The organism is Chromobacterium sp. CV08 (genome assembly GCF_051129845.1).
Taxonomy (GTDB): Bacteria; Pseudomonadota; Gammaproteobacteria; order Burkholderiales; family Chromobacteriaceae; genus Chromobacterium.
In genome coordinates, this window is sequence record NZ_CP150453.1 from 3621261 (window position 1) to 3851946 (window position 230686).

Consider the following 230686-nt stretch of genomic DNA (forward strand, 5'->3'; position numbering starts at 1 on the left):
GCCGCGTCGCCTCACGATGCAACCAGCGCTATCTTGTCTATCGAAGGCATCGCCTCGTCGTTGCCGGAAGAGGCGGTGGGCACCAGGGTGACGCGGGGCTCGCCGCCGCCCTTCTGCAGCCAGGCCCGCGTCTCCGCCGTCAGCAGGAAACTGAACGCCTTCTTGTCCGGGGCGTTTCCTGCCGCTTCGCCGTCATGCTGGTGCGTTCCGGCCGCGCTGAAGAAGTTGATCTGGCCGACGAAGCCCGGTCCTCGCGCGTCGGCCGCCGGATCGGCCATGTCCCCGGCGTGGACATAGACATTGTAGACGCCGCTTACCGCGCCATGGGCGGACAGGCCTTCGAAACGCAGGAAGAGCTGGGACTGCTTGCCGAGCGCGCCCAGGCTGCTCGACAACATCTCGACCCGCGGCGCCGACGCGGACGTCGACTTCGCGTCGCCCAGGCTGACGGTGACCGGCGCGTTGCCCAGCCGGACCAGGTTCGCGGCCTCGGTCGCGAAGCTCTCCAGCCGCATCGCCAGCGGCACCTTGAGCGGCACCAGCTTGATCGGGAACGGCAGGCTGCCCGGCGGCCGCTTGACATAGCTCGAATAAGCGTCCTTCGGAAGCGACAGGAAGTTCTTGACGGTCCCGACCACCGCCGTCCCCGTCGGCGACGCGAAAACGAACTGCTGGTTGAGGAAGGGCGCGTCGGAAGGATTCTTGCCGCCGGCCAGGTTCCAGCTGGCCCAGATCCTGTCGATATTGCAATGGTGGATCCAGAAGATGGGATCGTTCGCCGCCCACGGCACCGACGCCATGCCCTCGCCGTTGCCGACGTCCACATGCAGCGCGCCGTGCGGATTCATGTCGGTGTTCGCGCAGAATCCGGCGTCGCCGGCGGAGCCGGAATACAGATTCGACTTCATGCAGTCCAGCGTCAGCATCCCTCCGGGCCCCAGCGTGACGTTCTTGCCGGCATTGGTGTCGGGCCAGCGGGTCGCGCGGTACAAGGGTCCCCAGACAGGATCGCCCGGCTGCCGAAACTCGACGGGCAGCACCTGCTGGGCAGGATCGGTGTAGTCCCAGTACGGCAGCGTGAAATCGTGCCGGCCGGAAACCTGCCGGATGATGTCCTCGAAATAGGTGATGAACATCCGGTGCCACGGCAGGAAGAAATCCTCGCGCTGCCCCGAGCTGTGGGCCTGACAGGTGTCCCACATCTTTTCCGCCAGCGTCCGGTTCGCCGACGGCGACGGATACACCCGGTTCAGCTCCTGCAGCTTGGTCCGGTCGGCCCGCACGAAGTGGGTGTACCACTGGAATATCCAGTTCAGCGGATTGCCCTCCGGATACAGCGCGGGATCCATCATCTTCTTGACTGCTCCCGCGTAGATTTGCAGCATCGCCTTGCCCTGCGGACTGGCGACGTTGTAACGGGTACCCCGGCTCAGACGGATCAGCCTGGCCCAAACCGGCTCGGACAAGGCCAGGCTGCCGAAAACGACGGCTCCGCCCTGCAGCAATTGACGGCGATTCAATTTGGACATGTTTCCTCCCAGATTCGGCTCATGGTCATGGAACGCTTCCCGCACGCGATCCCGCCTGAACGCGGCACGCGTGGGAAAGGAAGATGCGCTCGCAAAGATGCGATGCCGAAGGACGGACCGGGAACCGCCGACGAAAACCCGCAGAGCGCCTGAACGAAGGCGCACCGACTCCGGCGGCGCAAGCAGCGCGGCAAGGAGGGGCGGCGCGGGAGCGGAGGTTTTGTCGATGGCGCCAAGCGCCGAGATTAGTTCACATACGCATTGTCTTTGTCAGGCATTATCCTGATTAGATGTTATCTGCCGGCCATACAATCCGGAGCAACACGTATAAAACCAGCAAACACGACCAACTATCCGGTCATCCGATGGAGAAACGGGCACGCAAACGCCCCGGCGCATTTCTCGCGACCGGATATCGGGAACATCGGGAATAAAAAGCGCGGTCGCGCCGGATTTCAATCGGCGCAAATGCGAAAAGCCCCGAATCATTCGGGGCTTTTCAATTTGGCGGAGAGGGGGGGATTCGAACCCCCGTTAGGCTATTAACCTAAACACGCTTTCCAGGCGTGCGACTTAAACCACTCATCCACCTCTCCGGAGGTGTCTTGCTGAACTGCCGGAACCGCCAGGCGATTCCGTAATGAATTCTGGCGGAGAGGGGGGGATTCGAACCCCCGTTAGGCTATTAACCTAAACACGCTTTCCAGGCGTGCGACTTAAACCACTCATCCACCTCTCCAGACTCCGCGGCCGGTTTCGGTCACAGAGGCTGCGCAGTATATAAGCCCTACTCTTCCGGTGCAAGTGTTTTGTAAGCGGAATGCGAAAACAGCTGATCCATGTAATCGCTGACACCCTCCCTCTCCCGCCGGAGCCAGCCGGCGATGGCGTCGCGGAAACGGAGGTCGGCGATATAGTGGGCCGAAACCGTGCGCTCCGGCTCGAAACCGCGCGCCAGCTTGTGCTCTCCCTGGGCCCCGCCCTCGAAGCTTCGCAGCCGCTTCGCGATCGCGTATTCCAGCCCCTGGTAGTAGCACAGCTCGAAATGCAGGCAGGACACCTCTTCCAGCGCGCCCCAGTAACGGCCGTACAGCGTGTCGCCGTCGACCACGCACAGGCTGGCGGCGATGTCGCGCCCGCCGGCGCTGGCGACGAACATCACGCAGTGCCCGGCCAGCCGGTCGCCTATCCGCCGGAAGAAATCCAGATTCAGATACGGCGAGGAACGGTGCTCCAGATAGGTCTGACGATAGCAGCGGTCGAACAGCCGCCAATCGCCGTCGCCGATTTCGGCGCCGGCCAGCGTCCTCACCTCGACGCCGGCCTCCGCGACCCGGCGGCGCTCCTGCCGTATCTTCTTGCGCTTGTCGCGGCTCAGCGTGGCCAGGAAGTCGTCGAAACCGGCATAGCCCCGGTTGCGCCAGTGGAACTGCGTCCCGTCGCGCAGCAGCCAGCCGGCCTCCTCCAATCGCGCAGCCTCTTCCGCCGTGGGAAACAGCACATGGGCCGACGACAGGCCGTTGTCGTCGACCAGCTGCCTCAGGCCGGCGATCAGCTGCGCCTGCGCGTCCGCGCCGCCCAGCAGCCGGCTGCCGGTCACCGGCGTGAACGGCGAGGCCACGACCAGCTTCGGGTAATACTGCAGTCCGGCGCGGGCATAGGCCTCGGACCAGGCCCAGTCGAACACGTACTCGCCGCGGTTGTGCTGCTTCAGGTAGGCCGGCGCCAGCGCCTCGGCCCGGCCGTCGCGCTCAAGCGCCAGCGGCAGCGGCCGCCAGCCGGTCGCGCCGCCGACGCAGCCGGTCTCCTCCAGCGCCGTCAGCCACTCGCGGCCGACGAACACGCCCGCGCCCTCCCCGTCCGGCCACGCAGGCCGCGCGATGGAGGCCACCCCGTCATACAATTGCAGTTGCAACGCTTTTCCTTTCTGAAAGCCCGTTCACCGTCTTTTTGCGGAAGCCGAGGACAAAAAGACTTTGAACAGGCTCCGGCAGCCATCTTCAGGTAAAATCGGACGATCAAGAATCATCGGTGTCTCCTCAAGATGCGTATCGCTCTCGCGCAGTTCAACCCCGTCGTCGGCGACATCGCCGGCAATGCCCAGAAAATCGTCGCGCTGGCCCAGGAGGCCATGGCCCGCGGCGCCGACATCCTGCTGACGCCGGAACTGGCGCTGACCGGCTACAGCCCGGAAGACCTGCTGCTGCGCGAAAGCTTCTACCGCGAAGTGGCGCGCGGCCTGGACCTGATCGAGCAGCTGGACGGCATCACCGTCGTCGTCGGCCACCCGGCCCGGATAGGCGGCGAGCGATTCAACGCCGCCACCGTGCTGCGCGACGGCAACCGGCTGGGCCAGTATCACAAGATGCTGCTGCCCAATTATGAAGTATTCGACGAATGCCGCTACTTCACGCCGGGCGCCGCGCCGCTGGTGTTCGAGCAGGACGGCGTCAAGGTCGGCGTGCTGATCTGCGAGGACGCCTGGCAGCTGGAACCGGCGGCCGAGGCCGCCGACGCCGGCGCCGAGCTGCTGCTGAGCCTGAACGCCTCGCCGTTCCACCGCGACAAGATCGAGACCCGCCACCAGGTGATGCGCTACCGCGTCGAGGAGACCGGCCTGCCGCTGGCCTACGCCAACCTCACCGGCGGCCAGGACGAACTGGTCTTCGACGGCGCTTCCTTCGCGCTGGACAAGAGCGGCGCCGTGGCGGCCCAGGCCGCCGCCTACGACGACGAGCTGCTGCTGGTCGATTTCGTCGACGGCGATTTCCGGCCCGGCAGTCGCGCCGCGCTGCCCGGCGCGCTGGAAAGCGTCTACCGCACGCTGGTCGTCGGCGTCCGCGACTACATAGGCAAGAACGGCTTCCCCGGCGCGCTGCTGGGCCTGTCCGGCGGCATAGACTCGGCGCTGACGCTGGCGGTGGCGGTGGACGCGCTGGGCGCCGACAAGGTTCACGCGGTGATGATGCCGTCGCGCTACACCGCGGACATCTCGGTGGCCGACAGCCGCGACATGATAGAGCGCCTCGGCGTGCAGTACGACGAGATCGAGATCTGGGCCATGTACGAGAGCTTCATGGCCGCGCTGGCGCCGTCGTTCCAGGGCCTGGAGGCGGACACCACCGAGGAGAACCTGCAGGCACGCATCCGCGGCACGTTGTTGATGGCGCTGTCGAACAAGAACGGCAAGCTGGTGCTGACCACCGGCAACAAGTCCGAAATGACCACCGGCTACTGCACACTGTACGGCGACATGGCCGGCGGCTTCGCCGTGCTGAAGGACGTGGCCAAGACCCTGGTGTTCGAGCTGTGCCGCTGGCGCAACACGGTGTCCGACGTGATTCCGGAGCGCATCATCACCCGCCCGCCGTCGGCCGAGCTGCGTCCGGACCAGAAGGACCAGGACAGCCTGCCGCCGTACGAGGTGCTGGACGCCATCATGACGCGCTATGTCGAGGACAACCAGTCGGCGGCCGACATCGTCGCCGCCGGCTACGCCGAGGCCGATGTCGCCCGCGTCGTGCGGCTGCTGAAGATCAACGAATACAAGCGCCGCCAGGCGCCGGTCGGTCCGCGCGTCACCCAGCGCGGCTTCGGCAAGGACTGGCGCTACCCGATCACCAATCGCTTCAGCTGAGCCGGACGCGCGGCCGGAAAGTCAATGGAATGATTATTCCGGCCGAGATAAAATAATGGAATAACAAGACCGGCATCGTCGCCCGTCCATCATCAGATCCACACAGGAAAAACAATGACTCGCTTGAAACTGACGGCCGCCGCCGCGCTCTGCTCCGTCGCCCTGCTGTCCGGCTGCGCCACGCCGCTGGCCGGCAAGCCGGCCGACGAGGCCACCCGCAAGGTCATGATCCAGAACTGGCAGAATGCCAGCTACAATATCGACGGCCAGTTCGGCTTCAATCAGCTCAGCTTCCACGACAGCGCCTCCGAGCTGAAGCTGGGCCAGACCGCCGACACCATAGACCAGGTCGCCCGTTCGATACACCTGAACCTCAGCGGCGCCGTCGACGCCCCGAGCGGCAAGGTCGAGCTGATTCCTGAGCTGCGCTTCGAGCGCCGCAACCTGCTGGCCAGCATCAAGGTGCCGATGCAGTTCCGCGCCCAGGACATGTCGCTGCTGGTCGACCCGTCCGCCGTCGATCTGGCCCTGCCGTCGCTGCGCAAGCACCCGGGCCAGTTCGTCCGGGCCAAGCTGCCGGCCGAAGTCGCCGCCAAGATTCCGCTGAAGCAAATGTACCAGGCGATGCCGCAGATCATCGACCAGGCCTACGCCCAGCTGGACAAGAAAGCCTTCAGCTTCGAACCGCTGGACGCCTACGCCGACGAAGTCGGCGCCCGCTACAAGCTGCGGATGACGCTGGACAAGCCGCAGGAGCAACAGCTGACGATGCAGATCCTCGAAGGCCTGGCCAAGGTCGCCCACGACCAGGTGAAGCCGCCGGAGGAGAAATCCGACGCCGAATCGATGATCCGCCTGGTACAGGAACTGATGAAGCTGGCCCCGGCCGCCTCGGCATCCAACCAGACCGTCAGCGACCTCTACGTCAGCCGCGGCGGCGACCTGCTGGCCGTCCGCCAGAACATCCGGATGAGCTCCGACGAATTCAGCGCCGACGCCTACCTGAACCTGCGCTACAGCCATCTGGGCAAACCGCAGTTCGTCTACAACCCGGCCGAAAGCGACATCATCGACTACGACAAGCTGGAACTGCCGGATTGGCTGAAGGGCGACGACAAGGCGCCGGCCGCCTCGGCCGACGCCGCCGAACCGGCCCCGGCCGCGCAGGCCGCCCCGCAGCCTGCCAAGAAGCCGGCGGCCAAGAAGAAAAAGCGCAAGGCGCGCGCGCAATGACGATGACGCCCGGCCTGAACCGGCCGGGCCGATGCGCTGTCATACCGTTTTCGACTGCGGGCCGCGCGCCCGCAAGGACACCCCGCATGAAATCGATTCACTTGGCGCTCTGCGCCGCCGCTGTCGCCTGCGGCCTGGCCGCGCCGGCCCAGGCCTCCGCCATCGCCCAGCTGAAGGCCTTCGTCGCCGGCAGCAAGACGCTGGCCGCCGACTTCAGCCAGACCGTCACCAGCAAGAACAAGCGCGAGGAAGCCAGCGGACGGCTGGAGATCTCCCGCCCGGGCAAGTTCCGCTGGGAGTACACCAAGCCGTACGCGCAGCTGATCGTCGGCGACGGCAAGACGCTGTGGATCTACGACCAGGATCTGGCCCAGGCGACGCGCAAGGCGCAGGGCGCAGCGCTGGGCTCCAGCCCGGCGGCGCTCTTGGCCGGCAGCAACGAGATCGAACGCAGCTACAAGCTGAACGAGGCCGGCAAGCAGGGCGACATCGAATGGCTGGCCGCCAGCCCGAAAAAGCAGGACAACACCTTCAGCGCCATCCGCATGGGCTTCCGGGACAACGCGCTGGTCGAGATGGAGCTGACCGATAGCTTCGGCAACGACACCCGCATCCGCTTCGGCAAGCCGCAGCAGAACGTCAGCCTGCCGGCGTCCCGCTTCGCCTTCACGCCGCCGAAGGGCGTCGACATCGTCAGCGGCGACTGAGCGCCCCGCCGCGAAAAAGCCCGCCAGCGTCCCGGCGGGCTTTTTTTGCGCCTCAGCCCGGCTTGACCGCCCAGGTCGCGATGAAGGTGGGCAGATAGCGGTCGATCAGGAAGCGCGGCCGCGGCTGCCAGTCCTCGTGGAAGCCGGCGATCAGCAGGCCGGCCGCCGCCTGCCCGCCTATCAGCTCGGCCAGGCTGTGGCCGAAGACCAGCGCCTCGCCCCGCTCGCGCTTCGCCGCCAGCGCCTCGGCCGGCAGATGCTCGAGATCGGAGTACGGAATCGAGAAGCGCGGCCGGATCAGCCCCCGCTCCAGCAGCGCCGGGTCGCGGTCGGCGACGAAGACCGCCGGATGGTAGAAGCTGGCCAGCAGCCGCCCGCCCGGCCGCAAAGCGCGGAAGCACTCTCGCCACACCGGCGCCACGTCCGGCACGTACAGATTGGAGATCGGATGGAACACGCAATCGAAGCTCGCGTCGGCGAAGCGCGACAGATCGCGCATATCGCCGTGCTCCAGCCTCAGCGCCAGGCCTTCGCGCTCGGCCACCTCGCGGTCGCGCGCCAGCTGTTCGCTTGACGCGTCCAGCACCGTCACCCGCGCGCCTGCCGCCGCGAGCAGCGGCGCCTGCTGGCCGCCGCCGCCGGCCAGGCACAGGATATCCAGGCCACGCGCGTCGTCGAGCCAGCCGGCCGGCAGCGGTCCGGGCGTCAGTCGGGCCAGCACCCGGCCCCGCCTGGCCTCGGCGATCTCGGCGGCACCCACCGGCCGCGACCACTCGCAATCGGCGGCGGCCTGGCGGTCCCAGGCAGCCTGGTTGTAATGGAAAACATCGTGTTGTTGAACGGCATCGGCCATCTTGCACTTCCTTCGGAAAAGGGAAATCAACGCCGACGCGCGCGCTGCGCGGAAACCGCCCATGCCGGGCTCAGACGATACGGGAAGACGGTCGGGAACGGATTGTCGAAAACAAGCAATGCGCACGCTCGCACGCGCCGGACGGCGGAACGAATCGGGGATGCGGTGGGCATCCGGGCATCACTTGTTCATTTCGACAGGACTCCTGAGGATGAAACGGGACGGGAAGAGCCGATTCTAGCGAAACGGCCATGACAAGACAATGCCGGCCTACACGCCGCGGCGCTCGTACACCGCTTGCGCCAGCGTGCCCAGATCGACGTACTCCAGCTCGCCGCCGACCGGCATGCCGCGCGCGATCCGCGTCACGGCAAGGCCGCGGTCCTTGAACAGCTCGCTGAGCATGTGGGCGGTGACCTCGCCCTCGGCGGTGAAGTTGGTGGCGATCACCACCTCGCCCACCCGGCCGTCCAGCGCCCGCGTCAGCAGCTTGTCCAGATGCAGGTCCTTCGGACCGATATTGTCCAGCGGCGAAATCCGCCCCATCAGCACGAAATACAGGCCGTCGAAGCATTTGGCCTGCTCCAGCATCATCAGGTCGGCCGGCATCTCCACGATGCACAGCAGGTCCTGACGGCGCGCCTCGTCGGCGCAGATCGGACACAGCTCGGCCTCGCTGAAGGTATTGCAACGCTGGCAATGGGTCAGCTGGGTCAGCGCCTTGTCCAGCGCGCGCGCCAGCTTGTCGGCGCCTTTCTTGTCGCGCTGCAGCAGATGGAAGGCCATGCGCTGGGCGGTTTTCGGCCCCACGCCGGGCAGCACCTTCAGGGCGGCGATCAATTGTTCCAGCGCGGGGGGATTCTTCATCGACACGGGATCAACCTGCAGGCAAAACAGCGTCTCGGGACGCGGATGGGAAATTCGGCGCGACGCCGCGGCATGCCATGCCGGCAGCCGTCGCGCCGAAGAAAAAGGCCCGTCGCCGGGCCTGGGGTCAGAACGGGAGCTTCATCCCGGCCGGCAGGTTCAGGCCATTGGTGAAGCCGGACATCCGCTCCTGGGTCGTGGCCTCGACCTTGCGCACCGCGTCGTTGAACGCGGCGGCGATCAGGTCTTCCAGCATTTCCTTGTCGTCCAGCACGCTGTCGTCGATGGCGACGCGCTTGACGTCGTGCGAACAAGTCATCGTGACCTTGACCATGCCGGCGCCGGATTGGCCCTCCACTTCAACCTTGGCCAGCTCGTCCTGGGCCTTTTTCATGTTTTCCTGCATTTGCTGGGCCTGCTTCATCAGGCCGGCGATTCCTGCTTTACCGAACATCGCGGTCACTCCTGTACGGGTTGAATGGTCTCGATGAGCAGCGTGGCGCCGAATTCGCGCACCATCTGCTGCACCACCGGATCGTTTTGCATGCATTCTCGGGCGACGGCCAGCTGCTCCTGGCGCAGCCTGGCGTCGGTCATCGCCGGGGTTTCCATCCCCAGCTCCTCCACCGTCACCGTCAAATCCACCGGATGGCCGAAACGTTCGGCCAGCGCGGCTTTCAATTTTTCCTGGTAATCGCGTCCGCTCATATGGCGGAAGCTCTCAGGCACCGCCAGTTCCAGCCGCTGCTGGCTCCAGCGCTTCAGCACGGCATTGTGGGCCAGCATCCGCGCCGCGCCGAGCTTGGCGCCCAGGTCGGCCACCAGCCGCTGCCAGTCGCCGTCGAAGCTGTAGGCGACGGCCGCGGACGGCTCGTCCTCCAGCGGAGGCTGCTGCGCGTAGGCCGGCATCGCGTCGTCGTCGGACCACGGCGCGTCGACGGGCTCCTCGTCGTCGCGCTCGTCCTCCTCGTCCCGGGCCGCTGCTTCGGGCCGGGCCTGGACCGGCGCCGCTTGCGGCGCGGGCCGGGACTCGGGCCGCGGCGCCGGGACAGGCTCGGCGGCCGTCGCCCCGGGCGCGGGCTCGGGTTCCGGCTCGGCGGCCGGGACAGGTTCCGCCGCGCGGGGCTTGCCCTGCGGCTGCGCGCCCAGGCCGGCGGCCTGCAGCGCGCGCGCCGCCGGCGACATGCCCCGCTGCGCCGGCACCGAGGCGCTGGCGACCGACGCGACCGATGCCGACGCCGGACGCGGCTGGACCGGCGCGGAGGCGCGCGCAGGCGCGGCGCTCTCCGCCGGCGCCCTGGCCGGATGGAAGGCCAGCATCCGCAGCAGCGTCATATTGAAGCCGGCGTGCTCGTCCGGCGCCAGCGCCAGGTCCTTGCGGCCGTGGATGGCGATCTGGTAGTACAGCTGCACGTCCTGCGGCGCGATCGCGTCGGCCAGCGCGACTATCGTGTCGCGCTCCGGCTCGTCGTCGGCCAGCGCCGTCGGCACCGTCTGCGCCAGCGCCAGCTGCTGCAGCAGCACCGCCAGTTCGGACAAGGCCGAATCGAAGCTGACGCCGCGCTCGGCCAGGCTGTCGGCCTCGGCCATCAACGCCGCGCCGTCGGCGGCGGACAGCGCCTGCAGCAACGTGAACAGGTAGCGGCGGTCCACCGCGCCCAGCATCGCGCGCACGCCGTCTTCCCTGACCTCGCCGAGACCGTAGGCGATGGCCTGGTCCAGCAACGACTGCGCGTCGCGCATCGAGCCGGACGCGGCGCGGCCCAGCAGCGCCAGCGCCGGCGCCTCGTAATGGATGCCCTCGACGTCCAGCATGTGGGCCAGATGGGTCGACACCTGCTGCGGCGTCATATTGCGCAAGGAAAACTGCAGGCAGCGGGACAGCACCGTCACCGGCACCTTCTGCGGGTCGGTGGTGGCCAGGATGAACTTGACGTGGGCCGGCGGCTCCTCCAGCGTCTTCAGCATCGCGTTGAACGCGCTTTTCGACAGCATGTGCACTTCGTCGATGATATAGACCTTGAAACGGCCCATCGTCGGCGCGTACTGGGCGTTCTCCAGCACCTCGCGGATATTGTCGATGCCGGTGTTGGACGCGGCGTCTATCTCCAGCAGATCGACGAAGCGGCCGGTATCGATCTGGCGGCAGGCCTGGCACTCGCCGCAGGGCTCGGCCGTGGTGCCGGTCTCGCAGTTCAGGCTCTTGGCCAGGATGCGGGCGATGGTGGTCTTGCCGACGCCCCGGGTGCCGGTCAGCAGATAGGCGTGATGCAGCCGCGCCTCCTTGAGGGCGTTGCTGAGGGCGCGGACCACGTGTTCCTGGCCGACCAGGTCGGCGAAACGCTTCGGGCGCCACTTGCGGGCAAGGACTTGATAGCTCATGGGGGCGGATTTTAATGGCAATTGCCGCGCAAGGCGACAGGTTTCACCGGCGCGGCCGCGGGGCGGCGCCGGTGTCGGGTGCGGCCGCTGCCGCCTACAGACCGGCCGAGGCCGGCTCCGGCCGCTGCGCCAGCGCCGCGTAGTAGCGTTGGCGCACCTGGCCGGCGATTTCCTGCACCGCCTTGGCGTACAGCGTGCTGCGGTTGTAGCGGGTGATCGCGTAGAAGTTGTTCAGGCCCAGCCAGTACTCGGTGACGCCGGGCGAAGTCTCCAGCGAAAACAGCACCGCCGGCACGTCGTCGGCCAGCGGCGCCTGCGGCGCCACGCCCATCTTGCGCAAGTCGCCGACCGTGTAGTGCAGCTTGAATTTGTCGGCCAGCAGCTTGTCGACGTCGGCGCCCGGCGCGACGCTGGCCGGGGCGACGATGTCGTCGCCGTGCCGCCAGCCGTGCAGCTGGAAGTAGTTGGCGACGCTGCCTATCGCGTCGTGAGGATTGTTCCAGATGTCGCGGTGGCCGCTGCCGTCGAAGTCCACCGCCCATTTGCGGTAGCTGGACGGCATGAACTGCGGCAGGCCCATCGCGCCGGCGTAGGAGCCCTTCAGGGTCAGCGGGTCCTTGCCCTCCTCCTTGGCCAGAAGCAGGAACTGGGTCAGCTCGCCGCGGAAGTACTCGGCGCGGCGCGGGTAGTCGAAGCCTATCGTCGACAGCGAATCCACCAGGCGGAAGCTGCCGGTGTTGCGGCCGTAATGGGTCTCGACGCCGAGGATGGCGACGATCAGCTCCGGCGCCACGCCGTACTGGCGCTCGGCGCGCGCGAGCGCGTCGGCGTTGGCCTGCCAGAAGGCCACGCCGTCGACGATCAGCCTGTCGTTGACGGTGGACGCGCGGAACTGGTACCACGGCCGCGACGTAGACGGCTTGTCCAGGATGCGGATGATGTTGGGCTTCAATTCGACATTGGCGAACACCGCCTCCAGCTCGGGGCGGCTGAACCGGCCGCCGGCCACCTGCTCGTCGATGTAGCGCTGCACGTCGGGGCGGCCGAGAAAGGCCGCGTCGGCCAGCGCCGGCTGGGAGGAGAAGGCCAGGGCGGCCAGGACGGCCGCGCCGGCCAGTTTCGGAATACGGTTCATCATTGTGGTCGTTCTCTTGTCGGAATGTCTGGATGGAGCGGCCGCGGACTCAATCGCGGAAGGACAGCGCGTTGCCGACCAGCCTCGCGGTGATGTCGACGATGGGAATCACCCGCTCGTAGGCCATGCGGGTCGGGCCGACCACGCCCAGCGTGCCGACCACCTGGCCGTTGATGCAATAGGGGGCGGTCACCACCGAGCATTCGTCCAGCGTCATGACTCCAGACTCCTCGCCGATGAAAATGTTCACGCCCTGCGCCGCCCGCCCCTGGGCCAGCAGCTTCAACAACTCGGTCTTGCGTTCGAACACGCCGAACAGCTCCCTGAGCCGCGACAGGTCGTCGGACAGGTCGTGCACCTGGAACAGCCGCGAACCGCCGCTGACCACCACGTCCTCGCTGCGCTGCGCCAGCGTCTGCCGGCCAAGCTTGACCGCCGCCGCCATCAATTCGGAGATGTCGCCCTGCAACTGCCTGAGCTCGCCCTCCACGCGCGCCGCGACGGCGCTCAGCGCCTGGCCGCTGTAATGCTGGTTGATGAAATTGCCGGCCTCGACCAGCTCGGACGGCGTGTAGTCGCGCTCGGTCACCAGCAGGTGGTTCTGCACGTCGCCGTCCAGCGTCACCAGTATCATCAGCACCCGCCGTTCGGACAGGCGCAGGAATTCTATCTGGCGGAAGGCGACGTCGCTGCGCTGCGGCGTCAGCACCACGCCGGCGAAGCTGGTCAGCTCGGACAGCAGCGACGACGCCGCCTGCGCGATGCGCTGCGGGCTGTCCGGCTGCAGATTGGCCTCCAGTTCGTGGCGCGACAGCTCGTCCAGCGGCCGTATCGTCAGCAGCCTGTCGACGAAGAGCCGATAGCCGCGCGCGGTGGGAATCCGGCCGGCCGAGGTGTGCGGCGAGGCGATCAGCCCCATGTTTTCCAGGTCGGCCAGCACATTACGCACCGTGGCCGACGACAGCTCCACCCCCGGCAGCAGCGACAGGGTCTTCGAGGCGACCGGCTGACCGTCGGCGATATAGCGTTCGATCAGCGTCTTCAGCAGATGTTGGGCGCGTTCGTTCATCATGTCCCCATTGTACACATCCTTCACCGCTCCAAAAGGGGGCGTGGCGCGGCTTTACGACCATGGCACGAAAACGGCGGCCGCAAGCTGCTGTTCGACCTCTGGTTTTCTGCGATAATCGCCCCCATCATTGGTCCGAACACCCCATTGGAGACAGCATGGCTTCCGAAGACAAGAGCAAGGCGCTGGCCGCGGCCCTGGCCCAGATTGAAAAGCAGTTTGGCAAGGGCTCGATCATGCGGATGAGCGACAACCAGATCACCGAAAACCTGCAAGTGATCTCCACCGGTTCGCTGAGCCTGGACCTGGCGCTGGGTGTCGGCGGCCTGCCGCGCGGCCGCGTGGTCGAGATCTACGGTCCGGAATCGTCCGGCAAGACCACGCTGTGTCTGCAGGTGGTGGCCGAGGCGCAGAAGCTGGGCGGCACCTGCGCCTACATCGACGCCGAAAACGCGTTGGACCCGGTCTACGCGCAGAAGCTGGGCGTCAACGTCGAAGACCTGCTGATCTCGCAGCCGGACACCGGCGAGCAGGCGCTGGAAATCTGCGACATGCTGGTGCGCTCCAGCGGCGTCGACGTCATCGTCGTCGACTCGGTCGCCGCGCTGGTGCCGAAGGCTGAAATCGAGGGCGAGATGGGCGACAGCCACGTCGGCCTGCAGGCCCGCCTGATGAGCCAGGCGCTGCGCAAGCTGACCGGCAACATCAAGCGCACCAACACGCTGGTGATCTTCATCAACCAGATCCGGATGAAGATCGGCGTGATGTTCGGCAACCCGGAAACCACCACCGGCGGCAACGCGCTGAAGTTCTACGCCTCGGTGCGCCTGGACATCCGCCGCACCGGCGGCATCAAGAAGGGCGAGGAAGTCGTCGGCAACGACACCCGCGTCAAGGTCGTGAAGAACAAGGTCTCGCCGCCGTTCCGCCAGGCCGATTTCGAAATCCTGTACGGCGAGGGCATCTCCCGTCCGGGCGAAATCATCGAACTGGGCGTCAAGCACGGCTTCATCGACAAGTCCGGCGCCTGGTACGCGTACAACGGCCAGAAGATTGGCCAGGGCAAGGACAACACCCGCGAGTGGCTGAAGGCCAATCCGGCGATCGCCGAGGAGATCGAGCGCAAGATCCGCGAAGCGGTCGGCGTGAAGATCGAGATCAACGAAAGCCAGGGCGACGAAGAGTTCGCCGACGACGCCTTCGACGCCTGATGGCGGCGGAAGGCAAAAGCCTGAAGGCGCGGGCCGCCGAACTGCTGTCCCGCCGGGAATACACCCGGCGGGAACTGGTTCGGCGGCTCGCGCCTTTTGCCGACAGCGAAGAAGAACTGAACGCCGCGCTGGACGAGCTGGCCGCCGCCGACTGGCAATCCGACGAACGCTTCGCCCGCCAGTTCACGGCGAGCAAGGGCGCCAAGTTCGGCAGCCGGCGGCTCGCGCAGGAAATGCGCCAGCGCGGCGTCGCCGACGACTCGATACGCGAGGCGCTGTCCGGACAGGACGACCTGGCCAGCGCCCGCGAGCAATGGCGCAAGAAGTTCGGCCGGCTGCCGGCCGACGCGGCGGAAAAGGCCAAACAGTACCGTTTCCTGGCGCAGCGCGGCTTTCCGGCCGACGTGATACGCCGGGTGCTGGCAGGCGGCGCGGACGACGACTTCTACGAGGACTGAGCCATGGCAACGCGCAGCATCGCCACCGAGATCGACATCGCCGCCAGCCCGGAGCGGGTGTGGCAGGTGCTGAGCGACTGGCGGCGCTACCCGGAGTGGAACCCGTTCATCGTCGGGCTGCACGGCCGCCACGAGACAGGCGCCAGCCTGGTGGCCACCGTCCACCCGCCGGGCGGCCGCCATCTGACCTTCCGGCCGCGGCTCAGCGAATTCTCCGCCGGCAGCCTGATGGCCTGGCGCGGCAAATGGCTGCTTCCCGGCCTGCTCGACGGCGAGCACCGCTTCCGGCTGGAAGCGCTGGACGACGGCGGCACCCGCCTCCATCACGACGAGGATTTCTCCGGCCTCCTGCTGCCTTTGATCGGCGACCGGCTGCTGGAATGCGCCCGCCGGGGCTTCCTGCAGATGAACCAGGCGCTGAAGCGGCGCTGCGAAGCGCTTGCCAGCCAGGCCCCGGCTTGACACAATCGACGGATTCGTCCCGGCACGGCGCCCGGACCAGATTTTGAAAATTGACCGAAAATCATGAAAACCTCTGAAATTCGCAAGAAATTCCTGGATTTCTTCGCCTCCAAAGGCCACCAGGTAGTTCCCTCCAGCAGCCTGATCCCCGGCAACGACCCGACGCTGATGTTCACCGTCGCCGGCATGGTGCAGTTCAAGGACGTGTTCCTGGGCTTCGAGAAGCGCGACTACACCCGCGCCACCACCAGCCAGAAATGTCTGCGCGCCGGCGGCAAGCACAACGACCTGGAAAACGTCGGCTACACCGCGCGCCACCACACCTTCTTCGAAATGCTGGGCAACTTCAGCTTCGGCGACTACTTCAAGCGCGACGCCATCACCTTCGCCTGGGAATTCCTGACCGGCGACGAGTGGCTGGCGCTGCCGAAGGACAAGCTGATGGTGACGGTCTACGCCACCGACGACGAGGCGTACGACATCTGGCACAAGACCGTAGGCGTGCCGGCCGACAAGATCGTCCGCATCGGCGACAACAAGGGGGCGCCGTACGCGTCCGACAACTTCTGGACCATGGGCGACACCGGCCCCTGCGGCCCGTGCACCGAGATCTTCTTCGACCACGGCCCGTCGGTCGCCGGCGGCCCGCCGGGCAGCCCGGACGAGGACGGCGACCGCTTCATGGAGATCTGGAACAACGTCTTCATGCAGTTCAACCGCGACGAAGCCGGCACGCTGCACCCGCTGCCCAAGCCGTCGGTCGACACCGGCATGGGCCTGGAGCGCCTGTCCACCGTGCTGCAGAACGTCAAGTCCAACTACGAGACCGACGCGCTGGCCTGTCTGGTGCGCGCCGCCGCCCGTGAAACCGGCGTCGAATACAGCCAGGACGTGCCGTCGCTGAAAGTGATCGCCGACCACATACGCGCCTGCTCCTTCATGGTGGCCGACGGCATCCTGCCGTCCAACGAGGGCCGCGGCTACGTGCTGCGCCGCATCGCCCGCCGCGCGATCCGCCACGGCTACAAGCTGGGCCAGAAGGGCCTGTTCTTCCACAAGATCGTCGCCGACCTGGTCGCCGAGATGGGCGAGGCCTATCCGGACCTGCGCGAGAAGCAGGCGCATATCGAGGACGCGCTGCGCGCCGAGGAGATCAAGTTCGCCGAGACGCTGGAAATCGGCATGGGCCTGGTGGACTCCGCGCTGGAAGGCGGCAAGAAGTCGCTGGACGGCGATACCATCTTCAAGCTGTACGACACCTTCGGCTTCCCGGTGGACCTGACCGCCGACATCTGCCGCGAACGCGACATCCACGCCGACCTGGAAGGCTTCGAGCGCGCGATGGAGGCCCAGCGCGAGCGCGGCCGCGCCGGCTCCAACTTCAAGATGAGCGGCAAGATCGCCTACGACGGCGCCGACACCCGCTTCCACGGCTACGACGACAGCAGCGTCGACGCCAAGGTCCTGGCGCTGTACAAGGGCACCGAGCCGGTCGACAGCCTGTCCGCCGGCGACGAGGGCATCGTCGTGCTCGACCACACCGCCTTCTACGCGGAAGGCGGCGGCCAGGTCGGCGATGTCGGCGAAATCTCCGCGGCCGGCGGTCTGGACGCGCTGTTCGACGTGGCCGACACCCAGAAAATCCAGGGTGCTGCCTTCGGCCACAAGGGCAAACTGGCCCGCGGCGCGCTGAAGGTCGGCGACGCCGTCACCGCCACCATCGACCTGCACCAGCGGCTGGCCAGCGCCCGCAACCACTCGGCCACCCACCTGCTGCACGCGGCGCTGCGCCGCGTGCTGGGCCCCCACGTGGTGCAGAAGGGCTCGCTGGTCAATCCGGAGCGCACCCGCTTCGACTTCGCCCACGGCGAAGCCGTCACCGCCGAGCAGATCGCCGAGCTGGAGCGCGTGGTCAACCACGTGATCGCCGCCAACTACGAGGTCAAGGCCGAGCTGATGGGCATGGAGGCCGCGCAGAAGTCCGGCGCGATGATGCTGTTCGGCGAGAAGTACGGCGACGAGGTCCGCGTGCTGACGATGGGCGACTTCTCCGCCGAGCTGTGCGGCGGCACCCACGTCAAGCGCACCGGCGACATCGGCCTGTTCAAGATCGTCGCCGAGGGCGGCGTGGCCGCCGGCGTGCGCCGGATCGAAGCGGTGACCGGCGAAGGCGCGCTGGCCCACGTCCAGGCCCAGGACGCGCTGATCAAGGAAGCCGCCGCCGCGCTGAAGGCGCAGAGCAGCGACGAGGTGATCGCCAAGATCGCCGCGCTGCAGGACGGCGCCAAGGCGCTGGAGAAGGAACTGGCCAAGCTGAAGGGCCAGTTGGCCGCCTCCGCCGGCGACAGCCTGGCCGATGCCGCCGCCGACATCAACGGCGTCAAGGTGCTGGCAGCCGAGCTGCCGGGCGCCGACAACACCGCGCTGCGCGAAACGCTGGACAAGCTGAAGGACAAGCTGGGCTCCGCCGCCATCGTGCTGGCCGCCAGAGGCGACGGCAAGGTGGCGCTGGTCGCCGGCGTCACCGCCGACCTGACCGGCAAGCTGAAGGCCGGCGAGCTGGTCAACTTCGTCGCCCAGCAAGTCGGCGGCAAGGGCGGCGGCCGTCCGGACATGGCCCAGGCCGGCGGCACCCAGCCGGAAAACCTGGACGCCGCGCTGCAAGGCGTGCAAGCCTGGGTGGCCGGCAAGCTGTAAACCGCCCGCTGTTGCGCAGAACAAACGGCCGCATGGAGTCCATGTGGCCGTTTTTCATATGTTCATGATTTTTCATTACACTCGACGACGGCCCATCCTCAGGAGCATGCCATGAGCGACACCGCATTCCGCCTTGCCGGCTGGGACGATCTGTCGGCCGTCTGCCTGCTGATCCAGCAGGCCTTCCACCCTTTGCAACAACGGCTGCCCAGCCGGCCGACGGCGCTGGACGAAACCGTCGCCAGCCTGACCGGCCACCTCGCCAGCGGCAGCCAGATCTTCGTCGCCGAACGGCAGGGACTGCCGGTGGCCTGCCTGCTGGTGCTGCCGCCGGACGCCGGCTGCGCCGAAGTCAAGCGCGTCTGCACCCACCCGGACTGGCAGGGCCGCGGACTCGGCTCGGCGCTGCTCAGCCATGTCGAGGACCAGTTGCTCGGCCAGGGCGTGCGTACGGTCCGGCTGTCGACCCGGCGCCGGCTGCCCGACAATCTGCGCTTCTATCTGCGGCTGGGCTATACGGAAGACGACCGGCAGCCGTATCCGGCCGATATCGACGACGAGCGGATCACGCTGAGCAAGGCGCTGGCGGCCTGAACACACGAGCGCGCCGCGTCCGGCGGCAAGTTTGCTCCACATCAAATCATCACGAATCACAAATCGCTAATATACAAATGCTTCTTATGGCTTCTCCTTTGTTGTTTGCTTTGACGCCCCGGCCCGCCGGGGCATTTTTTTGCCCCGCCGCCTCCCGCTCAACCGTTCTTCAGCTCGTCGCGAAGGATGTAGAGCTCGTGATCGGCCTTCAGCCCCAGCTTGCGCATCGCGGTCTGCTTTTGCCCGCTGATGGTCTTGATGCTGCGCGCGAACTTCTCCGCGATCTGGCTGACGGTCATGCCGTCCATGAAACACCGTATCACCTCCTGCTCCCGCGGTGACAGCTCGGCAAGACGCACCAGGCTCCCCACCGCGGCCGGCGCATGCCGGCTGCCGGACGATGGAACGCCGTCGGACGGCATCACGCTGGCCAATTCCTCCGCCATTGCAGGACTCAGATAGACCTGGCCCCGGGCCAGCGTCCGGATCGCCGTCACCAGCTCGTCGAGGTCCTGCTGCTTGCCGACGAAGCCGCGCGCGCCGCCGCGCAAGGCCAGCGCCACGGTGGCGGTGTTGTAGTGCGCCGACATGATCAGCACGGCGGTTTGCGGAAAGCGCCTGGCCAGCACGCGGATCAGATTCAGCCCGTCGGTGTCTTCCGGCTGCAGGGCGTAATCCAGCACCGCCACGTCGACCGGCTGCTTGTGCAGCGCGGCCAGCAGCGATTTGCTGCCGGTATGAGTGCCTACGATGGAAAAATCCGGTTCTTGCGACAGTCTGCAACTCAGGCCTTGCAACACGACGGCATGATCGTCCAGCAACATCAGACGCAGCGGGGGTTTGGAGAGGGTCATCGGGTATCACGACACAGCATCGAGGAACTGCTTATTTATATGTCTGTTGCCGGGCCGCGGCAATGCGGCGGTTCCCGCCGCCGGCCTAAAACGCGCTTTCAAACAACAGATTGACCACCCCATGGTAGATGCCGGGCTGGTAGCCGCCGGCGGGGACGCCGGGCACGATGTCCAGGCTGAGCCGCCGCTCCTCGGCCGCCTCGGCGGCGCTCAGCAGCAGACAGTCCGCCGAAGCGCCGCCGTCGCGGAACACTTCGCAGCGCCGCTGGCCGCCATCCAGCCGGATGCGCAGTGGGATCCTCCCCCCGCCGCCGGACAGCACCGTGTCGCCGTCGGCCCTGACGGTGATCGGCCCCATCGTGCTCCGCATCTCCAGCCATTGCCGCAACGGCTGCAGGCGCTGGCGCGCCATATCCCACGGCAACAGCTGGGTCGCGCCCGCCCAGCCACCGACTGCCGTGACGTAGAACACATCGTTCGGCACCTCGACCTCCACGCTGACCCTGTGTTCGACCGGTTCGGCGCAGGCGCAGGCAGCCAGCGCGATCGATAGCGCGCAGCTCGACAGAATCGTTCGCATCATCTCCATCCCCTTCCGCTACAGGCTGGCGTCGAAGACGACGGTGACGTCGCCGCGATAGCGCGCGCCCGGCTGCCGGATAATGGCGGCCATGTCCGAGCGCTGCATCTCGAAATGCAGCTGTGCCGAGCGGTTCGTGACCTGGCCCGACGGCTGGAATCCCTTGCGCGCGACGCCGAGCGGATACCGGCTGGCCGGCGCCCCCCCCTGGCTCGAATACACGCCGGGCATGCTGACCGCCACCTGTATCGGCACCTCGCCGCCGCCATTGTCCCGGCGTAAGGCACAAGCGCCGCCGCTGGAATACTGGCACAGCAGATACATGCTGAAGCCGGCCGCGCTGGACAGGTTGAATCCCAGATCCCGGCGCAGCGCGACGGGCGCCCTGCCCTGCTGCGACCAGGCCTGCCAGCCGCCGGCGGGCTCCAGCACGGCGCGGTCGCTCCCGGCCGGAAAGCTGACCAGAAACTCGTTCTTGACCGTCGCTTCTATCCGGATGCTCAAGCGGTTGTCGCCGTAGGCGGCGTGTCCAAAATCCAGTTGCTGGCCGTCGCCCAGCGTGTAGGAGATTTCGCCGGTATAGGTCCCGTTGCGCATCGCCGTCGGATTGACGGCGATCAACTCGTATTTGAAGCCCAGCAGGCTGACGCCGAGGCCGGTCGCCGTGGTTTTGAGCCTTCGATAACAGACGCTGTTTCTTTTCGCCGCGTGACCCCATTCGAAAGCGTAGAGATGCACATCGCCGTCGTCTATCCTCTCCTGGCATCCGCCCTCCAGCCTTTCCGGATTGAAATTACTGATGTATTTCGGCTTGTCGTAGCGCTGGGCAAACGATGAAATCCTGAACTTCGCCATGATGGAATCCCTGCCGGAGTAAAGCGTCACCTGCTTGTATTCGGCGTCGATGGACTGATAGATATGGTCTTTCGGATCGTAAGAGTCCTGGGACGCGCGCTTGCTGATCTTGCCCAGCCCCCCTATCAGATAATCGGCCGGCCCCTGGTTGACGAATTGATTCTGGCCCGGTCGGAACGAGGACGGCTTCAATTCGGCGTACACCGTCACCTGCGCGGCGGCCGCCGGCAGGCTGGCCAGCAGGCAGAGCAGCAGCCGACACGCCGCGGCGTGGAGCCGTCCGGATTTCGGTTTCATCATCATTTCGGTTCATCCTTTCAAACCGCCGAAAGGGCGTATTGTGGCGGCTTCCATCGCCCGCCCTCCATCAGACCATTCTCAAACCAGCCGGCCTTGGCCGACGCTAGCGGGGACAGCGCAGTTCGCCAGCCAGCAAGGCTTCGCCGGCGCGCGGCTGTCGCGCCGGGTCCAGACGGAAACGGCAAGCGGCCGCCGCCTGGTGGCGGACTTCCAGCGTCGGCATGCTTTCGCTCATCTCCAGGCTGAAGAAGCCGTCGGCCTCGCTGACCGCGCGGCCGGCGTGATTGATCAGCTGGGCGCCGCGCAGCGGCCGGCCCGACGCGTCCAGCAGGCGGCCCAGCACGGTAACCGTCTTCAACACCCTGAGCTGCCGGTAGGCCACGCCGCCCTTGTTCAGGTGATAGCTGTGGCTGGCCGGCTGTATCGCCACCGCCGGCGCGCCGGCCCCGGCAAAGTCGAACTGCACGCTGCCGGCCTGATAGGCGGTGACCGGAATGAAGTTGCGCCCGGCATGCAGCCGCGCGCTGCCGCCCTGGCTGTCGTCTGCGCGCAGCGCCACCTCGGGCAGGTCCGACTCCACATCGACGATCAGCCCGGTATCTGCGCCGAAGGCGGCGGCGTCGCCGCTGGCCGCGATGCCGCCGCCGCCGATGGCCACGGTGTTTTCCAGATTGAGGCCGCCGCTGAGCTGGCCGTTCAGCGACGAGCGTTGCAGATAAGCGTCGCCGCGCAGCAGGGGGTGTCGGAACTGGGCATTGCCGCTCAGGCCCAGGCCATGGCCATCGACGCTGCCGGTGGCGCCGACGGCGCTGAGCCAGCCGTTGTCCAGGCTTTGCTGCATCGAAACGCTGGCATAGCGGTCGCGGCTGCCCAGGCTGCCGCTGCGGCTGCCGACGCTGGCGTTGTAACTGCGGCCTTCCCGGCCCAGGCTCAGGTTCAACGACAGTTCCACGCCGCGGTTGCGCGGGCCGGCGCCGGCGGCCCGGTCGAAAGCGGCCAGCCGCCAGGTGGCGTCGTTGCCCAGCAGCTTGTGCCTGTGGTCCAGGCCCAGATCCACGCTGAGACCGCCGCTGCGCGACAGCCGGGCGTTCAGATTGCTGCTGCCGCTCAGACGGTGGTTGAGCGAGAGCGCGCTGCGGCCGGCCTGCCGCCGCCCGGGATCGTCTCCGCCGTCCAGGCTGCTGCGGCTGTGGCTGAGCACCACATTGCCCAGGCTGTAGCTCCAGACCGTCTGGACATCGAAACCGCTGCCATAGCCGGCCGTGTGGAACAGATTGGCATACAGCTTGGCGCTGTCGGCCATATCCCAGTCCACCGAGGCGCCGAACTGGCGCTGCGCGCCGAACTGCTGCGAGGCCAGGCCCAGCACCACGCGCGGGTGCAGCAGATAATTGATGCCGCCGCCCAGCGCCAGACCGCCCGGCTGCGCCACGCCGCCGAACGGCTTGCGCTGCCGGCCGGCGAACACGCTGTAGCGCCAGCGCTGCTCCGGATTGCTCCACAGGCTGGGCTTGTAGATCAGTTCCTCGCTGCGCGACACCTGCGCGCCGTCCTCCAACACGCGCACCTCCACCGGATAGATGCCGCCGGGCAGGCTCAGCGTGTCGACCAGCTGCAAGCCCGGCTGCACCAGCTGGCTATGGATCAACACGCCGTTGCGGTAGATTTCCACCGTCGCTTCGCGATTGGCGGTGACATAGACCGGATACAGGCTGGCCTGGCCGCGGTCGGCCAGCAGCGCGTCGGAGCTGCCCGCCATCAGACCGATCACCGCGTCCGCGCGATAACCCTGGGTGTACGGCTGGCGCATCAAGTTCTGCCCGTCGGGACTGAACAGGCCGGCGCGGACGAAGTGCCCATCCAGCTCGCGCTGCGCGTACAGCTGCGACAGATTCTGGCCCAGGCGGCCGTCGGCGCCGCGCTCCAGCTGCAGGCCGCCCAGCGCGCTCCAGTCGCCCAGGCTGGCTTGCAGATCCATCGCGTAACGGCCGGACAGACTCTGTCCGCCGCCGCCGGCGAGATTCAGGCGGTTGCCGAGAATCAGGCCCCGGCTGCCGCCCGCAGGCAGCGCATGATAATGCGCGGCGGCCTGCTGCCGGCCGGCGGCATCGGTCAGCAGCGACAGTTGCGAGTTTTCCAGGCTGTAATGAATGGCCAGCAGTCCGGGCGGACAGCTGTCCTTGCAATCGCCCAAGCCGACCGGCCGGCCAAGCGCTTCCACCCATTTTTGCCGCTCGGCGTCGGGCTGCCGGCTATCGCCGGCGTCGGTGAAGCTCAGCAGCTGCACGGCGCCGTCGCGGCTCAGCAGCACCATCGCGTCGCCCAAGGCCTGGCCGTCCTTTTCGACGCGGGCGGCCAGCGGCACCTCGAAGAAGTGGTCGCGAAACTCGGCCGGCAGCCCGGCCGCTTGCGCCAGCAACGGCAGCCGCGCGCTGACGGCCGGCGCGCCGGCCAGGCAAGGGGCGCAGAGGAAGGAGGCGGCCAAGGCCGCGGCAAGGCGGGCAACGGTAATCATGGGACTAAGCGGAAATGAAGAAGGGGCGCATCGACGCCCCTGTGAATGACCAGACGGACGACATCAGTTGCCGGCGGGCGCGACGCTTTCGAACATCAGATTGACGCTGCCGGAATAGCGGCCCGGCTTGAAACCGTCGGCCGGCGTCGGTGCGGCGATGCTCAGATTGACGCGGCTGATGTCCTTGGCCTGGGTGGCCGTCAGTATCTGCGCCTTCTTGCCGGCGCCGACGTCCAGCGCCTGCTCGTTGATTTTGACGACCATCGGGATCTTCTCGCCGTTGCCGTTGCCGTACAGCTCGGCCGGCGCTTCCAGATAGCCCTGGATCGCGCCTATCGTGCTTTTCATGTCCAGCATATTGCTGACCGGCTGCAGGATTTCGCGGCGGGCGTCCCAGGACAGCGTCTGATCCTTCAGATGCCAGTCGGCCAGCGGCTGCACGTAAAAGCTGTCGGTCGGAATATTGGCCGTGACATTGATCTGCAACGGCTGTTGCTCCGCCATCGTGGCGCCGGACAACATCGCGGCCGATACGACCGCGCCTATCAGAAGTTTTCGGGTGAACATTGTGGGTTTCCTTTTCGGAACAGTGGAAAAAACGGCCGGCTCATCGGCCGAAGGCGACGGCCTGGCGACGGCTGCCCTCGATCAACTCGAACTTGTAGCTGTGGCCATCGAGCTTGGCGAAGCGCTTGCTGCCGCCGGGCAGCACATGGTGCTTGGTCGGGGTCTCGCAATGCGCGCCATCGGCGGCGCACTGGTAGAAGGCATCGACGATGACGGTGCTGTTGCCGTCGTTGCGCACGGTGTAGCCGTGGCGGCCGTCCTGCAGCCGGGTGTCGTAGCGCGGCTGCTGCGGCCTGACGATGACGATGGCCCCATAGCCGGTCAGCACATTGACGCCGGCGCTGAGCGAGTCCTGGTAGCGCCGGGCTTCGTCGTCGCCGACATCGAACGCGTCCTGCCTTTCCGGCAGCACCGGGGAGAAGCGCACCCGGAAATAGCGCTCGCGGTCGCGCGGCCCGAGATACAGCAGGCGGCTGGCCTGCATGCCCCCGGCCGGCACGATCAGCCGGGACGGACTCGCCAGCAGGCCGTTGACCTGGCCGAGCGCCAGCTGCCCGGTGTCCACCGGCAACTCATTGGCCTGGCCGTCACGGCCGTAGACGATTTCCGCCACCGCCACCTTGACGAAGGCGGTGCTGTCGCCGCTATTGCGCACCCGCTTCAGCAGCGTGCCGGCATCGGCGTCCAGGTACTCGTACATGGCGCCGATATTGATGGCTGGCGCGGCCGGGGCCTGTGCGGTCAGGCACAGCAGCAGACAGGCCGACAAGATGGCTTTCATCGCAACTCTCCATGCTGGTGAGCTCTTCCGCGGCAAGGCCCGCCCGGACAGGGCTCGTTTCAAAGATTGGCATTATTGGAGAGGATGCCGGCGGCCTCCATCAGACCATTCTCAAAAGAAACAGCGCCTTAGCGGCGGCAAGCCGTTTCCGGCATGCTCGGAACCCGGACACTGTCTTTTCCGGCCGCGATGACATAAAACGGTGGAAACTGGCACGGTGGGCGATTGCAATGCGGCGAATCCTATTGATGGTGCTGGCGATCTCGGCGCCATCGGCGTACGCGGCGCCGGACGAGGCCATATTCAGCCCGGCGGAGCGGCAATGGATACGGCAGCACCCAGTGGTGCCCTATACCATCGACCCCTACTGGCCGCTCGAATACGTCGAGGATGGCGAGCACCGGGGCCTGACCAGGGACTATCTGGAAGCCATTTCGAAAATCAGCGGCCTGCAGTTCAAGATGGTGGCCGCCCGCAACTGGCGCGACGCCTTGCCGCAAATGGACCAGGACAAGATCTTTCTGTCCACCATGGTTTCGTCCGGCCTGATCTCGGAGAGACGCCGGCAGGCCATGCTGCTGACCGTGCCTTATCTGGCCAGGACAACCGTCATCATCACCACGCCGGACAAGCCCATGGTGTTCGATCCGGCCATCCTGGCCGGCAAAACGGTGACGGTGAAAGGCGGCGGCGGTTATGAGAACTACCTGCGCGAGCACTTTCCCGGCATACGCCTGCTGTTGACCAGCGATCCGGAAGACGCGCTAGAGGCGGTCGCTAGCGGCAAAGCCTATGCGGCGATAGGCAGCGATGTGGTGCTGGAGCCCATCCTGGAACGAAAATACATGGCTTCGCTGAGCCAGGCCGGCACCATTCCCGGAATGTACGCCGTCATCAGCATGGGGGTCTCCAGGCGCCATCCCGAGCTATGCTCCATCCTCAACAAATCCCTGGCCCAGTTGACCGCGGCGGAGACCGGGAAAATGTACGACTACTGGGTGGAAAGCCTGCGGCTGGGCGCGCCGTCCTGGCGGGCGATTGTCCGTTATTACTCGAACACCCTGATCGGTCTGACCACGCTGCTGCTGCTATTGGGATACTGGGTGCTGCGGGCGCGCAGATCGCAGCGGGTGGCCGAAGCCAGTGAGGCCAGCAAATCGATGTTTCTCGCCGTGATGAGCCATGAGATCCGCACGCCGATGAACGCGGTGCTGGCCGCGATAGAACTGCTGCAGCGCACGCCGCAGACTCCGCGCCAGCAAGAGCTGGCCAGCCTGGCCAATTCGGCGGCCACCAATCTGCTGGAGCTGCTCGACGATGTGCTGGACGCTTCCAAGATGGATGCGCGCGGCCTCCAGCTCGAACTGGTGCCGGTGGACCTGGCCCTGCTGGCGCAAGGCGTGGCCGACAGCAACCGCCTGCGAGCTCAGAGCAAGGGCCTGGGCTGGTCGCTGACCCTGCAGGGACTGGACGAGGTGGCGCTGATGCTGGACCCGTTGCGGATGCGGCAGATTCTGTCCAATCTGCTATCGAACGCCGTCAAGTTCACCGAACACGGCGAGGTGGCCCTGCTGCTGCATCTGGACCAGATAGAAGGCGATCGCGGCAAGCTGCTGCTCACGGTCAGGGACACCGGCATCGGGATAGACAAGCAGCAGCAAGCCCGGTTGTTCACCGCCTTTACCCAGGTGGACAGCTCCACCACCCGCCGCTACGGCGGCAGCGGCCTGGGCCTGAGCATCTGCCGGCAATTGGTCGAGCTGATGGGCGGCAGCATCCTGCTGGACAGCGAACTCGGCGTCGGCACCACTATCAGCGTCACACTGCCGGTGCGGCTGGCCGATGCGGCGGCGCCGCTGGTCGAGCCGCAGCCGGACCCCGTCCTGCCCGGCGGCAGAGGGCGGGTGCTGCTGATAGAAGACCAGCCGATGAACCGGGCGGTGATAGGCCAGCAACTGCGCGAGCTGGGCTACCAGGCGACCGTGGCCGACAGCGGCCTGGACGCGCTGGCGCTGCTCGAGCGCGGAGAACGCTTCGACATGATATTGCTGGACTGCTATATGCCTGGCATGGACGGCTACGAAACCGCGCGGCGGATACGCGAATGCGAGGCCGGCCAGACCCCCATCATCGCCATCTCCGCCGCCACTGACCCGGCCCATCAAAGCCTGTGCCTGGAGAGCGGCATGGACGGCATGCTGAGCAAGCCCTTGCGCATACACGAGCTGGCCGATGTGCTGGAGATGTGGATAGACGGAGACGACGGACAGGCCGCCCCGGAAGCGGTCCCGGCGCTGTTGTCCGTCCGGCAATGGCGGCAGTTGTTCCAACAGACCAGCCACGCCGACCTGGCCAGCCTGCGGCAAGCCCTGCTGCAATCGGATCCGATCCGGGCCAGGCATCACCTGCACAGGCTGAAGGGGGCCGCCCTGACCATAGGCGCCGACGAATTGGCGAGACGGACCGAGTGGCTGGAACAGCTGCTGCGGCAAGACAGCCTGCCCTCGCCCGACGATGGCGAAAACTGGCTGCTGGACTATGGCCGGGCTCTCGATGACTGGCTGGCCGGACAGACACCGCCCGAGGGCGCCTGACGCGGGCTCGCGCCTGAAAGCGGCTGTTGCCGCGCCATGCCCAATGCGTATAGTGAAAGCAGCACCCATCGTCGGAGAACGCCATGCGTCCGCGTCTGATGATCGTCCTGCTCGGCTGCTGTCTTCACCTCTCCCCCGCCTACGCCGGCCAGCCTGAGCCGGAAATCCACGCGCTGACCGAGGCGCTGCCGCCGCTCAGCTACGACGAGAACGGCGCGCACAAGGGATTCTCCAACGAACTGCTGCAAATGATGCTGCACGACAGCGGCCTGCGCGCCACCATCCAGGTCAAGCCTTGGAGCCGGGCGCTGCGCGAGGCGCAACAAGTGCCCAACACCATGTTGTACCTGGCGGTGCGCACGCCGGAGCGGGAAGAGATGTTCAAATGGATAGGCCCGGCGCTGCCGCTGCCGATAGAGCTGTTCCGGCTCGGCGGCCCTGGCGCCCAGCCCTACCATTCGCTGGACGACGCCCGCCGGGCGGTGGTCGCGGTGGCCCGCGACACGCCGGGACAGAAGATGATGGAACACCAGGGCTTCGTCGACAACCGCAACCTGGTGCTGACCAATGACGAGGGACAGTCGGCCAGACTGCTGTACGCGCACCGCGTGCAGTTCAGCGTCGGCGTCGGCCTGTTCCAGCGCTACGCCGCGCGCCAGCAAGGCCAGAACCCGGAACGGCTGGACTCGGTGCAAGTGCTGGACGACAGCACCCGTTTCTACTTCGCGATGCAGAAGGACAGCAACCCCGACTACATCGCCCGCCTGCAGGCGGCGCTGGACAAGATCAGGCAGGACGGCCGCTACGCCGCCCTGCTGAAGCGCTACAACCATCCATGACGGGCATCGACAGCGGCTTTCTCGAACACCAGTGCCGCCGATGACGTCCTGGGTCAAGCGCAGCACCGGGACCCGACTCGAACACCAAGCCGCTGACAAAAGCGCCGAGTCAAGGCGCACCGACGCAAACAGTACACATCGCACGGCAAGGAGGCGCAACGCAGGATAGCCCCCCTCAAACACCAGCGCCGCGGATAGCTCCCTGAGCCAAGGCGCGCCGACGCAGACAGTACACATCGCACGGCAAGGAGGCGCAACCCAGGATAGTCCCCCTCAAACACCAGCGCCGCCGATGACGTCCTGGGTCAAGCGCAGCACCGGGACCCGACTCGAACACCAAGCCGCTGACAAAAGCGCCGAGTCAAGGCGCGCCGACGCAGACAGTACACATCGTACGGCAAGGAGGCGCAACGCAGGATCGGGGCTTTTGTCAGCGGCGCCAAAAAAAACTAAAGTACTAGCTTGCCGCCGGCCAGTGCCAACATCACCGCCAGCGCCGGCCTCAGCCAATGATCGGCCAGCCGGCCGGCCAGCCGGCTGCCCAGCCAGATGCCCGGCAGCGAGCCGCTGAGCAGCTTCAGCAGCAGCAGCCAGTCCAGATGGCCCATGCCGGCATGCCCCAGGCCGGCGACCAGCGTCAGCGGCACCGCGTGGGCGATCTCGGTGCCGACCAGCCTCGACGTCGGCAGCGCCGGATACAGCAGGAACAGCGCCAAGGTGCCCAGCGCGCCAGCGCCGATCGAGCTCAGCGTCACCAGCACGCCCAGCATCACGCCGACCAGCGCGGTCGGCCACCAGCGGCCGTCGGCGGCCAGGCTGGAGAAATGGCGGCGGCCCATCTTCAGCAGCCACGGTTTGAACAGGATGGCCCCCGCGGTCAGCAGCAGCGCCAGGCCCAGCACGAAGCGGAACAGCGCATCCATCACCTGCCCCGGCACATGCAGCCAGGACAGCAGGCCCAGCGTCAGCAGGGCCGCCGGCACGCTGCCCAGCGACAGCTGCCAGGTGATGCGCCAGTCTATATGGCGCTGGCGGTGATGCACCACCACGCCGCCGGCCTTGGTCAGCGCGGCGTACAGCAGATCGGTGCCGACGGCGGTCGATGGCGAAATGCCGAACCACAGCAGGATGGGCGTCATCAGCGAACCGCCCCCGACTCCGGTCAGGCCGACGATGAAGCCCACCGCCAAACCCGCCGCCGTATATCCCCAGTCCATAGGAACCCCCAGTCATCCTGCATGATGCGTCGATGCTACGCGCTTTGCTTATAACAATTTAGACCGTTTCGCTACAACATTATGCCGACAAACAATATGATCGACCGGCGACGCAAGATTCATCGCGCCATCACGTCGCCGTAACACGCGGCGACTATGTTTCAGTTGAAACAAAACGACAAGGAACGCCACACCCTTCGCCGATTTACACCCAAGTGCTTTACAAACCTGACAAACCGAGTCAACTTGATACCGTCAGGGCGCAGCCTGACCGCTTGCGACACCGAACAGCACGCCAGCCGCCAGGCCCCCTGAGAAGCCCACGTTTCGAGATCGAAAGGTGCAGGATGATTTCTCGTATCCCCCTGAGCGTTCGCAGAAAACAAGCCCGTGACCAACATGAAAGCTTTCTCTACGCGGTCGCCAAGCCGCAGCTGAGCGACGAGGAACGATCGCGACAGCAGAAAGTGCGGCAGCGCGCGCACGACCGCGACGACGCCCGCTTCCTGGCCGATCGTTGCGACGACGTGTTCTGACATTCTGACGCCGGGGGCGCCGCGCCCCCGCCACCCGCCTTCGTTGATCCCCAAGGCCGGGTCTCCTTTTTTTCTTTACATCCGCTCTCCCCGCCGGAACCGCCCGCCGCCGCCTACGCCGCTTCGGACCGGCGCCGCCACGGACATCGCGTCCCGCCTAAAGAAAACGGCACATTCCGCCCAAAGTCCAAATATTTATCTCCAAAACCGCCATCGGAAACGATCTTTATCTTTTCTTTACACCGGGCCGCGCCCTTTTAGCAGGTTTTTGACGCCGTTTTGCGTACCTTCCAGATCGCACATTACGCACGGAGATTTTCATTATGGACTGGCTTTATCTGGGCCTCATCGCGCTGTTCGGCGCGCTGACCTGGCTCTTGATCGCGGCCTGCGAGCGGCTGGGAGGCAAGCAATGACTGCCTGGTATCTGATCAGCGCCCTGCTGGCGCTCGGACTGTTCGTCTATCTGATCTACGCATTGGTCAAACCGGAGAATTTCTAATCATGAGCACACCCGCCATGCTGCAACTGGGCTTGTTCCTGCTTGTGCTGATCGCGCTGGCCTGGCCGCTGGGCGCCTACATGACGCGCGTCATGCAAGGCGAAAACGTCGGCCCAGTGCGTTTCTTCGCTCCGCTGGAGCGCGCCTTCTATCGCCTGGCCGGCATCAAGCAGGATGAAGAGATGGGCTGGCGCGGCTACGCGGTGGCGCTGATCCTGTTCAATCTGCTGGGCGTCGTCGCCGTCTACGCGCTGCAGCGGCTGCAGGGCGTGCTGCCGCTCAATCCGCAGGCGATGGCCGCGGTATCGCCCGACTCCTCGTTCAACACCGCCATTTCCTTCGTCACCAACACCAACTGGCAAGGCTACGGCGGCGAAACCACGATGAGCTATCTGACCCAGATGCTGGGCCTGACCGTGCAGAACTTCGTGTCCGCCGCCACCGGCGCCGCCGTGGTGATCGCGCTGATCCGCGGCTTCGCCCGCCACAGCAGCGCCAAGATCGGCAACTTCTGGGTCGACGTCACCCGGCTGACGCTGTACGTGCTGCTGCCGCTGTCGCTGGCCTTCGCGCTGGTCTTCACCCAACAGGGCGCCATCCAGAACCTGTCCGCCTACCAGGACGTGCATACCGTCGAAGCCGCCAAGTACCAGCAGCCCAAGCAGGATGCCAACGGCAAGCCGGTGCTGGGCAAGGACGGCAAGCCGGTGATGGAGGACAAGACCACCCAGACGCAGACGCTGCCGATGGGGCCGGTGGCCTCGCAGGAAGCGATCAAGATGCTGGGCACCAACGGCGGCGGCTTCTTCAACGCCAACTCCGCCCACCCGTATGAAAACCCGACCCCGCTGGCCAACTTCCTGCAGGACATCGCGATCTTCCTGATCCCCGCCGCGCTGTGCTTCCTGTTCGGCCGCATGGTGGGCGACCGCCGCCAGGGCTGGGCCATCATCGCCGCGATGATCATCATGTTCGCCACCGCGGTGGTGGTGGAAACCGGCGCCGAGCAGGCCGGCGTGCCGCAATACGGCTCGCTGGGCATAGACCAGCGCGCAAGCCAGCTGCAGTCCGGCGGCAATATGGAAGGCAAGGAGGCCCGCTTCGGCATCATCGACACCTCGCTGTTCATCGCCGTGACCACGTCCGCCTCCTGCGGCGCCGTCAACGCGATGCACGACTCGCTGACACCGATAGGCGGCCTGGTGCCGATGTTCCTGATGCAGCTGGGCGAAGTGGTGTTCGGCGGCGTCGGCTCCGGCCTGTACGGCATGCTGATCTTCGCGATCCTGGCGGTGTTCATCGCCGGCCTGATGGTGGGCCGCACGCCGGAATACCTGGGCAAGAAGATAGAAACCTACGAGATGAAGATGACCGCCATCACCATCCTGGTGACGCCGACGCTGGTGCTGGCGCTGACCGCGATCGCCGTCAGCGTGACGGCCGGCAAGGCCGGCATCGCCAATCCGGCCGCGCACGGCTTCAGCGAGATCCTGTACGCATTCACCTCGGCCGCCAACAACAACGGCAGCGCCTTCGCCGGCCTGTCCGCCAACACGCCGTTCTACAACATCATGACCGGCGTCGCGATGTTCTTCGGCCGCTTCTTCATGATCGTGCCGATACTGGCCATCGCCGGCTCGCTGGCCGCGAAGAAGCGCCTGGCCGCCACCGGCGGCACCCTGCCGACCCACGGCCCGCTGTTCGTGACGCTGCTGATCGGCACCGTGCTGCTGGTCGGCGCCCTCAACTATGTTCCGGCCCTGGCGCTGGGTCCGGTGGTCGAGCACCTGCAAATGCTCGCCGCCCGCTAAGCCCGTCAGTCAAGGAAACGTGAAATGAACGACAAAAATCATTCGAAACTGCTGGCCGCCGACGAAATCGCGGCATCCGGCCACAAGAACGCGAACGCGTCGATGTTCGATCCGTCGCTGCTCAAACCCGCCATCGTCGACTCGTTCAGGAAGCTGTCGCCGCGTACCCAGTGGCGCAACCCGGTGATGTTCGTCGTCTACATCGGCAGCATCCTGACCACGGCGCTGTGGGTCCAGTCGCTGGTCGGCCGCGGCGAGGCGGCGTCCGGCTTCATCCTGGGCGTGGCGCTGTGGCTGTGGTTCACCGTGCTGTTCGCCAACTTCGCCGAGGCGCTGGCCGAGGGCCGCAGCAAGGCCCAGGCGGCCAGCCTCAGGTCGGCGAAGAAGAACGTCGTGGCCAAGAAGCTGGCCGGCCCGAGCGCCGGCGCCGCCAAGAGCATCGTCGACGGCAGCAGCCTGAAGAAAGGCGATTACGCGCTGGTGGAAGCCGGCGACGTGATCCCGGTGGACGGCGAGGTGGTCGAAGGCGTGGCCTCGGTCGACGAATCGGCCATCACCGGCGAATCGGCGCCGGTGATACGCGAGTCCGGCGGCGACTTCTCCTCGGTCACCGGCGGCACCCGCGTGCTGTCCGACTGGATCGTCGTCAAGATCACCGCCAATCCGGGCGAGACCTTCCTCGACCGCATGATCGCGATGGTCGAGGGCGCCAAGCGCCAGAAGACGCCGAACGAGATCGCGCTGACGATACTGCTGGTGGCGCTGACCATCGTCTTCCTGGTCGTCACCGTGACGCTGCTGCCGTTTTCGCTGTTCAGCGTGGACGCGGCCAAGGCCGGCTCGCCGATCGGCATCACCACGCTGGTCGCGCTCTTGGTCTGCCTGATCCCGACCACCATAGGCGGCCTCTTGTCCGCCATCGGCGTGGCCGGCATGAGCCGGATGATGGGCGCCAATGTGATCGCCACCTCCGGCCGCGCCGTCGAAGCCGCCGGCGACGTCGACGTGCTGCTGCTGGACAAGACCGGCACCATCACGCTGGGCAACCGCCAGGCATCCGCCTTCATCCCGGCGCCGGGCGTGTCCGAGAAGGACCTGGCCGACGCCGCCCAACTGGCGTCCTTGGCCGACGAGACGCCGGAAGGCCGCTCCATCGTCGTGCTGGCCAAGCAGCAGTTCAATCTGCGCGAACGCCAGCTGGCCAGCCACGAAGCGGCGTTCATCCCGTTCACCGCGCAGACGCGGATGAGCGGCATAGACTATGACGGCCGCCGGATCCGCAAGGGCGCCATCGACGCGATCCGCCGCCACATCGCCGAGCAGGGCGGCCAGTTCCCGGACGCGCTGGCGAAGAGCGCCGACGAGGTGGCGCGCCGCGGCTCGACTCCGCTCTTGGTCGCCGAGGGCGAACGCGCGCTGGGCGTGATCGAGCTGAAGGACATCGTCAAGGGCGGCATCAAGGAGCGTTTCGCCGAACTGCGCCAGATGGGCATCAAGACGGTGATGATCACCGGCGACAACCCGCTGACCGCGGCCGCGATCGCCGCCGAAGCCGGCGTCGACGACTTCCTGGCCGAGGCGACGCCGGAAGCCAAGCTGAAGCTGATCCGCAGCCACCAGGCCGAAGGCAAGCTGGTGGCGATGACAGGCGACGGCACCAACGACGCGCCGGCGCTGGCCCAGGCCGACGTGGCGGTGGCGATGAACACCGGCACGCAGGCGGCCAAGGAGGCCGGCAATATGGTCGACCTGGACTCCAATCCGACCAAGCTGATCGAGATCGTCGAGATCGGCAAGCAGATGCTGATGACGCGCGGCTCGCTGACCACCTTCTCGATCGCCAACGACGTGGCCAAGTACTTCGCCATCATCCCGGCGGCCTTCGCCAGCACCTATCCGCAGCTGAACGCGCTGAACGTGATGGGCTTGAACAGCCCGGCCTCGGCCATCATGTCGGCGGTGATCTTCAACGCCGTCATCATCGTGTTCCTGATCCCGCTGGCGCTGAAGGGCGTCAAATACCACGCCAGGAGCGCGGCGGAGCTGCTGCGCGGCAATCTGCTGGTCTACGGCTTGGGCGGCCTGCTGGTCCCGTTCGCCGGCATCAAGCTGATAGACGTCGCGCTGGGCGCGATGGGCCTGGTGTAAACCGGCCCGCATAGACAAGGAAAACCATCATGAAAGTCATTCGTCCCCTGCTGGTGGTATTCGGCGGCCTGTCGCTGATCACCGGCCTGGCCTACCCGCTCGTCACCACCGGCATCGCCCAGGCGGCGTTCCCGGCCCAGGCCAACGGCAGCCTGATCGTAAAAGACGGCAAGGTGGTCGGCTCGCGGCTGATCGGCCAGAGCTTCACCGGCGAGCAATACTTCTGGGGCCGCCCGTCGGCCACCAGCCCGATGCCGTACAACGCCGGCAACTCCGGCGGCTCCAACCTGGGCCCCACCAACAAGGCCCAGCTGGACGCGGTGAAGGGCAATGTGGAAGCCATCCGCAAAGCCCACCCGACCCAGACCGGCCCGGTGCCGGTGGACCTGGTGACGGCGTCGGCCAGCGGCCTGGACCCGGAAATCTCGGTGGCCTCGGCCTATTACCAGCTTGACCGCGTCGCCGCCGCGCGTAAACTGCCGGCAGACACGGTGCGCAGGCTGGTCGATTCGCATATCGTCGGGGAGACCTTCGGCCTCCTGGGCGAGCCGCGCGTCAATGTGCTGGAACTGAATCTGGCGCTGGACCAACTTTCCAAGAAAGCCTAAAACCGCATGAGCGATCAGCGCCCCGACCCGGATGCCCTGCTTGACGAACTGAAGCGCGAAGAGCTGGAGGCCCAGCGCGGACGGCTGAAGATCTTCTTCGGCGCCTGCGCCGGCGTCGGCAAGACCTTCGCGATGCTGGCCGCCGCCCGCGTCAAGCAGCAGGAAGGACTCAGGGTGCTGGTCGGCGTCGTCGAAACCCACGGCCGCAAGGACACCGCGGCCCAGCTGACCGGGCTGGACGTCCTCTCCCCCAGCCGTATCGAGTACAAGGGCCGCGCGCTGTCGGAATTCGACATCGACGCGGCGCTCGAGCTCAGGCCCCAGCTGATCCTGATCGACGAGTTCGCCCACTCCAACGCGCCCGGCTCCCGCCACCCCAAGCGCTGGCAGGACGTGGAGGAGCTGCTCGCCGCCGGCATCGACGTATACACCACGCTCAATGTGCAGCATTTGGAGAGTCTCAACGACGTCGTCGGCCAGATCACCGGCATCATCGTCAGGGAAACGCTGCCGGACCATGTGTTCGACATGGCCGACGAAGTCTCGCTGGTGGACCTGCCGCCGGACGAACTGCTGTCCCGTCTCGCCGCCGGCAAGGTCTACCTGCCGCAGCAGGCCGAACGCGCAATCAAGAACTTCTTCCGCAAGGGCAATCTGCTGGCGCTGCGCGAGCTGGCGCTCAGGCGCACCGCCGACCGCGTCGACGCCCAGATGCGCGCCTACCGCGCCGACCAGTCGATCAAGCCGGTCTGGCACGCGCGCGAGCGGCTCCTGGTCTGCGTCGGGCCCGGCCCCGGCACCGAGAAGCTGATCCGCAGCACCAAGCGGCTGGCCGCCAGCCTGGACGCCGACTGGATAGCCGTCTATGTCGAGACGCCCAGGCTGCAGCGGCTGCCGGAGGAGCAGCGCTCGCGGATATTGAAGGGCCTGAAGCTGGCCCAGGAGCTCGGCGCCGAGACCACGGTGCTCGGCGGCAGCTCGCTGGCCGCCACGCTGCTGGCCTACGCCCGCACCCGCAACGTGTCCAAGCTGGTCGTCGGCAAGTCGGCGCGCAGCGCGCTGGCGCGGCTGTGGCAGGGCTCGCTGGTCAACGAGCTGACGCTGCAGTCCGGCGACGTCGACGTCTTCGTCGTCGCCCACGAACTGGAGGAGGACGCCGCGACACCTCGCGGCAAACGGGTCAGCAGCCTCTTGTTCGGCGACAACGAATCCAGCCACGCCCGCCGCGGCTATGCCGCCGCGGCCGCCGCCTGCTTCGCCACCACGGCGCTGAACCACCTGTTGGTGCCCTACTTCGCGCTGTCCAACGTCATCATGGTCCACCTGCTGGCCGTGGTGCTGATCGCCACCCGCTACGGCCGCGGCCCCGGCGTGCTGGCCTCCTTCCTGTCGGTGGCGGCCTTCGACTTCTTCTTCGTGCCGCCGCAGCTGTCGTTCGCGGTGTCCGACACCCAGTATCTGCTGACCTTCGTCGTGATGCTGTCGGTGGCGCTGATCATCAGCCAGCTGACGGCCCGCTTCCGCTTCGAGGCCACCATCGCCACCTACCGCGAGCGCCGCACCCGCGCGCTGTACGATCTGGGCCGCGAGCTGGCCGGCGCGCTGACGGCGTCGCAGATCATCGAAACCGCCGTCGGCCGGCTGGAGCCGCTGTTCCGCGCCCGGGTGATGCTGTTCATCCCCAATAGCGAGGACCAGCTGCGCGCCGCCACCGAGGCCGGCAGCGACGCCGACACCGGCGTCGCGCAGTGGGTGTTCGACAATCTGCAGCCGGCCGGCCTCGGCACCAACACGCTGCCGTCCAACGCCGCGCTCTACGTGCCGCTGCGGGCGCCGATGCGCACCCGCGGCGTGATCGCGCTATTGCCGGAAGAAACGATACAGGCCTTCCTGCCGGAGCAGCAGCGGCTGCTGGAGACCTGCGCCGCCCAGATCGCGCTGGCGCTGGAGCGGGTGCACTATGTCGAGGTGGCCCAGGACGCCATCGTCGCGATGGAATCGGAACGGCTGCGCAACAGCGTGCTGTCGGTGGTCTCGCACGATCTGCGCACGCCGCTGACGACGATGCTGGGCCTGGCCAATCTGCTGAATTCGCCCAATCTGCCGCCCGGACAGCAGGCCGAGGTCGCGCAGTCGATACAGGACGAAGCGCTGCGGATGAACAAGCTGGTGACCAATCTCTTGGACATGGCCAGGCTGCAATCGGGCGTCAAGCTGAACAAGGAATGGCAGCTGCTGGACGAGGTGGTCGGCAGCGCGGTGCGCGCCTGCGAGCGCAGCCTGTCCCGCCACCGGCTGGAGTTGAAGCTGGAACGAGACCTGCCGGTGCTGGAATACGACGCGGTGCTGATAGAGCGGGTGCTGGTCAATCTGCTGGAGAACGCCGGCAAGTACACGCCGGCCGGCTCCGTGATCGAGCTGGCCGCCCGGCACGACGGCGACAAGGTCCGCCTCAGCGTCAGCGACGACGGTCCCGGCCTGCCGGCCAATATGGAGCACAAGGCCTTCGACAAGTTCTCGCGCGGCGCGCCGGAATCGACGACGCCGGGCGTGGGCCTGGGCCTGGCCATCTGCCGCGCCATCGTAGAAAACCACGGCGGAACGATAGAAGCCGGCAACGTCCATCCGCACGGCGCCCGCTTCTCCTTCACCCTGCCGGCCGGCGCGCCGCCCGCGCTGCCGCCGGACGACGCCTGAAACCACAAGAGCGACAAGACATGAACGACGCCCCCATTTCCGTAGTGATCATCGAAGACGAGAAACCGATACGCCGCTTCCTGTCGGCGGCGCTGGAAGAGGAGAATCTGACCGTCTACGAGGCCGAGACCGGCAAGCAGGGCCAGATCGAGGCGGCCACCCGCAAGCCCGACCTGGTGATACTGGACCTCGGCCTGCCCGATATGAACGGCATAGACGTGATCAAGTCCTTGCGCGAGTGGAGCGACATCCCGATCCTGGTGCTGTCGGCCCGCACCCAGGAGACCGAGAAGGTCGCGGCGCTGGACGCCGGCGCCGACGACTACCTGACCAAGCCCTTCGGCGTCGCCGAATGCCTGGCCCGCATCCGCGTGCTGCTGCGCCGCCGCATCCACGGCAGCGCCGCGGCCCAGCAGAACTTCCAGTTCGGCGACATCCGGATCGACCTGGTCAACCGGCTGGTGCGCAAGGGCGAGACCCCGGTGCACCTGACGCCTATCGAATACCGGCTGCTGGCGACGCTGATCCGCAACGCCGGCAAGGTGATCACCCACCGCGAACTGCTGCTGGCGGTATGGGGGCCGTCGTTCTCCGAGCACAACCAGTACCTGCGGGTCTATATGGGCCATCTGCGGCAGAAGCTGGAAGACAATCCGGCCATGCCTCGCCACATCGTCACCGAGACCGGCGTCGGCTACCGACTGATGGAAAACGCGCCGGAACAGCCGGCCCGCGACGCCGAGGCCCAGGGTTGACAGCCCGCTGCCGGCGGCATAATCTAACACCCATGCGCCGATTTGACACAGCTTGCGGGCGCTTGATAAATGCCAGCTAAAGCGTATACGGACAAACCCGCTAGCGCTTAATTGGCCAGCGGGTTTTTTCATTGCTGGCCGGCATGTCCTCCCGCAGGCCAGGGTCCGATCGTCGCAGGCGCCGAGTTAATGACAACTTGCAGGGCGCCGAAAAATACTGCTAAAGCGTCGCCGGCGTTCCCGCTCGGCACGCGCAGCGCGACCGAACCCGGGAGAACGACAATGTACGACTGCCTGCAAGACAGCTATACCGACTTTTCTTTTGCGATTTTTGACGCCGTGGGAAGACCTCGCCCCCTCTGTGGCAGCCTGAGCGCCACCCCCCTGTCCAGCAGCGACGACAGCTCGCTGCGCGACCTCGCCGCCTTCGCCCGCGACCAGGGCTACGACATCGACCATCATCCGCAGCAGCTGACGGTGCGCGACATCAGCCTGGCCGACGCGCTGGCGATCAACACCCGCTTCGGCGACGCGCTGATCATCAGCTGCGATCTGCGGCGCGATCCGCCGGTGCGTTTCTGAGAGCCTATTCAAGATATCCGCTGGCCGCCGGACAATAGCGGGGCAAGCGAAACCCGCCGCCGAGACCCGATGCGAAGCGGCGGGCACAGGCCTTGGCGATGCCGAGGCCCGGTCCGACCAGGCGGCCGCGAAAACCTCGCCGGTTGAATTCTGCAAGCCGTCTCCCGGCGGCTGGACGAGAATCGCAGCAATCAAGCTACCCGAGTCCTCGTCCATGCCCATCGCCGCCAAAGCCTCGTTTTCCACCCCCGCGCCCACCGCCTCTCCCGCCTCGTCCCTCCGGACTTCGCCGCAAATAGGCTTGGGCCAGCATCTCGTCCGCGCGTCCAATCGCTGCGTGGCCATGCCGGACCACCCGCAAGCCGTCCTGCGGCCGGTCCCGCCGCAGGCCCGCTTTCAATCGCTGCTGTTCCAGGTCGGCGACGGCGAGGTCAACGCTTCGCCGACGCGGCGGAACCAAGCGGTGGCCCTGTATGGCCTGAGCGATGCCCAGATGCAACTGTCCCGTTTCGTCCGCGGCGAGCTGGACATGCAGAACGTCGCCACCATCGCCAACTACAACCGGCAACTGGGCATCGTCCATTACAGCCGCAGCGACGCCACGCACAGCATCGCGCCCTACAAGCTGATCCAAGAGTTCAGCCGCCACATCAGCGCCGCCGCTGCCGGGAAACTGGCGAAACGCGCGCCGAAACCGACTCCGCCCATCATCCAGGCCTGGGCGGCCTATCTGGGCGCGCACCACCAGCGGCTGGACCCGTTCGTCCGCCTCGGCAAACTGCTGGCCGACGTGCCGCGAGAAGAGCGCGCCGCCGTCGCCACCCGCTTCGTGCTGAAAAACACCAGCGGCGGCTGCCGCACCGAAACCACGGTCAATACCCTGCTGTACCTGATCCATGGCTGCGGCTGCAAGGACGCCGAGAGCGTCGTCGCCGCGCTGGGCAAGCACACGCTGGACTTCCAGGACCTGCTGGATTTGTCGGAACTGTTCATCAAGCACTTCTTCCGCAACACCAGCAAACTGGGCCTGGCATTCTTCGCCGCTCAAGGCGCGGAAATCGCCATTGCCTGGAACGCCCCCGACGCGGGAAAAATGGATATCGAATCGATACGGCAGAAACCCTGGCAGGCGCAGCAACGCCGTTTCCGGAACAGCTACGAGCCCATCACCTACTCCGAAGTCCGCTCGGTGCTCCGACAGCCGGCCTTGTTCGACGGCAAAGTCTCCAAAGTGTATATCGCCAGCGATAGCGTGGAGCTGGCGGACTCGCCCGCCTCCGAAGAGTGGGTGGCGCTGCCCCGCCCCATCGCCGTCCCCGCCCGGCCATCCAAGCAGTCGGCACGCAGACAATAGGTGCCCGGGGCGGCTATAATCGGCACTTTCCGCCCCGAATCCGCACCGCCGCATGCTGTTTGAACTCAATCGCGCCTCGCGCGCCGACATCCTGGCAGAAACGCGTCAGATCGCCCGCCTGGCGCTGCCGATGATGGTGGCCCAGATCGCCCAGGTCGCCACCGGCTTCGTCGACACCGTGATGGCCGGCCGCGTCGGCACCGACGACCTGGCGGCGGTCTCGCTGGGCGCCAGCGTCTTCATCACCGTCTATGTGACGCTGATGGGCGTCGTCGCCGCGCTGAACCCGATACTGTCCCACCACCTGGGCTCCGGCGACCGGCGCGCCTTCGGCCGCGACGCCGCCCAGGGCCTGTGGTTCGGCCTGCTGCTGGGCTCGCTGGGTGCCGCCGCGATGCTGGCGCTGGAGCCGGCGCTGCGCCACTGGCTGCAATTGCCGCCGGCCGTCGTCGACAAGACCATGCTGTTCATCACCGGCGCGGCGCTGGGCATGCCGGCGGCGATGACGCACCGCGCGCTGCACGCCTACGCGTCCAGCCTCGGCCATCCGAAGGCCATCATGGTGGTCAGCCTGCTGGCGCTGGCGCTGAACATCCCGCTGAACTACATGCTGATCCACGGCCTGTTCGGCCTGCCGAAGATGGGCGGCGCCGGCTGCGGCTGGGCCACCGGCATCGTGTTCTGGTTCAACTGCCTGGCCTTGCTGGCCTATGTCAGCTGGCAGAAGAAGTTCGCCGACGCGCGCATCCTGTCCTGCCTCGCCCGCCCCGACTGGCGCCGCTTCGCCGCCTTCCTGCGGCTGGGCGCGCCGATAGGCCTGTCCTTCTTCGTCGAAGTCAGCCTGTTCTCCTTCATCGCGCTGCTGATCGCCGAGCTGGGCACCGTCGTCGTCGCCACCCACCAGTCGGTGCTGAACTTCTCCAGCATCATCTACATGCTGCCGCAGAGCGTGGCCACCGCGCTGTCGGTGCGGGTCGGCCACCACGCCGGCGCCGGCGACTACCGGGCCGCGCGCTTCATCTCCGGCGTCGGCCTGCTGATGGGCCTGACGATGGCCGGCGCCGCGATGCTGCTGGTGCTGCTGCTGCGCGGCCCCATCATGCACATGTACAGCGCCGATCCGCGCGTGATCGCCACCGGCACCACGCTGTTGCTGTTCGCCGCCGTCTACCAGCTGACCGACGCCGCCCAGACGATAGCCTCCGGCGCATTGCGCGGCTACAAGCTGACCGCCGTGCCGATGCTGATCCACATCACCTCGTTCTGGGTCGTCGGCCTGGGCCTGGGCATACTGCTGGGCCTGAGCGATTACATCGTGCCGCGGATGGGCGTATACGGCTTCTGGACCGCGCTGGTGATCAGCCTGACGGTGGCCGCCCTGCTTCTGACCCATTATCTGGCCCGCGCCAGCCGCAAGCGGCTGAGCCGATGCCAAGGAATCCAGCCATGAGCCTGTCGCTCCGCGCCAACGCCGATCTGCGCCCCCACAACACCTTCGGCATGGCCGTGCGCGCCGCCCATTTCTGCGAACTGTCCGATCTGGACCAGTTGCCGGCGCTGCTCGCGCACCCGCTGTACCGCCAGGGCCCGGTGCTGTGGCTGGGCGGCGGCAGCAATCTGCTGCTGACCCGCGACTATCCGGGCCTGGTGGTCAAGGTCGCGCTGCGCGGCATCCGCCTGCTGGACGAGGACGGCGACGACGTCGTCGTCGAGGCCGCCGCCGGCGAGAACTGGCACGATTTCGTCCAGCACGCGCTGGCCCAAGGCTGGTTCGGCCTGGAAAACCTCAGCCTGATCCCCGGCACCGTCGGCGCCGGCCCGGTGCAGAACATCGGCGCCTACGGCGTCGAGATCAAGGACCGCCTGCAGGAAGTCGTCTGCGCGCAGCTGGACCGGGACGGCGAAGCGCTGACCCTGTCCAACGCCGACTGCCGCTTCGGCTACCGCGACAGCGTGTTCAAGCACGAGGCGGCCGGACGGCTGCTGGTCACCGCCGTCCGCTTCCGGCTGTCGCGCCGCGCCGAGCTGCGCACCGGCTACGGCGACATCGCCGGCCAGCTGCAGGCCTTCGGCATCGCCGAGCCGACGCCGCTGGACGTCGCCCGCGCGGTGATCGCCATCCGCCGGAGCAAGCTGCCGGATCCGGCCCGGCTGGGCAACGCCGGCAGCTTCTTCAAGAACCCGGTCGTCGACGCCTCGCAGGCCGCCTCGCTGCTGGCGCGCCACCCGGCGCTGCCGCACTACCCGGCCGCCGACGGCCGGGTCAAGCTGGCCGCCGGCTGGCTGATAGACCAATGCGGGCTGAAGGGCTACCGCGACGGCGACGCCGGCGTGCATGACAGGCAGGCGCTGGTGCTGGTCAATCACGGCCGGGCCAGCGGCGAGCAGATGCGCGCGCTGGCGCTCCTGGTGCAGCGGACGGTGCGGGAGCGCTTCGGCGTCGAGCTGGAGCCGGAACCGCTGGTGCTGTAAACGCGCCCGGCGGGAACCGACGCCGCGCCGGACGCTCTAGAAGCTGTCATCATCGTCGGCGGCGCCCGCCGCCGACTCGCGCAACAAGGGGAAGCAATGAGCGGCAAACCAAGCGTTTTGGTATTCGATCTGGGCGGCGTGCTGGTGGACTGGAACGGCATAGACCCGCTGATGCGGCTGTCCGGCGGCGCGCTGCAGCGCGAGGACGCGCGGCGCTTCTGGATGGAGAATCCGGCGGTGGAGCGGCTGGATCTCGGCCAATGCACGCCGCTGGAATTCTCGGCGACGATGGTGGACGCGCTGCGGCTGGACATCACGCCGCAACAGATGCGGCAGCAGCTGTCGGACTGGCTGGCCGGCCCCTACCCCGGCGCCGCCGAGCTGCTGGCCGCGCTGTCGGCCCGTTTTCCGCTGGCCGCGCTCAGCAACAACAACGCGCTGCACTGGGACAAGATAGAAAGGGAGTTCGGCCTGCTGCAGCACTTCGGCCACGCCTTCGCCTCCCACAGGCTGCAGCTGCGCAAGCCGGACGCCGCCATCTACGCCCACGTCGAGCGGGCGTTGGGACTGGCCGGCGAGCGTATCGCCTTCTTCGACGACAATATCGAATGCGTGAGCGCCGCGCGCGAGCGCGGCTGGCAGGCCTTCCACACCGTCGGCCTGGCCCAGGTCCGCGCCGCGCTCGACGCCCAGGGCTGGCTATAGGCCGATGACGCCGCCGGCGCGCAGGAACAGGTAGAGCGCCGCCAGCATGCCGACCAGCCAGGCCAGCGAACGCAGCGAGGCCTTGTCGGCCACATACAGCAGGCCGTGCGCGACGCGGGCCAGCACGAAGACCGCGGCGGCGGCGTTCATCGCCGCCTCCGGTACCTTCATCAGCCAGGCCGCCGCCACCGCCGCCGTCCATGTCGGCAACGCCTCCCAGGCGTTCTGCTGCGCCCAGTTGGCGCGCTGGCGGTAGCCGGCCAGCCGGCCGGCCCATTCCCGCGGACGCCCGTTGTCGTAACGCGTACCGGCCTTGGATACGCCGGCCCAGATCAGCGGCAGCACCGCCGCCAGCAACAGACTCCACAATACGAACGGCATCACGACTCCTCCCTACCCCTTGCCCGGCCTGTCGCCGAGATAACGGCCATCATCGAACGTGGCCACCCAATGCGGCCGGTAGACCACCAGCACCGCCAGCAGCAGGCCGGTGGTGAAGGCCTCCGACCACGACAGCAGAAAATAATACGGCAGCGCCTCGTCCAGCAAGGCGTCCCACGGATAGGCGCCGGCCAGGCCCAGCGCCAGCAGGCCGCACAGCGCTGCGGCGAACAGGCTGGCGCCGCCGGCCAGGAAGCCGTTGACGAAGATGTAGACGAAGAAATGCGGCGGCAGCCAGCGGCGCGCCAGGACCAGGCCGCCGCCTGTCAGGGCCACCGCCGGCAGCGCTGTCAGCAGCCAGTTCAACCCCAGGCCCGTCCAGTCGCCGTGGCCGCCGGCGGCCAGCGCCGCCTGCACTGCGGCCAGCGCCAGCAACGCCAGCCACGGCCCCATCAGCAGCGTGAACAGCGCCGCGCCCAGCAGATGGAAGGACAGGCCGGGCTGCAGGCCGCCGCGCAGCAGCCACATCGCCGCGTCCAGCACGCAGGCGCCCATCCAGGCGTTCAGCGCCGAGGCGTCCAGCCGGCGCCAGGCCACCTTGCGGGCAGCAAAGGCCAGCACGGCCAGCGCCGCGGCGTTGGCGAACCACGGCAGGCTGCCGCCGAATATCGAAGCCGACAAATCCATGACATTGAGATTGCTGTCGAACGGCCTACAGCATACCAGAGCCGCGCGCCGAAACGCGCCATTTTGGCCGCTCCCCGTTTACAATACGCTTTTGGATGGAGACCCGTATGCCCGCCCTGCCCCCGTTTCACCTGATCGCCCAGCAAGTCGGCCAGGCCCTGGCCGAAGACATAGGCCAATGCGACTGGACCGCGCGGCTGATTCCCGCCGACAAGCCAGGCGCCGCGCGCGTGATCGCGCGCGAGGACGCCGTGATCTGCGGCCAGGCCTGGTTCGACGAATGCTTCCGTCAGGTCGACGGCCGCAGCCGGGTCGAATGGCTGGTCGCCGAGGGCGAGCGGGCGGCCGCCGGCGGCGAGCTGTGCCGCATCGCCGGCCCGGCCCGCGCGTTGCTGACCGCAGAGCGCAGCGCGCTGAACTTCCTGCAGCTCTTGTCCGGCGTCGCCAGCGAGACCCGCCGCTACGTCGACGCCGTCGCCGGCCACCGCGCCCGCATCCTGGACACCCGCAAGACCATTCCCGGCCTCAGGCTGGCGCAGAAGTACGCCGTCACCGTCGGCGGCGGCGACAACCAGCGCATCGGCCTGTTCGACGGCATCCTGATCAAGGAAAACCACATCATGGCCGCCGGCGGCATCGCCGCCGCGCTGGCCGAGGCCCGCCGCGACCTGCCGTCCGGCGTCATGCTGCAGGTGGAAGTGGAAACGCTGCAACAACTGGAAGAGGCGCTGGACCACGGCGCCGCGCTGGTGCTGCTGGACAATATGACGACCGAGCAGATGCGCGCCGCGGTGCAGCTGGCCGCCGGCCGCGCCCAGCTGGAAGCGTCCGGCGGCATAGACCTGGACAGCGTGCGCGCGATCGCCGCCACCGGCGTCGACCGCATCTCGATCGGCAAGCTGACCAAGGACGTGCGCGCGCTGGATCTGTCGATGCGCTTCTCGCTGTAAGAGCCTGCTGACGATCGTTACCAGCATCGCAGCCGCTCCGGCGGACCTGATGCCAGGATGAAAAAAGACTTTAAACGGGCTTTAAGCTGTCATACTGAAGTGACGCCCTTCATCAGCCAGGCATAGTTCTTCGCACGATATGGAAATGACGCACCGCAGACTCGGCACACGTTCGGCCCGCCATGCCAAATGGGGGGCCGCGCTGTTCCTGCTCGTCACCATCGCGCTGGTGCTGCTGGATCTGGCGGTCAGCTACCGGCAGGTGGAGAACGAGGCCGGCCATCAGGCCAGCGGCCTGAGCCAGCTGCTGGCGGAGCGCCTCAGCGCCGGCATACACGAGGCGGGGCTGATCCTGCAAAGCAGCAACCAGATACCGGAAGTGCAGAAGCTGCTGCGCAGCGGCGGCCTGCCGCCGGAGGCGCAGCAGAACCTGGAGCAGAAACTGCAGCAGCAGCTGCAGCTGGCGCCGTACCTGAGCCAGATCGAAATCGTCGACACCGCCTGCCAGACCATCTTCAGCAGCGACCACAAGGGCGCGCCGCGCGCGCGCCACAACGAGTTCTGCCGCTGGCTGCACCGCGTGGAGCCGCAGGAGGGCAGCTACACCACCGTCAGCCACAGCCCGACCGAGGGCGGCATCGTGCTCGCCAACAAGCTGTACGACCACGACGGCAACCTGATCGGCATGGCGACCGGCCTGATCAACCACAATTTCTTCCAGGACGAAGTCAGCCGGCTGACGGTCGGCGAACACGGCGAAATCCTGGTGCTGGACCAGCGCCAGCTGACCGTGGCCCGCTGGCCGCAGGTGGTCGGGCGCGACCCGCAAAGCTACCGCCCGCTGCAGCCGCACGTGATGCTGTCGCGCGACGCCAGCCAGATGCTGTTCAGCGCCGCCTCCAGCTTCGACGGCACGATACGGCTGTACAGCGTGCGCCAGACCGGCAACTATCCGTTCCAGGTTGCCGTCGGCATTTCTCGCCAGGACTTCACCCGCTACGTCTGGGACAAGGCCTGGCTGGCGCTGCCCGGCTGGCTCTTCGTCGCCGCGCTGACACTGCTGGCGCTGCGCAAGCACCTGTCCAATCTGAATCAGCACCAGCTGCTGCTGCGCGGCAGCGAGCGGATACGCGAGAGCGAGGAGCAGGCGAGGCTGATCCTCGACATCGCGCCGCTGGCGCTGCTGCTGGTCAATCCGCGGACCCGCCGCATCCGGCACGCCAATGCGCCGGCGCGCGAGCTGCTGCGGCTGCCGCCGAGAGCCGTCGGCGACAATACCAGCCACGAATTGAACCTGCCGCTGAAACTTCAGCCGGTCGAGCAATGGCTGCTGGAGGAAGAGGACGTGCTGCAGCGCGAGGTGGAACTGGAACTGGAAGACCGCAGCCGGCTGTGGGCCATCGCGTCGGTGCAGCGGCTCAGCAGCGACAGCCATCCGTCGTCGCTGATCGCGCTGTACGACATCTCCGGCCGCAAGCTGCTGGAGCAGCAGCTGCACCAGAGCAATCTGCAATTGGCCGAGATGGCGGTGACCGACCCGCTGACCCGGCTGTACAACCGTCGCCACGCCGACATGGCGCTGAAGGACGAGATCAGCCGCTGCGAGCGCTACGGCCAGACGATGGCGATCGCCGTCTTCGATATCGACCACTTCAAGAAATTCAACGACCAGTACGGCCACCAGGCCGGCGACGACGTGCTGGTGGCCGTGGCCAACGCGCTGCGCGACACCACGCGCAACACCGACATCAACGCCCGCATCGGTGGCGAGGAGTTCATGGTGATCTTCCCGTACACCCGGCTGCGCGACGCGCACAAGGTGATGCTCCGGATGCAGATGGCGCTGACCCACACCACCTTCCCCTTCGTCGAACAGCGCATCACCTTCAGCGGGGGCGTCACCGACTGGCGCCCCGGCGACACGCCGCCGCTGATGGCCGCGCGCGCCGACCGCCTGCTGTACGAGGCCAAGCAAGCCGGCCGCAACATCATACTGTTCGACCAGGACACGCCCTGAGCCGGATCCGGCGGGCGACAATTCCGTCCCTGACCGGCAGCTAGGCCAGCGCGTCGGCCAGCATCCACAGCATCGCCGCGGTCGCGCCCCATATCGTGTGCCTGCGCCACTCCAGCGCCAGGTACTGGCCGGCCGTCCCGCCGCGCACATAGTCGTGGCGGCTGTAGGCGGCCTGATCCAGCAGCAAGGGCAGCGGCACCTCGAACACCTCGGCCACCTCGCCCGGCTCCGGCGCCAACGCCAGCGGCGGACGCAGCAGCCCGACCACCGGCGCCACCACATAGCCGGTCACCGTCACGTAGTCGGGCAGCCGGCCCAGCACCTGCACCGAGGACTCGGCCAGGCCGGTCTCCTCGCGCGCCTCGCGCAGCGCCGCCGCCTCGGCCGAACCGTCGCCGGCCTCCACCTTGCCGCCGGGAAAACTGACCTGGCCCGGATGGCTGGACAGGTGGTCGGTGCGGCGGGTGAACAGGACGGTGGCGCCGTCCGGATGCCATACCAGCGGCACCAGCACCGCCGCCGGCTTCAGGCCGGGCGCCACCGGCCGGTACGGCAGATCGGCGATCCTGCCCGTGAAGTCATAGCCCTCCAGCCGCCGGGCGATCCGCTCGGCAGCCTCGTCAGCCTCCATAGCCCACATATCGTTATCCTTGATTTTGCCCCGCAGGCAGAGCGGGTGCGCGTGCAAGCCATGTATCCAATGTACCAAAAAAAATGCCAGACCGGCATGGTCTGGCATCGTTTGGCGGCGCGCGAACTCAACGGCGCATCGAATCGAAGAAGGCCTGATTCGACTTGGTGGCCTTGATCTTGTCCTGCAGGAATTCCATCGCCTCCAGGTCGTCCATCGGGTACAGCAGCTTGCGCAGCACCCAGATGCGCTGCAGCTGGTCCTGCGGCACCAGGAGCTCCTCGCGGCGGGTGCCGGAGCGGTTGATGTTCAGCGCCGGGAAGATGCGCTTCTCGGCCATGCGGCGATCCAGGTGGATTTCGCAGTTGCCGGTACCCTTGAATTCTTCGTAGATCACGTCGTCCATGCGGCTGCCGGTATCGATCAGCGCGGTGGCGACGATGGTCAGGCTGCCGCCCTCTTCCACATTGCGCGCGGCGCCGAAGAAGCGCTTCGGGCGTTGCAGCGCGTTGGCGTCGACGCCGCCGGTCAACACCTTGCCGGAAGCCGGCACCACGGTGTTGTAGGCGCGCGCCAGACGGGTGATCGAGTCCAGCAGGATCACGACGTCCTTCTTGTGTTCGACCAGGCGCTTGGCCTTCTCGATCACCATCTCGGCGACCTGCACGTGGCGGGTGGCCGGCTCGTCGAAGGTCGACGACACCACTTCGCCGCGCACCGAGCGTTGCATTTCGGTCACTTCTTCCGGACGCTCGTCGATCAGCAGCACGATCAGCACCGCCTCCGGGTGGTTGGCGGTGATCGCGTGGGCGATATGCTGCAGCATCACCGTCTTGCCGGACTTGGGCGGCGCCACCAGCAGCGCGCGCTGGCCCTTGCCGATAGGCGCGATCAGGTCGATGATGCGGCCGGTGATGTTTTCCTCGGCGCGGATCTCGCGTTCCAGCTTGAACTGCTCGGTCGGGAACAGCGGCGTCAGGTTCTCGAACAGAATCTTGTGCTTGGAATTCTCCGGCGCCTCGCCGTTGACCTTGTCCACCTTCACCAGGGCGAAGTAACGCTCGCCGTCCTTCGGCGTGCGGATCTCGCCCTCGATCGAATCGCCGGTGTGCAGGTTGAAGCGGCGGATCTGCGACGGACTGACGTAGATGTCGTCCGGGCCGGCCAGGTAGGAGGTGTCCGGGCTGCGCAGGAAGCCGAAGCCGTCCGGCAGCACTTCCAGCGTACCCTCGCCGAAGATGCTCTCGCCCTTCTTGGCCTGGTTTTTCAGAAGCGCGAAGATCAGATCCTGCTTGCGCAGCCGGTTGGCGCCTTCGATCTCGTTGGAAATCGCCATTTCCACGAGTTCGGAAACATGAAGATGTTTGAGGTCAGATAAGTGCATAGCGGTCGTGAGGTCGACTCGGTAGTATTCGGGCGGAACGCCGTCGGGGGTGTGGAAGCGTAAATGAAGCGGGCGGCTATTTTATGCCACCCGCCTTGGAAGATTGTGCGTGGAGAATAGACGCTTTACAGTTGGCTGTCAATGAAGGCGGTCAGCTGGCTCTTCGACAGCGCGCCGACCTTGGTGGCGGCGACCTGGCCGTCCTTGAACAGCATCAGCGTCGGGATGCCGCGGATGCCGAACTTCGGCGGAGTCTGCTCGTTCTGGTCGATGTTCAGCTTGGCCACTTGCAGGCGGCCCTGGTATTCCTTGGCCACTTCGTCCAGGATCGGGGCGATCATCTTGCACGGGCCGCACCATTCGGCCCAGTAGTCGACCAGCACCGGCACATCGGCGCGGAGTACGTCGTTTTCGAAAGAATCGTCGGTTACGTGGCGGATCAGATCGCTCATGGCTTCCTCGTCAAATAAATGGATGCTTGCCTAATTCCCGATGGTAGCAAGCGCCAGCCGCAGCGGCAACCGGCGCGACGCCGCCCCCCTCCGGCCAGCGACGACTGCTGAAAATCCCGGCATTCGGTATAATGACCGGCTGTTTACATGAGAAGGACACCACATGGGCTTTCTGCAAGGCAAGAAAATCCTGATCACCGGCATGATCTCCAACCGCTCCATCGCCTACGGCATCGCTCAGGCCTGCCACCGCGAAGGCGCCGAGCTGGCCTTCACCTACGTGGTGGACAAGCTGGAGGATCGCGTCCGCGAAATGGCGGCCGACTTCGGCTCCAAGCTGGTATTCCGCTGCGACGTGCAGAGCGACGCCGAGATCGACCAGCTGTTCGTAGACCTCGCCAAGGAATGGGACGGTCTGGACGGCCTGGTGCACTCGATCGGCTTCGCCCCGCGCGAGGCGCTGGAGGGCGACTTCCTCGACGCGCTGAGCCGCGAAGCGTTCCAGATCGCCCACGACGTGTCGTCGTACAGTTTCCCGGCGCTGGCCAAGGCCGCGCGTCCGATGATGCAGGGCCGCAAGGCCGCGCTGTTGACGCTGTCCTACCTGGGCGCGGTGCGCGCGATCCCGAACTACAACGTGATGGGCCTGGCCAAGGCCAGCCTGGAGGCCTCGGTGCGCTTCATGGCCGCCAGCCTGGGCAAGGAAGGCGTGCGCGTCAACGGCATCTCCGCCGGCCCGATCAAGACGCTGGCCGCCTCCGGCATCTCCGGCTTCTCCAAGCTGCTGAACATGGCGTCCAGCCAGGCCTGTCTGCGCCGCAACGTCACCACCGAGGAAGTGGGCAACGCCGCCGCCTTCCTGCTGTCCGACCTGTCGTCCGGCATCACCGGCGAGATCACCTACGTCGACGCCGGCTACAGCGTCAACGCGCTGAACGTGCCGGAATAAGAACGGCTAACAACATTCTGTTTCATGCCTGAGGCAAGACGCGCCGACGCAGACAGTACAAGCGGTACGGCCGGTCGGCGCAACGCGGCATCAGGTTTTTGTTAGCGGTTCCGACATCGGGGCCGGCCCCTGCCGGACAGGGACCGTCGCTCCATCCGGCGGGGCCATCGTCAAAAACGATGGCCCCGTTTTCATGCGCCGGGTCGCAGCGCCCGCCCCCTCCCCCAATTTAGCAACACGGCCATTCCCGATGATCATTCTGAAAAACGTGGCCTTGCGTCGCGGCACCAAAGTCTTGCTGGACGGCGCAACGGTCAGCATCAACCCCGGCGAAAAAGTCGGCCTGGTCGGACGCAACGGCGCCGGCAAGTCCTCGCTGTTCGCCGTGCTGAACGGCAGCCTGCACGAAGACGGCGGCGATTTCTCCATTCCCGCCCAATGGCGGATGGCCCAGGTGGCGCAGGACATGCCGGAGACGTCGCAGACCGCCACCGACTTCGTCGTGGAAGGCGATACCGCCTTGCTGGCGGCGCGGCGCGAGGTGGCCGAAGCCGAGGCCGGCGAAGACTATATGCGGATGGCCCACGCTTATACCGCGTTGAACGACGCCGGCGAGCACGACGCCCCGGCGCGGGCGCAGGCGCTGATTCTGGGCCTGGGCTTCAGCGTGGCCGAGCTGCAGAAGCCGGTGAACAGCTTCTCCGGCGGCTGGCGGATGCGTTTGCAACTGGCGCGCGCGCTGATGTGCCCGTCCGATCTCTTGCTGCTGGACGAACCGACCAACCACCTGGACCTGGACGCGCTGGTCTGGCTGGAAGCCTGGCTCAAACAGTACGCCGGCACCATGGTGGTGATCAGCCACGACCGCGAATTCCTCGACGCGGTGACCAATGTCACGCTGCACATCGACCACGGCAAGCTGGTGCGCTACGGCGGCAACTACAGCAAGTTCGAGGACATGCGCGCCGAGCAGATGGTTCTGCAGCAGGCCATCCTGGCCAAGCAGCAGGAAAAGATGGCCCACCTGCAGAAATTCATCGACCGCTTCAAGGCGAAGGCCAGCAAGGCCAAGCAGGCGCAAAGCCGCGTCAAGGCGCTGGAGCGGATGGAGAAGATCGCGCCGGTGCTGGCCGACGCCGACTTCCAGTTCGCATTCAAGGAGCCGGGCAGCCTGCCCAACCCGATGCTGACGATGTCGCAGGCCGCCTTCGGCTATCCGGCGCCGGAAGGCGCGCCGGCGGGCACGCCGCCCACCGTGATCGTCAAAGGCGTGAACCGCTCGGTGCTGGCCGGCCAGCGCATCGGCATCCTCGGCGCGAACGGCCAGGGCAAGTCCACGCTGGTGAAAACGGTGGCCGAGGCGCTGACGGCCGCCGGCGGCGAGATCATCCGCGGCAAGGGATTGAACATCGGCTACTTCTCGCAGCAGGAGCTGGACGTGCTGCGGCCGGAGGACGATCCGCTGCAGCACATGCTCAGGCTGGCGCGCGAAACGCCGGCGCAGCTGCGCCCGCCGGCCAACGACTGCCGCGAGCAGGGCCTGCGCAACTTCCTCGGCACCTTCAATTTCAGCGGGGACATGGTCAAGCAGGCCGTCGGCAGCATGAGCGGCGGCGAGAAGGCGCGGCTGGTGCTGTGCATGATCGTCTGGCTGCGCCCCAATCTCTTGCTGCTGGACGAGCCGACCAACCACCTGGACCTGGCCACCCGCGAGGCGCTGGGCGTGGCGCTGAACGAGTTCGAAGGCTCGGTGATGCTGGTCAGCCACGACCGGGCCCTGCTGCGCGCGGTATGCGACGAATTCTGGATGGTGTCGCGCGGCGGCGTCAACGACTTCGACGGCGATCTGGACGACTACCAGGTCTATTTGCTGGAAGAGGCCAAGCGCCGGCGCGAAGAGGCGGCAGGGAAACGCTAGGCGGCACAAAGCCCCGGCGCGCGGGGCCTATCGTGCTGAAAATCAGCAAGGGCGGCGTTACCGAAGCAATCTCGACGGCACCGCCTTTTAATTTGCTCCACCAGCGTGCTTAAGGGTATTCCACGTGATCAAAGAATTTCTTACCCTTCAACACTCGCTGCCAGATGTCGAGAACCTCTCTTGGCGTTGCCACCTTTTCCGACATCGCCTGTGCCAATGCAAGATGCAGATCAGTGAATTCCGACCCCGAGAATTCATTTTTAATATTTTCGAGATGCGCGTTGGTAGCGTCATCCAAGAAACTCGCCAAATTGCCTCTTCGGATATCAGCCTGGTGCGCTGAGTTGCTATTCATTATCAGCTCTACCGCCTTTAGGAGCCTTTCCTGCTCGGCTTGCTTATTTTGGTTCCTTATCGCAAAGACTCCTCCCAAAAAAGCCGCAATGACAACAGCAAACGCAGCCCACAGCGTATTACCGCCCCCACTATTCTTTGCCAACAGATCGATCGACGCTTGCTGACGCTCAAGGCGAGATGACTGCTCCGCAACCACCGACTTTAATTTGGAAATATCCTGAGAGATCGACTCGACTGACTGAGGTTCCGAGGATGTTGATGGAGAATGAGAAGCAGGCTTCGCCAATGCAACGCCGGAAGCTAAGAGAAATACCGAGACAAGCGAAAGAAAGTTTTTCATAAACTCATTCATTAATAAATGATCAAAACATCCAAATTAGACAGAATCGCCCTTCAAGAAAAGTCCCCACCTTTAAAGCTAAAAAATCATCTCTGTTTTTATTAAAAATCAATCGACACCGGTTCCCACTGCAACAAGTTTGACGATGCGCTGCCATTTTTGCGTTGCCGAAGCTTGCCCAATAGTAGCCATGCTAGCACAACGGCATTTCACCTAAGCAAGACCGATAGCCGTGGCCGGTCTCGCCGGACGTCCACGCCGCGCCGACCCTTCGGCCAGCCGCGCCCGGCAAGCCGTTCCCCTCGCCCCGCTCCGGTGCTATAAAGTCTGGCATGCATTCCGGATATGCCGGACCGCGCCGACATGCCGCCGGCCGGCTCCGGACCATCAGCGGGGAGTCAGCACAATGAGCTTTCAAGGCAAGAGAGTCTGGATCACCGGCGCCTCGTCCGGCATAGGCGCCGGCCTGGCCCGCGAACTGGCGTCGCAGGGCGCCCACCTGTTGCTCAGCGCGCGCCGCGAGGACGAACTGCGCAAGGTACAGGGCGAATGCCTGGCCGACGCCGCCAGCGCGGAAGTCCTGCCGCTGGATCTGACCGATCCCGAACAGGTACGCCACGCCGCCCAGTCGGCGCTGCAGAACCACGGTCCGATCGACATCCTGATCCACTGCGCCGGCGTCAGCCAGCGCTCCCTGGCGCGCGACACCAGCGACGCGGTGGACCGCGCGCTGATGGAGATCAACTATTTCGGCGCGGTCGAGCTGACGCGGGCGGTGCTGCCGGCGATGCTGGCGCGCAAAGAGGGCCATCTGGTGGTGGTCAGCAGCGTCGCCGGCAAGATAGGCACGCCGCTGCGCTCCAGCTATTGCGCCGCCAAGCACGCGCTGATCGGCTATTTCGACAGCCTGCGCGCCGAGGTCTTCGGCGACGGCATCTTCGTCACGACGATCTGTCCCGGCTACATCGCCACCGAAATCTCCAGCAAGGCCTATACCGGCAACGGCGGGCGCTACGGCAAGGTCGACGCCGAGCTGCAGCACGCGATGTCGCCGACGGAATGCGCCCGCCAGATTCTGCGGGCCGTCGCCGCGCGCAAGCCGGAAGCAGTGGTCAGCGGCCCGAAGGAGCGGATGGCCGTGTATCTGCGCCGCTTCTGCCCGCAGCTGCTGTTCCGGCTGATACGCTCGCACGCGCCGTCGTAGGCGGCTCGCTCAGGCTGCCAGCTCCGGCAGCGCCTTCAGCGCCGTCATCGACTGGTAGAACACGTGGTCCAGCTGTTCGGCCAGGCCGGCCGCCTCGTCCAGCCGCTGCTCCTTGCCCAGGGCTTCCAGCATCTGGCACAACGAGGACAACGGCTGCGCCCCTATGCTGCCGGCGCTGTTCTTCAGCGCGTGGGCGGAACGGAACAGCGCCTTGCCGTCGCCGGCTTTCAGCGCCTGATGGATATCGGCCAGCAACCGCGGGCTTTCGTCCAGCCAGGCCGCCAGCATCCTGGACAGCAGGCCGGCGTCGATGTCGCGTATCGTGGCCAGGGCCTGCGGACTGATCCAGCTCTCCTCCTGGGCCGGCTCGGCCTCGCCATCCCCGACTGACACGACCTCCCGTCCCGGCACCAGCCAGCGCGCCAGCACCGCCAGCAGCGACTTCTGCGTGAACGGCTTGGGCAGGTAGTCGTCCATGCCGGCCTGCAGGCAACGCTCGCGGTCGCCCGGGCCGGCGTTGGCGGTCAGCGCGACGATGGTCAGATGTCCGCCGTCCCGCGCCTCGCGCTCGCGGATCGCCGCCGTGGTCTGCCAACCGTCCAGCACCGGCATTTCGCAGTCCATCAGCGCCAGGTCGAAGCGCTGCTCGGCGCAGCGCTGCAGCGCCTCCTCGCCGTTGCCGGCCAGCATGGCCTGGCAGCCGATATTGCGCAGCATCGCCAACGCCAGTTCCTGGTTGACCAGATTGTCCTCGATCAGCAGCACATGGCCGCTGAGCGTCTGCGGCGGCAGATTGCGCGCGGCGTCGCCGCCTGCCGGCGCGGCGGTCGGCGCCGCCGCCTGCAACAAGGCGTTGTACAGGTCGGAGCGGCGCACGGGCTTGGTCAGTACCTGGCGCGCCAGCCGCGCCGCGCCGTCCAGCTGCAGGAGGTCGTCGGCGGCCGAGCTGAGTATGATGGCCGGCGGCGCCGCCTCTCCCAGCCGCTCGCGCACGCCGGCCAGAAACATCCGACCGTCCATCTCCGGCATCATCATGTCGGACAGCACCAGGTCGAAACACTCGCCGCCGTCCGCCAGCAGCCTCAAGGCCTCGGCCGGGTTCTGGAAGGTGCGCACGCGGCAGCGCCAGGACGACAGCTGCCGCTCGAGGATTTCCAGATTGGTGGCGTTGTCGTCGACGACCAGCACATTGAGCCGGTTCAGCCGCTCGGCCACCTGCTCGGGCGCGCTCTGGCCGCAGGGCGGCAGCGCCAGCCGGAAGCGGAACTCCGCGCCCGCGCCCTCTTCGCTTTCCAGCTCGATCAGACCGCCCATCATCGTCACCAGGCGCTGCGAGATCACCAGTCCCAGCCCGGTGCCGCCAAAACGGCGGGTGGTGGAACTGTCGGCCTGGGTGAACGGCTGGAACAGCCGCCGCTGCTGTTCCGGCGGAATGCCTATGCCGGTATCGCGGACACTGAAGCCGCACTCCAGCAGGCCGTCGCGCGCGGCCAGCCGCTCGACCCGCGCGACCACCTGGCCGCGCTCGGTGAACTTGACGGCATTGCCTATCAGATTGGTCAGCACCTGGCCCAGCCGCTTGCTGTCGCCCACCACCTCCACCGGTTCCAGCGGCAGCTCGCACATCAGTTCCAGTCCCTTGCCGCAGGCGACCGGCGCCAGCCGCTCGACGATCTCCTCGACCAGCAGGTTCAGGCTGAACGGCTGGCGGTCCAGCTCGAACTTGCCGGCCTCTATCTTGGAGAAGTCGAGGATGTCGCTGATGATGGCCAAGAGATTGTCGCCGGAGCGGTGGACGATATTGACGTAATGGCGCTGCTGCTCGTCCAGCCGGGTCTTCAGCAGCAGATCGGTCATGCCTATCACGCCGTTCAGCGGCGTGCGTATCTCGTGGCTCATCACCGCCAGGAATTCGCTCTTGGCCCGGTTGGCGGCCTCGGCGGCGTCGCGCGCCTCCGCCAGTTTGTCGTTGGCCTCCTCCAGCGCCCGGCTTCGCGCCTCCAGCGCCGTCTCGCGGTCGTGCAGCTTCTGGTACAGCCGCACCCGGTTCAGCAGCAGATTGTCGTCCAGCGGCTTCATCAGATAGTCGACGGCGCCCAGGCCGTAGCCGCGGCCGATGAATTCGTCGGCCTTGAAGATGGCGGTGACGAAAACGATGGGAATGCCGCGGGTGCGCTCGGTCATCTGCAGGTGGCCGGCGGTCTCGAAGCCGTCCATGCCCGGCATCTGCACGTCCAGCAGGATCAGATTGACCTCACGCTCCAGCGTGGCCAGCAGCGCGTCCTCGCCGGAAGCCGCCTCCAGCACCTCGCAGTCGCGCAGCCGGCCGAGCAGCGCGCGCAGCGTGACGCGGTTATTGGGATTGTCGTCCACGACCAGGATGACGAATTTGCGGTTCATCGGTTCGCGCTCCGTCCGACGCGGTAGATATGGCTGCCGCTCTGATATGGCAGGAAGCCGGCGTCCAGCGCCTGCCGGTGCAGGCCGTCCTGCGGCCCCAGTACCAAGAAGCCGTCGGCGTGCAGCGAGCGCGCGAAGCGGCGCAGCACCTCGCGCTGCAGTTCGGCGTCGAAATAGATCAGCACATTGCGGCAGACGATCAGCTGGAATTCGTTGAAAATGCCCTCGTCGGTCAGCGAATGGCGATAGAACAGGATGCGTTGGCGCAGATGGTCGGCCAGGCGCAGGAAGCGGCCGCCTCCGGCCAGATGGGCGTCGAACAGCCTGGGCCCGCCGCTGGCCAGGTAGTTTTCGCGGTTGGACGCCAGCGCCCCGGCCGGGTACAGCCCGCTGGCGCCCAGCGCCAGCAGGTAGGGATTCAGATCGGTGGCGAACAGATGGCTGCGGTCCAGCAGGCCCAGCTCGTCCAGCACGATGGCCAGCGAATAGGCCTCCTCCCCGGACGAACAGCCGGCCGACCACAGTTTGATCAGCGGAAAGCTGGCCAGATACGGCAAGATCTCGTCGCGCAGCAGACGCAGCTGCGCCGGATGGCGGAAGAAGCTGGTCACCCCGACCGGCAGCTCGGCGCTGAGCCGTTCGAACAGCGCGACGTCGGTCAGCACCGCGCGCTGGAAATCTGCGAAATCGCGCAGGCCGAACTGGTTCATCAGATTGTGGATGCGCCGCTTCAGACTGTCGCGCTGGTAATGGCGGAAATCGTAGCCGTAATGGCAGGACAGCGCCTCCAGGAACAGCTCCAGCAGCTCCCCGTCGGGCTTGGCGTCGGCGCCGGCCGCCGCCGCGGCAACGGTGCTGGCGATCGCCGGCAGCTTCATGATGAAATCGTAGTGGCGCGCGTTGCGCGCGGCGTCGGGCATCACGCGCGCCGGCGCGCATTCGTCGCCGTCCTCGACGATGACCCGCGAGCCGGCGGCGCGCAGCGCGGCGCAGCCGTCGACGCCGTCGTGGCCGAAGCCGCACAGCAGCACCGCCAGCGCGCCGTCGCCGTATTCTCCGGCCAGCGACTGGAACAGCACGTCTATCGACGGCCGGGCGAACTGGATCTGGCGGTCGCGGGTCAGGTAGACGTGGCCGTGGCCGACCCGCATGTGATGGCCAGGCGGCGCGACGTAGATCGTCCCCGGCCGCACCGGCGTCATGTGCTGCGGCATCTCGACGCCGTAGTCGGTGCGCGACTTCAGCAACTGATCCAGCAGATTGACCTGGTTTTCCTGCACATGTTGGGCGACAAACACCGCCATCTCCGACAACGGCAGCCGCTCGACGATGTGCAGGATGCGCTCCAGGCTCTGTGCCGAGCCGGCCAGCGCCAGCGCGCGCGGCGCCGGCCGCGCCGGCTGCTGCGCGCGCGGGGCCGAGACCTGTCTGACCGGCAGGTTCAGCCGCATCAGGCTGTGCGCCAGCAGCGCGTGGTAGGCATTTATCTTCAGCTTGCCGCCGGCGTCCAGCCGGGCGGCGATGGCCGACAGCAGCTCCGGCCCCAGCACATCGGCGTCGTAGAAGCTCAACTCCAGCGGCTGGCCGGCGTCGGCGTCCAACAGCGCCAGCAGCGCGTCCTTGTCGTCGGCCGACTCCAGCCGGCCCAACACCGCCACCCGGCACTGGCTGCCGCGGCTCTGCACGGTGACGCTCATAGGCTGCGCCCGGCGCACCACTGCGCCGCCTTGGCCACCAGCACGTCGTAGTCCACCGGTTTGGACAGGTAGTCGTCGGCGCCGACGGCCAGTATCTTCTCGCGCTCGGCCGGCAGCGCCTTGGCGGTGACCGCCACCACCGGCATGCCGGCCCAGTCCGGATTGGCGCGGATTTCCTCTATCGCCTGGTAGCCGTCCATCTCCGGCATCATGATGTCCATCAGCACCAGGTCCACTCGCTGCTGCCGCAGGAACTCCAGCGCGCGCCGGCCGTTGACGGCGCTGGACAGCTTCGCGCCGTGCCGCTCCAACGCGGCAGTCACGACGAAAAGATTGCGCGGGTCGTCGTCGACGACCAGGATGTGCTTGTCAGCCAGCAGCTTGCTGCCGCCACCGGCCGGCGGGGCCTTCAGCGCCGCCTGCTGCCTGGGCACGTCGCGCAGGAAGCGCTCGACGTTTTCCAGCAGCCGCTGCCCGGCCTGGGGCGTCTTGACGATGACGCAGTCGGAATAGGCCCGCAAGGCCGCCTCGTCGTCGTCGCCCGGCGTGCTGCTGGCGTAGAACACCAGCGATATCGCCGGATCGGCCTCGCGCAGCGCGGCGGCGACGGCCAGACTGGCGGCTACGTCCGCCTCGCCCAGATCGACGATGGCCAGCCGGCAGCGGCGCTGCCGCAGCAACGCCGCCCACTCGGCCTCCGGTCCGGCGGCGACGACCTCGCCGCAGTCCGGGCCGAGCAGCGCCGCCACCTCGTCGCGGGCGATGCCGCCCCGCTCAACCACCAGGACGCCGCCGGCCTGGCCGCCTACGGCGCGCACCAGTTCGGCCTCGGCCGCCGCCAGCAGCTGATCGCTGGCCGGCTTGCGCAAGAAGCCTATCGCACCCTGCTGCAGCAGCGCCTCGTCACGATCGCGCCCCGACACGATGTAGACCGGGATGGTCGCCAGGCCCGGCCGGGTCTTGATCTCGTGCAGCACCTGGGTGCCGTCCATGTCGGGCAGTCCCAGGTCCAGCAGGATGCCGGCCGGATGATGCTTGTCGGCCAGCGCCAGCCCCTCGCCGCCGCTGCCTGCCAACAGCGTCTTGTAGCCTAGGCGCCGGTTCATCGCCACCAGCATGTGGCCGAACACCGGGTCGTCGTCTATCAGCAGCACCACCCGGTCGCCCGGCCGCAGTCCGTCGCGGTCGTCGTCGGCCGGCGACAGCCGGGCGAGCGGCGCCTCGACCCGCCCGCCCGACGCCGCTCCGCCGCTGTCCGGCAGCCAGACAATGAACTCGCTGCCTTCGCCCGGCACGCTCTGCAACTCTATCGTGCCGCCCAGCATCTGGGCGAAGCGCAGGCTGATGGTCAGGCCCAGGCCGGTGCCGCCGAACTCGCGCGAGGTGGAGCCGTCGGCCTGCTGGAAGGCCTCGAAGATCACGCTCTTCTTCTCCTCCGGAATGCCGATGCCGCTGTCGCGCACGCTGAGCCGTATCGGCAGCGGCGCGTCCGGATGATGGGCGAGGCTGAAGGTGATGCCGCCGTTGCGGGTGAACTTGATCGCATTGGTCAGCAGATTGCGCAGGATTTGCGACAGCTTGTCGGGATCGGATACGAAGTCCCGCCGCAGCTGGTCGTCGATGACGAAGTCCAGGCCCTTGTCGCGCGCCAGGTGCTCGAACATGCCTTTCAGCTCGGCGCACAGGTCGGCACTGCCCAGGGGGGCCAGATGCACATCCATCCTGCCGGCCTCGACCTTGGACAGGTCCAACACGTCGTTGATCAGCCGCAGCAGGTCCTCGCCGGAACGGTGTATCACCTGCGCCCACTTCAGCGCCTCGCCGTCCACCGTGCCGTCCTCGTTGTTCACCATCATCTTGGACAGCAGGATGATGGAGTTCAGCGGCGTGCGCAGCTCGTGCGACATATTGGCGAGGAATTCGGACTTGTAGCGGCTGGCCTGATCGAGCTCGCGCGCCTTGGCCTCCTGTTGCTGGCGGGCCGCCTCCAGCTCCTGGTTCTGCTGCTCCAGCTGCTGTTGCGACTCTTCCATCTGCGCATTGGTCTGCTGCAGTTCCTCGGTCTGCTGCCGCAGCTGCTGCTGCACCTCCTCCATCTGGGCATTGCTTTGCTGCAGCTCCTCGGACTGCTGCTGCAGCTGTTGCTGCTGCTCCTCCATCCTCGCATTGCTTTCGCGCAGCTGCTCGCTCTGCACCCGCATCTCGCGCTCGGCCTCCTCGCTGGCTGCCAGCAGATTGCGGATGTGCACGCGCTGCTCGGCGACGAAGAGGAAGGACGCCAGCATGCCGCCGACATTGGCCAGGAATTCCAGCTTGCGCTCGTCGAAATGCTCGAAGCCGGACAGCTCGATCACGCCGACCAGCTCCTTCTCGTGCAGCAGCGGATAGGTGTAGGTGTAGCGCGGCAAGGCCAGCATGGTGCCGGTGACGATGGGCGCGGCCTCGTCGCCACCGCCGCCGACCTCCAGAATGATGGGCTTGCGCTCGCGCGCCACCTGCCCGACCGCCCCCTCGCCGAGCCGGAAGCTGGAACCCAGATTGTTGCGCTCGGTGTACATATAACTGCCGATCAGGTCCAGCCGCTGTTCGGCCTCGCGGTACAGGTAGAACACGCCGCGGCCGGCGTCCAGATAACGGCCGATCAGGCCGATGGCGGCATCGGCGAGCTGCTCGGTGGCCAGATCGCCGGTCAGCGCGGCCGAGATCTGGCTGTAGCCGTCCTTCAGCCAGTTGCGCCGTTCATCCTCGGCGCGGGCAGCACGCAGCATCCGTATCATCTCGTTGATCGCGATGCCGAGCCTGTCCCTGGACGAGGCCAGCTTGACCTCCTCGCTGAGGTCTCCCTGGCCGATCGCGTAGGCACGGCTGGCCAGCTGCTCCAGCGACTCGATCAAGCTCTTCAGCCTGGCCATCAGGCTGGCCACGTCGCCATCGCGCAGGCGGATCTCGCTGCCGAGATCGCCCTCGGCCAGCCGCGCCGCGATCTCGGCCGCCTCGGACGGCTCGCCGCCGAGCTGGCCCAGTATCGAGCGGCTGGTCCAGTAGCCTAGCAGCGCGATGGCGGCCAGCATCACCGCGCAGATGGCCAGCGTCATCACGATGGCGTTACGCTTGGTGACGACGGCCTCGTCGGAAAACTTCTTGGCGATGACGATATTGTAATCGATGTGCTTGTCTATCAACTCCAGCATCTGGTCGGAGATCGGATCCAGCTCCAGCAGCAACTGATGCGCGCGGACCGCGCCCTGGCCGCCGCCGGCTCCGGCCCGCAACACCAGATCCAGGCTGGCCTGATAACGCTGCCAGACCGGCTTTTCCTTTTCCAGCCACGATTTGTCGATATCGTCGGCGAAGCAATTGCCGCCGGCGCAACCGTCGGTCTCGTACAGGCGGATCGAATTGCTGACCGCGTCGCGGGCGGCCTGGATCTTCTTCTCTATCTTCTGCCGCTCGCCCTTGTCGGCGTCGTAATCCAGCCGCCCCGCCTGCGTGCTGCAATCCTGGAATCCGCGCCTCAATTCGCCCAGCACCTTCAGGCTGGGCACCGCGTTGACGTTGCCGAAGTTGGCGCCGTCGTAGACCCTCTCCATCAGGTATTGCTCCAGCGCGGTCAGCAGCGACAGGCCCAGCAGGGCGGCGAACACCAGTAATGCCATATTTTTGCCGACGGTCAGTTTCACGCACTTCTCCCGCTTGGAGGTGGCGGTCGCCACATCAATGTTGAAGTCTAGACAATCAGCAATACTACTAATGGAATTAAAAAAGACTAGACTGGAGGCTGCGGGAATGTCCCGGGCAAGGAGGAACCGAATGCCGGTACCTAGCGACATTCTGGTGGTGGACGACACCATGACCACGCTGATGATGCTGCTGGCGCTGCTGTCCACCCAGGGTTACCAAGTCAGCTCGGCCCAGAGCGGCACCGAGGCGCTGGAACGCGTGGCCAGGCATCCGCCGGATCTGATCCTGCTGGATTTCAGCCTGCCCGACATCGACGGCATCGCCGTCTGCAACGAGTTGAAGCTGAATCCGCGCACCCGCGACATTCCGGTTCTCTTCCTCAGTTCCATCTCCGACACCGAGACCAAAGTCGACGGTTTCGCCGCCGGCGCCGTCGACTTCATCTCCAAGCCGTTCGAACGCAGCGAACTGTTGGCGCGCGTCAACACCCATCTGGACCTGGCGCGGCTGAAAAAGCGGCTGAGCAAGCTGGTCGAGGAAAAAACAGAGTCGCTGCGGCTCAGCGAACAACGCTTCCGCGCGCTGATGGAGCAGGCTCCCGAGGCCATCATGGTCTACGACCTGGACAGCGGCCGCTTCGTCGACGCCAACCGCCAGGCAGAACAGCTGACCGGGCGCCCTCTGCCTGGGCTGATCGGCCTGACACCCATCGAGCTGTACGACAGCGAACAGCCCGACGGCCTGCCGACCGCCGAAAGCGTGCGCATGCACACGGCCCGCGCGATGAAGGGCGAGGTGCAGCTGTTCGAGCGCATCATCCTGCGCCCCGACGGCAGCACCGTGCCGTGCGAGGTGCGTCTGGCGATGCTGCCCAGCGAGGCCGGCCACCTGCTGCGCGTCAGCTATATCGACATCTCCTCGCGCGTCGCCGCTCAGGAAAACATCAACCGGCTGGCCTATTTCGACACGCTGACCGGCCTTTACAACCAGAGCGGCCTGCTGGAGCAGTTGGACGCGCTGTACGGCATCAACCGCGAGGTGAAGCAGCCGGCCTTCGCCCTGCTGCTGATAGACCTCGGCGACTTCAAGTTCATCAACGACGTCTACGGCAACCGCGTCGGCGACCTGCTACTGCGCAGCGTGGCCGAACGGCTGCAGCGACTGGCCGGTCCGCGCGGCCACGCGGCGCGGCTGGGCGGCATAGAATTCGTGCTGCTGCTCGGAGCCGTCAGCGGACGCGAGCAGGCCGAGGAAGCGGCCGGCCGGGTGCTGGACGCCGTCGCCGAGCCGTTCGCCATCGACGAAATGATGCTTAACATCGCCCCCAGCATAGGCGTCAGCCTGGGGCCCGAACATGGCGAAAACGGCCAGGAGCTGCTGCGCAACGCCGACATGGCGCTATACCAGGCCAAACAGCGCGGCATCCGTCGCATCCAGGTGTACGAGGCCGCGCTCTCCCAGCAGATGCGCGAGCGCATCGAGCTGGAGAAGGAGCTGCGCCAGGCGATAGACGGCGGCCAGTTGGTGCTGCACTACCAGCCGCAGATCGAGCTGAGCAGCCGCCGGGTGGTCGGTGTCGAGGCGTTGGTGCGCTGGCAGCACCCGCGCAAGGGCATGATTTCGCCGATGCAGTTCATTCCGCTGGCCGAGCAGTCCGGCCTGATCCTGCCGCTTGGACGCTGGGTGCTGCGCGAAGCCTGCGGCCAGCTGAGACGCTGGCGGGATCAGGGCTGCGGCGGCGATCTGCGGATGGCGGTCAATCTGAGCGTGGCCCAGTTCACCGACCACGAATTGCCGGACTTCGTCGCCGGCGTGCTGAAGGAAAGCGGCATCCCGCCACATGGTCTGGAACTGGAAATCACCGAATCGTTCACGATGCTGTCGCCGCAGCAATCGATACGGATGATGGAACAGTTCCGCGCGATGGGCATACACAGCTCGATAGACGACTTCGGCACCGGCCACTCGTCCCTGGCCTACCTGACCCGCTTCCCGGTGGACACGCTGAAGATAGACCAATCGTTCATCCGCAACATCCACAATGACCAGAAAGACACCGCGCTGTGCGACACCATCGCCTACCTGGCCCACAGAATGGGTCTGCAGGTGGTCGCCGAAGGCGTGGAGACAGCCGAGCAGCTGACCTTTCTGACCAGCATCCACGTCGACATCGTGCAGGGCTATCTGCTGTGCAAGCCGCTGCCGGCGGCCGAAGTGGAGGCTTTCCTGACGCAGCGCCCGGACGCGCTGCCGCAAGCCGGCGTCGAATATTTCTGAACAGCCCGGCGCCTTCCCGTCCATTGCGGACCGTCAAACCGGGACCGGCGCGCCATTGCCGCGCGCGCAGATCCGGTGTATCACTCCATCATGTCCATTGCGCCGGAAAGACCCATGCCAGATGACCACCAGCTTGCCGCCGATCTCGCCGCCGCCGCCGGCGAACTGCTGAACGGCCTGCGCCGCGGCCAGGCCGCCGGCGACAAGGCGCTGGGCGCGCTGGCCGACGCCCGCTCCGACGCGCTGATCGCCGATCTGCTGCGCGCGGCGCGGCCGGACGACGGCCTGCTGTCGGAGGAGTCGGCGCCCGATCCGGCGCGGCTGGACAAACGCCGGGTCTGGATCATAGACCCGCTGGACGGCACGCGCGAATACAGCGAGCGCGATCGCGACCGCAGCGACTGGGCGGTGCACGTGGCGCTGGCGGTGGACGGCCTGCCGGCCGCCTGCGCCGTCGCGCTGCCGGCGCGCGGCGAGCTGTTCGCCACTCCCGCGCCGACGCTGGCGCCCGCTCCGGCCGGCCCGCTGAAGATACTGGTCAGCCGCAGCCGGCCGCCGGCGCTGGCCGAGCGCGTCGCCGCCCGGCTGGACGCCGAGCTGATCCCCATGGGTTCGGCCGGCGCCAAGGCGATGGCGGTGCTGCGCGGCGAGGCCCACGCCTATCTGCACGCCGGCGGCATGAACGAATGGGACATCTGCGCGCCGGCCGGCGTCGCGCTGGCGGCCGGCCTCCACGCGTCGCGGATAGACGGCTCGCCCTGCGTGTTCAACCAGGCGGACGTCAGGATGCCCGACCTGCTGATCTGCCGGCCGGAACTGGCGCAAACGCTGCTGGCGGCGATAGCGGTGGAACAGGCATTCGGCTAAACCCGCCGCCCGGACTCGGAAGAAGGCAGCCAGCGCCGGATAGGCTCCAGATCCAGGTGCCTCTCCAGCATGTCCGCCAGTTTGTCGATATTGGCCTCGCGCAGCGCCGGGTAGTCCAGCGCCTCCGGTTCCCGCAGCCCGGCCCAGCGCAGGATGGCCTGGCAGGCGGCCGGCTCGTCGAACACGCCGTGCAGATAAGTGGCGAATATCTGGTCGTCTTCCGAGCGCGCGCCGTCGTCAGAACCGTCGTCGAAGCGCACCGCCGGCCGCTCCAATGCCGGCCCGGAGCTGACGCCCATGTGGATTTCGTAGCCGGCGGCCTCGGCGTCGTCCAGCGTCAGCCGGCCGCGCATCCGCGTCAGCCGCTTCTCCGGCGCCAGCGTGGTTTCCATGTCCAGCCAACCCAGGCCGTCGCCGCTGCCCGGCTCGCCCTCCAGCCCGTCCGGATCGTGCAGCTTGCGCCCAAGCATCTGCAGGCCGCCGCAGATGCCCAGCACCTTGCCGCCGTAGCGCAGATGGCGGCGTATCGCCTCTTCCCAACCCTGCTCCCGCAGCCAGGCCAGGTCCGCCAGCACGCTCTTGCTGCCGGGCAGCACGATCAGGTCGGCCGGCGGGATGGGCTGGCCGGCGCGGACCAGCGTGAAATCCACCTGCGGGTGCAGGCGCAGCGGATCGAAATCGGTGTGGTTGCTGACGCGCGGCGCGGCCGGCGCGACCACGCGCAGCTTGTCGCCGCCGCCCGACGCGCCGCCGGGCTTGTCCAGGCCCATGCTGTCCTCGGCCTCCAGATGCAGGTCGTACAGATAGGGCAGCACGCCCAGCACCGGCTTGCCGGTATGGTTCTCCAGCCAGTCGACGCCGGTCTTGAGCAGTCCCGGATCGCCGCGGAAGCGGTTGATCACCAGGCCGACGACGCGCGCGCGCTCGGATTCGGACAGCAGGGCCAGCGTGCCGGCCAAGTGGGCGAACACGCCGCCTCGCTCGATGTCGGCCACCAGGATCACCGGGCAGTCCACCGCCTCGGCGAAGCCCATATTGGCGATGTCGCCGTCGCGCAGATTGATCTCGGCCGGGCTGCCGGCGCCCTCGGCGACAATGCATTGATACTGTTCCGCCAGCCTGGCGTGCGACGCCAGCACCGCCTTCATCGCGATAGGCTTGTAGCCGTGGTAGCCGCGCGCCTCCATGTTTCCGATCGCGCGGCCCTGGATGATCACCTGCGAGCCGGTGTGGCTGTTGGGCTTCAGCAGCACCGGGTTCATGTCGGTATGCGGTTCGACGCCGCAGGCCTGCGCCTGCACCGCCTGCGAGCGGCCTATCTCGCCGCCGTCGGCCGTCACCGCGCTGTTCAGCGCCATGTTCTGCGGCTTGAACGGCGCCACGCGGACGCCGCGCCGGGCCAACAGCCGGCACAGGCCGGTGGCCAGCGCGCTCTTGCCGGCGTCGGACGTGGCGCCCTGGATCATGATGGTCTTGGCGGTCATGGCGATCTCCCTGCGCATAGCTGGCTGACAACGCTTAGAATGGCGGCTTCATTCATTCCGGCCGCCCGGCGCGCAATCGGCTTGCGCATTGGATAATCCCGAGCGGCGGCCGGCCATTATATAGGGCCCCGCGTTGAATTCCGCACTGTTTCTGCCGATCTCGCTGCTGCTGGACCGCCTGCTGGGCGAACCGCGGCGCTGGCACCCGCTGGTCGGCTTCGGCCGCCTGGTCAAGACCGTCGAGCGGCTGGCCTACCCGGCCGCGCCCGGCGCGGAGCCGGCCTGGCGCATGCGGTTGCGCGGCGCGGCCGCGATCGCGCTGCTATTGGCGCCCTTCACGCTGGCCGCCTGGGCGCTGACGAGGCTGCCGCTGCTGGAAACCGTCGTCCCCGTCGCGCTGCTCTACCTGGCCGTCGGCGCGCAGAGCCTGGCCCAACACGCAGACGTCGTGAGAAAGGCGCTGGCCGACGGCGACCTTGCCCTCGCCCGCGAGCGCGTCGGCTGGATCGTCAGCCGCGACACCAGCGCGCTCGACGAGGCCGGCGTGGCCCGCGCGACCATCGAATCGGTGCTGGAGAACGGCTGCGACGCCGTCTTCGCCGCGCTGTTCTGGTTCCTGGTCCTCGGCGCGCCCGGCGCGGTGCTGTACCGGCTGGCCAACACGCTGGACGCGATGTGGGGCTACAAGAACGAGCGCTACCTGCATTTCGGCTGGGCCGCCGCCCGCTTCGACGACGTCTTGAACTACGTCCCGGCGCGGCTGACCGCCGTCACCTATCTGCTGCTGGGCAAGGCCGCCGACGGCTGGCGCTGCTGGCGGACCCAGGCACCGACCTGGTACAGCCCCAACGCCGGCCCGGTGATGGCCGCCGGCGCCGGCGCGCTGGGCGTGTCGCTGGGCGGCGGCGCGCGCTATCACGGCCAGTGGAAGGAACGTCCGCCGCTCGGCTGCGGTCCCAGCCCCACACACGAGGACATAGGCCGCGCGGTGCGGCTGGTCAACCGCGGCATGTGGCTGTGGGCCGGCCTGTCGCTGACGGCGGCCATCTTGATCGGAGCGATTCATGCTTGAACACGGAGGCGGCCTGCTGCGGGCCGCGGCGGAATACGGCATCCCGGCCGGCGACTGGCTGGACCTGTCCACCGGGGTCAATCCCAACGGCTGGCCGGTACCACCGCTGTCGGCGGACAGCTGGCTGCGGCTGCCGCAGAACGACGACGGGCTGGAGTCGGCCGCCGCCGACTACTACGGCAGCGACAAGCTGCTGGCCGTGGCCGGCTCGCAGCCGGCTATCCAGCTGTTGCCGCGGCTGCGCGCGCCGTGCCGCGTCGGCATGCTGGCGCTGTGCTACGCCGAACACCCGCATCATTGGAAAAAACGCGGACACCAGCTGTTCAGGCTGTCGCCGGAAGAACTGGCCGCCGGCATAGACCAGCTGGACGTGGTGTTGCTGTGCAACCCCAACAACCCCACCGGCGACCGCTTCGATGCGGCCTTGCTGGAAAACTGGCGGCAGAGGCTGGCCGCGCGCGGCGGCTGGCTGGTGGTGGATGAGGCGTTTCTGGACGCCGCGCCGCAAGACAGCATGCTGCCGCACGCCGGCAAGCCGGGACTGATCGTGCTGCGCTCGGTCGGCAAATTCTTCGGCCTGGCCGGCGCGCGCGCCGGCTTCGTGTTCGGCTGGCCGGAACTGCTGCGGGCGCTGGCCGAGGAACTGGGCCCGTGGACGGTGGCCGGCCCGGCGCGCGAGGCGGTGAAGCTGGCGCTGCGCGATGCCCCATGGCAACAGGCGATGAAAACCAAGCTGCAGCGGGATAGCTCCAGGCTGCAACGCTGCCTGGAGCGGCACGGCCTGCCGCCCGCCGGTGGCTGCGAGCTGTTTCAGTGGGTGCCGGACGAAAACAGCCTGGCCGCGCACCGCTACCTGGCCGGCCGCGGCATCCTGACCCGCCATTTCGAAGCCATCCCCAGCCTGCGCTTCGGCCTGCCCAAGGCAGACGCCGACTGGGTCCGGCTGGAACAGGCGCTAGTCGATTGGCGGCGGCACGCCGCCGGCTGAGCGGGCCCGCCGTCCAGCGACGACGGGAGACAAATCACAACGCGGTGTCTTGAAGGATGCGCTCGGCGCGGCCGTTCCATTCCTTCTGGAAGCGGCGCAACAGCAGCTCCGCCGGGGTCAGGCCCGTGGTCGCCGCCATTTCGGCGCTGCGCAGGTGTATCGTCTCGTCCCGCCCATGCTCGTCAAGCAGCTTGCGACGGCGCAAGGCCCCATGCGCCAGCTCGAGTATCGCGCGCGCGGCGTCGAGCACCGTGCCCTTGCCGAACGGCGCGCGCAGGCCTTCGGCGGGAACGCGGCGGCGCGCCTCCTCGATCTCTTCGTGCGACAGCGTCCTGACCAGATCCCAGCAGGCGTCGAGGGCCGCGCTGTCGTAGAGCAGCCCGACCCACAGCGCCGGCAGCGCGCACAGATGGTCCGGACCGCCGGCATCGGCGCCGCGCATTTCGAGGTAGCGCTTCAGACGCACTTCGGGAAACAGCGTGCTGAGGTGGTCCGTCCAGTCCGACAGGCGCGGCAGCTCGCCCGGCAACTGGGGCAGACGGCCCTGCATGAAGTCGCGGAACGACTCGCCGGCGACATCGATATACTTTCCGTCCCGGTAGACGAAGTACATCGGCACGTCGAGGGCATAGTCGGCGTAGCGTTCGTAACCCATGCCGGACTCGAAGACGAAGGACGGCACGCCGCAGCGGGCCGAGTCGGTGTCCAGCCAGGTATGGCAGCGGTTCGACAGCAGCCCGCTGGGCGCATTCTCCCGGAACGGCGAGTTGGCGAAGAGCGCGGAGACCACAGGCTGCAGGGCCATGGCCACCCGCATCTTCTTCACCATGTCGGCCTCGGTGGCGAAATCCAGGTTTACCTGGACCGTGGCGGTGCGATACATCATGTCCAGCCCCCGCGTGCCGACCCGCTGCATGTATTCGCGCATGATGGCGTAACGCGCCTTGGGCATCGAGGCCACCTCGTCCAAGCGCCAGGTCGGCGCGAAGCCCAGGCCCGAGAAGCGTATGCCCAGCCCCTCGGCCACGGCGCGCACTTCATCCAGATGCGCCGTCAGCTCGGTCCGGGTCTCGTGCAGGCTCCGCATCGGCGCGCCCGACAGTTCGAACTGCCCGCCAGGCTCCAGCGACACCATCGCCAGAGAACCGGGCTTGCTCAGCGCGATGATCCTGCCGTTCTCGTTTATCGGCGTCCAGCCGAAACGCTGGGCCATCAACTCCATCAAGCGGCCTATGCCCTCCGGGCCTTCGTAGGGCACGCTGCTCAGATCATCGCAGCGGAACGGAAACTTCTCGTGCTCGGTGCCGATGAGCCAACGCTCGCGGGGCTTTTCGCCGGCGGCGAACCACTCGATCAGTTCGCGCTTGCTGGAAATGGGCAGCCCCAAGGGCTCGTTTGTTTTTGTCGACATATACAGCCCCTTATCCGGGAACGGTAAGAAAAAGTCCGGCGGCAAGCGCCGAGAATCCGACTCGATCGAACAAATAATTCCACATAATTATGATGAAATAATTACATATGCTATTGTAATATTAGTGGAATGTAAAGTCCTGGAAAAGATTCTTCGCCCCCCGGACACAAGACTCCGTTCGGTCGCCGGCATGCCGATGCCGATACGCGCTCCTTTTCCAGCGCTCCCCGCGCCGCCTTCGCGCACTGGCCGATGCCGCGGCCAGCCGCTTATCCACGCCCGACCGCTGTGGCGCGCGGTTCACAGCATCGGCGTTGTCACGTATCATCGGTTCCGATCATGACGGTGCCCGAATATAGAGGGTGAAACGGGAACGCGGTGCGATACCGCGGCTGCCCCCGCAACTGTAAGCGCAGAGTCTGCGCCTGACGCCACTGGCCCTCCAACGAGGCCGGGAAGGCGGCGCCGGACGACGACGCGCGAGCCAGGAGACCGGCCGTCATACGTGTCGACGCAAGCAGAAGCCGGGCGGGGTGTACCGGGGGATACGCACATGCGCCGCCCATGGAAAACCGGCGGACTGTGCCCTCGCTTGCGCGACGAGTATCGTCTCCGAGGGCACCATGCATCCATACACCGCGCCGAGCGCCGGCCGCCGTCTGGCGCGCCACGCGCCCATCCTGTCAGGGCTGATCCTGGCCAACCTCCTGGCCTGGGCCTGGGCTTTCGCCGCCTTCGCCGACCACCCGGCCCAACTCGCCACCGCCCTGCTCGCCTATCTGTTCGGCCTGCGCCACGCGGTGGACGCCGACCACATCGCCGCGATAGACAACACCGTGCGCAAGCTGATGCAGGAAGGCCGCCGGCCGGCGGCGGTGGGCCTGTTCTTTTCGCTGGGCCACTCGGCGGTGGTCGTCATCGCCGTCGCCGTCATCGTGTTCGCCGCCAGCGCGCTGCAAAGCCGCGTCACCGGCTTCAAGGAGATAGGCGGCGTCATCGGCACCGGCGTGTCGGCCTTCTTCCTGCTGACGCTGGCCCTGATCAATCTGTCGTCGCTGCGCGCCGTCTGGGCCGCCTTTCGCCGCGCCCGCGCCGGCGAGCCCATCTGCGACGAGCAGCTGGACCTGCTGCTGAACAACCGCGGCCTGATCGCCCGCCTGCTCAAACCGTTGTTCAAGATGGTGGGCAAGAGCTGGCACATGCTGCCGATAGGCTTTTTGTTCGGCCTGGGCTTCGACACCGCCACCGAGATCGGCCTGTTCGCCATCGCCACCTCGCAGAGCGCCCACGGCGTCGCACTGTGGCACATCATGGTCTTCCCGGTGCTGTTCGCCGCCGGCATGGCGCTGGTCGACACGCTGGACAGCATGATGATGGTGGAGGTCTACGGCTGGGCCTTCGTCAATCCGGTGCGCAAGCTCTGGTACAACCTGACCATCACCTTCGTCTCCGTCGTCGTCGCCGTCGGCATAGGCGGGCTGGAAGGCCTGGGCCTGCTGGCCGACAAGCTGCAGCTGAGCGGCGCGTTCTGGGACTGGATTTCGGCGCTGAACGACGATCTGGCCCACTTCGGCTACTTCGTCGTCGCCGTCTTCCTGCTCACCTGGCTCGCCTCCGCCGGCATCTACAAATGGAAGCGCTTCGACCAACTGACGCCGGAGGCGCGATGAGAACCCACGACAAACACGTGCTGATGTGCACCGGCCCGCGCTGCACGCCGGACGGCCAGGGCGCCGAGGCGATGTTCCTGCACCTGGGCCGCACGATAGACGGCTGCGAAGGCCTGCGCGCCAAGCGCACCCGCAGCCACTGCTTCGCCGTATGCAAGGAGGGCCCGGTGATGGTGGTCTACCCGGACGGCGTCTGGTACCGCAAGGTGAATGAAACCGATATCGAGCGCATCGTCTGCCAGCACCTGAAGGGCGGCGTCCCGGTCGAGGAACTGGTGTTCCATAAAACCGGCATCGGCGACATCGAAACGGAGGCTCAACGATGAACGCCGAAATCGCGCTGCTGAGCCACGCCGGCACCGACCTCGCCGCGCTGTCGCGCGCGCGCTGGCCGGAAGACTTCCCCGCCGTCGCCGGCATTTCGCTGCAAGGCATAGCCGACGAGGCCGCGATGCGGGCGCTGCTGGACGGCCAGCTGGCCGACGCCCGCGCCATCGTGCTGCGCGTGCTGGGCCGCGCCGACGCGATACCGGGACTGGAGCTATTGCTGGCCCACGCCCGCCGCGTGCAATGCGCCGTCATCGTGGTCAGCGGCACCGGCGAGCCGGACCCGGAACTGCAAGCGCTGTGCAGCGCGCCGGTATCGCTGCAGCAGGACGTCCACGCCTATCTGCAGGCCGGCGGCAGCGCCAACCTGGGCGAGATGATGCGCTGCCTGGCCGACCGGCTGCTGCTGACCGGCTTCGGCTACCAGAGCCCGCAGCCGCTGCCCGAGCACGGCATCTACCACCCGGAGCTGGCCGCGCCGTGTTCGCTGGACGACTGGCTTGAAATCCGCAATCCGGACTGGCCTAGCGTGGGCCTGTGCTTCTATCGCGCCCACTGGCTGTCCGGCAACACCCGCTTCATCGACCTGCTGGTGGACTGCCTGGCCGAGCGCGGCGTCAACGCGCTGCCGGTGTTCACCTCGTCCTTGCGGACCGTAGACCAAGGCGGCCTGCCGGCGGCGCTGGCGCTGCTGGCCGATCCGCGCGCCAAGGTGTCCTTGCTGATCAACACCACCTCGTTCGCGATGGGCGACATCAACCACGACGGCCCGACCCAGCCCGGCTGGGCGGTGGAGGCGTCGGACCGGCTGGACCTGCCGGTGCTGCAGGCGATCACCAGCAGCATGACGCGCGAGCAGTGGGAAGCGTCCGACCGCGGCTTCAACCCGCTGGACACCGCGATGAACGTGGCGCTGCCGGAGTTCGACGGCCGCATCATAGGCGTGCCGCTGAGCTTCAAGCAGCCGGCGGAAGCGGGACAAGCCGAGCAATACGCGCCGCTGCCGGACCGCGCCCGCCGCCTGGCCGGCATCGCCGCCCGGCTGGCGCGGCTGCGTCATCTGCCCAATGCCGACAAGCGCATCGCCTTCATCTTCACCAACTCCAACAGCAAGGCTTCTCAAATCGGCAACGCGGTGGGCCTGGACTCGCCGGCGTCGCTGTACGCGATGCTGCGCGGCATGCAAGGCCGCGGCTACCGGATGGACGAGCTGCCGCCGGACAGCGACGCGCTGATGCACGAGCTGATAGACCGCGGCGCCTACGATCAGGACTACCTGAGCGCCGAGCAGATGCGAAACGCCGCCGCCCGCGTGCCGGCCCAGCGTTATCAAGCCTGGTTCGACGAGCTGCCCGACGCGCTGCGCGACAAGATGCTGCAACGCTGGGGCGAGCCGCCCGGCGGCGCCTACGTCGACGGCGACGAACTGGTGTTCTCCGGCCTGGACTACGGCAATGTCTTCGTCGCGCTGCAGCCGCCGCGCGGCTACGGCATGGACCCGGACGCCATCTACCACACGCCGGACCTGCCGCCGACCCACCACTACTACGCGCTGTACCGCTGGCTGCGCGACGACTGGCGGGCCGACGCCATCGTCCACGTCGGCAAGCACGGCACGCTGGAGTGGCTGCCGGGCAAGGGCGTGGGCCTGTCGCAGCACTGCTTCCCGGACGCGCTCTTGGGCGACATGCCGCTGTTTTACCCCTTCATCGTCAACGATCCGGGCGAGGGCTCGCAGGCCAAGCGCCGCGGCCACGCGGTGATCATCGACCACCTGACGCCGGCGATGACCACCGCCGACAGCTACGGCCCGCTGGCGCAGCTGACCCAGCTGGTGGACGAGTACTACCAGGTGGAGCTGTTGGACCCGAACAAGCTGCCGCTGCTGCAGCAGCAGATCTGGGACCTGATCAAGGAGGCCAAGCTCGACACCGACCTGGCGGCGATGCTGAAGCACGACCATGACCACGGCCATGAACACGAGCATCACCACGATCACGACCATGGCCACGATCATCCGCATGGCGGCCATCAGCACGCGCCCGCCGCCGTGCACGGCAAATACCGGCCGCAAGCGGCCAAACCGGCGGCCGCGATGAAGCCGGCGACGGCCGCGGCGGCGAAATACCGCCCGGCCAAGGCCGCGCACGGCCACGACCATGGACACCATCACCACCACGATCATGGCGACCATGGCCATCACCACGGCCACCATGACCACCATCATCACGGCCACAGCCACGATCACCACGACCATGACCACGACTGGGACGACACGCTGAACGCAGACGGCGTGCCGCTGAGCCTGGCCAAGATGGACGGCGTCGACGTCGCCCACCTGATCGAAGACATAGACGGCTATCTGTGCGAGCTGGGCGCGGCGCAGATCCGCGACGGCCTGCACGTGCTGGGCAGCGCGCCGCAGGGCGAGGCGCTGGTCGACATGCTGCTGGCGCTGACCCGGCTGCCCAACCTCGGCATCCCCGGCCTGCCGGCCAGCGTCGCCGCGGCCTGCGGCGGCGATTGGCCGGCGTGGCAGCAGGACCAGGGCAAGCGCCTTTCCGAGACGCCCGCCGCCTTGCAGGCCTTGGCCGGCCAGCCGCTGGTCACCCGCGCCGACGCGCACGACGCGGTGCTGAGGCTGGCGCGCGCGCTGATCGCCGAGCTGTCCGCGCGCGGCTACGACGCCGCCGCGGTGTCGGCCGCCGTCGCCGCCGTCCTGCCCGGCGTCGAGCCGTGCGCAGAGCTGGAGCAGGTGCTGAGCTTCGTCTGCGACCCGCTGTGCTCGAAGCTCGCCCGCACCGCCGAGGAGATAGACAATCTGCTGCGCGGCCTGGAAGGCGGCTACGTGCCGGCCGGCCCCAGCGGCGCGCCGACGCGCGGCATGGCCCACATCCTGCCCACCGGCCGCAATTTCTACTCGGTGGACCCGCGCAGCCTGCCCTCGCAAGCCGCCTGGCGCATAGGCGACGGCCTGGCGCGCGAGATGCTGGCCCGCCACCTGAAGGAAACCGGCCAGTATCCGGAATCGGTCGCCATCAGCGTCTGGGGCACCAGCGCGATGCGCACCCACGGCGACGACATCGCCGAAATCCTGTCGCTGCTCGGCGTCAAGCCGCGCTGGCAGCAGGAAAGCCGCCGCGTGCAGGGCCTGGAAGTGATCCCCTTGGCCGAGTTGGGCCGGCCGCGCATCGACGTCACCGTGCGCATCAGCGGCTTCTTCCGCGACGCCTTCCCCCACCTGATTTCGCTGGTCGACGAGGCGGTGCACACCGTCGCGCGGCTGGACGAGCCGGTCGAGCAGAACTTCCTGCGCAAGCACTATCTGGCCGACCTGAAAAACGAACTATTGAGTGGCCTGCCCGACGCCGACGCGCAGTCGCTGTACCGCGTGTTCGGCGCCAAGCCGGGCAGCTACGGCGCCGGCATCCTGCCGCTGATCAACGAGCAGAACTGGCGGAACGACGCCGACTTCGCCACCGCCTACGTCAACTGGGGCGGCTACGCCTACGGCCGCGAGGCCAACGGCGCCGACGCGCGCGACGCCTTGCGCCATCGGCTGGCCGGCGTCGAGGTGGCGCTGCACAACCAGGACAACCGCGAACACGATATCTTCGACAGCGACGACTACCTGCAATACCACGGCGGCATGATCGCGACGATACGCAGCCTCAGCGGCCGCCAGCCGCGCGCCTTCTTCGGCGACAGCCACAATCCGGAGGCGCCGGCGGTACGCGGGCTGAAGGAGGAAGTGCTGCGGGTGTTCCGCTCACGGGTGGCCAACCCGAAGTGGATCTCCGGCATACAGAAGCACGGCTACAAGGGCGCGCTGGAGCTGACCGCCACCGTCGACTACCTGTTCGGCTACGACGCCACCGCCCAGGTGGTGGACGACTGGGTGTACGAGCAGCTGGCGCAAAGCTACGCGCTGGATCCGTCTATGCAGCAGTTCTTCGCCGACAGCAACCCGTGGGCGCTGAACGCCATCACCGACCGCCTGCTGGAAGCCGCTCAGCGCCAGCTGTGGGCGGAGCCGGACCCGGACACCCTGGCCGCGCTCAAGCAGCTGCACCTCGATAGCGAAGCGCTGCTGGAAGCGCGCGGAGAGAACAAAGCATGAGTCCGATCTACCCGTTCGCCGCCATCGTCGGCCAAGAGCAACTGAAACAGGCGCTGCTGATCTGCGCGGTGGACCCCACCGTCGGCGGCGTGCTGGTGCGCGGCGACAAGGGCAGCGCCAAGAGCACCGCCGCGCGCGGCCTGGCCGCCGTGCTGCCGCCTATCCGCCGCGCCGCCGGCTGCGGCTACAACTGCGAGCCGGATCATCCGCTGCCGCTATGCCCGGTATGCTCCGGCGGCGCGCGCGAGCTGCATGACGGCCCGGTGCCCTTCATCAACCTGCCACTGGGCGCCACCGAAGACCGGGTGCTGGGCAGCCTGGACTTCGAAAAGGCGCTGCAGGGCGGCAAGCAGGCGTTCAAGCCCGGCCTGTTGGCCGGAGCCCACCGCGGCATGCTGTATATCGACGAAGTGAACCTGCTGGCCGACCACCTGGTGGACGTGCTGCTGGACGCCGCCGCGATGGGCGTCAACACCGTCGAGCGCGAGGGGCTGGCGGTCAGCCACCCGGCGCGGGTGACGCTGCTCGGCACGATGAACCAGGAAGAAGGCGATCTGCGGCCGCAGCTCTTGGACCGCTTCGGCCTGATGGTGGACGTGGCCGCGCCGCGCGAGCCTCTTCTGCGCGCCGAGGTGGTGCGCCGCCGCCTGGCCTTCGAGGCCGACCCGGCAGGCTTCGCCGCACAGTGGCAGGTCGACAGCGAGGCGCTGCGCGAAAACATCGCCGCCGCGCGCGCGCTGCTGCCGCAGACCCGGCTCAGCGATAGCCTGTTCCACTTCGTCAGCGAGCTGTGCTGCGAATTCGACGTCAGCAGCCTGCGCGCCGACATCGTGCTGAACAAGGCCGCGCGCGCGCTGGCCGCGCTGGACGGCCGCATTGACGCCAGCGCCGAAGACATCCGCGACGCCGCCCGGCTGGTGCTGCCGCACCGCCGCCGCCGCAAGCCGTTCGAGCAGAGCGGGCTGGACCAGGACAAGCTGGAGCGGATGACGCAGCAGGCGTCCACGCCGCCTCCTCCGCCGCAGGACCAGGGCGAGGCCACGCAGCCGCCGCCGGACGCCGACGGCGAGCAGGAGCCGAAGCCTACCGGCCATGGTTCGGAACAGATCTTCGCCGCCGCGCCGGCCGGCGACATCGCCCGCATCCGCGTCCAGGCGCCCTCCCTCAACGACGCGGCCGGCCGCCGCAGCGACGGCGCCAGCCGCCAGCGCGGACATTACGTGCGCGCCGAGGCCAATCCGCAGCCGGCCCAGCTGGCGGTGGACGCCACGCTGCGCCACGCGATCTTGCGCGATCCGGACCACTTCGCCGTCACCCGCGCCGACCTGCACGACAAGGTCCGCGTCGCCAAGCAGGGCAACCTGATTCTGCTGGTCGTCGACGCATCCGGATCGATGGCCGCGCGCCAGCGGATGGAGCAGGTCAAGGGCACGGTGCTGAGCCTCTTGGAAGACGCCTACCGCCGCCGCGACCAGGTGGCGCTGATCGCCTTCCGCGGCCAGCAGGCCGAACTGCTGCTGCCGCCGTGCAACCGCGTCGAACAGGCCGAAGCCGCGCTGCGCGAGCTGCCCACCGGCGGCCGCACGCCGCTGGCGCACGCGCTGGCACTGGCCGCCGACACGCTGTCCCGCCAACTCGGCGGCCCGGCCCCGCTCTTGGTCATCCTCAGCGACGGCCGCGCCAATGTGGCGCTGGACGGCGACGGCGACCCGTGGCGGCAGGCGCTGGACCTGGCCGGCCAACTGGCCGGCGCGCCGGCGCTGGTGCTGGACACCGAGCAGGACTTCGTCCGCCTGGGCCGCGCCCGCGAGCTGGCCGAGGCGCTGGGCGCGGAATACCTGGCTTGCGACGCCCTGACCGGCGAGCAGCTGACATTGACGATACAACAAAGACTGGGCCGCTGAGATGACGGGCAAGGTTTACCTGATAGGCGCCGGCCCCGGCGACCTGGACATGCTGACGCTGAAGGCCGCGCGCTGCCTGAAGCTGGCCGACGTGGCGCTGGTGGACGATCTGGTGCATCCGGACATTCGCACGATGCTGCGGCCGGACGCCGAAATCGTGCCGGTGGGCAAGCGCGGCGGCTGCCCGTCTACACCGCAGGCCGCGATCGAGCAGCGGATGATAGACGAAGCCCGCGCCGGCAAGACGGTGGCGCGCCTCAAGGGCGGCGATCCCTTCGTCTTCGGCCGCGGCGGCGAGGAAATGCTGACGCTGCGCGCCGCCGGCGTCGAGGTGGAAATCGTCAACGGCCTCAGCGCCGGCCTGGCGGTGCCGGCCACGCTGGGCATCCCGCTGACCCATCGCCATTTCGTCCACGGCGTGACCTTCGTCTCCGGCCACCCGCACCAGGACGGCGACGAGCCCAACTGGCAGGCGCTGGCGCAAAGCGGCATGACGCTGGTGATCTATATGGGCGTCAAGCGGCTGCCGCTGATCCGCGCCGAGCTGCTGCGCCACGGCCTCGCAGCCGACACCCCGGCGGCGGCGATAGAAAACGGCACGCTGCCGCAGCAGCGCCAGGTGCTGAGCACGCTGGACGCGCTGGAACAAGACATGGGCGCGGCCGGCATCCACAGCCCGGCGCTGATCGTCATCGGAACTACGGTGGCGCTGGCGTCCTGTAGCCCGTCCGCCGCCAACGAAACAAGGAAAGAATACGCATGATCATCTGCATAGGCGCCGGCCCCGGCGACATCGGCTACCTGCCGCAGCGCTCGGCCCAACTGATACGCGAGGCCGACGTGGTGGCCGGCTTCAACGCGGTAGTGGACGTGGTCCGCCCGCTGATCCCGGACAGCGCCGAAGTGATACAGATGGGCTACCGTGACCAGGTGGCCCAGCTGGACATCGTCGCCGAGCGCCACCACGCCGGCAAGAAGTGCGTGGTGGTGTTCATGGGCGACATCCACTTCAGCGGCTTCCAGTACCTGGAGCGGGTGGAGCGCGCCTGTGGCCACCCGGTGGAGACGATACCGGGCATCTCCTCGGCGCAGATCCTGGCCTCGCGCGGCAAGGTGTGCTTCGACGAGACCAGCTTCATCACCTTCCACCGCCGCGGCGACCTGACCCCGTTCAAGCGCCACCTGGTGCACGTGCTGCAGGACGGCCGCAACGCCATCGTGATCCCCTGCCCGTGGGACGAGGCGCGCTCCTTCATGCCCTGGCACATCGCCGCCTACCTGCTGGAAAACGGCATCCCGGCCGGCCAGCAGGTGGAGGTATGGGAAAACCTGACCCGCAACGAGGCGGAATGGCGCGGCACGCTGGCCGAGTGCGCCGAGCAGCGCTTCTCCGACATGAGCATCATGCTGATCCGCACGCTCGCGCCTATGGACAGCCAGATCGAGCCGACCCACAAATGAGCCAGCAAGACTACGCCATCGTGCTGGCCGGCCACGGCAGCCGCGACCCGGACGGGGTCAACGAATTCATGCGGCTGGTGGACGCGCTGAAGACGCGCGCCGGCGAGCGCCCCGTCGCCCACGGTTTTCTGGAGTTCGCCCGCCCGACGATAGACGAGGCGGTGGAGCAGGTGATCGCCGCCGGCGCCAAGACCGTGGTGATGGTGCCCGGCGTGCTCTTGGCCGCCACCCACGCCAAGAACGACATGCCCAGCGAGTTGCTGGCGCTGCAGCAGGCGCATCCGGGCGTGACGTTCCACTTCGGCGCGGCGCTGGACCTGCATCCGCGGCTGTTGGCGCTGTGCCGCCAGCGCATTGTCGAGGCCGAGGCCACGTCGCCGCAGACCGTGTCGCGCAACGACGCCTGCCTGGTGGTGGTGGGCCGCGGCACCTCGGACCCGGACGCCAACTCCGAAATCTCCAAGCTCGCGCGCATGCTGGAGGAAGGCCTGGGCTTCGCCGCCTCCTTCGTCTGCTACTCCGGCACCGCCAAGCCGCTGGTGGCCGACGGCCTGCGCGCCGCCGCCATGCTGGGCTACCGCCGCATCGTGGTGCTGCCCTACTTCCTGTTCGACGGCGTGCTGGTCAAGCGCATCTACGGCGCGGCGGCGGACCTGGCGGCGCGCCATCCGGAGATAGAGGTGCTGAGCGCCGGCTATCTGGGCCCGGACGCCCAAGTGGCCGAGGTATTCCTGGAGCGGGCGCGGGAAGGCGTCGAAGGCCGCGCGGCGATGAACTGCGCGCTGTGCAAGTACCGGGTGCAGATCGTCGGTTTCGAGCAGCAGGTGGGCGAGCCGCAGCGCGGCCACCACGGCAAGGTGCGCGGCCTGCTGGAGCGCGAGCCTGCCGCCAATCAGCCGCCGGCCTGGAAGCGCTACACCCCGCATCCTATCGAGGCGGAAAGCATGCGCATCATAGACGAGGGCCGCGACTGGTCGGCCTTCCCGGCCGAGCAGCGCACCGCGCTGATGCGGCTGGTGCACACCACCGGCGATTTCGCGAGCGTCGACGACCTGTTCTTCTCGCCCGGCGCCTGCGAAACCGGCATGCGCGCGCTGCTGCGCTGCCGCCGCGTGGTCACCGACGTCACCATGGTGGAAACCGGCCTCAAGCGCGAGGTGCTGCGCCAGCTGGAAGTGGAAACCTGGTGCGGCGTGCACGACGAGGAAACCCGGCTGCTGGCCGAGGCCAGCGGCCTCACCCGCTCCGCCGCCGGCATCCGCCGCGCCTGGCAGAAATTCGGCAACGACTGCGTGGTGGCGATAGGCGACGCGCCGACGGCGATCCGCGAAGTGGTGCGCCTGGTGCGCGAGAACGGCTGGCGGCCGCAGCTGGTGGTGGGCCTGCCGGTGGGCTTCGTCGGCACCCGCGAATGCAAGGAAGAGCTGCGCGCGCTGCTGCAAGTGCCGCGCATCACCAACCGCGGCACCCGCGGCGGCTCGCCGTGGGCGGCCACCGTGGTCAACGCGCTGATGATAGACGCGATCGAACACGTCCATCAGCAACAGCAACGGGAAGAATGAGCCCGGTGCGCCAGCCCTACGACCTCGCAGCCCCGGCCCCCAACGGCATGCGCCGCGGCCGCACCACCGGCAGCTGCGCCACCGCCGCCGTCAAGGCGGCGCTGATGCTGCTGCTGGACGGCGTGGACGCCGACGAGGTCTTCATCAGCCTGCCGGACCCGGATTTCTACCTGGCGGTGCCGGTGCAGAGCGTGGCCTGGCTGGACGAAAACACCGTGCGCGCCGAGGTGCTGAAGTACGCCGGCGACGACCCGGACAACACCGACGGCGCGACGATCTTCGCCGAGGTGAAGTTGAACCACACAGGCGCGCTGCGCTTCCTGGCCGCGCCCGGCGTCGGCATGGTGACCCAGCCCGGCCTGCGCATCCCGCCCGGCGAGCCGGCGATCAACCCGGTGCCGCGGCAGATGATGCGGATGGCGGTGGACGAAGTACTGGCCGGCCGGCCCGACCCCGGCATCGACCTGGCGATAGGCTGCGTCGACGGCGACAAGATCGCCAAGCGCACCTTCAACCCGATGCTGGGCATCGTCGGCGGCATCTCGATCCTCGGCACCAGCGGCATCGTCGAGCCGATGTCGCAGGCGGCGTGGATCGCGTCGATCGAGGTCTATGTGCGGGTGGCGCTGGGCGAGCTGCCGCCGGCCATCGCCTTCACCCCCGGCAAGATAGGCCGCGGCTACGCCGCCGACACGCTGGGGCTTCAGAAGAAACAGGTCGTCCAGATCGCCAACTTCGTCGGCGACTCGCTGGACTTCGCCGAGTCGGTGCTGATCGAGCAGGGCCGCATCCTCGACACGCTGTGGGTGCTGGGCCACCCCGGCAAGATCGCCAAGCTGCTGGACGGCGTCTGGGACACCCACTCCGGCAAGAGCGGCATGGCGATGGACGCCGTCGCCGGCGTCGCCGCCGACCTGGGCTATCCGCCCGAGCTGGTGGAAACAATCAAACAAGCGAATACCGTGGAGAACGTAGTGCAGATCATGAACAGCCAGCCGGACGCGCGCGGCTACTGGATGGAGATAGAACGCCGCACCGCCGCGCGGATGGCCACCAAGGTGCCCAGCGTGCGTCAGGTGGCGGTGCGGCTGTTCAGCATGGACGGCACCCCGCTGGGAGAGGCCGCATGAGGCTGGGCACGCTCATAGGCATAGGCGTCGGCCCCGGCCCGGCCGGCCTGATTCCGGTGGCGGCGCTGGCCGCGCTGCGCGAGGCCGACATCGTCTACCTGCCGCGCGCTACCTCCAGCGACACGTCGGTTGCCCGACTATGCCTGGCCGGGCTGGAGCTGGACGAAAGCCGCTTTCGCGAGATCGAGTTCGAGATGAATCCGGACCGCGGCGCGCTGTCGCGCCATTACGGCGCGCTGGCCGAGCGGCTGGCCGCCGAATTGAAAACCGGCCAAAACGTCGCCTACCTGACCATAGGCGACTCGATGACTTATTCGACTTACGGCTATCTGCTGGCGGCGCTGCGCGAGATGCTGCCGGAACTAGAGACGCAGACCTTCCCCGGCGTCACCAGCTTCGCCGCCACCGCGTCGGCGCTGTCCTGGCCGCTGGGCGAAGGCAAGGAACGCATGCTGATCCTGCCCTGCCCCGACGATATGGGAACGCTGCGCGCCGACATCGAAGCCAATGACATCGTGGTGCTGATGAAGATAGGCAAGCGGCTGCCCGAGGTGCTGGCGCTGCTGAACCAGATGGGCATCGCCCGGTTGTGCGCCTTCGCCCGCCGCATCGGCCTGCCCGGCGAAGTGCTGTGCGCCGACGCCTCGCAATTGACGGCCGAGGCCAGCGGCTACCTCGCCACCATGCTGATCCGCAAGACAGCCAGAGAAAGACGCCATTCATGAAAGTGTATTTCATCGGCGCCGGCCCCGGCGCCGCCGACCTGATCACGCTGCGCGGCAGCCGCCTGCTGGGCGCCGCCCCGATGGTGCTGTACGCCGGCTCGCTGGTGCCGGCCGAGATGCTCAGCCACTGCCGCCCGGACGCGGAGATCCACGACACCGCCGAGCTGAACCTGGACCAGCAGGAAGCGCTGTACCGCCGCGCCCAGGCCGAGGGCAAGGACGTGGCGCGGCTGCACTCCGGCGACCCGGCGATCTACGGCGCCACCAACGAACAGATGCGCCGGCTGGAAACGCTGGGCATAGACTACGAAGTCGTCCCCGGCGTGTCGTCCTTCACCGCCGCCGCCGCCGCGCTGGGCAGCGAACTGACCCGGCCCGAGGTGTCGCAGTCCATCATCCTGACCCGCACCAGTGGCCGCGCCAGCGCGGTGCCGGAGACGGAGTCGATCGCCAGCTTCGCCGCCCACCGCGCGACGATGTGCATCTTCCTGTCCGGCCAGCGGCTGAAACAGACCGTCGCCGACCTGTCGCTGCACTACCCCCCGGATACCCCGGTGGCGCTGGTGCGCCGCGCCAGCTGGCCGGACCAATCGGTCCACCGCAGCACGCTGGGCAGGATGCTCGCCGAGGTCAAGCAGAAGGACTGGCTGCTGACCACGCTGCTCTTGGTCGGCGAGGCGCTGTCGCGCGAAGGCGGCGTCGAATCCAGCCTGTACGCGGCCGGCTTCACCCACATCTTCCGCGACGGCGACGAGCGCAAGACCAAGCGGGCCAGCCTGCAGAAAGAAAGCCAGGCATGAGCTGCGCCGTGTGGCTGGTGCGCGCCGAGGCGCTGCCCTTGGGCCGGAAGCTGGCGGCGGCGCTGGATGCCCGGTTGTACCAGCCGTGGCTGGATGCCGGCGCCAGCGGCCGCGAGCAATTCCGCGCCGCCTTCCACCTGCACAGCCATTGGATATTGATCATGGCCAGCGGCATCGCCGTCCGCTACCTGGACGGCCTGCCGCAAAGCAAGTACAGCGACCCGGCGGTGGTGGTGATGGACGAAGCCGCCCGCTTCGCCATCCCGCTGTTGTCCGGCCACGAAGGCGGCGCCAATGCGCTGGCTTACGAAGCGGCGCGGCTGAGCGGCGCGGTGCCGGCCATCACCACCGCTACGGAGGCGGTCAAGCCGCTGACGCTGGGCATAGGCTGCCGCCGCGGCAAGAGCGCCGAGGCCATCGAACTGGCGGTGCGGCAAGCGCTGGCCGGCCGGCCGCTGTCCGAAGTACGCGAAGTGGCGACGATAGACCTGAAGGCCGACGAAGCCGGCCTGCTGGAATTCTGTCGCCGCCACGCGCTGCCGCTGCGCGTCATCGCCCGCGAAGATGTCGCCGCCCGCGGCTGGACCGGCGCGCCGTCGGACTGGGTGCGGCAGAACGTCGGCGTCGACGGCGTGTGCGAGCCGTGCGCGTTGATCGCCAGTCCCAGAGGACGGCTGATCGTTCCCAAGACCGCGGTGGATGGGGTGACGGTGGCGGTGGTGGAAGACGGGGTGGAATGGCTCGCATGAACATGACGATGGCCACCGATGCCACGATGGAGCTCATACAAGAAGGTAAAACATTGACGACGCGCCCCCACTCCCCTTTGTCGCGCGCCGGTAAAAATCAGGCTGGCAAGGTTTTAAGCTGCCGCTTGTTTGAGCCGTGCGACGCTAGCGCACGGCGAGTTCGGCAGCGCCTTGCCAGCCTGATTTTTGCCGGGAATTCGCGCGGCGTAGGGGCGGCCTGGGGGTTGCAAGGGGGGCTGGCCGCGCAGCCCCCCTTGCCCCCGGCGGTGGAACCGCCCCTAAACATCACCTGCGAAGCAGGCACGAAAAATGACTTTAGCAGGCGGAACACCCCGGCCAAGCCGATGCTTCCGCCCTATGCAATAAATGGATAACTGACAGAATGACCGGCAAACTCTACCTCGTCTCGGTCGGCCCCGGCCGCGCCGAACTGATCCCCGAGCTCGCCCGCCAGGCGCTGGCGGCGAGCGACGTGATCGTCTCCTACGACCTCTACCTGACCTGGGTGCAACCGTGGATCGCCGGCAAGGACATCCGCACCCTGCCGCTGACCCAGGAGCGCGAACGCGCGCAGCTGGCGCTGGAGGAGGCCCGCGCCGGCAAGACGGTCGCCCTGTTGTCCAGCGGCGACATCGGCGTCTACGCGATGGCCACGCTGGCTTACGAGGACATGCGCGAGGACGATGTGTTCGACGTCCAGCTGATCCCCGGCATCACCTCGGCCAATTCCTGCGCGTCCTTGCTCGGCGCGCCGCTGTCGCACGATTTCGCCACGCTGAGCCTGTCCGACCTGCTGTGCCCGTGGGAATGGATAGAAACCCGCGCCCGCCACATCGCCCAGGCCGACCTGGCGGTGGTGTTCTACAACGTGCAGAGCCGCCAGCGCCAGGAAGGCGTGTACCGCATCCTGGACATCATGCTGGAGCACAAGAAGCCGGAAACGCTGTGCGGCATCGTCCGCAACGCCTACCGCGAAGACCAGGCGGTGGAGATCGTCACGCTGGCCGAGCTGCGGACCCGCCGCTTCGACATGCTGACCAGCATCGTCATCGGCAACCGCTTCACCCGCCGCAAGCGCAACTGGATGTTCACCCCGCGCGGCTACTTCAACTGGTCCGACACCAGCGACACGGTGAAGGCCGACGCGCTGCCCGCCGGCGCGGCCTGGGTGTTTTCCGGCACCAGCGACGGCAACGCGCTGTCCCGCGCCATCGCCGAAACCGGCCGTCCGGTGGTGGTCAGCAGCGCCAGCGACTACGGCGACGAACAGGCGCGGCAGGCCGTGCCCGGCGTCGCCACCGTCAGCGGCCGTCTCGGCGTCGAGCGCCGCCGCGAGCTGCTGTCCGGCAGCCGGGCTTCGGCCATCGTCGACGCCACCCACCCTTACGCCAGCGAGATGTCGCAGCAGCTGATGGCGCTGGCCGAGGAGCTGGCCCTGCCCTATCTGCGCTACGAACGGCCGGCCAGCGGCAGCGAACATCCGGTGATCCGCTGCGCCGACAGCGACGCGGCCGCCAGGCTGGCGATGGCTGAAGGACGCCGCGTCTTCCTCGCCACCGGCAGCAAGGAGCTGCACCGCTTCCTCGCCGTTGACGCGGAGCAGAAGCATCAATGGTTCGTCCGCCTGGCGCCGGACCCGCAGCATCTGCAGCGGGCGCTGGACCTGGGCATCCCGCGCTCGCGCATCTGCGCGATGCAGGGCCCGTTCTCGCAGGCCGCCAACGAGGCACTGTGGCGCGACTGGGGCATAGACTGCGTGATCAGCAAGGACGGCGGCGAGGCCGGCGGCTTCGACGCCAAGGCCGCGGCCGCGGCGGCGCTGGGCATCCCCTTCATCGTCATCGACCGCCCGCAACTGGATTATCCGCAGGCCTTCGGCGACTTCGCCTCGCTGCTGGCGGCCTTGCCCAAGGGAGAACAAGCATGAGCGCGCCGCGCCTTCCCGTCACCGTACTGACCGGCTTCCTCGGCGCCGGCAAGACCACGCTGCTGTCCAAGCTGCTGGAGAACAATAAGCAACGGCGGCTGGCCATCCTGGTCAACGAGTTCGGCGAGGTGTCGATAGACGGCGGCCTGCTGCGCGACGGCGAGAACCAGGGCGTCGAGATCCACGACCTGGCCAACGGCCTGGTCGCCTACGACGACGACGCCGACTTCCTGCCGACGATGCTGGCGCTGTGGCAGCGCCGCCAGCAGATAGACCACGTGCTGATCGAAACCTCCGGCCTGGCGCTGCCCAGCGCGGTGATGGCGCAGCTGCAAAGCGAGGCGCTGGCGCCCTATTTCGTGCTGGACGCGACGCTGGCGGTGGTCGACACCCCGCTGCTGCTGGCCGGCCATTTCGCGCCGGCAGGAGACCAGGGCAAGGCCGACGCGGTGGCCGAGCTGTTCGACCAGCAGCTGGGCCACGCCGACATCGTCGTGCTGAACAAGATAGACGCGCTGTCCGCCGACGATCTGCTGGCGGCGGAGGAAGCCGTGCGCAGGCAGGCGCCGGCTATCCGCTTCATCGAACTGGCTTACCAAGCCAAGCTGGACACCCGGCTGACGCTGGGCCTGCACCTGCACGAGGCCTCGCCGGCCGCGCACCGCCATTACGGCCCGGTGGCCAGCATGCCGGGGCTGGCGATGCGGCCGTTGGCCAACCAGACGCTGCTGGACGGCCACAGCCACGGCGGCCAGGCCGCGCACAGCCACGGCCTGGCCACCCACAAGCATTTCCACGAGCAGGACCCCGGCTGGCAATCGTTCATGATCCGCAGCAAGGAGGCGCAGCACGCAGACAGGCTGGCCGCCGCGCTGCAGGCCATCGCCCGCGAGGAGCCGCTGCTGCGCATCAAGGGCTTCGCCGCCTGCGCCGACGGCCCCGGCCGGCTGCTGGCCCAGGGCGTGCGCAGCCGTATCGAGCTGAGCCGCGACGAGGCGCTGGCTCCGCCGCGCCAGGCGCAGCTGGTCTTCATCGGCTACCACCCCAGCCGCCCGCGCGTGGTGGCCTTGCTGCGCGACATCACCGGCGCGCACTGGAGCTAGGCGGTGAGCGCATTGGAACTATGCGGCCTGGACTGGTCGCCGGACCCGGCGGCAGCGCCCGAGGCCAGGCTGCTGCGCGACATCGCGCTGACCGTCCGGCCCGGCGAGTTCGTCGGCGTCATCGGCCCCAACGGCAGCGGCAAGACCAGCACATTGCGCTGCGCCTTCCGCTTCAACAAGCCCTTGGCCGGCGAGGCCAGGCTGGACGGCGCCGACATCTGGGGCCAATCCGCCGCCGCCTTCGCCCGCCGCGTCGCGGTGGTGCTGCAGGAATTCCCGGAGGACTTCGGCCTGACCGTGCGCGAGGTGGCCGACATGGGCCGCATCCCGCACCAGTCGCTGCTGCGCGGCGGATCGGCCGACGACCGCGCCATCGTCGACGAGGCGCTGGCCCAGGTCGGCCTGATCTCGCAGCAAGACCAGCCTTTCGCCACGTTGTCCGGCGGCGAGAAGCAGCGCGCGCTGCTGGCGCGGGCGCTGGCCCAGAAGCCGGAGCTGCTGATCCTGGACGAGCCGACCAACCACCTGGACCTGCGCCACCAATTGTCGCTGCTGCGCCTGGTGCGCCGGCTGGGCATCGCCGCCGTCGCCACCCTGCACGATCTGAACCTGGCCGCCGCCTTCTGCCACCGGCTCTACGCGCTGAAGGCCGGCCGCGTCGTCGCCAGCGGCGCGCCGGAAACGGTGCTGACGCCGGCGCTGCTGGCCGAGGTGTTCGGCGTGCGCGCGCTGGTGGACCGCCACCCGCATGCCGGCCATCCCCGCATCACCCTGATTACCGAAGAACCCTGCCATGAGATTTGACTTCCCCCTGTTGCTGGCCGCCGGCCTCTCCGCCATCGCCGTGTCCCAGGTCCACGCCGCCGCCTATCCGCTGACCGTGCAGAGCTGCAACCGCCAGGTCACCTTCCAGCGCGCGCCGCAGCGCGCCGTCAGCCACGACATCAATATGACCGAGATGATGGTGGCGCTCGGCTTGCAGAGCCGTATGGCCGGCTATACCGGCATCAGCGCCTGGAACAAGCTGAACGCGCCGCTGAAACAGGCGCTGGGCAAGCTGCCGGAGCTGGCCGGCGACTACCCGTCGTCGGAAGCGCTGCTGGCCCGCAACGCCGACTTCTTCTTCGCCGGCTGGAACTACGGCCTGCGCGTCGGCGGCCCGGTGACGCCGGCCTCGCTGGCGCCCTTGGGCATCCAGGTCTACGAGCTCAGCGAATCCTGCGCCCACGTGATGAAGCGCCCGGCCGCCAGCCTGGACGACGTCTACCGCGATATCGCCAACCTCGGCCGCATCTTCGACGTCGAGCCGCGCGCGCAAAAAGTGGTGGCCGACATGCGCGCCAAGGTCGACGGCGTCGCCGCCCGCGTCGCCCGGCGCAAGGCCACGCCGTCGGTCTTCGTCTACGACAGCGGCGAGGACCGCCCCTTCAGCGCCGGCCGACTGGCGATGCCGGACGCGCTGATCCAGGCCGCCGGCGGCCGCAACATCCTCGCCGACGTCAACGCCAGCTGGACCCGAGTCGACTGGGAGACCGTGGTGGCGCGCAATCCGCAGGCCATCGTCATCGTCGATTACGGCAAGGTCAGCGCCCAGCAAAAAATCGACTTCTTGAAAAAGCATCCGGCGCTGAACAAGATGGCGGCGGTACGCGCCAATCGCTTCATCGTGCTGCCCTACGACAGCGCGACGCCCGGCATCGCCAACGCCGACGCGATAGCCATGCTGGCGCGCGGCCTGCATCCGGAAGCCTTCGCCAAGTGAGCCGCGCCGCCGTCAACCGTACACCGGCCTGGCCGCTGCTGGGCGGCCTGCTGATCCTGCTCGCGCTGTCGCTGCCGCTGGCCTCCGGCCTGGGCGCCGCGCCGGTGGACTTCGCCGTCAGCGCCAATGTGCTGCTGCACCAGCTGGGCCTGCCGGTGGAACCGGCCTGGCAGCCGGGCCAGGACCTGATCATCTGGCAGCTGCGGCTGCCGCGCGTGCTGCTGGGCGGCATGGTCGGCGCCGCGCTGGCCCTGGTCGGCGCCGCGCTGCAGGCCACCACCCGCAACCAGCTGGCCGACCCGCACCTGCTGGGCGTCAGCTCCGGCGCCACGCTGGGCGCGGTGACGGTTCTGCTGTTCAGCGGCAATGTGCTGGGCGGCGCCACGCTGCCGCTGGCCGCCTTCGCCGGCGCCTTGCTGGCTACCTTGCTGGTCACCGGCATCGCCGTGCGCCAGCGCCGGCTGCAGGCCGAACGGCTGCTGCTGGCCGGCGTGGCCGTGTCCTTCCTGTTGATGGCGCTGGCCAATCTGATGCTCTATCTGGGCGACCACCGCTCGGCCCCGGCGGTGCTGTTCTGGATGCTGGGCGGCCTGGGCCAGGCGCGCTGGGAGCTGCTGCCGGCGCCGCTGGCCGCGCTGTGCCTGGGCCTGGCCGCGCTGCTGGCGGTGGCGCGGCCGCTGAACGCGCTGATGGCCGGCGAGCAGACCGCGGTCACGCTGGGCATACGGGTGACCCGGCTGCGGCTGACGGTGTTCGCCGCCTCCTCGCTGCTGACCGGCACCATGGTGGCGGTCAGCGGGGCGATAGGCTTCGTCGGCCTGATGATTCCGCACATCGCCCGCCGCTGCGTCGGCGCCGACCACCGCCGGCTGCTGCCGGCCTGCGCGCTGCTGGGCGCGCTGTTCCTGATCTGGGTGGACGCCGCCGCTCGCACGCTGATCGCGCCGGAGGACATCCCGGTCGGCGTCGGCACCGCCGCCGTCGGCGGCGCCTTCTTCATCTGGTTGCTGCGCCGCTGACGGCGCGCGCCCCACACGCAAGGACGACACAATGAAAACCGATCCGGCCTCCCACCAGCGCATGACCGAGAAGCGCAAGGCGGGCTTCGAGAAGAAAAAGGCCGCCGCCACCGGCGAGAAGGGCCTGCTCATCGTCAACACCGGCACCGGCAAGGGCAAGAGCAGCGCCGCCTTCGGCATGGGCCTGCGCACCGTCGGCCACGGCATGCGCCTGGGCGTCGTGCAGTTCATCAAGGGCGCGCTGCACACCGCCGAGCGCGACCTCTTGGGCGGCTTCGACAACTGCGACTTCTACACGATGGGCGAGGGCTATACCTGGAACACCCAGGACCGCGAGGCCGACATCGCCACCGCGCGCAAGGGCTGGGAGCAGGCGCTGGCGATGCTGGCAAGCGAGGCTTACGACATGGTGATCCTGGACGAATTGAACGTGGTGCTGAAATACGAATACCTGCCGCTGGACGAGGTGCTGGCCGCCTTCGCCGCCCGGCCGGCGATGCAGCACGTAGTGGTCACCGGCCGCCACGCGCCGGAGGCCTTGCTGGAAGCGGCCGACCTGGTCACCGAGATGCGCCTGGTCAAGCACCCTTACCGCGAACAGGGCATCAAGGCGCAGCGCGGGGTGGAGTTCTGATGAAGCCGCTGCGCTGCCCGGCGCTGTTCCTGACCGCGCCCGCCTCGCACCAGGGCAAGACCACGGTGACCGCGGCGCTGGCCCGCCATCATCGCAATCAGGGCCGACGGGTGCGGGTGTTCAAGACCGGGCCGGACTTCCTCGATCCCTACATCCTGAAGCAAGCCAGCGGCAACGAAGTCTACGGCCTGGACCTGTGGATGAACGGCGAGGACGATTGCCGCGCGCGGCTGCACCGGGCCGCCGCCGAAGCCGACCTGATCCTGATCGAAGGCAGCATGGGCCTGTTCGACGGCACGCCCAGCAGCGCCGATCTGGCGGCCCTGCTCGGCGTGCCGCTGGCGGCGGTGATAGACGCCGCCGGCATGGCGCAGACCTTCGCCGCCGTCGCCCACGGCCTGGCCGGCTTCCGCCCCGGCCTCGCCTTCCACGGCTTCGTCGCCAACCACGTCGCCAGCGCGCGCCACGCCGAGATGCTGGCCGAGCGGCTGCCCGCCCGGCTGCCGCTGCTGGCCGCGCTCAGCCGCGACGAGGCGGCGCGGCTGCCGGAACGCCATCTGGGCCTGGTGCAGGCGCAGGAGATCGCCGACCTCGACGCCCGTCTCGATCGCGCCGCGGCGCAGATCGCCGGCACCGCGCTGGCGGACTTGCCGCCGCCGGTGGCCTTCCCCGCCGTCGAGCCGGCCGAGACACCGCCGCTGCTCGCCGGCAAACGCATCGCCATCGCCCGCGACGCCGCCTTCGCCTTCGTCTATCCGGCCAATCTGGAAACCCTGATCCAGCTCGGCGCGGAACTGGCCTTCTTCTCGCCGCTGGCCGACGCGGCCCTGCCCGACTGCGACGCCGTCTACCTGCCCGGCGGCTACCCGGAGCTGCATCTGGAGGCGCTGTCCGCCAACGCGGCGCTGAAGGCCGAGCTGCATCGCCATGCCGAGGCCGGCAAACCGCTGTACGCCGAGTGCGGCGGCATGCTCTACCTGCTGGACAGGCTGAGCAAGCGCGACGGCGACAGCGCGGCGATGCTGGGGCTGCTGCCCGGCCAGGCGGTCCTTCAAGACAGGCTGTGCGGGCTGGGCCTGCAACAGATGGACTTCCCCGGCGGCGCGCTGCGCGGCCACACCTTCCACTACACCCGGCTGGAAACGGCTCTGGAACCGATCGCCCGCGCCGCGCGCGCCAGCGGCGCCGGCCAGGGCGAGGCGCTGTACCGCCGCGGCAGCCTGCTGGCCAGCTATTTCCACGCCTACTTCCCGTCCAATCCCCCAGCCGCAGCGAGCCTGTTTCTGCAATGAATCCCCACCGTTACCCGCAATCCGACATCGACGCCGTCTACCGCGCGATACGCGAACGCCGCGACATGCGCCACTTCAAGCCGGATCCGGTCGATCCCGACACCTTGCAGCGCCTGCTGGCCGCCGCCCACCTGGCGCCCAGCGTCGGCTTCATGCAGCCGTGGCGCTTCATCCGCATCCGCGACATGGACTTGCGCCATCGCCTGCACGCGCTGGTGGAAGAGGAGCGCGTCCAGACCGCCCGCGCGCTCGGCGAGCGCGAGGACGCGTTCATGAAGCTGAAAGTCGAGGGGCTGCTCGAATGCGGCGAAGTGCTGGTGGCCGCGCTGATGGACGGCCGCGAGCGGCACGTGTTCGGCCGCCGCACGCTGCCGGAAATGGACCTGGCCTCGGTCGCCTGCGCGATCCAGAACATGTGGCTGGCCGCGCGCGCCGAGGGCCTGGGCCTGGGCTGGGTGTCGATATTCGACCCGGACAAGCTCGCCGCGCTGCTGGCGATGCCGGAAGGCGCGCGGCCGGTGGCGATACTGTGCATAGGCCACGTCGAGGCCTTCTACCCGCGGCCTATGCTGGAAGAGCAGAACTGGGCGCGGCGGCAGGACCTGGCCGAGCTGGTCTGCGACGACCGCTGGCCAGGCCGGACCGGCTAGCGCCCGCCGCCGAAATAGGCGCGCAGCGCCTCGCCGTCCGGCAGCGCGATCGGCTGTCCGTAGCCGTCCACATGCAGGCCGTCGGCGTCGACGCGCACCCGGCCGTGATCGTGGTCGACCCCGCCGCCGGGCTGATAGCGCACGGCCTCCTTGCCCTGGCAGGCATTGTCGTCGGCGTCGGCGATCCGGTGCAGCGTCCCTTCCAGCCGGCGCCGGTAGTCGACCAGCCGGGCCTCGCCGTAACGCGCGGCCAGCCGCGCCAGCGTCGGCTCCGGCCCCAGCAGCACCGCGGAGGCGTTGTTGCCGCCGAAGCCCTTGGCGTTGACGATGACCGCCTCGGCCGCGCCGATCTCGCGCGCCTCGGTCAGCACGTCCAGCGACGTTCCGGCGGCGCTTTCCGCCACCTGGTCTATCGTCGTGATGCCCGGCACCCAGCCGTGGCGCCAGGCGCCCAGCGCGGCGGCGATCTGGTCGCCGGCGGCGGTGCCCAGCGAATGGCCGACAAAGGGCTTGATCGACGTGACCGCCAGCCGCGCCGTGCCCAGCATCTCGGCCACAGCCTGCAATATCGCCGCCTCGGTCGCGCAGTTCAGCGGCGTGCCGGTGCCGTGCGCGTGCACGTACAGGCTGCCCCGCCCGTCCAGCAGCGAGCGCGCCAGCGCCGCCGCCTTCAGCATGCTGATATGGTTGCCTATGCCGGGCTCGGTGATCGATTTCTTCGCGCCGTCGGCATGGACGAAGACGTCGGCCACCATGCCCAGCACATTGGCGCCCAGCTCCAGCGCCAGCTCGTCGGCCATCAGGATCAGCACCTGGGCCGACTCCCCCAGCACGAAGCCGGCGCTGCGGCCGAAAGGCTGGCAGGCGCGGCGGTAATCGGGCTGGCCGTCGTCGCCGAGCGGCAGCTTGTCGGTCGTGGCCAGCGCCCCCATGGCGGCGAAACCGTCCAGCACCGGCGGCTCGACCGGCGCCTCGGCGCCGCCGATGACGGCCACCAGGGCCCGTCCCGACTGGATGTCCTGCACCCCCTGCTGCAGGTTGTAGAGGAAGCTGGCGCAGGCTCCGAGGCTGGCGCCGGTCCGTCCTATGCTGTGCAGGATGTAGCCGTTGATGAAGTCGGCCGGCATCTCGGGGAAGGACAGCGGCAGCAGCTTGGTGCTGACCCGCTTGCCGGCCATGGACTGCTGCACCAGCGTCGTCATCGAGGCCGAGTCGACCTGGCCTATCGAGCTGCCGGCATAGACGGCGACCCGGTCCGGGCCGACCAGGCGGCAGACGCCGTCCCACGACAGGCCCAGCGACGCCAGCGCGTCCGCCATCGCGTAGACCGTCATACGGATGCCGGCCGGGTGGTTGCGCGACGGATACAGCGCGCCGGGGTCGAAGCCGCGCGGCAGCAGCGCGGCGCTGCGCACCGGGCGCTCCGCCAGCCAGGGCCGCTCTTTGCTGGCGTCGCGCACCAGCGTGCCGTCGAGCACCCGCCGCCGCGCGGCGGCCGCGTCGTCCCGCCACAACTCCCCCAGCCCCATTCTGACGGCCAGGTCCTGCATGGTGGCGTCGACGGCGCCGGCCGGCAGATGCGGAAAAACCAGCCGTTGATAGCCGCGGTGGCCGGAGGTGCGGCCGGCCGCGTTGATGCCGCCGGCGGCAACGATAAGCGGTGCCTGCTTCAAGTTACCGTCCCTTTTCTGCAATGCCGGCGCGCGCCGGCGACGCCGGCGGCCGCTGGCCGCCGATTTCATTCAAGACATGCGAAACGACGGCCGGTTCCGCCAGGATGCGCCGGTGTCCCAGCCCGCGGGTCACGTGCAGGCCGGCCCGGTCGCCGAGCGCAGCCGCCAGTTTTTCCGATTGCGACAGCTCGACGAAATCGTCGTCGGCGTCGTGTATCAGGCTGACGCGGGCGCGCAGTCCGGACAGATTGTTGTGCGAGGAGAACTCCTCCCAGATCGTAGTCCTGCCGAACATCTGCTCCAGGTGGCGCCGCAGCAGGCCCACCGTTTCGTCGCCCAGCTGCATCGCCGCGGTATAGCGGGCGATCAGATAGGAAAAGTCGGACACGCCGGACAGCGCGACCAGATGCGAGGCGGCGACGCCGTGATTGAGCGCGTAGAACGCGTACAGCACGCCCAGCGAATGGCCTATCACGGTGTCGGCCGGGCCGACGCGCTCCTGCAACGCCAGCAGGATGGCCCGGATGTCCAGCAGCGTGGCGGTGTCGCCGCCGGAATCGCCGTGTCCCGGATTGTCGAAGGCCAGCACCCGGAATCCGGCGTCGACCAGCGGCTCGACGAAGGCGGTGAAATCGGTGGCGCGCGCGCTCCAGCCATGGATGCAGACCGCGATGCGCTCGCCGTCCCCCCACTGGTAGACCGCCACCGGATTGCCGTCCACCTCCAGCGGCACGCGCCGCGCGCGGGCCAGCACCGGCGCGTCCGCCGGCCGGACCGCGGTGCGGGCGGGTTTCTTGAACGATTCGAATATCAGCCTGGCCGCGACTTCCGGCCGCATCGCGTTCAGTTGCTGGGCCGCGCTGTCATTGGCCATGGCGGCCTCCATGGTATTGCCTGCGGTCTGTCCGCATCTGTCCTCCCCGCCGGCTCGCCGGCGTCGAATCTGAAAAACGGCTGGCGACGGCCAGCCGGCCTCGCGCTCTCAGTCGGCCGCCTGCCGCGAACGCAGATCGTTGCGCGGATCGGCGAAGGCGTACAGCGACGAGGCGATGTCCTCGTCGAACAGCCGGCCGTGCTGCAGCACCTTGCGGCGGATTTCCTTCGCGTGCGGATCCCGCCACTTCAGGTAGTTGAGCATGGGCGCGTACAGATTGGGCTCGGCTATCGTACGGAAGGTCAGCGAAATCGAGTGCGAGCCGGGCGCGTTCGACACCGTATGCCACCACCAGGGCGGCAACACCAGGATGTCGCCGGCCGAGACCCTGACCTTGTACTTCGGCATGTACTGGTACAGCGGGAAGCCGCGCCGGGCGATCACCGCGTTCGGCTCGCGGCCGTCCACGCGGGACACGTGATAGGTCGCGTTGTCCTTGATGACGGAGTACAGGCCGGACGAATAATACGGCGAGGTGACGCGCCAGTCCTTTTCGCCGGCTATCGCGACGAAATAGTTGTAGCCCGGCTCGGTATGCCACAGCGTGTGCGAGCGCTGCGACTGGATGAACAGCTGCTTCGAGATCACATAGCCGACCGGCACCGTCTTGAAATACCACTTCTTCCGGTACTCCATCAGCCTGGACAGGTGGTGGATGTGGTTCAGGTCGCAATAGTCCTTGATCAGCGAGCCGCCGTTCTCGTGCATGACGTCCTCGATCGCCTTGGCGCTGTAGCGCTCGTCCGTCACCACCGACTGCACCAGATCGCGCATCTTCACATAGCTCATCTGGTAGAAGTTCTTCAGCGGCACCGGCTTGCCGTCGTCTGGGAAGGTCTGGTTCGGCTCGGAGTGGACCGGCACGTCGATATCGCCGTAGTGCTTGGCGAAAAAGTCCAGATCGAACTCCTGGAAGGCCTTCCAGTGGCGCGCGCCGCCCTTGATCACCACCGGCAGCTGCCAGAGGCGGAATTTCTCCATCATTTCCGGCGTCGCGTCCTTCGCATCCACCTCGTGGATGGGGATGTCGTCGACATGCTCGGGAACGTGCTTCTCGCAGTACTCGAGCAGCTTGTCCTCGCCGCGGCGGAACAGGTCCAGGCCGACACAGGGCTGGAAGTTGTGCTCCTCCTGCATGCCGCTGGCGATCTTGCCGTGCCGGCTCAGATAGCCGAAGCCCAGCCAATACGACAGATGCGGCAGCCGGGGCAAGGTGAATGGCGGATGGTACATGGTGTCAACCTCTCGATGTGGTGGGCGGTCCGGCCGGTCAGACCCTGCGCGCCCTGTCTGTCCAGAAAGCGTCGCGCAGCGCGCGGCGCAGCAGCTTGCCGCTGGGATTGCGCGGCAGGCTGTCGACGCAATGGATCTGCGTCGGCCGCTTGTACGCCGCCAGCCGGCTGTCGAGATAGCGGTAGAGTTCGTCGATGTCGACGGCGGCCCCCTGCCTGGGCACCAGCAGGCAGATCGCCCGTTCGCCCCAGGCCTCGTCGGGAATGCCTATCACCGCGCATTCGTGCACAGGCGGAAAGGCCGAGATGATGTTCTCCACCTCGGCCGGGAAGATCTTCTCCCCGCCGGTGATGATCACGTCCTTGATCCGGTCGAAGATGAACAGATAGCCGGCCGGATCCAGATAGCCGGCGTCGCCGGTGTGCAGCCAGCCGTCCCGCAGCGTCGAGGCCGTCGCCTCCGGCAGGCCCCAGTAACCGCTCATCCGAGCCGGCGTCCGGATGCAGACCTCGCCGACCTCGCCCTGGGCCAGCGCCCTGCCGTCGGCGTCTATCACCTTCAGCTCGACGCCGGGATAGGGCCGGCCGGCCGCCTGCAGCAGGCCGGGATCGGCCCTGTGGCTGTCCGGATCGAGGCAGACGGCGGTGTTGCCGGTTTCGCTGAGGCCATAGATCTGGGCGAAATCGCAGCCCAAGACCTCCAGTCCGCGCTGCAGCAGCGCGGCCGAAATCGGCGCGCCGCCGTAGACCACCTTGCGCAGCCTGGGCAGCGAAGCGCCGTCCTCCACCACCGCGTCCAGCAGCAGATTGATCATCGCCGGCACCATGCAGGCGATGGACACGCCGTGCCGCGACATCGCCTCCAGGCACAGCCTCGGCTCGAATTGCGGCAGCACGACGATGGCCGCGCCGGCGCTGAAGCTCTGCAGCGCCCACCACAGCCCGCCGATGTGGAAGCCCGGAATCCCGACCAGGCTGCGGTCCTCCGGATGCCAGTCCAGCCAGGACAGCCCGTTGGACAGCAGCGCCTCGCGGATCTGGAAGAAGGACAGATGCGGCAGGCAGACGCCCTTGGGCAGGCCGGTGGTGCCGCTGGTGTAGATCAGGCAGAAGGTCCGCTCCGGATCGGGCGGCGGCAGGACCGCCTCGGCGGTCTCCCCGCGCTGCACGGCCTCGTAGTCGGTCGGCGCCAGCCCGGCCGCCAGACACACCACCTCGGCGCGGTGGCCGCTGGCGCGCAGGCTTTCGCCCACGATGTCCAGCGTTTCGGCGTCGCAGAACAGCAGGTCTATGCCGGCGTCGGTCAGGATGTGGGCGACCTCGCGCGGCGTCAGCTTCCAGTTGATCGGCACGAAGACGGCGCCGGCCAGCGCGCAGCCGAACAGCACCTCGTAATAGGCGGCGCACTCGCGGCCGATGAAGCCGACCCGCCTGGCCTCGCCGTCCAGACGCGAGACCAGGTGGCCGGCCACGTTCAGGCTGCGCCGCCACAGCTCGCGGTAGCTGAGGGCTTCGCCGTCGCTGAAGATCGCCGGCTCCGCCCCGCGCTGCCGCGCCTGCCGGCGCAGTATCTCGCCGACGTCCTTCACCGCATACAGCCCGGGTACGACTGTCTCGGCCACGCTCATGCCAATTCCTCCACATTGGGGTCCGCCACGCTGCGGCCGCCGTCCTGCGGCTGCGCGCCGGCGCGGACCCGGTTCAGCTGGTCCAGCAGGTGCGCGCTCAACACCGGCACCGACGGATAATCGAACACCAGCGACGACGGCAGCGCCACGCCGAAGGCCTTTTCCAGCGAATTGCGCAACTCCACCGCCACCAGCGAATCGACGCCGAGATCGGCGAAGGTGGCGCGCCGCGGGATGCGGTCGCCGTCGCCGTACTGCAGCACCAGCTTGAGCAGGCGGAGCACCTCGTCGAGGACCGCCTCCTTGCGCTGCTCGACGGGCAGGCCCAGCAGCCGCTCCAGGTCGAAGACCTCCGCCTGCTTGCCGTCCCCGGTCTGTTCGACCTCGTCGTACAAGGCGTCGTCGGCCGGCAGGCTGGCCTTGTACGCGCTCCAGTCGACCTCGCCGACCACCACCTGCCCCTGAGCCAGCCTGGCGAGGCGGCCGAAGGCCTCGACGCCGCCGGCCAGCGGGATGGGCAGGATGCCCTTGCGCGCGATCGCCTTCTTCTGCTGCTCGCTCAGGTCCGCCGCCATGCCGGCGCCGGCCCACGGTCCCCAGTTCAGCGCCAGGCCGATCCGCCGACCGTCGCGCCTGCGGTTCATCAGACCGTCGATGAAGGCGTTGGCCGCCGCGTAATTGGCCTGGCTGACCGAACCGATCACCGAGGCGATGGACGAATAGCCGACGAAGAGGCCGACGCCGCCATGCGCCTCGGCGGCCCGCCACAGATTCCAGGTGCCGGCCACCTTGGGCAGGAAGACGGTGCGGAACGCGTCCCAGCTCTGCTCGGCGATAGGCGCGTCGGCGATGACGCCGGCCAGGTGCACGATTCCGCGCACCGGCCTGCCCCGCCGCTCGGCCTCGGCGAAGAGGCGTTCCACCTCCGCCGCGTCGGCGACGTCGCCGCAGAGCAGCTCGACGCTGTCCGCGCCGGCCAGCCGCTCCCGCAGCCGCGCCTGCTCGTCCGGCGACGGCAGCCGGCGCCCCAGCAGCGCCACATGACGCGCGCCGGCCTTGACCAGCCACTGCGCCGCGCGCTGGCCGAGCGCGCCGTAGCCGCCGGTGACCAGATAGCTGCCGTCGGCGACGATCTCGCGCGACAGCGACAGGTCCTCGTCCTCGGCGTCGCCGAAGCTCAGCACGATCTTGCCGACGTTTTCGCCGCGCGCCAGGATGCCGAAGGCTTCGGCCGCCTCCGCCACCGAATAGCAGCTGACCGGCGGCGGCGCGATCTCGCCGGCCGCCAGCAGGCCGGCGATGTCGTCGAGGATGGCCTTGTTCAGATCCAGCAGCTCGGATTCCGGCAACTCGCTGAGGTCGAACTGCGAATAGGCGATGTCGGGCCGGACCTCGGCCACCTGTTGCGGACTCCAGACGCCCAGCTTGCCGATCTCGACGAAGCGCCCGCCCTGCGCCGTCGCGCGCAGGCCGGCCGGGATGAAGTCCTTGTTCAGGCTGTTCAGCACCACGGTGACGCCCCGTCCGCCGGTCAGGCGGTCGATCTCGTCGGCGAAATCGGTGCTGCGCGAATCCATCACGTGCTCGACGCCCTGTTGCCGCAGCCTCTCCCACTTGCGCCGGCTGGCGGTGGCATAGACCTCGGCGCCGACCCGGCGGCACAGCTGCAGCGCCGCCTGTCCGACGCCGCCGGCGGCGGCGTGGATCAGCACGCGGTCGCCGGCGCCTATCCTGGCCAGCTTGTACAGCGCGTAATAGCTGGTGATGAAGGCGGTCGGAATCGCCGCGGCCTGCTGCATGCCTATGCCGGGCGGAATGCGGACCGCGGCGCGGCCGCTGACCGTCAGATAGCGCTGCATGCAGCCCAGCTGGCTGACCATCACCCGGTCGCCGACGGCGAAGCCCGAGCCGGCGCCGGCGGCGGTGACGATGCCGGCGCACTCGAAGCCCAGCGGCAGCGGTCTCTCCGGCAGCCCCAGGCTGCGCGCCTGCTCCTTCAGCAGGCCCAGCGCATTGATCACGTCCTTGAAATTCAGCCCGGCCGCCTCGACGCGCACCTCGATCTCGCCGTCGCCCGGCGCGGTCCGCTCAAGCGGCGACAGGCCCAGGCCCGACAGCAGGCCGTCGTCGGAAGCGCTCAGGCGGAAGTTGGACTCGGCCTCGGCCACCGGCGCCACGGCCAGGCGCCGCGCCAGCCGCGTCTGGCCGCGATAGGCCACCTGGCCGTCGGCGCGGCCGTCGCCCAGATACAGCTCGTTCAGCAAGGCATGGGCCAGCTCCGGCGCCTCGCCGGCGGCCGGCAGATCGACCACCTTGGCGCGCAGGCGAGAGAATTCGGAGTTCAGCACCGCGCCGAATCCCGACAGCGTCGCCTGCAGCTGGACGCCCAGCGTCGGCGGACCGGCCCGCTCGTCCTCGTCGCCGTACAGGCCGGTGGTCTGCGCGCCGCGCGTCACCAGGCACAGCAGGATCTCCCGGCCGGGAGCCCGCTGCTCCAGCGCCTTGACGAAGGCCAGCAGCGGCTCGTACACGGCCTGGCAGGCGGCCATCGCCTCGTCGGCGCCGGCGTCGGACGGCAGTTCCGGCGCGCGCCAGAACCACGCGATCCGGGTCCGCTGACCCGCCGCGGCCTCGCTGCCCTCCAGCGCGGCCAGCGCCTGTTCCGGCCCGTCCACCAGTGCCAGCTGCGGCGCCAGATGGCCGCGCAGCTCGTCGGGGCAGCCGACGGCCAGCGCCGGCCCCGGACGGAATTCGCGCGAGTCCAGCGCCGCTTCCCGCCACAGCAGCCGGTGGAAGAAGGCCGAGGCCGGCCGCTCGCGCGACTTCACCTCGCGCAGACGCAGGCCCTCGGCCCGCAGCGCCAGCCTGCCGTCGGCATAGACGGCCAGATCGGCGCGCACCTCGTCGCCGTCGCGATCGCTGCCGGCGCAGAGCTCGGCGACGCAGCGGACGACGCCGCGCGGCTTGCGCCACAGCCGCACCCGCGCCCAGCCGACCGGCACCAGCGTGCGGTCCTGGTCCAGCACCGGCGCCAGCGTGTGCAACACGCCGTCCAACAGGCCGGGGTTCAGGATTTCCCACGGCGCGACGCCGTCGGCGGCGAGCACGCCCTCCACCCGCCGCTCGCCGTCCCGGCGCAGCGCGCGCACCCGGCGGAACTGCGGCCCGTATTGCAGCCCCCGCTCGGCCAGCCGGCCGTAGAAGCCGACGTCGTCGAACGATTCGGCCTCCGCGTCGGACGGCGCCGCGTCCGACGGCGCCGGCGTCTCGTCCTCGCTCAAGCGGCAGCTGAAATGCAGACGAGCCTGGCCCTGCAGATGCGAGCGTATCTCCACCCGGTAGCCGCCGTCCGGCAGCGGCGACAAGACGGTGGACAGCTCGGTGGCGCCATCGTCGGCCAATAGCAGCGGCTCGTGGATCTCCAGCGCCTCAAGCGCCATGCCGGTATGGCCGAACACCGCGTCCTGCAGCGCCAGCACCGTCTCGATGTAGCCGGTGCCCGGGAAGATGGTCCGTCCCATCACCACGTGGTCGCCCAAATAGCCGGGCGCGCCCGGCGCGATCCGGCTGCGGTAGGCCCATGTACTCCCGTCGCCGCTCTCCGGCCGCCCCAGCAGCGGATGGAGGCCGGCGCCGCTCTCCGCGCGCCCCTCCGCCTGCGGCAGCCAATAGGATTCGCGGTCGAAGACGTAGGCCGGCAGCTCGACCGGTTCGCCGGCCGCCCCGGCGTGCAGCGCGCGCCAATCCAGCTCCTGGCCGGCCGCATAGAGGCCGATGACGGCCCGTTCCAGGCTTGCCGTCTCCGACAAGGTCCTGTCCATCGTGGCCAGCCAGCAATGCTCGGCCGCCGCCACGCATCCGCGGCCCATCGCCGTCAGATGCGGACTGGGGCCGGTCTCCAGGAAGACGTGGGGGCCGCGCGCCGCTATCGTCGCCATGCCGCCGGCGAAGTCCACCGGCGCGCAGATGTGCCTGGCCCAGTATTCCGGCGTGGCGACCTCGTCCTGGACGGCGATGTCGCCGCTGACATTGGAAACGAACTCCCGCTGCAGCGGCCGGAACTCGATCGAGGCCATGAACTCGCGGAAGGCCTCGGCCGCGTCGGCCATATGCGTCGAGTGGAAGGCGTGGGAGACGTCCAGCCGGCGATGCGCGATGCCGTCCGCCTCCAGCCGCCGCGCGATCGCCTCCAGCGACGCGCGGCCGCCGGACAGCACCGTCTGCGCCGGACCGTTGAAACCGCCGAAACCGACGTCGTCCGCCCCGGACAGATAAGGCGCCAGCGCCTCGCGCGAAGTCTTGACCGCCAGCATCGCCCCGTCGGCGCTGACCGCCTGCATCAGCTCGGCGCGGCGCACCGTCATCCTCGCCGCGTCCTCCAGAGAGAACAGGCCGGCCAGGCAGGCGGCGGCGATCTCGCCCACGCTGTGCCCCAGCAGCACCGACGGCTCGACGCCGTAGGTCATCCACATCCGGGCCACGGCGTAGTTGAAGGCGAACAGCGCCGGCTGCGTGTAGCGGGTCTGCCCAAGCCGGGCGCCGGCCGAGTCCGAGCGGTCGAACATCAGATCCAGCAGCTTGACGTCCATCAGCGCGTCGAAATGCCGCGCCACCTCGTCCAGCGCCTCGCGGAAGGCCGGATTGCCGCGGTACAGCGCCTCCCCCATGCCGGCGAACTGCGCGCCCTGGCCGGTCAGCAGCAGGGCCACGCGGGCGTCGGCGAAGGCCTGCTTCTTCTCGGCCTCGGCCAGCAGCGACTCCGGATCGGCCAGCGCGTCCCGCAGCGTCTGCATCAGGCCGACGCGGTCGCCGGCCGGCGCCGCCCAGCGATAGCCGTGGTGCTGCCGCCCTACGCTGGCGGTCCAGGCGTAGCGGCCGATATCGACGTCCTCGGCGGCCTGCAGATACGCCAGATGCGCCTGCAGATTGGCCAGCAGCGCCGACGGCGACTTGGCCGACACCGTGGCGATCAGCGGCCCCTGCCCGGTCGGCCGCGCCCAGCCCCGGCCGGTCGCAGGCGCCTGCTCCAGCACCAGGCTGGCTATCGTTCCGGCGAAACCGAAGGAGTTCACCAGCGCCCGGCGCACCGGCGCGTCCCAGCCCTGCGGCGCCGTCGGCACCGTCACCTTCAGCTCGTGCCAGTCTATCTTGGACGACGGCGTATCGAACTGGATGTGCGGATAGATCAGCCCGTGCTGCAGCTGCGCCAGGCATTTGAGCACGCCGCCTATGCCGGCGGCGGCCTCCATGTGGCCGAGATTGGTCTTGGACGATGCGACATGGACCGGCGGATCGTCGTCCGCGCGGTCGGCGAACAGCGAGCCTATCGAGTGGATCTCGATCGGGTCGCCCAAGGGGGTGCCGGTGCCGTGGGCCTCGACATAGCTGATGTCGGCCGGCGTCAGCGGCGAGCGCGCCAGCGCCTCGCGCATCACGGCCTCCTGCGCCCGTCCGTTGGGCACCGTCAGGCCGCCGCTTTCGCCGTCCTGGCGCACCGCGGAACCGCGCACCACGCCCAGGATGCGGTTGCCGTCGGCCAGCGCGTCCGACAGCCGGCGCAGCACCACCACGCCGGCGCCCTCGCTGCGGCCGTAGCCGTCGGCGCTCTCGTCGAAGGTCTTGCAGCGGCCGTCCGGCGCCAGCATGTTGGCGCGGGTGAAGATGATGTGGCTGATCGGATCATGGGCGATGCTGATGCCGCCGGCCAGCGCGATCGAGGTCTCCCGGTTGCGCAGCGCCGTCGCCGCCAGGTGTATCGCCACCAGCGACGACGAGCAGGCGGTGTCCACCGTCAGGCAGGGCCCGCGCCAGCCCAGAAAATAGGAAACGCGGCCCGAAATGGCGCTGTTGGCGGTGCCGGTGCCGAGCTGGCTGACCAGCTGGGCTTCGGACAGGCCCAGCATCTCGCGGGCGTAGTCCAGGCTGCTGGTGCCCAGATAGACCGAGCCGTCCCCGCCGCGCAGTTCGGCCGGATTCAGGCCGGCGTTTTCCAGCGCGTGCCAGCACAGCTCCAGCATGATCCGCTGCTGCGGATCCATATAGCGCGCCTCTTTCGGCGAGATGGAGAAGAAGGCCGGGTCGAACTTGTCGATATCGTCGAGATAGCCGCCCTCGTTGGTGCAGATCAGATTGTCCGGATGGTGCAAGGACTGGAAATAGCGTCCATTGTCCCAGCGCGATTCCGGAATCGGCACGATATTGTCCCGCCCAGCCAACAGCAGGCGGTGAAAGCCTTCCAGGTCGGCAATGCCCTCCGACAGGCGCAGGCCGACGCCGACGATGGCGATGGGCTCGTATTTTTCGGCCAGCAGCTGTCTGGCCGCCGCCGCCAGCTTAGAATCCGGGTGATCCATGTTTAGACTCCAAATTCCTTTTTCAGAATTTCACGCACCAGCGCGTCCCCCAGAACCGGGCCGTCCTGCGGCCGGACGGCGGCGGGCCTGGCGCTTTCGGATTGCAGGCGCTCCAGCAGGAAGGACGCCAGCGCGGCCAGCGTCGGATAATCGAACAAGGTGCTGGATTGCAGCCGTATCTGGAACCGGCTCTCCAGCCGGCCGCGGATTTCCAGCGCGCCGACCGAAGTCAGTCCCTGCTCGAACAGGCTCTGCTTGGACTGCAGCGCGCCCTTGTGCAGCACGGCCCTGGCGATCGCGTGCAACTCCTGCTCCAGCTGCGCGCGGGTAATGGACTGCGGAATCAAGGCTTGGCCTCCTTGGCGGGGACCCGCTGCGACGCGGGTCCGCCCTGTCAGGGGTTGAGAATGGCCAGGTCGACCTCGCCGGCGGCTTCGCCGCCGGCATCGTCGAAAAACCGGCAACTGGTCTTCAGGAACAGGAAGGGCTGGGCGGTGCGATGCAGCCGGGCGGACCGGATCACGAACTCGCCGCGAAAGCTGGACGCGTTCAACGGCTTGCTGAAGCGGCTATGGAAGCGGGTGATCAGGATGTCGGGCAACTGGCGCGAGAAGAATCCCTCGACGCCCCAGTCGGAGAAGTACGATGCCAGCCGGTATTTCGACGCATGGGCGATCGCGTCGTACATGATCTGGTTGTAACAGATGTTGAACTCCACCGAGTTGAAGTGCCCGGTGCTCTCGATGTAGCAGGACTCGGGAACGGAGAGGACGCCGCAGGACACCACCTCCTCCTTGCCGTCGCTGTGGTCGACGCCGATATCGGCCGTCTCCAGATAGCGGGCGTTGTCGAAATAGACCGACAAGACCCGCGCCCGCAGCGCCGGATCGTTGAAGACGGCGGGCGGCGCCGGCTGGCGCGCCAGTAGCTGTTCGGATTCAAGCAAGGCTCAGCCCCTCCTTCTCGCGCGCCGGCGCCGGCTCGCCGCTGAACGGATGGCCGTCGTAGGCGGTCAGACGGAAGGTCTTGGTCGGCTCGATCTTGTCGCTGTGCTTGGCATGGTGGACGAAGCGCCGGTTGTCCCAGACGATGATGTCGCCTTCGCTGATGTTCAGCAGCTGGATGTTCGGATGGCTGAAGCTGTCGTCGGTCTGCCCGGTCTCGGCCATCAGCTCGCCCAGCGTCGCGGCGCCGTCGGCGTCGTCGGCCAGCGTCAGCGACTCGGTGAAGCCCCGGCTGGCGTACAGGATGGACTCGCCGGTGACCGGATGGCGGATGACCGCCGGATGCTCGACCGCCGGGGTCTTGCTGTCGACCTCGGCCAGGATCTCCCCTATCGGGCGGTAGACGTCGCTCGGACGTATCTTGAAATAGCGGCGGACCGAATGGGTGGCCGTCGCGCCTTCCAGCCTGGCCTTCAGCTCGGCCGGCAGCCGCCGGTAGGCCTGGGCCATGTCGATGAAGTAGGTGCCGCGATTCTGCGAGGACACCACTTGCGGATAGGTGATGGTGAAGGCGAACGGCTGCCGCATGAAGGCATAGTCGGAATGCCAGAACTTGCCGGTCCTCGGCACGCCGACCAGCTTGCCGTCCGCCTCGCAGTTCGAAGAGACGAAAATTTCCGCATGCTCCGGGTGGCGGTACATTTCCTCGTAGTAGGGGCAGATCTCGCCGATGCGGCGGCCGAAGCGGACGAACTCGGCGGCGGAGGCCGTCTGCGCCTTCAGCACGACGATCCCGTGCTGGTAGACGGCCTGTTTCAGTTGCCGGATCTCTTCATCGTCCAAGTCGGTCACCCGGCGATCGAGAATCGCCGCTGTGTCGCTGATCACAAGGTTCTTCATTCCATGCTCCCTGGAGTCGCTACAAATCCCACCCGCGCCATTCGGCGCGATTCCGTTGAAATGCAAGGCAATCGTTCGCCATAGGATTGACTCCCGACGAACAATTAGAGTAATCGCTCGATATTCTATTGGTATTTGTATGACATTTGTCAATTCATTAAGCATTAAAATTGACATTTGTTGCTTTTGTGCTGATTTTCTCAGCGCTGAATATTCGCGGCGGGAAAGCGCAAGCCGCGCCAGCCCTGCGTCGAAGGCGAATGGCGGCGATGGGGACGGCCGGGACGAAAAGCCTCGCCGGCGATGGAAAACGGGGAAGGCGGCCCCGGCGATGCCGGGCCGTCGGACTGTCGGAAAAACGAGGAGCGGCGCAATCGCGCCCTAAAGAGCCTGTTTACGATGCTTTCATTTCTGCAGGACGCACGGCGCGGAAAGCGGCCCCGAAGGGCAGTCCGGCAGGCAGGCCATCCGCCGCGTTGCCGGGCTGGACCCTGGAATCACCAGGGTCTACGCCCTCCGCCTTGCATCTGGCCTGCTGGCTGGGCCGCGCTGCCCGTAAAAAAAGATCGTGAACAGGCGCCAAGGACCGGAACGGTCAGGCGGCGGCCGCTGCCGACGGCCGCCGGGATTCGGGAAATGGGCGGCCCAGCCGCCTGGGAAAGCGTTGCCGGCCGGGCGCGGCGCCGAGAGACGGCGGCGACGGCGGCACGGCTCCGGGCGGTCGCGACGGAAGTAAAGAACGCCGCGGCCCGTCTACGCCCGGCGTCGGCAAGGCGATACGCGGCCTCATCGCCGCCGCCTCACCGCCCCTTGAACTTGGGCGCCTGCTTGTCGAGAAACGCCCGGGTACCGACGCGGAAATCGTCGCTCTGCGCCGCCAGGCCGAAATAATCGGCGCCCAGCGCCGCCGACTCGTCCTCGGACAGCGCCAGGCCGCGGTGCATCGCCTCCCAGCTGAGCCGCACCGCCACCGGCGATTGCGCCAGGATTTCGTCCAGCAGCGCCTGTGCCTCGGCCAGCAGCCGGTCCGCCGCCGTCACGCGGTTGACCAGGCCCAGCCGGCAGGCCTCTTCGGCGTCGATCAGCCTGCCGGTCAGCAGCAGCTCCGCCGCCCGCCCCTTGCCTATCAGGCGCGGCAGCCGGGTCGTGCCGCCGAAGCCGGCGACCGCGCCTATCCTGACCTCTGGATGGCCGAAACGGGCATGCGAAGCCGCCAGCCGCAATGTGCAGGCCTCGGCGATCTCCAGCCCCCCGCCGAGCGCGTCGCCGTTCAGCGCCGCCAGCACCGGCTTGCCCAGCGTCTCGATGCGGCGGGTCACCGCCACCGCCAGCCGCGCCAGCTCGCGCACCTCGTCCGGCGAGGCCTGGTTGAGCCAGCGTATGTCGGCGCCGGCGGAGAACACCCGCCCGCCTCCGCTGACGATCACCCCGCGCACCGCCTCGTCCACCGCAGCCCTCTCCAGCGCCGCCAGCAATTGGCGCAGCAGCGGCCGGTTCATCGCGTTCAGGCAGTCCGGGCGGTTCAGCTCCAGCCACGCGACGCCCCCTTCTATCCGGCAACGCACCACATCCGTTTCGAACATGCCGCCTCCCGTCATCGAGCCTGCTTGCTATGGTTCCCGCCGGTCGGCGAGCCAGAGGAGCGCCTCGCCGCGCGCCAGAAACAGCCGGCAGCCATGTCCTCGCCTGGCCTCGGCCAGGAATTCGCCGAAACGCTCGCCGTCGCTGCGCCCCTCGCCTATCACCACCGCGGTGCGGAGCTTGTAGTTCTGCAGCTTCTGCAGGAACTCCCCGGCGAAGCGCGTGCGCAGCTGGAAAAAGGCGGCCGGCAGGACGGCTGCATCGAGCAGCAGCCGGCCGCAGTCCTCGCCGGCACAGGCGGCCACCAGATCGACGGCCTGCGACGCCGCCTCCAGCGGGGCCAGCCATTCCAGCGCGCGCGATCCCCCCGCGTCGAACACCCGGTATTCCATCGCGCCCTCGCTCAAAATATCCACAACGCATTTAAAACCCAAACGCGCCGACCCGGCAAGCGCGATCCGTCCGGCGATGGACGCGGCGGCCGCCCCCGTCACAGCCGCCGCTGCAGGCAGCTCGGACACAGGCAGTCGCTGTCGGCCTCGGTCGGCGACAGCGTCGCCGGCAGATCGGCGCACCAGCAGCCGCCGTTTTCGCCGCCGGCGCCGCAGGTGAAGCCGTTGCCGCATCGCGGACAGGTCTTGGCCTGGACCGGCACAGGCAGCGCCAGCAGGCGCCGCCAGACCTGTTCCTTCTCTTCCTTGCCATAGCCCGACCAGCCGGCGATCTCGTCCAGCGTACGGCGGCAGCCGACGCAGACCCGGCCGCTCTCGTCCAGCCGGCACACGCCTATGCAAGGCGACGGCGGCGGCGTTTCCATGCTTGCCCGCTTCACGGCTTGTCTCCGTTTCCATTGATCGCCACGATATTAACCGTAGGCACCCGTCTTGTCCGCGCAAACAAAAACGGCGCGGAAATCCGCGCCGTCCTCTCGCTGCCGCGTAAACGCTTACTTGGCGGCCGAGGCGTCCTTGGCCGCGCCGCCGCCGACGGTCTCCATCACCTTCCACTGGCCGTTCTCGACCTTGTAAACGGTGATGCCGCCATCCTTCAGATCGCCCTTGTCGTCATAGGTCCAGTTGCTGGAGGTCACGCCCTTGTGGGTGATCTTGGCCAGCACCGGCAGATAGGACTTCGGATCGGCCGAGTTCGCGTCCTTCATCGCCTGGATCAGCGCGCGGGTCGCGTCGTAGCCGTACGGCGAATAGGTGGCCACGTCGGCCTTGAAGCGGGCCTTGTAGCGGGTCTCGTAGTCCTTGCCGCCCGGCATCTGCTCCAGCGGCAGGCCGGCCAGCGAGGCGATGGTGCCGTCGGCTTCCTTGCCTGCCAGCTGCAGGAAGGTCGGGGTCTTGGTCATTTCGCCGGAAATCAGCGGGGCCTTCAGGCCCAGGCGCTTCATCTGCTTGACCATCGGCGCGGACTGCGCGTCGGCGCCGCCGTAGAACACCACGTCCGGATTCACGCCCTTGATCGAGGTCAGGATGGCGGTGAAGTCGGTGGCCTTGTCATTGGTGAACTCGCGTTTCACCACGTCGCCGCCGGCGGCGCGGGCCGACTTCTCGAACTCGTCGGCCAGACCCTGGCCGTAGGCGGTGCGGTCGTCGACGATGACGATCTTCTTCGCGTGCAGCTTCTCCACCGCGAACTTGCCCATCACGCCGCCCTGCTGCGTGTCGGAAGTCATCGAGCGGAAAGTGTTCTTGAAACCCTGGGAGGTGAACACCGGCGACGTGGCCATCGCGATCATCGGGATGCCGGCGTCGGAGTAGATCTTGGACGCCGGGATGGACGTGCCGGAGTTGAAATGGCCGACGATGCCGGCGACCTTGTCGTCGACGAACTTCTGCGCCAGCTGGGTCGCGGTCTTCGGATCGGCCTGGTCGTCCTGGGCGTCGAGCTCGAACGTCACCGCCTTGCCGGCGATGGTCGGCTTCTCGGCGTTGGCGTCTTCGATCGCCAGCGTCACGCCGTTCTTGTATTCCTCGCCGTAGTGCGATTGCGGACCGGTCAGCGGAGCGGCAAAGCCGATCTTGATCACGTCGCCGCCTGCGCTGGCCTGGGCCGGAGCGGAGGCCGCGCCGGCCGGGGCGGTTTCTTCCTTCTTGCCGCAGGCGGACAGGGCGACGGCGGCGGCGACCGCCAGGGTCAGGGTGGACAGCTTGTTTACTTGCATCTCTCGTTCCTCTTCTTGTGGCTTCAACTTCTTGCGTCAATATAACCGGCGGGCCGGGTCCATCTTGCTCTTAAAGTAAAAACTCTGGCCGCATTATTCCAACGCGGCCAGAGCCTGGCAAGTTGATTATTCGCTCATGCTCATCAAGCTGGCATTCCCGCCAGCAGCGGTGGTGTTGACGCTGAACGCGCGCTCCACCACCAGCCGGTGGATATTGTAGCCGTGCTCGCCGCGGACGATCAGTGGCGTGAGCGCGCCGTCGCGGGCGGCCAGCTTGCGGCGGGCCTCGTCGGCGCCTGCTCCGGCCAGCAGCACCGCGTCGACGTCGGCGGCCAGCACGTCGGCGACCAGCTCGGCATGGCCGTTCAGCGCCGGCGCCAGCTTGCGGCCGGCCTCGTTGTCGGCCAGCACCGCGCGGTTGCCGGCGGCGAAGACCGCCGCCAGCTGCTCGGCCAGCGCCTGGACGTCGTCGGCGACGCAGCCGATGCGGCCGCGGCCGGCGAAGGCCAGCGTGTTGTTTTCGCCGGTCGGTCCCGGCAAGGCCACACTGTGCGCCAACGGGCTTTCCCGGCGCGCGGCGGCGATGACGCCGTCCAGCGCCAGGCCCTGCGCCTTGCCCGCGGCGGCCAGCGCGTCCAGCGCCGACCAGTCCGCCGCCTCCGGGCTGGCGGCCAACTTGGGCTGCCAGGCGGCGCGACTCAGGCGGTACAGGTAGTACGGACCGCCGGCCTTCGGACCGGTGCCGGACTTGCCCTCGCCGCCGAAGGGCTGCACGCCGACGACGGCGCCGACGATGTTGCGGTTGACGTAGACGTTGCCGGCCTTGATCCGGCCGCAGATGTCGGCGATGGTCTCGTCGATGCGGCTGTGGATGCCATGGGTCAGGCCGTAGCCGGTCGCGTTGATCTCGGCGACCACCTTGCCGAGATCGGCCGCGGCGAAGCGCAGCACATGCAGCACCGGGCCGAACACCTCGCGTCTCAGTTCGGACAGATTGTCGATCTCGAACAGCGTCGGCGCGACGTAAGTGCCCTGGCCGCACTCGGCGGGCAAGCGGGTCTGATGCACGGCGCGGGCCGAGCGCTTCATCTTCTCGATATGGGCCAGCAGGCCGGCCTGCGCCTCGGCGTCGATCACCGGGCCGACATCGGTCGTCAGTCTGGCCGGATTGCCGACGGTCAGTTCGTCCATCGCGCCCTTGATCATCGCGATCACCTTGTCGGCGATGTCGTGCTGCAGATACAGCACGCGCAGCGCCGAACAGCGCTGGCCGGCGGAATCGAAGGCCGAGCTCAGCACATCGGTCACCACCTGCTCCGGCAGCGCCGAGCTGTCGACGATCATCGCGTTCATGCCGCCGGTTTCCGCCACCAGCACCGGATCGTCATGGCGCCCCGCCAGCGTGCGGTTGATGATCTGCGCCACTTCGGTCGAGCCGGTGAAGATCACGCCCTGTATCCGCGCGTCGCCGGTCAACGCCGCGCCGACCACCTCGCCGCGGCCCGGCAGGAACTGCAGCGCCGCGCGCGGCACGCCGGCCTCGTGCAGCAGACGCACGGCGTAGGCGGCGATCAGGCTGGTCTGTTCGGCCGGCTTGGCCAGCACGGTGTTGCCGGCGGCCAGCGATGCGACGACCTCGCCGATGAAGATGGCCAGCGGGAAATTCCACGGGCTGATGCAGACGACCGGGCCCAGCGGCCGGTGGCTGGCGTTGTCGAACTCGGACACGATCTGCGCCGCGTAGTAGCGGCAGAAATCCACCGCCTCGCGCACCTCGGCGATGGCGTTGTTCAGCGTCTTGCCGGCCTCGCGCACCGCCAGGCCCATCAGCGCCGGCATGTTCTCTTCCATCAGGTCGGCCATGCGGTTCAGGCAGGCGGCGCGCTCGGCCACCGGCGTCGCCGCCCAGGCGGCGGCGATGCCCTGCGATTGCTGCAACGCTCGCTCGACGTCGGCGGCGCTCGCCTCTATCACCTTGCCGACCACATCGCCGTGGTCGGCCGGATTGCGGACCTCCTGCAGCTCGCCGTCGCTGACGTCGCCGTCGCCCAGCATAGGGAAGGCCGCCCAGCGCTGCCGCTCCGAAGCCTGCAGGCCGATCTCCAGCGTCGCCAGCACGTGCTCGCTGGACAGGTCCAGGCCCTTGGAATTGCGGCGGCCGTCGCCGTACAGGTCGACCGGCAGCGCGATCTTGCCGTGCGGCCTGCCTGCGAAGCCGGCGGCCTCGGCCACCGGATCGGTCACCAGCTCGTCTATCGACACGCTCTCGTCGACGATGCGGTTGACGAAGGACGAGTTGGCGCCGTTCTCCAGCAGGCGGCGCACCAGGTAGGCCAGCAGCGTCTCGTGCGAGCCTACCGGCGCGTAGATGCGGCAGGCCTTGCCCAGCTTGTCCTTGCCGACCACCTGGTCGTACAGCGTCTCGCCCATGCCGTGCAGGCACTGGAATTCGTAATCCAGCCCGGTGGCCAGATTGTAGATCGCCGACAGGCTGTAGGCGTTGTGCGTGGCGAACTGCGGATAGATCGCGTCCTGCGCCGCCAACAGCTTCTTCGCGCAGGCGAGGTAGGACACGTCGGTGTAGACCTTGCGCGTGTAGACCGGATAGCCCGGCAGGCCGTCGACCTGCGCTCGCTTGATCTCGGCGTCCCAATAGGCGCCCTTGACCAGCCGCACCATGAAGCGGTGGCCGGTTCGGCGCGCCAGGTCGATCAGGAAATCGATGACGAAGGGACAGCGCTTCTGATAGGCCTGCACCACGATGCCTATGCCCTCGAAGCCGTTCAGGTCCGGATCATTGGCCAGCGCCTCGACCAGGTCCATCGAGATCTCCAGGCGGTCGGCCTCCTCGGCATCGATGTTCAGGCCGATATTGTATTGCTTGGCCAACAGGAACAGCGCCTTCAGCCGCGGCAGCAGCTCCGTCATCATCCGCTCGTGCTTCAGCCTGGTGTAGCGCGGGTGGATGGCGGACAGCTTCACCGAGATGCCGGGGCCTTCGTAGATGCCGCGGCCGTTCGACTCTTTGCCTATCGCGTGGATGGCGGTGACGTAGTCCTTCAGATAGCGCTGCGCGTCGGCCTCGGTCATCGCCGCCTCGCCCAGCATGTCGTAGCTGAAACGATAGCCGCGCGCCTCGCGCTCGCGGCCGTTGGCCAAGGCCTCTTCAATGGTTTCGCCGGTGACGAACTGCTTGCCCAGCATGCGCATCGCCATGTCGACGCCCTTGCGGATCAGCGGCTCGCCGCCCTTGGCGATCAGCCGGGTCATCGCGGCCGACAGGCCGGAGGCGCTGTGCGAGGAAACCAGTTTGCCGGTCACCAGCAAGCCCCAGGCGGCGGCGTTGACGAACAGCGACGAACTATTGCCCAGGTGGGCCTTCCAGTCGCCGCGGGAAATCTTGTCGCGGATCAGCTTGTCGGCCGTCTCGCGGTCGGGAATGCGCAGCAGCGCCTCGGCCAGACACATCAGGGCGATCCCTTCGCTGCTGTCCAGCGAGAACTCGTGCATCAGCGCGTCGACGCCGCTTGCACGGGTGCGTTCGCGGCGCACCTCGGTCACCAGGCGGCGCGCCAACTGCTGCACCGAGGCGACCTGCTCGGGACTCATCGCCGCCTGCGCAAGCAAAGCTTGCACGCACTCGCGTTCGTCACGCCGATAAGCGGCGGTGATCGCGTCGCGCAGAGCGGACTGCCGATGAGCAAAGGATTCGAATTGCATGGGTTTCTCCGATATTGTTTGCAGCCCCGGCCTCGCGTCCGGGTAAGCGGCCTATTGTATACAAGAGCCGACGAATTTGTTCGACAATATAAAATATTCTTTAGCACTCAAACGCTATCAAACTCAGACGGGACAAGCCCTTGGCGCGCATTCCCGCAATGATGGAAGCCACCCATTAGTCATCAATGGCCAGCAATTGCCAGAACGGACAATGACTTGCCGCGGCCATCGGCGGCATCCGCCGGGCGGACGGCTCACTTCGATAGCAAACGCATACTGTCTGAAACAGATAAATCAGCCTAGTACGACGCCGCGGACGCGGCAAATATCCGTCATCCGGGCTTCATCAAAACGACACATCGGGGGAAGGAAGAAAAGAAAAAGCCCCAGCCTGGAGGCTGGGGCTTTTCTATCGGGGATCTGGCGATGTCCTACTTTCACATGGCGAATGCCACACTATCATCGGCGCTAAGATGTTTCACGGTCCTGTTCGGAATGGGAAGGCGTGGGACCATCTCGCTATGGTCGCCAGAAAAAACGTGAACGCGGTCGCGTAATTCTGGATTCGCTTATCGGGAAGCGAAGCGCCGAGCCATTCGGCTCGGTGCTGTCTTATCGGGCGTCTGGCGGTGTCCTACTTTCACATGGCGAATGCCACACTATCATCGGCGCTAAGGCGTTTCACGGTCCTGTTCGGGATGGGAAGGCGTGGGACCACCTCGCTATGGCCACCAGACATAAACTGGTACAAACTCAAGAAGCCTGAATCAAAGCATCGCCCTGATTCTCGAATATTCGGTATTCAATTGTGTCGCACACACACTCTATCTCGCGCCTTGGCTGCTGAACGAATCACAGATTCGCACGCTATCCCAAGCCACTCAAATGATAGGATCAAGCCTCACGAGCAATTAGTATCGGTTAGCTTCACGCCTCACAGCGCTTCCACACCCGACCTATCAACGTCCTGGTCTCGAACGACTCTTCAGGGAGGTCAAGCCTCCAGGGAAGTCTCATCTTCAGGCAAGTTTCCCGCTTAGATGCTTTCAGCGGTTATCTCTTCCGAACTTAGCTACCCGGCGATGCCACTGGCGTGACAACCGGTACACCAGAGGTTCGTCCACTCCGGTCCTCTCGTACTAGGAGCAGCCCCCGTCAAACTTCCAACGCCCACTGCAGATAGGGACCAAACTGTCTCACGACGTTTTGAACCCAGCTCACGTACCACTTTAAATGGCGAACAGCCATACCCTTGGGACCGGCTACAGCCCCAGGATGTGATGAGCCGACATCGAGGTGCCAAACACCGCCGTCGATGTGAACTCTTGGGCGGTATCAGCCTGTTATCCCCGGAGTACCTTTTATCCGTTGAGCGATGGCCCTTCCATTCAGAACCACCGGATCACTATGTCCTGCTTTCGCACCTGCTCGACTTGTCGGTCTCGCAGTTAAGCTACCTTTTGCCATTGCACTATCAGCACGATTTCCGACCGTACCTAGGTAACCTTCGAACTCCTCCGTTACACTTTGGGAGGAGACCGCCCCAGTCAAACTGCCTACCATGCACTGTCCCCAATCCGGATCACGGACCAAGGTTAGAACCTCAAACACACCAGGGTGGTATTTCAAGGTCGGCTCCACTGAAACTAGCGTCTCAGCTTCAAAGCCTCCCACCTATCCTACACAAGTCTGTTCAAAGTCCAATGCAAAGCTACAGTAAAGGTTCACGGGGTCTTTCCGTCTAGCAGCGGGGAGATTGCATCTTCACAAACACTTCAACTTCGCTGAGTCTCAGGAGGAGACAGTGTGGCCATCGTTACGCCATTCGTGCGGGTCGGAACTTACCCGACAAGGAATTTCGCTACCTTAGGACCGTTATAGTTACGGCCGCCGTTTACCGGGGCTTCGATCAAGAGCTTGCACCCCATCACTTAACCTTCCGGCACCGGGCAGGCGTCACACCGTATACGTCCACTTTCGTGTTGGCACAGTGCTGTGTTTTTGTTAAACAGTCGCAGCCACCGATTCTCTGCGACCTGTCGAAGCTTCAGACGCGAAGTCCTACACCTCAACAGGCATACCTTCTCCCGAAGTTACGGTATCAATTTGCCGAGTTCCTTCTCCTGAGTTCTCTCAAGCGCCTTAGAATTCTCATCCTGCCCACCTGTGTCGGTTTGCGGTACGGTTCTTATGTAGCTGAAGCTTAGTGGCTTTTCCTGGAAGCGTGGTATCAGTCACTTCGGGTCCGTAGACCCTCGTTATCACGTCTCGGCCTTAAGGAGAGGCGGATTTGCCTACCTCTCCAGCCTACCGGCTTGAACAGACACTTCCAACCGTCTGCTGACCTAACCTTCTCCGTCCCCACATCGCACTACATAAAAGTACGGGAATTTTAACCCGTTTCCCATCGACTACGCTTTTCAGCCTCGCCTTAGGGGCCGACTCACCCTACGCCGATGAACGTTGCGTAGGAAACCTTGGGCTTTCGGCGAGCGGGCTTTTCACCCGCTTTATCGCTACTCATGTCAGCATTCGCACTTCTGATATCTCCAGCATCCCTTACGAGACACCTTCACAGACCTACAGAACGCTCCCCTACCACGCACAGTAAACTGTGCATCCGCAGCTTCGGTTATCAGTTTGAGCCCCGTTACATCTTCCGCGCAGGACGACTCGACCAGTGAGCTATTACGCTTTCTTTAAATGATGGCTGCTTCTAAGCCAACATCCTGGCTGTCTAGGCCTTCCCACTTCGTTTACCACTTAACTGATCATTTGGGACCTTAGCTGGCGGTCTGGGTTGTTTCCCTCTTGACGATGGACGTTAGCACCCACCGTCTGTCTCCCATGCTCGCACTTTCCGGTATTCAGAGTTTGCCATGGTTTGGTAAATCGCAATGACCCCCTAGCCATAACAGTGCTTTACCCCCGGAAGTGATACATGAGGCACTACCTAAATAGTTTTCGGGGAGAACCAGCTATCTCCGAGTTTGTTTAGCCTTTCACCCCTATCCACAGCTCATCCCCTAGTTTTGCAACACTAGTGGGTTCGGACCTCCAGTGCGTGTTACCGCACCTTCATCCTGGCCATGGATAGATCACTCGGTTTCGGGTCTACGCCCAGCAACTCAATCGCCCTATTCGGACTCGGTTTCCCTACGCCTCCCCTATTCGGTTAAGCTTGCTACTGAACGTAAGTCGCTGACCCATTATACAAAAGGTACGCAGTCACGGAACAAGTCCGCTCCCACTGTTTGTATGCATCCGGTTTCAGGTTCTATTTCACTCCCCTCCCGGGGTTCTTTTCGCCTTTCCCTCACGGTACTGGTTCACTATCGGTCGATCACGAGTATTTAGCCTTGGAGGATGGTCCCCCCATCTTCAGACAGGATTTCGCGTGTCCCGCCCTACTTCTCGTATGCCTAGTTCTTGCGATGCGTTTTCGTGTACGGGGCTATCACCCACTACGGCTGGACTTTCCATTCCATTCCACTAACGCAACTCATAACACATACAGGCTGTTCCGCGTTCGCTCGCCACTACTTACGGAATCTCGGTTGATTTCTATTCCTCGAGTTACTTAGATGTTTCAGTTCACTCGGTTCGCCTCCACTGACCTATGGATTCAGTCAGGGATCTCCTTGCGGAGGGGTTTCCCCATTCGGACATCGCGGGATCAAAGCTCTATTGCCAGCTCCCCCGCGCTTTTCGCAGGCTTACACGTCCTTCATCGCCTGTGATCGCCAAGGCATCCACCAGATGCACTTAGTCGCTTGACCCTATCATTTCAGTAACCTAGATCACCAAAACGACAGAGAGTGTTTGTGCGACGACTGCACCGCCCCTTTTGATATGGCGACGCAGCCTTAGATACAATCAAATACCCAAGATGACGATTTGTCCGCGTAAAGAGTTAACTCTACGTTTTCATCTCGCCGTCTTATATATTCGGCTTCTTCAGTTTGTTAAAGATCGGGCGTTTCAACAACGCAAACAAAAACCCGCTCATCAAGCGATGCTTTTGTTTGCACTGTAGGTGGTGGAGGATGACGGGATCGAACCGACGACCCCCTGCTTGCAAAGCAGGTGCTCTCCCAACTGAGCTAATCCCCCTTTTTTTGGGTGATGCTGCGTTGCTCAGTCGCTCATGTGCATGCGCACACTTCGCTTCTTCGCGCCTTGCCTGACCCAAAAAATACTGGTGGGTCTGGTAGGACTCGAACCTACGACCCCTGCGTTATCAACACAGTGCTCTAACCAGCTGAGCTACAAACCCAGTTGACTTATGAAGTCGTGGCATCCACAACTTCATTTTGATCAAAACCAAGCGAATCAAGGCGGAAGGCGACGACGTGTACATCCAGTACACGAGGAGCTTTCCAACGCAGAGTCGCGCCGGTTTTCATCAAAATGCCCTTAACTTGAATAACCGATAGGCTGTAAGTACTTGGCAATCGCCATTCTCTAGAAAGGAGGTGATCCAGCCGCAGGTTCCCCTACGGCTACCTTGTTACGACTTCACCCCAGTCATGAATCCCACCGTGGTAAGCGGCCTCCTTGCGGTTAGCCTACCCACTTCTGGTGAAACTCACTCCCATGGTGTGACGGGCGGTGTGTACAAGACCCGGGAACGTATTCACCGCAGCATGCTGATCTGCGATTACTAGCGATTCCGACTTCACGCACTCGAGTTGCAGAGTGCGATCCGGACTACGATCGGTTTTCTGAGATTAGCTCCACCTCGCGGCTTGGCAACCCTCTGTACCGACCATTGTATGACGTGTGAAGCCCTGCTCATAAGGGCCATGAGGACTTGACGTCATCCCCACCTTCCTCCGGTTTGTCACCGGCAGTCTCATTAGAGTGCCCAACTAAATGATGGCAACTAATGACAAGGGTTGCGCTCGTTGCGGGACTTAACCCAACATCTCACGACACGAGCTGACGACAGCCATGCAGCACCTGTGTTACGGCTCCCTTTCGGGCACCAAGCCATCTCTGGCAAGTTCCGTACATGTCAAGAGCAGGTAAGGTTTTTCGCGTTGCATCGAATTAATCCACATCATCCACCGCTTGTGCGGGTCCCCGTCAATTCCTTTGAGTTTTAACCTTGCGGCCGTACTCCCCAGGCGGTCAATTTCACGCGTTAGCTACGCTACCAAGGATTCAAACCCCCAACAGCTAATTGACATCGTTTAGGGCGTGGACTACCAGGGTATCTAATCCTGTTTGCTCCCCACGCTTTCGTGCATGAGCGTCAGTGTCATCCCAGGGGGCTGCCTTCGCCATCGGTATTCCTCCACATCTCTACGCATTTCACTGCTACACGTGGAATTCTACCCCCCTCTGACGCACTCTAGTCGTGCAGTCTCCAATGCCGTTCCCAGGTTGAGCCCGGGGCTTTCACATCAGACTTGCACAACCGCCTGCGCACGCTTTACGCCCAGTAATTCCGATTAACGCTCGCACCCTACGTATTACCGCGGCTGCTGGCACGTAGTTAGCCGGTGCTTATTCTTCAGGTACTGTCATCCCCCAAGGGTATTAACCCTGGGGATTTCCTCCCTGACAAAAGTCCTTTACAACCCGAAGGCCTTCTTCAGACACGCGGCATGGCTGGATCAGGCTTGCGCCCATTGTCCAAAATTCCCCACTGCTGCCTCCCGTAGGAGTCTGGGCCGTGTCTCAGTCCCAGTGTGGCGGATCATCCTCTCAGACCCGCTACTGATCGTCGCCTTGGTGAGCCTTTACCTCCCCAACTAGCTAATCAGACATCGGCTGCTCGTATAACGTGAGGCCTTACGGTCCCCCACTTTCCCCCTCAGGGCGTATGCGGTATTAATCCGGCTTTCGCCGAGCTATCCCCCATTACACGGTACATTCCGATGCATTACTCACCCGTTCGCCACTCGTCAGCGGTGCAAGCACCCTGTTACCGTTCGACTTGCATGTGTAAAGCATGCCGCCAGCGTTCAATCTGAGCCAGGATCAAACTCTTCAGTTCAATCTCATAGCAATTTCTGGCACGCAAGTTCAAAGAAATAACTGGTATTTCCTATCTCTTGCAGTGCAAGTGTCGGCTTTCGCCAAGCACTTACACCTATCGGTTATTCGTTCTGTTAAAGAGCGGTGCCGATCGCTGCGTCGTCTTCGTCGGGAACCGTTTCGTTTCCGTCGTTTCGTTCGCTGCGTCAGCTGAGGAGGTGAACTATACGTCCCTGCCCGACCTGCGTCAACACTTTCCGCACGAAAAATCAGGAAAATTCATCGCCGGAGCGCCGCCGCGCGGACAAACCACTGATCCGACAGGAGATATGAACAAGGGGTATTTGCAGACGGCCGCAAGAAAGCTGATGCCCACCGCCCGGAATCGGCCGCAACGGCCGAAAACCGACGGGCCGGCGTGACCGCCGGCCCGTCCAGACACATCTATATAGTCAAACTCAGCCCTTGCGCAGCTTGGCGAAGGCGGCCGCCATCGCGGTGTCGCCGACCGGCGCAGACTGATGCCCGCGCGGCTGGCGCGGGCGGTTGTCGGAGCCCTTGTCGCTTCGACCGCCTCGGCTGTTTCCGGAACCGACCTCGTCGTCCAGGCGCATCGTCAGCGCGACGCGCTTGCGCGCCACGTCGACCTCCAGCACCTTGACCTTGACCACGTCGCCGGCCTTGACCACCTTGCGCGGGTCGTCGATGAACTTGTTGGACAACGCCGAGATGTGGACCAGGCCGTCCTGGTGCACGCCGATGTCGACGAAGGCGCCGAAGTTGGCGACATTGGTGACGACGCCTTCCAGCACCATGCCGGGCTGCAGGTCCTTCAGATCCTCGACGCCGTCCTGGAAGGTGGCGGTCTTGAATTCAGGACGCGGATCCCGGCCCGGCTTGTCCAGTTCCCTCAGGATGTCCATCACCGTCGGCAGGCCGAAGCGCTCGTCGGTATAGTCGCTGGCTCGCACCGATTTCAGGAAGGACGAATCGCCGATCAGCGACTTCACGTCGCGGCCGGCCTTGGCGACGATCTTCTCGACCACCGGATACGCCTCCGGGTGCACCGACGACGCGTCCAGCGGATTGTCGCCGCCGGAGATGCGCAGGAAGCCTGCCGCCTGCTCGAAGGTCTTGTCGCCGAGGCGAGGCACTTTCAGCAACTCCTTGCGGGTCTTGAACGCTCCGTTCTGGTCGCGGTAGGAGACGATATTGGACGCCAGCGTCGCGTTGAGGCCGGAAATGCGCGTCAGCAGCGGCACCGAGGCCGTGTTGACGTCGACGCCGACCGCGTTGACGCAGTCCTCGACCACGCCGTCCAGCGCGCGCGCCAGTTGGCTCTGGTTGACGTCGTGCTGGTACTGGCCGACGCCGATGGACTTCGGTTCTATCTTCACCAGCTCGGCCAGCGGGTCCTGCAGCCGGCGGGCGATCGACACCGCGCCGCGCAGGCTGACGTCCATGTCCGGAAACTCCTTCGCGGCCAACTCGGACGCAGAGTACACAGAGGCGCCGGCTTCCGAGACGACGATCTTGGTCATCGAGAGCTGCGGGAAGGCCTTGATCAAGTCCTGCGCCAGCTTGTCGGTTTCGCGGCTGGCGGTGCCGTTGCCGATGGCGATCAGATCCACTTTGTGGCGCGTGCACAGCGCGCCGAGGATGGCGATGGACTTGTCCCATTCGCGCCGCGGCTCGTGCGGGTAGATGGCGGTGGTGTCCAGCACCTTGCCGGTGTCGTCGACGACGGCCACCTTGCAGCCGGTGCGCAGGCCCGGGTCCAGGCCCAGCGTCGCGCGGCGCCCGGCCGGCGCCGCCAGCAGCAGGTCGTGCAGATTGGCGGCGAAGACCTTGATCGCCTCGCCGTCGGCGGCGTCCTTCAGCCTCGACACCAATTCCAGCTCCAGCGACAGGAAGATCTTGGCGCGCCAGCACAGGCGCACGCCGTCCAGCAGCCACTTGTCGGCGGCGCGGCCCGCGTCCTTGATGCCGAAGCGGGCGGCGATCAGCTGCTCATAGGCCGAGCGCTCGGTGACAGGCGTTTCGTCCGGCTGGTATTTCAGCGCGACGGTCAGCACGCCCTCGTTGCGGCCGCGCAAGAGCGCCAGCGCGCGGTGCGACGGCATCGCCTTGATGGCTTCGCGGTGATCGAAGTAATCGGAGAACTTCGCGCCCTCGTTTTCCTTGCCCGCCACGACGGCGGCGGCCAGCTCGCCCTCGTTCCACAATTTCTCGCGCAGCTGCCCCAACAGTTCGGCGTCTTCGGCGAAGCGCTCGATCAGGATGGCGCGCGCGCCGTCCAGCGCCGCCTTGGCGTCGGCGACGCCTGCCTCGGCGTTGACGTAGGTTTCCGCCAGCGCGTTCGGGTCTTGCGACGGATCGGCCAGCAGGCTGTCGGCCAGCGGCTCCAGGCCGGCCTCGCGGGCGATCTGCGCCTTGGTGCGGCGCTTGGGCTTGTACGGGAGATACAGATCTTCCAGCGTGGTCTTGTTGTCGCTGGCATAAATGGCCGCTTCCAGCTCGGGGCTGAGCTTGCCCTGCTCGGCGATGCTCTTCAGTATGCTGTCGCGGCGCTCGTCCAGTTCGCGCAGATAGACCAGCCGTTCGGCCAGCGTGCGCAGCTGGGTGTCGTCCAGACCGCCGGTGACTTCCTTGCGGTAGCGGGCGATGAAGGGAACGGTGGCGCCGCCGTCGATCAGTTCGATGGTGGCCGCCACCTGCGATTCGCGGACGGCAAGCTCAGCCGCCAGGCGGCTGGAAAGGCTCTTCAGCATCGGTTTTTATTCTTTCGAGTCGAACAAAAAACGCTACTGTACCGCCATCCGCCGCAAAATCAAGCCGCGACCGGCCTTGCCAGCCAGGCCTGCGCTTCTTCTATCAGATCGAAATACTGCACATGGGTGTGGGACAGCAGGCCGGCGATATGGGTGGCCAGCCGTATCCATACATCGCCGACGACGATGGCGACCCGGCCCAGCTTTTCCTCGTGCGCGCGCATGAAGCGCACCTCCTCCATCGCCATGTCCAGCGTGAAGTCCTTCAACTCGGTCAGGTCCAGCAGCATGTCCGGCTTGTCGCGCTCGTCCAGCCGCTTCAGCAGCGCCTGCTCCAGCAGCTGGAAATCGGCCAGCGTGAATTCGTTGAACAAGGCCACATCGAGACCGTAATCCTGCTCACGGATCGAAATCATCAGCTTCTCCCTATCTTTGGATTATTGCGGCTGTGACTATATTCTAGCGCCGCCCGGCCAATATGCCGCTGACCACGATCAAGCCCATCGCCAGCAGGGAATCGGCGGTCAACGCATCGCCCCAGACCCAGGCGCCGAGCAGGCAGGAGAACACCACCGACAGATAGGTCAGATTGGCGGTGGCCAGCTTGTTCCCGACCTTGTAGGCCCGAGTCATCGCCAGTTGCGCCAGCGTCGCGGTGCCGCCGACGCCGAGCAATAGCCAGACATTGTCCGGCGTCACCGGATGCCAATGCTCCAGGCCCATCAACAGCAGGCCGCCGACGGTGGAGATCAGCGCGAAATAGAACACCACCCGCCATTCGGCCTCGCCCTGCCGCCCCAGTTCCCGCACGTGCAGATAGGACCAGCCGGCCAGGAAGCCGGACGCCAGCCCGAGCAGGCCGGCGAACCAGACGTCGCTGGAAAGCGTCGGCTTCAACAGCAGCACCACGCCGACGAAGCCCATCGCCAGTCCGGCCATCGCCCGCGCCGGCAGCCGCTCGCGCAGCAGCACGACGGACAGCAGCGCCAGGAACATCGGCGAGGTGTAGGTCAGCGTGGACGCCGTCGCCAGCGGCAGGTGGGCGATGGCGTAGAACGACATCAACAGAGAGCTGTAGCCTATCAGGCCTCGCTGCAGGTGGTAGCGCAGCAAGGGCGTGGCGAAACGCTCGCGCCGCCACAGCGCCGCGCCGCCCAGCGTCAGCACGCCTATCAGCGTGCGCCAGAACACCAGCTCCGTCGACGAGAAATACTGCGCGCCCAGCTTGACGAACAGGCCCATCAAGGCGAAAAACGCCGCCGCCACCACCATCCAGCCGGATCCCAGCCGGAACCCCGCCACACTGCCTCGTACCGCCACTGTCACTGCCTTCCCTGCTGCGCGGCCCTCGGGCCGCTTGAATTAAGCCTACTTCTTCGCCACCGCCACGCTCAGGCAAATGGCCTCCATCTGCCGGCGGTAGGTCTTGAACTCCGACGCGTTGGCGGTGCAGCGCGCCTCCAGCAGCCGGTTCTTGTCCAGCAACTGGATCACATGCAGATTATGGCGCACGATCCACAGGCGGTTCGAAACGAAACGGCCGTCGCGGTACTCGGTGACCAGACGGCCGGCGCGGCGGTTCAGCCTGACGAAATTGGCCGCCTCCCGGTCGCCGTCCTCCTGGCGGAACGTCGTCGCCAGATTGCCCAGGGTCTCGCCGCGCCGCGGCTTGCGCACGCGGATCTGGACCTCGATCGCGGCGCGCTCGCGCTGATCGGGCTTAGGCGGGATCACGCGCAGCGTCCGCGTTCCGGCGACGACGACCGGCCTGACTTTCCAGCCGGACGGCAAGGTGAAGCGCAGCTGGCTGGCCGGATCGGCATAGCTCGTCGCCAGCGCCAGCGGGCTGGCCAACAACAGGACGCCCAGAACCGTGATGCGGAAAATTGCGGACATCGTCCCCGCCGATAGTATCTAAAAATGGAATAAAAAAAAGGCGCGGTATCCCGCGCCCCCGCATTATGGCATTCAACTGGCCGGCTCAGCCAGCCAATGCCGAACCCATCATGCGTCGATAGTACTCGTGGAAGTGCTGCATGCCCTCCTCGGTCGGAGACTGGTACGGCCCCACCTCGCTGACGCCGGCCAGCCACAAGGCCTTGCGGCCCTCGTGCATGCGCTGGCAGATTTCATCGTCTTCCTTGGCGGTTTCGAAATAGGCGGCCTGCTCGGCCTCGATGAATTCCGGCTCGAACCACACCACGTCCTGCGGATAGTAGAACTCGGTGATCACCGTGCACTTCTCCGGTCCGCGCGGAATCACCACGCTGATCACCAGCACGTGCGGATACCATTCCACCATGATATTGGGGTAATAGGTCAGCCAGATGGCGCCGAACTCCGGCTGCCGCTCCTCGTAACGACGGCGCACTTCCTCGTGCCATTTGCCGTATATCTTGGAGCCGGCGCGCGCCAGCCGGTTCTTCACGCCGACCGTCTGCACGTGGTAGCTCTCGCCCCACTCCCATTTCAGATCGCCGCAGTCGACGAAATTGCCGAGGCCCGGATGGAAGGGGTCGACGTGGTAGTCTTCCGAATACACCTCGATGAAGGTCTTCCAGTTGAAGTCGTAGTCGGTGCTGTGCGTCGAATGGAAGGCGTAGCCGTCGAACGCCATGTGCTTGGCGACGCCGAGCTGGGCCAGATCGCGCGCGATATCGCGGCGGGCGTCGAACAACAGGCCGTTCCAGCGCGCCAGTTCGGTCTGGCCGAGGTTCAGGCACGGCGTCTCCGGAAAATGCGGCGCGCCGACCAGGGTGCCGGCGGCGTCGTAGGTCCAGCCGTGCAGATTGCAGACGATATGGTTGCCGTTGCCCCTGCCCTTGTAGATCACCGCCTGGCGGTGGCGGCAGACATTGGAGATCAGCTTGACCTCCCCGTCGACATTCTTGAGCATCTTGCCGTGGCCCAGCCACTCCAGCGTGTGATAGTCGCCGGCTTCGGGGACCATCAGTTCATGGCCGTAGTACTGCGGCGCGTCGGCGAACAGCAGCCGCTGCTCGAGGGCGTGGCAGGCTGGATCGAAATAGGTATAGACGGGTAGCTGGGCTGCGGATGCTTGAAGCAGTTGAGCAGAAGCCAGATCAGACATTATTCCCACACCTCCGTGGAAGAAGATATAAGACCAGCCGAATCTCGCTTGGAACGAGTTTGCGGGACTATCAAAAACAATCAATCAAAACAAGGCCGAACCTTGCATTACGAGGGCGGAATTATGCCCTCCCCCTCCCCCCGGGGCAAGCGTTAATTCTGCGTGACAATCCGCCTCAGCCCCCGGCGGTGGCAACTTATGCCCAAACACCCCCGTCACGGCAAACAATCTCGATGTCGCTTAATTAAAATCAAAGACTTGCCACATTGATTGCAGCGCAACATTAGAATTCATTAATCCTTGATGGTATACTGCGGATCAATTCGTTTTCGCACCGACAGTCCGCACGCCGGAAAGCGCCGCGCCCCTGCGCCGACGCCCGTACGCCGGCCCGCCTAAGCCCTTGATCCGGCTAGACCGGCGCCGCGGCAAGCCCGCGAGCTGCCCGATGCGACGACAGGCTGGTCAAACCGGCCGCCATGCGCTACCACACGGTAAGAAGGTCCCCGCTGCGCCGCCCCCCGTCACCGGGTGTCGCCCGGGCAGCAAATTGGCCTCAAGCGCATCGCAGTGGATTTTTTCATCGATTTAGTCCTTTTTTTTCAAATTACATGTTCAAAGCTATGAATTCCAGCATCCTCGTCATCAATTGCGGCAGCTCTTCCCTGAAATTCGCGCTGATCGACAGCGCCAGCCATGAAGCGGTCATGACCGGTCTGGCGGAGAAGCTGGGCCTGGCCGACGCCTGCATCACCTTCAAACACGACGGCGGCAAGCAGACCGCCCTGCTGTCGGCCCCGGACCACGCCGCCGCGATGCACGCCATCATCGAAAAACTGCAGCAGGTGTCGCTGCTGGACAGCGTCAAGGCCATCGGCCACCGCGTGGTCCACGGCGGCGAGCACTTCAAGCAATCGGCCCTGCTCGACGATGCCGCGATCAACGAGATCGAGCGCTGCATCAAGCTGGCCCCGCTGCACAATCCGGCGCACATCCTCGGCATCCGCACCGCGATCAAGGAATTCCCGAGCCTGCCGCAAGTGGCCGTGTTCGATACCTCCTTCCACCAGACCATGCCGGAAAAGGCCTATCTGTACGCGGTGCCGATGAAGCTGTACCGCGAGAACAGCCTGCGCCGCTACGGCATGCACGGCACCAGCTACCGCTTCGTCGCCGAAGAGGCCGCCAAGATGCTGGGCAAGCCGGCCGATGAAACCAGCCTGGTGATCGCCCACCTGGGCAACGGCGCGTCCATCTCCGCCATCCGCAACGGCAAGTGCGCCGACACCTCGATGGGCCTGACCCCGCTGGAAGGCCTGGTGATGGGGACCCGCTCCGGCGACATCGACCCCAGCGTGTTCGGCTACCTGGCCACCGAGCGCGGCATGGACATCCAGTCCATCACCAATATGCTGAACAAGGAATCGGGCCTCCTGGGCCTGTCCGAGCTGTCCAACGACTGCCGCGAACTGGAAGAAGCCGCCGCCAAGGGCCACGAAGGCGCCAAGCGCGCGCTGGAAGTGTTCGCCTACCGCCTGGCCAAGTACGTCGCGTCGATGAGCGTCGGCGCCGGCCGCCTGGACGCCGTGGTGTTCACCGGCGGCATCGGCGAGAACTCGTCCTTCCTGCGCGCCGAAGTGATCAACCAGCTGGGCTTCCTGGGCCTGACGCTGGACGCGGCCGCCAACGAGGCCTGCATCCGCGGCAAGGCCGGCCGCATCACCGCCGCCGACTCGGTGCCGGCGCTGGTGATCAACACCAACGAGGAGCTGATGATCGCCATGGACACCGCCGAACTGGCCGGTCTGGCCAAGTAAGGAAGGCAAACGATCATGCAGACATTCTTTCTTGCCCCCACCGGCTTCAACGCCGGCCTGACCTCGGTCACGCTGGGCGCCATCCGTTCGCTGGAGCAGGCCGGCCTGCGCGTGGGCTTCGTCAAGCCCATCGCCCAGGACACCAAGGACGGCGAAGCCGAGCGCTCCACCCACTTCGCCCAGGCCATCTGCCGCCTGAATCCGCCGCAGCCTATCAGCATGGACCGCGTCGAGCACCTGCTGTCGCAAGGCCAGGTGGACCAGTTGATGGAAGAGGTGGTGAGCCTGTTCCAGCAAGCCTCGCAAAACGTGGACGTGGTGATCGTGGAGGGCCTGGTGCCCGACCAGAAGCAGGTGTTCTCCACCTTCCTGAACACCAAGATCGCCCGCAACCTGCAGGCCCAGACCATCCTGGTCAGCTCGGTCAAAGCGCTGAACGCGACGGAAATCGCCGAACAGCTGGAAATGAACATCCAGGCCTTCGGCGCACAAACCGTATCAGGCTACATCCTCAACCACGTGCTGCCGGGCGCCGACCGCGCCGAACTGGCGCGCGAGGTGCAGGAATCCGGCAATCTGAAAAAGGCCGGCCTGCCGCTGCTGGGCGTGATCCCGTATCAGCCGGAGCTATTGGCGCCGCGCACCCAGGATGTGGCCCGCCATCTGAACGCCAGCGTGGTGCACGCCGGCCAGCAGGCCAGCCGCCGCGTGCGCACCATGGTGGTGGCCGCCCGCACCGCGCCCAACATCGTCAACCTGCTGAAGCCGGGCGCGCTGATCATCACGCCGGGCGAGCGCGAGGACGTGGTGATGGCCACCTCGATGGCCGCGATGAACGGCGTGCCGCTGGCCGGCTTGCTGCTGACCTGCGACTCCGAACCGGATCCGCGCATCCAGCAACTGTGCCAGCAAGCCTTCACCGGCGGCCTGCCGGTGCTGGCCACCGCGCTGAATTCGATGGAAACCGCCAGCGCGCTGAACGCGATGAGCCACCAGGTGCCGTCCGACGACCTGGAGCGCATGGAGAAGGTGATCGAACACGTCGCCGAGCATCTGGACGTCTCCACGCTGAAGGAAAGCGTCGGCGAGCCGCGCGAAATCCGCCTGCCGCCGCCGGCCTTCCGCTTCCAGCTGATGGAAAAGGCCCGCAAGGCCAACAAGCGCATCGTGCTGCCGGAAGGCAACGAGCCGCGCACCATCCAGGCCGCCGCCATCTGCCAGGAAAAGGGCATCGCCCGCTGCGTGCTGCTGGGCAACCGCGCAGAGATCCTGCAAGTGGCCGAGGCCCAGGGCGTGACGCTGCCGGCGTCGGTCGAGATCCTCGATCCGAACGAAATCCGCGGCCGCTACGTCGATCCGATGGTGGAGCTGCGCAAGGGCAAGGGCCTGAACGCGCCGATGGCGCAGGCCCAGTTGGAAGACACCGTGGTGCTGGGGCACCATGATGCTGGCGCTGAACGAGGTGGACGGCCTGGTGTCCGGCGCCGTTCACACCACCGCCAACACCATCCGCCCGGCGCTGCAGCTGATCAAGACCGCCCCCGGTTCCAGCATCGTGTCGTCGGTGTTCTTCATGCTGATGCCGGAGCAGGTCTATGTCTACGGCGACTGCGCGGTGAACCCGGACCCGAGCGCCGAGCAACTGGCCGACATCGCGATCCAGTCGGCCGATTCGGCCGTCGCCTTCGGCATCACGCCGCGCGTCGCGATGATCTCCTACTCCACCGGTTCTTCCGGCAGCGGCAGCGACGTGGAGAAGGTGCGCGAAGCCACCCGCATCGCCCGCGAGAAGCGCCCGGACCTGCTGATAGACGGCCCGATGCAGTACGACGCCGCCTCGGTGGAGTCGGTCGGCCGCCAGAAGGCCCCGGACAGCCAGGTGGCCGGCCGCGCCACCGTGTTCGTGTTCCCGGACCTGAACACCGGCAACACCACCTACAAGGCGGTGCAGCGCTCCGCCAACGTGGTGTCGGTGGGACCGATGCTGCAGGGCCTGAGAAAGCCGGTCAACGATCTGTCGCGCGGCGCCCTGGTCGACGACATCGTCTACACCATCGCGCTGACCGCGCTGCAGGCCGAGCAACAGAGCAAGGCCTGAAGCCCGAGCAGATGAAGAAACGGCCCGCGAGGGCCGTTTTTTCATCGCTAGATATTCATCGTCTGGGTGCTGGCCGCGCCGCCCGCCGGCGCGTCGATATCGTACGGCGTCCCGCCGAAGTCGACGTAGTGGCGGCTATTGAACGTCCAGTTGGCGCCGTTCCAGTACAGGAAATTGGTGACCACCCGCGCGCCCGGCACCGTCTGGCCGGGCACCGGCATGCCCCACGGATAACCGTGCGGATTGTAGTTGGCCACCACGGCCGGAACCGGCCAGCCCCCCGGCGCGGCGCCGGCGCCGACGGCACCGTCGGCATAGGCGGAGAAGCGGACCGTGTAGCCGGCGGCGGCCCAGGTCGCCAGGCTGCGGTGGTCGTGATCGTGGACGATGCGCAGATGGCCCGCCGCCAGCGCCGGCGCGCCGGCCGGCACCGCGCTCAGCACCATCAGCGAGCAGCCGTTCATGCCGGTGGTGAACAGCGTGCGCGCGTCGGCCGCGCCGGGCGCGACCGCGATGTCGCAGAAAGGCAGCGCCGCCAGCGCGGTTCCGCCGGCGCTGGCATGGCAGTACAGCGCGTCTATCGTCGTGACCGCGCCGCCGGGCGGCGGCAGCGTCACAACCGGCGGGCCGCCGACAGGCTGCATCCGCAGCTTGGGCAAGGCGCCGGGCAAGGGCAGGCCGCCGGCGCCGGTATCGGTCGTCAGCGAGAAGCGGGTGCGCAGATTGTTAACGGCGGGCAGCGCGCCGCCGGGCATGTTCTGGGCGATCTGCGCCAGGGTGACCGGATGCGGACCGATGAAGGCGGCCGGGCCGGCCAGAAAAGCGGGGACGTTGTCTTGCATGGATTTCTCCTGGATGGAATGCGGGCGTCGCGGAGGGCGGCCCTCCCCGCTCGGACGGCCCGAAGGCCGGCCCGTGAAAACGGCGGCGGCGCGACACTCGACCCGATCGACATATTGCCTACGATCAAACATTTGTTTTAAAGTCCCATCCGGCTCGCCCGCTCAATAAAACCTTACAAATCAGGGCGCTTAATTCGGAACATTGTTGGAGGGGAATCTATGTCGATACAGGCCATCACAGAATGGTTCATACCGGACGGCGTCCGGCAGATTCCGGAGCAGGCGATACGCGCCCGCACCGTTGTCGGCGTCGGTCTGCTCGCCGGACTGATGGCGCCGCTGTTCGCCGTCGAATACCTGATGCTGGGCCACTATCCTATGGCCGAGGGCATCGCGCTGGGCGGCCTCGGCCTGCTCTGCGGCCCGCTGCTGCTGCGCCTCAGCGGCGCGGTGCGCTTCACCGCCGAATTCACCACCAGCTGCATGTACGCGATGGTGTGCTGGATGGTGTTCGTCAACGGCGGCATCCTGTCTACCAGCCTGATGTGGTTCGCCGCCATCCCGTTCACCGCCGTCTTCATCGCCACCCGCCGCTCCGGCATGTTCTGGCTGGCGATGTCGCTGGCCGCCGTCGGCATCGTCATGTGGCTGTCCGGCATCGACGCCCTGCCCAAGAGCCCGCTGCCGCATGAGGAGCTGCCCAAGCTGCAGGCCAAGTCGCTGGCCGGCCTGTCTCTGGTGGTGCTGGTGCTGGCGCTGGCCTTCGACAAGGCCAAGAGCAAGAGCTTCGAAAAACTGGAAACCGCCCGCGCCGAGGCCGAGCGCGCCGGCGAGGCGCTGGCGCGGATGATGGAGCAGATCGGCCACTCGATACGCGACGCCTCCGGCGCCAGCCGTCAGATCGCCGACAGCACCGGCAGCATGGCGCGCACGATGGCCGAGCAGCGCGAGCGCTCCGAGGACATGGTCGTCGTCGCCCAGCAGATGGCCGTCGTCACCAGCCAGAACGCCGAGCAATCGACCGCCGCGACACAGCTGGCGCAGAATTCCGGCGAGGCCGCGCGCGAGGGCGGCAGGGTGATGAACCTGGCCGTGGACCAGCTGGGCCGCGCCGGCGAGGTGATAGGCCACGCCGCCGGCCGGCTGGAGGAGCTGGGCCAGCGCAGCGCCGAGGTCAGCGGCATCGTGCAGCTGATACGCGACATCGCCGACCAGACCAATCTGTTGGCGCTGAACGCCGCAATCGAGGCGGCGCGCGCCGGCGAAACCGGCCGCGGCTTCGCCGTCGTCGCCGACGAGGTCCGCAAGCTGGCCGAACGCACCCAGAACGCCACCAAGGACATCGAGAGCAAGATCCGGGTCATCGTCGACGGCACCAACCAGGCGCTGGTGGCGATGCGCGACGGCAATCAGCAGATGCAGGCCGGCCGCGACCATGCGCAGGCCGCTCAGCGCAAGCTGTCAGGCATCATAGACGGCGCCGGCGAGCTGGCCGGCCTGCTGCAGCAGGTGTCCCAGGCCGAGGCCAGCCAGAATCAGGGCTTCTCCCAGTTCGCCGGCGACATCGTCGCCGTCGGCGAATCCAGCCGCAGCCTGTCCGGCGAGACCCACAACATCGCCGAGGCGGTGCGCCGGCTGGATGCGCAGATGGACAAGCTGCACCAGGCGGTCAGCCGGCAGGAGGCCGCGCCGGCCGGCCGCGAGCCGGCCTGGCGCTGAAAGCCTGTTTGCGGGACCGGCCTGGCTCAGGCCGGCAACGCAGCCAGCGCCTCCACCTCGAACAGCATGCCGTCCAGCGCCAGCCTCGGCACCGGTATCAGCGTGCAGGTCGGTTTCATCGCCGCGCCCCATACCCGGTCCAGCGCCTCGCCCAGCACGCGCAGCCGCGTCTCGTCGTGATCGACGATCAGCACCGTCAGCTTGACGACATCGCCGGGCTCGGCGCCGGCCGCGGCCAGCGCGACGCACAGATTGGCGAAGGCCTGCCGCGCCTGACCGGCGAAGTCGGGCGGCAAGCGGCCGTCCTCGGTCTCCCCTCCCTGTCCGGCGACGAAGACCAGCCGGCTGCCCGGCGCGACCACGCCCAGGTGGGAATAGCCGTTGGGCGCCGGATCGTAGAGTCCAGCCGGGTTGGACAAGGTCATCGCCGCCCGACCGGGCGTGACGGTTGCATGCTTCATGAAAGCTCCTGCGCAAGATAGATCGGATTGGCCGCAAGGCGCCCGCATGGCGAGGCATTGCGGGTAAGTCGCGCGTCGGCGCCGGATGGGTTTGGGCGGCTCGATTCAGAGCGCGTACTGGCCCGGCTGATACCCTCCGGCCGGTGTGTTGCAGCCGATGGAAACGCGGTTCCAGCCGTTGATCGCGACGATGGCCCAGCTCAGGTCGACGATTTCCTTATCGTCGAAATGCCGCGCCAGCTCGGCCCGCAGCGCCTCGTCCGGATGCCGCGCGGCCACCAGCGTCAGCGCCTCGGCCCAGGCCAGCGCGGCGCGCTCGCGCTCGGTGTAGCACGGTGCCTCGCGCCAAGCCGACAGCAGGTACAGCCGCTGCTCGGACTCGCCGGCGGCGCGCGCATCCTTCGAGTGCATGTCGATGCAGAAGGCGCAGCCGTTCAGCTGCGACACGCGGGTCTTCACCAGCTCCAGCAGGGCGTGGTCGATGCCGCAGCCTCGGATGTGGCGCTCCAGCGCCGCCTGGGCCTGGTAGCCTTGCGGCGCGATTTTCGTGTAGTCGATGAAACGGGACATCGGTAGTGCTCCTGAAACGGTTTTTTGGAGGGGGCGCGTCAAGCCTGCGGCGCGAACAGCGCCTGGGCGTCGGCGTACGAAAAAGGGGTTCTCAAGACCGACAGGTCGCCGGTGTCGCGCAGCGCCTCGGCCGTCCGGCTCAGCGCCTGCATCGCCACCAGCGCGGGACCGATGGCGGTGCTGATCCGCGCCACGCCGAGCGCGGACAGCTCGGCCAGGTCCGGCAGACCGGGCATCGCGGCGGCATTGACCGGCGCCGACAGCGCCGCGCACAGCCTCGCCAGCAAAGCAGGATCGGACAGGCCTATCGGGAAGACGCCGTCGGCGCCGCTGTCCAGATACAGCCGGGCCCGCGCCAGCGTCTCGTCGAAACGGGCCTCGGCCGGGCCTTCGCCATGCAGGAACAGATCGGTTCGGGCATTGATGAAGATGGGCACGTCCAGCGCATCGGCGGCGGCCCGGGCGGCTTGCAGGCGTTCGCGCATCTCCTCCGCGCCGCGGAGACGGAAGCGGCCTTCGGCGTCGTAGCGGCCGTCCTCCAGATTGACGCCGGCCGCGCCGGCCCGGATCGCCGCGGCGACGGTGTCCGCCACCCTCGCCGGCGTATCGCCGTAGCCGTCCTCGAGGTCTACGCTCAACGGCGCCTTCAGCACCCTGGCGATGCGGGCGACGGCGGCCAGCAATTCCTCGCGCGGCAACTCGCCGCCGTCTCGATAACCTAGCGACCACGCGACGGCGGCGCTGCTGGTGGCCAACGCTTCAAAGCCGGCCTGTTCGAACACGCGGGCGCTCAAGGCGTCCCAGACATTGGGCAGCAACAGCGGCCGCGGGCCCTGATGCAGCCGGCGGAAGGTCCGGGCGCGGGAGACGGCGTCGTGATGGTTCATGGTCATTCCTAGTCCTTGGCTTCCCGACAAGATAGCGGCAACATGGCACAATGATGAGTGCCAAAAATCGCCAAAACCAATAGGCCATGATTCCCGACGCCTTCCAGTTCCCCTTGCTGCGTGATCACGCGCAGCCGCTGCACCGGCAGCTCTATCTGCGGATACGCGAGGCCATCCTGTCCGGCCAACTGCCGCCCGGCGCCCGCCTGCCGGCCACGCGCGTGCTGGCCGCCGATCTCGGCGTGTCGCGCGGCACCGTCGACCAGGCCTACGGCCAATTGCTGGCCGAGGGCTTTCTGCTCAGCCGCGCCGCCGCCGGAACCCTGGTCCATCCCGGACTGGAGTCCCGCCTAGTCGGCCCGCGGGCCGGCCACGCCTGTGCGGCCAACCCGCTGCAAGCCGGGACGGCCCCGACCGAACCGGCTCCGCCTCGGCCCTTCCAGCTGGGCCTGCCGGCGCTGGACGCCTTTCCCCGCAAGCTGTGGGCGCGGCTGGCCGGCCACCGCGCCAGGTCCTTGTCGCTGTCGGGGCTGAACTACCCCGATCCGGCCGGCTATCGGCCGCTGCGCGAGGCCATCGTCCGCCATCTGGCCCTGTTCCGCGGCATCCACTGCGACGTCGGCCAGGTCTTCATCACCAGCGGCTTCCAGGGCGCGCTGGGGCTGGCGATACGGACGCTGCTGCGCCCCGGCGACCCGGTCTGGATGGAGGATCCCGGCTATTTCCGCGCCAGCGGCGCGCTGAGGCTGGCCGGCGCCCGGCTCATGCCGGCGCCGGTGGACCGAAACGGACTATGCGTCGACGAGGCGATACGCCGCGCTCCGGACGCGCGCATGGCCTACTGCACGCCGTCGCACCACGCGCCGCTGGGCGTCGCCCTGTCGCTGCCGCGCCGGCTGGCGCTGCTGGACTGGGCCGAGCGGCGCCAGGCCTGGATAGTCGAAGACGACTACGACGGCGAATTCCGCTACGACGGCCCTCCGCTGCCGGCGCTGCGCAGCCTGGACCGCGCCGGCCGCGTGCTCTACGTCGGCAGTTTCAGCAAGACACTGTTTCCCGGACTGCGGCTCGGCTATCTGGTGGCGCCGGCCAGCGAGGCGGCGCGCTTCGCCGAAGCCTGCGATCTGCTCAGTCCGGCGCCGTCCATCCTGGACCAGGCGACGGCGGCCGATTTCCTTGGCCAGGGACACTTCGCCCGCCACATCAAGCGGATGCGCGCGCTGTACGCCGGCCGACGCGCCGCGCTGGCCGCCGCGCTGCAGGCGGAATGCGGCGGGCGTCTGCGGCTGGACGGCCAGCCCGTCGGCCTGCAATTGGCCGCCTGGCTGCCCGACGGCGACGACGACCGCGCCGTCGCGGCGCGGCTGAGCGCCCGCGGGCTGGCGGGCCAAGCGCTGTCTTCGTTCTGCCTGGACGGCGGCCATCCCCCGGCGCTGCTGCTGGGTTTCGCCAATGTGCCGGCCGAACAAGCGCCCGCGCTGGCGCGGCGACTCAGGGAGGCGCTGGACGCGCGCTAGCCATGGGCCTGTCCGGCTTCTGCTATAATCGGCACTTTGCGCAATCCTCCGTTCTTTAGCCGATGACACCAGCCGCCCGCCTCGCCGACCTGAAATCCGCCCTGTCCCACTGCCTGATCCGCGACCGCCACATCCTGCGCCGCAAGCTGGCCGACGCCGCCGAGCGGCTGAAGAAAAACCAGCCGGCCGACAAGCTGCTCTCGGACATCGCCGGCCAGGTGGAGCGCTCGCGCGGCCGCGCCGACGCGCGCCGGGCGCATCTGCCGAAACCCAGCTTCGACGACGCGCTCCCGGTCAACCAGAAGCTGGCCGACATCAAGACGGCGATAGACCGGAACCAGGTGGTCATCATCTGCGGCGAGACCGGCTCAGGCAAGACCACCCAGTTGCCCAAGATCTGCCTGGAACTGGGCCGCGGCGTGTTCGGCCTGATAGGCCACACGCAGCCGCGCCGGCTGGCCGCGCGCTCGGTGGCGACGCGGATCGCGCAGGAGCTGGGATCGACGCTCGGCGAACACGTCGGCTTCAAGGTGCGCTTCACCGACAAGCTGTCGGAAAAGTCGGTGATCAAGCTGATGACCGACGGCATCATGCTGGCGGAGACGCAGACCGACCGCTACCTGGAAGCCTACGACACCATCATCATCGACGAGGCGCACGAGCGCAGCCTGAACATCGACTTCCTGCTGGGCTATCTGAAGCAGTTGCTGCCGCGCCGGCCGGACCTGAAGATCATCATCACCTCGGCCACGATAGACGCGGACCGCTTCTCCAGGCACTTCGACGGCGCGCCGGTGATCGAGGTGTCCGGCCGCACCTACCCGGTCGAAGTGCGCTACCGGCCGCTGAAGCAGCGCGACGAGGACGAGCGCGAGATGGAGATGGAGGACGCCATCGTCGACGCGGCGGACGAACTTTCCCGCCAGGGCCCCGGCGACATGCTGGTCTTCCTGCCCGGCGAGCGCGAGATCCGCGAGACGGCGGAGAAATTGCGCAAGTCCGGCATACGCGGCTACGAAATCCTGCCGCTGTTCGCGCGCCTCAGCAACGAGGACCAGCAGAAGATCTTCAAGCCGTCCGGCGGCCGCCGCATCGTGCTGGCCACCAATGTGGCCGAGACCTCGCTGACGGTGCCCGGCATCAAATACGTGATCGACACCGGCCTGGCCCGCATCAACCGCTACAGCCCGCGCGCCAAGGTCGAGCAGCTGCAGGTGGAAAAGGTCTCGCAGGCCGCCGCCCGCCAGCGCGCCGGTCGTTGCGGCCGCGTCGAGGCCGGCATCTGCGTACGCCTGTACGCCGAGGACGACTTCAATGCCCGCCCGGCCTTCACCGACCCGGAAATCGTCCGCTCCAACCTGGCGGCGGTCATCCTGCGCATGGCCGCGCTGCGCCTGGGCAAGGTCGATGCCTTTCCCTTCATCGAGGCGCCGTCCAGCCGCCTGATCGCCGACGGCTACCAGGTATTGACCGAACTGGGCGCGGTGAACGAGCTGGGCGAGCTGACTCCGGTCGGCAAGGAGCTGGCGCGGATACCGGTGGATCCGAAAGTGGGCCGACTGCTGTTGGCCGGCCGCGACTACCATTGCGCGCGCGAAGTGCTGATCATCGCCGCCGCGCTGTCGATCCAGGACCCGCGCGAGCGGCCGTTCGAGGCCCGCGACGCGGCGGAGAAGGCCCAGGCCCGCTTCAACGACGAGAAATCGGACTTCCTGTCCTTCCTGCACTTGTGGGACTTCTTCGCCGACGCGCTGAAGAACAAGAAGACCAATCGCCAGCTGGTCAACGCCTGCCACGAGCACTTCCTGTCGTATATGCGGATGCGCGAGTGGCGCGAGCTGCACGCGCAGCTGGCCGAGATCGCCGGCGAGCTGGGCCTGATCACGCGCGACGAGGCCCATGCCGACGCCGAACAGCCGGACGCGCAGATGTCGGCCAAGAAGCGCCAGCAGGTGGACGCCGTCGCCTACGAAAACCTGCACAAGGCGCTGATCACCGGCCTGATCGGCAATATCGGCATGAAGAACCAGGAAGGGGACGACTACCAGGGCGCGCGCGGCGTCGCCTTCCACGTCTTCCCCGGCTCCGGCCTGAAGAAGGCCAAGCCGAAGTGGCTGGTGGCGGCCGAGCTGGTGGAAACCACCCGCCTCTACGCCCGCTGCGTGGCCAAGATCGAGCCGGAATGGGTGGAGAAGCTGGCGCCGCACCTGGTCAAATACCACTACTTCGAGCCTCACTGGGAAAAAAGCCGCGGCGAGGTTGTCGCCAGCGAACGCGTGACGCTGTACGGCCTGACGCTGATCCCGCGCCGCGCGGTCAGCTACGGCCGCATCGCGCCGGAGGAGGCCCGCGAGCTGTTCATCCGCGGCGCGCTGGTGAATATGGAATACGTCAGCAACGCGCCTTTCTTCCAGCGCAACCAGCAGCTGATCCGCGAGGTGGAGCAGCTGGAGCACAAGGCGCGCCGCCAGGACGTGCTGGTCGACGAGGAAGCGCTGTTCGCCTTCTACAGCGAGCGCGTGCCGGCCGAGGTGGTGGACGCCGCCAGCTTCGAAGCCTGGCGCAAGGAGGCTGAAAAAACCGAGCCCAAGCTCTTGCACCTGACCCGCGAAGAGCTGATGCGCCACGCCGCCCAGCACGTGACCGAGAACCAGTTCCCGGAATGGCTGGAACTGGAGGACGGCAAACTTCGGCTGCGCTACCGCTTCGAGCCGAAGCACCCGCTGGACGGCGTCACCATAGACGTGCCGCTGGCCATACTGAACCGCCTGCAGCCCGCGCCGTTCGAATGGCTGGTGCCGGGCATGGTGCGCGACAAGCTGCAGCAGCTGATCAAGGGCCTGCCCAAGCAGGTCCGCCGCTGCTGCGTGCCGGTGCCCGACTTCATCACCCGTTTCCTGACCAGCAACCCCGACCAGCAGCAGGCCATCGCGCCGCAGCTGGCGCGCTTCATCCTGCGCGAGACCGGCGGCGTCAAGGTGGACATCGACGCGTTCAACGCGCAGGAACTGCCGGAACACATGTTGTTCAACTTCCGCGTCATCGACGACGGCAAACAGGAGATCGGCATGGGCCGCGACCTGGCCGCGCTGCAGAAGCAGTTCGGCCAGGCGGCGCAGCTGACCTTCCGCGACACCAGCGCCGAGTTCGAGCGCGACGACGTCAAGGCCTGGGACTTCGGCGATCTGCCGGAGAGCATACAGTTCGCCCGCGGCCGTCAACAGCTGACCGGCTACCCGGCGCTGACGCTGGAAGAGGACCGCGTCGCCATCCGCCTGTTCGACACCGAGGCCGTGGCCGAAAAACATCACCGCCAGGGCGTGGTGAAGCTGCTGCAGCTGCAATTGAAGGAGCAGATGAAGCAGCTGGGCAAGGGCCTGCCCGGCATGACCCAGATCGCGCTGCAGCTGCGCGCGGTGGCCAATGCAGACGATCTGCTGGCCGACGCCATCGCCGCCATCTGCGACCGCGCCTTCATCGGCGAAGACGCGCTGCCGCGCAATGAAAAGGCCTTCAACGATCAGAAGACCCGCGCCCGCACCCGGCTGCCGGCCGTGATCCAGGCGGTGGCCCAGTACCTGCAGCAAATCGCCGCCGAATACGTGCCGCTGACGCAAAAAGTTCAGAAGCATAAACTCGGCCATGAGCTAAAACAACAAATGGAAACATTGGTTTACAAGGGCTTTCTGACCGCCACGCCATGGAGCCAGCTGCCGCACCTGACGCGATACATGAAGGCGATGAGCCTGCGGATGGACAAGCAGCCGGCCAATCCGCAGCGCGACGGCCAACGCGGCGCCGAAATCCGCGAGCTGTGGCAGCAATGGCAGCAGCGGGTGGCGGAACAGCAGGAGCAGGGAGAGGTGGCGCCGGCGGTGCTGGATTTCCGCTGGATGCTGGAGGAGCTGAGGGTCAGCCTGTTTGCCCAGGAGTTGAAAACCCCTTATCCGGTCTCGGTCAAGCGGTTGCAGAAAGTCTGGAGCGAACTGCCGCGCTAGGCGTGAAAACTACCAGCTTGCGATGACATTAGATTATCATCCCGTGAACATTGACATCGCAAGCGGCCACCACCATGCCTGTGGATTCACCCAAAAAAACAAGCAAAGTCTACTCCTCTATGCTGTCCATCGGCAAAGAGCTGCAGATGGACGTCTTCTCGGAGAGCGGCTTCCTGCTGCTGAAGCGCGGCCATTACGTGCTGACGCCGGAATTGAAGCAGAAACTGATCAAGATGGGCTTCGCCGAAGCCAGGCCCGAGGCCAAGGCGGCGGACAAGCCCAATATCAACGACCACAAGAAGCATTCGCTGTTCGAGGACATCGCCTTCCTGCAGCTGCGCGTGAAGAACGTGCTCCACCACGCGCTGACCGCCCAGGACTTCGAGGCCAAGGTGATGGAGATCGCCCAGACGCTGATCCGGCTGGCGGAGACGCACCGGGACGCGCTGATCGCCTCCATCTTCCTGGTGCCGTTTTCCGAATACAGCGTCGCCCACTCGCTGCACACGGCGGCGCTGCTGTCGATACTGACCCGCCACATCACGTTGCCGCCGAAGCACCGCGAAACGCTGATCTGCGCGGCGCTGACGATGAACATCGCCCAGGTGGAGCTGCAGAACGAGCTGTTCGGCCAGGCCGCCCGCCCCGACGACCACCAGCGTCAGGCGATATTCGACCATCCGATCATGAGTTCGGCCATCCTGCGCGAGGCCGGCGTGGACGACCAGTTGTGGCACACGCTGGTGCAGACCCACCACGAGTCCTGGCAGGGCAACGGCTACCCGTTCGCGCTGCCCAGGGAGCAGATACTGCCCCCTGCCCACATGCTGCACCTGGCCGACATCACCTGCGCCAAGCTGCTGCCGCGCCGCTACCGCTCGGCGCTGCTGCCCGCCACCGCGCTCGGCCACATCTTCCAGCGCAAGGACACCGAGTTCGACCAGGCCTTCACGACGATGCTGATCAAGGAACTGGGCATCTATCCGCCCGGCAGCTTCGTGCGGCTGGCCAGCGAGGAGATCTGCGTGGTGATCTCGGCCGGCGCCAAGCCCAGCGAACCGATGGTGGCGGCGATACGCCGCGCCGACGGTCCGCCGTACGGCACGCCGCTGCTGCGCGACACCGGCAAGCCCGGCCTCAAGGTCACCGCCCCCTGCCACGCCGGCGAGGCCAAGGTCAGGGTGTCCTTCCTCGCCCACCTGTGGAAATCCTGAGCGGACACGACGCCGTCATCCAATCTTAACATTCCGGTATCTTGGCAGAAACAAGCTGAAAATATCATTTGTGCGCATTTTTCAAATAAAAAGGTTATTCCAATGCGCACCTTCAGTCTCAGCCTGACGCTGCTGGCGACGCTGTCGCTGGCGGCCTGCGGCAGCGGCGGCGGCAATGCCGCCCGCTCCCAGGACAACGCCGAAAACCGGCCCGTCGCCGCCAAGAACGTCATCTTCTTCCTCGGCGACGGCATGGGCATCGCCACCACCACCGCCGCCCGCATCTACGCCGCCGGCGAAGACGGCGAACTGACGATGGACACGCTGCCGGAGTCCGGCTTCGTCAAGACCTTCTCCAACGACGCCCAGGTCACCGACAGCGCGCCGTCGATGTCGGCCTATATGACTGGCGTCAAGATGAACAACGAAGTCATTTCGATGTCCACCGACACCGTGGCCAAATCGCCGACCGCCGAGCTGACGTCCAACTGCGGCGCCGGCAACGGCAAACCGGTCGCCACGCTGTTGGAACTGGCCAAGGCCGGCAACCGCGCCACCGGCGTCGTCACCACCACCCGCGTCACCCACGCCACGCCGGCCGCCACCTACTCCCACGTCTGCCACCGCGACGCCGAGTCCGACATCGCCGCCCAGCTGGTGCCCGGCGGCGCGCAATACAACTCGGCGCTGAAGGACGGCGTCGACGTGGTCTTCGGCGGCGGCCGACAGTTCTTCCTGCCGAAGGCCGCCGGCGGCAAGCGCGCCGACGGCCGCGACCTGGTGGCGGAACTGAAGGCCAACGGTTACGGCTACGCCGCCGACAAGACCGCCTTCGACGCCATCGACCCGGCGAAGACCCGGCGCGCCGTCGGCCTGTTCACCTCCAGCCACATGAGCTACGACCTGGACCGCGACACCGGCAAGGAACCCAGCCTGGCCGAGATGACGACCAAGGCCATCGCCATGCTGGCGAACCGGACCGACAAGCAGGGCTTCTTCCTGATGGTGGAAGGCGGCCGCATCGACCACGCCTTGCACGAGACCACCGCCAAGAAGGCGCTGCAGGACACCGTGGCCTTCGACCAGGCGATCAAAGCCGCCATGGCCGCGATGCAGCAGAAGGACCCGGGCCTGAAGAACACGCTGATCGTCGTCACCGCCGACCATGACCACACGCTGGTGCTGAACGGCTACGCCAAGCGCACCGGCAAGACCGCGCCGGGCAATCCGGGCGTGCTGGGCCTGGCCAAGGACTACGTCAGCGGCAAGAACCTGACCGACGCCGACGGCATGCCCTATTCCATCATCGGCTTCGGCAACGGCGAAAACCGCGTCGCCGGCGACCGCAACGCGGCGGCGGCGCTGACCGACGACGCCGTCTCGGCCAACGACTACCACCAGGAGGCGGCGATACGGATGCCGGCCGGCGGCGAGACCCACGGCGGCACCGACGTCTACATCGCCGCCGTCGGCCAGGGCGCCGACAGCATCCACGGCTTCCTGGAAAACATAGAAGTGTTCGGCCTGGTCAAGAAGGCCGCCGGCCTGTGATGGAGAACAATAAGATGAAAACCGCGATGAAAACCCTGTTGGCCGCCGCCGTGCTGGCCGCCCTGCCCGCCGTTCCGGCCCACGCCGCCGGCGAGGCCAAGAACGTGATCTTCTTTCTCGGCGACGGCATGGGCCCGGCCACCGTCACCGCTGCCCGCCTCTACCAGTACGGCGAGGGCGGCAAGCTCGCTATGGAGAAACTTGATCGCACCGCTCGCATCAAGACCTTCTCCAACGACGCGCAGACCACCGACAGCGCGCCGTCGATGTCGGCTTATATGACCGGCGTGAAGATGAACAACGAGGTGATCTCGATGTCGTCCGACACCCGCGCCATCGAGCCAAACAGCGACGGCACCGGCAACTGCGGCGCGAACAACGGCGCGCCGGCCGCGACGCTGCTGGAACTGGCCAAGGCCAGGGGCAAGGCCATAGGCGCGGTCACCACCACCCGCGTCACCCACGCGACGCCGGCCGCGACCTACGCCCACGTCTGCCACCGCGACGCCGAATCCGACATCATCGCCCAGGCGGTGCCCGGCGGCGCCGGCTACAACGCCAGGCTGGGCGGCGGCCTCGACGTGCTGATGGGCGGCGGCGGCAAGTTCCTGCTGCCCAAGGCCAGCGGCGGCAAGCGCGGCGACGGCCGCAACCTGCTGCAGGAATTCGCCGCCAAGGGCTATCCGGTGCTGCAGACCGGTTCCGACCTCGCCGCCTTCGACGCCAAATCGGCCAGCCGCGTCGTCGGCATCTTCGGCAAGGACCACCTGGAATACGAGCTGGACCGCGTCAAGAACAAGGTGGACCAGCCCAGCCTGGCGCAGATGACGGCGGCGGCGATAGACGTGCTGTCCAAGAACGGCAACGGCTATGTGCTGATGGTCGAAGGCGGCCGCATCGACCACGCGCTGCACGGCACCAACGCCAAGCGCGCGCTGACGGACGCCATCGCCTTCGACGACGCGATCAAGACCGCGCTGGCCAAGGTGGACCTGAACAAGACGCTGGTCGTCGTCACCGCCGACCACGACCACACGATGACGATCAACGGCTACGCCAAGCGCGGCAATCCGGTCCACGACATCTCACGCGGCTACACGGACGGCCAGCCGTCCAAGGACGCCGACGGCGCCGTCTACACGACGCTGGTGTTCGGCAACGGCCCCAAGCGCAAGCCGACCCGCGTCTCGGTCGATTCGGCCACCGCCACCGACGACGACTACCAGCAGGAGACCGGCATCCGCCTGTCCAGCGAGACCCACGGCGGCGGCGACGTGATGCTGATGTCCGGCGGCGCCGGCAGCAAGGGCTTCAAGGGCGTGATGGACAACACCCGGGTGTTCGGCCTGGTGAAGTCGGCGCTCGGCCTGTAATCCTCCTCGACGCGCGGCCCGGATGGGCCGCGCGTTTCGCTTTGGAAGCCATCAATGAAAATCTTGTCTCTCGCCGCGCTGGCGCTCGTCGCCCAGCAGGCTTTCGCCGCCGCGCCCGATCTTCAGGCCGTCGTCCGCTACGAAACCGTCAGCCGGGGCGCCGACGGCGTCGAGAAAACCGTCCGCTACAGCGAGCGCTGGGTGCGCCAGAACGGGCATGCCTGGCGCGAGCGCCTGAACGCCGGCGCGCCGCACCGCCACGACGACGACGGCCACCAGCATCTGGATTTCGCCGCCGCGCCGCGCCACGTCTGGCGCGACGCCAACGGCGCCCTGCAAGTGGAATTCATCCACGCGGCCAAGAAGGAAAGAATCGCGGTGGCGCCGCGCGAATGGCGCGATGCCGGCTTCGACGGCTCCTGGACGCGCGCCAGCCAGCTGGTGGACCTCGGAGAGATGCGCGGCTTCGCCAGGAAAACCGCAGCCGGGGGCGTCAGCGTCTACGACAAGGCCGGCAAGACGCTGCGCTGGAGCGAGCGCTGGCAGATGCCGCTGCAGGTGTCGCTGCGCTCGGCCGACGGCCGCCAGCGCGAAACCATCACCGTGGAGCCTCGGCCGCTGCCGACCGGCTTCGTCCCGCCCTGGCGGCGCAGCGCCGGCTGGCCGGAACGCGATTATCTGGACACGCTGGACTGAGCCCCACCCCCTGCCTGCACGTAACGCGCCGGCGTCTCGCCGACATGCTGGCGGAAAAAGGCGATGAAGGCGCTGTCGCTGGCGAACTCCAGCCGCTGCGCCGCCTCGCCCGGACTCGCGCCGTCCGCCAGCAGCTCCATCGCCCTCAGCAGGCGCCATTGCTGGCGCCAGGCCTGGTAGCTCATGCCGGTGTCGCCGATGAAGATCCGGCTGATCGTGCGCTCGCTGGCCCCCACCGTGTCCGCCAAGCGGTTCAGCCTCGGCGGCAAGGCTCCGCCCCGCACCTGGTCCAGCCATGAAGACAGCCGGGCATCGGTCGGGAACGGCAGCCGCCAGTTCTCGCCGCGCGCCGCCTGCAGTTCCTCGCCGAACACCGTCAGCAGGCTTGCCTGCTTTTCTGCGGACCAATCCCACGGCCAGAACGCCATCCGCTCTATCACCTCGCGCATCAGCGGATTGACCGCCACCACCTGCAAGGGCGGCGCGGGAAACGGCAGCTCGGGCGCGAAATACAGCGAACGGTAGGCGACGACGCTGCGCATCAGCGCGCGATGGACGGTGCCGGCCGGAATCCAGGCGGCGCGGCTCGGCGGCAGCAGGCACAGCGTATCCGCCAGCTCGATGGTGATGCAGCCCGCGGCGGCGAACAGCAGCTGGTGGCGCCGGTGGCAATGGCGGCCGGAGTCGTGCATGCCCATGTCGGCGGCGATGCCTATCACCGGCGCGGCGAAGGCGTCGGCGTCGAAGACCTGTCCCGCCTGAATCAAGGCCATTTGTCTGATTTTCGATAGATAAAGTCCTTATCATTGTAATCAGACATGGCGATTTTCTCTAGACTGGGCATCGTCAAGCAAGAAAGGAAAACACAATGAAAACGACGACCCGTCCGGCGCTGTGGCTGCTGACGGTGCTGATCCTGTTCCCGCAACTGGTGGAAACCATCTACAGTCCGGCACTGACCGACATCGCCTCCGCCTTCGGCGTCACCCAGACGCGCGCCTCGCAGACGCTGTCGGTCTACTTCCTGGCCTTCGCCGCCGGCGTCGCGCTGTGGGGCTGGCTCAGCGACGTTCTCGGCCGCCGCCCGGCGATGATGCTGGGCCTGGCCTGCTACGGCGCCGGCTCCGCGCTGGCGCTGGCCGCCGCCGACTTCGACACCCTGCTGCTGGCGCGGACGATTTCCGCTCTGGGCGCGGCGGCCGGCTCCGTGGTGGTGCAGACCATGCTGCGCGACAGCTACGACTCGGTCCGCTTGGCGCGCGTGTTCTCGCTGATAGGCGCGGCGCTGGCGCTGAGTCCGGTGCTCGGCCTGCTCAGCGGCGGCTGGCTGGCCGACCATTTCGGCCACCGCGGCGTGTTCGCCGCCTTGCTGCTGCTCGCCTTCGCGCTGTTGGCGCTGGCGGCGCTGCGGCTGCCGGAAACCCGTCCGATAGCCACGGTCCGTCCGAATATGGCCCGGCTTGCCGGAAGGATGCTGCGCGACGCCCCGCTGTGGCGCAACGCGATGCTGGTGGCGCTGTTCAACACGATGCTGTTCAGCTACTACAGCCTGGCGCCGTTCCTGTTCGAGCGGCTGGGCTGGAGTCCCGCCCAGTTCGGCTGGTCCGGCGCGGCGCTGGCCGCCGCCTCGCTGTCGGGCAGCCTGCTGAACCGCAGGCTGCTGGGAAGCGGACGGCAGCCGGCCCAGCTGGTGCGGACGGCCTGCCGACTGGCGCTGGCCTCCGGTCTGGCCGCCTGGCTGCTTGGCGATTCGACGTGGATACTGCTGCCGGTCGCCGGTGTCGTGGTCGCCTTCGGCATCGCCATTCCGAATGTGCTGAGCCAGGCCTTGCGCGACTATCGCAAACAGGCCGGCGCCGCCGGCGCGCTGTTCGGCCTCAGCTACTATCTGCTGTTGGGCCTGATGCTGGCGCTGTCCGGCCTGGCGCAAAACCTCGGCCTGGTGCTGAGCGTCTGCGCCGCGGTCGCGCTGCTGTGCCTATCGTTAGGGACTGCGAGAACGCAGCGGGACTGAAACGCAAACGGGGCCTGGACGCTTTCGCGTCCAGGCCCCTTTTCCGTTTCCCGGCGCCGGTTCATCGCGCCTGTCGCCATTCCATCCCCCGCATAGCGCATTCCGTCGCAATCCGATACCGCGCCGCCGGGCGACCGCCTACAGTCAGGCTACACACCACCCCAGGAGAATCGCATGAACCGGCAAAACCACTCGGAAGCCTTGACAGACCTCAGCGCCGCCCGCCACAAGATAGCCATCTACTGGCGACTGTACGTTGAATGGCTGATCGGAGTCGGCTGGGGGCGGCTGGCGCTGCTGTCGCTGCTCACCGTCATCCTCGGCGGCGTGCTGATGCTGCCTGGCCTGGCGACAGTGCTGATACTGGTTTCCATCCTGGCAAAGCTCTTTGCCGGCCCGCGTCGCCCGTCACCGGCGCTGCCGGACGAATCATAGGCCTGCCAGCCGACGGAAAGCCTCGAGCTGACGCTCAGACGCCCGGCCGCAAGCGGTAATACAGCATGCCCAGCGACTCCCGAAGCAGCGTGTGGCATTCGGCCATCGCGCTGCCGCTGGGAATGTAGCGGGCGGCCGCCGGGCCATCGTAGCGTATGAAGGCGGTCGGCGCCGGCAGCACCTGCAGGCCCTGTTGCCGGAAGAAGGGCACCGCGCGCGCCAGATGCCAGCCCTGGCTGACCAGCGCGATCCGCGTCGCGCCGTCGGCCTTCAGCATCGCCGCCGACAGCCTGGCGTTTTCCAGCGTCGTGTTCGAGCGGTTCTCCAGCCAGCGCACAGGCAGGCCGTAGTCCTGGCGCAGCGCGCGCGCCATCACGTCGGCCTCGGGCTCGCCGCCCATCGGCGCGCCGCCGGTGACAAGCAGCGGCTTGCCGCTGTGCCGGGCCAGGTAGGCGCCGTAGCGCAACCGGACCAGCGTGTCGCCGCCGGGCGCGTTGCCGTCGAATTCCGGCGCCTCGCGCTTGCCGCCGCCCAGCACCACGATGGCGTCGACGGCGGCCAGATCGGCCGGCCGCAGCGCCGGATAGCGCTCGACGCCCTGGGCCAGCCACATCGCCGTCTGCGGAATCGACAACAGATAGGTCAGCACCACGCCGAAGGCCAGCAACAGGCGGCCGGCGTACTGCCAGCGCCGGATCAGCATCGCGCCGGCAACGATGGGCAGCAGATTCAGAATCGGCGGCAACAACAAGGCGCCGAGCAGCCGGTGCGCCAACACCATCAGGCTCGCTCCGTCCATCTCAGACCTCCATAGGCGGGAAATGCCGACAGGATACCAGCCTTGTCACGCCGACGGCGGCCCGTCGCCGGATCTCAGTCCGAAAGCCATCGCCAGCAGCGGCGCCAGCAATGCCAGCCCCAACCATTTCCACATCCGCTCCAGCACTTGCCTCGCGCCGTTCAAGGCGCTGTCGAAGGCCTGCTGGTTGATCGCGCGGGTATGGTCCAGCGACTCGATGAAATTGTCGAAGGCCCAGTCGGCGCGGCGCGGCTGGCTGCCCAGGCTCAAGGCCAAAGCCTGGCTGTGGCGGCCGGCGTCCTCCAGCCCGCGGGCGCGGGCGGCGATGCGCAGATACTCGCCCCAGGCGCGCAGTGCCGCCGTCGCGCTGGACGCTTCGCCGTCGAAATCTATGCTGGCCATCTCCTCGCCGAGCAGGCCCTTGTCCTTGAAACGGTCGGGATGGGCGTCGAAAACCCGCGCGTCGGCCGGCGGCTCTCCACGGAACAGGCGGGCGGCGCTGGCGGCGAACAGCGCCTGCTGCGCCACCTTGTCCCGGCCGGGCGGCAGCAACAGATAGATGCTCTGCTGGGCATTGGCCAGATAGGCCCAGGCCTTGGACTGAGCCAGCAGGTAGACGGAGTCGAAGGCATCCTCCTTCGCCACCTTCATCTGATGACCGATCTCGGCGCCACAGGACAGAAAGCCGCCGGCGGCCGCCAGCATCGCCAGCAGGCCGGCCAGCAAGGCCGGACTGAGCCGGCGGCGGAAGCGGCGGGCAAGGAAGAACTGGGTCTCCAGCAACAGCAAGGCCAGCAGCGCCGTCATCGCGGCGAACAAATACGTCCAGCACCGCGCTTGCCAGCGCTCGTCGGCATAGGCCTGATTCAGATGCTTCTCATTGGCCTGATCCAGCAGCCGCGCCTGCGGCAGAATGCGTTCGCGCATCAGCGCGTCGGCCTGCAGCAGGGCCGTCGGATCGCCCCGTTGCGCCAGCGTCCGTCCGATCAGGCGCTGGTACTCCGCCAGATGCTCCATCGTGGCCAGTATCGGCAGCCTCTCCTCCTCGCCATAGGTGATGTTCTGCGCCGCCGACACCAGATGGTCGTTGGCCCTGGCGATGGACTGGCGAAAGGCCAGCGCGCTGGGACCGGAATCGCCCTCTCCGGCCAGCAGCACATTGACGATCTGGGTATGGGCGTCGGCCAGCGCGGTGCGGATGTCCTGCGCGGCGATGATGGACGGCGCCGCGTCGCGGCCGACCGTCTGCATCACGTCGCGTATGGACAGCCAGGCGCCCAGGCCGGCGGCGGCGGCCAGCAAGACCAGCAGCAGCGCCGCCCGCCGCCGCAGCCGCAATTGGAACGGCACCAGATGACGCGTCGCCAGCAACACCGATTCGGCGATGGAAACAACTTGCCGGGTGGCCACTCGATTCTCCTTTAAGAGCCTGATCGCGCCCGGCGGCCGGATGCGGCGGCCGGATCATGACTTTTAACGCACCCGGCCGCTTCCGGTGCACCGTTCCCGCGCGAACCGGCCATCGGTTTGCCGTTATACTCAACAGGCAGGGGCCGCCATGCCTGGCGGCGACGACGGAGAAAGCCATGCCCCTCTGGCAGCAAGCATGCACACTCGTACTGTCCGCTTTCCTCTGCGCCGCCGCCTGCGCCGGCGAGGCCCTGACGCTGGCCGCCTCCGAATATCCGCCGTACATGTCGCCGCGAATGGACAACGGCGGCGTCGCGGTGGCCATCGTCCGCGAAGCCTTCCGCCGCGCCGGCTATCCGGTCAGGACCGTCTACCTGCCTTGGGCGCGCGCGGTCATCGAGGCTCACGACGGCCGGCTGGACGGCATCGTCGGCCTGTGGACGACGCCGGAGCGCCAGCGCGCCTTCCTGTTCTCCCAACCGTTCCTCGACAACCACATCGGTTTCTTCAAGCGAGGCGGCGAGGCGATCCGCTATCGGACGCTGGCCGACCTGAAGCCCTACACCGTCGGCACGGTGCGCGGCTACGCCAATTCGGAAGCCTTCGAGCGCGCCGGCCTGAAGACCGACGAGACGCTGAGCGACGCCAGCAACCTGGCGAAACTGGCTGCGCATCACATCGACCTGGCGCTGATAGACCGCGGCGTCGCCAACTACCTGCTGAACGGCAGCCAGGCCGCGCTGGCGTCCAAGCTGGAATGGCTGCCGCCGGCCGTCGTCGTCTATCCGATGCATCTGGGCATCTCCAAGCGGCAGCCGCTGGCGGAAAAACGCATCGCCGACTTCAACCGCGCGCTGGAAACGATGCGGCAGGACGGCACGCTGGGCGAGATGCTGAAACAGGCGAGGATCTGAGAACGTGAAAAAGCCGCCTGTCGGCGGCTGAGAGGCGCCCCGCCGGCAAGCCGGCGGAGGACTGGGACGGGCTGGGCGCCCTATTCGCCCAGATAGGCGTTGCGGACGCGTTCGTCGTTGAGCAGTTCCTTGGCGTCGCCGCTCATCGTGATGCGGCCGCTTTCCATCACGTAGCCGCGCTGCGACACCTCCAGCGCCAGCTTGGCGTTCTGCTCGACCAGCAGCATGGTCACGCCCTGCTTGGACACCATCTGGATGATCTCGAAGATCTTCTCGACGATGATGGGGGCGAGACCCATAGACGGCTCGTCCAGCAGCAGCAGCTTAGGACGGGACAGCATCGCGCGGCCCATCGCCACCATCTGCTGCTCGCCGCCGGACAGCGTGCCTGCCAGCTGCAGACGGCGTTCCTTCAGCCGCGGGAACAGCTCGTAGACGTGCTCGATCTCGCTCTGGATGGCCGCCTTGTCGTTGCGGTAGTAGGCGCCCATCTGCAGGTTCTCCTCCACCGTCAGCTTGGCGAACACGCCGCGGCCCTCGGGCACCATCGCCAAGCCGTGGCGGACGAAGTCGTGCGACGGAATCGACGCGACGTCCTTGCCGTCGTAGACGATGCTGCCGCCGCTCTTCTTCACCATGCCGACCAGCGTCTTCAGCGTCGTGGTCTTGCCGGCGCCGTTGGCGCCGATCAGCGTCACCAGCTCGCCCTGCTCGATGTGAAAATCTATCCCCTTGACCGCCTTGATGCCGCCATAGGCCACTTGCAGGTCTTTGACTTCCAGAATGCTCATGCGTGGGCCGCTCCCAGGTAGGCTTCAATCACTTTCGGGTTACGGCGCACCTCGTCCGGCACGCCTTCGGCGATCTTCTTGCCGTAGTCCAGCACGGCGATGCGGTCGCACAGACCCATCATCAGCTTGACGTCGTGCTCGATCAGCAGCACGGTGACGCCGCCGGCGCGTATCTTGCTCATCAGCGCCTTCAACTCTTCGGTCTCGCGCGGATTCATGCCGGCTGCCGGCTCGTCCAGCGCCAGCAGCTTCGGCTCGGTGGCCAGCGCGCGGGCGATCTCCAGCCGGCGCTGGTGGCCGTAGGACAGATTGCGGGCCCGCTCGTGGGCGACATCGGCGATGCCGACATATTCCAGCAGCTCCCAGGCCTTGGCCTCGATCGCCGCCTCCTCGGACATCGTGCCCTTGTCGCGCAGCACCGCGCCCAGCGCGCCGGCCTTGGAGCGGATGTGGCGACCGACCATCACGTTTTCCAGCGCCGTCATCTCGGCGAACAGGCGGATGTTCTGGAAAGTGCGGGCGATGCCGGCCGCCACCACCACGTGCGGCTTCTGCTGAAACAGATTGTGGCCGTCGAACTCGAAACGCCCCTCGTCCGGCACGTAGAGGCCGGTCAGCACGTTGAACAAGGTGGTCTTGCCGGCACCGTTCGGCCCGATCAGGCCATAGATCTCGCCCTTGTTGATGGTCAGGCCCACATCGTTCAGCGCGTGCAGGCCGCCGAAGCGTTTGTGGATGCCTTCGATTTTCAGCAAAACTTCAGCCATGATTAACCTTTCTGCGCAGCCGCTTCTTCTTTTGCGTGCTGGAATTCAGCCTTGCGGCGCTTGGACGGCCACATCCCTTCCGGACGGACCAGCATCATCACCACCATCGCCAGGCCGAACAGCAGCATGCGGGCGTTCTCCGGATCGACGATCATCCGGCCGAAGGTTTTCATCTGCAGCGGGCCGATCACGTCTCGCAGGATTTCCGGCGCGATGGTCAGCACCACGGCGCCGAGTATCACGCCCGGTATGTGGCCCATGCCGCCCAGCACGATCATCGCCAGGATCATGATGGACTCCAGCAGGCTGAACGACTCCGGCGACACGAAGCCCTGGAAGGAGGCGAACAGTCCGCCGGCCACGCCGCCGGACAAGGCGCCCAGACCGAAGGCCAGGAGCTTGATGTTGCGGATGTTGATGCCCATCGCCGCGGCGGCGATGTCGTCCTCGCGCAGGGCCACCCAGGCGCGGCCGATGCGGGAATGCTGCAGGCGCCAGGCCATGATCACCACCAGCACCGTCAGCGCCAGGAACAGGTAGTAGTACAGGTAGACGCTGTGGAAGCTCAGGCCGAACAGCTCTATCGTCTGGCCCAGCGTCACGCCGCCGATATGGATAGGGTCGATCAGGTTGATGCCCTGCGGGCCGTTGGTGATGTTGACCGGGGAATTCAGGTTGTTCATGAAGATGCGCACGATCTCGCCGAAGCCCAGCGTCACGATGGCCAGGTAGTCGCCCTTCAGCTTCAATACCGGCGTGCCCAGCATCACCCCGCCCAGCGAGGCGAGCGCCGCGCCCAGCGGAATGGTCAGCAGGAACAGCCAGTGGATGTCGAAGTGCGGCGAACTCAGCAGCGCGTAGGCATAGGCGCCGATCGCGTAGAAGGCGATGAAGCCCAGGTCCAGCAGGCCGGCGAAACCGACGACGATGTTCAGGCCCAGCGCCAGCATCACGTAGAGCAGCGCGAAGTCGACGATGCGCACCCAGGAGTTGCCCAGCGCGCCGCCGACGACGAAGGGCAGCACCAAGAGCGCGATGGCGCTGAGGGCGAACAGGCCCATCTTCTTATTGGTATCCAGAGTATTCAGATTCATGACTTTCTCTCTCCGGATCAGGCGCGGTCGGCCATTTTTTCGCCGAGCAGGCCGGACGGGCGGAAGATCAGCACCGCGATCAGCACGATGAAGGCGATGATGTCCTGATAGTTGGAGCCGAGGAAGCCCCCGGTCAGCGTGCCGATGTAACCGGCGCCCAGGCTCTCGATGATGCCGAGCAGCAGGCCGCCGGCGACCGCGCCGCCCAGATTGCCGATGCCGCCGAGCACCGCGGCGGTGAACGCCTTCAGGCCTATCATGAAGCCCATGTAGTAGTGGGCCTGCTCGTAGTTGGTGGCCACCATCACGCCGGCGATGGCGCCCAGGCCGGAACCGATAAGGAAGGTCGCGGAGATGATGGTGTTGACGTTGACGCCCATCAGGCCGGCCACGGCCGGATTCTGGCTGGTGGCGCGCATCGCGCGGCCCAGCTTGGTCTTCTCCACCATCAGCAGCAGGCCCGCCATGATGGCCAGGCACATCACGATGATCAGGATCTGCAGCTTGGTGATGCTGGCGCCGAAGATGGTCACGACGTCGTGATCGATGATGGACGGGAACGGGATGTAGTTGCGGCCCCAGATCAGGATGGCCACCTGCTGCAGCACGATGGACACGCCGATCGCGGTGATCAGCGGCGCCAGCCTTTGCTTGCCGCGCAGCGGACGGTAGGCGATGCGCTCGATGGTGAAGCCCAGCAGCATGCAGGCCGGAATCGCCACCAGCATGCCGATCAGCACCAGCGCCGGCCCCGGCAGATTGACGCCGGCGCCCATCAGCGTGTTGACGACGGTGATGGTGACCATGGCGCCGAACATGACCACTTCGCCATGGGCGAAGTTGATCAGCCCCATGATCCCGTACACCATGGTGTAGCCCAACGCGATCAGCGCGTAGATGCTACCCAGAACGAGACCGTTCAGGATTTGTTGCAGAAAAATGTCCACGTTTGGAGATCTCCTCTGATTGTCGACCGGCAGCTTTGCGGGGTGTTCCCTCTTATCGACTGCTGCCTGTTTTATCCACCTGCGGCGGGCCTTTTTCTTGGCTTCTGTCCGACAGGCGAACCGATTATCACCATGTATCCAATCGACTGTCAATTGCGCATACCGGTTAAAAAATCGACCGCCGCAAAGCATTTATTTTCAAATCATCTATTTGATTTTTAAGACCTTTTTAGATAAATCTCCAGATCGAATTTTTATAGAGAACAGTATTGGCAAAAGTCTTTCCCTTTACCCATCGCTTTCACATTTTGGTCATACTCTCCATCACTTTTATTCACATACGAACATTCAACGCGCAGTCTCGGCATGCATTGCGAACAATCAATGATGAGTATCGTTCATTTGCATACAATCTACAGTACCAATTGCTATCCATTAATTCGCTGACTTCGAATATTAAAAAATTCTGCAGGCCGCCCGACGCCGCGCTTGTGACTTCCGCCACACAGCGCGGACGATATGCAACAACCATGCCAATTTTCAACATAGCCTCCGTCTGGAATGACCGGGCGCCAATTTGTTAACAGCGATGAGGGCGGCCGCAATGAAAAAAGCCCGCCCCGGCGACAGGCCGGAACGGGCTCGAATCCAACGGCAGGCTGGGCTCAGGCCAGTTGGAACGGATAGACGCTGCCCAGACCCAGGATGCGGGTCAATTCGTCCAGCGCGCCGCGGCACTCGCTCAACAGCTGCGGATCGGCCAGATCGGCCGGCGCCAGCCTGTCGCGGTAATGGCGGTCCACCCAGTCGTTCAGCGTCGCGAACAAGGCGTCGCTCATCAGCACCTTGTGATTCACCGCGGCCAGCTCGGCCTCGTTCAGCGCCACGCGCAGGCGCAGGCAGGCCGGACCGCCGCCGTTCTGCATGCTCTGTTTCAGGTCGAAGACCTTGACCTCGTCGATCGGGCCGCCGCCGGCGACCAGCTTCTGCAGGTAGCGCCACACCCGTTCGTTGCCGCGGCACTCGTCCGGCACCACGATCAGCATCTTGCCGTCCGCCTTCGACAGCAGTTGGCTGTTGAACAGATAGCTCTTCACCGCCTCCTCCACCGTCACCTCGGCGCGCGGCACCTCGATGGCGGTGAAGCGGCCGCCGCGCGCCGCCAGCTTGCGGGCGAGCTCGTCCAGCACGTCGGCCTGGTTCAGGAAGGCCTGCTGGTGGTGGAACAGCACCTCGCCGTTGCCGACCGAGATCACGTCGTTGTGGAAGACGCCGGCGTCTATGGTGTCCGGGTCCTGCTGCGCGTAGACGACGCCTTCGTCGGCCAGGCCGTGCAGCCTGGCCACCGCCCGGCTGGCCTCCAGCGTCTGCCGCGCCGGGAACCTGGCCGGCTTCGGATAGCGCATGTCGAAGGCCGAGGCGCCGAAGACGAAGAACTCGACGCCCGGCCGGCCATAGCCGGCGCAGAAGCGGGTATGGTTGGCCGCGCCCTCGTCACCGAAGTGCATCTGCGCCGGCAGTGCCTCGTGCACGGCGAAGCGCGCCTCGTCGGCGAACATCGCCCGCAGCACGCGGCCGGTGGTCGGATGCTCGATCGAGCGGTGGAACTTGTTGTTCAGATTGGCCGGCGTGAAATGCACGCGGCCGTCGGCAGTGTCCGCCGACGGGCTGACCGTGGCCGCGTTGGCGGTCCACATGCTGGACGCGGACGTCGCCGCCGCCAGCATCGCCGGCGCCTCCTTGGCGGCCGCCGCGATCACCTCGGCATCGCTGCCGGCGAAGCCCAGCCGGCGCAAGGACGCCACGTCGGGCCGCTCCTGCGGCGCCAGCACGCCCTGCTTGAAGCCCAGGTCGTGCAGCGCCTTCATCTTCTGCAGGCCCTGCTTGGCCGCCAGCTTCGGGTTCGACGCCGCGCTGACGTTGCTGGTGGACGCGACATTGCCGAAGGACAGGCCGCTGTAATTGTGCGTCGGGCCGACCAGGCCGTCGAAATTCACTTCATAGGCGTTCATCGTCTTTCCCTCACAGCACGATGCCCGGCGACAGCTGGGCCGGCAGCGTCAGGCTGTCGCACTCCAGCGACGCCACCGGGTAGGCGCAGTAATCGGCCGCGTAGTAGGCGCTGGGGCGGTGGTTGCCGGACGCGCCTATGCCGCCGAAGGGCGCGGCGCTGGAAGCACCGGTCAACGGTTTGTTCCAGTTGACCACGCCGGCGCGGCTTTCCAGCCAGTAGCGGTCGTAAAGCTCGCGGCTGTCGGACAGCACGCCGCCGGCCAGACCGAAGCGGGTGTCGTTGGCGACGGCGATGGCCTCGTCGACGTCGGCGTAGCGGATCACCTGCAGCAACGGGCCGAAGAACTCCTCGTCCGGGCGGACGACGGCCGTGGTGTCCACGATGCCCGGCGTCAGCATCGCCGCGCCCTCCTCCAGCCTGCGCATCGCCAGCAGCGGCTTGCCGCCTGCGGCGATCAGCGCATCCTGCGCCTTCAGCAGGGCGTCGGCGGCGGCGTTGGAGATCACCGCGCCGAGGAAGGGCGCCGGCTCGGCGTCGAACTTGCCGACGCGCAGCCTGCCGGCCACCTCGACCAGGCGGGCGACGAAGGCGTCGCCCCACTGGCCCTGCGGCACCAGCAGGCGGCGCGCGCAGGTGCAGCGCTGGCCGGCCGAGACGAAGGCGGACTGGATCACGTGGTGCACCGCGCCGTCGACGTCGGCCACTTCGCCTACGATCAGCGGATTGTTGCCGCCCATTTCCAGCGCCAGGATCTTGTCCGGGCGGCCGGAGAACTGCTTGTGCAGCAGCGCGCCGGTGGCGGAGCTGCCGGTGAAGAACAGGCCGTCCAGTCCCTCGTGGCCTGCCAGCGCCACGCCGGTATCCTTCGCGCCCTGCACCAGGCCGATGACGCCGGCCGGCAAGCCGGCCTCGGCCCACAGCTTGACCGTTTCCTCGGCGGTCCACGGCGTCAGCTCGGACGGTTTGAAGATCACCGCGTTGCCGGCCAGCAGCGCCGGCACGATATGGCCGTTCGGCAGGTGGCCGGGGAAGTTGTACGGACCGAACACGGCGACCACGCCGTGCGGCTTGTGGCGCAGCACCGCCTGGGCGTCGCCCATCGCCGCGGCGCGCTCGCCGGTGCGCTCGGCCAGCGCCTTCAGCGAGATGTCTATCTTGCCGACCATGGTCGTCACCTCGGTCGTCGCTTCCCACAGCGGCTTGCCGGTTTCCTGGGCGATCACACGGGCCAGTTCGGCCTTGCGCCCGGTCAGCAGCTCGCCGAAGCGGCGCACGACGGCGGCGCGCGCGTCCAGACCCATGCGGGCCCAGGCCGGGAAGGCGGCGCGGGCGGCGCGCACGGCGGCGTCCACCTGGCTGCCGCTGGCGGCCCGGCCCTGCCACAGCGGCGCGTTGTCGGCCGGATTGCTCTTGCTCAGCGCCTCGCCGTCGCCGGCCAGCCACTTGCCATCGATGAACAGACTGCTCATTGCACTGCCTCCTTCGGCGACAGCGTCACGCAGCGGACGTGATCGCCGTCTTTAATCTCGAGCGCCCGCGCCAACTCCGGCGTCAGGCTGAATTCGCCCTGCGGCCGCACCGACTCCGCCAGCACCGCGCGGAAGCCGTGCAGCGAGTCGTTGCAGACCAGATAGCATTCCCGCTCGCCGGCCGGCAGCGGATCGACGATGCGCGCCGGCAGCCGCTGGCTTTCCTTCACCGCGCGGATGTCGCTGGTATAGGCCTGTATCGTCGGGCCGGCGTCGAAGATGTCGACATAGCCCTCGTAGCGGAAGCCCTCGGACTCCAGCAGGGCCACCGCCGGGCGGGTGCCCTCGTGGGTCTGGCCTATCACCGCCTGCGCGTCCGGCGGCAGGAAGTCGACATAGACCGGGTGCTTCGGCATCAGCTCGGCGACGAAGGCCTTCTGGCCGACGCCGGTCAGATAGTCGGCCTTGGCGAAATCGATGGAGAAGAAGTGGCGGCCCAGCGCCTCCCAGAACGGCGAGCGGCCGGCTTCGTCGGACACGCCGCGCATCTCGGCCACCACCATCTTGCCGAACAGCTGCGGGAACTGCGCCAGGAACAGGAAGCGGCTCTTCGACAGCAGGCCACCGTTGCGGTTGACGCGGTAGTCCGGGTGGACGAACAGGCTGCACAGCTCGGAATAGCCGGTGTGGTCGTTGGACAGGAACAGCGTCTCGTGGCGGCTGTAGACGCCCAGCTCCTCCGACGCGTGGACGATGGTGCCGACGCGGTAGTTGTACCAGGGCTCCTTCAGGCCGACGGCGGCCTCGATCGCGCAGATGCCGGCGACCTTGCCGGTTTCGCCGTCTTCCAGCACGAAGACGTAGCCGTGGTCGGCGCGATCGAGCTCGCCGGCGAAGGACAGCACCGAGCGGCCGATCTTGCGCGACAGCCTCTCCTCGTTCACCGGCAGCGAAGTCATGCCGATGCCGGCGCTCTTCGCCAAATGCATCAGGCCGTCGAGGTCCTTGTGTTCAACGGGGCGGATAAACATCATGGCCTCTCTCCTCACGCTTCCTGCAGGCCGGCGACACGCACCGCGTCGCCGCTGGTCACGCCCAAGGCCTTGGCCGCGTCCGGGTTGATGAAGGCCACGCCGTCCACCACCGCGACGCGGGCGACGGTGGCGGCGAAGCCGGCCAGACGCTGGTTGCTGAGCAGCTGCGGCGCGGCCTGGACCGGCAGGCTGGCCTGCACTTCCACCGGATAGACCCCGCTGTGCTCCACCGTCTTCAGCCGGTCCAGCTCGGCGGTCAGCACCGCGCCGCCGTCGAAGATGTCCAGGTAGTTGTCGGCCTCGAAGCCCTCGTGGCACAGCAGCCGGCACACGCGCTCGAAATGCGGATGGATCTGGCCTATCGCCTGCTGCGCCTCGTCCGGCAACAGCGGCACATAGATCGGATAGCTGGGCATCAATTCGGCGATGAAGGTCTTGCTGTGGCTGACGAAGGCCTGCTCCACCTGCAGGAAATCCATATTGAAGAAGCGGCGGCCGATGGCGTTCCAGAACGGCGACTGGCCTGCGTCGTCGTGTATGCCCTGCATCTCGGCGATGATGCGGCGGCCGAAGCGCTCGCGCTCGCCGGCGATGAACAGCAGCCGGGCGCGCGACATCAGCTCGGCGGCGATCGGTTCCAGGCCGCCGTCGACATAGAAGCCGCACAACTGCACGGTGCCGGTCAGGTCGTGGCAGATGTTCAGCACGTGGATGCGGTTGTTGACCTTCAGCGCGCGGGACGCGTGCACGGCGGTCTCGCTGCGGTAGCTGTAGAACGGCTCGTCGAAGCCGGCCGACGCGCAGATCGACGCGGTGCCGACCACGGCGCCGCCATGCTCCAGCACGAACATATAGTATTCGCTGCCGGCGTCGCCGGTGGCTTCATGCTCGAAGGCGTCGACCGATTGCCGGATGCGCTCGAACAGTTTCTCGCGGTTGCTCGGCAGGCTGGTGACGCCGATGCCGCTGGCCCTGGCCAGCCGCTCTATCGCGGGCAGGTCCGAGGTGCGGACGGGACGCACGGTAAACATGGGAACTCCTCCCTGGTTGTGCTGCGCCGGCGCCGAATCGGGCGCAGCCGCAGCCGCGACCCGGCCGAAGGCGGGGTCGTGGCGATGGAATCGGGATTGCGAAACCGGCCGCGCGCCCGCCAGGGCCGCGCGGCTCGGCCTTACTGGCCGGACAGCAGGTCGGCGATGGCCGCGTCGAGGCGCTTCAGGCCTTCGTCGATGTCGGCGTCGCTGATCACCAGCGACGGCGCCAGGCGCAGCACGCTGAGGCCGGCCACCAGAATCATCAGCTGCCGCTTCTCGGCGGCCTTCAGGAATTCACGCGCGCGGCCGTTGTATTCGTCGGTCAGCACGCAGCCGATCAGCAAACCCTTGCCGCGCACCAGCTTGAACACCTTGTGCTTGGCGTTGATCGCCTCCAGGCCGGCCACCAGTCGCCGATGGCGCGCCTCGACGCCGGCAAGGACCTCGGGGGAGCTGACGATGGACACGACCTTGTGCGCGACCGCGCAGGCCAGCGGGTTGCCGCCGTAGGTGGAACCGTGGCTGCCGATGCCGAAGCTCTTGGCCACCTTCTCGGTGGTCAGCATCGCGCCGATCGGGAAGCCGCCGCCTATGCCCTTGGCCGACGACAGGATGTCCGGCGTCACGCCGTACTGCTGATAGGCGTACAGCGCGCCGGTGCGGCCCATGCCGCTCTGCACCTCGTCGAAGACCAGCAGCGCCTTGTGCTTGTCGCACAGCTCGCGCGCGGCCTTCAGGAATTCGGGATCGGCCGGCAAGACGCCGCTCTCGCCCTGCACCGGCTCGATGACCACCGCACAGGTCTTGTCGGAGATCGCGGCCTTCAGCGACTCGATATTGTTGAACTCGAAGTGGGCGATGCCGCCCGGCACCGGGCCGAAGCCTTCGGTGTACTTGGGCTGGCCGCCGACGCTGACGGTGAACAGCGTGCGGCCGTGGAAGGAATTGACGCAGGACAGGATCTGGTTCTTGTCCGGGCCGAAGTTGTCGTGCGCGTATTTGCGCGCCAGCTTGAACGCGGCCTCGTTGGCCTCGCCGCCGGAGTTGCAGAAGAACACGCGATCGGCAAAGGTCTTCTCCACCAGCAGGCTGGCCAGCTTCAGCGCCGGCTCGTTGGTGAACACATTGGACACGTGCCACAGCTTGTTAGCCTGCTCGGTCAGCGCGGCCACCAGTTCCGGATGGCAATGACCCAGCGCGTTGACGGCGATGCCGCCGGCCAGGTCGACGAATTCGCGACCGTCCTGGTCCCAGACGCGGGAACCTTCGCCTCGTACCGGGATGAAACCGGCCGGGCCGTAATTGGGCACCATGACCTGGTCGAAATCAGCGCGGCTTACCGAATTGCTCATTGATGGTTTTCCTTCCTTGTTCTGTCTTGCGCCAGCGCTTTTTCCGCGCGGCTGTTTTTACATGCTCGATCGATTCTAAAGGAAGCTGACGAGAAGTCACTATCCTGTTTGCGACACCGCCGTACAGAAACCTCCCGTCAAAATGCAGTTTTATGTTTGACAATCAGCAATATCCACTTTCCTGCCCCGTCCTTCCCGCCCGATCGAACCGGCCTGCCAGAAAGGGAAAAGATGCCGGGAACGCAGTCAAACATTGAGAATGCCCTTCTCAACTACTCGTTAAAACAATCCACCACCGCACAACGGCATCGCCGCCCTCCTAGTCCACAGCCGCGGCGAACATCGACATCCGCCGCGCAATCCAGGCCAGCAGCTCCCGGGGCGCGGCCGCCAGCGGACGGCCTGCCTTGACCAAAAGCCTGGCCTTGGCCCCTTGCAGCAGCGGATGGTCGATCGGCACCACGGTCAATTCGCCGGCCATCAGCTCGCGGTAAGCGGCGAACTCGCCGATCAGCGCGACGAAGTTGTCGGCGGCGGCGATGCGCTTGAGCGCGGACAGCGAATTGGTGGTCAACGCCGGGCGAATCCGTATGCCCTCGGCGAATTCCAGCATCCTGACCGCGTGGCCGATGCCGAACGTCGGCGGCATCAAGGCCAGCGGGTAGGACAGCAAGTCGGCGATGCCGGCGGGCCCGCCCCTCAGCGCCAGCGGATGGTCCGGCCGGACCAGCAGCACGACCGGCTGCGCGGAGCTGGCGCGATATTCGATGTGGGGATGCGCGGGCGGATTGTAGGCAAGGCCGATATGCGCGCGCCCTTCCGCCACTTCGCGCAGCAGATCGTCGACAGGCCACATCTCCAGCCCGATCTCCAGCTGCGGATATTGCCGGCAGAACGGGGTCAGCACCTCGTCGACCAAGGCGTCGACATACCCTTCGCTGATCGCCAGCTGCACCTGCCCCTGCTGCAAGCCCTTCAGGGCCAGCAATTGGTCTTCCAATTGCTCCTGGTGCGAGCGGCAGCCGCGCCAGTATTCCAGCAGATGCGCGGCGGCCTCGGTCGGCCTGACCCCGCGCGCCGCGCGTTCGAACAGCGCGACGTCCAGTTCGTCCTCCAGCAATTTGATCTGGCGCGTAATCACCGACGGCGAGGTGTTGAGGCTGTCGGCCGCGCCGCGTATCGAGCCGTGCCGCAGCACCTCGCGGAAATAACGCAGCCGTTGTTGATTGATGTCCCGCATGCTCAGGCTCCGTCCTTGCGTTGCTTATAAGGCAACAAAGTGTGCATATTGTTGCTCTTCCTGTGAAATCAGCAAGTTGGCATAGTGAGGCCATCCACCGGGACGCCGGCCGGCGCGCCACGCAGCGCCGGTCATTCCGCGTCATCGATGCGCGACACCCCACCCAACCACCACAGGTGAAACAGGATGAAAAAAACCATCGACAGCAAGCGCCGCAAGCTCCTCGCCGCAATCGCGCTTTCTCTGGCCGGAGCGTTCGCGCTGGCGGGAAACGCTCAGGCGCTGACAGCCGGTGCCGCGCCGGACGCGACGGCGACCGCGGCGCAAACCTTGCCCAGCTTCAAGACAATCAAGCAGATCGACGCCGGGGTGCTGAACATCGGCTACGTCGACGAAGGCCCGGCCGACGGCCCGGCTGTCATCCTGCTGCACGGCTGGCCGTATGACATCCACAGCTTCATCGACGTCGTCCCCATTCTGACCCGGTCCGGCTACCGCGTGATCGTGCCATACCTGCGCGGCTACGGCAGCACGCGCTTTCGCGACGCCGGCGCCGTGCGCAACGGCCAGCCGGCGGCGCTGGCTTCCGACGTCGTCGCGCTGATGGACGCGCTGAAGATAGACAAGGCCATCCTCGCCGGTTACGACTGGGGCGCGCGCTCAGCCGACATCGTCGCCGCGCTGTGGCCGCAACGGGTGAAGGGGCTGGTTACCGTCAGCGGCTACCTGATCGGCAGCCAGGAAGCCGGCAAGCAACCGTTGCCGCCCAAGGCCGAGCTGCAATGGTGGTACCAGTTCTACTTCGCCACCGAGCGCGGCCGCGCCGGCTACGAGAAGAACCATCGCGATTTCGCCAGACTGATCTGGCAAAGCGCCTCGCCGCAGTGGCATTTCGACGACGCCGCCTTCGAACGCAGCGCCGCGGCGCTGGACAACCCGGACCATGTCGCCGTCACCCTCTACAACTATCGCTGGCGCCTGGGCCTGGAAACCGGCGAAGCGAAGTACGCCGGCCTGGAAGCGCGCCTGGCCACCTTCCCCGCCATCACCGTGCCGACCATCACCATGGAAGGCGACGCCAACGGCGCGCCTCACCCCGAACCGGCGGCATACGCCAAGCGCTTCACCGGCAAGTACAAGCACCTGCTCATCCGCGGCGGCGTGGGACACAACCTGCCGCAGGAAGCGCCGCGCGCCTTCGCCGACGCGGTGATCGAGGTCGATCATTTCTGAGTCAGAATCCCTCGTGGCCCGCCTGGGCATTGGCCATCGCTTGCCCCGGTCGCATTGCAAAAAAGGAAAGCACCGCCACCCGTTTCTCCGCCTCCGATGCTGCCAACGATGGCAGCGCCAGCATCCCCGGCCCGGCTGCAGAACCATCCGACCTTGTCGCGACAGGAGCGAGCCTCCATCCTCCGCCGAGAGCGAAGCCCGCGCTCATCAAAAAGCCTTCCCGAGATGGGAAGGCTTTTTGTTTCGACCACGATTGGTCCTGTTACTACGCAGGCTCGGCGTACTCAGTGACTTCTTCTTTGCTTCGTGGACCGGCAGCGTCGGATGCTTTGGCGCATTCGGCGGGTCTACGTGCCGGCGGCGATCATCGGTCCCATCTTCCTTCTTCGGTTTCGGACCTAGCCTGATGGAACTTGGGATGCTGACCGCCTCCCATTTTCAGCCACAGTGGACGCCATAGATAGATAGCGACTCATTAGAATTCAGGATTCCAGGTAACGGAAGCCAACTTGGACTAAGAGCCGCTAACAAAACCGCGCAGCGTGCCTGAGCCAAGGCGCGCCGACGCAGGCAGTACAAGTAGTACGACAAGGAGGCGCAACGCAGGATCAGGGGTTTTGTTAGCGGGTCTAAATGCAAGAAGGCCAACCCAGCCCACAGCCCTTAACTCATGGAGCCACCTTGTCATTTAGTCTGTACTTTCTCTTGAGTTCCATAATAAAGGCTGGGTTTTTGGCAAGAAATTCATTGAACTGCCTGACCACATCGCCTTGCCGGATGCTGGAGAGAGAAAAATCATTGCTTTCAAAAGGAAGTTTTCTATCAAACACCAGCGCGCCAGGCTTGCGAATAACCATATCGAGATAGTAATTGATGACTATCGGGCTGGCATAGACGGCGTCGTAGTGCCCGGTCATCCCTAAAGCGATCACTTTGCTGAACGAATCTTCCTGATAGACCCGAATGGTTCCATCATTGATCTTTTGCCGCATGGCCTGATCAAAAGGCCAAGGCGTAAAGCCTCGCATGGTCACAATGGATTTAAGGGAAGTCTCCGATAGTTGAGCGACGCTCTCAGGCTTCACCAACAAGCCCTCAATGACATTTACGACCGGCTCGCTATAGAAGATGAGCTTCCCTTTTTTCAGATCGGCTTGCCAGCGCGGATTGTCCGGGTATTTGAAATCAATCGAATTGTCGTTCAGAAACGTATGGAACAGCCTTGAGACCGGAAGCGGCATATAAGTAAACGAATGGCCGGCTTGCTTTGCGAATGCATCGAGCAAATCCCGACCATATCCGGAAAATTTCCCATTGACGCAGCTATGCAGAGGGTAATAGTCAACGTCTTCGACACCAATGACAAAAGACTTGGCAGCCGCGGTGCCAATGAATGCCATGCAAAGAAACGCCATTGCCATTGATGTCAATTTCATTCCACACCACACAGTCACATCCATATGCATGAAAACGGCATTGAGTAAACTCGCCTGCTTAAAGCGGCCAACAAGGTCAGTTTGACGGCTGAGGCAAGGCGCGCCGGCGCAGGCAGTACCGGAGTACGACGAGTCGGCGCAGGGCCGCATCAGGAATTTTGTCAGCCGCTCCTAGCGCTTGCTCATTGTTTATTACTGTAGAGCAAACACCCAAGCCATCGCCTGGAAAATAACCGGCCGCCGGCTCAGCGCAGGCGACGGCTCCCGCACAAAGCCGAGAACGCCTCTTCCCTTCGCATTTCCTTCCGCCGACGGATTCGGCATCCCGCCGGTGAGGACGTCGGGCGGGTCGCCATCGAGCTTGTGGAATCGTTTCTGCATGCTAGCACAAAGGCATCAGCGGCCACCTTGAACGGGGCTGACCATCCTGGTACCGCCGCCGGGCGGAATGAAATGAAGCCCGATACTTGCCGGGAACGGCCCCTAAGGGCAGCCCGGCCCCACCCGCCCGATCCATCGCACGACTTGCGCCCCCCTTTCCAGGCAAAGACTTCGGGAACGAGTCGATGCAGCAGCCCGCCATCCCTCCCCGCCTGCAGGGCTGCCTTGGCCGACCGCCATGCCGATGTGCTAGGATCGCCTCCGCCGGCCAGAAGCAGCCATTGCAACGCTTCGGCCCTGGCTTTTACCGCGCCCCATACAAGAACAATGGAAGACACATGACAATTGATTCGTTGAGCGAACCCCGGATAATCGCTGGTTTCTGGAGGCGTTTAGCTGCCTTTTTCCTGGACTGCTTGTTGCTTGCTGTCGTTGGAATGGCTTTGGGATACTTTTTCACCCAGGAGCTTGCGCGATTGGGTCCTTGGGGGCAATTGCTGGGATTTTCCATAGCGGCAGTCTACTTTGCAGTCCAGAACAGCAAGATGGGCGGCGGCCAGACAGTTGGAAAACGACTGCTGAAAATCAGAGTCGTCGCCAAAAGCGGAACGCCGCTTTCGGTGCCGGCAGCATTTGCGCGCTTCCTGCCCTTAGCTGCGCCATGGTTTCTGAACAGCATGCTGTTTTCCGAGTCGGTATTTTTCTCGTATTGGTTTTATGCGCTTTCGATAGCCGTTTTCGGCATCGGGCTTCCCGTCGTCTATTTGTACGTGTTCAATCGCAAGTCGCGGCAGTCTCTCGGCGATCTTCTCGTCGCCTCCTACGTTGTCTCAACGGATGCCAGCGGGCATGTCCTTGCGCCTGCCGTCTGGAAAGGCCATGTCGCGGCTTGCGCTCTGCTGGCGATGGCCTCCGGCATTGCGCCATATTTCATCAAGCATTTCACCTCCAGCGAGCCATTCGCCTCATTGATCAGCATCACCGATGCAGTGGACTCTCAACCCTGGGTCATGCATGCACAGGTCTACAAAGGGAAAACATTCCCCATCTCGGCGAAAAACAACGATGAAGCCTCGACCTTCCTAAGCGTTGTCGCCTATTCGAAAGACCCGGACATCGCCAACCCGCAGCGCGCTACCCGATTGGCCAAGCTGGCGCTGGCGACGGACAAGACCGCTGCCGGCCTCGACGTGATTCAAGTGATGCTCGCCCATGGGTACGACATAGGCATCGCCTCGTATTGGCGATCTGTGCATTATGTCCATTCGCCGGCGGAGTGGCGGACGCAATGACGGCCGTCCGATCGATCACGCCGCCGGCCTCGACGATTGACGACGCGGAATGCCGGCAATGGACGTAGCCCGGACTGAATGAAATGAAGGCCAACGCTTACCGGGAGCATGAGGCCAGCTCTCCCGGCGAACGTTGGCCTTCGCAAGCTCAGCCCAAGCGACGGCCGGCGCGGCCAGGCGTCCTGCCCGCACCGATGCCTCTCACTGCCCCGACAGCGCCTCCACCCGTCCGGCGCGGCGGCCGTCCTGGGTGACGCCGCGCCAGTAGCGCGCCTGCACCTGCTGGCCGGGCCGGTAGGTCTGCCAGCCATGGCCGTCGCTCGAGTACTGCAGCCGCGCGCCCGGCCATTCGGTCGTCGCCGACGCCCCGTTGGCCCCCGGCAGCACCGCCGGCATCGATACCCGGTAGCCTATGCCGGCGTGCTCCAACTTGGGCGCTTCGCGCCAGCCCAGCACCGCGGCGAACTGCTGCCAGTCGGCGTTCAGCGCCGTCTTGTCCACCAGTTGCGTGACGCCCAGCTGATAGGTTTCGCCGACCTTGTACGGCCGCTCCCAGCCGGCCTTGTGCCAGGCGCGCTCGGCCAGCGCCAGCAAGCGCGGGTAGACCATGGTTTCGAACTCGGCGTCGGTGCGCATCACCTCGGTCCAGGCCTGGCCCTGTATGCCGGCGTAACGCGCCGGCGCGGCCGAGCTGGTCACAGCGAACGGCTGGCCCTGTCGATCCGGCATCACTTCGGCGTTCTGCGGCAGATTGTCCGGCGCGAAGCTGAACACCTTGTAGCTGTCGGTGTCGCGCGAGGCCCAGTAATAGCCGTGCTCGCGCGGGTTCAGCTCGTAGGGGAAGTCGAAGTACAGATAGTCAGGCAGCGCCAGCACCGTCTGGAAACCCTTGGCGACATAGCCGTTGGCGGCCTGGGCCGCGCCCCAGTACAGCGTGTCCCATTCGGTGACCATGGTATTGCGGGTGGCGAAGTCGGACGCGCCGCCCGAGCCGGCGACGCCGTCCTGCCACGCCGCCATCGTCGGGATGCCCTGGGCGGAGACGATACGGCTGGCTTCGCGCGCGAAGCGCAGCGGCAGCTCGTCGACGCTCTTCAGCCCGCCCTTGGCGATCTGCGCCTGGCAGGCCGGCGAGCGGCCCCAAGGCTTGTCCTGCTGCGCCATATTGACCTTGCCCTTGGACGGATCGGTGCCGCCGACATCCTGGAAGCCGGAACCCAGCAGGATGTTCTTGGCTTCGTCGCCGCCGAAATGCCAGGTCTGCAGCGGCTGGCCGGCCTCGCGGTGCATCTGCGCCACTTCGGACACCAGCTTGGCGACGAAGCGCGCGCTGCCCGGCACGCAGGGATTGAAATAAGTGCGGCGATCGTAGAACTGCACCGACAGCGTGTTGGACTGGTCCTTCGGGTCCAGCAGCCGGTATTCGGCCGCCGCCTGCGCCTGGCCGGCGGCGGCCAGCTTGCGGTAGCGCGCCTCCATGGACACCACCGCGGCGCGCGCGTGGGCCGGCATGTCGAACTCCGGGATCACCTCGATGAAGCGGGCCTGGGCGTAGCGCACCAGCTCGATATAGTCGGCGCGGGACAGATAGCCGCCGCCGGACTGGTTGGCCGGGCCGGAACCGAGTTGCGGCACCAGACACCGGGTTTCGCTCAGATCGTGGCAGCGGCGCGCGCCGACGTCGGTCAGCTCCGGCAGGCCGGGAATCTGCAAACGCCAGCCCTCGTCGTCGGACAGGTGAAGGTGCAGCTTGTTCAGCTTGTAGGCGGCCATCTGGTCTATCAGGCGGCGCACCGTCGCCGGCTGCTTGAAGTTGCGCGCCAGATCGGCCATGAAGCCGCGGTGGACGTAGCGCGGCGCGTCCTCCACCGTCATCCAGCGCACCTGGCCGCCGCCTTGCGGCAGCAGGCCCAGCAGCGTCTGCACGCCGTAGAACACGCCGGCGGCGTCGAAGCCCTCGACCTTGACGCCCTGCTGGCCTATCTGCAGCCGGTAGCCGCCGGAGACGGCGATGTCGGCCGGCAGGCGGGAACCGACGATGCCGCCGCTGACGCCGATGCCGTCGCCGCGCAAGCCCAGTTGCGCCGCGCGCCGCGCCAGCGCGTCCTTCTGCGCCGGGCTGATGCCTGACAGGTTCAGATTGACGCCGCGGACCAGCAGCTCGCCGCCGCCCAGATGCTGGCGCAGCGCGGCAGGAATGACGCGGTTGGCCACCTGCGCCGCCGCCAGTTGCGGTCCGCGCTGGCTGAAGGTCCGGTAGCGCTGCTCCGGCGTCGCCAGCGGCCGCAGTTCGCCGGCAGGATTCTTCCAGTTGTCGCCGCTCAGCGGCAGCAGATAGCTGGCCTCGTCGCTGCTGTCGTGCTGCAGCAGGGCCGGCTGCTGGCCGTCCACCGTCACATAGGGCCGCGGCAGGACGTCGCTTTCCTGCAGGATCCAGTATTCGTCCAGGAGCGGCAGTTCCAGCTTCTGGCCGGGCGCCAGGCCCTCGAAGGCGGCGGTCGGCGTGATCTGGTACAGGTCGCCGGTGATGTGGCGCAGGGCGAACTGCGGCGTGTCCAGCTTCAGGATGCGGCGTATGCTGTGCAGATACAGATTCCAGCCGCCGCCGGCCGGCACCGCCTGCCCGCCTTTGTTTTCCAGGATCAGCCGCCCCTTCAGGCAGGACGCCCAGTCCGCCCCCAGCTCGGCGCACGGCGCGCCGGCTGCCGCGCCCTTATTGGTGTCCACGGCAATCCTCAAGGACAGGCTCTGTCCCAGCACCGTCGCATCCGGGGCGGCCCACGCCCACGTCGACAAGGCGGCCAGCACCGCCGCCCCCAGCAATCGCTTCATGCTCATCGTCCACTCCCTTGTTGTTCACTGCATCGTGACGCCGGCGCGGCTGTGCGCTTGCCGGCGCGTGGCGCCGTCATGCCGACGGCATTGGTATTTAATTGGTATGTCCGACAAACGGCAAGCAGTACTGCCAATTAGGACTGGTGCAATGCAAATCATTGCTTTCCGGACTTGCCGGCAGCCGGCAATCAGGCTAAGACCCGCTAACAAAACCCCTGATCCTGCGTTGCGCCTCCTTGTCGTACTACTTGTACTGCCTGCGTCGGCGCGCCTTGGCTCAGGTACGCTGCGCGGTTTTGTTAGCGGCTCTAAGAGCCTGTTCAAAGTCTTTTTGCGAACATCGCAGCCCGGCCGGCGCATGGCTTTGTCAAACGCCTGTTGCATTGAACGACACTGCGGCGGGCCGCTTTGGGCGCCCGGCATCCGGTAGAAAACGGCCGCGGCCACAAAAAGACCTTGAACAGGCCCTGAGGCCGACACCTGGCAAGGCCCAAGGGCTGCGGAAACGCTAAGTCCTTAATTCCCAAGAACCATTAGCATTCCATTCACATTAATGCCTTATTCATTCACTTTATGCTTGACACATGACATGGATTGAATATAACTTTAAACGATAATCATTATCATTACCGTTTGGAGCCTGCCATGCGCACGCAATCCGCGACGACCGCCGACGATGGCGATTCCTACTATTTCATGTCCGCCCATCGCAGCGTGAAAGCCAGCGGCATCCACTCCCGCCTGAGCTTGCCGGCGCGCGACGGCGGCGATGCCGGCGGCGCCTTCGCGCGCGCCGTCGCCGAAGCCTTCGCCCGCGCCCGCGCGGACGGCCTGCGCGAGCCGGTGCTGATGGGCGCCATCCCCTTCGACATGGACAAGCCGTCCGAGCTGTTCATCCCCGGGCAACACGCCTTCTTCGACCGCGAAGACAGGCTGGCCGCCGCCCGCCTCCCCGCCGACGGCGCCCATGCGCTGAGCGCGCGCAGCATTCCGGACGAGCAGGGCTTCAAGCGCGCCGTGAGCCAGGCGATCGCGCGCTTCGCCGACGGCGACATCCGCAAGGCGGTGCTGTCGCGGGTGCTGGAAGTGGACTTCGACCAGCCGGTGTCGGCGGACCGGGTATTCGACGCCGCCTGCGCGCAGAATCCCAGCGGCTACCAGTTCCAGCTGCCGCTGTACGGCGGCGCCCGCCTGATAGGCGTCAGCCCCGAATTGCTGTTGCGGAAGGACGGCGCCCGCATCCGCACCTTCCCGCTGGCCGGTTCGGCCAAGCGTCAGGCCGACGCGGCCGCCGACGCCGACGCAGGCCAGCGGCTGCTGGCGTCGACCAAGGACCATTACGAGCACAGCCTGGTGATAGACGAGATCCGCAGCGTGCTGACGCCGCACTGCGCCGAGCTGGCCATCCCGGACCAACCGTCGCTGCTCGGCACCCGCGCGATGTGGCACCTGGGCACGCCGATAGACGGCACGCTGGCCGATCCGGCCATGTCGGTACTGCAGCTGGCCTGCCAGCTGCATCCGACGCCGGCGATCTGCGGTTTCCCGACCCAGGCGTCGCGGCAGCTGATCCGCCAGATCGAGCCGTTCGAGCGCGGCGTGTTCAGCGGCATGGTCGGCTGGTGCGACGAAGCCGGCAACGGCGAGTGGGCGGTGACGATACGCTGCGCCACCGTCGAGCGGCAGCGGGTGCGGCTGTTCGCCGGCGCCGGCATCGTCGCCGCGTCGACGCCGGAATCGGAGTGGGCGGAGACCCAGGCCAAGCTCGGCACGATGCTGGCCGCCTTCGGCCTGTCCGGCACGGAGGCGCTGGCATGAGCATCGCCTTCACCCGCTGGCCCGACGATCTGGCCGCCCGCTACCGCGCCGCCGGCTGGTGGAACGACCAGCCGATGACCGAGATGCTGCAGCGGCAATGCCGCGAGCGCCCCGACGCGCCGGCGATCCTGTGCGGCGAGCGCGAGATCAGCTACGCCGAACTGGATCGCCGTTCCGGCAATCTGGCCGCCTGGCTGCTGTCGCGCGGCCTCGCCCGCCACGACACCGCGCTGGTGCAGCTGTCCAACACGGCCGAGTTCTATATCGCGCTGTTCGCGCTGTTCAAGATAGGCGTCGCGCCGGTCAACGCGCTGTTCAGCCATCAGAAGCTGGAGCTGTCGGCCTACGCCCGCCAGATCCAGCCCAAGCTGCTGATCGCCGACCGCCGCCATCCGCTGTTCGGCGACGACGCGATGGCGGACCAGCTGGCCGCGATCTCGCCGGCGCTGAGCGTGCGCCTGTTCGCCAACGGCGGACTGGACGCGGTGCTGGAACAGGACCATGCCGGCCTGCCGGACGACGCCGGCCCGAGCGCCGCCGACGAGGTCGCCTTCTTCCAGTTGTCGGGCGGCAGCACCGGCACGCCCAAGCTGATTCCGCGCACCCACAACGACTACTTCTACAGCGTGCGCCGCAGCGCCGAAATCTGCGGACTCGGCCCGCACACCCGTTTCCTGTGCGCGCTGCCGGCGCCGCACAACTTCCCGCTGAGCTCGCCCGGCGCGCTGGGCGTGTTCCACGCCGGCGGCGCCGTGGTGCTGGCGCCGAATCCGGAGGCGCAGGCCTGCTTCGCGCTGATCGAGCGCCACCGGGTCGACATCGCCGCGCTGGTGCCGCCGGCGGTCGCCTTGTGGTTGCAGGCGGCGCCGGGCCGCGAGTCGCAATTGGCCAGCCTGAAGCTGCTGCAGGTCGGCGGCGCCAGCTTCGCCGAGGCCACCGCGCGCCAGGTGCCGGCGGTGTTGGGCTGCGCGCTGCAACAGGTGTTCGGCATGGCCGAAGGCCTGGTCAACTACACCCGGCTCGACGACGGCGACGACATCGTCTTCGGCTGCCAGGGCCGGCCGATGAGCGACGGCGACGAGGTCAAGGTGGTCGACGAGGCCGGCCATCCGGTGCCGGCGGGCACGCCGGGCATGCTGGCCACCCGCGGCCCCTACACCTTCCGCGGCTACTACCTGGCGCCGGAGCACAACGCCCGCGTGTTCGACAACGAAGGCTTCTATTACTCCGGCGACGTCGTCGTCGCCGACGAGCGCGGCTATCTGCGCGTGGTCGGCCGGGTCAAGGACCAGATCAACCGCGGCGGCGAGAAGATCGCCGCCGAGGAGATCGAGCACCTGCTGCTGCTGCACCCGCAGGTGGCCCAGGCCGCGCTGGTGGCGATGCCCGACGCGATGCTGGGCGAGAAAAGCTGCGCCTACGTCGTCGCGCGCGGGGACGGACTGAAGCCGGTGGCGCTGCGCCGCTTCCTGCGCGAGCAGGGCGTGGCCGACTACAAGCTGCCCGACCGCTTCGAACTGGTGGACACCCTTCCGCTGACCCACGTCGGCAAGATAGACAAACAAACGCTGCGCGGCCTGCTGGCCGCCGCGGCCGGAGCCTGAACACAATGAGCATCCCCAAGCTGAACGCCTACCCGCTGCCGCAGGCGGCCGACTTCCCCGCCAACAAGACCTCCTGGCGCGTAGAACCCGCGCGCGCCGCGCTGCTGATCCACGACATGCAGCGCTACTTCCTGGCCTTCTACGGCGAGGACAGCCCGCTGATGCAAGAGCTGACCGCCCGCGTCGCCGCGCTGCGCGACTGGGCCGACCGCCACGGCGTGCCGGTGATCTACACCGCCCAACCGACCGAGCAAAAGCCGGAGGACCGCGCGCTGCTGAACGATATGTGGGGCCCCGGCCTGACCACGGCCGATCCGGCGCTGCAGGCGGTGACGCCGGCGCTGGCGCCGCGTCCGCAGGACACGGTGCTGGTCAAATGGCGCTACAGCGCCTTCCAGCGCAGCGATCTGCAGGACAGGATGAAAGCCTGGGGCCGTGACCAGCTGGTGATCTGCGGCGTCTACGCCCACATCGGCTGCATGATGACCGCCTGCGACGCCTTCATGCGCGACATCCAGGCCTTCATGGTCGGCGACGCCGTCGCCGATTTCAGCGAGGACGAGCACAAGATGGCGCTGCGCTACGTGGCCACCCGCTGCGGCGCGGTCGTCTCCACCGCCGACCTGGCCGAAGCCGGCGCCGAGGCGATCACCCGCGACTGGCTGAAGGCGCAGCTGCTGGCGGTGCTAGAGGACGGCGACGACAGCCTGGCCGGCGACGACAATCTGCTGGACTACGGCCTCGATTCGATACGCGTGATGGAGCTGGTGGGCCGCTGGCGCGAACAGGGCCTGGACATAGGCTTCGAGGACCTGGCCCGCACGCCGACGCTGGACGGCTGGTGGGCGGCGATAGCGTCCCGGCTGCCGCAGGAGGCCTGAGCATGCGCCAACTGGATTTCACCGGCCAATGCGCCTGGGTCACCGGCGCCGCCCAGGGCATAGGCCGCGAAGTGGCGGGACGGCTGCTCGAGGCCGGCGCGCGCGTGATCGCGCTGGATCTGAAGTTCGAGGGCCAGGCCGATGGCGGCGGCGCGCTGCGCGAACTGCCGCTGGACATCCGCGACGCCGACGCCGTGGCCGCGCTGTGCCGCCGCCTGGCCGACGAGAACGCGCTGCCCGACGTGCTGGTCAACGCCGCCGGCGTGCTGCGCACCGGCCAGCTGGACGCGCTGTCCGTCGACGACTGGCAGCAATGCCTGGCCGTCAACGTCAGCGGCCCCTTCTACCTGCTGCGCGCGCTGATGCCGCATTTCAAGGCGCGCCGCGCCGGCGCCATCGTCAACATCGCGTCCAACGCCGCCCACGTGCCGCGGCTGGACATGGCCGGCTACGGCGTGTCCAAGGCGGCGATGGTCAGCCTCAGCCACAACGCGGCGCTGGAGCTGGCGCCGTACGGCGTGCGCTGCAATGTGGTGTCGCCGGGCTCCACCGACACGCCTATGCTGCGCGGCATGTGGCAGGACGAACACGGCGCCGCCCGCACCATCGCCGGCAAGCCCGAGGCCTACCGGCTCGGCATTCCGCTCGGCAAGCTGGCCACGCCGGCCGACATCGCCGGCGCGGTGCTGTTCCTGGCCTCGGACCTGGCCGGCCACATCACCATGCAGGACGTGGTGGTGGACGGCGGCGCCACGCTGGCCGCCTGAACATGCGGCCCGCCCGGCAGGGAGAGGCCGGACGCGCCGTCGGCGCGCGGCCGCCCTGTCGCCGACACCGGGGCCGCGCGCCGGCCCTGCCGCAAACGACGGGCTGAATCCGCTGCTCGTTTGCGGATCATCCTGTGGAGAACATCATGACAACGCTTGCAAGGCCGGAACACGGCCTACTCGCGCCCGAACACCCCGATCCGGCGCCGCCGTCCAGCCAGGCCGACTATCATGCGATGGCCAGCCCGGCCGAGCTGTTGCGCAGCCTGCCGGCCGGCCCGCGCGCCCGCGCCTCGGTCCACGCCGGCCGCGCCGCGGTGAAGCGGGTGCTCAGCGGCGAAGACCCCCGCTGGCTGGTGGTGGTGGGGCCCTGCTCCATCCACGATCCGCGCGCCGGCCTGGACTACGCCGCCCGCCTGGCCGAACTGGCCGCCGATGTCGGCGACACGCTGCTGATCGTGATGCGCGCCTATTTCGAGAAGCCGCGCACCAGCGTCGGCTGGAAAGGCCTGATCAACGACCCGTATATGGACGACAGCTGCTGCCTGGACGAGGGCATGCACATCGCGCGCCGCTTCCTCTTGGCCGCCGCCGAACTGGGCCTGCCGCTGGCCGGCGAGGCGCTGGATCCGCTGTCGCCGCTGTATCTGGCCGATCTGTACAGCTGGATGGCGATAGGCGCGCGCACGACGGAATCTCAAATCCACCGCGAGCTGGCCTCGGCGCTGGACTGCGCCGTCGGCTTCAAGAACGGCACCGACGGCACGCTGGACGCGGCGCTGAACGCCGTCGTCTCGGCCAGCGCGCCGCACGCCTATCTGGGCATGGGCCGCGACGGCCGCGTGGCCGTGGTGAACAGCCGCGGCAATCCGCACTGCCACCTGGTGCTGCGCGGCGGCGGCGGCCGGCCCAACTACGACTCGGTCAGCATCGCGCTGGCCGAGCAGGCGCTGAAGAAGCGCGACATCCCGCCGGCCATCATGGTGGACTGCGCACACGGCAATTCGTGGAAGAACCACCAGTGGCAGCCCAGGGTGCTGAGCGACGTCGTCGGGCAGATCCTGGCCGGCAACCACGGCATACGCGCCGTGATGCTGGAAAGCTTCATCGAGCCGGGCAACCAGCCGATACCGGCCGACCTGTCGCAGTTGCGCTACGGCTGCTCGGTGACCGATCCCTGCGTGGACTGGGACACCACCTCGCTGATACTGCGCAATGCGCGCAACAGGCTGCGGCCGCTGCTGCCGGCCTGACCGGAACGCGCCGCCGCGGATGCCGGCGGCGCTTTTCGACGATAAGCGGCCTCAGAGCGACGCCAGTTCCGCCACCGCGCCGCTTCGATAGGCGATGAACGGCAGATCGAAACCCTGCTGCCGCATCTGATGCTGCAACTCCCTGGCCTTGGACTGGGAAGCCGGCGAATCGACATCGACGTAGATGCCGAGCACGTCCTGCGGCCGGTAGCAGATTTTGGCCTCGGTCGGCTCCACCTCTCCGCCCTCCTGCCTGATCTGCGCCATCTTGTCCTGTATCTGGTCGAATGCGAATACCGAACGGTACTCGTCGGGAATGCCCAGTTCGTTCATTTTCTGTTCCGTCACATCGGTGGCGTCTACCGAAAAGATCTCTTCATTGCCGGTGGCGCCATAGGCACCCATCATGTCGAACTTCGGGAAGTTGTCCGGGAAATACCGGCTGGGCTCCAGCCCGGCAGGCACATTGGCCGTCGCCGCATCGAAAGTGGAAAAACCGCCCAGTCGCGCATCGGAACTGAGGATCAGCCCGGTACGGTCGCCATGCGGATCATGGACCTTGCCGTTCAGCCCTTGCTGGATGAAGGTGGCCGAAGACCAGTACCGCTCGTCGCGGCCACGCCCCAGGCTGGCATCCAGCTTGGGCATGAAGGTCCTCTCGAATTCGTCGTGATGATCCGACACCGTTCTCAGGTACAGCCCGCCGCTTTCGAATTGCTGTTTCAATTTCTCCAGCTTTTCCTGCCGGTTGCCGCCAATGACTTCCTGTCGGACATCGCTGGCGGACGCTGTGGAAACGGAAGCGGCGGTCGCGCCGGAAGAAAGGGAAATATTCATGGCCGTATCCATCCATATCGGTTGCAGACCGGTGAAAAATAGCATCGGGCAACGTTATGGACTTTCCATTTTCGCTCCAAGCCGCGCCGCCGGAGAACATCGTCGGCGGACACGCACTCCGGCCCTGGAGCCGGCCAGGCGGTCAAGAAATGAATAAAATTGCCGCGCAAAACAAAACCCCCGCGTAAGCGGGGGTTCGACATCCAAGACGCCCGAAGGCGGGAAAGGATTACTGGGCCTTCAGACCGAACGATTCAGCGGTCGCCTGGGCGGTTTTCGCTTCCTCTTCCAGCAGGGCCTTGATCGACAGGCGGATGCGGCCGCGGTCGTCCATCTCGATGGCCTTGACCTTCACGACCTGGCCTTCCTTCAGGTAGTCGGACACATTCTTGATGCGCTCGTTGGCGATCTGCGAAATGTGCACCAGACCGTCCTTGCCCGGCAGGATGGATACGATGGCGCCGACGTTGTTGTCGAGGATCTTGACCACGGTGCCTTCGTAGACCTTGCCCACTTCGACTTCGACGGTGATTTCTTCGATGCGCTTCTTGGCCGCTTCCGCGCCCTCGTTGCTGACCGAAGCGATCGTGATCGTGCCGTCTTCCTCGATATTGATCTCGCAGCCGGTATCCTTGGTGATCGAACGGATGGTCTCGCCGCCCTTGCCGATCACTTCGCGGATCTTCTCCGGGTTGATCTTCATCACGTACAGGCGCGGAGCGTGGGCGGACAGCTCTTGCGGACCGTCCACGGCTTCCTTCATCAGGCCCAGGATGTGCATGCGGCCTTCCTTGGCCTGCTCCAGCGCAACCTGCATGATTTCCTTGGTGATGCCCTGGATCTTGATGTCCATCTGCAGCGCGGTCACGCCCGAAGCGGTACCGGCCACCTTGAAGTCCATGTCGCCCAGGTGGTCTTCGTCGCCGAGGATGTCGGTCAGCACCGCGAAGCGGTTGCCTTCCAGGATCAGGCCCATGGCGATGCCGGCCACGTGCGCCTTCAGCGGCACGCCGGCGGACAGCAGCGACAGGCAGCCGCCGCACACGGAAGCCATCGACGAGGAGCCGTTGGATTCGGTGATCTCGGACACGACGCGCATCGAGTAGCCGAATTCGTCTTCCGGCGGCAGCACCGCCACCAGCGCGCGCTTGGCCAGGCGGCCGTGACCGATTTCACGGCGCTTCGGCGGGCCCATGCGGCCGGCTTCGCCGGTCGAATACGGCGGGAAGTTGTAATGCAGCATGAAGCGCTCGGTGTATTCGCCGGCCAGCGCGTCGATGATCTGCTCGTCCTGCTTGGTGCCCAGCGTGGTCACGACCAGCGCCTGGGTTTCGCCGCGGGTGAACAGCGCCGAACCGTGGGTGCGCGGCAGCACGTTGCTGCGGATGCTGATCGGGCGCACGGTGCGGGTGTCGCGGCCGTCGATGCGCGCTTCGCCTGCCAGGATCTGGCCGCGGACGATCTCGGCTTCCAGGTCCTTGAAGATGCCCTTGATCTCGTTGGCCTTCAGCGTGTCGGTTTCTTCGTTGATCAGGCCGGCCTTGACGGCGTCCCAGGCTTCGTTGATCGCGACGGTGCGCGCCTGCTTCTGGCGCAGGCGGAAGGCTTCGGCCAGCTTGTCGCCGGCGATGCCGCGGATCTGGGAGACCAGCGCCTCGTCCTTGGCCGGGGCGGCCCAGTCGAACATCACCGGGTTCACTTCGTCGGCCAGCTCGTTGATGGCCTTGATCGCGGCCTGCATCTGATCGTGGCCGAAGACCACGGCGCCCAGCATCACGGCTTCGGACAGTTCCTTGGCTTCGGATTCGACCATCAGCACCGCGCGCTGGGTGCCGGCCACCACCAGGTCCATTTCGGACGTGGCCAGCTGGCTGCGGGTCGGGTTCAGGATGTATTCGCCGTTGGCGTAACCGACGCGGGCCGCGCCGATCGGGCCGGCGAACGGCAGACCGGAGATGGCCAGCGCGGCGGAGGCGCCGATCATGGCCGGAATGTCGGAATCCACTTCCGGGTTCAGCGACACGACGGTGGCGACGATTTGCACGTCATGGTAGAAGCCGGCCGGGAACAGCGGGCGGATCGGACGATCGATCAGGCGGCTGGTCAGCACTTCCTTCTCGGACTGCTTGCCTTCGCGCTTGAAGAAGCCGCCCGGAATCTTGCCGGCGGCGTAGGTGCGCTCCAGGTAGTCGACGGTCAGCGGGAAGAAGTCCTGGCCCGGCTTGACGTTCTTGCCGCCGACGACGCTGACCATGACCACGGTGTCGTCGACGGTGACGAGTACGGAACCGGACGCCTGGCGGGCGACTTCACCGGTTTCCAGGGTGACGGTCTGGTTGCCGTACTGGAAGGTTTTGGTGATCTTATTGAACACGAGGGTTTCCCTATCTTGGTTCGATGATTGAAATTCGCGAGCCGGAAAAAACAACGGGAACCCCTAAAAATTCTGACCTGCGGCATAGATCGGAATTTGTAGAGGCTCCCCCCGTTGTCACAACAATAAAACTCGCGGCACTGCCGGCGTGAAAAAGTCGCAGCGAACTGCGACTTTTTCAGAACCGTATACCGATTACTTGCGCAGGCCCAGACGGGTGATCAGCGCGCGGTAGCTGTCAGCGTCGGTGCGCTTCAGGTAGTCCAGCAGACGACGACGACGGCTGACCAGCTTCAGCAGACCACGACGGCTGTGGTGGTCCTTGGTGTTGGCCTTGAAGTGCGGGGTCAGATCGTTGATGCGTGCGGTCAGCAGGGCAACCTGCACTTCGGACGAACCGGTGTCGCCTTCTGCGCGTTGGAAGCCTTTAACGATTTCTGCTTTTTGAGCGGCGGTCATTGCCATTTGGATTACTCCGTTTCAATAGGGGTTTGAAAACCCGACAAGTGCGGCGAGCCGGAAAACCCAACCCATTCCACACTTCGGTAAGCGGCGGATCAGGGCGTTTCCGCCTGTTCCGCCAGGAGCCGGATCGGATGCAGACGGCCATCGCCGCGCGCCTCTCCCAGCCCCACGAATCTCCGGGTGGACTGTTGATACACCCGGAAACGCTGTATTTTCTCACACTTTTGTTCAAAACGCACGGGCTGGCCGTGCATAAACTTGCCGATCTCGCCGTCGCCCAGTTCCAACTGTGGAAAATGCGCGACCAGCACATCGGCCGGCAGCAGTTTCGCCTCGCGACCGGCCATGTCCAGCCGTTCCAGATCGGCCAGTGGCAGCGATTCATCCAGGCTGAAGCCGCCGGTCGCGGTGCGGCGCAGCCCGGTCAGATGGGCGCCGCAGCCCAAGGCCTCGCCGATGTCGCAGGCCAGGGTCCGGATATAGGTCCCCTTGCTGCACAGCACGTCCATCACCGCGGTGTCGCCGTCGAAACTGACCAGCTCCAACTGGCGGATGACGACCTGGCGCGCCTCGCGCGGCACTTCGATGCCGGCGCGGGCGTATTCGTACAGCGGCTTGCCCTGGTGCTTCAGCGCCGAATACATCGGCGGCACCTGGCTGATCTCGCCGGTGAAGCGCGCCATCGCGGCCAGCAGCGCCTCGCGGTCGAAGGCGATCGGACGCTCGGACACCACTTCGCCCTCGATGTCGCCGGTCGTCGTAACCGCGCCGAACTTCACCGTCGCGCGATAGCCCTTGTCGGCGTCCAGCAGGTAGGAGGAAAACTTGGTCGCCTCGCCCAGGCATACCGGCAGCAGGCCGGTGGCCAGCGGATCCAGCACGCCGGTGTGGCCGGCCTTGGCGGCGTTCAACAGCCAGCGCGCCTTCTGCAGCGCGTTGTTGCTGGAGATGTCGTAGGGCTTGTCGATCAGCAGCACGCCGTCGATGCGGCGCCGGTTGCTGCGCGGCTTGCTCATTCGGCCGCGCCCTTGTCCGCGCCTTCGCCTTCACCGTCGGCCGACGCCTCGCCGAACTTCTCGGCGTCGTCGCGCGCCACCTGGCTGATCAGGCTGGTCAGGTGCATGCCGCGCTCGACCGAGTCGTCATAGACGAAATGCAGCTGCGGAATGCTGAAGATCTTGATCGCGCGGCCCAGCTCGTTGCGCAGATAGCCGGCCGAGCTTTCCAGCGCCTCCTGGGTCGCCTCGCGGGTGGAGTCGACCATCACCGTGTAGTAGATCTTGGCGTGGGAGTAGTCGCGGGTCACCTCGACCGCGGTGATGGTGATCCAGCCGGCGCGCGGATCCTTCAGGCCCTTGCGGGTCAGTTCGGCCAGCTCGCGCTGGATCTGCTCGGCGATGCGGTCCGAGCGGGAAAAACCTTTTTTGGCTTTGGCCATGTCAATTCCAGTTCTGTTCTTGCGCGGCGCACATGAGAAAAAGGGCGAGCGCCCGCCGGCCATCCGGCCGACGCTGCACCCGCCCCTGGCGTCCCGATTACAGGGAACGCGCGACTTCCACGATCTCGAACGCTTCCAGTTGGTCGCCTTCCTGGATGTCGTTGAAGTTCTTCAGCATCAGGCCGCATTCGTAGCCTTGCTTGACTTCCTTCACGTCGTCCTTGAAGCGCTTCAGCGATTCCAGTTCGCCGGTGTGCACCACCACGTGGTTGCGGATCAGACGGACCGAAGCGGAACGCTTGATCATGCCGTCGGTCACCATGCAACCGGCGATATTGCCGACCTTGGAAACCGAGATCACCTGACGGATCTCGACGGTACCCAGGATCTGCTCCTTCTTCTCCGGAGCCAGCATGCCGGACAGCGCGGCCTTCACCTCGTCCACCGCATCGTAGATGATGCTGTAGTAGCGGATGTCGACGCCCTCGTTCTCGGCCAGCTTGCGCGCGGCCGCGTCGGAGCGGGTGTTGAAGCCGATCACGATGGCCTTGGACGCGATAGCCAGGTTGATGTCCGACTCCGAGATGCCGCCGACGCCGGAGTGCAGGATGCTGACGCGCACTTCGTCGGTGGACAGCTTCTGCAGGCTGCCGGCCAGCGCTTCGTACGAACCCTGCACGTCGGCCTTGATGATCAGCGACAGCGTCTGCACTTCGCCTTCGGTCATCTGGGCGAACATGTTCTCCAGCTTAGAAGCCTGCTGCTTGGCCAGACGCACGTCGCGGAACTTGCCGGCGCGGAACAGGGCGATCTCGCGCGCCTTCTTCTCGTCGGCCAGAACCATGGTGTCTTCGCCGGCCTGCGGCACGTCGGACAGACCCAGGATCTCCACCGGGATGGCCGGACCGGCCGACTCGATGGCCTTGCCGTTCTCGTCCATCATCGCGCGGACGCGGCCGAACGCCGTGCCGGCCAGCACCACATCGCCCTTCTTCAGCGTGCCGGATTGAACCAGCAGCGTGGCGACCGGACCGCGGCCCTTGTCGAGGCGGGCCTCGACGATGATGCCCTTGGCCAAGCTGTCGACCGGGGCCTTCAGCTCCAGCACTTCGGCCTGCAGCAGGATGGCTTCCAGCAGCCCGTCGATATTGGTGCCCATCTTCGCGGACACTTCGACGAACTGGGTGTCGCCGCCCCAGTCTTCCGGCACCACTTCGTGCGCCACCAGCTCCTGGCGGATGCGCTCGACGTTGGCGCCGACCTTGTCGATCTTGTTGACCGCCACCACCATCGGCACCTTGGCGGCCTTGGCGTGGTGGATGGCCTCGATCGTCTGCGGCATCACGCCGTCGTCGGCAGCCACCACCAGCACGACGATGTCGGTGGCCTTGGCGCCGCGGGCACGCATCGCAGTAAACGCTTCGTGACCCGGAGTGTCGAGGAAGGTGATCATGCCGCGCGGGGTTTCCACGTGGTAGGCACCGATGTGCTGCGTAATGCCGCCGGCTTCGCCCGCGGCGACCTTGGCGCGGCGGATGTAGTCCAGCAGCGAGGTCTTGCCGTGGTCGACGTGACCCATCACGGTCACCACCGGGGAACGCGGCTGTTCGACGACTTCGACGGTCTCGCCGTCGGTCACGTCCAGATAGGCTTCCGGATCGTCCGCCTGGGCGGCCTTCGGCTTGTGGCCCATCTCCTCGACGACGATCATCGCGGTTTCCTGGTCCAGCACCTGGTTGATGGTGACCATCATGCCCATCTTCATCAGGGCCTTGATCACTTCAACCGCCTTCACCGCCATCTTGTGCGCCAGTTCGGCCACGGTGATGGTTTCCGGCACCAGGACCTCATGGATGATCGGCTCGGTCGGGGTCTGGAAAGCGTGCTGGTTGTTGCTTTGCTTGTGCTTGCCCTTGCCGCCGCGGGATTTCCAGTCGTTGCCGGTATCGCCGCCCTTGGTCTTCAGACCGCGGCCACCCTTCTTGTTGTCGTCCCAGCTGCGGTCGCCGCCCTTCTTGCCGCCGCCCTTCTTCGCATCGGGACGGCCGGCGACGGTAGCCGGAATGGCCGGAGCGCCGGGCGCGCCGGCAGTAGCCGGACGCGGGCCGCGGCTATCACCTGCCGGGCGCGGGCCGCGATCGCCGGCGCCTGCCGGACGCGGACCACGGTCGCCGGCCGGACGCGGGCCGCGATCGCCGGCGCCCGCCGGACGCGGACCACGGTCGCCGGCGCCTGCCGGACGCGGACCGCGGCTGTCGCCCGGACGGGCGTTGCGGTCGCCGTTCGGCGCGCCGCGACGGTCGTCGCGCGGCTCTTCACGCTTCGGTTCGGCGACGACAGGCGCCGGAGCCGGCTGCGATGCGGCCAGCTTGGCGGCCTGACGGCGCTCTTCGCGTTCGATCTTTTCGCGCATCAGCGCTTCCTGACGGGCGCGGAACGCCGCCTGGCGCTTCTCTTCCGCTTCGCGGGCGGCGATTTCTTCCGGCGTCAGGATGGAGGCGACGGTCGGACGTACCGCCGGCTTGACTTCCGGCTTGGCCTCGACCTTCGGTTCCGGCTTCGGCTCCGGCTTGGCCTCGACCTTCGGTTCCGGCTTCGGCTCCGGCTTGACCTCGACCTTGGGCTCCGGCTTCGGCTCCGGCTTGGCTTCCGCCGGCGCGGCGATGGGCGCCTGCTCGACCGGCTTGGCGGCCTCGACGCGCGGGGCGTCTTCCGGACGCGCCACGACACGCTTCTTGCGGGTCTCCACGGTCACGGTGCCGCCATCGGCCTTCTTCACCTCGGACGTGGACTTGCGGGTCAGCGTGATGCCGCTGTCCTCGCGGGTGCCATGCGAGCGTTTCAGGTAGTCCAGGAGCTGGGACTTGTCTTGTGCCGACAGGGTGTCATCCGGCGAGCGCTTGCTCACACCGGCGGCGCGCAGCTGTTCCAGCAGGCGCTCGGGGGTGAGATTCATCTCGCTGGCAAATTGTTTTACATTCGTCAAAACCATGCGTCTTCCCAAATTCCGTAAATACTTCCCGAGAAAGCCTTACTGGTTGAACCAGTGTTCGCGCGCCTTCATGATGATGGCGCGTGCAGCTTCCGCTTCCATGCCGGTCATGTCCACCAGATCGTCAACGGCCAGGTCGGCCAGATCGTCGCGGGTGGTCACGCCGCCTGCGGCCAGCTTGCGAACCAGCTCGGCATCCAGGCCCTCCACGTCCTTCAGGTCGTCGGATACGTTCTCGACCTGCTCTTCGGACGCGATGGCCTGCGTCAGGAGCGCATCACGGGCGCGGCTACGCAGCTCGCCCACCAGCTCCTCGTTGAAGCCTTCGATTTCCAGCATTTCTTCCAGCGGCACATAGGCCACTTCTTCCAGCGCGGCGAAGCCTTCGCTCACCAGTTTGGCGGCGGTCTCCTCGTCCACGCTCAGCGCGCTGACGAACAGCTGGCGCAGCGCGGCGTCCTCGGCTTCATGCTTCTCTTCGGCCTCGGACACGGTCATGATGTTCAAGTACCAGCCGGTCAACTCGGCGGCGAGCTTGACGTTCTGGCCGCTGCGGCCGATGGCCAGCGCCAGTTGTTCTTCCTCGACGATCACGTCCATGCTGTGATTGTCTTCGTCGACCATGATGCGGCTGACTTCGGCCGGCGACAGCGCGTTGATGACGAACTGGGCCGGTTCCGGCGCCCACAACACGATGTCGACGCGCTCGCCGGCCAGCTCCTGGGTCACCGCCTGCACGCGCGAGCCGCGCATGCCGATGCAGGTACCCTGCGGGTCGATGCGGGCGTCGTTGGCCTTGACGGCGATCTTGGCGCGCATGCCCGGATCGCGCACGGCGGCGCGGATTTCCAGCATGCCTTCCTCGATCTCCGGCACTTCCAGCTCGAACAACTTGACCAGGAATTCCGGCGCGGTGCGCGACAGGATCAGCTGCGGGCCGCGGCCCTGGCGATCGATGCGCAGCAGGTAGGCCTTGACGCGGTCGCCGACGCGAAGGTTTTCCTTCGGAATCATCTGGTCGCGCGGCAGCACCGCTTCCAGCTTGCCGCACTCGACGATGGCATTACCGCGCTCGATGCGCTTGATGGTGCCGATCACCAGGTGCTCGCGGCGCTGCAGGAACTCGTTCAGCAGCTGTTCGCGCTCGGCGTCGCGGATGCGCTGCAGGATCACCTGCTTGGCGGTCTGCGCGCCGATGCGGCCGAACTCGACCGCTTCCATCTGTTCTTCGATGAAGGCGCCCAGCTCGATGCGAGGATCGCGTTCGCGAGCGTCGATCAGGCCGATTTCCTTGCTTTCGGATTCCAGCAGCTCGTCCTCCACCACCATCCAGCGGCGGAAGGTCTGATACTGACCGGTGTAGCGGTCGATCTCGACGCGCACATCCATCTCGTCATCGGTAAACTTTTTCTTGGTGGCCGAGGCAAGCGCCATTTCAAGGGCGGAAAAAACCACATCCTTGCTGACATTCTTCTCGCTCGCCAGGGCATCCACCAGCAACAAAATCTCGCGACTCATGCATTCCTCTCCGAATTTTGTCCTTTTGCGCGGGCTATCGCCGTCCAGGCATCAAAACTCAGGCTCGAGACGAGCCTTGTCGATGTTGGCGAACGGAATCACCACGATGCGGCCATCTACATCCAGCTTCACGGAGCCGTCCTCGACCCCGGCAAGACGACCGGTAAATTTCTTCTGCTGCTCGATCGGCATCCGCGTCTTGACCTTGGCGAGCTGACCGGCGAAGCGGACAAAATCGGCTTCCTTCTTCAAAGGACGATCCAGGCCCGGCGAAGAGACCTCCAGCCGTTCGTAGTTCACGTTTTCGACCATGAACAGCCGGGTCAGGTGATTGCTCACCAGCACGCAGTCTTCCACGGTGATGCCACCGGGCTTGTCGATAAACACGCGAAAACCGCCCCCTGGGGTCATTTCGAAGTCGACCAACTCGTAGCCGAAACCCTGCAGGGTGTTTTCCAGCAGCAAACGAACATCCATTGCTTTTTCCACAAATAAAAAATGGGCGAAACGCCCATCCCTAACCGCTGCGATTGTAACCTATTCCCGCAAAAAAGAAAACCTGCCGCCCCACCCGCCCGGAGCGCCCCGCAAGCCTATGCCAGACAATTTTGCGAGAGCATTTCACTTACGGTACATTACCGCGGATCAGACCTCGAGTTTGAGCGCAGCGGCCACGGGCCGCCAAGACAACGACTAAAAAATAGCGACACGCTAAACCGATTCGCCACCGGCCGCGCCGGAGCGAAGCTCGCTAAAACCCGCACGACGGAGAAACCCGGATTTATGGATAAGGTGTGGCTTAAAAACTACCAGGCTGGGGTGCCCCACGAGATCGACATCAATCAGTTCCAGTCGGTCACCGAAGTGTTCGACCGCAGCATAGAGAAGTTCGGCGACCGCCCCGCCCTCGCCAATATGGGCAAGCAGCTGAGCTACGCGCAGCTGGACGCGCTCAGCGGGCAGTTCGCCTCCTTCCTGCAGCACAAGCTGGGCCTGAAGAAAGGCGACCGCGTCGCCGTGATGATGCCCAATCTGCTGCAATACCCTATCACCATCTTCGGCACGCTGCGCGCCGGCGGCGTGGTGGTCAACGTCAATCCGCTGTACACGCCGCGCGAGCTGGAACACCAGCTGAAGGACGCCGGCGCCGAAACCATCGTCATCCTGGAGAACTTCGCCGGCGTGCTGGAACAGGTGCTGCCTCGCACCCGGATCAAGAACGTGGTGATCGCCTCCATCGGCGACATGCTGGGCTTCGCCAAGGGCGCGCTGGTCAACTTCGTCGTACGCAAGGTGAAGAAGATGGTGCCGCCGTGGCGCCTGCCCGGCCACATCCGCTTCAACGACGCGCTGTCCGCCGGCGCCGCCCGGCCCTACGACAAGGTCGCGCTGGGCCACGAGGACATCGCCTTCCTGCAATACACCGGCGGCACCACCGGCGTCGCCAAGGGCGCCGAGCTGCTGCACCGGAACATCGTCGCCAACATGCTGCAGGCCAGCGCCTGGGTCGGCACGCTGGTGCGTCCGGGCCAGGAGGTCATCGTCACCGCGCTGCCGCTGTACCACATCTTCTCGCTGACCGCGAACCTGATGGTCTTCATCGAGATGGGCGCGCTGAACGTGCTGATCACCAATCCGCGCGACATCCCCGGCTTCGTCAAGGAGCTGCGCAAGTATCCGATCACCTGCATCACCGGCGTCAACACGCTGTTCAACGCGCTGGTCAACAATCCGGAATTCGCCAAGCTGGACTTCTCCACCTGGCGGCTGACGCTGGGCGGCGGCATGGCGGTGCAGAAGGCGGTGGCCGACAAATGGCAGGCCGTCACCGGCGTGCCGCTGGTCGAGGCCTACGGACTGACCGAGACCAGCCCGGCCGCCTGCATCAACCCGATGAACCTGCCGGAGTACAACGGCACGATAGGCCTGCCGGTGTCGTCCACCGAGATCGAGATCCGCGACGCCGAAGGCAAGCCGGTGGCGCAGGGCGAACAGGGCGAGCTGTGCATACGCGGCCCGCAGGTGATGCGCGGCTACTGGAACCGTCCGGACGAGACCGCCAAGGTGCTGGGCGCCGACGGCTTCCTCGCCACCGGCGACATGGCGATGATCACGCCCGAGGGCTACGTCAAGCTGGTGGACCGCAAGAAGGACATGATCCTGGTGTCCGGCTTCAACGTCTATCCGAACGAGATCGAGGACGTGGTGGCCAGCCATCCCGACGTGCTCGAAGTGGCCTGCATCGGCGTGCCGGACGAGAAGTCCGGCGAAGTGGTCAAGGTCTTCGTCGTGAAGAAGAACCCGGCGCTGACCGACAAGGACGTCATCCGCTACTGCCGCGAGAACCTGACCGGCTACAAGGTGCCGAAGGTGGTCGAGTTCCGCACCGAGCTGCCGAAGACCAATGTCGGCAAGATCCTGCGCCGCGCGCTGCGCGACGAGGAAGCCGCCAAGCACGCCTGAGCGACGCCGTCGCCGATCCACGCCGCCGCCCCCGCCGGGCGGCGGCTTTGTTTTATCGGCCGCGCGGGCGGGGGCCGGCGGCTACACTGAAGGCAGACTTCCCCGAGCCGAAGGATGGATCGATGCTGATGCTGCCGTTTTTCAAACTGATGGCCGAAAAAAAGGCCAGCGACCTGTTCATGACCAGCTTTTCGCCGCCGATGCTGAAGCTGGACGGCGAGCTGACGCCGGTCAACGACAAGCCGCTCACCGCCGACATGGTCAAGCAGCTGGCCTACAGCCTGATGAGCGAAGAGGAGGCGGCGGCGTTCGAACGCGAGCGCGAGATGAATCTCGGCCATCCGGTGCCCGGCCTCGGCAGCTTTCGCGTCAACATCTTCTGGCAGCGCGGCTCGGTCGGCATGGTGGTGCGCTACATCGTGCCCAGCATCCCGTCGCTGGACGAATTGCAGCTGCCGCCGCTGCTCGGCGACCTGGCCAGGCAGAAGCGCGGCCTGATCCTCGTCGTCGGCTCCACCGGCTCCGGCAAGAGTTCGACGGTGGCGGCGATGCTGCAGACCCGCAACCAGAGCATGAAGGGCCACATCCTGACGGTGGAGGACCCGATCGAATTCCTGTACCGGCACGACAAGTCCATCGTCAACCAGCGCGAGGTCGGCTTCGACACGCTGTCGTACGCCCGCGCGCTGAAGAACGCGATGCGCGAGGCGCCGGACGTGCTGATGATAGGCGAGATCCGCGACGCCGAGACGCTGACGCAGGCGCTGGCCTACGCCCAGTCCGGCCATCTGTGCATCTCCACGCTGCACGGCAACAACAGCTATCACATGCTGAACCGGGTCATCAATTTCTTCCCGCCGGAGAATCGCGCCTCGCTGCTGATGGACCTGTCGGCGGCACTGAAGGCGGTGATCTCGCAGCGCCTGGTGCCGACGCCGGACGGCAGCCGGGTGCCGGCGGTGGAGCTGATGTTGAACACGCCGCACATTTCGGAGTTGATTCGAACCGGAGAGATAGACAAAATCAAGGACGCCATCGAGAGCAGCATGAGCGATGGCGCGCAGACCTTCGAACAGGCGCTGTTCCAGTTGCACAAGGCCGGACGGATCCACCTGGACGAAGCGCTGCGGCACGCCGATTCGCCGACCAATCTGTACTGGCTGATCAACCAGTCCGGCGAGAACGCGGCGGCGAAACCCAAACCTGGCCCCGACAGCGCGGCCAGCTTCGACAGCATCAAACTGGACTTGTAAACCCACCCGATGATTACCTTGTACGGCATTCCCAACTGCAGCACCGTGAAGAAGGCCCGCCAATGGCTGGCCGACAACGGCATCGACTACGTTTTCCACGACTTCAAGAAACAGGGCATAGACGCCGAAAGGCTGCAGGCCTGGACCGCCCAGGTGCCGCTGGCCAAGCTGGTCAACCGCCAGGGCACCACCTGGCGCGCGCTGCCGGACGAGGCCAAGACCGCCGCCGATACGCCGGACGGCGCGATCGCGCTGATGCGCGAGCAGACCTCGGTGATCAAGCGCCCGGTGCTGGAATGGGACGGCAAGGTCGGCGTCGGCTTCTCCGAGACCGACTGGGCGGAGCGCTTCGGCCTATGAGCGCGACGCTGGATCTGGCCCGCGAACTGATACGCCGCGATTCCGTCACCCCGCGCGACGAAGGCTGCCAGGCGCTGATGATAGACCGCCTCGAAGCGATAGGCTTCAAGGTGGAAAAGATGCGCCACGGCGACGTCGACAACTTCTGGGCCCGCAGGGGCGACGCCGGCCCGGTGTTCTGCTTCGCCGGCCACACCGACGTGGTCCCGACCGGCCCGCTGGACAAGTGGGACAGCCCGCCGTTCGAGCCCACGGTCCGGAACGGCCTGCTGTACGGCCGCGGCGCCGCCGACATGAAGGCGTCCCTGGCCGCCTTCGTCACCGCCTGCGAGCGCTTCGTCGCCGAGCATCCGGACCACGCGGGCTCGCTGGCGCTGCTGATCACCTCGGACGAGGAAGGCGTGGCCGTCGACGGCACCGTCAGGGTCGTCGACGCGCTGGAGGCCCGCGGCGAGACGGTGGACTACTGCATCGTCGGCGAGCCGACGTCGGAGACCCGCCTCGGCGACACCATCAAGAACGGTCGTCGGGGCTCGCTGTCCGGCCGGCTGGTCGTCCACGGCATCCAGGGCCACATCGCCTACCCGCAACTGGCGCAGAACCCGATACACCTGATGGCGCCGGCGCTGGCGGAACTGGCGGCCACCCGCTGGGACGACGGCAACGACTTCTTCCCGCCGACCAGCTGGCAGGTGTCCAACATCCAGGCCGGCACCGGCGCGACCAATGTCATCCCCGGCCACTGCGACCTGTGGTTCAACTTCCGCTTCTCGCCGGAAAGCAGCGCCGACAGCCTGAAGGAACGGGTCTGCCGGATACTGGACAAGCACGGCCTGGGCTACGAGCTGCACTGGCAGCTGTCCGGCCTGCCCTTCATCACGCCGCCGGGCGCGCTGACCGAGGCGCTGGGACAGGCGATCGCCGAGGTCGCCGACATCCGGGCCGAGCTGTCGACGACAGGCGGCACGTCAGACGGCCGCTTCATCAAGCGCATCGCGCGCGAGCTGGTGGAGTTCGGCCCGGTCAACGCCACGATACACAAACTGAACGAGTGCGTCGAAGTGGCCGACATCGAACCGCTGGCCGACATCTACCGCCTGACGCTGGAGCGCTTGCTGGCCAAGGCGTGAGCGCTCGCGCTACGCTATGCTGAAACCGGCGGCGACGCCGGTTTTTTACCGTCCCATTCCCCTGACGCAACCATGGTTGTTTGCGTCTCCACGCCGAATGTTGCCGATCGAACGAACAGGTAAGCTCCATCGTCATGGAAATCGAAATCGCAAAAATCTTCATCGCGCTGCTGGTGCTGGTCAACCCGCTGGGCGCCATCCCCATCTTCATCAGCCTGACGCCGAACGCCAGCCAGGAGGAAAGGCAGAAGATCGCCCAGACCACCGCCATCGCGGTGGCGGTGGTGATGTGCCTGTTCGCCGTCGTCGGCCAGACGCTGCTGCGCTTCCTCGGCATCAGCATAGGCTCGTTCCAGGTCGGCGGCGGCATCCTGCTGATGCTGATCGCCATCGCGCTGATGAACGCCAAGCCCGGACCGACCAAGACCACCAAGCAGGAGCGCGAGGAGGCAGGCGGCAAGACCAATATCGCCGTGGTGCCGATGGCCATCCCGCTGATGACCGGCCCCGGCACCATCTCCACCGTCATCATCTACGCCACCACCGCCCATTCCTGGTTGCAGGTGGTCTATCTGCTGGTCAGCAGCCTCTTGGTGGCCGTCACCTGCTACGGCGCGCTGACGCTGGCGTCGCCGCTGACCCGGCTGCTGGGCCAGACCGGCATCAACATCGTCAACCGGGTGATGGGCATGCTGCTGGCGGCGGTGTCGGTGGAAATCATCGTCGACGGTCTCTACCGGCTGTTCCCGCAGCTGACGCGCTGAACGGCGCCGACGGCTCCCCCCCGGCGGCCGGAGCCCTTGCGTCGCGTTTCCGACAAGCCGCCGATGCGCCTACCGCCTGAAAGCCCGGCTTTCGCCGAGACTCACCTTGACTAATCTCACTCACTTTTCATACACAGAATAAGCGGAAGCACGTCGGCCTTCCGCACCATCCCTATCCCGCGAGGATGCCACGATGTTCGATCGCAAACTGAAATCGGCTTTGAGCAACGCCCTGCTCCAGCTGGAAAACCAGCAAAACGTGATGGACGCGCTCAGCAAGTCGACGGCCATCATAGAATTCAGCCCGGACGGCATCATCCTCTCCGCCAACAGCAATTTCGAACAGACCATGGGCTATACCGCCGACGAAATCGTCGGCAAGCATCACAGGATGTTCTGCACGCCGCAGTTCGCCTCCAGCCAGGAATACCAGGCCTTCTGGCAGGTGCTGCGCACCGGGGGCTTCATCAAGGACCAGTTCAAGCGCATCGCCAAGGACGGCCGCACCGTCTGGCTGGAAGCCAGCTACAACCCGATCTACGACAAGCACGGCCAGGTGGTCAAGGTGCTCAAGTTCGCGATGGACGTCACCCGCGAGGTCGAGATCGCCCATGAGGCGAGAAATATCATGAAGGCGGTCGATCGCTCGATGGCCGTCATCGAATTCACTCCGGACGGCGTCATCCAGACCGCCAACGCCAACTTCCTCGCCGCCACCGGCTATACCGCCGAGGAGATCATAGGCAAGCACCACCGGATCTTCTGCCCCGCCGATTTCGTCCGCAGCCCGGCCTATGAAGACCTGTGGAAGCAGTTGAGACAGGGCGTCTTCGTCACCGGCCGCTTCGAGCGCGTGCACAAGTCGGGTCGACCGGTCTGGCTGGAGGCCAGCTACAATCCGGTCTTCGACGACGAGGGCGTGGTATTCAAGGTGATCAAGTTCGCCGCCGACATCACCGACCAGGAAACCGCGCGGCAACAGGATCTCCGCCTGGTGCAGGAGGCCCATCGGCTGTCGGCGGCGTCGGACAGCGCCTCCAACGACGGCCAGCTGGTGATACGCGACACCATACAGGCGATGAGCGTGATCGCCGACAGCGCCGGACAGTCGGCACGTCTGATAGAAGACCTGGAACAGAAGACCAGCCGCATCACCACCATCGTCAACACCATCCATGAAATCGCCGACCAGACCAATCTGCTGGCGCTGAACGCGGCGATCGAAGCGGCGCGCGCCGGCGAACAGGGCCGCGGCTTCGCCGTCGTCGCCGACGAGGTGCGCAAGCTGGCCGAGCGCACCAGCTCCTCCACCAAGGAGGTGACGGAGATGATAGACGACATCAAGAACGGTACCGGCAACGCCACCGAGAGCATCCACGAGATGCTGGTCAAGGCGCAGAAAGGCGAGGAACACGCCAGCGAGGCCAGCAACTCGATCGAGCAGATACGCAGCAGCACCTCGCAGCTGGCCGACGTCGTCAACCACTTCTCCGCGGTGCAATCGCTGGCCCTGGACAAGACGCGTCCGGAAAGCTGAGGCCGGGCGCCGGGCGGCAAGCCCCCGGGCGGATTCCGTAAGTATACAGTCAAATCTGTATACATATTTTCATCTTGGTCTGTGCATTGTTTGTACTGATGCCCGGCAGTACAAATAGCCATCCTCATAACGTGGTGGCAGCCATGTCCAAGCCCGACAGCAAACCGGTCAAAATCTACCCCCGCCTCACCAGCGGCCGCTTCAACAATCTGCGCGTCGCGATGGTCGTCGCCACCCAGCTGGTGTTCTTCGGCGTGCCGTGGCTGCAATGGAACGGCCGTCAGGCCGTCCACTTCAATCTGGCCGAGCACCATTTCCTGATCTTCGGCATCAGCCTGTGGCCGCAGGACTTCATCTACCTGGCGGCGCTGCTGGTGGTGTGCGCGCTGGGACTGTTCCTGTGGACCACGCTGGCCGGCCGGCTGTGGTGCGGCTACAGCTGCCCGCAAACTGTATACACCCAGATCATGATCTGGATAGAGCGGCTGACGCTGGGCGACCACATCGCACGCCGCAGGCTGGACGCGGCCCCGGCCAGCGTCGGCAAATACGCCAGGAAAGGCCTGAACCAGCTGTTGATGCTGGCCTTTTCCTTATGGACCGGCCTGACCTTCGTCGGCTATTTCACGCCGATGCGCGAGCTGGCGGTGCTGGACATGGGGCCGTGGGACCTGTTCTGGACGCTGTTCTACGCCGGCTTCACCTGGCTCTTGGCCGGCGTGCTGCGCGAGAAGGTCTGCCTGCACATGTGCCCTTACGCCCGTTTCCAGGGCGCGATGTTCGACGACCACACGCTGATCATCTCCTACGACGAGAAGCGCGGCGAGCCGCGCGGCAAGGCTCAGGCGCGCAGCGGCGAACCGGTCAAGGGCTGCATAGACTGCGGCATCTGCGTGCAGGTCTGCCCGACCGGCATCGACATCCGCCACGGCCTGCAATACGAGTGCATAGGCTGCGCCGCCTGTATCGACGCCTGCGACCAGGTGATGGACAAGCTGAAGTCGCCGCGCGGACTGATACGCTACACCAGCGCCCAGGCGCTGCAAGGCAAGCCGGCCCCGGCCCGCTCGCTGCACCGGCCCCGCGTGGCGGTCTACTCCTGCCTGTTGGCCGGCATCATCATGCTGTCCACCACCGCCCTGGTGCTGAAGAAGCCGTTCAAGGTGGACGTGCTGCGCGACCGCGCCAGCCTGGTCGAACAGACCGACGACGGCATGCTGCAGAACCGCTACAACCTGCGGCTGATCAATACCACCGAACAGCCGCAGCGCTACCGGCTGGACGTGGACGGCCTGCCCGGCATCCGGCTCGAACATCCGGGCCAGATCGTCGCCGTCAAGCCGGCCCAGACCGAAACCGTTGCGGTGCGGGTACAGGCCGATCCCGAGCACGCCACACGCGGCGCCCACCCGATACACTTCGTGATACGCTCGCTGGGCGATGACGTCACCATACGGGAAAAGTCCAGCTTCATCGGCGAATGAGGCGGCAGGAACGAACCACATGAACAAGACCGGCCAATTGAGCCAACGCTTCCGCAACGCGATAGAACAGGGCCATCTGCGAGCCGGCGACCGCATGCCGTCGCTGCGCAAGGTGTGCCAGGACCACAAGATCAGCATTACCACGGCGCAGCGCGCCTACGCCGAACTGGAGAAGCTGGGCCTGATCGAGGCGCTGCCGCGCTCGGGCTTTCGCGTGCTGTCGCGCCATAACCCGCTGCCCGGCAGCCTGCTGCAGGGCGGCGACGGCAGCGGCATCCGCATCGAGCACCTGACCAGCGCGCTGCCCATGCCCTGGGGCTGCCCGTACATGAATCCGGCGCTGATCAACACCACGCCGCTGAACCGCGCGCTGACCCGCGCGCTGCGCGACTACCGCTACGCGCTGTCCGGCAACGCCAACACCGGCTACGAGGGCCTGCGCCGCGAGCTGACGCTGCGCTACCTGGCCCAGGGCGTGGAGCTGGACGGCGACGAGCTGCTGGTCACCTGCGGCGGTATGGAGGCGCTGAACCTGGCGATACGGGCGGTCAGCAAGCTGTCCGGCAGCCAGGCGATGCTGGTGCTGACGCCGGCCTTCCCGGCGCTGTTCGACCAGCTGGAACAGCTGGGCATCGCCGCCCACACGCTGGCGACGCCGCCCGGCCAGCCGCTGGATCTCGCGCGGCTGGAACAGCTGATCGTCCAGCACCAGCCGGCCGCCATCCTGGCGATGGCCAACTTCCAGCATCCGACCGGCCTGACGATGAGCGACGCCGACAAGCAGGCGCTGCTGGAGATGGCCGACCGCCACAGGCTGCCGGTGATAGAGGACGACACCTACCGCGAGCTGTACTTCGGCGAGAGCGCGCCGCTGCCGCTGAAGGCCTTCGACCAGAAAGGCAGCGTGCTGCACTGCTCGTCGTTCAGCAAGTCGCTGGCGCCGGGCTACCGCGTCGGCTGGATCGCCGCCGGCCGCTACCGCGACAGCGTCGTCGGCCTGAAGCTGTGCAGCTCGCTGTCGACGCCGCTGCCCAGCCAGATGGCGCTGTCCCGGCTCTTGGCCGGCGGCCAGCACGAGGACATGCTGAGCCTGCTGCGCAGCCGGCTGCAGGCCAACTGGCTGGCGCTGAGCCAGCAACTGGAACTGCAGCTGCCGTCGTCCCGCCTGATCACGCCGCAAGGCGGCTATTTCCTGTGGATGGAACTGCCGGAAGGCAGCGACTGCCGCAGGCGGCTGCCGCAGGCGATACAGCAGGGTATACATTATGCGCCGGCGCCGCTGTTCTTCCGGGACAAGCAGCCCCGGCTGAACGCGATGCGGCTGAATTTCAGCTATTTCGACCCGCTGCAGCAGCACAACGGCGTCGCTATGCTGGCCGAGGTGCTGGCCGGCGACTGAGCCCGGCCTCCTCGATCAGCCAGTCGGCCACAGCGGCGACGATGGCGGCACGCGGTTCGCCTGCCGCGCGCGCCAGCCAATACTGCGCGCCCGGCGCCGGCGGATAGCCGGCCAGGCGGACCAGCCTCCCGTCCGCCAGGGCCTCGTCGGCCAGCAGCGCCGGCAGACAGGCCGCGCCCTGCCCCCGCAGCGCCGCGTCCAGCAGCAGCCGGGCGTCGTCGTAAACGCCGACCCGCCGGAAGGCGGCCAGATGGCCGCGCAGCAAGACGCCGGCCCGCGCGTCGGTGAAACCGTCCTCCAGGCACAGCAGACCGGTCAAGCCGGCATGGCCGGCCGGCGGCTCCGCCTCCAGCGCTCGGGCTAGCCCCGGCGCCGCGGCCACCACCCATTCGTCGGCCAGCCAGCGGTCCTCCGCGACGCCGGGCTGCTGCAAGGGCCGGTCGGCGATCACGATGTCCACATCCACCTCGTCGACGAAACGCGCGCTCTCGTCGGTCGACAGCAGCAGACTCAGCTCCGGCAGGCGCCGGCGCAAGACGTCCAGCCTCGGCTGCAGCCAGCCGTGCGCCACCGCGGCCGGACAGACCAGCACCACCAGACCCGGATCCATATAGCCGGCGATCCGGCCCAGGCCGCCCTCCAGATTGTCCAGCGCCCGCCTGACGCTTTGCTGCAGCACCTCCCCGGCCACCGTCAGCTCGACGCCGCGGCCCACGCGGCGGAACAGCGGCTGCCCCAGCTGCTGCTCCAATTGCTGCACCTGGTGGCTGATCGCCGATTGCGACAGGCACAGCTCGTCCGCTGCGCGGGAAAAATTGCCGTGCCGGGCGGCGGCCTCGAAGCCCAGCAGCAGTTTCAGCGATGGGATGCGCATGAACGATCCATGAGAGAAGTTGATCAATTGGGGCAATTATCATCAATTTTCAAAACACAGGCCAACACCGACAATGGCTCGGTCTATTTGATAAACAGGCGGCCGCCTAGCCGCCCCACCGGAGCCGACGATGAACCGACGCCGTTTTCTGCAACAAGCCTCCCTGCTGTCCGGCAGCGCCATGCTGCTGGGCGGCGGCCTCTCCGCCGAGGCCGCCGCCTCCCCGACAAGCCGGAACGGGCAGGCCGCCGCCGACTGGCGCATGCCTGACGAGGCCGAGCCGCACGCGGCGACCTGGATGGCCTTCGGCGCGCGCGAGGCCATCTGGGGCGGCCGCCTGCTGGGCCCGGTCCGACAGAACCTGGCCGCCATCGCCGGCGCGATCTCGGCCTTCGAGCCGGTGTGCATGCTGGCGCCGGAGAACGAGATGGAGCTGGCGCGCCGACTGTGCGGCGACGGCGTGCGATTGATCGCGCAGCCGCTGGACGATCTGTGGATGCGCGACACCGGCCCGGTCTTGGTCCGCGACGGCCGGGGACGCGCCGCCGGCGTCGGCTTCAACTTCAACGGCTGGGGCGACAAGCAGGCGCACGCGCGCGACGCCAAGGTCGCGGCCGCGGTCTGCGCGCGGCTGGGCCGGCCGCTGCTGGCGAGCTCGCTGATACTGGAAGGCGGCGGACTGGAAGTGGACGGCGACGGCACCGCCATCGTCACCGAAAGCTGCGTGCTCAATCGCAACCGCAACCCCGGCGTCGGCAAGGCCGCCTGCGAGGCGGAGCTGAAGCGCCTGCTCGGCATAGACAAGGTGATCTGGCTGCCCGGCGTCGCCGGCCGCGACATCACCGACGGCCACACCGACTTCTACGCCCGCTTCGTCCGGCCCGGCGTGGTGATCGCCGGGCTGGACGGCGACCCGTCCTCGTACGACCACGCGGTGACCCGGCGCCACCTGGAGCTGCTGCGCGCCGCCCGCGACGCGCGCGGACGGCCGCTGGAGGTGGTGGTGCTGGAAGGGCCGTCCAGCGTGCGGCCGCGCTTCGAGAGCCGCGACTTCGCCGCCGGCTACGTCAATTTCTACGTCTGCAACGGCGCGGTGATCGCCCCGCAGTTCGGCGACGCGGCGGCCGACGCCAATTGCCGCGCCATCCTGCGCGAGCAGTTCCCGGACCGCGAAATCGTCCAGCTCGACATCGACGCGGTGGCGGCCGGCGGCGGCGGCATACACTGCACCACGCAGCAGCAGCCGGCCTAAGAGGCTGTTCACGGCTTCTCACACGGACGCTAGGGCTTGTTTTGCAGAAAACAAACACATTTCCGATGCGCCCGGGGTCCCTTCTAGCCTGCCGATGGGTGGCAGGCCCGAGGTCTTAAGCGGCTGCATGTTTGAGCCCCAAGACCTTAGCGCGCATCGCTGAGCGAATCCCTGCATGCGAGGCCTTGCCTCGCCCAGTGATGGATTCACACGCAGTGAGTTCAGCCGCGCCTCGGGCCTGACGGGACCCGGCGGGAAGCCGAAGGCCAGGCTTGAGGGTGGCCGGGATATCTGCTTGGGCGGTACCGCCAAGCAAATATCCCCTCCCTGCCCGCCGGGCAGCCCCGGCAATGCAAACCATCATCCGCATAGCGGATTCAAAATGAAAAATGCCGCCCGCCGCTATCGGCAGGCGGCAGCCGTCACACATGCAGCAACAGGAAGCGCCGCTCCCACGGGCTGATCACGTCGAAGTACTCGCGGTACTCGGCCTCCTTGATCGCCGCGTAGGTCTCGATGAAATGCTCGCCGAACAGCTCGGCCAGCGGCTTGCAGCGCAACAGCATTTCGACGGCGTCGTCCAGATGGCGCGGCAGCTGGTGCGGCTGCTCGTAGGCGCTGCCGCTCAGCGGGTCCGACGGCTCGATCTTTTCGCGCATGCCGAGATAACCGCAGGCCAGGCTGGCCGCCATCGCCAGATAGGGATTGACGTCGACGCCGGCCAGCCGGTTCTCGACCCGCCGCGCTTCAGGCCCCGAATGCGGCACCCGCAGGCCGCAGGTCCGGTTGTCGTAGCCCCAGCTGAGGTTGATCGGCGCCGAGGTGTAGCGGCTGAGGCGGCGGTAGGAGTTGACGTAGGGCGCGAAGAACGGCATCGCCGCCGGCAGATAGCGCTGCAGGCCGCCGATGAAATGCAGGAAGGCCGGCGACGGCTGTCCGTCGGCCAGGCTGAAGATATTGTTCCCGCCGGCGATGTCGACGACGCTCTGGTGCATGTGCATCGCGCTGCCGGGCTGGCCCTGCATCGGCTTGGCCATGAAGGTGGCGTACATATTGTTGCGTATCGCCACCTCGCGCACGGTGCGCTTGAACAGGAAGACCTGGTCGGCCAGCTGCAGAGGATCGCCGTGGTCGAGATTGATCTCCATCTGCGCGGTGCCCATCTCGTGGATCAGCGTGTCCAGCGCCAGGCCCTGCGCCTCGCACCAGTCGTACATCACGTCGAAGATGTCGTCGTATTCGTTGACCGCGTCTATCGAAAAGCTCTGCATGCCGGCCTCGGTGCGGCGGGTCCGGCCCACCGGCGGCCGCAGCGGCAGGTCCTCGTCCGGCTGGATCTCGACCAGGTAGAACTCCATCTCCGGCGCGATCACGGCCTTCCAGCCCCGCTCCTCGTACAGTTTCAGGATGCGTTTCAGCACATTGCGCGGCGCCAGGTCCACCGCCTGGCCGTCGAACGAGTAGCAATCGTGGATGATCTGCGCCGTCGGCTCCTTGTTCCACGGCACCGGGCGCAGCGTGCTGACGTCAGGCAGCAGCTTCATGTCGGGATCGGCGACCGAGGTGAAATCGCGATCGGGGTAATCGCCGGTGACCGTCATCGACAGCACCGCTTCAGGCAGGCGCAATCCCTCGGCGGGATTGTATTTGTGGCGCGGCACGATCTTGCCGCGGGCGAGGCCGGTCATGTCCGGGATCAGACACTCCACCTCGGTGATATGGTGTTGGTCAAGCCATTGATTGATGGTATCGGCACTGTTCATAAAGCCTCTTGATTATGTATGGGTGCCCGAGCTGCCCAGCAGCCGGGCCGGATTGACCAGGGTGTTGCGCCGTCCCGCCTGCAGCAGGAACAGGCAGCGGTCCGCCAGCAGCGGGGCCGCGATGGAAATGCTGGACCGGCGTCGCCGGTGATGGTTTGGCAAGATCATCGCCCTTTCGTGATAAAGATTTGGCAAAATAGCGTTCAAGATATTGAACGCTCGTCCATCGTAGCCAGCCGCCGCGCCCGGCGGCAATGGCCTCCCCCCGTCCGGCCGTCAATCTTGGTCAACAATAGGACAAACAACGCAACAGGACGGGACCGGCAAAGTGCATTAGAATTAAACGATATGAATACCCATGCCCCGGCCGATCCGGCCTCCGTCCCGCCCGCTCCCCGCAAACCCCGCCGCTGGCTACGCTGGCTGCTCGCCGCCGTCGCGCTGGTCTTGCTGGTCTGGGCCTTTCTCGGCCTGGCGGCGCCGCGTCTGTTGCAGCAGGCCGCCGCCGACTGGGCGCGCAAGCACGGCCGCCAGCTGGCCATCGCCGAAGTCCGCATCGTGCCGTGGAGCATGGAGCTGACGCTGAACGGCGTCGCGCTGCGCGAAGGCGACGGCCGCCCGCTGTTCCTGGCCCGCCGCGTCTACTTGGACGCCGACCTGTATGCGCTGCTGCTGGGCCGCTGGCAGGCCAGCGAATTCACGCTGGACAGCCCGCAGCTGTGGCTGGATCGCGACGCCGCGGGCATGTGGAACTGGAGCCGCTTCGTCTCCGACGTGTCCGGCCCGCCTAAGCTGGAAGACGGCACCGCCCCGGAAAAGCTGCCGCGGCTGCGTATCTCGGCGCTGAACCTGCGCAACGGCCAGCTGCGCTTCAGCGACCACGGCGACGGCCAGCACGAGCGTTTCCAGCTGATGCCTATCGGCATCAGCCTGAGCAATCTGAGCACGCTGGCCGAAAACGGCAGCTACGCGCTGCATGCCGAGCTGCAGGGCGGCGGCCGCTTCGACTGGAAGGGCAGCATGCGGCTGCAACCGCTGCAATCGAGCGGCGAAGCCAGCATGCAGGACCTGCCGCTGGCCTCGGTCTGGGACTATGTCCGTCCCTACTTCGCCACCGCCAAGCCCGGCGGCGAACTGTCGGTCAACGCCCGCTACCAATTCGACATGAGCGGCAAGACGCCGGATCTGACGGTATCGGCGCTAAGCGCCGGCCTGTCCGGCCTGAAGCTGGCCGCGCCGGGCGGCGGCGGCGAGCTGTCGCTTCCGGAAGTGAAACTGGACGGCGGCGCGCTGGACCTGTCCCGCTCGCTGCTGACCGTGGCCAAGATCGAATTGAACCGCGGTCGCGTCAGCGCCGGCCGCGACGCCGCCGGCAATCTGGACTGGCTGCGCGCCTTGCCGCCGGCCGCGCCCAAGCCGGCCAAACCGGCCAAACCGGCCAGGCCGTCGCCGTGGCTGGTCAAGGTGGAAAGCATACGCTTCAACGACTGGCAGGCGGACTGGCGCGACCAGAGCTTCGTCCAAACGATGCGGCTGCAGACGGCGCTGCCGCAGATGCAGGCCAAGCTGACGCTGGATCCCGAACGCGGCATGCGGCTGGACGACATCGGCCTCAGCCTGGCCGACCTGAAGCTGGGCGCCGCCGGCGGCATGCCATGGCTGAGCCTGGATCGCGCCGAGCTGGCGCCGACGCGGATAGACTTCAAGCGGCATGAGATCCAGCCCGGCGACGTCACGCTTTCCGGCGCCCAGCTGGCGCTGCAGCGCGACCGCGACGGCAGGCTGCAACTGCAGAAGCTGCTGGCGCAGCGCCCGCGGCCGGCCGCGCCCAAGGCCAGGTCCAAGCCCGACGCCGCGCCGGACTGGAAGCTGGCCTATCCGGAACTGAAACTGGAGAACGGCCGCGTCTCCTGGCGCGACCTGAGCCTGCCCAAGCCTCTGGAATACCGGCTGGACAAGATAGCCGCGCGCGCCAAGACCGGCGCCGGCGCCCCGTTGTCGCTGGAATTGTCCGGCCGCGCCGGCAATGGCGGCCTGTCCGCCAGGCTGGACATCGATCCGGCCAAGCCGGCCGCGCGCGGCGGCATCAAGCTGGACGCGCTGCCTGTCGCGCCGCTGGCGCCGTACGGGCTGAGCGGCACGCCGCTGAAACTGTCCGGCGGCGCCGTCAGCGCCGATCTGCAGCTTAACGCCGCCTCGGCCAGCCAGTGGTCGCTGTCCGGCCAGCTGCGCCTGGCCAGGATGACGCTGCAGGAGCCGGGCGAGGCGCTGCCGCTGCTCGGCTGGAACAGCCTGGCCCTGTCCCGGCTGCAGGCCCAGGGCATGCCGCTGAAGATCGCGGTCAACGACGTGCGGCTGGATCAGCCGCGCGCCCGGTTGATCCTCGACAAGCAGCGCCGGCTGAACTGGCAGAAGATCTTCGCCGGCGCGCCGGCGGCCAAGCCGGCGAAACCGGCCGGCCAGGCCTCGCCGCTGCCGCAGCTGGACGTACACAGCATCCACGTGCAGAACGGCGCCGTCGAATTCGCCGACCATGGCATGACGCCGGACTTCGCCACCCGCATGCACCATCTGCGCGGCAGCATACAGAACCTGTCCACCCGCGCCGGCGGCCGCGGCCGCATCACGCTGGACGGCGCGGTCGACCAGTACGGCGAGGTCAAGGTGCGCGGCGCGCTGTCGCCGCTGGCGCCGACCGACAGCACCGACATCCATCTGGACTTCCACAATCTGGCGATGAACAGCCTGAATCCGTACTCGATGAACTTCGCCGGCTGGCAGGTCAAGGACGGCCGGCTGTCGCTGGAACTGCGCTATCTGCTGGAACACCGGCAGCTGAAGGGCGAGAACCGCGTCGTCATCGACTCCATCCAGCTCGGCGACGAATTGCAGGGCGACAAGTCCCCCCACCTGCCGCTGCGGCTCGCCGTGGCGCTGCTGGAGGACAGCGACGGCCGCATCGACCTGGACCTGCCGGTGGCCGGCAGCCTGGACGACCCGCAGTTCAGCTATGGCCAGGTGGTGTGGAAGGCCTTCGTCAACATCGTCACCAAGGTCGTCACCGCGCCGTTCCGCGCGCTGGGCGCGCTGCTCGGCGGCGAAGGCTTCGACGACATCCGCTTCGTCGCCGGCGAGGCCCACGTCAGCCCGCCCGAGCGCGAGAAGCTGGACAAGGTCGCGGCGATGATGGAAAAACGGCCCAAGCTGCAGCTGGCGATCGCCGGCGGCTACGCGCCGGAGCAGGACAGCCGCCAGCTGGCGCGCGCCCGCGTCGACTCGGCGGTGCTCGCCGCCGCCGGCCACCCGCCGATGGACGACGAGCCGCTGGCCACGCTGGACCTGAAGGACGCGCAGACCCAGTCGGCGATCAAGACCGTCTACGGCCAGCGCATCGGCCGGCTGAAGCTGCTGAGCCACACGCTGAAGATAGGCGGCCCGTCCGGCGCCGACCTGGCCAAGCAGCTGCGCGACGAGATGCTGGCGGCCGAGAAGGTCGGCGAGGCCGATCTGCTGAAGCTGGCGAAGCAACGCGGCGAGAACGCGCGCAAGGTGATGCTGCGCCGCCAGCCGGACCTGGCCGAACGGGTGACGCTGGAGGCGCCGCAGAAGACTTCGGCCAACCGCGACGGCGTGGAACTGGCGGTGAAGATCACCGCGAAATAGGCCGCGGCTGTGGCTGCGGCGGCACAAGGTCGCCGCCGGTCTGACACAAGAGCTTGCGTTGACACCCCAAACGGCGTAACAACATATAGTTGCTACGCCGTTTTTTTACGCCCACCCGGCCATGCATTTGTCGTTGAAAACCGTACCGGAAGGATGAAGATTCCATGCAGCAGGAAAACATCGCCGCCATGGCGGAACAGGACATCTCGCGCGAAGTATTGCTGGAAAAATACGCCAAGCACGGCGAACGGAATGTCGACGAGGTCCGCCACCGCGTCGCGCGCGCGCTGGCCGAGCTGGAGCAGGACCCGGCCCGTTTCGAACCGCTGTTCTTCGCCGCGCTGGACCAGGGCTTCATCCCCGGCGGCCGCATCAACTCCGCGGCCGGAACCGATCTGAAGGCAACGCTGATCAACTGCTTCGTGCAGCCGGTCGGCGATTCGGTGTCCGACGCCGAACACGGCAAGGTAGGCATCTATCAGGCGCTGCTGCAGGCGGCGGAGACGATGCGCCGCGGCGGCGGCGTCGGCTACAACTTCTCGCGCATCCGCCCGCGGGGCGCGCGGGTCAAGGGCACCGACAGCCGCGCCTCCGGCCCGGTGTCGTATATGCGGGTGTTCGACCGCAGCTGCGAGACGGTGGAATCGGCCGGCGCGCGGCGCGGCGCGCAGATGGGCGTGCTCGACGTCGGCCATCCGGACATCGAGGACTTCATCCACGCCAAGGACCGCGGCGATCTGCGCAATTTCAACATCTCGGTCGGCGTCTCCGACGACTTCATGCGCGCGGTGGAGGCCGACGGCGAGTGGCAGCTGACCCACGCCGTCGAACCGGCCTCGCCGGCCTTCCCCGACAGCTTCCGGCGCAAGGACGGCCTGTGGGTCTACCGCAGCGTGCGCGCCCGCGAGCTGTGGCGGCAGATCATGGAATGCACCTACGACCACGCCGAACCGGGCGTGCTGTTCATGACCCGGATCAACGAGGACAACAATCTGTCCTACTGCGAGGTGATCGAATCCACCAATCCCTGCGGCGAGCAGCCGCTGCCGGACTACGGCTGCTGCGATCTGGGCTCGATCAACCTGACCCGCCACGTGCGAGCGCCGTTCGGCGCCAAGGCCGGCTTCGACTTCAAGTCCTTCGAGAAAGTGGTGCGGATGTCGGTCCGCATGCTCGACAATGTGCTGGACCTGACGGTGTGGCCGCTGCCGGAACAACAGCGTGAGGCGATGAACAAGCGCCGCGTCGGCCTCGGCTTCACCGGCCTCGGCGACGCGCTGATCATGCTGCAGCTGCGCTACGACAGCGAAGAGGGCCGTCGCTTCGCCGCCCGCATCGCCGAGAGCATGCGCGACGCCGCCTACGACGCCTCGGTGGACCTGGCGATCGAAAAAGGCGCCTTCCCCTTGTTCGACGCCGACAAATACCTGGCCGCGCCGCACTGCGCCAGCCGGCTGCCGGAGAAGATCCAGGCCAGGATACGCCGACACGGCATACGCAACTCCCACCTCCTGTCCATCGCGCCGACCGGCACCATCTCGCTGGCCTTCGCCGACAACGCCTCCAACGGCATCGAGCCGCCGTTCTCGTGGTTCTACACCCGCAAGAAGCGGATGGCCGACAACACCCAGCAGGAATACCTGGTAGAGGACCACGCCTACCGCGTGTGGCGGCTGCAGGGCGGCGACACCTCGCGGTTGCCGGACTACTTCGTCTCGGCGCTGGACATGAGCGCGCTGGACCACATGCGGATGGTGGCCGCCGTCGCGCCCTATGTCGACACGGCCATTTCCAAGACGGTCAACGTGCCGGCCGACTACCCGTTCGCCGATTTCGAGAGCCTGTATCTGGAAGCCTGGCGCGCCGGCCTGAAGGGCATCACCACCTATCGGCCGAACAATGTGCTGGGCTCGGTGCTGTCGGTGGAGCCGACGCCGGCCGCCGCCGCCGCGCCGCAGGACCTGTCCGGCGCCGCCAGCGACCCGGACCGCCGCGTCACGCTGAACACCGCCCCCAGCCCGGCGCTGTCCAGCCTGAAGTGGCCGAACCGCCCTCGGCTGCAGGAAGGCAACCCGTCGTGGACCTTCATGGTCGAGGGCGATGCCGGCGACTTCGCCGTCGTCGTCGGCCATATGGAGAACGGCCGCGCGACGCCGTTCGAATGCTGGGTCAACGCGACCGACGAGCAAAGAGGCCTGTCGGCGATCGCCAAGACGCTGTCGATGGACATGCGCTGCCGCGACCGCGCCTGGCTGGCCGCCAAGCTCGACGCGCTGTCGCGCACCAATGGCGACAAGCGCTACCGCTTCGCGCTCGGCGGCAAGGCGATACACGCCAGCTCGGCCGCCGCCGCGCTGGGCCAGGTGGTGCGCCACCGCGTCGAGCAGTTGGGCGCGCTGCAGCTGGAGGAAGGCGAGGCGACGCCGGTGATGGACGCGCTGTTCGCCCGCAAGGAGCCGAAATCCGGCGGAGACGGCACGATGAGCTGGTCGGTGGACGTCGTCAATCCGCAGACCGGCGACGACTTCGTGCTCTTCGTCAAGGAGCTGCTGCTGCCGAACGGCCAGCGCCGCCCGTACTCGGTGTGGCTGGCCGGCAGCTACCCGCGCGAGCTGGACGGCCTGTGCAAGATGCTGTCGCTGGATATGCGCGTGATAGACCCGGCCTGGATAGGCCTGAAGCTGCGCAAGCTCTTGAGCTACGCCGAGCCGCAGGGCGACTTCTTCGCCCGCATACCGGGCCTGGAGAAATCGCAGAGCTGGCCGTCCACCGTCGCCTACCTCGCCCGCTTGATCATCCATCGCTATGCGATGCTGGGCGTGTTGACCGAGGAAGGCGTGCCGGTCGAGGAAATGGGGGTGCTGGCGCCGGAGCAGAGCGACCTGTTCGCGCCGGACGCCCCGGCCGCGCCGCGTCCGCTGGCCGGCAAGGCCTGCCCGGAATGCGGCAACCACGCGCTGATCAAGAAGGACGGCTGCGAGTTCTGCACCGCCTGCGGCCACGTCGGCGCCTGCGGCTGAGGCCGGCGCCGGAACGGCTCAGGCCGCCGCCCGCTCCACCAGGCGGCGCAGCCAGCGCTGCGCCGGGTCCTTGTCGCGCGTCGCGTGCCAGAACAGCAACAGGCTGAACCCGGGCACGTCCAGCGGCAACGGATCGGCGCGCAGCCCCTGGGTTTCGGCCCAGTGCGCGCCCAAGGTCGCCGGCACCGTCGACAATGCCGGCAGGCTGCCCAGCAGCGACGGCAGCGCGCCGAAGGACTGGGTCGAATAACGGACGCGCCGCTGCCGGCCCTGCGCCTCCAGCGCGCCGTCGATGGCGCTGTGGAAGGCGCCGCGGTAGCTGACCAGCAGATGCGGATGGGCCAGGTAGTCGTCCAGCCGCAGCGCGCCGTCCAGCCGCAGGCGGTCCGGATGATGGACGCACAGAAAACCCATCGCGGCCAGTGTGCGGCTGCGCAGCCAGACCGGCGACTCTCTCAAGGAGGCGATGCCCAGGTCCATCTGCTGCCGCTCCAGCATGCCGACGGCGGAGAACGGGTCGGTGGGCTTGACGACGATGTCCACGCCCGGCGCCTCGGCCATGAGCATCCGGCACACGCGCGGCATCAGCCAGATCTCCACCCAGTCCGGCATCGCCAGCGTGAACACCCGCTCGGCCCTGGCCGGATCGAAGGCGGCCGGCTCAAACAGCGCCGACTGCAGCTGCTCCAGCGACGGCAGCAGTTGATGCTCCAATTGCAGCGCGCGTTCGGTCGGCTCCATGCCGCGCGGCGTACGCACCAGCAGGGCGTCGTCGAACAACTGCCTCAGCCTAGCCAGCGCGCCGCTGACGGCCGGCTGGCCGACGAACAGGCATTCGGCGGCGCGCGAAACGCTGCGCTCGCGCATCAGAACCAGGAAAGTCACCAGCAGATTGAGATCGATGGACCTGAAATCTCTTTCACTGATAGTCACTATCTTTCCAATCGATTTGAATGATATTGCTGGCTATTGGAACATGGTCGGGCCACGCAAGCCAACCGCTTTAAAGGAACCGACATGCCCCTGATCCGCCAACTGAAAGCCATTGCCGCCGCCATCGCCATCGGCAGCGCCATGCTGGCCCCGTCCGCTCCCGTCCTGGCCGCCGCGCCGCAGATCCACACGCAGGCGCCCGGCTATTACCGAATGATGGTCGGCGACTTCGAAATCACCGCGCTGTCCGACGGCACCGTCAAGGTCCCGCTGGACAAGCTGCTGCACGGCGAATCGCCGGAACAGATACGGCGCTTGCTGGAACAAGGCTTCCAGGCGCCCGGCAAGGCCGAAACCTCGATCAACGCCTTCCTGATCAACACCGGCTCCAAGCTGCTGCTGATCGACAGCGGCGCCGGCGAGCTGTTCGGCCCCGGCTCCGGCAAGCTGCCGGCCAATATCCGCGCCGCCGGCTACCGGCTGGAGGACATAGACGCGGTGCTGCTGACCCATGTGCACCTGGACCATTCGGGCGGCCTGACCGTGGCCGGCAAGGCGGTCTTTCCGAACGCCGACGTCTATCTGAACCGGAAGGAGGAGGACTTCTGGCTGGATTCGGCCAACAAGGCCAAGGTGGCCCCGGAGCAGCCGTCCGGCTTCGACCAGCGCAAGGGCTTCGACCAGGCCCGGGCCTCGCTGGCGCCGTACCTGGCGGCCGGTCGGGTGAAGGCCTTCGCCGCCGGCGACGAACTGTTCCCCGGCGTCCGCACCATCGCCGCCCCGGGCCACACGCCGGGCCACACCTTCTACGAGGTGCAAAGCCGGGGCCAGCGCATGCAGTTCTGGGGCGACGCCGTCCATGCCCAGCAAGTGCAGTTCGCCCGGCCCAATGTCGCGATAGACTTCGACGTCGACTCCGCCGCCGCCATCAAGCGGCGCCGCCAGGCCTTCGCCGACGCCTCCCGGAACGGCTACTGGGTCGCCGCCGCCCATATCTCCTTCCCCGGCATCGGTCACGTCGGCCGCGACGCCAAGGCCTTCGCCTGGATTCCGGCCAACTACAGCGAGGATGTCGGCCGCTGAGGCCCGCCGTCGCACAAGGCGGCCACGGCCGCCGCCATCCCGATCCCCAAGACCTATGGCGTCATCGTCAATGTGGACGGCGCGCCGGCAACGCCAACGCCGTTTTCGTGCGCGTGGCCGATCCCAACGGCACGGCGAACGACCATCCGTTCCACCTGCACGTGCGGTGTCGGGCACCCGCGATGGGGAGGCGGCCTCCCGGCCGCCCTGTCAGCGATCGCCGCCGATGCAGTTGATGAAGGAGCCGCCCTGCAGCATATTGATCAGTCCGGCGCTGTATTCCGGCTCGATCGCCAGACTGCCGTCGGAAAGGCCCAGGGCGCCGTGCTCGCGGATATGGGCTTGCGTGACGTAGGGCGCGCCGTGCATCACCAGATTGCGCGCGCGCATATTGGCGTTGGAAGGCTCCAGCCCGTCCAGCCACAGCGACAGGCCCTGGCCGCCGAAAAAGGTTTCCGACGCCCGGCACACGCCCAGGCTGGACGCGTTGGAACCGTTCTCGTTCGAGAAGCAGACGGCCCTCGACGGATCGGCGTTCGCCTCCCAGCCGCTGCCGTGCGCGACCAGGAAGCGCTGGACGCTGCATTCCAGCGTATCGAACACGAACAGCCTGCCCTCGGTCGACGGGCGGCCGTAATCGACCACCGCCCAGTACAGCAGGCTGGCGCGCGGATACAGCCTTCTTTGCAACGCCACCATGTCCAGCACCGCGGAATCCGGCAAGTCCTGCTGCCGGCACAAGCGCAACAATATTTCTTCCGGCGTGTCCACCATCGCCCCTTCCGTTTGGCATATGGCCTGTTTGGGGAATACCGCCATTTCATGCAGAAGAAGCTGCAAAAACCGTGCGATGACGAATCACGGCCGCGCGGCCTGGCTCGCATGCGCCGGGCCAAGGCTTGTCGTTCAATGGTGAAAGCGGTGTTTTATTCTAGGTTTGCCCCCCGGCGAGGGCAAGCGGCGGCGGCGGCCGGAAAATCCGCAAGACGAAGCCCCGCACGCGCCGGGTCAGCCCTTGATTCGCGCGCCGGCGCCTCCACTATCATCACAAGATGACCGAGGCGGCCCGTCCGCCATCGACACGCGGCGGCATCCCGCCGGCCGCGCTCAGAAAGCGAGCAGCGCATGAAATCCCTGGGCAAGAAAGCGTCCGGCCACAGGCTGGAACGCATGCAGGCATCCCCGCTATGGTCCGGAAGCGGCTTTCGAAACCTCTATCCGATTCCGCCGGAATTGCGCGATCCGACGGCGCGCATGCCTTCGCTCGGCGATTTCCTGTGCGGCGGCGAGCGCCGGGTACCGCAGGGTCCGCTACCGGCGCTGGACCCGCGCCCGGCCTGGAAGCGGCCGGCCGGCTCCGGCCTGCGCGCCACCTGGCTCGGGCACTCCACGGTGCTGCTGGAAATAGACGGCCTGCGGGTGCTGACCGACCCGGTATGGGGGGCGCGCGCGTCGCCGACCCGGCTGGCCGGCCCCAAGCGCTTCCAGCCGGCGCCGGTGCGCCTGAAGGAGATGCCGCCGCTGGACCTGGTGCTGGTATCGCACGACCACTACGACCATCTGGATTATCCGACGATACGCGAGCTGGCCAAGACCGAGGTGCCGTTCGTGACCCCGCTCGGCGTCGGCGCCCACCTGGAAGCCTTCGGCGTCGCGCCGCAACGCATCACCGAGCTGGACTGGTGGGAAAGCTACCGCCACCCGAGCGCCGACCTGACCGTCACCGCCACCCCGTCGCAGCACTTCTCCGGCCGCGGCCTGAAGGACCGCAACGCCACGCTGTGGTCGTCGCTGGCCATCCGCACGCCGCGCCACTCGGTTTTCTTCAGCGGCGACACCGGCCTGAGCGGCGAGTTCGCCGAAATACGGCAGCGGCTGGGCGGTTTCGATCTGGTCATGCTGGAAGTGGGCGCTTTCCATCCTGCCTGGGGCGACATCCACCTCGGTCCGGACAATGCGCTGAAGGCGCTGGATCTGCTGGGCGGCGGCGCCTTCCTGCCAGTGCACTGGGGCACCTTCAACCTGGCGATGCACGCCTGGGACGAACCGGCGGAAACGCTGCTGGCGCAGAGCGATCGGCAGAACGTCCAGTTGATGATGCCCCGGCTCGGAGAGCCGATGGAGCCGGCCCATGCCGACAAGGCCGAACCGTGGTGGCGCGCGGTCGACACCGCGCCGGCCCCGCCCCAGGCGCCGCAGCCGGAATCGGCGCCTAAGGCCATGCCCTGGCCGCTGGACTGAAGGCCGCGGGGGCGGATTCCCGGTCCGCCCGCCGCCGATTCGGCATCGCTTGATCGATATCAAAAGCGAGCGAGCGTTTTCTATTGAGCTTTTACTCCAATTGCGTATATTGCTTAACTGTCGTCCAACAAACGGCATTTCCATCAACCAGAACCGCGCATTCGCCGCCCACCGGCCTATGCGCGTCGCCGGAGAACGCTGATGATGAAACCGCTAAGAATCGCCGCCGTCCTCGCCGCCACCGCAGCCGCCCTGGCCAGCCCGACCGTCCAGGCCCGCGCCTTCGCCCCGTATGTGGACATGACGCTGTGGCCGACGCCGCCACTGGACAAGATAGGCGTCAACCAGGGCATACAGCAATTCACGCTGGCCTTCGTCGTCGCCAACGGCGGCTGCGCGCCGTCCTGGGGCGGCGTGCTGGCCATTCCCGGCAACGGCTCAGATCAGCAGTCCGGCGCCATAGCCAGCGGCATCGCCAATTTCCGCAACAAGGGCGGCGAGGTCGCGGTGTCCTTCGGCGGCGCCAACGGCACGCCGCTGCAGCAGGCCTGCACCAGCAACGCCAGCCTGCAGGCCGCCTACCAGACCGTGCTGGACGCCTATCAGCTGACCCGCATCGACTTCGACGTCGAGGGTTCGACGCAGACCGACGCCGCCGCCAACACGCGCAACTTCGCGGTGGTGGCCGCGTTGCAGAAGAACTACAAGGCCAAGGGCAAGACGCTGCACGTGTCGCTGACGCTGCCGACGATGCCGTTCGGCCTGACCGGCGACGGCCTGGCCGTGCTGAATTCGGCGTTGGCCAACGGCGTGGCGCTGGACACCGTCAACGTGATGGCGATGGACTACGGCCAGGGCACCGCCGACATGGGCGCGGCCGCCAAGCAGGCCGCCCAGGCGTTGTACGGCCAGCTGGACGCCGCCTACAAGGCGCACGGCCAGACGCTGACCGACGCCCAGCTGTGGCAGAAGGTCGGCGTGACGCCGATGATAGGGCTGAACGACACCCGGCCGGAAAGCTTCAGCGTCGCCAACGCCGCCGCCTTGTACGGCATGGCCAACAGCAACAACTTCGGCCTGCTGTCGATGTGGTCCATCAGCCGCGACAAGTCCTGCCCCGGCAACGGCAGCTATGTCGACGCGCAATGCTCGGGCATCACGCAGACGCCCTATGCCTTCGCCAACGCGTTCAAGGGCTTCAAAGACCATTGGGGCGGCGGCGTCACCCAGGACCCGAACTACGGCGGCGGCGACGGCGGCCCGGTCGGCGGCCAGCCATGGTCGGCCGGCCAGGTCTACAACGCCGGCGACACCGTCACCTACGCCGGCGCCAGCTGGAAGGCGCAATGGTGGACCCAGGGCGATGTGCCCGGACAGGCCGCGGTGTGGCTGCAACAGGGCGGCAGCCTGCAGCCGTGGTCGGCCGGCGTCGCCTATTCGGCCGGCGCCTGCGCGATGTACCAGGGCAAGAAGTACTGCGCGAAGTGGTGGACCCGGGGCGACACGCCCAGCGCCGGCGGTCCGTGGGCGCCGGCCAGCTGAGCAATCCGCTGCCGGAATGAAAAATCGCTCATGGCCTTTAGGCACCGCTTTTGGACTTGGCTTGTGAGAACCCCCGTCTGCGATGCGTCCGGGTCCCTTCCAGCCTGCCGACGGGTGGCGGGGACCCGGCGGGAAGCCGACGATCGAAATCCAGCCGGGCGTGCGCTGGCTTTTTCGCGCTCCCGGACCTAGCCCGGAATCTCCGGCTCCACCAGCGCCGCCAGCTGCTGCAGCGACTGCTGCCAGCCCAGATAGCAGTTCTCCGGCGGAATCGCGTCCGGAATCCCCTCCTGCGTGATGGAAAGGTCGGTGCCGCAGGACAGCGCCTCCAGCGTGATCGTCGTCGTCATTTCGCCGGGCAGGTTCGCGTCGTCGAAACGGTCGGTGTAGCGGATGCAGCCCGGCCTCAGCTCCAGATAGCGGCCGCCGAAGGCATGCGACTGGCCGTGCGAGAAATTGGTGAAGACCATGCGGTAGCCGCCGCCGACCGTCGCGTCCTGCTCCAGCACTTCGCAGACGAAGCCGGCCGGCGGCAGCCATTTGGCCAGGGCCAGCGGATCGATGAAGGCGCGGTAGACGCGCTCCGGCGGCGCGCTCAGCACGCGGTGCAGGCGTATCGTGTTCGGCATGGCGGGCTCCTTGTCGACGGGAAAACGACCTCCAAGGCACGATAGCACATCGGCATTGCGCTATCGCAGATCCCGCTCCATCTGCCAGTCGAAAGGCTCCAGCGCCACCTGCGGGGCGTGCAGCCAGCTTGCCGGCACGCAGCCGCAGCGCTCGTAGAACGATACCGTCTCGACGGCCGAATGCGAGGAGACATACAGCCGGCGCGCGCCCATGGCCCGGCCGCCGACGACGCATGCCTGCATCAGTTCGCGGCCCAGGCCGCGGCCCCGCCAGCGGGCATCGACCTGCAGCTCCTTCAATTGCAGATACCCTCCATCCGGCCCCAGCCGCTCGGGCGAGACGGCGGCGAAGCCGGCCAGACGCCCGGACTCCGTCGCCGCCAGCACCAGCCCGCCGTCGGCCATCGCGGCCAGCTCGCCGCACAGGGCCCGCCGTTCGTCGATGGACCAGTCGTCGACGAAGGGTTGGTCGACGACGCGCCTGTCGCCGGGCGAGCCGCGATACACCCGCGTCACTTCCTGCTGGCGCTGGAAATCGTCCAGCCAATCCGGATCGATGTCGGACGCGCCCAGCCGGCGAATGGACCAGGATGCGGAAAGAACGGCGGCGGGAGGATGAAGTTTCATGGCGAGTCGACAGGATCGGGACATTGCCATTATGCCAGCGAAACGGGCCGCCCTTGCGAGCGGCCCGACTGTCACAGCGGATATTTACAGGCTGGGGAAGGCGAACTGCGAGGCCTCGTGGCTGGCGCGCTGCGGCCAGCGCTGGGTAATGGCCTTGCGCCGGGTGTAGAAGCGCACGCCGTCCGGACCGTAGGCGTGCAGATCGCCGAACAAGGACCGTTTCCAGCCGCCGAAGCTGTGATACGCCACCGGCACAGGCAGCGGCACATTGATGCCGACCATGCCGACCTCGACCGCGTCGGCGAACAGCCTGGCGGCCTCGCCGTCGCGGGTGAAGATGCAGGTGCCGTTGCCGTATTCGTGGGCGTTGATCAACGCGATCGCCTCCTCCAGGCTGTCGACGCGGACCACGCACAGCACCGGGCCGAAGATTTCCTCCCGGTAGACGCGCATCTGAGGCGTCACGCGGTCGAACAGGCAGCCGCCGATGAAGAAGCCGCCTTCGTGACCCGGCACGCGGATGCCGCGGCCGTCGACGACCAGCTCGGCCCCGGCCGCGACGCCGTCGGCGATATAGTCGCCCACCTTGTCCAGGTGGGCGCGCGTCACCAGCGGCCCCATGTCCATGCCGGCCGAGGTGCCCGGCCCCACCCTCAGCGCCGCTATCTGCGGCTTCAGTTTCGCGATCAGCGCGTCGGCCGCGCGGTCGCCGACGCAGACGGCGACCGAGATCGCCATGCATCGCTCGCCGCAGGAGCCGTAGGCCGCGCCCATCAGCGCGCTGACGGTGTTGTCGAGATCGGCGTCCGGCAGCACCACCGCGTGGTTCTTCGCGCCGCCCAGCGCCTGCACCCGCTTGCCGCGCCGGCAGCCCTCGGCGTAGATGTATTCGGCGATAGGCGTCGAGCCGACGAAGCTGATCGCCTTGACCTCGGGCGCGGCCAGCAGCGCGTCCACCGCCTCCTTGTCGCCATGCACCACATTGAGCACCCCGCGCGGCAGGCCGGCCTCATGCAGCAGGCGGGCGATCAGCAGCGTCGAACTGGGATCGCGCTCGGACGGCTTCAGCACGAAGGTGTTGCCGCAGGCGATGGCCAGCGGATACATCCACAACGGCACCATGGCCGGGAAGTTGAACGGCGTGATGCCGGCCACGACGCCCAGCGGCTGGAAATCGCTCCAGGCGTCGATGGCGGGGCCCGCATTGCGGCTGTACTCGCCCTTCAACAGCTCCGGCGCCCCGCAGGCGTACTCGACGTTCTCGATGCCGCGCCTCAGCTCGCCGGCGGCGTCCTCCAGCGTCTTGCCGTGCTCGCGGCTGATCAGCGGCACGATCTCGGCCTCGCGCTGTTCCAGCAGCTGCTTGAAGCGGAACAGGACCTGCGCGCGCCTGGCCGGCGGCGTGTCGCGCCAGGCCGGAAACGCCGCCTGGGCGGCCGCCACCGCCTGCGCGACGGTGGCGGCGTCGGCCAGCGGGACTTCGTGCACGGCCTCGCCGGTGGACGGATTGAAGACCGACGCGCGGCGGCTGCCGCCGTCCCGCGCTTCGCCGTCTATCAGATGCTGTAAAGTCGTCATTCCAGGTTTCTCGTTTTATCGATCGTTCAGGCCAGCTTGGCCAAGGTCTCGCCGACGGCGTCGAACAGGCTGTCCAGCTCCCGCGGCGTCGTGGTGAACGGCGGGCCGAACTGCAGCGCGTCGCCGCCGTAGCGGACGTAGAAGCCCTTGCGCCACAGCGCCATCGCCGCCTCGTACGGCCGGACGATGGCGTCGCCGCCGCGCGGCGCGATCTGCACCGCGCCGGCCAGGCCGCAGTTGCGGATGTCGACCACATTCGGCAGGCCCTTCAGGCCGTGGATGCCGCGCTCGAAATGCGGCGCCAGCTCGGCGGCCCTCGCCACCAGGTTTTCGTTCTCCAGCAGATCCAGGGCCGCCAGCGCCGCCGCGCAGGCCACCGGGTGCGCCGAATACGTATAACCATGGGCGAACTCCACCGCGTATTCCGGCGTGCCCTGCGCCATGAAGGCCTCGTAGATTTCGCTGGTCGCCACGACCGCGCCCATCGGCAGCGCGCCGTTGCTCAGCTGCTTGGCCAGATTCATGATGTCCGGCGTCACGCCGAAGTAATCGGCGCCGAACAAGGCGCCTGTGCGACCCAGGCCGGTGATCACCTCGTCGAAGATCAGCAGGATGCCGTGCTGGTCGCAGATCTCGCGCAAGCGTTGCAGATAGCCTCGCGGCGGAACGATGACGCCGGCCGAGCCGGCCATAGGCTCGACGATGACCGCGGCGATATTCGACGCGTCGTGCAGCTCGATCAGCCGCAGCAGATCGTCGGCCAGCCCGGCGCCGTGTTCCGGCAGGCCCCGGCTGAAGGCGTTGGCCGGCAGCAGCGTGTGCGGCAGGTGGTCGACATCCATCAACGGACCGAACAGCTTGCGGTTGCCGTTGATGCCGCCGAGGCTGGTGCCGGCGACGTTGACGCCATGGTAGCCGCGGGCGCGGCCGATCAGCTTGGTCTTGGACGCCTGTCCCTTCAGCCGCCAGTAGGCGCGCGCCATCTTGACCGCGGTGTCCGCGCACTCGGAACCGGAATTGGTGAAGAACACGTGGTTCAACTCGCCCGGCGCCATCGCCGCCAGCCGCTCGGCCAGCCGGAACGACAGCGGATGGCCGAACTGGAAGCCCGGCGAGTAATCCAGCGTCGACAGCTGGCGATAGGCCGCCTCGGCGATCTCCTTTCGGCTGTGGCCGGCGCCGCAGCACCACAGGCCGGACAGGCTGTCGAACACGCGGCGGCCGTCGGCGTCGGTCAGATAATTGCCGTCGCCGGCGACGATCAGCCGCGGCTCGCGCTGGAAGTTGCGGTTGGCGCTGAACGGCATCCAGTGCGCGCGCAGGTCGAGACGGTCGAATTCGGAACGGGTGGTCAGCGGGGAGTTCATCGCAAGCCTCGCAGGCGGGAATATGGCCACAGCATGCGCCGGACATTGCGTGAGTTAAATGCTATCTTTCTTACGTTCAGATTCCAATCGACTTAACATATGAACCGCAAACCGGCGCTGGGTCAGGTCAGCGATTTCGATATCCGGCTGCTGCGGCTGTTTCGTACCGTGGCCGAATGCGGCGGCTTCTCCGCCGCCGAGGGCGTGCTGGGCATCAGCCGTTCGGCGATCAGCCTGCAGATGGGCGATCTGGAAAAGCGCCTCGGCATACGGCTGTGCCAGCGCGGCCGCGCCGGCTTCGCGCTGACCGACGAGGGCCGTGAGGTGCTGCGCGCCAGCCAGACGCTGCTGGCGGCGCTGGAGGACTTCCGCAGCGAGGTCAACCTGCTGCACCGCCAGTTGCGCGGCGAGCTGAACATCGGCATCGTCAACAATCTGGTGACGCTGCCTAAGATGCGCATCACCCGTGCGCTGCAGGCGCTGGGCGAGCAAGGCCCGGGCGTGCGCATCAATATCGGCATGATGACGCCCAGCGACATCGAGACCGGCCTGCTGGACGGCCAGTTGCACGCCGGCGTGGTGCCGCTGATCCAGCCCTTGTCCGGCCTGGACTATCTGCCGCTGTACGACGAGCGCTCCCAGCTTTACTGCAGCCGCGAACACCCGCTGTTCTCGCGGCCCGACGAGGCGATGGACGAGGCTGCGCTGGCCGCCGTCGACGCCGTCGCGCCCGGCTACCGGCTGCCGCCGCAGGCCCAGGCCCTTCAACAGCGGCTGAAGCCGGCCGCCACCGCCTCGGACCGCGAGGGCATCGCCTTCCTGATCCTCAGCGGCCGCTACATCGGCTATCTGCCCGATCACTTCGCCGCCGCCTGGGTCGCGCAGGGCCAGATGCGGCCGCTGCTGCCGCAGATCTGCCATTACGACGCGCCGCTGGCGCTGGCCGTCAGAAAAGGCCGGCGCGCCAATCTGGTGCTGGAGCGCTTTCTGCAGGAACTGGAGCGGAGCGGCTGAATCTCAGAGCCACAACAAGACGATGCCCAAGGCCGCCGGCAGCCCCTGCACGAACAGTATCCGTCGATTGACGGTGACGGCGCCGAAGACGCCGGCCACCAGCACGCAGCCGAGGAAGAACAGCTTGACCGGCAGGCCGGCCGCGCCCAGCCACAGCCCCCAGGCCAGGCCGGCGGCCAGGAAGCCGTTGTACAGGCCCTGGTTGGCGGCCAGCACCTTGGTGTCGCGCGCCCGCTCCGGCGTCAGCCGGAAAGTCTTCATGCCCAGCGGCCTGTCCCACAGAAACATTTCCAGCACCAGGAAATAAACGTGCAGCAATGCCACCAGCGCGACGACGAGATCGGCGATCAGACTCATGATTTCTCCTGAAAGCGATGCGCGCCGCCGGCCGTTCCGAACGGCCATGCCGCGCATCGCGGAATATTCCATCAGGGCAAAATCCTAGCGATCGCAGGCCGCGGCGGCAAGAGGAGGCGTCCGACCCAGCGAAATCGCCAGCGCCAGCGCGATCAGGCCGGCCGCCGCAGCGAAGACGACATGCATGCCGCGGGCCACCGCCTCCGGCGCGGCCGTCGCCAGCTGGTCCGTTCCGGCCGCGGCGGCAAACAACGCGCCCATCGCCGCCGCGCCGGTCACCAGGCCCAGATTGCGCGCCAGGTTCAGCAGGCCGGCCACCAGGCCGCGCCGGTCCGCGCCGCCGCCGGCCATCACCTGGGTATTGTTGGCCGCCTGGAACTGGGCGTAGCCGACGGTCAACAACAGCAGCGGCGCGAGATAAGCCGGCACGCCCCAGGCCGGCGGAATCAGGCTCAGCGCCGCGGCGCCGGCCAGCATCGCGGCAAGCCCGGCCCGCATCACGCCCGGCGCGCCGAAGCGGTCCACCGCCGCCCCGGCCGGCAGGCCCGACAGCGCCGACACCAGCGGCCCGGCCGACAGCGCCAGCCCGACCGCGGCCGTCCCCAGACCCAGCGTGCGCGCCAGATAGAACGGCCCCGCCACCATCGTCACCATCATCACCGCCGCCACCAGGGCGCTCATCGCCATGCCGCCGCTCAGCGTCGGATCACGCATCATCTGCAGTCTCAGCAAAGGCGCGGCGACGCGCCCCTCCCACCAGACGAACAACGCGCCGCCGGCCAGCGCCGCCGCCAGCAGGGCGGCGTTCAGCGCGCCGAAGCGGCCGTGCCCCGCCGTCATCGCCAGCGCGTACGCCGACGCGGCCAACGCCAGCAGCGCGGTGCCGGCCAGATCGAAACCGCTGCCCCCCCGCGCCGGCCGCGCCGTATCCGGCAGGCAGCGCCGGGCCAGCGCGAAGGTCGCCGCTCCCGACACCGCCTGCAGCAGAAAGATGCTGCGCCAGCCGGCGGCGGCGATCAACGCGCCGCCCAGCGACGGCCCGAGCGCGGTGCCGACCGCCGACATCGTGCCCAGCCAGCCCATCGCGCGGCCGATGGCGTCCTTGGGCGCGACGTCGGCGACGAAGGCCATGCTCAAGGCCATCATCACGGCGGCCCCCGCGCCCTGGACGGCCCGCGCCGCGACCAGGCCGCCGAACGAGGAGCATGCCGCCAGCAGCGATGCGGCCGCGAACATGGCCATGCCCGACAGCAGCAGCCGCCGCCGGCCCATCAGGTCGCCCAGCCTGCCTGCGCCGACGATCAGCGCGGTGACGGCCAGCAGATAGGCCAGCACCACCCATTGCACCTGCCGGAACGGCGCGTCGAATCGCCGGGACAGCTCGGGCAGCGCCACATTGGCGATGCTGGTGCCCAGCGAGGCCAGCAACATGGCCAGCGACAAGCTGGCCATGCCCCAGCGCGGCGACGCCCCGGCATTGTCTGACGTTTTTTCCATGGCTTTCCCCATCCATTCATTGACCGCCTGCAGCGTAAACCCGGGCCAATAGAGGCGGAAGACGCACAGCTTGCACTATATAAGTGCATGCAACGCCATGTCAGGATGTGCTACGGTGCCGCCATGACCACACCCGATCTGAATCTGCTGATCGTGCTCGACGCGCTGCTGACCGAAGGCAGCGTCGCGCGCGCCGCCCGCCGGCTCCGGCTCAGCCCGTCGGCGATGAGCCGCGCGCTGGCCCGGCTGCGCCATGCCACCGGCGACCCGCTGCTGGTGCGCGCCGGCCGCGGCCTGGTGCCGACGCCGCGCGCGCTGGCGCTGCGCGACCGGGTCGGCCCGCTGCTGCGCGAAGTGCAGGCGGTGCTGGCCCCGCCTCCGGTCCTGGACCTGGCCGCGCTGCAGCGCACGTTCACGCTGCGCGCCAGCGACGGTTTCACCGAGAACTTCGGGCCGCCGCTGATCGCCCGGCTGCGCGCCGAGGCGCCGGGCGCGCGGCTGCGCTTCCTGTTGAAGCTGGACAAGGACAGCGCGCCGCTGCGCAACGGGGACGTCGACCTGGAAACCGGCGTCGTCGGCGACGACGCCGGTCCGGAGCTGCGCGTACGCGCGCTGTTCCGCGACCGCTTCGTCGGCGTGGTACGGCGGTCGCACCCGCTGGCCGACGGGGAAGTCACGGCGGAGCGCTATGCCGCCGGCCGCCACATCCTGGTGGCGCGGCGCGACCGGGGCGACAGCCGGATAGACCTGGCGCTGCAAAGCCAGGGACTGCGGCGCGATATCGCCGTCACCGTCGGCGGCTTCTCCGCCGCGCTGGCGCTGGCCCGCGCCGACGAGCTGATCGCCACCGTGCCGGAGCGGCATACCGGCTATTTGCAGGACGGCCTGGCCAGCTTCCCGCTGCCGCTGGCGGTGCCGGACATCACCGTTTCGATGCTCTGGCATCCGCGCATGGACGCCGACCCGGCGCACCAGTGGCTGAGAAACGCCGTCAAGCAGGTCTGCGACGACGCCGCGCCCTGAAACCGGCGACGGCGTCTAAGCGATGCCGGCCGGCTTAGAGCCTGTTCAAGGTCTTTTTGTGCCGCGGCCGTTTTCTGCCGCAGGCGCTAAGAGCCGCTAACAAAACCGCGCAGCGTACCTGAGCCAAGACGCGCCGACGCAGGCAGTACAAGTAGTACGACAAGGAGGCGCAACGCAGGATCAGGGGTTTTGTTAGCGGGTCTAAGACGTCACATACTGGTTAGACAGCCAAGTGTTCTGCGGCGGCTGTTCCACCACCTGGTCGGGCGCCACGCTGAACAGCGTCATATAGGCGTCGCTCCAGTCGCCGTCCCCGCCTCCCGACAGGCTGTTCCACAGCTGGAAAAACTCGGCGGAGTCGAAACGCTTGACGATGGGCACCGTCTGATCGACGAAGGCCTCGATCAGCCATACCGTGTAGCCGTCGACCAGGATATTGAAATTATGGTTGAGCGCGGACGGCTCGCCCATTGTCGAGATATTGACGAAACTCTGGTCCGGAAAGGCCTGAGGCAAGGCCGAGCCGGCGGCGTACGACTCCGTGTTGAGCGAATTGGGATCGGTGTCGGTCTCGGCGCAGACCTGATCCAGCAGCAGCGGCGCGAAAGTATTGCAAGACCAGGCCGGATCGGACATTGCGCCGGTATCCAGGCCGTCTACGGGATCGCCGGGCGGGTTCATCTGCGCCAGCGCGGCATTCAACGCGGAGACGGTTTGCTGTGGCGTGACGGGATTAGGCATATTAGGCTCCAATGGATGTGAGAACGACGATGGATGCGAGAGCGGCATCGGTCGAAGCGCCGGCCAATCCGAGGAACGCCGGGGCCGTCCGTTTGTGAGCGGCGGCCCGTCTTTCGCAAATCCCAGATTAATTAAATCATCGCCGACATACCATCATATGTCATTTATCAGTGGAGCTTCTGATCATGAACCCTTTGCGCCACGGCCTGATCGACACCCGCTTCGGACCGGTCGCCGCCTGGCTGGACGCCGACGGCGCGCTGGTCAGGCTGCTGTTCCGCCCCGACCCCGGGCAATTGACCGGGCCGCGCGACGACGCGGCGCTGTCGGAAGTGGCGCGCCAGCTGGCCGAGTACCAGGCCGGCGCGCGCCGCGACTTCGAGCTGCCGCTGGCCCCGCGGGGCACGCCGTTCCAACAGCAGGTGTGGGCGGCCTTGCGCCGCATCCCCTATGGCTCCACCGTCAGCTACGGCGAACTGGCGCGGGCGCTGGGCACGCCGGACGGCGCGCGCGCCGTCGGCCGCGCCAACGCCACCAATCCGATCGCGCTGATCGTGCCCTGCCACCGCGTGCTCGGCGCCGACGGCAGCCTGACCGGCTACGCCGGCGGACTGCCGTTGAAAGCGGCGCTGCTGCGCTTCGAACTGGAACGCAGCGAGCCGCCGGGACTGTTCGGCGGCTGACCGGCCGCCGCCCCGGACACTGGAGACAATGACGATGAGACACGCCGCGATCGCCCCCCTGCTGCTCGCCCTGGCCCTGCCCGCCTGGGCCAGGGTCTACACATTCAAGGACTGGGCGGTCGCCTGCGACAACATCCGCCGTTGCCAGGCCAGCGGCAGCCAGGCCGAAGACGGCGACAATCCGGTCGCGCTGCTGCTGACGCGCGCAGCCGGTCCCGGCGCGGCCGTTTCCGGCCGCTTGAGCGTGGCCGATCCTGACGACGGCAAGATAGGCGCGCTGACGCTGCGCGTCGGCAAGCTCAGATGGACCGGCGTCGCGCCGGACCAGTCCTTCCCGCCGGCCCGCGCCGCGCCGCTCTTGGCCGCAATGCGTGACGCCGACGCGATGGAGCTGGACGATGGCCGCCGCCACTGGACGCTGTCGCTGGCCGGGCTGAAAGCCGCGCTGTTGAAAATCGACGATGTCCAAGGCCGGATCGGCACCCGCGGCGCGCTGGCGAAACCGGGCGACCAACCCGAATCGGCCGTGCCGCCGGCCCCGGCTGCGCCGCGGGTGGCGCCGGCCGCGATCCCGGCGGCCCGTCCCGGCGACAAGGCGCTGCTGCCGGCGATTCTGCAAAGGCTGAAGACGGCAGACGCGACCTGCTGGAACGAGCAAGCCGACGCCGACCATCCCGACGCCGCCCTGTACCGCTTGAACGCCGGCCAGGTGCTGGTCCTGCGCGAATGCGGCCGCGCCGCCTACCAGAGCAATTACAAGGCCTGGATCGTCGACGACAAGCCGCCGTTCCGGAGCCGCGCGGCGATGCCGCACGACGAGGACGACAAGGACGCCTTGCTGATCGGCGCCGCTTTCGAACGCGGCGTGCTCTCCAGCTACGCCAAGGGCCGCGGCATAGGCGATTGCGGCGGCGGCGCCCGCTGGGCCTGGACCGGCGGGGATTTCCAGCTGATGTCGGCCGAGGTGGCGCCGCAATGCCGCGGCATTCCCGGCGGCGTGCCGCTGCGCACCTGGGTCAGCCGGCAGCATTGACCGGCTGGCGGCCGGGGCGCCGGCTGCCTTATACTGCGCAATCTTCCACCGTTTTCAGAAAAGAAAGGAGGTAAATATGGTTCTCTCTGCGCGCCCAATCATGCTGGCTCGCTTGTTCAGCGCATTTGAAAGCTCTTGCCTGCCATCCATCGCGCTGCGATAAGCGGGTTCGAGCAAAGCCAAACTCCCCGATACCAGAGTCCTTTCTCGACTCATCCCCGTTGTCGCCAGCGCGCCTGTTGACAGGGACCGTCGCGTCCCGAGCAAGCGAGAGCAAAGCATGACAACCCTGATTTCCGCCCTTTCCGTACAACTGGACGCCGGCCACGGCCCGCTGTTCCACGATCTGTCCTTCACCGTCAAACTCGGCGACCGCATCGGCCTGATCGGCCACAACGGCTGCGGCAAGAGCACGCTGCTGAAACTGCTGTCCGGCCAGCTGGAGCCCAATGGCGGCGAAGTGCAATACGCGTCCGCCTGCCGCTTGCAGCATGTCGAGCAACACCTGCCCGGACGGCTGTACGCGCTGAGCGCGCGCCAGGCCCTGCAGGAAGCGGTGGAGCCGGATCAGCACTGGCGGGTCGACAGCCTGCTGGCCGAACTGGAGCTGGACGCCCAGGCCGACACGCCGGTCTCCGGCCTCAGCGGTGGCCAGCACACCCGGCTGCTGCTGGGCCGCGCCGTGCTGCGCCAACCCAATCTGCTGCTGCTGGACGAGCCCAGCAACCACCTGGACCTGCCGTCGCTGCTGTGGCTGGAGGCTTTCCTCGGCCGCTGGCAAGGCGGCTTCATCCTGGTCTCGCACGACGCCCGGCTGCTGGACAAGGTCACCGACGCCAGCTGGGTGATGCGCGACGCGCGGCTGTACCGCTTCGAGCTGCCGTGCGGCCAGGCGCTGGCTGCGCTTGCCGACGCCGACGCGGCCGCCGGCGCCCGCCATGCCGGCGAGCAGAAGGAGATAGATCGCCTCGCCGCCAGCAGCAAGCGGCTGGCGATCTGGGGCCGCGAGCACGACAACGAAAAACTGGTGCGCAAGGCCAAGTCCATGGAAAAACGCATAGACAGGCTGAAGGACGAGCAGACCTTCGTCAGCCGCGGCAGTCCGTGGCGGCTCGCGCTCAAAGGACAGGCGTTGTCGGCCGACAGCCTGCTGGCCTTCGAGTCGCTGCCGGTGTCGGCGGCGCCCGGCCTGCCGCCGCTGTTCGCCGCCGCCGGCCTGTGGCTGCGTCCCGGCGACCGTGTCGCGCTGCTGGGCGCCAACGGCGCCGGCAAGTCGTCGCTGCTGCGCCAGTGCTGGAAGGATATCCAAGACGGCGAGCCGCGCGCCGGCTGGCGCTGGCATCCATCGGCCAGCATCGCCTATTACGACCAGTCGCTGCGGCAACTGGCCGACGAGGCGACGCTGCTCGACGCCCTCTACCCGCTGGCGCCGCTGCCGGAGTCCACGCGCCGGCACGCGCTGATCGCCGCCGGCTTCTCCTATTCCCGCCACGGCCAGCGGGTGGACACGCTCAGCGGCGGCGAGCGGGCGCGGCTGCTGTTCCTGGCGCTGTCGCTGGCCAGCCACCACCTGCTGTGGCTGGACGAGCCGACCAACCACCTCGACCTTGACGGCAAGCGCGAGCTGGCCGAGGCGCTGGCCGCCTTTTCCGGCGGCGCCTTGCTGGTCTCCCACGACCGGGAGCTGATCGAGGCCGCGTGCAACCGCTTCTGGGTGCTGAGCGACGGCCGGCTGCAGGAATGGCCGGACGCCGACAGCGCCTACGCCGCGCTGTTCACCGCGCCCGCCCCCTCGACAGGACGGCCGGTCCCGGCATCCGACGCGCCCGCGCCGGCGGAAGCAGACGGCGAGGACGCGCAATGGCGTCGGCTGTGTGAGCTGGAGGCGCTGCTGGACGCCGACCTGGCCCGCAAGCCCAGACACCAGAAGCCTCAGCTGCAGCAGGCATGGCGCTGCGAAATGCAGGCGCTGGAACGCGCCCTGGGCCTGTAAACCCCTCCCCCGGAAGCCATGGGGCGTTCCGGGGGATTTTCTTTCTTCGGCCAAACCCGCTGCATTTCATCGGTCCAAAACGCATTTCATCCCACGCTTCCGCCAGTCCGTCGCATGCCGATATCGGCCCCTGCGGCGTTCTCCTACAGTCACATCACGAACCAAACAGGAGAAACGCCATGAACCACTTCGACGCCATCGCGCTGTTGGACGCTCTGATCCAGCTCTGCCATCATATGCCGGCATACTGGACGCAACTGACGGGCTGGATCAGCGATATGGACTGGGGCCATCTCGTCCTGTCCGCGCTGCTGACCATGCTGGCCGTCAATGCCGTGATCGTGCCGGCGGCGCTGGTCTGGCTGTCGCTGGACTTCTCCGTGCCCAGGCGGCTGATCCGTCAGGCCCATTTCAAGCTCCCGTCGCCGCGCAAGGAGGTGAAGCATGGATAATAAAAACCACCCGGCCGTCGGCCAGGACCACGTCGGCACGATTCTGAAAACCGTGGAAAAGGCTTGGTGGGGCTTCGTCGACATGGTGGCGAGGCTGGGCTGGGGCCGGCTGGCGCTGGCCATCCTGCTGGGCCTGATGCTGGGCGGCATCCTCAATCTCCACATGCTGGTGGTGACGCTGGCCCTGGTCGCCATCCTGGTCAAGATCCTCGCCCTGGGCAAGCATCAGGCCGAACAAGAGGCCGACCGCGCCATCGCCCGCAGCCAGGAAGCCGAACAGCAGGCCGAATTGGAGGCGCTGCAACGGCAGCTGGCCGAGGCCAGGATGGGCGCACTGCAGGCGCAGATCGAGCCGCACTTCCTGTTCAACACGCTGTCGTCGGTCTGCCAGCTGATGGAAGACTCGCCCGTCAAGGCGCTGGCGATGCAGAAGGCGCTGATCCGCTATCTGCGCTCCTCGCTGCCGGAGTGGCGAGACTCGCCAGGAGAAACCAGCCTGAGCCAGCAGCTGGAACTGTCGCGCGCCTATCTGGAAATCATGCAGCTGCGGATGGAGGACAGGCTGCAGGTGCGGATCGCCGTGCCGGAATCGTTGCTGCCGGCGCGTTTCCCGGTGATGATGCTGCAGACCTTGGTGGAAAACGCCATCAAGCACGGCCTGGAACCGAAAGCCGAAGGCGGCGCCATCGAGATCCACGCCAAGGTGCTGGACGGCAGGCTCAGGCTGGAAGTGCGCGACGACGGCGCCGGCTTCCCCGAACAGCCCGGCCAGGGCATGGGCTTGGCCAATATCCGCGAACGGCTGGCCCTGCTGTACGGACAACAGGCGGAGCTGGCGCTGGAAGCGCCCGAGGCCGGCGGCACCCGCGCCACCATCGCCCTGCCCTTCGCCCTGAGCTGAGAGAGAATCATGAGCACACTGACCGCCCTGATCGCCGACGACGAACGCCTGATGCGCGAACAGCTGCGCGCGGCGCTGGAACGGGTTTGGCCGGAACTGGACATCGTCGCCGAAGCCCGCGACGGCGGCCAGGCGGTGGAACTGGCGCGCGAACACCGGCCGGACCTGGCCTTCCTGGACATCACGATGCCGGTGCAAAGCGGCATCGCCGCCGCGATGGAGCTGGACGGGCTGTGTCCGGTGGTCTTCGTCACCGCCTATGACCAGTACGCGATCCAGGCCTTCGAGGAAGGCGCGATCGACTACCTGCTGAAGCCGGTGGAAGACGAACGGCTGGCCCGCACGCGCCAGCGCTGGCAGCAACGCGCGCCGGAGGCCGCCGCGCCCGACTGGCAGTCGGCGCTGCGGCAACTGAGCCGCCAGCTGGAAAAGCCGGCCTATCTGCGCTGGATACGGGCGTCGGTGGGCAGCGCGATGCGGATGATCGCCACTGACGAAGTACTGTTCTTCCAGTCCGACGAGAAATACACCCGGGTGCAGACCGCCGGCGGCGAGGCGCTGATCCGGATGCCGATCAAGGAGCTGCTGCCGCAGCTGGACCCGGACGAGTTCTGGCAGGTTCACCGCTCGACGCTGGTCCGGGTGTCCGCCATCGAGCAGGTGCGCCGCGACGAACGCGGCATGCAGCTGCGGCTGCGCGGCTATCCGGCGCCGCTGGAGGTCAGCCGCAGCTACGCCCACCTGTTCCAGCGGATGTAGCCCGCGGCCGCTTGCCGCCGAAAAGACTTACTCCAGCTTGAAGGCCAGCGTGGTCTGCTGCAGCTTCTCGGCCACCATCGCCAGTTCGCGGGTCGCCTGCGAAAAGACTTCGACCGCCACGCCGTTCTCCTTGGACATCCCGGCGATGGCCTCGACCCGGCCCGCCAGCTCGGTGCTGGCCTGGCGCTGCTCGCCCATCGCCAGCGCGATCTCCTTGATCGCCGACACCACGCCGGCGGCGCGCTCCTCCACCGTGCTGATCGTGGCCGACGCGTTCTCGGCCGCCACCACCACGTCGGCGACGATCTGGCGGCTGCTGCGCATGCCGTCCACCGCCTCGCGCGCGCCGTCCTGGATCTTGCCTATCATATCGGTGATCTCCTGCGCCGAACTGGTGGTGCGCTCGGCCAGCTTCCTCACCTCGTCGGCGACGACGGCGAAACCGCGGCCCTGCTCGCCGGCCCGCGCCGCCTCGATCGCCGCGTTCAAGGCCAACAGATTGGTCTGGTCGGCGACGTCCTTGATCACGGTGGCGATGCTGCCGATCTGCTGCGCCTGTACCGACAACGACTCCAGGCTGTCGGCCGAGCTCGCGACGCTCTCGTTGACGCGCTTGACCTGGGTCGTGGAGTCCTGCACGTCCCGATTGCCGGCCTTGGCCTGCTGACCGGCATCGGCCGCCTGCTCGTTGGCCCGGCCGGCGTTGCCGGCGCACAGGTCTATGCTGACCGTCAGCTCCTCTATCGACGCCGCCGCGCTGGACGTGGCGTTCACCTGCTGGCCTATGCTGGCGCTGACCTGCTCGGTCGACGCCGCCAGCTCCTCCGAGGTCGCGGCGACGCTGGCCGCCGAGCGTATGATCTCGCCGACCGCGCCGCGCAGGCGCTGCTGGGTGCCGGCCAGCGAGCGCATCATGTCGGCCACCTCGTCCCGGCCTTGCGGCCGGATGTCGCCGGTCAGATCGCCGACGCCTATCTTATCCATCGCCGCGCCGGCGACGCGCAGGCTGCCGACGATGCCGTTCTGGACCGCCAGGCCCAGGCCTATCAGCAGCAGCAGACCGATCAGCAGCACCGAGATCGCCGTCATCCTCACTTGCTGGTATTTCGTCTGCGCATCCTGCTGCGCCTGGTCGGCCAGCTTGGTGTTGATATTGGCCAGTTCGGTCAGCACATCGTCGGCCGCCTGGAACAACGGTCGGCACTGCTTGGCCATCAGCGCCAGCGCCTTCTTGTTGTTCTCGCCGTTGCCGGTGTCGGTATAGCTGAGCTCGCGCACCTGCTTGCACGGAATCTCCATCGCCGCCCAGGCGGCATCGAAACGCTTCAGCCCATCCACTTCGGGAGGCGTCAACTCGGTCTTGCGATACATGTCCAGATATCGCCTTACCTCGGCCTCCTGCTTGTCGCGCCTAGTAGCGACCTCGTCCATCACCGGCTTTTCCGTTTCAGCGATGTAACGGTAGTCGGAACGGCTGACATAGGCCGCCTGTTTGGCGGCCTGGCCCAGCCAGCGCACCGGCTGCAGCATATTGTTGTGCATGTCGGTGGTCAGCTCGAACATGCTGGAGGCGCCGATGATGCCGTTGATGCCTATGATCAGCGCGGCGGCGATGCCGAGAATGATCAGGCAGAAGATTTTCAGCCGGATGCTGAATTGAGCGAGAAATTGCGCCACACTGCACTCCAAAATTCGCATGCGATTGATATTTTTATATTTTTAGATGAAACAAGAAGCAATAACAAATCATCATTCTTGACCGCCCCAGATCATGCCGCGTCCGTCTCCCGCCTCCTCCGCAAAGCGTGGACGCCAATTGCAAAGAACGGATCCCGGTGAATCCCGGGATCCGCCCCCGCCGCCAAGCACGCTATTCCAGCTTGAAGGCCAGCGTGGTCTGCTGCAGCTTCTCGGCCACCATCGCCAACTCCCGCGTCGCTTGCGAGAACACGTCGACCGCGATGCCGTTCTCCTTGGACATCTGGGCGATGGCCTCGACCCGGCCCGCCAGCTCGGTGCTGGCCTGGCGCTGCTCGCCGACCGCCAACGCGATCTCGTTGATCGCCGACACCACGCCGGCGGCGCGCTCCTCCACCGTGCTGATCGTGGCCGACGCGTTCTCGGCCGCCACCACCACGTCGGCGACGATCTCGCGGCTGCTGCGCATGCCGTCCACCGCCTCGCGCGCGCCGTCCTGGATCTTGCCTATCATATTGGTGATCTCCTGCGCCGAGCTGGTGGTGCGCTCGGCCAGCTTCCTCACCTCGTCGGCGACGACGGCGAAGCCGCGGCCCTGCTCGCCGGCCCGCGCCGCCTCGATCGCCGCGTTCAAGGCCAACAGATTGGTCTGGTCGGCGACGTCCTTGATCACGGTGGCGATGCTGCCGATCTGCTGCGCCTGATCGGACAACGCTTCCAGGCTGTCGGCCGAGCTCGCGACGCTCTCGTTGACGCGCTTGACCCGGGTCGTGGAGTCCTGCACGTCCTTGTTGCCGGCCTTGGCCTGCTGGCCGGCATCGGCCGCCTGCTCGTTGGCCTGGCCGGCATTGCTGGCGCACAGGTCTATGCTGACCGTCAGTTCCTCTATCGACGCCGCCGCGCTGGACGTGGCGTTCACCTGCTGGCCTATGCTGGCGCTGACCTGCTCGGTCGACGCCGCCAGCTCCTCCGAGGTCGCGGCGACGCTGGCCGCCGAACGCACGATCTCGCCGACCGCGCCGCGCAGGCGCTGCTGGGTGTCGGCCAGCGAGCGCATCATGTCGGCCACCTCGTCCCGGCCTTGCGGCCGGATGTCGCCGGTCAGGTCGCCGCCGCCTATCTTCTCCATCGCCGCGCCGGCGATGCGCAGGCTGCCGACAATGCCGCTCTGGATCGCCAGTCCAAGCAAGATCAGCAACAGCAGGCCAATCACCAGCACCGCGATGGACATCATGCGCAGCGACTGGTACTTGCCCTGGGCGTCGGTCAGCGCCTGGTCGGCCAGTTTGATGTTGATGTCGGACAGCTCGGCCAGTATCGCG

At 66.9% G+C, this 230686-nt stretch carries 177 protein-coding genes, 4 tRNA genes, 4 rRNA genes, 1 pseudogene and 1 riboswitch (1 of these 187 running past the window's edge); of the genes and pseudogenes, 92 read left to right on the forward strand and 94 right to left on the reverse strand.

Annotated elements, in window-relative coordinates; translation table 11 throughout:
* Window positions 1-11: 11 nt before the first annotated feature.
* From WNM05_RS16595 to WNM05_RS16610, 4 genes are all read right to left on the reverse strand, one after another.
* Window positions 12-1529 carry a tyrosinase family protein gene (locus tag WNM05_RS16595; RefSeq protein ID WP_434628900.1) on the reverse strand — a complete coding sequence of 506 codons (1518 nt, stop codon included), beginning with the start codon at window positions 1527-1529 and terminating at the stop codon, window positions 12-14.
* Window positions 1530-2034: 505 nt separating this feature from the next.
* Window positions 2035-2125: transfer RNA gene (locus WNM05_RS16600), tRNA-Ser, on the reverse strand.
* Window positions 2126-2177: 52 nt separating this feature from the next.
* A tRNA-Ser gene (locus WNM05_RS16605) sits at window positions 2178-2268 on the reverse strand.
* Window positions 2269-2316: 48 nt separating this feature from the next.
* Window positions 2317-3444, reverse strand: a complete 1128-nt coding sequence (locus WNM05_RS16610) for a GNAT family N-acetyltransferase (RefSeq protein ID WP_434628902.1) — start codon at window positions 3442-3444, stop codon at window positions 2317-2319.
* 129 nt (window positions 3445-3573) lie between these two features.
* On the opposite strand from WNM05_RS16610, the gene WNM05_RS16615 reads away from it, so the two are divergent.
* The 3 genes from WNM05_RS16615 to lolA all read left to right on the forward strand — a co-directional run bounded on the left by WNM05_RS16615 (window position 3574) and on the right by lolA (window position 7106).
* Window positions 3574-5166, forward strand: coding sequence for an NAD+ synthase (locus tag WNM05_RS16615; RefSeq protein ID WP_434628904.1), 1593 nt, complete (start codon window positions 3574-3576; stop codon window positions 5164-5166).
* Window positions 5167-5280: 114 nt separating this feature from the next.
* Window positions 5281-6399 (forward strand): hypothetical protein, encoded by a 1119-nt coding sequence (locus WNM05_RS16620; protein WP_434628906.1) that lies wholly within the window; start codon window positions 5281-5283, stop codon window positions 6397-6399.
* 86 nt (window positions 6400-6485) lie between these two features.
* Window positions 6486-7106: an outer membrane lipoprotein chaperone LolA gene (lolA, locus tag WNM05_RS16625; protein WP_434628908.1), complete on the forward strand. Its 621-nt coding sequence runs from the start codon at window positions 6486-6488 to the stop codon at window positions 7104-7106.
* A gap of 52 nt (window positions 7107-7158) precedes the next feature.
* On the opposite strand, the gene WNM05_RS16630 is transcribed toward lolA, so the two are convergent.
* The 6 genes from WNM05_RS16630 to hrcA form a co-directional block, all read right to left on the reverse strand.
* Window positions 7159-7959, reverse strand: coding sequence for a methyltransferase domain-containing protein (locus WNM05_RS16630; protein WP_434628910.1), 801 nt, complete (start codon window positions 7957-7959; stop codon window positions 7159-7161).
* Between the two features lie 270 nt (window positions 7960-8229).
* The gene (recR, locus tag WNM05_RS16635; protein ID WP_434628912.1) at window positions 8230-8826 is read right to left on the reverse strand and encodes a recombination mediator RecR; all 597 of its coding nucleotides are present in this window, start codon (window positions 8824-8826) and stop codon (window positions 8230-8232) included.
* 127 nt (window positions 8827-8953) lie between these two features.
* Entirely contained in the window at window positions 8954-9280 is a 327-nt protein-coding gene (locus WNM05_RS16640) for a YbaB/EbfC family nucleoid-associated protein (RefSeq protein ID WP_434628914.1), read from the reverse strand.
* Between the two features lie 5 nt (window positions 9281-9285).
* Window positions 9286-11208, reverse strand: coding sequence for a DNA polymerase III subunit gamma/tau (gene dnaX / locus WNM05_RS16645; protein ID WP_434628916.1), 1923 nt, complete (start codon window positions 11206-11208; stop codon window positions 9286-9288).
* A gap of 94 nt (window positions 11209-11302) precedes the next feature.
* Complete coding sequence (gene mltB, locus WNM05_RS16650; RefSeq protein WP_434628918.1) at window positions 11303-12346, reverse strand: lytic murein transglycosylase B; 1044 nt, start codon at window positions 12344-12346, stop codon at window positions 11303-11305.
* A gap of 46 nt (window positions 12347-12392) precedes the next feature.
* Window positions 12393-13412: a heat-inducible transcriptional repressor HrcA gene (gene hrcA / locus WNM05_RS16655; protein WP_434628920.1), complete on the reverse strand. Its 1020-nt coding sequence runs from the start codon at window positions 13410-13412 to the stop codon at window positions 12393-12395.
* A 158-nt stretch (window positions 13413-13570) separates the two neighbouring features.
* Here hrcA and recA point away from each other — a divergent pair, with 158 nt between their 5' ends.
* The 5 genes from recA (at window position 13571) to WNM05_RS16680 (ending at window position 18834) form a co-directional block, all read left to right on the forward strand.
* Window positions 13571-14623: a recombinase RecA gene (gene recA / locus WNM05_RS16660; RefSeq protein ID WP_434628922.1), complete on the forward strand. Its 1053-nt coding sequence runs from the start codon at window positions 13571-13573 to the stop codon at window positions 14621-14623.
* On the forward strand, window positions 14623-15081 hold the full coding sequence (recX, locus tag WNM05_RS16665) for a recombination regulator RecX (protein ID WP_434628924.1): 459 nt from the start codon (window positions 14623-14625) through the stop codon (window positions 15079-15081). Before recA ends, recX begins: the two co-directional genes overlap by 1 nt.
* 3 nt (window positions 15082-15084) lie before the next feature.
* Entirely contained in the window at window positions 15085-15543 is a 459-nt protein-coding gene (locus tag WNM05_RS16670; RefSeq protein WP_434628926.1) for an SRPBCC family protein, read from the forward strand.
* 63 nt (window positions 15544-15606) lie between these two features.
* The gene (gene alaS, locus WNM05_RS16675) at window positions 15607-18240 is read left to right on the forward strand and encodes an alanine--tRNA ligase (protein WP_434628928.1); all 2634 of its coding nucleotides are present in this window, start codon (window positions 15607-15609) and stop codon (window positions 18238-18240) included.
* A gap of 111 nt (window positions 18241-18351) precedes the next feature.
* Window positions 18352-18834, forward strand: coding sequence for a GNAT family N-acetyltransferase (locus WNM05_RS16680; protein WP_434628930.1), 483 nt, complete (start codon window positions 18352-18354; stop codon window positions 18832-18834).
* Between the two features lie 158 nt (window positions 18835-18992).
* On the opposite strand, the gene WNM05_RS16685 is transcribed toward WNM05_RS16680, so the two are convergent.
* The 6 genes from WNM05_RS16685 to WNM05_RS16710 all read right to left on the reverse strand — a co-directional run bounded on the left by WNM05_RS16685 (window position 18993) and on the right by WNM05_RS16710 (window position 25286).
* Window positions 18993-19688, reverse strand: coding sequence for a response regulator (locus tag WNM05_RS16685; RefSeq protein WP_434628932.1), 696 nt, complete (start codon window positions 19686-19688; stop codon window positions 18993-18995).
* 85 nt (window positions 19689-19773) lie between these two features.
* Window positions 19774-20271, reverse strand: a complete 498-nt coding sequence (locus WNM05_RS16690; RefSeq protein ID WP_434628934.1) for a CS1 type fimbrial major subunit — start codon at window positions 20269-20271, stop codon at window positions 19774-19776.
* A gap of 15 nt (window positions 20272-20286) precedes the next feature.
* Window positions 20287-21420: a hypothetical protein gene (locus tag WNM05_RS16695; RefSeq protein WP_434628936.1), complete on the reverse strand. Its 1134-nt coding sequence runs from the start codon at window positions 21418-21420 to the stop codon at window positions 20287-20289.
* A gap of 106 nt (window positions 21421-21526) precedes the next feature.
* Window positions 21527-23938, reverse strand: a complete 2412-nt coding sequence (locus tag WNM05_RS16700; RefSeq protein WP_434628938.1) for a CS1-pili formation C-terminal domain-containing protein — start codon at window positions 23936-23938, stop codon at window positions 21527-21529.
* Between the two features lie 63 nt (window positions 23939-24001).
* Entirely contained in the window at window positions 24002-24505 is a 504-nt protein-coding gene (locus tag WNM05_RS16705; protein ID WP_434628940.1) for a CS1 type fimbrial major subunit, read from the reverse strand.
* A gap of 40 nt (window positions 24506-24545) precedes the next feature.
* Entirely contained in the window at window positions 24546-25286 is a 741-nt protein-coding gene (locus tag WNM05_RS16710; protein ID WP_434628942.1) for a hypothetical protein, read from the reverse strand.
* Window positions 25287-25516: 230 nt separating this feature from the next.
* Between WNM05_RS16710 and WNM05_RS16715 the strand changes: the two genes are divergently transcribed.
* Window positions 25517-27880 carry an ATP-binding protein gene (locus WNM05_RS16715; protein WP_434628944.1) on the forward strand — a complete coding sequence of 788 codons (2364 nt, stop codon included), beginning with the start codon at window positions 25517-25519 and terminating at the stop codon, window positions 27878-27880.
* Between the two features lie 83 nt (window positions 27881-27963).
* Complete coding sequence (locus tag WNM05_RS16720; protein ID WP_434628946.1) at window positions 27964-28719, forward strand: substrate-binding periplasmic protein; 756 nt, start codon at window positions 27964-27966, stop codon at window positions 28717-28719.
* 449 nt (window positions 28720-29168) lie between these two features.
* On the opposite strand, the gene WNM05_RS16725 is transcribed toward WNM05_RS16720, so the two are convergent.
* Window positions 29169-29936, reverse strand: a complete 768-nt coding sequence (locus WNM05_RS16725; protein WP_434628948.1) for a sulfite exporter TauE/SafE family protein — start codon at window positions 29934-29936, stop codon at window positions 29169-29171.
* A gap of 347 nt (window positions 29937-30283) precedes the next feature.
* On the opposite strand from WNM05_RS16725, the gene WNM05_RS16730 reads away from it, so the two are divergent.
* The 12 genes from WNM05_RS16730 to WNM05_RS16785 all read left to right on the forward strand — a co-directional run bounded on the left by WNM05_RS16730 (window position 30284) and on the right by WNM05_RS16785 (window position 44106).
* Window positions 30284-30472 carry a hypothetical protein gene (locus WNM05_RS16730; RefSeq protein ID WP_158300876.1) on the forward strand — a complete coding sequence of 63 codons (189 nt, stop codon included), beginning with the start codon at window positions 30284-30286 and terminating at the stop codon, window positions 30470-30472.
* Between the two features lie 412 nt (window positions 30473-30884).
* Entirely contained in the window at window positions 30885-30974 is a 90-nt protein-coding gene (gene kdpF, locus WNM05_RS16735) for a K(+)-transporting ATPase subunit F (RefSeq protein ID WP_021476355.1), read from the forward strand.
* Window positions 30975-30976: 2 nt separating this feature from the next.
* Window positions 30977-32785 carry a potassium-transporting ATPase subunit KdpA gene (gene kdpA / locus WNM05_RS16740; protein WP_434628950.1) on the forward strand — a complete coding sequence of 603 codons (1809 nt, stop codon included), beginning with the start codon at window positions 30977-30979 and terminating at the stop codon, window positions 32783-32785.
* Window positions 32786-32809: 24 nt separating this feature from the next.
* Window positions 32810-34933: a potassium-transporting ATPase subunit KdpB gene (gene kdpB, locus WNM05_RS16745; protein ID WP_434628952.1), complete on the forward strand. Its 2124-nt coding sequence runs from the start codon at window positions 32810-32812 to the stop codon at window positions 34931-34933.
* Between the two features lie 29 nt (window positions 34934-34962).
* Window positions 34963-35541 carry a potassium-transporting ATPase subunit KdpC gene (gene kdpC / locus WNM05_RS16750; protein WP_434628954.1) on the forward strand — a complete coding sequence of 193 codons (579 nt, stop codon included), beginning with the start codon at window positions 34963-34965 and terminating at the stop codon, window positions 35539-35541.
* Window positions 35542-35547: 6 nt separating this feature from the next.
* Entirely contained in the window at window positions 35548-38238 is a 2691-nt protein-coding gene (locus WNM05_RS16755; protein WP_434628956.1) for a DUF4118 domain-containing protein, read from the forward strand.
* 20 nt (window positions 38239-38258) lie between these two features.
* Entirely contained in the window at window positions 38259-38993 is a 735-nt protein-coding gene (kdpE, locus tag WNM05_RS16760) for a two-component system response regulator KdpE (RefSeq protein WP_434628958.1), read from the forward strand.
* 339 nt (window positions 38994-39332) lie between these two features.
* A complete protein-coding gene (locus WNM05_RS16765; protein ID WP_434628960.1) occupies window positions 39333-39575 on the forward strand; it encodes a hypothetical protein in 243 nt (80 codons plus the stop codon).
* 301 nt (window positions 39576-39876) lie between these two features.
* A complete protein-coding gene (locus WNM05_RS16770) occupies window positions 39877-40929 on the forward strand; it encodes a hypothetical protein (protein WP_434628962.1) in 1053 nt (350 codons plus the stop codon).
* A gap of 52 nt (window positions 40930-40981) precedes the next feature.
* Complete coding sequence (locus WNM05_RS16775) at window positions 40982-42379, forward strand: MATE family efflux transporter (protein ID WP_434628964.1); 1398 nt, start codon at window positions 40982-40984, stop codon at window positions 42377-42379.
* Window positions 42376-43401, forward strand: coding sequence for a UDP-N-acetylmuramate dehydrogenase (gene murB, locus WNM05_RS16780; protein ID WP_434628965.1), 1026 nt, complete (start codon window positions 42376-42378; stop codon window positions 43399-43401). The genes WNM05_RS16775 and murB overlap by 4 nt, the downstream gene beginning before the upstream one ends.
* A gap of 96 nt (window positions 43402-43497) precedes the next feature.
* Window positions 43498-44106, forward strand: coding sequence for an HAD-IA family hydrolase (locus tag WNM05_RS16785; RefSeq protein WP_434628967.1), 609 nt, complete (start codon window positions 43498-43500; stop codon window positions 44104-44106).
* Here the strand turns inward: WNM05_RS16785 and WNM05_RS16790 are convergent.
* Together WNM05_RS16790 and WNM05_RS16795 are read right to left on the reverse strand one after the other, a co-directional pair.
* Window positions 44101-44487, reverse strand: a complete 387-nt coding sequence (locus WNM05_RS16790; protein WP_434628969.1) for an MAPEG family protein — start codon at window positions 44485-44487, stop codon at window positions 44101-44103. The genes WNM05_RS16785 and WNM05_RS16790 overlap by 6 nt on opposite strands.
* Window positions 44488-44499: 12 nt before the next feature.
* A complete protein-coding gene (locus WNM05_RS16795; RefSeq protein ID WP_434628971.1) occupies window positions 44500-45174 on the reverse strand; it encodes an energy-coupling factor ABC transporter permease in 675 nt (224 codons plus the stop codon).
* Between the two features lie 107 nt (window positions 45175-45281).
* Between WNM05_RS16795 and nadC the strand changes: the two genes are divergently transcribed.
* Both nadC and WNM05_RS16805 read left to right on the forward strand, forming a co-directional pair.
* The gene (gene nadC, locus WNM05_RS16800) at window positions 45282-46124 is read left to right on the forward strand and encodes a carboxylating nicotinate-nucleotide diphosphorylase (protein ID WP_434628973.1); all 843 of its coding nucleotides are present in this window, start codon (window positions 45282-45284) and stop codon (window positions 46122-46124) included.
* 145 nt (window positions 46125-46269) lie between these two features.
* A complete protein-coding gene (locus WNM05_RS16805) occupies window positions 46270-48141 on the forward strand; it encodes a sensor domain-containing diguanylate cyclase (RefSeq protein WP_434628975.1) in 1872 nt (623 codons plus the stop codon).
* A 40-nt stretch (window positions 48142-48181) separates the two neighbouring features.
* Here the strand turns inward: WNM05_RS16805 and WNM05_RS16810 are convergent, their stop codons facing one another.
* From WNM05_RS16810 to trxA, 3 genes are all read right to left on the reverse strand, one after another.
* A complete protein-coding gene (locus WNM05_RS16810; protein ID WP_434628977.1) occupies window positions 48182-48781 on the reverse strand; it encodes a CoA pyrophosphatase in 600 nt (199 codons plus the stop codon).
* A gap of 118 nt (window positions 48782-48899) precedes the next feature.
* The gene (rho, locus tag WNM05_RS16815) at window positions 48900-50156 is read right to left on the reverse strand and encodes a transcription termination factor Rho (protein ID WP_434628979.1); all 1257 of its coding nucleotides are present in this window, start codon (window positions 50154-50156) and stop codon (window positions 48900-48902) included.
* A 125-nt stretch (window positions 50157-50281) separates the two neighbouring features.
* Window positions 50282-50608 (reverse strand): thioredoxin TrxA, encoded by a 327-nt coding sequence (trxA, locus tag WNM05_RS16820; protein WP_434628981.1) that lies wholly within the window; start codon window positions 50606-50608, stop codon window positions 50282-50284.
* A gap of 163 nt (window positions 50609-50771) precedes the next feature.
* Between trxA and fabI the strand changes: the two genes are divergently transcribed.
* Both fabI and WNM05_RS16830 read left to right on the forward strand, forming a co-directional pair.
* A complete protein-coding gene (fabI, locus tag WNM05_RS16825) occupies window positions 50772-51557 on the forward strand; it encodes an enoyl-ACP reductase FabI (protein WP_101709086.1) in 786 nt (261 codons plus the stop codon).
* A gap of 250 nt (window positions 51558-51807) precedes the next feature.
* A complete protein-coding gene (locus tag WNM05_RS16830) occupies window positions 51808-53475 on the forward strand; it encodes an ABC-F family ATP-binding cassette domain-containing protein (protein WP_434628984.1) in 1668 nt (555 codons plus the stop codon).
* Window positions 53476-53584: 109 nt separating this feature from the next.
* Here the strand turns inward: WNM05_RS16830 and WNM05_RS16835 are convergent, their stop codons facing one another.
* Entirely contained in the window at window positions 53585-54172 is a 588-nt protein-coding gene (locus tag WNM05_RS16835; RefSeq protein ID WP_434628986.1) for a hypothetical protein, read from the reverse strand.
* A 406-nt stretch (window positions 54173-54578) separates the two neighbouring features.
* On the opposite strand from WNM05_RS16835, the gene WNM05_RS16840 reads away from it, so the two are divergent.
* Complete coding sequence (locus WNM05_RS16840; RefSeq protein ID WP_434628988.1) at window positions 54579-55376, forward strand: SDR family oxidoreductase; 798 nt, start codon at window positions 54579-54581, stop codon at window positions 55374-55376.
* Between the two features lie 9 nt (window positions 55377-55385).
* Here the strand turns inward: WNM05_RS16840 and WNM05_RS16845 are convergent, their stop codons facing one another.
* From WNM05_RS16845 to WNM05_RS16855, 3 genes are read right to left on the reverse strand one after another with little or no spacing between them, the layout of a single operon-like run.
* Window positions 55386-57776, reverse strand: a complete 2391-nt coding sequence (locus tag WNM05_RS16845) for a response regulator (RefSeq protein ID WP_434628990.1) — start codon at window positions 57774-57776, stop codon at window positions 55386-55388.
* Window positions 57773-59473: a chemotaxis protein CheB gene (locus WNM05_RS16850; protein ID WP_434628991.1), complete on the reverse strand. Its 1701-nt coding sequence runs from the start codon at window positions 59471-59473 to the stop codon at window positions 57773-57775. The genes WNM05_RS16845 and WNM05_RS16850 overlap by 4 nt, the downstream gene beginning before the upstream one ends.
* On the reverse strand, window positions 59470-63153 hold the full coding sequence (locus WNM05_RS16855; protein ID WP_434628993.1) for a response regulator: 3684 nt from the start codon (window positions 63151-63153) through the stop codon (window positions 59470-59472). Before WNM05_RS16855 ends, WNM05_RS16850 begins: the two co-directional genes overlap by 4 nt.
* 130 nt (window positions 63154-63283) lie before the next feature.
* On the opposite strand from WNM05_RS16855, the gene WNM05_RS16860 reads away from it, so the two are divergent.
* Window positions 63284-65431, forward strand: coding sequence for an EAL domain-containing response regulator (locus WNM05_RS16860; RefSeq protein ID WP_434628995.1), 2148 nt, complete (start codon window positions 63284-63286; stop codon window positions 65429-65431).
* A gap of 114 nt (window positions 65432-65545) precedes the next feature.
* Window positions 65546-66298: a 3'(2'),5'-bisphosphate nucleotidase CysQ gene (locus WNM05_RS16865; protein WP_434628996.1), complete on the forward strand. Its 753-nt coding sequence runs from the start codon at window positions 65546-65548 to the stop codon at window positions 66296-66298.
* Here WNM05_RS16865 and WNM05_RS16870 read toward each other — a convergent pair.
* Entirely contained in the window at window positions 66295-67782 is a 1488-nt protein-coding gene (locus WNM05_RS16870) for a cobyric acid synthase (protein ID WP_434628998.1), read from the reverse strand. The two genes, WNM05_RS16865 and WNM05_RS16870, sit on opposite strands and share 4 nt — an antisense overlap.
* A gap of 133 nt (window positions 67783-67915) precedes the next feature.
* Between WNM05_RS16870 and cbiB the strand changes: the two genes are divergently transcribed.
* Both cbiB and cobD read left to right on the forward strand, forming a co-directional pair.
* Window positions 67916-68854: an adenosylcobinamide-phosphate synthase CbiB gene (cbiB, locus tag WNM05_RS16875; protein WP_434629000.1), complete on the forward strand. Its 939-nt coding sequence runs from the start codon at window positions 67916-67918 to the stop codon at window positions 68852-68854.
* Window positions 68847-69842 carry a threonine-phosphate decarboxylase CobD gene (gene cobD / locus WNM05_RS16880; protein WP_434629002.1) on the forward strand — a complete coding sequence of 332 codons (996 nt, stop codon included), beginning with the start codon at window positions 68847-68849 and terminating at the stop codon, window positions 69840-69842. Before cbiB ends, cobD begins: the two co-directional genes overlap by 8 nt.
* 34 nt (window positions 69843-69876) lie before the next feature.
* Here the strand turns inward: cobD and WNM05_RS16885 are convergent, their stop codons facing one another.
* Window positions 69877-71253 carry a glutamate--cysteine ligase gene (locus tag WNM05_RS16885; RefSeq protein ID WP_434629004.1) on the reverse strand — a complete coding sequence of 459 codons (1377 nt, stop codon included), beginning with the start codon at window positions 71251-71253 and terminating at the stop codon, window positions 69877-69879.
* 326 nt (window positions 71254-71579) lie between these two features.
* Window positions 71580-71768, forward strand: a riboswitch (cobalamin riboswitch).
* Between the two features lie 108 nt (window positions 71769-71876).
* Between WNM05_RS16885 and WNM05_RS16890 the strand changes: the two genes are divergently transcribed.
* Genes WNM05_RS16890 through bluB form a run of 20 tightly spaced genes read left to right on the forward strand, consistent with a single transcriptional unit; the run spans window position 71877 to window position 94088 of the window.
* Complete coding sequence (locus WNM05_RS16890) at window positions 71877-72923, forward strand: HoxN/HupN/NixA family nickel/cobalt transporter (protein ID WP_434629006.1); 1047 nt, start codon at window positions 71877-71879, stop codon at window positions 72921-72923.
* Window positions 72920-73249 (forward strand): (2Fe-2S) ferredoxin domain-containing protein, encoded by a 330-nt coding sequence (locus tag WNM05_RS16895; protein WP_434629007.1) that lies wholly within the window; start codon window positions 72920-72922, stop codon window positions 73247-73249. The genes WNM05_RS16890 and WNM05_RS16895 overlap by 4 nt, the downstream gene beginning before the upstream one ends.
* Window positions 73246-77370: a cobaltochelatase subunit CobN gene (locus WNM05_RS16900; RefSeq protein WP_434629009.1), complete on the forward strand. Its 4125-nt coding sequence runs from the start codon at window positions 73246-73248 to the stop codon at window positions 77368-77370. The genes WNM05_RS16895 and WNM05_RS16900 overlap by 4 nt, the downstream gene beginning before the upstream one ends.
* Window positions 77367-79274, forward strand: coding sequence for a putative cobaltochelatase (locus WNM05_RS16905; RefSeq protein ID WP_434629011.1), 1908 nt, complete (start codon window positions 77367-77369; stop codon window positions 79272-79274). The genes WNM05_RS16900 and WNM05_RS16905 overlap by 4 nt, the downstream gene beginning before the upstream one ends.
* A gap of 1 nt (window position 79275) precedes the next feature.
* On the forward strand, window positions 79276-80037 hold the full coding sequence (cobA, locus tag WNM05_RS16910; protein WP_434629013.1) for a uroporphyrinogen-III C-methyltransferase: 762 nt from the start codon (window positions 79276-79278) through the stop codon (window positions 80035-80037).
* Window positions 80034-80735 carry a cobalt-precorrin-7 (C(5))-methyltransferase gene (locus tag WNM05_RS16915; protein ID WP_043611910.1) on the forward strand — a complete coding sequence of 234 codons (702 nt, stop codon included), beginning with the start codon at window positions 80034-80036 and terminating at the stop codon, window positions 80733-80735. The genes cobA and WNM05_RS16915 overlap by 4 nt, the downstream gene beginning before the upstream one ends.
* On the forward strand, window positions 80732-82297 hold the full coding sequence (locus WNM05_RS16920; RefSeq protein WP_434629015.1) for a precorrin-8X methylmutase: 1566 nt from the start codon (window positions 80732-80734) through the stop codon (window positions 82295-82297). The genes WNM05_RS16915 and WNM05_RS16920 overlap by 4 nt, the downstream gene beginning before the upstream one ends.
* On the forward strand, window positions 82294-83427 hold the full coding sequence (gene cbiD, locus WNM05_RS16925; RefSeq protein WP_434629017.1) for a cobalt-precorrin-5B (C(1))-methyltransferase CbiD: 1134 nt from the start codon (window positions 82294-82296) through the stop codon (window positions 83425-83427). The genes WNM05_RS16920 and cbiD overlap by 4 nt, the downstream gene beginning before the upstream one ends.
* Window positions 83424-84152, forward strand: coding sequence for a precorrin-2 C(20)-methyltransferase (cobI, locus tag WNM05_RS16930; protein ID WP_434629019.1), 729 nt, complete (start codon window positions 83424-83426; stop codon window positions 84150-84152). The genes cbiD and cobI overlap by 4 nt, the downstream gene beginning before the upstream one ends.
* Window positions 84149-84952, forward strand: a complete 804-nt coding sequence (cobM, locus tag WNM05_RS16935) for a precorrin-4 C(11)-methyltransferase (RefSeq protein ID WP_434629021.1) — start codon at window positions 84149-84151, stop codon at window positions 84950-84952. Before cobI ends, cobM begins: the two co-directional genes overlap by 4 nt.
* Window positions 84949-85701 (forward strand): cobalamin biosynthesis protein, encoded by a 753-nt coding sequence (locus tag WNM05_RS16940; RefSeq protein ID WP_434629023.1) that lies wholly within the window; start codon window positions 84949-84951, stop codon window positions 85699-85701. Before cobM ends, WNM05_RS16940 begins: the two co-directional genes overlap by 4 nt.
* The gene (locus WNM05_RS16945) at window positions 85698-86075 is read left to right on the forward strand and encodes a hypothetical protein (protein WP_434629025.1); all 378 of its coding nucleotides are present in this window, start codon (window positions 85698-85700) and stop codon (window positions 86073-86075) included. The genes WNM05_RS16940 and WNM05_RS16945 overlap by 4 nt, the downstream gene beginning before the upstream one ends.
* A gap of 8 nt (window positions 86076-86083) precedes the next feature.
* Window positions 86084-87628, forward strand: a complete 1545-nt coding sequence (gene cobJ, locus WNM05_RS16950) for a precorrin-3B C(17)-methyltransferase (protein ID WP_434629026.1) — start codon at window positions 86084-86086, stop codon at window positions 87626-87628.
* On the forward strand, window positions 87625-88731 hold the full coding sequence (locus WNM05_RS16955) for a CobW family GTP-binding protein (protein WP_434629028.1): 1107 nt from the start codon (window positions 87625-87627) through the stop codon (window positions 88729-88731). Before cobJ ends, WNM05_RS16955 begins: the two co-directional genes overlap by 4 nt.
* 3 nt (window positions 88732-88734) lie before the next feature.
* Window positions 88735-89535 carry an ABC transporter ATP-binding protein gene (locus tag WNM05_RS16960; protein WP_434629030.1) on the forward strand — a complete coding sequence of 267 codons (801 nt, stop codon included), beginning with the start codon at window positions 88735-88737 and terminating at the stop codon, window positions 89533-89535.
* Window positions 89525-90493, forward strand: coding sequence for an ABC transporter substrate-binding protein (locus WNM05_RS16965; protein ID WP_434629032.1), 969 nt, complete (start codon window positions 89525-89527; stop codon window positions 90491-90493). Before WNM05_RS16960 ends, WNM05_RS16965 begins: the two co-directional genes overlap by 11 nt.
* Window positions 90490-91512: a FecCD family ABC transporter permease gene (locus WNM05_RS16970; RefSeq protein WP_434629034.1), complete on the forward strand. Its 1023-nt coding sequence runs from the start codon at window positions 90490-90492 to the stop codon at window positions 91510-91512. The genes WNM05_RS16965 and WNM05_RS16970 overlap by 4 nt, the downstream gene beginning before the upstream one ends.
* A gap of 31 nt (window positions 91513-91543) precedes the next feature.
* A complete protein-coding gene (cobO, locus tag WNM05_RS16975; RefSeq protein ID WP_434629036.1) occupies window positions 91544-92146 on the forward strand; it encodes a cob(I)yrinic acid a,c-diamide adenosyltransferase in 603 nt (200 codons plus the stop codon).
* A complete protein-coding gene (locus WNM05_RS16980; RefSeq protein ID WP_434629038.1) occupies window positions 92146-93438 on the forward strand; it encodes a cobyrinate a,c-diamide synthase in 1293 nt (430 codons plus the stop codon). Before cobO ends, WNM05_RS16980 begins: the two co-directional genes overlap by 1 nt.
* Window positions 93435-94088, forward strand: a complete 654-nt coding sequence (gene bluB / locus WNM05_RS16985; RefSeq protein WP_434629040.1) for a 5,6-dimethylbenzimidazole synthase — start codon at window positions 93435-93437, stop codon at window positions 94086-94088. The genes WNM05_RS16980 and bluB overlap by 4 nt, the downstream gene beginning before the upstream one ends.
* Here bluB and WNM05_RS16990 read toward each other — a convergent pair.
* From WNM05_RS16990 to WNM05_RS17105, 24 genes are all read right to left on the reverse strand, one after another.
* On the reverse strand, window positions 94085-95761 hold the full coding sequence (locus WNM05_RS16990; RefSeq protein WP_434629042.1) for a beta-ketoacyl synthase: 1677 nt from the start codon (window positions 95759-95761) through the stop codon (window positions 94085-94087). The genes bluB and WNM05_RS16990 overlap by 4 nt on opposite strands.
* Before the next feature lies 1 nt (window position 95762).
* Window positions 95763-96635 (reverse strand): alpha/beta fold hydrolase, encoded by an 873-nt coding sequence (locus tag WNM05_RS16995; RefSeq protein ID WP_434629044.1) that lies wholly within the window; start codon window positions 96633-96635, stop codon window positions 95763-95765.
* A gap of 108 nt (window positions 96636-96743) precedes the next feature.
* Complete coding sequence (locus WNM05_RS17000; RefSeq protein WP_434629046.1) at window positions 96744-97928, reverse strand: cupin-like domain-containing protein; 1185 nt, start codon at window positions 97926-97928, stop codon at window positions 96744-96746.
* Window positions 97929-97965: 37 nt separating this feature from the next.
* Window positions 97966-99555: a long-chain-fatty-acid--CoA ligase gene (locus WNM05_RS17005; RefSeq protein WP_434629048.1), complete on the reverse strand. Its 1590-nt coding sequence runs from the start codon at window positions 99553-99555 to the stop codon at window positions 97966-97968.
* Window positions 99552-105908, reverse strand: a complete 6357-nt coding sequence (locus WNM05_RS17010; protein ID WP_434629050.1) for a type I polyketide synthase — start codon at window positions 105906-105908, stop codon at window positions 99552-99554. Before WNM05_RS17010 ends, WNM05_RS17005 begins: the two co-directional genes overlap by 4 nt.
* A 2-nt stretch (window positions 105909-105910) precedes the next feature.
* The gene (locus WNM05_RS17015; RefSeq protein ID WP_434629052.1) at window positions 105911-106255 is read right to left on the reverse strand and encodes an acyl carrier protein; all 345 of its coding nucleotides are present in this window, start codon (window positions 106253-106255) and stop codon (window positions 105911-105913) included.
* Window positions 106256-106302: 47 nt separating this feature from the next.
* The gene (locus WNM05_RS17020; protein ID WP_434629054.1) at window positions 106303-106854 is read right to left on the reverse strand and encodes an FcoT family thioesterase; all 552 of its coding nucleotides are present in this window, start codon (window positions 106852-106854) and stop codon (window positions 106303-106305) included.
* Complete coding sequence (locus tag WNM05_RS17025) at window positions 106847-107752, reverse strand: TauD/TfdA dioxygenase family protein (protein ID WP_434629056.1); 906 nt, start codon at window positions 107750-107752, stop codon at window positions 106847-106849. Before WNM05_RS17025 ends, WNM05_RS17020 begins: the two co-directional genes overlap by 8 nt.
* An 800-nt stretch (window positions 107753-108552) precedes the next feature.
* Window positions 108553-109335: an enoyl-CoA hydratase/isomerase family protein gene (locus WNM05_RS17030; protein ID WP_434629057.1), complete on the reverse strand. Its 783-nt coding sequence runs from the start codon at window positions 109333-109335 to the stop codon at window positions 108553-108555.
* Between the two features lie 27 nt (window positions 109336-109362).
* Complete coding sequence (locus WNM05_RS17035) at window positions 109363-109749, reverse strand: DUF4180 domain-containing protein (RefSeq protein WP_434629059.1); 387 nt, start codon at window positions 109747-109749, stop codon at window positions 109363-109365.
* A 74-nt stretch (window positions 109750-109823) separates the two neighbouring features.
* Window positions 109824-110165: a cysteine-rich CWC family protein gene (locus tag WNM05_RS17040; protein WP_434629061.1), complete on the reverse strand. Its 342-nt coding sequence runs from the start codon at window positions 110163-110165 to the stop codon at window positions 109824-109826.
* Between the two features lie 114 nt (window positions 110166-110279).
* A complete protein-coding gene (locus WNM05_RS17045) occupies window positions 110280-111503 on the reverse strand; it encodes a branched-chain amino acid ABC transporter substrate-binding protein (protein ID WP_434629063.1) in 1224 nt (407 codons plus the stop codon).
* Between the two features lie 126 nt (window positions 111504-111629).
* Window positions 111630-115223: a trifunctional transcriptional regulator/proline dehydrogenase/L-glutamate gamma-semialdehyde dehydrogenase gene (gene putA / locus WNM05_RS17050; protein WP_434629065.1), complete on the reverse strand. Its 3594-nt coding sequence runs from the start codon at window positions 115221-115223 to the stop codon at window positions 111630-111632.
* A 418-nt stretch (window positions 115224-115641) separates the two neighbouring features.
* Window positions 115642-115756 (reverse strand): 5S ribosomal RNA (gene rrf, locus WNM05_RS17055).
* Window positions 115757-115844: 88 nt separating this feature from the next.
* Window positions 115845-115959: ribosomal RNA gene (rrf, locus tag WNM05_RS17060) — 5S ribosomal RNA — on the reverse strand.
* 154 nt (window positions 115960-116113) lie between these two features.
* Window positions 116114-119002 (reverse strand): 23S ribosomal RNA (locus WNM05_RS17065).
* A 258-nt stretch (window positions 119003-119260) separates the two neighbouring features.
* Window positions 119261-119336: transfer RNA gene (locus WNM05_RS17070), tRNA-Ala, on the reverse strand.
* Between the two features lie 86 nt (window positions 119337-119422).
* Window positions 119423-119499 (reverse strand) — tRNA-Ile (locus WNM05_RS17075).
* A gap of 192 nt (window positions 119500-119691) precedes the next feature.
* A 16S ribosomal RNA gene (locus WNM05_RS17080) occupies window positions 119692-121227 on the reverse strand.
* The 16S, 23S and 5S rRNA genes sit together here with 2 tRNA genes alongside, the layout of an rRNA operon.
* Window positions 121228-121666: 439 nt before the next feature.
* Complete coding sequence (locus WNM05_RS17085; RefSeq protein ID WP_434629067.1) at window positions 121667-123979, reverse strand: Tex family protein; 2313 nt, start codon at window positions 123977-123979, stop codon at window positions 121667-121669.
* A gap of 59 nt (window positions 123980-124038) precedes the next feature.
* The gene (locus WNM05_RS17090; protein ID WP_221665071.1) at window positions 124039-124395 is read right to left on the reverse strand and encodes an STAS/SEC14 domain-containing protein; all 357 of its coding nucleotides are present in this window, start codon (window positions 124393-124395) and stop codon (window positions 124039-124041) included.
* A 43-nt stretch (window positions 124396-124438) separates the two neighbouring features.
* Window positions 124439-125251, reverse strand: a complete 813-nt coding sequence (locus WNM05_RS17095) for a DMT family transporter (RefSeq protein WP_434635160.1) — start codon at window positions 125249-125251, stop codon at window positions 124439-124441.
* Between the two features lie 96 nt (window positions 125252-125347).
* Complete coding sequence (locus WNM05_RS17100) at window positions 125348-125875, reverse strand: hypothetical protein (protein WP_434629069.1); 528 nt, start codon at window positions 125873-125875, stop codon at window positions 125348-125350.
* A gap of 85 nt (window positions 125876-125960) precedes the next feature.
* Window positions 125961-127070 (reverse strand): aromatic ring-hydroxylating oxygenase subunit alpha, encoded by a 1110-nt coding sequence (locus WNM05_RS17105; protein WP_434629071.1) that lies wholly within the window; start codon window positions 127068-127070, stop codon window positions 125961-125963.
* 623 nt (window positions 127071-127693) lie between these two features.
* Between WNM05_RS17105 and WNM05_RS17110 the strand changes: the two genes are divergently transcribed.
* Together WNM05_RS17110 and pta are read left to right on the forward strand one after the other, a co-directional pair.
* On the forward strand, window positions 127694-128887 hold the full coding sequence (locus WNM05_RS17110) for an acetate kinase (protein ID WP_434629073.1): 1194 nt from the start codon (window positions 127694-127696) through the stop codon (window positions 128885-128887).
* 15 nt (window positions 128888-128902) lie between these two features.
* Window positions 128903-130985: pseudogene (gene pta / locus WNM05_RS17115) on the forward strand (phosphate acetyltransferase).
* A gap of 47 nt (window positions 130986-131032) precedes the next feature.
* Here pta and WNM05_RS17120 read toward each other — a convergent pair.
* Complete coding sequence (locus tag WNM05_RS17120) at window positions 131033-131827, reverse strand: hypothetical protein (RefSeq protein ID WP_434629075.1); 795 nt, start codon at window positions 131825-131827, stop codon at window positions 131033-131035.
* 219 nt (window positions 131828-132046) lie between these two features.
* On the opposite strand from WNM05_RS17120, the gene WNM05_RS17125 reads away from it, so the two are divergent.
* Window positions 132047-133546, forward strand: a complete 1500-nt coding sequence (locus WNM05_RS17125) for a methyl-accepting chemotaxis protein (protein WP_434629077.1) — start codon at window positions 132047-132049, stop codon at window positions 133544-133546.
* A 26-nt stretch (window positions 133547-133572) separates the two neighbouring features.
* On the opposite strand, the gene WNM05_RS17130 is transcribed toward WNM05_RS17125, so the two are convergent.
* From WNM05_RS17130 to WNM05_RS17140, 3 genes are all read right to left on the reverse strand, one after another.
* The gene (locus WNM05_RS17130) at window positions 133573-134007 is read right to left on the reverse strand and encodes a RidA family protein (protein WP_434629079.1); all 435 of its coding nucleotides are present in this window, start codon (window positions 134005-134007) and stop codon (window positions 133573-133575) included.
* Between the two features lie 105 nt (window positions 134008-134112).
* Complete coding sequence (locus WNM05_RS17135; protein WP_434629081.1) at window positions 134113-134577, reverse strand: carboxymuconolactone decarboxylase family protein; 465 nt, start codon at window positions 134575-134577, stop codon at window positions 134113-134115.
* A 38-nt stretch (window positions 134578-134615) separates the two neighbouring features.
* Complete coding sequence (locus tag WNM05_RS17140) at window positions 134616-135464, reverse strand: isocitrate lyase/PEP mutase family protein (protein WP_434629083.1); 849 nt, start codon at window positions 135462-135464, stop codon at window positions 134616-134618.
* Window positions 135465-135550: 86 nt separating this feature from the next.
* Here WNM05_RS17140 and WNM05_RS17145 point away from each other — a divergent pair, with 86 nt between their 5' ends.
* From WNM05_RS17145 to WNM05_RS17170, 6 genes are all read left to right on the forward strand, one after another.
* On the forward strand, window positions 135551-136981 hold the full coding sequence (locus tag WNM05_RS17145) for a PLP-dependent aminotransferase family protein (RefSeq protein WP_434629085.1): 1431 nt from the start codon (window positions 135551-135553) through the stop codon (window positions 136979-136981).
* Window positions 136982-137043: 62 nt separating this feature from the next.
* Complete coding sequence (hrpA, locus tag WNM05_RS17150; RefSeq protein WP_434629086.1) at window positions 137044-140979, forward strand: ATP-dependent RNA helicase HrpA; 3936 nt, start codon at window positions 137044-137046, stop codon at window positions 140977-140979.
* Between the two features lie 146 nt (window positions 140980-141125).
* On the forward strand, window positions 141126-142193 hold the full coding sequence (locus WNM05_RS17155) for an HD-GYP domain-containing protein (protein WP_434629088.1): 1068 nt from the start codon (window positions 141126-141128) through the stop codon (window positions 142191-142193).
* Between the two features lie 102 nt (window positions 142194-142295).
* Complete coding sequence (locus WNM05_RS17160; protein WP_434629089.1) at window positions 142296-143744, forward strand: alkaline phosphatase; 1449 nt, start codon at window positions 142296-142298, stop codon at window positions 143742-143744.
* Window positions 143745-143770: 26 nt separating this feature from the next.
* Window positions 143771-145117 (forward strand): alkaline phosphatase, encoded by a 1347-nt coding sequence (locus WNM05_RS17165; RefSeq protein WP_434629091.1) that lies wholly within the window; start codon window positions 143771-143773, stop codon window positions 145115-145117.
* 54 nt (window positions 145118-145171) lie between these two features.
* Complete coding sequence (locus tag WNM05_RS17170; protein WP_434629093.1) at window positions 145172-145813, forward strand: hypothetical protein; 642 nt, start codon at window positions 145172-145174, stop codon at window positions 145811-145813.
* Here WNM05_RS17170 and WNM05_RS17175 read toward each other — a convergent pair.
* Window positions 145792-146586: an AraC family transcriptional regulator gene (locus WNM05_RS17175; RefSeq protein ID WP_434629095.1), complete on the reverse strand. Its 795-nt coding sequence runs from the start codon at window positions 146584-146586 to the stop codon at window positions 145792-145794. The two genes, WNM05_RS17170 and WNM05_RS17175, sit on opposite strands and share 22 nt — an antisense overlap.
* A 95-nt stretch (window positions 146587-146681) precedes the next feature.
* Between WNM05_RS17175 and WNM05_RS17180 the strand changes: the two genes are divergently transcribed.
* Together WNM05_RS17180 and WNM05_RS17185 are read left to right on the forward strand one after the other, a co-directional pair.
* Window positions 146682-147827 (forward strand): Bcr/CflA family efflux MFS transporter, encoded by a 1146-nt coding sequence (locus WNM05_RS17180; RefSeq protein ID WP_434629097.1) that lies wholly within the window; start codon window positions 146682-146684, stop codon window positions 147825-147827.
* Between the two features lie 174 nt (window positions 147828-148001).
* Window positions 148002-148262: a hypothetical protein gene (locus tag WNM05_RS17185; RefSeq protein WP_434629099.1), complete on the forward strand. Its 261-nt coding sequence runs from the start codon at window positions 148002-148004 to the stop codon at window positions 148260-148262.
* A 34-nt stretch (window positions 148263-148296) separates the two neighbouring features.
* On the opposite strand, the gene WNM05_RS17190 is transcribed toward WNM05_RS17185, so the two are convergent.
* Together WNM05_RS17190 and WNM05_RS17195 are read right to left on the reverse strand one after the other, a co-directional pair.
* On the reverse strand, window positions 148297-149061 hold the full coding sequence (locus WNM05_RS17190; protein WP_434629100.1) for a YdcF family protein: 765 nt from the start codon (window positions 149059-149061) through the stop codon (window positions 148297-148299).
* Between the two features lie 45 nt (window positions 149062-149106).
* Complete coding sequence (locus WNM05_RS17195; protein ID WP_434629102.1) at window positions 149107-150471, reverse strand: hypothetical protein; 1365 nt, start codon at window positions 150469-150471, stop codon at window positions 149107-149109.
* Between the two features lie 176 nt (window positions 150472-150647).
* Here WNM05_RS17195 and WNM05_RS17200 point away from each other — a divergent pair, with 176 nt between their 5' ends.
* Complete coding sequence (locus WNM05_RS17200) at window positions 150648-151385, forward strand: substrate-binding periplasmic protein (protein WP_434629104.1); 738 nt, start codon at window positions 150648-150650, stop codon at window positions 151383-151385.
* Window positions 151386-151465: 80 nt separating this feature from the next.
* Here the strand turns inward: WNM05_RS17200 and WNM05_RS17205 are convergent, their stop codons facing one another.
* The 10 genes from WNM05_RS17205 to WNM05_RS17250 form a co-directional block, all read right to left on the reverse strand.
* A complete protein-coding gene (locus tag WNM05_RS17205) occupies window positions 151466-152176 on the reverse strand; it encodes an ABC transporter ATP-binding protein (RefSeq protein ID WP_434629106.1) in 711 nt (236 codons plus the stop codon).
* Entirely contained in the window at window positions 152173-152943 is a 771-nt protein-coding gene (locus tag WNM05_RS17210; RefSeq protein ID WP_434629107.1) for an ABC transporter ATP-binding protein, read from the reverse strand. The genes WNM05_RS17205 and WNM05_RS17210 overlap by 4 nt, the downstream gene beginning before the upstream one ends.
* Window positions 152944-152945: 2 nt before the next feature.
* Window positions 152946-154037, reverse strand: a complete 1092-nt coding sequence (locus tag WNM05_RS17215) for an ABC transporter permease subunit (protein ID WP_434629109.1) — start codon at window positions 154035-154037, stop codon at window positions 152946-152948.
* 17 nt (window positions 154038-154054) lie between these two features.
* On the reverse strand, window positions 154055-154984 hold the full coding sequence (locus tag WNM05_RS17220; RefSeq protein ID WP_434629111.1) for a branched-chain amino acid ABC transporter permease: 930 nt from the start codon (window positions 154982-154984) through the stop codon (window positions 154055-154057).
* A gap of 665 nt (window positions 154985-155649) precedes the next feature.
* Window positions 155650-156996: an N-succinylarginine dihydrolase gene (gene astB, locus WNM05_RS17225; protein ID WP_434629113.1), complete on the reverse strand. Its 1347-nt coding sequence runs from the start codon at window positions 156994-156996 to the stop codon at window positions 155650-155652.
* A gap of 10 nt (window positions 156997-157006) precedes the next feature.
* Window positions 157007-158467 carry a succinylglutamate-semialdehyde dehydrogenase gene (gene astD, locus WNM05_RS17230; RefSeq protein ID WP_434629115.1) on the reverse strand — a complete coding sequence of 487 codons (1461 nt, stop codon included), beginning with the start codon at window positions 158465-158467 and terminating at the stop codon, window positions 157007-157009.
* Complete coding sequence (astA, locus tag WNM05_RS17235; RefSeq protein WP_434629116.1) at window positions 158464-159501, reverse strand: arginine N-succinyltransferase; 1038 nt, start codon at window positions 159499-159501, stop codon at window positions 158464-158466. Before astA ends, astD begins: the two co-directional genes overlap by 4 nt.
* Before the next feature lie 11 nt (window positions 159502-159512).
* Window positions 159513-160532: an arginine/ornithine succinyltransferase subunit alpha gene (gene aruF / locus WNM05_RS17240; protein WP_434629118.1), complete on the reverse strand. Its 1020-nt coding sequence runs from the start codon at window positions 160530-160532 to the stop codon at window positions 159513-159515.
* A 140-nt stretch (window positions 160533-160672) separates the two neighbouring features.
* Window positions 160673-161887: an aspartate aminotransferase family protein gene (locus WNM05_RS17245; protein WP_434629120.1), complete on the reverse strand. Its 1215-nt coding sequence runs from the start codon at window positions 161885-161887 to the stop codon at window positions 160673-160675.
* A 319-nt stretch (window positions 161888-162206) separates the two neighbouring features.
* The gene (locus WNM05_RS17250; protein ID WP_434629122.1) at window positions 162207-163127 is read right to left on the reverse strand and encodes a LysR family transcriptional regulator; all 921 of its coding nucleotides are present in this window, start codon (window positions 163125-163127) and stop codon (window positions 162207-162209) included.
* Window positions 163128-163313: 186 nt separating this feature from the next.
* Here WNM05_RS17250 and WNM05_RS17255 point away from each other — a divergent pair, with 186 nt between their 5' ends.
* A complete protein-coding gene (locus tag WNM05_RS17255) occupies window positions 163314-164360 on the forward strand; it encodes an alpha/beta fold hydrolase (RefSeq protein ID WP_434629123.1) in 1047 nt (348 codons plus the stop codon).
* 668 nt (window positions 164361-165028) lie between these two features.
* Here the strand turns inward: WNM05_RS17255 and WNM05_RS17260 are convergent.
* Window positions 165029-165946 (reverse strand): substrate-binding periplasmic protein, encoded by a 918-nt coding sequence (locus tag WNM05_RS17260; protein ID WP_434629125.1) that lies wholly within the window; start codon window positions 165944-165946, stop codon window positions 165029-165031.
* A 42-nt stretch (window positions 165947-165988) separates the two neighbouring features.
* Window positions 165989-166177, reverse strand: coding sequence for a hypothetical protein (locus WNM05_RS17265; protein WP_434629127.1), 189 nt, complete (start codon window positions 166175-166177; stop codon window positions 165989-165991).
* A gap of 338 nt (window positions 166178-166515) precedes the next feature.
* Here WNM05_RS17265 and WNM05_RS17270 point away from each other — a divergent pair, with 338 nt between their 5' ends.
* On the forward strand, window positions 166516-167469 hold the full coding sequence (locus tag WNM05_RS17270) for an RDD family protein (RefSeq protein WP_434629129.1): 954 nt from the start codon (window positions 166516-166518) through the stop codon (window positions 167467-167469).
* Between the two features lie 201 nt (window positions 167470-167670).
* Here WNM05_RS17270 and WNM05_RS17275 read toward each other — a convergent pair whose 3' ends face one another.
* The gene (locus WNM05_RS17275) at window positions 167671-170307 is read right to left on the reverse strand and encodes a family 20 glycosylhydrolase (protein WP_434629131.1); all 2637 of its coding nucleotides are present in this window, start codon (window positions 170305-170307) and stop codon (window positions 167671-167673) included.
* A 642-nt stretch (window positions 170308-170949) separates the two neighbouring features.
* Here WNM05_RS17275 and WNM05_RS17280 point away from each other — a divergent pair.
* The 5 genes from WNM05_RS17280 (at window position 170950) to WNM05_RS17300 (ending at window position 176627) form a co-directional block, all read left to right on the forward strand.
* On the forward strand, window positions 170950-172122 hold the full coding sequence (locus tag WNM05_RS17280) for an isochorismate synthase (RefSeq protein ID WP_434629133.1): 1173 nt from the start codon (window positions 170950-170952) through the stop codon (window positions 172120-172122).
* Window positions 172119-173726, forward strand: coding sequence for a (2,3-dihydroxybenzoyl)adenylate synthase (locus WNM05_RS17285; RefSeq protein WP_434629135.1), 1608 nt, complete (start codon window positions 172119-172121; stop codon window positions 173724-173726). Before WNM05_RS17280 ends, WNM05_RS17285 begins: the two co-directional genes overlap by 4 nt.
* A 5-nt stretch (window positions 173727-173731) precedes the next feature.
* Window positions 173732-174607, forward strand: coding sequence for an isochorismatase family protein (locus tag WNM05_RS17290; protein ID WP_434629137.1), 876 nt, complete (start codon window positions 173732-173734; stop codon window positions 174605-174607).
* A 2-nt stretch (window positions 174608-174609) separates the two neighbouring features.
* Window positions 174610-175374 (forward strand): 2,3-dihydro-2,3-dihydroxybenzoate dehydrogenase, encoded by a 765-nt coding sequence (dhbA, locus tag WNM05_RS17295; RefSeq protein ID WP_434629139.1) that lies wholly within the window; start codon window positions 174610-174612, stop codon window positions 175372-175374.
* A 146-nt stretch (window positions 175375-175520) separates the two neighbouring features.
* Entirely contained in the window at window positions 175521-176627 is a 1107-nt protein-coding gene (locus WNM05_RS17300; RefSeq protein WP_434629141.1) for a 3-deoxy-7-phosphoheptulonate synthase, read from the forward strand.
* Between the two features lie 51 nt (window positions 176628-176678).
* Here the strand turns inward: WNM05_RS17300 and WNM05_RS17305 are convergent, their stop codons facing one another.
* The 8 genes from WNM05_RS17305 to rimP all read right to left on the reverse strand — a co-directional run bounded on the left by WNM05_RS17305 (window position 176679) and on the right by rimP (window position 186728).
* A complete protein-coding gene (locus tag WNM05_RS17305; RefSeq protein WP_434629143.1) occupies window positions 176679-177509 on the reverse strand; it encodes a hypothetical protein in 831 nt (276 codons plus the stop codon).
* Window positions 177510-177693: 184 nt separating this feature from the next.
* A complete protein-coding gene (gene pnp / locus WNM05_RS17310; RefSeq protein WP_434629145.1) occupies window positions 177694-179838 on the reverse strand; it encodes a polyribonucleotide nucleotidyltransferase in 2145 nt (714 codons plus the stop codon).
* Window positions 179839-180033: 195 nt separating this feature from the next.
* On the reverse strand, window positions 180034-180303 hold the full coding sequence (rpsO, locus tag WNM05_RS17315; RefSeq protein ID WP_114062157.1) for a 30S ribosomal protein S15: 270 nt from the start codon (window positions 180301-180303) through the stop codon (window positions 180034-180036).
* A 92-nt stretch (window positions 180304-180395) separates the two neighbouring features.
* On the reverse strand, window positions 180396-181319 hold the full coding sequence (gene truB / locus WNM05_RS17320; RefSeq protein ID WP_434629147.1) for a tRNA pseudouridine(55) synthase TruB: 924 nt from the start codon (window positions 181317-181319) through the stop codon (window positions 180396-180398).
* Window positions 181316-181741, reverse strand: coding sequence for a 30S ribosome-binding factor RbfA (gene rbfA, locus WNM05_RS17325; RefSeq protein ID WP_434629149.1), 426 nt, complete (start codon window positions 181739-181741; stop codon window positions 181316-181318). The genes truB and rbfA overlap by 4 nt, the downstream gene beginning before the upstream one ends.
* A gap of 97 nt (window positions 181742-181838) precedes the next feature.
* Window positions 181839-184733: a translation initiation factor IF-2 gene (gene infB / locus WNM05_RS17330; protein ID WP_434629151.1), complete on the reverse strand. Its 2895-nt coding sequence runs from the start codon at window positions 184731-184733 to the stop codon at window positions 181839-181841.
* A gap of 39 nt (window positions 184734-184772) precedes the next feature.
* Window positions 184773-186251: a transcription termination factor NusA gene (nusA, locus tag WNM05_RS17335; RefSeq protein WP_434629153.1), complete on the reverse strand. Its 1479-nt coding sequence runs from the start codon at window positions 186249-186251 to the stop codon at window positions 184773-184775.
* 51 nt (window positions 186252-186302) lie between these two features.
* Entirely contained in the window at window positions 186303-186728 is a 426-nt protein-coding gene (rimP, locus tag WNM05_RS17340) for a ribosome maturation factor RimP (RefSeq protein ID WP_434629154.1), read from the reverse strand.
* A gap of 306 nt (window positions 186729-187034) precedes the next feature.
* On the opposite strand from rimP, the gene WNM05_RS17345 reads away from it, so the two are divergent.
* The 8 genes from WNM05_RS17345 (at window position 187035) to WNM05_RS17380 (ending at window position 196641) form a co-directional block, all read left to right on the forward strand.
* Window positions 187035-188714 (forward strand): long-chain-fatty-acid--CoA ligase, encoded by a 1680-nt coding sequence (locus tag WNM05_RS17345; protein WP_434629156.1) that lies wholly within the window; start codon window positions 187035-187037, stop codon window positions 188712-188714.
* 122 nt (window positions 188715-188836) lie between these two features.
* A complete protein-coding gene (locus tag WNM05_RS17350) occupies window positions 188837-189967 on the forward strand; it encodes a PilT/PilU family type 4a pilus ATPase (protein WP_434629158.1) in 1131 nt (376 codons plus the stop codon).
* A 9-nt stretch (window positions 189968-189976) separates the two neighbouring features.
* Entirely contained in the window at window positions 189977-190327 is a 351-nt protein-coding gene (locus WNM05_RS17355; protein ID WP_434629159.1) for an arsenate reductase, read from the forward strand.
* The gene (dapE, locus tag WNM05_RS17360; RefSeq protein ID WP_434629161.1) at window positions 190324-191457 is read left to right on the forward strand and encodes a succinyl-diaminopimelate desuccinylase; all 1134 of its coding nucleotides are present in this window, start codon (window positions 190324-190326) and stop codon (window positions 191455-191457) included. The genes WNM05_RS17355 and dapE overlap by 4 nt, the downstream gene beginning before the upstream one ends.
* A 134-nt stretch (window positions 191458-191591) precedes the next feature.
* Window positions 191592-192221: a MarC family protein gene (locus tag WNM05_RS17365; RefSeq protein ID WP_434629163.1), complete on the forward strand. Its 630-nt coding sequence runs from the start codon at window positions 191592-191594 to the stop codon at window positions 192219-192221.
* A gap of 193 nt (window positions 192222-192414) precedes the next feature.
* Window positions 192415-193758, forward strand: a complete 1344-nt coding sequence (locus WNM05_RS17370; RefSeq protein WP_434629165.1) for a methyl-accepting chemotaxis protein — start codon at window positions 192415-192417, stop codon at window positions 193756-193758.
* A gap of 143 nt (window positions 193759-193901) precedes the next feature.
* Window positions 193902-195242 carry a cytochrome c oxidase accessory protein CcoG gene (ccoG, locus tag WNM05_RS17375; RefSeq protein WP_434629167.1) on the forward strand — a complete coding sequence of 447 codons (1341 nt, stop codon included), beginning with the start codon at window positions 193902-193904 and terminating at the stop codon, window positions 195240-195242.
* 19 nt (window positions 195243-195261) lie between these two features.
* Complete coding sequence (locus WNM05_RS17380) at window positions 195262-196641, forward strand: PLP-dependent aminotransferase family protein (RefSeq protein WP_434629169.1); 1380 nt, start codon at window positions 195262-195264, stop codon at window positions 196639-196641.
* Here WNM05_RS17380 and WNM05_RS17385 read toward each other — a convergent pair.
* Window positions 196610-197515 carry a LysR family transcriptional regulator gene (locus WNM05_RS17385; protein WP_434629171.1) on the reverse strand — a complete coding sequence of 302 codons (906 nt, stop codon included), beginning with the start codon at window positions 197513-197515 and terminating at the stop codon, window positions 196610-196612. The two genes, WNM05_RS17380 and WNM05_RS17385, sit on opposite strands and share 32 nt — an antisense overlap.
* Window positions 197516-197645: 130 nt before the next feature.
* On the opposite strand from WNM05_RS17385, the gene WNM05_RS17390 reads away from it, so the two are divergent.
* The gene (locus tag WNM05_RS17390; RefSeq protein WP_434629173.1) at window positions 197646-198767 is read left to right on the forward strand and encodes an agmatine deiminase family protein; all 1122 of its coding nucleotides are present in this window, start codon (window positions 197646-197648) and stop codon (window positions 198765-198767) included.
* 422 nt (window positions 198768-199189) lie between these two features.
* On the opposite strand, the gene WNM05_RS17395 is transcribed toward WNM05_RS17390, so the two are convergent.
* Both WNM05_RS17395 and WNM05_RS17400 read right to left on the reverse strand, forming a co-directional pair.
* A complete protein-coding gene (locus WNM05_RS17395) occupies window positions 199190-200530 on the reverse strand; it encodes a glutamine synthetase family protein (RefSeq protein ID WP_434629175.1) in 1341 nt (446 codons plus the stop codon).
* Between the two features lie 12 nt (window positions 200531-200542).
* Window positions 200543-200698: a hypothetical protein gene (locus WNM05_RS17400; RefSeq protein WP_434629179.1), complete on the reverse strand. Its 156-nt coding sequence runs from the start codon at window positions 200696-200698 to the stop codon at window positions 200543-200545.
* Window positions 200699-200878: 180 nt separating this feature from the next.
* On the opposite strand from WNM05_RS17400, the gene WNM05_RS17405 reads away from it, so the two are divergent.
* Together WNM05_RS17405 and WNM05_RS17410 are read left to right on the forward strand one after the other, a co-directional pair.
* Window positions 200879-204193: a DUF748 domain-containing protein gene (locus tag WNM05_RS17405; RefSeq protein WP_434629181.1), complete on the forward strand. Its 3315-nt coding sequence runs from the start codon at window positions 200879-200881 to the stop codon at window positions 204191-204193.
* Between the two features lie 164 nt (window positions 204194-204357).
* A complete protein-coding gene (locus tag WNM05_RS17410; RefSeq protein ID WP_434629183.1) occupies window positions 204358-207213 on the forward strand; it encodes an adenosylcobalamin-dependent ribonucleoside-diphosphate reductase in 2856 nt (951 codons plus the stop codon).
* Between the two features lie 18 nt (window positions 207214-207231).
* On the opposite strand, the gene WNM05_RS17415 is transcribed toward WNM05_RS17410, so the two are convergent.
* Window positions 207232-208146 (reverse strand): LysR family transcriptional regulator, encoded by a 915-nt coding sequence (locus tag WNM05_RS17415; protein WP_434629185.1) that lies wholly within the window; start codon window positions 208144-208146, stop codon window positions 207232-207234.
* 84 nt (window positions 208147-208230) lie between these two features.
* On the opposite strand from WNM05_RS17415, the gene WNM05_RS17420 reads away from it, so the two are divergent.
* Window positions 208231-209229: an MBL fold metallo-hydrolase gene (locus WNM05_RS17420; protein ID WP_434629187.1), complete on the forward strand. Its 999-nt coding sequence runs from the start codon at window positions 208231-208233 to the stop codon at window positions 209227-209229.
* A 210-nt stretch (window positions 209230-209439) separates the two neighbouring features.
* Here the strand turns inward: WNM05_RS17420 and WNM05_RS17425 are convergent, their stop codons facing one another.
* A complete protein-coding gene (locus WNM05_RS17425; protein ID WP_434629189.1) occupies window positions 209440-210003 on the reverse strand; it encodes a murein L,D-transpeptidase catalytic domain-containing protein in 564 nt (187 codons plus the stop codon).
* A 351-nt stretch (window positions 210004-210354) separates the two neighbouring features.
* Here WNM05_RS17425 and WNM05_RS17430 point away from each other — a divergent pair, with 351 nt between their 5' ends.
* Both WNM05_RS17430 and WNM05_RS17435 read left to right on the forward strand, forming a co-directional pair.
* Complete coding sequence (locus WNM05_RS17430) at window positions 210355-211470, forward strand: MBL fold metallo-hydrolase (RefSeq protein ID WP_434629191.1); 1116 nt, start codon at window positions 210355-210357, stop codon at window positions 211468-211470.
* 201 nt (window positions 211471-211671) lie between these two features.
* Entirely contained in the window at window positions 211672-213012 is a 1341-nt protein-coding gene (locus WNM05_RS17435; RefSeq protein WP_434629193.1) for a chitinase, read from the forward strand.
* Between the two features lie 188 nt (window positions 213013-213200).
* Here the strand turns inward: WNM05_RS17435 and WNM05_RS17440 are convergent, their stop codons facing one another.
* The 4 genes from WNM05_RS17440 to WNM05_RS17455 all read right to left on the reverse strand — a co-directional run bounded on the left by WNM05_RS17440 (window position 213201) and on the right by WNM05_RS17455 (window position 217213).
* Window positions 213201-213641 carry an SRPBCC family protein gene (locus WNM05_RS17440; protein ID WP_434629195.1) on the reverse strand — a complete coding sequence of 147 codons (441 nt, stop codon included), beginning with the start codon at window positions 213639-213641 and terminating at the stop codon, window positions 213201-213203.
* 60 nt (window positions 213642-213701) lie between these two features.
* The gene (locus WNM05_RS17445) at window positions 213702-214268 is read right to left on the reverse strand and encodes a GNAT family N-acetyltransferase (RefSeq protein ID WP_434629197.1); all 567 of its coding nucleotides are present in this window, start codon (window positions 214266-214268) and stop codon (window positions 213702-213704) included.
* Between the two features lie 84 nt (window positions 214269-214352).
* A complete protein-coding gene (locus WNM05_RS17450; protein WP_434629199.1) occupies window positions 214353-215846 on the reverse strand; it encodes a CoA-acylating methylmalonate-semialdehyde dehydrogenase in 1494 nt (497 codons plus the stop codon).
* Between the two features lie 26 nt (window positions 215847-215872).
* On the reverse strand, window positions 215873-217213 hold the full coding sequence (locus tag WNM05_RS17455; protein ID WP_434629201.1) for an aspartate aminotransferase family protein: 1341 nt from the start codon (window positions 217211-217213) through the stop codon (window positions 215873-215875).
* Between the two features lie 99 nt (window positions 217214-217312).
* On the opposite strand from WNM05_RS17455, the gene WNM05_RS17460 reads away from it, so the two are divergent.
* Window positions 217313-218227, forward strand: coding sequence for a LysR family transcriptional regulator (locus WNM05_RS17460; RefSeq protein ID WP_434629203.1), 915 nt, complete (start codon window positions 217313-217315; stop codon window positions 218225-218227).
* Between the two features lie 3 nt (window positions 218228-218230).
* On the opposite strand, the gene WNM05_RS17465 is transcribed toward WNM05_RS17460, so the two are convergent.
* Window positions 218231-218584 carry a DUF1304 domain-containing protein gene (locus WNM05_RS17465; RefSeq protein WP_434629205.1) on the reverse strand — a complete coding sequence of 118 codons (354 nt, stop codon included), beginning with the start codon at window positions 218582-218584 and terminating at the stop codon, window positions 218231-218233.
* An 84-nt stretch (window positions 218585-218668) separates the two neighbouring features.
* Window positions 218669-220081 carry an MFS transporter gene (locus WNM05_RS17470; RefSeq protein ID WP_434629207.1) on the reverse strand — a complete coding sequence of 471 codons (1413 nt, stop codon included), beginning with the start codon at window positions 220079-220081 and terminating at the stop codon, window positions 218669-218671.
* A 123-nt stretch (window positions 220082-220204) separates the two neighbouring features.
* Here WNM05_RS17470 and WNM05_RS17475 point away from each other — a divergent pair, with 123 nt between their 5' ends.
* Window positions 220205-221104, forward strand: coding sequence for a LysR family transcriptional regulator (locus tag WNM05_RS17475; protein WP_434629209.1), 900 nt, complete (start codon window positions 220205-220207; stop codon window positions 221102-221104).
* Window positions 221105-221305: 201 nt separating this feature from the next.
* Here WNM05_RS17475 and WNM05_RS17480 read toward each other — a convergent pair whose 3' ends face one another.
* A complete protein-coding gene (locus WNM05_RS17480) occupies window positions 221306-221845 on the reverse strand; it encodes a hypothetical protein (protein ID WP_434629211.1) in 540 nt (179 codons plus the stop codon).
* Window positions 221846-222030: 185 nt separating this feature from the next.
* Between WNM05_RS17480 and WNM05_RS17485 the strand changes: the two genes are divergently transcribed.
* The 6 genes from WNM05_RS17485 (at window position 222031) to WNM05_RS17510 (ending at window position 227666) form a co-directional block, all read left to right on the forward strand.
* Window positions 222031-222528, forward strand: coding sequence for a methylated-DNA--[protein]-cysteine S-methyltransferase (locus tag WNM05_RS17485; RefSeq protein WP_434629213.1), 498 nt, complete (start codon window positions 222031-222033; stop codon window positions 222526-222528).
* Between the two features lie 34 nt (window positions 222529-222562).
* Complete coding sequence (locus tag WNM05_RS17490; protein WP_434629215.1) at window positions 222563-223561, forward strand: DUF1176 domain-containing protein; 999 nt, start codon at window positions 222563-222565, stop codon at window positions 223559-223561.
* A 280-nt stretch (window positions 223562-223841) separates the two neighbouring features.
* Entirely contained in the window at window positions 223842-225554 is a 1713-nt protein-coding gene (locus tag WNM05_RS17495) for an ABC-F family ATP-binding cassette domain-containing protein (protein ID WP_434629217.1), read from the forward strand.
* 179 nt (window positions 225555-225733) lie between these two features.
* Window positions 225734-226006, forward strand: a complete 273-nt coding sequence (locus tag WNM05_RS17500; protein WP_434629219.1) for a hypothetical protein — start codon at window positions 225734-225736, stop codon at window positions 226004-226006.
* Entirely contained in the window at window positions 225999-226907 is a 909-nt protein-coding gene (locus WNM05_RS17505) for a sensor histidine kinase (protein ID WP_434629221.1), read from the forward strand. The genes WNM05_RS17500 and WNM05_RS17505 overlap by 8 nt, the downstream gene beginning before the upstream one ends.
* A 9-nt stretch (window positions 226908-226916) precedes the next feature.
* Complete coding sequence (locus WNM05_RS17510; protein WP_434629223.1) at window positions 226917-227666, forward strand: LytR/AlgR family response regulator transcription factor; 750 nt, start codon at window positions 226917-226919, stop codon at window positions 227664-227666.
* Between the two features lie 27 nt (window positions 227667-227693).
* On the opposite strand, the gene WNM05_RS17515 is transcribed toward WNM05_RS17510, so the two are convergent.
* Window positions 227694-229343, reverse strand: coding sequence for a HAMP domain-containing methyl-accepting chemotaxis protein (locus WNM05_RS17515; RefSeq protein WP_434629225.1), 1650 nt, complete (start codon window positions 229341-229343; stop codon window positions 227694-227696).
* A 193-nt stretch (window positions 229344-229536) separates the two neighbouring features.
* Window positions 229537-230686, reverse strand: the 3' portion of a protein-coding gene (locus tag WNM05_RS17520) for a methyl-accepting chemotaxis protein (protein ID WP_434629227.1). The gene runs 500 nt beyond the window's last position; only the last 1150 of its 1650 coding nucleotides appear in the window; the start codon falls outside the window, past its right edge; it ends in the stop codon at window positions 229537-229539.

Coding starts and splice junctions, on each gene's coding strand:
- WNM05_RS16595 (WP_434628900.1), bottom strand. CDS start 1,529: ATGTCCAAATTGAATCGCCGTCAATTGCTGCAGGGCGGAGCCGTCGTT.
- WNM05_RS16615 (WP_434628904.1), top strand. CDS start 3,574: ATGCGTATCGCTCTCGCGCAGTTCAACCCCGTCGTCGGCGACATCGCC.
- WNM05_RS16620 (WP_434628906.1), top strand. CDS start 5,281: ATGACTCGCTTGAAACTGACGGCCGCCGCCGCGCTCTGCTCCGTCGCC.
- lolA (WP_434628908.1), top strand. CDS start 6,486: ATGAAATCGATTCACTTGGCGCTCTGCGCCGCCGCTGTCGCCTGCGGC.
- WNM05_RS16630 (WP_434628910.1), bottom strand. CDS start 7,959: ATGGCCGATGCCGTTCAACAACACGATGTTTTCCATTACAACCAGGCT.
- recR (WP_434628912.1), bottom strand. CDS start 8,826: ATGAAGAATCCCCCCGCGCTGGAACAATTGATCGCCGCCCTGAAGGTG.
- WNM05_RS16640 (WP_434628914.1), bottom strand. CDS start 9,280: ATGTTCGGTAAAGCAGGAATCGCCGGCCTGATGAAGCAGGCCCAGCAA.
- dnaX (WP_434628916.1), bottom strand. CDS start 11,208: ATGAGCTATCAAGTCCTTGCCCGCAAGTGGCGCCCGAAGCGTTTCGCC.
- mltB (WP_434628918.1), bottom strand. CDS start 12,346: ATGATGAACCGTATTCCGAAACTGGCCGGCGCGGCCGTCCTGGCCGCC.
- hrcA (WP_434628920.1), bottom strand. CDS start 13,412: ATGAACGAACGCGCCCAACATCTGCTGAAGACGCTGATCGAACGCTAT.
- recA (WP_434628922.1), top strand. CDS start 13,571: ATGGCTTCCGAAGACAAGAGCAAGGCGCTGGCCGCGGCCCTGGCCCAG.
- recX (WP_434628924.1), top strand. CDS start 14,623: ATGGCGGCGGAAGGCAAAAGCCTGAAGGCGCGGGCCGCCGAACTGCTG.
- WNM05_RS16670 (WP_434628926.1), top strand. CDS start 15,085: ATGGCAACGCGCAGCATCGCCACCGAGATCGACATCGCCGCCAGCCCG.
- alaS (WP_434628928.1), top strand. CDS start 15,607: ATGAAAACCTCTGAAATTCGCAAGAAATTCCTGGATTTCTTCGCCTCC.
- WNM05_RS16680 (WP_434628930.1), top strand. CDS start 18,352: ATGAGCGACACCGCATTCCGCCTTGCCGGCTGGGACGATCTGTCGGCC.
- WNM05_RS16685 (WP_434628932.1), bottom strand. CDS start 19,688: ATGACCCTCTCCAAACCCCCGCTGCGTCTGATGTTGCTGGACGATCAT.
- WNM05_RS16690 (WP_434628934.1), bottom strand. CDS start 20,271: ATGATGCGAACGATTCTGTCGAGCTGCGCGCTATCGATCGCGCTGGCT.
- WNM05_RS16695 (WP_434628936.1), bottom strand. CDS start 21,420: ATGAAACCGAAATCCGGACGGCTCCACGCCGCGGCGTGTCGGCTGCTG.
- WNM05_RS16700 (WP_434628938.1), bottom strand. CDS start 23,938: ATGATTACCGTTGCCCGCCTTGCCGCGGCCTTGGCCGCCTCCTTCCTC.
- WNM05_RS16705 (WP_434628940.1), bottom strand. CDS start 24,505: ATGTTCACCCGAAAACTTCTGATAGGCGCGGTCGTATCGGCCGCGATG.
- WNM05_RS16710 (WP_434628942.1), bottom strand. CDS start 25,286: ATGAAAGCCATCTTGTCGGCCTGTCTGCTGCTGTGCCTGACCGCACAG.
- WNM05_RS16715 (WP_434628944.1), top strand. CDS start 25,517: ATGCGGCGAATCCTATTGATGGTGCTGGCGATCTCGGCGCCATCGGCG.
- WNM05_RS16720 (WP_434628946.1), top strand. CDS start 27,964: ATGCGTCCGCGTCTGATGATCGTCCTGCTCGGCTGCTGTCTTCACCTC.
- WNM05_RS16725 (WP_434628948.1), bottom strand. CDS start 29,936: ATGGACTGGGGATATACGGCGGCGGGTTTGGCGGTGGGCTTCATCGTC.
- WNM05_RS16730 (WP_158300876.1), top strand. CDS start 30,284: ATGATTTCTCGTATCCCCCTGAGCGTTCGCAGAAAACAAGCCCGTGAC.
- kdpF (WP_021476355.1), top strand. CDS start 30,885: ATGACTGCCTGGTATCTGATCAGCGCCCTGCTGGCGCTCGGACTGTTC.
- kdpA (WP_434628950.1), top strand. CDS start 30,977: ATGAGCACACCCGCCATGCTGCAACTGGGCTTGTTCCTGCTTGTGCTG.
- kdpB (WP_434628952.1), top strand. CDS start 32,810: ATGAACGACAAAAATCATTCGAAACTGCTGGCCGCCGACGAAATCGCG.
- kdpC (WP_434628954.1), top strand. CDS start 34,963: ATGAAAGTCATTCGTCCCCTGCTGGTGGTATTCGGCGGCCTGTCGCTG.
- WNM05_RS16755 (WP_434628956.1), top strand. CDS start 35,548: ATGAGCGATCAGCGCCCCGACCCGGATGCCCTGCTTGACGAACTGAAG.
- kdpE (WP_434628958.1), top strand. CDS start 38,259: ATGAACGACGCCCCCATTTCCGTAGTGATCATCGAAGACGAGAAACCG.
- WNM05_RS16775 (WP_434628964.1), top strand. CDS start 40,982: ATGCTGTTTGAACTCAATCGCGCCTCGCGCGCCGACATCCTGGCAGAA.
- murB (WP_434628965.1), top strand. CDS start 42,376: ATGAGCCTGTCGCTCCGCGCCAACGCCGATCTGCGCCCCCACAACACC.
- WNM05_RS16785 (WP_434628967.1), top strand. CDS start 43,498: ATGAGCGGCAAACCAAGCGTTTTGGTATTCGATCTGGGCGGCGTGCTG.
- WNM05_RS16790 (WP_434628969.1), bottom strand. CDS start 44,487: ATGCCGTTCGTATTGTGGAGTCTGTTGCTGGCGGCGGTGCTGCCGCTG.
- WNM05_RS16795 (WP_434628971.1), bottom strand. CDS start 45,174: ATGGATTTGTCGGCTTCGATATTCGGCGGCAGCCTGCCGTGGTTCGCC.
- nadC (WP_434628973.1), top strand. CDS start 45,282: ATGCCCGCCCTGCCCCCGTTTCACCTGATCGCCCAGCAAGTCGGCCAG.
- WNM05_RS16805 (WP_434628975.1), top strand. CDS start 46,270: ATGACGCACCGCAGACTCGGCACACGTTCGGCCCGCCATGCCAAATGG.
- WNM05_RS16810 (WP_434628977.1), bottom strand. CDS start 48,781: ATGTGGGCTATGGAGGCTGACGAGGCTGCCGAGCGGATCGCCCGGCGG.
- rho (WP_434628979.1), bottom strand. CDS start 50,156: ATGCACTTATCTGACCTCAAACATCTTCATGTTTCCGAACTCGTGGAA.
- trxA (WP_434628981.1), bottom strand. CDS start 50,608: ATGAGCGATCTGATCCGCCACGTAACCGACGATTCTTTCGAAAACGAC.
- fabI (WP_101709086.1), top strand. CDS start 50,772: ATGGGCTTTCTGCAAGGCAAGAAAATCCTGATCACCGGCATGATCTCC.
- WNM05_RS16830 (WP_434628984.1), top strand. CDS start 51,808: ATGATCATTCTGAAAAACGTGGCCTTGCGTCGCGGCACCAAAGTCTTG.
- WNM05_RS16835 (WP_434628986.1), bottom strand. CDS start 54,172: ATGAAAAACTTTCTTTCGCTTGTCTCGGTATTTCTCTTAGCTTCCGGC.
- WNM05_RS16840 (WP_434628988.1), top strand. CDS start 54,579: ATGAGCTTTCAAGGCAAGAGAGTCTGGATCACCGGCGCCTCGTCCGGC.
- WNM05_RS16845 (WP_434628990.1), bottom strand. CDS start 57,776: ATGAACCGCAAATTCGTCATCCTGGTCGTGGACGACAATCCCAATAAC.
- WNM05_RS16850 (WP_434628991.1), bottom strand. CDS start 59,473: ATGAGCGTCACCGTGCAGAGCCGCGGCAGCCAGTGCCGGGTGGCGGTG.
- WNM05_RS16860 (WP_434628995.1), top strand. CDS start 63,284: ATGCCGGTACCTAGCGACATTCTGGTGGTGGACGACACCATGACCACG.
- WNM05_RS16865 (WP_434628996.1), top strand. CDS start 65,546: ATGCCAGATGACCACCAGCTTGCCGCCGATCTCGCCGCCGCCGCCGGC.
- WNM05_RS16870 (WP_434628998.1), bottom strand. CDS start 67,782: ATGACCGCCAAGACCATCATGATCCAGGGCGCCACGTCCGACGCCGGC.
- cobD (WP_434629002.1), top strand. CDS start 68,847: ATGCTTGAACACGGAGGCGGCCTGCTGCGGGCCGCGGCGGAATACGGC.
- WNM05_RS16885 (WP_434629004.1), bottom strand. CDS start 71,253: ATGTCGACAAAAACAAACGAGCCCTTGGGGCTGCCCATTTCCAGCAAG.
- WNM05_RS16890 (WP_434629006.1), top strand. CDS start 71,877: ATGCATCCATACACCGCGCCGAGCGCCGGCCGCCGTCTGGCGCGCCAC.
- WNM05_RS16895 (WP_434629007.1), top strand. CDS start 72,920: ATGAGAACCCACGACAAACACGTGCTGATGTGCACCGGCCCGCGCTGC.
- WNM05_RS16900 (WP_434629009.1), top strand. CDS start 73,246: ATGAACGCCGAAATCGCGCTGCTGAGCCACGCCGGCACCGACCTCGCC.
- WNM05_RS16905 (WP_434629011.1), top strand. CDS start 77,367: ATGAGTCCGATCTACCCGTTCGCCGCCATCGTCGGCCAAGAGCAACTG.
- cobA (WP_434629013.1), top strand. CDS start 79,276: ATGACGGGCAAGGTTTACCTGATAGGCGCCGGCCCCGGCGACCTGGAC.
- WNM05_RS16915 (WP_043611910.1), top strand. CDS start 80,034: ATGATCATCTGCATAGGCGCCGGCCCCGGCGACATCGGCTACCTGCCG.
- WNM05_RS16920 (WP_434629015.1), top strand. CDS start 80,732: ATGAGCCAGCAAGACTACGCCATCGTGCTGGCCGGCCACGGCAGCCGC.
- cbiD (WP_434629017.1), top strand. CDS start 82,294: ATGAGCCCGGTGCGCCAGCCCTACGACCTCGCAGCCCCGGCCCCCAAC.
- cobI (WP_434629019.1), top strand. CDS start 83,424: ATGAGGCTGGGCACGCTCATAGGCATAGGCGTCGGCCCCGGCCCGGCC.
- cobM (WP_434629021.1), top strand. CDS start 84,149: ATGAAAGTGTATTTCATCGGCGCCGGCCCCGGCGCCGCCGACCTGATC.
- WNM05_RS16940 (WP_434629023.1), top strand. CDS start 84,949: ATGAGCTGCGCCGTGTGGCTGGTGCGCGCCGAGGCGCTGCCCTTGGGC.
- WNM05_RS16945 (WP_434629025.1), top strand. CDS start 85,698: ATGAACATGACGATGGCCACCGATGCCACGATGGAGCTCATACAAGAA.
- cobJ (WP_434629026.1), top strand. CDS start 86,084: ATGACCGGCAAACTCTACCTCGTCTCGGTCGGCCCCGGCCGCGCCGAA.
- WNM05_RS16955 (WP_434629028.1), top strand. CDS start 87,625: ATGAGCGCGCCGCGCCTTCCCGTCACCGTACTGACCGGCTTCCTCGGC.
- WNM05_RS16965 (WP_434629032.1), top strand. CDS start 89,525: ATGAGATTTGACTTCCCCCTGTTGCTGGCCGCCGGCCTCTCCGCCATC.
- cobO (WP_434629036.1), top strand. CDS start 91,544: ATGAAAACCGATCCGGCCTCCCACCAGCGCATGACCGAGAAGCGCAAG.
- WNM05_RS16980 (WP_434629038.1), top strand. CDS start 92,146: ATGAAGCCGCTGCGCTGCCCGGCGCTGTTCCTGACCGCGCCCGCCTCG.
- bluB (WP_434629040.1), top strand. CDS start 93,435: ATGAATCCCCACCGTTACCCGCAATCCGACATCGACGCCGTCTACCGC.
- WNM05_RS16995 (WP_434629044.1), bottom strand. CDS start 96,635: ATGGCCAATGACAGCGCGGCCCAGCAACTGAACGCGATGCGGCCGGAA.
- WNM05_RS17000 (WP_434629046.1), bottom strand. CDS start 97,928: ATGTACCATCCGCCATTCACCTTGCCCCGGCTGCCGCATCTGTCGTAT.
- WNM05_RS17005 (WP_434629048.1), bottom strand. CDS start 99,555: ATGAGCGTGGCCGAGACAGTCGTACCCGGGCTGTATGCGGTGAAGGAC.
- WNM05_RS17010 (WP_434629050.1), bottom strand. CDS start 105,908: ATGGATCACCCGGATTCTAAGCTGGCGGCGGCGGCCAGACAGCTGCTG.
- WNM05_RS17025 (WP_434629056.1), bottom strand. CDS start 107,752: ATGAAGAACCTTGTGATCAGCGACACAGCGGCGATTCTCGATCGCCGG.
- WNM05_RS17030 (WP_434629057.1), bottom strand. CDS start 109,335: ATGTTCGAAACGGATGTGGTGCGTTGCCGGATAGAAGGGGGCGTCGCG.
- WNM05_RS17045 (WP_434629063.1), bottom strand. CDS start 111,503: ATGCAAGTAAACAAGCTGTCCACCCTGACCCTGGCGGTCGCCGCCGCC.
- putA (WP_434629065.1), bottom strand. CDS start 115,223: ATGCAATTCGAATCCTTTGCTCATCGGCAGTCCGCTCTGCGCGACGCG.
- WNM05_RS17085 (WP_434629067.1), bottom strand. CDS start 123,979: ATGCTGAAGAGCCTTTCCAGCCGCCTGGCGGCTGAGCTTGCCGTCCGC.
- WNM05_RS17090 (WP_221665071.1), bottom strand. CDS start 124,395: ATGATTTCGATCCGTGAGCAGGATTACGGTCTCGATGTGGCCTTGTTC.
- WNM05_RS17095 (WP_434635160.1), bottom strand. CDS start 125,251: ATGGTGGTGGCGGCGGCGTTTTTCGCCTTGATGGGCCTGTTCGTCAAG.
- WNM05_RS17100 (WP_434629069.1), bottom strand. CDS start 125,875: ATGTCCGCAATTTTCCGCATCACGGTTCTGGGCGTCCTGTTGTTGGCC.
- WNM05_RS17105 (WP_434629071.1), bottom strand. CDS start 127,070: ATGTCTGATCTGGCTTCTGCTCAACTGCTTCAAGCATCCGCAGCCCAG.
- WNM05_RS17110 (WP_434629073.1), top strand. CDS start 127,694: ATGAATTCCAGCATCCTCGTCATCAATTGCGGCAGCTCTTCCCTGAAA.
- WNM05_RS17120 (WP_434629075.1), bottom strand. CDS start 131,827: ATGCAAGACAACGTCCCCGCTTTTCTGGCCGGCCCGGCCGCCTTCATC.
- WNM05_RS17125 (WP_434629077.1), top strand. CDS start 132,047: ATGTCGATACAGGCCATCACAGAATGGTTCATACCGGACGGCGTCCGG.
- WNM05_RS17130 (WP_434629079.1), bottom strand. CDS start 134,007: ATGAAGCATGCAACCGTCACGCCCGGTCGGGCGGCGATGACCTTGTCC.
- WNM05_RS17135 (WP_434629081.1), bottom strand. CDS start 134,577: ATGTCCCGTTTCATCGACTACACGAAAATCGCGCCGCAAGGCTACCAG.
- WNM05_RS17140 (WP_434629083.1), bottom strand. CDS start 135,464: ATGAACCATCACGACGCCGTCTCCCGCGCCCGGACCTTCCGCCGGCTG.
- WNM05_RS17145 (WP_434629085.1), top strand. CDS start 135,551: ATGATTCCCGACGCCTTCCAGTTCCCCTTGCTGCGTGATCACGCGCAG.
- hrpA (WP_434629086.1), top strand. CDS start 137,044: ATGACACCAGCCGCCCGCCTCGCCGACCTGAAATCCGCCCTGTCCCAC.
- WNM05_RS17155 (WP_434629088.1), top strand. CDS start 141,126: ATGGACGTCTTCTCGGAGAGCGGCTTCCTGCTGCTGAAGCGCGGCCAT.
- WNM05_RS17160 (WP_434629089.1), top strand. CDS start 142,296: ATGCGCACCTTCAGTCTCAGCCTGACGCTGCTGGCGACGCTGTCGCTG.
- WNM05_RS17165 (WP_434629091.1), top strand. CDS start 143,771: ATGAAAACCCTGTTGGCCGCCGCCGTGCTGGCCGCCCTGCCCGCCGTT.
- WNM05_RS17170 (WP_434629093.1), top strand. CDS start 145,172: ATGAAAATCTTGTCTCTCGCCGCGCTGGCGCTCGTCGCCCAGCAGGCT.
- WNM05_RS17175 (WP_434629095.1), bottom strand. CDS start 146,586: ATGGCCTTGATTCAGGCGGGACAGGTCTTCGACGCCGACGCCTTCGCC.
- WNM05_RS17180 (WP_434629097.1), top strand. CDS start 146,682: ATGAAAACGACGACCCGTCCGGCGCTGTGGCTGCTGACGGTGCTGATC.
- WNM05_RS17185 (WP_434629099.1), top strand. CDS start 148,002: ATGAACCGGCAAAACCACTCGGAAGCCTTGACAGACCTCAGCGCCGCC.
- WNM05_RS17190 (WP_434629100.1), bottom strand. CDS start 149,061: ATGGACGGAGCGAGCCTGATGGTGTTGGCGCACCGGCTGCTCGGCGCC.
- WNM05_RS17200 (WP_434629104.1), top strand. CDS start 150,648: ATGCCCCTCTGGCAGCAAGCATGCACACTCGTACTGTCCGCTTTCCTC.
- WNM05_RS17205 (WP_434629106.1), bottom strand. CDS start 152,176: ATGAGCATTCTGGAAGTCAAAGACCTGCAAGTGGCCTATGGCGGCATC.
- WNM05_RS17210 (WP_434629107.1), bottom strand. CDS start 152,943: ATGGCTGAAGTTTTGCTGAAAATCGAAGGCATCCACAAACGCTTCGGC.
- WNM05_RS17215 (WP_434629109.1), bottom strand. CDS start 154,037: ATGAATCTGAATACTCTGGATACCAATAAGAAGATGGGCCTGTTCGCC.
- astB (WP_434629113.1), bottom strand. CDS start 156,996: ATGAACGCCTATGAAGTGAATTTCGACGGCCTGGTCGGCCCGACGCAC.
- astD (WP_434629115.1), bottom strand. CDS start 158,467: ATGAGCAGTCTGTTCATCGATGGCAAGTGGCTGGCCGGCGACGGCGAG.
- astA (WP_434629116.1), bottom strand. CDS start 159,501: ATGATGTTTATCCGCCCCGTTGAACACAAGGACCTCGACGGCCTGATG.
- aruF (WP_434629118.1), bottom strand. CDS start 160,532: ATGTTTACCGTGCGTCCCGTCCGCACCTCGGACCTGCCCGCGATAGAG.
- WNM05_RS17245 (WP_434629120.1), bottom strand. CDS start 161,887: ATGAGCAATTCGGTAAGCCGCGCTGATTTCGACCAGGTCATGGTGCCC.
- WNM05_RS17250 (WP_434629122.1), bottom strand. CDS start 163,127: ATGCGGGACATCAATCAACAACGGCTGCGTTATTTCCGCGAGGTGCTG.
- WNM05_RS17255 (WP_434629123.1), top strand. CDS start 163,314: ATGAAAAAAACCATCGACAGCAAGCGCCGCAAGCTCCTCGCCGCAATC.
- WNM05_RS17260 (WP_434629125.1), bottom strand. CDS start 165,946: ATGCGGCCCTGCGCCGACTCGTCGTACTCCGGTACTGCCTGCGCCGGC.
- WNM05_RS17265 (WP_434629127.1), bottom strand. CDS start 166,177: ATGCAGAAACGATTCCACAAGCTCGATGGCGACCCGCCCGACGTCCTC.
- WNM05_RS17270 (WP_434629129.1), top strand. CDS start 166,516: ATGACAATTGATTCGTTGAGCGAACCCCGGATAATCGCTGGTTTCTGG.
- WNM05_RS17275 (WP_434629131.1), bottom strand. CDS start 170,307: ATGAGCATGAAGCGATTGCTGGGGGCGGCGGTGCTGGCCGCCTTGTCG.
- WNM05_RS17280 (WP_434629133.1), top strand. CDS start 170,950: ATGCGCACGCAATCCGCGACGACCGCCGACGATGGCGATTCCTACTAT.
- WNM05_RS17285 (WP_434629135.1), top strand. CDS start 172,119: ATGAGCATCGCCTTCACCCGCTGGCCCGACGATCTGGCCGCCCGCTAC.
- WNM05_RS17290 (WP_434629137.1), top strand. CDS start 173,732: ATGAGCATCCCCAAGCTGAACGCCTACCCGCTGCCGCAGGCGGCCGAC.
- dhbA (WP_434629139.1), top strand. CDS start 174,610: ATGCGCCAACTGGATTTCACCGGCCAATGCGCCTGGGTCACCGGCGCC.
- WNM05_RS17300 (WP_434629141.1), top strand. CDS start 175,521: ATGACAACGCTTGCAAGGCCGGAACACGGCCTACTCGCGCCCGAACAC.
- WNM05_RS17305 (WP_434629143.1), bottom strand. CDS start 177,509: ATGCTATTTTTCACCGGTCTGCAACCGATATGGATGGATACGGCCATG.
- rpsO (WP_114062157.1), bottom strand. CDS start 180,303: ATGGCAATGACCGCCGCTCAAAAAGCAGAAATCGTTAAAGGCTTCCAA.
- truB (WP_434629147.1), bottom strand. CDS start 181,319: ATGAGCAAGCCGCGCAGCAACCGGCGCCGCATCGACGGCGTGCTGCTG.
- rbfA (WP_434629149.1), bottom strand. CDS start 181,741: ATGGCCAAAGCCAAAAAAGGTTTTTCCCGCTCGGACCGCATCGCCGAG.
- infB (WP_434629151.1), bottom strand. CDS start 184,733: ATGGTTTTGACGAATGTAAAACAATTTGCCAGCGAGATGAATCTCACC.
- nusA (WP_434629153.1), bottom strand. CDS start 186,251: ATGAGTCGCGAGATTTTGTTGCTGGTGGATGCCCTGGCGAGCGAGAAG.
- rimP (WP_434629154.1), bottom strand. CDS start 186,728: ATGGATGTTCGTTTGCTGCTGGAAAACACCCTGCAGGGTTTCGGCTAC.
- WNM05_RS17345 (WP_434629156.1), top strand. CDS start 187,035: ATGGATAAGGTGTGGCTTAAAAACTACCAGGCTGGGGTGCCCCACGAG.
- WNM05_RS17350 (WP_434629158.1), top strand. CDS start 188,837: ATGCTGATGCTGCCGTTTTTCAAACTGATGGCCGAAAAAAAGGCCAGC.
- WNM05_RS17355 (WP_434629159.1), top strand. CDS start 189,977: ATGATTACCTTGTACGGCATTCCCAACTGCAGCACCGTGAAGAAGGCC.
- dapE (WP_434629161.1), top strand. CDS start 190,324: ATGAGCGCGACGCTGGATCTGGCCCGCGAACTGATACGCCGCGATTCC.
- WNM05_RS17365 (WP_434629163.1), top strand. CDS start 191,592: ATGGAAATCGAAATCGCAAAAATCTTCATCGCGCTGCTGGTGCTGGTC.
- WNM05_RS17370 (WP_434629165.1), top strand. CDS start 192,415: ATGTTCGATCGCAAACTGAAATCGGCTTTGAGCAACGCCCTGCTCCAG.
- ccoG (WP_434629167.1), top strand. CDS start 193,902: ATGTCCAAGCCCGACAGCAAACCGGTCAAAATCTACCCCCGCCTCACC.
- WNM05_RS17380 (WP_434629169.1), top strand. CDS start 195,262: ATGAACAAGACCGGCCAATTGAGCCAACGCTTCCGCAACGCGATAGAA.
- WNM05_RS17385 (WP_434629171.1), bottom strand. CDS start 197,515: ATGCGCATCCCATCGCTGAAACTGCTGCTGGGCTTCGAGGCCGCCGCC.
- WNM05_RS17390 (WP_434629173.1), top strand. CDS start 197,646: ATGAACCGACGCCGTTTTCTGCAACAAGCCTCCCTGCTGTCCGGCAGC.
- WNM05_RS17395 (WP_434629175.1), bottom strand. CDS start 200,530: ATGAACAGTGCCGATACCATCAATCAATGGCTTGACCAACACCATATC.
- WNM05_RS17400 (WP_434629179.1), bottom strand. CDS start 200,698: ATGATCTTGCCAAACCATCACCGGCGACGCCGGTCCAGCATTTCCATC.
- WNM05_RS17405 (WP_434629181.1), top strand. CDS start 200,879: ATGAATACCCATGCCCCGGCCGATCCGGCCTCCGTCCCGCCCGCTCCC.
- WNM05_RS17410 (WP_434629183.1), top strand. CDS start 204,358: ATGCAGCAGGAAAACATCGCCGCCATGGCGGAACAGGACATCTCGCGC.
- WNM05_RS17420 (WP_434629187.1), top strand. CDS start 208,231: ATGCCCCTGATCCGCCAACTGAAAGCCATTGCCGCCGCCATCGCCATC.
- WNM05_RS17425 (WP_434629189.1), bottom strand. CDS start 210,003: ATGGTGGACACGCCGGAAGAAATATTGTTGCGCTTGTGCCGGCAGCAG.
- WNM05_RS17430 (WP_434629191.1), top strand. CDS start 210,355: ATGAAATCCCTGGGCAAGAAAGCGTCCGGCCACAGGCTGGAACGCATG.
- WNM05_RS17435 (WP_434629193.1), top strand. CDS start 211,672: ATGATGAAACCGCTAAGAATCGCCGCCGTCCTCGCCGCCACCGCAGCC.
- WNM05_RS17440 (WP_434629195.1), bottom strand. CDS start 213,641: ATGCCGAACACGATACGCCTGCACCGCGTGCTGAGCGCGCCGCCGGAG.
- WNM05_RS17445 (WP_434629197.1), bottom strand. CDS start 214,268: ATGAAACTTCATCCTCCCGCCGCCGTTCTTTCCGCATCCTGGTCCATT.
- WNM05_RS17450 (WP_434629199.1), bottom strand. CDS start 215,846: ATGACGACTTTACAGCATCTGATAGACGGCGAAGCGCGGGACGGCGGC.
- WNM05_RS17455 (WP_434629201.1), bottom strand. CDS start 217,213: ATGAACTCCCCGCTGACCACCCGTTCCGAATTCGACCGTCTCGACCTG.
- WNM05_RS17460 (WP_434629203.1), top strand. CDS start 217,313: ATGAACCGCAAACCGGCGCTGGGTCAGGTCAGCGATTTCGATATCCGG.
- WNM05_RS17465 (WP_434629205.1), bottom strand. CDS start 218,584: ATGAGTCTGATCGCCGATCTCGTCGTCGCGCTGGTGGCATTGCTGCAC.
- WNM05_RS17470 (WP_434629207.1), bottom strand. CDS start 220,081: ATGGAAAAAACGTCAGACAATGCCGGGGCGTCGCCGCGCTGGGGCATG.
- WNM05_RS17475 (WP_434629209.1), top strand. CDS start 220,205: ATGACCACACCCGATCTGAATCTGCTGATCGTGCTCGACGCGCTGCTG.
- WNM05_RS17480 (WP_434629211.1), bottom strand. CDS start 221,845: ATGCCTAATCCCGTCACGCCACAGCAAACCGTCTCCGCGTTGAATGCC.
- WNM05_RS17485 (WP_434629213.1), top strand. CDS start 222,031: ATGAACCCTTTGCGCCACGGCCTGATCGACACCCGCTTCGGACCGGTC.
- WNM05_RS17490 (WP_434629215.1), top strand. CDS start 222,563: ATGAGACACGCCGCGATCGCCCCCCTGCTGCTCGCCCTGGCCCTGCCC.
- WNM05_RS17495 (WP_434629217.1), top strand. CDS start 223,842: ATGACAACCCTGATTTCCGCCCTTTCCGTACAACTGGACGCCGGCCAC.
- WNM05_RS17500 (WP_434629219.1), top strand. CDS start 225,734: ATGAACCACTTCGACGCCATCGCGCTGTTGGACGCTCTGATCCAGCTC.
- WNM05_RS17505 (WP_434629221.1), top strand. CDS start 225,999: ATGGATAATAAAAACCACCCGGCCGTCGGCCAGGACCACGTCGGCACG.
- WNM05_RS17510 (WP_434629223.1), top strand. CDS start 226,917: ATGAGCACACTGACCGCCCTGATCGCCGACGACGAACGCCTGATGCGC.